This is a genomic window from Pseudomonas sp. UYIF39 (genome assembly GCF_029963765.1).
GTDB lineage: Bacteria > Pseudomonadota > Gammaproteobacteria > Pseudomonadales > Pseudomonadaceae > Aquipseudomonas.
On record NZ_JALBYU010000012.1, the window covers coordinates 1 to 173,895 of the forward strand.

Genomic DNA, 173,895 nt, shown 5'->3' on the forward strand with positions numbered 1-173,895 from the left:
GTGAGTCCGGCTGACGCGGTATGCCTGACGCACCAAATGACTGATTTTACGACTGCTACGCAGCCGAACGCAGCCTCGCGGGCTCGGCAGCTGCTACAGATCGCGTTACGGCTTAACTGAGTGGCATTAGGCATTCCGGGCGCTTGTAAAAAAAGTGAGTCGCCGGAAGGGCAAAATCCTAAGCGGCCGTTACCGCAGGAATGGATAGGCACACCAACAAAAACCTAATGCGCAGTCACCCCCTGACGCAATCCAGAATGACTGGGTAACAAGGCCAGCGCCAACTGCGTCCGATTATGCATATGCGTCAACCGCAACACCTGCGACACATAAAGCTTCACCGTGTTCTCGGTAATCCCCAACTCACAGGCAATCTGATAATTCGTCTGCCCCTTCCCCACCAACCGCGCCACCTCCAACTGCCTTGGGGACAGCTGACTGAAAATCGCCGGAATCTCAACCCGATCCACAGCACTGACATCCTCATCAGTGGACACTGACAACGATGGCCCACGCCGAACCTTATCCAGGTCCTGATACAGACCATCGATCGACTCGGCAAGATACTGCAGCTTCTGATCCAGATGCCCCAGTTGCACACTCTTCTGCCGTTCTTGCAAAACCACTGTCTGACGCGCAATCCCTTCGAGCAACTCAACCAAATTAATCGGCTTCTGGTAGTAATCGGCAAACCCGGCCCGCAAAGCCTTGATCACATCCTGCTTGTCCGCACGCCCAGTGAGCATGATCGCTTCAAATACACGGTGCTTGCCGGATAACCGTTGCAGCTCCTGAACCAGTTGAATTCCATCCAGACCGGGCATCTGCAAATCGCAAAGCACCAGGCTAATCGCTTCGTCTTCATTGAAACGCTCGATTGCCTGCCTGCCGGTTTCGCACCCAACGCAACGGTAACCGTTGTCTTCAAGAACCTCACAGAGCTCTGCGACAATCAGCGGCTGGTCGTCGACCACAAGGATTTTTACTGCCGAAGAAAGCTTGTTCACGTGCGATTCCCTGCGAGGTCAAAGTTGACCGTTCCTCTAGGGGGCGTTCTCAATTAGTTTCCCCGGCGCGGTGGGGAAACTAATTGAGAACGCCCCCTAGTGACAGCCACTGGCTGTACAACTACTGAATTGAAAGTAGACGTACTTTCCGACTCTGTACATAGAACGGATGACTAGTGAAACCAGGCGAGTGTGAGCAACAGGCCCACCAGTACGAAGGGTGCAAAGGGCTGTTTCTTTGACATTCCAGGCCCCAGATATCGAAGATGATTTCTAAGCCCTTGACCGATATGAAGCCAGACTCTTGGCGCCAACAGCAGCCACAGTACACTGGCCAATCCGGCACCGATGAACACGCCGAGCAGGTGCATGCCATCCGTCGCCAGCCCCAGGCCGGTCATCAGTTTCACATCGCCTGCGCCCAAGCGTTTCAGCGCATAACCGGGCAAGGTAAAAGCCAACGCCAGCAAAAAAGCCCAGCCGCCCTGCACCGCCTCGGCCCCCAGCCAGGTAGTGCCCGTCCACAGGAGATACGCCAGCGCCAACCCCGCTGCACCCAGGGTCAGGCCATTGGCGATGTGCCGTTCTCGAGCATCCTGTGCTGCGCATAGCGTCAGCCAGATCAGTAGTACAAAGCTCTGCATCCGGTAAAAAACGTCCGTTTTGGCTGAATGATTCTATGCTGATATCACGTCGTGAATATCAGGGTAGACGCAGTCATGAAAATAGGCCTCCCCCGTAAGCAAAAAGGCGCTGTAGCGATTGAATTCGCGTTGGTGTTTCTCATCTTTTTCGCGGTGTTTTATGGAATTGTCACTTACAGCTTGCCGCTGTTGCTGATGCAGTCGTTCACCCAGTCGACTGCCGAAGCGGTGCGCCGAAGCGTGGCGCTGGATCCGAGCACTCCCGGATACGACACCGCGGTAAAAACCGTTGCCACGACAGAACTGAGCCGACAGTTGGCCTGGATTCCTGCCGTACTGAATTTCAATGTCGCCACCGACGCCAGCGCCACCTACGTGGGCGGGGTGTTGAAGGTCAGCATCAACTACCCCACCAGCAAACTGCAGCAAGTCATCCCGTTTCTGACCGTGCCGGGAATTGGCCAAGTGCCCAATCTGCCGGCAAACCTCACCGCCAGTTCGAGCCTGCAATTTTGAGTTCCGCAGACAAACTCTTCGGGCGCCTGCTCAACCGCCATCCGCCTCCGCCCGTGGACACGCCAGACACCCTGAGCGTGCAAAGTGTCGGTTTGCAGATGCATCTCGATGCCGAAGGTCGAGTGATTCACCTGACCGGCCCGCTGCGGCATGCGCTGGCCCAGCAGACGCCCGCGGCGCAAGCACCGAACCTGCTCGATTTCCTCATGCCCCACAGCGGCCTCACCGTTGAAGGCTCGCCCGTCGACTGGCAGGGACACTCTCTGGACCTGGACTTTTACAGCCTCAACGGACAACCCCTGCACCTGCGTGGTTGGGTCCAGCCGTTGGCCGATGCCTGGCTGTTGCAGTTGCTGGACATCGGCGACTTGCTGCTCGAACGTCGACAATCACGCAGCCGCGAGCAATGCCAATCACTCGCAGCGCAGATCGGCGAACAGTTGCGCCGGTGCAACCTGACGCGCCTGCCCGAGGTGTTGGTGGAACAGCTGCAAGGCCTGGCCCAGCGTTTCCACATGCCATGCATTGCGGTGGCGTTGCTCGATGAACAGGAAGAAGGCTGGCAGATACACCAGCATTACGCGGCCTTCGATGCGCCCCAGCTGTGGCAAAACGCTCAGCGCCTGGGCACGGGGCTCGACAGCCTGAGCGGCTCTGCGCCGCAACGCCTGACGCCCGCTGAACATCCCCGTTTGCAAGGCACCTTCGGTAATGCCGAAGGGTTCGCGGTGCCCTATCACGATGCTCAGGGAGTGGCCGCCTGGTTGCTGTGTGGCGTTTATCCGGTGCAGCAACAGGCACCCGAGCTGAATGATCGCGACTGGTTACAACTGACCGCCGCGCTGGCAGGCCCGTTGCTTGAGCGCTTGCGCGAGCACCGGCACCATCTGCAACTGGAACGGCTGGAGTCGCTACAAGCCTTGCTCGGCACCGGATGGTGGGAGGTGTTCAGCGACAGTCGCGAGGTGCAATTGGCGCCGTCGCTGGCCAGTAACCTGAACCTTGCGATCGATCGCTTGCCGCTGCACGACTGGCTTGATCGGGTGCACCCCGCCGACCGGGAAGAGCTGAGCAGTCGTCTGCAAGCCTTGCAAGACGACGGCGCCCCGCTGCTGCTGTGCGTGCGTTTGGCACAAACACCGAACTGGTATCGCCTGCAGGGCCAGGTGCTGGGCATCGGTAAGAGCCGGCGGTTTGTGGGCTTCATGCTCGACATCAGCGACATCAAAAACCAGGAGCAAAACGCCGCGGCGGCCCATGCCCGTCTGGACAATCTGATCGCCAGCTCGCCGGCGGTGATCTACGTGCAGCGCTATGTCGAAGGTGCGCTGCAACCGACGTTTTTCAGTGCCAGCCTACTGCCGCTGCTCGGCTGGACACTGGCTGATTGCGCAACGGGGACCTTGGTTGAAAGGGTGCACCCAGAGGACCGCGATCGGTATTTCGAACGTACCCGACATTTGCTGCGTGAAGGTTCGGTGCGCGCCCGTTATCGGCTGCGCGACAGTCGCGGCGATTACCACTGGCTACTCGATGAAGCCAAGCTACTGCGCGACGACCTTGGTTTGCCGGTGGAGGCCGTCGGCCTGTGGCTGGACGTCACCGAAGCAACCCTGGCCGCCGAACAGGTGAAACAGAGTGAAGAACGTTACCGGATCCTGGTGGAAGACTCTCCGGCAATGATCTGCCGCTACCGCCTGGACCTGACCCTGACCTTCGGCAACCGCCCGCTGGCGACATACCTGGAGTGCCAGCCCGAGCAACTGCCCGGGGTGAATCTGGGCAGCTGGATGTCGCTGGAACAGCGCGAAGCGTTTCTCCAGCGGCTCAGCCGACTCAGCCCGGAGTTCCCGGTCAGCACTGCGGAAATCAACCTGCAACTGCCGGGACGGGAACATGCCTGGTGGGTGTGGTCGGATCGCGGGGTGTTCGATGAGCACGGCCATTTGCTGGAGATTCAGGCCGTGGGGCGCGACAACACCGAGGTCCGCCGCGCCCAGCAGCAGCTCACCCAAAGTGCAAAAATGGCCACCCTCGGTGAAATGGCCACAGGGCTGGCCCATGAAATCAATCAGCCGTTGAATGTGATGCGCATGGCCATCGTCAATGTGCTCAAGCGTCTGAGCAACGGCGATGCGCAGATCGACTACCTGACCGACAAGCTCAACCGCATCGATGCACAGGTCCAGCGCGCCGCACGGGTGGTGGATCACATGCGGGTGTTTGGCCGCCGCTCGGAGATCGAGCAACATCCGTTTAATCCGGCGCAAGCCATCGAAGGCACGCTGTCGCTGCTGGCCGAAGGGATGCGCGGCAAAGGGGTCGATCTGCGGGTCAACGAGACCGGGTTTGACGTGCAAGTGCGCGGTTACGTCGATCAACTCGAACAGGTGTTGATCAATCTGATGGTCAACGCTCGGGATGCGTTGCTCGGCAAACGCGAGGCCGACCGCGAGTTCAAACCGTGGATCTCGGTGTACGCCGAACGTGATGCGTATTCGGTGCGGCTGTGGGTCGAGGACAACGGCGGCGGTATCGATCCGAGGTTACTGGAGCGGATCTTCGAGCCGTTCTTCACCACCAAACCCGTGGGTGTCGGCACGGGGCTCGGGTTGTCGGTGAGTTACGGCATCGTCGAGAACATGGGCGGAAAACTGAGCGTTAGAAACTCGGTCGAGGGCGCACGGTTTTGTATCGAACTGCCGATTGCCGCCGACGATCAGATTGCCAGCGTCGCTCGTCCTGAGTGACAACTGAGGTTGGCGCCGACATCGACCTTGTTCAGATCGATTCCCAGACTGAGCAGCAGTGTGTTGATCAAGGTGTCGAGTAACGGGCTGAGCACGCTATTGATCGCGTTGACCAGCAATGTGGTGACAGTGCTGAGGATCGCCCCCAGACCACCGACCAGACTGCCCGTCGGGCCGTACATGTTGACCTTGATATTGGTCAGCGTGTCGGTAAGGCTGCTGACGATGTTGCTGGTGGACCAGGAATAGTAGAACGGTGGCTGGTTGATCTCCGGCAGGCTGGTGGCCGGCGGTGCGGAATAGACGTGCGGCATGTTGGCGCTCTGTGCCACGGTGGTGTCGGCCATGATGTCGATACCGCCGCCGACGCCTGGAACCCTTGGGTTGCAGGAGATGGGCAGGAACAGAAGCCTCAGACAGGTTTTCACCCCGATATCGATCACCTTCAACGGCTGCACCACTACCGCCGGTGGCGTGGTGTTGCTGCCGAAAGCGGTGGCTGGATCGATCTTGCCGATCTTCAGTTTTACCAGCGAAGTGCTGGTGTTGGTGGTCAGGGTTTTGTTGGTGGTACTGACGCAACTGTAGGCAGTGACATAGCTGTTGGCGCTGGCAACGTCCAGCGCCACGTCGAGACGTATCGGTGGCGGCAGCACGATGATGTCGGGAGTCTGGCAGGGCACGAGCAAGGCACAGGTCAGTGAATTGAGAACCCCCACCAGGTTGAGATTGAGCAAGGCGTTGAGTGTGTTGGTCAGGGGGCCTGCCAGATCGGCCACCGCATTGACCAGCGCCACGATGGGTTCGAGCGCCGGCAAGTCGATCGACAGCAATGTCCTGATCTGGGCAGTTCTCACATAGATGCGGTTGGGGCCCAACGGATCCAGCGCGGCTTTTTTCGGATTGCCTATAGCCGAGAGCTGTGGCGGCTCCAGTATCTGCACCCGAGCGGTGATTTGCGCCAGCCCCGCGAGGTTGATCGGCAGGGTCGCCACCAGGCCGTTTTTCTTGTTGGCCAGTTGCACGACGGCTTCGATCAGGTCGAACACTTTCAGGTTTGTCCCCAGCGCCGTCATGGTGCTGCCAGCCTCGACGTGCAGCACGTTGCCGAGTACGACGGTGGTTGCGCCTGCCGCGACTTTCAGCGCTTGAAGACTCGCAATGGTTGCGGTCGCGCCGAGTGTGCCGCCAGGGTCCAGCACATTGACGGCAGTCTGGATCAGCTGGCTGACGGCAATCGTATTGCCCAATACCTGGTCATACCCGGCAGCGCTGAGGTTAAGGTCGACCTTCAATCGGTCAAGGTAACCGAGCAGGCTGACGTTGGTGTTCACCAGTCCGTTCCAGCCCGCCGCGTTGATATTCAGGTTACCTCCGAGCAAACCACCGAATAACGCATTGAGCGTGGTCGATTTGCTGGTGTCGACGCTCAGCGTCGTGCTGCGCAGGGTCAGCGAAGCCCGCGGTGGCGGTAATGCGGCGACAGCGCTGGCCGTCAGGTTGATGGTTGCCGCGCGTGGCGCGCCGCCGAACAGGGCGCCGACACCGCCGGCGAAACTCTGCTGGACCGAATGGCTGGCGATCACCCGAATGGCTTCGCTCTTGCTCGGGTCGGCGCCAAACACCCGAAGGTTATTGGCATCCAGGGTCAAGGCACCGCAAGCGACCAACAGATTGCGATTGGGGTCAGGAAGGGTAAAGCCGTTACGGTTTGCGCTGGCGGTGGCATAGACGGTAGCGGTGTTGCCAGCGGCGCAATCACCACTTCGGGTAGAGGCTTCAAGTGCGGCCATGTCCGCTACGCGCTGCAGGTCACGTTTTTCCAGGTACAAACGACCGCTGTCGACCACGACCAGCAAGAACATCAGGGCCATGCCCAATGTCAGCGCCGCCATCAAACCGATCGCCCCCCGTTGCCGGGACGGGCTGCGAAACTGCAAACGGGGAGACATCGCGCACTCCTTTGCCGGTGCACAACCGAGGGCTACCTCCATGGGTGAACAGCAGTGTAGTTGGCACTTTCCCGGGCTGCTCGCAGATCACAAGCAATAGATCGTCCAGCTGTTTATTTGGGTGGGTAGTTGGCGAGAATTCGCCCCACCGTTTCACGTATCGCCGTGCTGCGATCCGACGGGTTCGGTGTGCGGCTAAGTATCTGCTCGTCACTGCCGCGCCACACCAGTTTGCCGTCCTTGCCATCAAGCAGGTCGATCTGGATGATCGCCACTTTGTAGCTGACGTTACGAGTTTCGTTGTACATCGGCCCGCCCCAGTAGCCGTTCCATGGATTACCCCAAGTGCCGCCGTAGTTGGTGGTGACTTGTTGCTGGCGCTGCTCGACGATCAGATAGGTCTGCACGCTCAAATCGCCCTTTTTGCCATCCGCTGCCGGACGCAGGCCACGCTGATCCAACTGATCGGTCACCGATTGGCGGATGCGTTGTTCAGTCAGGTCGCTCTTGATCCGTGGGTCATCGGGGCGATATTGCAGGGCGGGTTCTTTCCAGCTCCAGCTGCGATAGGCAGCGAAGTCGCGGCTGGCATCGAAGTCATGATTGACCTGGTTGCCGGCGCAGGCACTGAGCAGCACGGCCACAGCCAGTAAAGCGAAACGGCGGAACATGATATTTCTCCGGTTGAAGACATGAACCTGCGCAATGCTTCTTAACGACAGAAGCTAACTGGGAGGATACGCCGACATCGCCTTTTCTACAGCCTCCCGAATCGCGTCGGCTCGCTCGCTCTGGCTGCCGCGATTGCTGGTTTCAGCGCTGGCACTCCATACCGGTTGACCGCTCTGAGCGTCAAACAAATCAACCCGCACCACCACGACCTGTTCCTGATAAGTCCGCACGATCGGCACGGTGTTGTACATGCCGTAACCGCTGCCGTAGCGGTTGTAACCGCCATAACCGCCGCCGTCGTAACCATAGTCGTCCCGAACCTGACGCAGGCGGGTTTCCAGGTGCAGGTCGGCGCTGACAAACAGGTCGGCCGGGCGGTTATCGTGCAGCGGGCGCAAACCACGTTGATCAAGGGCATTGCTGACGGCTTCGGCGACCTGCCCCGAATCCGCCCAGGCGCTGCCCGGCGGAAGCTGCCCGTTGAGCCAGGCCCAGCTGCGGTAGTGCCCGTAGTCGCGCGGCGGGGCCGGGTAGGCGCTGCGGTCAAAGGTGTTGGCCGCCTGAGGCGGCGCGGGTGGCAGGGGGTTGGATGACGCCACATAAGGGTTGCTGCCCTGGCAGGCCGACAACCCCAGACAAATCACCAACAAGCCCGAACGACTGTTCATTTCGTGCTCCGATCAGACCGGCCGACAGATCCAGTGCAAGTAGCGCCCAAGCCCGGCAAAGCTTGGGTGACGGCGGTGGGCCAGTTCCATTTCCAACAAGTCCGCCAGTTCGACGCGGGCCTGGAATTCCACTGGCATGTAGTCGTGAAAAACCCGCACCCCGCTCTGGATTTCGACCTGCCACATTCCTTCAAGTTGCGCCGCCAGTTCCCGTGGATCAAGGGGCTGTTGCGGAGTGAGGCTTTGCTTTTCGCCGGCCATGTCGTTCTTGCGCATCTTGCGGAAGTGGCCTTTGAGCAGGTTGCGATAGATCAACGCATCGCGGTTGTAGAAGGCCAGGGACAACCAGCCATCCTGCTTGGTCAATTGATGCAGCACCGGCAGGATCGCGTGAGGTTCGGCCAGCCATTCCAGCACGGCGTGGCACAGCACCAGGTCGTAGGGCTCGGTGAGTTGGCCGAGCAGTTCCTGCCACGGCGCCTGAATGAACGTCGCTGTTTGCCCGGCATCGGTAAAGCGCTGGCGGGCGCCCTCGAGCATCGGCTCGGCGGGTTCGGCCAGCGTGACCTCATGACCAAGCTGGGCCAGCCACAACGACATGTGGCCCAGACCAGCACCGATATCCAGTACGCGTAACGGCCGGTCTGGCAAGGTTTCGGCCAGGTCGGCCTGAAGCACCGCCAGACGGATCGCGCCTTTGGCACCGCCGTAGATTTTTTCGGCGAAGCGGGTCGCCAGTTGATCGAAATGACGGTCGCTCATCAGCTGAACCTCCGTTCGCTGTCCGCGAGTTTGCTGCGCACCACTTCATTCATGTCCAACCCCAACTCGCTGCACAGCAGCAGTAGATAGAGCACGATGTCACCGATTTCCTGCCCGGCATGGGCCAGTGTGTCCGCCGGCAACTGGCGCGACTGGTCTTCGGTCAGCCACTGGAAAATCTCCACCAGCTCGGACATTTCCACGCTCGCGGCCATGGCCAGGTTTTTCGGGCTGTGAAATTGCCGCCAGTCATTGCGGTCACGGATGGCGTGCAGGCGTTCGGTCAGTTCAACAAGGTTCATCGGGCTCTCCTGAAGGCGTATAGCTTCGGGGGGATAAGGAATGAAGGCAAGCGGCAAGCGCTGCAAAACCACTATGCTTGGAGGGAACTCGGCACCCTGCTCGATAGCCCAAGGCTCAAGTCCGGCAACCACGCCACCACTTTCATCAAGGACGCTCACGACATGCAGGTAGAAAGTTTTTTCGAATGGCTCGGCCAGGCACTCGGTTCGGTTATCCGTTTCATCGTTGACGGCCTCAGCGGTTTGTTCAATCTGCTGAGCCACGCCGGCAGCAACTTTGTCGAAGGGTTGTCCCGTGCGCTGGGCATGGACACGTCGATCATCAGCATCATTGCGCTGATTTTGGGGTTGATGCTGTTGTGGTCGGCGATTCGGGCATTCATGAATGCGTCGATCATCATGGGGATTATCTGGTTGCTGCTGGGGTTGTGGTTGTTGAGCTGGATAATCCACTAACACCCACAATGAATCGCTGCGGATTCTGATGTGTCGCTACAATGCCCGCTCCCCCAAGGAGCCTGCATGTCCAACCTGATCGTCGACTGGCGCGACCGCCCTACCCATCGTCGAGTCTGGGCGCTCGCCGCGCCGATGATTCTCTCGAACATTTCCGTACCGCTGGTGGCACTGGTCGACAGTACCGTCATCGGCCACTTGCCCCACGCCCATCAGTTGGGCGCCGTCGCGGTCGGGGCCAGCCTGTATACCTTTCTCGCCTGGGCCATGGGGTTTCTGCGCATGGGCACCACCGGGTTCGCCGCACAGGCCGCCGGGCGTGGGGACGGCGCGGCATTGCGGCAGATCTTGCTGCAGGGCCTGTTGCTGGCCATGGGCCTGGCCATTGTCCTGGGAGCACTGGGTGTGCCGTTGAGCGGGGTCGCGCTGCATTTCATGCAGCCGTCGGCGGAGCTGGATCAGCTGACCCGCGAGTTTTTCCACACGCGCCTGTTCGGTCTGCCGGCAGCACTGGCCAGTTATGCGCTGGTCGGCTGGTTCCTCGGCACTCAGAACGCCCGGGCGCCGCTGGTCATTCTGCTGAGCACCAACCTGGTGAATATCGCGCTGAACCTGTGGTTCGTCCTCGGCCTGGAATGGGGTGTGGTCGGTGCAGCCCGAGCGTCGGTGATCGCCGAATGGACCGGCGCGCTGATCGGCCTGCTGATGACCCGCAACGCCCTGCGCGCCTATCCTGGCCACATCGCCTGGGCAGCGCTGGCGCTGTGGCAGAGCTGGCGGCCGCTATTGGCGGTCAACCGCGACATTTTCATCCGCAGCCTGGCGCTGCAATCGGTGTTTTTCCTGATTACCGTGCAAGGCGCACGGCTGGGTGATGCCACCGTTGCCGCCAACGCGCTGCTGCTCAATGGTTTGCTGCTGACCGCCCATGCGCTGGACGGCCTGGCCCACGCGGTGGAAGCCCTTTGTGGGCATGCCATTGGTGCTCGCGATCGAGAGGCCCTGCGTCGCTCATTGGTGGTGGCCTGCGGTTGGTCGTTGCTGGCGAGCCTGGGTTTTGCCGTGCTGTTCCTGTTCGCCGGGCATCTGTTTATCGAGATGCAGACCAACATTCAGAGCGTGCGCGACACGGCGTTCATCTACCTGCCCTACCTCGCCGCACTGCCGCTGATCGCGGTCTGGAGTTACCTGCTCGACGGGCTGTTTATCGGCGCCACCCGGGCCCGGGAAATGCGCAACGGCATGCTGCTGACGGTGGTTTTATTGCTGCCGTTCGCCTGGGCGCTGCAAGGTTTGGGCAACCATGGACTGTGGATAACCTTTCTATTGTTCATGTTGCTGCGCAGCCTGACCCTTGGCGCGTTTGCCTGGTATCTGCACAAAAACGACGGCTGGCTCGCAGGCAAAGCTCACTGAGTCGGCGTGGCGTTGACGAAGGCCGTGACCACATCCAGCACCGGAGCCAAACCGCGCAGGGGCCGGGACAGCGTCGCCACCAGCGTGGCGTGGCTGGTGCGCGAGAAATACAGGTCCTGCACCGGCACGCCCGCCTCGCGCAGTTTGCGTGCCAGGCCACCGGTGTTGCGGGCCGGGTTGACCAGCTCATCGTCGCTTGCAGCGATCAACAAGGCCGGCGGCGCGCCACGACTGACATGATTGATCGGCTGCGACCGGGGCGGTGAATCCGGCCAGAAAAACACCGGGCGCACCTGCGGATTCTTGACCGGCAGAAAATCATAAGGCCCGGCCAGGCCGATCCAGCCGCTGAGGTTGTGCGGCGACAGACCCACCGCCCCCAGTAACCCAGGGTCCAGCGCCAGCATCGCGACGTTGTAGGCCCCGGAACTGTGGCCCATCAGGTACAACCGCTGTGGGTTCCCGGAATATTGACGAATGTGTTCATGGGTCCAGGCCACGGCCCGGGCGCCATCTTCAAGGAACAGCGGATAACGCACCTGCGGATACAACCGATAGTCCGCCAGCACCGCCACAATCCCCCGGGACGCCAAGGCCTCGCCGACAAAAGCGTAATCGCTGCGTGAACCGCTGTTCCAGCTGCCGCCGTAGAAAAACACCACCACCGGGGCGTTTTTCATGGGGGGACTAGGCACATACACATCGAGTTTTTGCCGCGGGTCAGGGCCATAGGCAATGCCCACGGTCTTGTCGAAGGTTGCGTCGGGGGTCAGCGCATTGAGCAGTTTCAGCGGCGAGCACGCCGTCATCACGGCCAGCAATACGCCGCCGATTATCAGGCTGAACAACCGCTGTGTGGTGCTCGCCATCGATGTTGAACCTCGTTTTCAGGGTTGATCGTTCTGCCAGAGGTTGCGCAGGCTATCGAGACGCTCCTGCTGGGTGAGCCCCGGCAATGCGTGCCCAGGCAACGCGCCGGGGTACTGCAAGCGTAGCCATAACCAGTCATCAAGTACCGCGCGCTCGGTAAAATCCAGCGCCAGCCCTTGCTGCACGTGAGACCACAGCCTGTTGTAGTCAGTCCCGGTGGATCGACTCCAGTGCCAGGCATGTTGCTCCAGCAGGCAGGTTTGCAGTTTTTCCTGCTGACGAGGACTGAGGTTTTCTTCAACCGCTAAAGGGCTGACGGCAAGCCCCGGATTGACCAGCTGCTGCCAGCCCTGACTGCCGATCGCGCGGTCGGCCCACGTCCCGCCGAACCAGCGCAAATGGCTGATCGGGCCCAACCAGCGACTCAGCTCCTGCGCATCACAGGCATCGAACAAATAACTGGCCGTTTGCGGGTTGTAGTAACTCAACAAGGCTCGGTGATGCACACCGAAAGTGACCGTAAGCATGCGGCGCAAATGCTCCAGCAACCGCGACGACGACACCTCGCTGGCCATCAGCAAGCCTCGCCACAGGGGCACTTCGCTGTCACACAACCCGGTCAGCGCTGGGCATGTCCGAAGGTCGATCAGGGCCGGGCCGTGTTCACGCAACGCATGCCACTCAGTGCCTTCGAACAACCAGAACCACCGGGCATGCGCAAATTGCTGTTGCAGCATCGCCCCCGCCTGTGGCGCACCCGGCACATCCAGCAATAGCCATTGCGGGGTCGCGGCGTTCATGCCGCACCGCTCTGGCCAAACTGCATCGCCGCCCGGCAGGTGCAGAGGGCCTGCGTGCAGTGGTTGAAACTGCCGCCACCGGGCAGCAGACATAGCAACATCAATGGTTCGCTCGATCGCAGAAGTCCCAGCAAGCCGTCGACATCATCGGCCGTGGATGTGCGCGGCGGGCCGACCTCCTCAGCCTCATCAACAGACGAAGGGACGTGAAGAAACCCGGTTATCAGCGGCTGATCCGGATCCCCTTCGATAAAGCTCACCACCACCTCGGCCCCCTCACTCAACTGCGTGACTGCCGCGTCGCCCAGCTCAGCGGCCACCGGCAGCCAGCTGTGGCTGGGCACCGCGCCCTCGCCCTGATAGAGCCAGTCAAATTGCACGGCAACCGGTCTGGACGGATCGGGGCATGCCTCATCAATGTTGACCACCCAGGCCCGTTGCAGGCTGTGCATCCTGGGTTTCACTGCGCAATGAGGCGCTACAAAAGGCACCTGCCAGTGAATCGCGCGGATATGGTTGCTGTAGGACGCCGTTAAATCCTGGCTGCCCTGATGCTCCACATGGGTCAGCAGCCAGAGATGATTCCAGTCGGCGATCGGATGACCGGACAGCGGCATGAACTGACCGCTGCGCAGCGCCGTCAGGTCCGTGCGACCTTCGGCAATCGGCGCGGTTCGTTGCTCAGCGCACCCCAGAAGCTTGAACTGACGCACGGCCGATTGCTCGCTCTCGACCTGGAAGACCGCGCGCTCGCCGAAACGAAAGTGCCCCTGACCATCACCGAAAACCACGCAATGCCCGCGCTCGCCGTGTTCGAAATGGTAGTGAAGCCGTTCCTGAGCACACAGACGCTGGATAAATTGCAGGTCCGATTCCCGGTACTGCGTACAGAATTCACGGGCCGGGTAATCGCCACTCAGCTCAAAGCGCCGACTCTTGCCGGCAATACCGTGCTCCTTGAGCACCTGACTGAGGATTTGCGGCACCGAGCGCGCGCTGAAAACTCGCTGACTAAAGCGCAGGGAAAGGCACGCCAGCTTCGGCCCCAGACGTACGCGACAGAGCCTGACAGCCAAGTCATGGTCACGCTGGACGAGCTCATGCAATTGTCCATGGAAGCCGTTTCCCGCAGGCCCGACATGCAAAAAGGCCGGACGGTACAGCAGGCTTGCAAGGTCGAGTGTCGGGTCATCGATCAGCAGATCCACGTCGAACACAAAAGGCTCGCTGATGGCTTCTCTACCGGTAAAGGCCAAGACCACAAAGGGGTCGGGCAGACCCTCTACATCCAGACGAAATGACGGCTCGTTGACTGGATCGAACATCGGCGATTCTCTACAGGAGGGGCGGTCGGGGATTCTCTCCGAGAGAGTTGGCCGAGTAGAGTGCCGAAGTACAACTTAGGAAATGACCTACGCGAAAAGAAGACCACATCACTTGGATGGCCAAGAATGTAAGTCATTTCGCTTGAAATCAGAGAGGAATCCCACCAAGTCATCTGAAATTTCCGCTACGTGCGGAACATTTTCAGACAACCTGATGAGAGCGGTGCCTTACCTCAAGAAGACAGGTAAGACGAACGGGTCAGGCCCAGACGCAGTGCGTCGAGGAACTGGGTACGCTCGGCGGCGGTGATGCGGGCACTGGCGCATTTGTCGCGGTAGTGGGTCATCAACTCTTCCGGCGACAAGTGCACGTAACGCAGCATGTCTTCGATAGTGTCGTGGGTTTCGATACCCGCGTGGTACACGCTGCCGTCAGCGTTCTGATAGATGTTCACCGAGTCGGTGTCACCGAACAGGTTGTGCATGTCGCCGAGAATTTCCTGGTAGGCGCCGACCAGGAAGATACCCAGCAGGTAGTCTTCACCGTCGTTCAAACCGTGAACCGGCAGGCTGGTTTCAATGCTCTGCTCGTCGACGTATTGCTTGATCTTGCCGTCGGAGTCGCAAGTCAGATCTTGCAGCACGGCACGGCGCAGCGGCTCTTCGTCGAGACGGTGCAGCGGCAGGATCGGCAGGACCTGGCCGATGGCCCAAGTGTCCGGCAGGCTCTGGAATACCGAGAAGTTGCAGATGTACTTGTCGGCCAGCTTGTCGTTGAGTTCGTCGAGCACCTGACGGTGCGAACGCTGACGAGCCTTCAACGAGTTGTGCAGGCGACGGCACACCGCGAAGTAGCATTGCTCGGCCAGGGCTTTCTCGGCCAGGGTCAACTTGCCATCGGCGTACTGGGTCGCGATGTCGCTCATGTAGTGCGTGGCGCGCCAGTAGGTTTCGGTGACCATCTCGATGTCGGTCGGGCCCAGCAGGTCAACCAGCCACTGCACGGTTTCCGGCAGTTCTTCCTTGTTCTCGATCTGCGGCACGTCGTCGTTGTGTTTCTCGACGTCGGTCACTTGCACCACCAGCATCGCGTGGTGAGCGGTCAGGGAACGACCGCTTTCGGAGAAGATGTTCGGGTGCGGCAGGTTCTGCGCGTCGCAGAACTCCTTGAGCATCCCGACCACGACACCGGCGTAATCGTCCATGTCGTAGTTGATCGAACTGGCGTTACGCGAGTGCGTACCGTCGTAGTCCACGCCCAAACCGCCGCCGACGTCGATGTGGTCAACCGGCAGGCCGAGGTTGCGCAGTTCGCCGTAGTAACGAATCGCTTCCTTGAAGCCGTGCTGATAGTCCGCCAGGTTGGCGATCTGCGAGCCCATGTGGAAGTGCAACAGGCGAATGCCCTGGTCCAGGCCTGCAGCGCGGAAACGCTCGACCACCGACAGCAGTTGCGCCGCCGACAGGCCGAACTTGGATTTCTCGCCGCCAGTGTCGGCCCACTTGCTCGACGCCAGGGACGACAGACGCACGCGCAGACCAACCTGTGGCTTGACCTTCAGCGAGGCGGCTTCTTCGATCACCAGGCCGACTTCAGATTCTTTCTCGATGACGATGAACACGTTGTGGCCAAGCTTCTGACCCATCAGCGCCAGACGAATGAATTCGCGGTCCTTGTAGCCGTTGCAGACGATGGTGCCGCCCTTCGGCGCCAGGGCCAGCACGGCCAGCAGCTCAGGCTTGGAGCCGGCTTCAAGACCAATGGACACGTCTTGGGTGGCAATGATGTTCTCGATCACCGCTTCTTGCTGGTTCACCTTGATCGGGTACAGCGCGGTGTACTTGCTCTGGTATTCCAGACGTTCGATGTTGGCGTCGAACGCGCCGGTCAGCTGACGCACGCGGTCTTGCAGAATGTCAGGGAAACGCACCAGCAACGGCAAGGACAGGCCGCTTTTACGCAGCTGGTCAACTTGCTCGAAGAGGTCGATAGGCGAACTGGTCGGACCGTTCGGACGAACTTCGACGCGACCGGCGTCATTGATCGCGAAGTACCCGGCCCCCCAATGGCGAATCCCGTAAACACTGCGGCTGTCCGCAACTGTCCATTGGCTGCCATCGTCTTTGCGTGTGCGTCGTACGGACATTGAAGTCCCCTATAAAGAAGTCATAGAGCGTCGCCTGGGTTCAGGCCGGCGCAGTCTAAAGAATGAAAATGACGGTTCGTCAACGAGGGGATAGACCTCGCTGACCGCAGTGAGTTTAGAAACCGGTCAGAACAGGCTCTGTGAAAACCATGTAGACGACGCCAGACCTGCTGTCAGGACTGGATCAAGCCGAGGGTGGTTTTCACAGAGGCTGCTAGCCGCCGGATTTCTTCGCTTTGAAACCGTGTTTGATCAGTTCGGCCAAGAGTAGCTCGACATGATCGCCCTGGATTTCAATGATTCCGTCTTTCAACGCACCACCGGTCCCGCAACGTTTCTTCAACGTGGTCGCCAGGTCCTTGAGTGCGTCTTCGGCCAACGGCACGCCGGTGATGGTGGTCACCGTCTTGCCGCCACGGCCCTTGCTTTCGCGACGCACGCGAGCGATGCCGTCGCCGGCAGGGATAACGGTCTGTTTGCAGATGCAGGCATCCACCGGTTGACTGCAATCCGGGCAATGACGACCTGCGTCGGTGGAAAATACCAGGCCACCAAGGGCGGCGAAGGATGCGGCTTTTTTGGCCACCGGCAATCCTCTTGGGAGGACAAAGACTGGTCGCGGCAACTTGGGCAAGTGCCATCGACCGCGAAGCCCCACTCAGGCAGGGGCAGCGCTACTGAGCCAGGCAATACCGGTTCAGCTTGAAAAGGTCGCGCAGTGTAACGGCAAAAAGCCGACTTGCTAAGAGCCAATCGGCGCCAATTTATGCCTCTTTTGCGACGTCCGCCCCTCGGGCTCGAAGATACCGCTTCAACGCAGCCAGAGAGTCCGGGCAATAAGGCTTTTGCTGGATTTCCAGCAGGACCTGATCGATGGGGATGAAGCGTGCTTCCAGCACTTCCTCCGGTTGCAGGATCAATGGACCGTCCCACACCGCCGAAAACGCCGAACACCAGAGCCGATTGCCGGTGTCTTCGAAGAAAAAGTGATCATGGGCGGTCAGTTCTACACCGCTCACGCCCAGTTCTTCTTCCAGCTCGCGGGCAGCCGATTCGGCGTAGGTTTCGGTCGATAGCACCATCCCCCCCGCTGCCACATCCCAGAAACCCGGGTAAATGGCTTTGCTCAGCGTGCGTCGATGCACGCAAAGTTCGCCGGCGGAATTGAACAGCATGATGTAAGTACCGCGTCCGATCAGCCCGCGTTCACGCAGGTCGGAGCGGACCAGGGCGCCGAGCAGATTGTCCTGCTCGTCCACCCAGGCGATCTGTTCGGCATCCGAGGCCGCGCGGTGCGCGACCTCTCTGGCGCTATCGACCATGACTTAGCCCTGATTGAGCAATTGACGCAAATCGATCACTGCGGCGTTGGCCCGGGAGATGTAGTTGGCCATGACCAGCGAGTGGTTGGCCAGCACCCCGAAGCCGCTGCCATTAAGGATCATAGGACTCCAGACCGGTTCCTGCGAGGCTTCCAGTTCACGAATGATCTGACGCACGCTGACCGTGGCGTTCTTCTTGGCCAGCACATCGGCGAAGTCGACTTCGATGGCGCGCAGCAGATGGGACAAGGCCCACGCCTGACCGCGGGCTTCGTAGAACACGTTGTCGATCTGCATCCACGGGGTTTCGACGATTTCTTCGTCAACCTGCGGCACCTGACCCGGCGCGACGACTTCGGTTTTCAGCGAGGTGTTGAGCTTGACCCGGCCAACGCTGGCCGACAGCCGTTGCGACAGTGAACCCAGACGAGTACCCACATCGCCCAGCCAGTTGTTCAGGTTGTCGGCGCGGGCGTAGAACAGCGCGTTTTTCTGCGACGGATCGGACAGGCGCGCCTGATAACGGCTCAGGGAATTCATGCCTTCCAGGTACTCGGACTCACTGGAGGGCAGCACCCAGCTTTTATTGTCGAAGTTGAAACGCGGCTCGGCCTTGGCCAGATCGGAGTCTTCGGCAGATTGCGACTGCGAACGGGCGAAGTCTTTACGCAAGGCACGCGTCAAGTCACGGACCTGGACCAGCACGCCATATTCCCAGCTCGGCGTGTTATCCATCCACAGGCCCGGCGGAAAACGGTCGTTGGAAATATAGCCACCCGGTTTGGTCAGCAAAGTACCGGCGACGGTCTTGAGGGTTTCGACCGTGGTGTAGCCGATGACCATTTGCTTGCCTTCTTTCTCGGCGGCCATCTGGGCATTCTGCTGAACCGGGAACAGCGCAGGTTCCTGGCTCCAGTACCAGCCCAGCGCAATAGCCACCAGCAAGTAAATGGCAATCAGAGTGGCCAGCGCCCGGCTGAATAACAGGCCACCCAAGTAACTGCGGGTGGCCGACTTCGGTTCAGCGGCACGTTCAGGCGCGCTGCCCGCGCGGTTCTTCCAGTCCAGCATGGCGATATCCTTTCAATTACTTGAGTTCATCGGTTCGACCACAACCCTATCTCATCGTGCCTCGTTTGCCGCACATTAAATCCGCGTAAACACTACCCGCACAATGACTACGATCGACGGCCACTATAAATGAAGCACAGCTTCTATCCTATGCGACCAGTCGGTCAGAAACTGAATAGGGTCGCTTTGCAGTTAATTGATGTACGACACTCATGCGATGGAAAAGAGGTGCTAGCATAGAGCCACCAGTCGATCTCAGCATGCACCCTAACTAGTAGTCAGGATATGACCGAGCCAGAAGACCCCAGCCGTGAGCGCCTCAAGCACCACTTTGCCCAGCGGGTAATTCATCAGGCACGTCAAATTCTTGAGATATGGCAGCGCCTGCAACGCAGCGAGTGGTCCACCACCGACTTATCGGAACTGAGCGAGGCCAATCTGCGCCTGCTGCGTTTCGCGGAGCGCTTCGAACAACCTGAACACACGCAGTTGGCACGCCACATCGGTCAGTCGCTGGAGGCTGTCGACGCCAATCGCGGACGCCTGAGCAGCGGACTGATCACTGACCTCAATCGTTTGATGCAGCGCCTGTCACGCACCGGCTTGCGCCATGGCGATCAGTTGGACCAGACCTTTCTGCCGCCGCTGCGCAAGCCAATCTACGTGATGCTGCAGGATTACGACCGCGCCGAGCGTCTGGCCAAGCAGCTGGAATTTTTTGGGCTCAGCGCTCAAGCGCTCGACAGCGTTGCGGCGTTCCGCTCTTCGATGGTCGAGCGCTTGCCTGCGGCGATCGTCATGGACGTGGACTTCAGTGGAGCCGGCATCGGCCTGAAACTGGCCGCCGAAGCCCAGGAAGGCCTCGATTATCAATTGCCGCTGTTGTTCTTCAGCCTGCAAGAAACCGATACCCCGACCCGCCTCGCCGCCGTGCGTGCCGGTGGCCAGGAGTTCCTGACCGGCACCCTCGAAGCCTCGAGCCTGCTGGAGAAGATTGAAGTCCTGACCTGCGTCGCCCAGTACGAACCTTACAAAGTGCTGATCATCGACGACTCCCGCGCCCAGGCCTTGCACACCGAGCGTCTGCTCAACAGCGCCGGGATCGTCACGCGGACCTTGATCGAGCCGATCCAGGCCATGGCCGAACTCGCGGACTTCCAGCCAGACCTGATCATCCTCGACATGTACATGCCAGCCTGCACCGGTACTGAGCTGGCCAAGGTAATCCGCCACAACGACCGTTACGTCAGCGTACCGATCATTTACCTGTCAGCCGAAGACGATCTGGACAAGCAGCTCGACGCCATGAGCGAGGGCGGCGACGACTTCCTGACCAAACCAATCAAGCCCCGGCACCTGATTACCACCGTGCGCAACCGCGCGGCGCGGGCGCGCAATCTGAAAGCGCGAATGGTCCGCGACAGCCTGACCGGCTTGTACAACCACACCCACATTCTGCAATTGCTCGAAGACTGTTCGTTCCGCGCCCGTCGCGAGAACAAGCCGCTGAGCTTTGCGATGCTCGACATCGACCACTTCAAACGGGTCAACGACAGCCACGGCCACCCCATGGGCGATCGAGTGATCAAGAGCCTGGCGCTGTTTCTCAAGCAACGTTTGCGCAAGACCGACTTCATCGGCCGTTACGGCGGTGAAGAGTTCGCGATTGTCATGCCAGACACCGATCTCGAATCGGCCCACAAAGTGCTCGACGAAATCCGTCGACGCTTTGCCGAGATTCACTACCCGGCTCAACCGCAGGACCTCTGGTGCACGTTCAGCGCCGGGGTGGTGGAACTGTGTGAACACTCCGACAGCCTGATGATGGCCAGCCAGGCAGACGAAGCGCTGTACCGCGCAAAAGACGCCGGACGCAATCGCGTGCAGGCTGCGCGAACATCAAAGCAAAGTGCCACTTTTTCATCGGAATCGACCGATTCGGTCATGACTCTGTAACACAAACGCAATAACTTCAGGCACTTACCATTCTGCCGTTGGTAGACCCGCGATGCGCCTGAAGCTGCTGACCAATCTCAACACCCTCCTTTTAGTCGCCGTGTGCGTGGCCCTTGGCGCCACGCTTTGGTGGTCGCAAAAGGCCCTGGAACGCCCCTATCTATTGATGGAGCGTTACCTGGGCTTGTCCCAGCAATTTCAAAATGAAGTCGCGCGCAACATCGAGGACTACCTCTCCAGCGGCGATGCCCTGCGCCTGAGTAGCGCCAGCCAGGCTATCGACAGCCTGCAAAAGGAACTCGGCGAGTTGCCACCGGCATTGGCCGACACCTTGCGTCCGAGCCTGTCGAACCTCGAAGAATTCAGCAAAACCGACCTGCTGGCCGCCGGCAAACTCGCGGGCGATCCGCAAGCACTGCTGCTGCAAGCCGAGCGCGAACTTGGTGCCAGCCTCGATCAGCTCAGCCAGTACGCCAGCGCTAACGCGGCGTATCTGACGCCGCTGCTCGCTGCCTCCCAGCACTTGGGCAAATTGTCTCTGGCCCGGGACAAACTGGTCAGCAGCGGCCGTAGCGAATTAGCCGCCGATGTCGAGCGTGAAGTCAGCAGCATCCGCACCCAGGCTGAGCTTTTGGACACCTTGCCGTTGCTGGGCGTGACGAGCACAAGTGAATCGAACACGGATGATTTCTCGGCGATGATGGGCCTGGAGAACAATGACAAAGCCGTTGCCGAGGATGCAGGCGTCGGCCTCAAGCGTGAACTGAACAGCCTCCTCACTCGCTACCCGGCCGAACTGGCGCGCACACGTGACCAGATCCAGAAGCGCACCGACCTCAGCGCCGCCACGCACCTGAAAATCGCCGCCGTGCAGCAGGCCATCGGCGGGCTGGAACCGGTGGTTCGCGCCCAGCACGGACAGATCCAGGGCGAAGTGCGACTGATGCAAGGGGTGATGATTGGCCTGATTCTGCTGATTGCTTTGCTGATCGACACCTTGCAACGGAAACTGGCCCGGACGCTGACCAACCTCGCCCCGGCCCTCTCTACCTGGGCCGAGGGTGACTTCAGCCGGGACATTGAACTGGGCAAGACCAATCGCGAACTGCATGACATTCAAGCTTCGCTCAATCGCTTGCGCGCCTATCTGGTCGACCTGGTCGGGACCATTCGCCTCAACGCCGAACAGGTCGCCGGTAGCAGCCGAACCCTGGCCGAGCTGAGCAATGACCTGCACAGCGGCGCCGAACATCAGGCCGGCGACACGGCGCTGATCCGTGATTCTCTCGGCGAGCTGGAAGCGACCATTCAACAGGTTGCCGGCGATGCCAGCCAGGCGGCCGACGCGAGCCGCCATGTCGGGCAGGCGGTGGAGCACGGCCAGAAAGTCATCGGCTTGAGCCTCACCGGGCTGCACGCACTGGTCGGCGAAGTGCAAGGCAACGCGCAAATGATCGAACACCTGGCCGAAGAGTCGGCGACCATCGGCGGCGTGCTGACAGTGATCCGCTCGATTGCCGACCAGACCAACCTGCTAGCCCTGAACGCCGCCATCGAAGCGGCCCGTGCCGGGGAAATGGGTCGAGGGTTTGCGGTGGTGGCCGAAGAAGTTCGCTCACTGGCGCAACGCACCGCCGGCGCCACAGCAGAGATCCAGACCCTGATCGCCGGTTTGCAGACCGCGGCGCGACAATCGGTGGAAGGCATGCGCGCCCAGGTTGAACACGCCGAAGCCACTGCCAATCAGGCCCAGGCCGCCGACGGTGCGCTGGATAAAATCGTCGGTGCGATCCAGACCATTTCCGACACCGCCGTGCGCATCGCCGATGTCACCGCCCAGCAGAGCGGCGCCGTCAGCGAAATCCGCGATCACAGTGAGCGGATTCACCAATTGGGTGGGGATAACTTGCTGCGCATCGGCGAGGGACGGGTGCAGGGGGAGCATTTGCTGGTGCTGGGTGGACGACTGCATACCGCCGTCCAAGCCTTCCGCGTCTGACAGACCGCCATCGCGAGCAAGCTCGCTCCCACAATGGAATGCGTCCCCCTGTGGGAGCGAGCTTGCTCGCGATAGCGTCAGAACAATCACCACAGGTCTTGCCCTGTACACCCTGCGACTGTCCGCTATCATGCCTTCACTTTCGATACGCGAGATTGTCATGCGCCGTTTGCTCTGCCTGTTGCTTTTAGTGCTCGCCCTTCCGGCCACCGCCGCCGGCTTGCTGGACAGTCGGCCCAGTTCGACGCTGGGCTCGATCAACAACAGCGCCGACTTTCTGCCGGTGCGTGAAGCCTTTCAGTTGAGTCTGGTAGAAAGCACACCGCAATCGATCAAGCTGCGTTTCGTTGCCACCGAGGGCTACTACCTCTACCGGCACCGCTTTCAGTTTCGCGCCGACCCGGCCGATGTTGCCCTGGGCGCCGCGCAACTGCCCAAGGGCGAACAGAAGCACGATGAGTATTTCGGCGATGTCGAGGTCTACCACGGCATTCTCGAAGTCGAACTGCCGCGCACCGATCAACGCGCCTTCACCCTGGCGGTGACGTATCAGGGGTGCGCCGACAAAGGCTTGTGCTATCCACCCGAAACCGAGCGCCTGAGTATTGATGGCAGCGCGGGCGCGCCCCCGGCCTGGAGCTGGCGCGAACTGGCGCTGTTCTTCCTCGCTGGCCTGGGCCTGACGTTCACACCGTGTGTGCTGCCGATGCTGCCGATCCTGTCCGGCGTGGTGTTGCGCGGTCAGGTGGGTGGTTTGCGCGGTTTTAATCTGTCCCTCGCTTATGTGCTGCCAATGGCAGCCTGCTTCGCCCTGCTTGGCGCGTTGATGGGGATGTTCGGCGCACAGCTCAATCTTCAGGCGCGGTTGCAATCGGCGTGGGTGCTGGTGCCGTTCGCGACGTTTTTCTCGTTGTTTGCCTTGGCCATGTTTGGCGTCTTCGAACTCAAGCTGCCTCACGCCATCAGCAGCCGGCTGGATCGGATCGCCGGTCGTACCGAAGGCGGTTCGTTGTGGGGCGCCGCCGTGCTGGGCGTGGTTTCCAGCCTGTTGGTGTCGCCCTGCGTCTCGGCACCGCTGGCCGGCGCGCTGCTGTACATCAGCGCCAGCGGCGATGCATTGGGCGGTGGTCTGAAATTGTTCATGCTCGGCCTTGGCATGGGTGCACCGCTGTTGCTGGTCGCCACTGGTGGCGCCGCTTGGCTGCCGAAAAGCGGACCCTGGCTGATCTATGTGAAAAACGCGATTGGCGTTTTGTTGCTGGGGCTGGCAATCGGCCTGCTCAGTCGAGTACTGCCGGGTCAGATCACGTTGCTGTTGATCGGCTTGCTGGCCGGTGGCGTCGGGTTGTTCATGGGAGCGCTGGAATTCGTCTACAAACCGCCGAGAAAACGCCTGGGCCAGTTGCTCGGGATGTTCCTGCTGTTTTACGCGCTGGCGTGTTGGTACGGTGCATTCAGCGGCCAGACCGACCCGCTCAATCCGATTGGCCAGCCGCGCACGGTTGCCAGCAATGAGCAACCGCGAAACACCAGGGCCTGGCAAACCGTCAGCACCCCGGCAGACCTGGACCGCGTCCTCGCCGAAGCCAAATCTTTGGGCACCCCGCTGCTGCTCGACTGGTACGCCGACTGGTGCATTAGCTGCAAAGTCATCGAACACGAGGTGCTCAACGATGCCAGGGTTGTCGAAGGCCTCAAAGGCTATCGACTGATCCGCTTCGACATCACCGCCAGCAACGTCGAGCAGCGCGCCCTGCTCGACCGCTACAAACTGTTCGGCCCGCCAGCGCTGATGTTTTTCGGCAAGGACGGCGTCGAACACGCCGATGTGCGAGTGATCGGCGAGATCAACGCCACGGACTTCGCCGAACGTGTTGCGAAAGCAAATGACCGGATTTAATAACCCGGTCACATATTTCGCGCAATCATCGGCCATCGTGCTGGCTATTGCATAGAACTGGACAGTCACAAAGGCTTTGCGGCATAGTCGCCGGGTTCTGACAATTGCACACAGATCACAAGGAACAGCAGATGGCGACGCTACTGGTTCTGCACGGACCCAACCTGAACATGCTCGGCACCCGTGAACCGGGCACCTACGGCGCTACGACACTGGCGCAGATCAACCAGGACCTGGAACGCCGTGCCCGTGAAGCCGGCCACCATTTGCTGCACCTGCAAAGCAACGCCGAGTACGAATTGATCGACCGCATCCACGCTGCCCGCAGCGAAGGTGTGGACTTCATTCTGATCAACCCAGCAGCTTTTACGCACACAAGTGTCGCATTACGTGACGCGCTGCTGGCGGTGAGCATCCCATTCATCGAAGTGCATTTGTCTAACGTGCACAAACGCGAACCTTTCCGCCATCACTCTTACTTCTCCGACGTAGCGGTGGGAGTGATCTGCGGCCTTGGCGCCAGCGGTTATCGACTGGCCCTGGAGGCCGCACTAGAGCAGCTTGAAAGACCGGCAACGGCTTGAACAACAAGCGTTAAACGCCCCTGACCGACCCTTGGGAGTTGATGATTCATGGATATCCGTAAAGTTAAGAAACTGATCGAATTGCTGGAAGAGTCTGGCATCGACGAGCTCGAGATCAAGGAAGGCGAAGAGTCCGTTCGCATCAGCCGTCACAGCAAGACCCCGGCTCAGCAGTATTACGCTCCAGCGCCAATGCACGCTCCGGCGCCGGCGCCTGTTGCTGCTGCTCCGGTTGCCGCTGCCGCTCCTGCTGCTCCGGCCGCGCCAGTGCTGAACGGCACCGTTGCCCGTTCGCCTATGGTCGGCACGTTCTATCGCAAGTCTTCGCCAGGCTCGCCGTCCTTCGTTGAAGTCGGCCAGACCGTGAAGAAAGGCGACACCCTGTGCATCGTCGAAGCCATGAAGATGATGAACCACATCGAAGCTGAAACCAGTGGTGTGATCGAATCCATCCTCGTCGAAGACGGCCAGCCGGTTGAGTACGACCAACCGCTGTTCACCATCGTTTGAACCGCGGAGAGACTTTGATGACTGCGAAGTTGGAAAAAGTTCTGATCGCCAACCGCGGTGAGATTGCCCTGCGGATTCTGCGTGCCTGCAAAGAGATGGGCATCAAGACTGTCGCCGTTTACTCCAAGGCCGACAAAGAGCTGATGCACCTGGGTCTGGCAGACGAATCCGTCTGCATCGGCCCGGCCTCGGCCGCGCACTCTTATCTGCACATCCCGGCAATCATCGCTGCGGCTGAAGTGACCGGCGCTACCGCCATTCACCCAGGCTACGGTTTCCTTGCGGAAAACGCTGATTTCGCTGAACAGGTCGAGAAATCCGGCTTCGCGTTCATTGGCCCGAAAGCCGACACCATTCGCCTGATGGGCGACAAGGTATCGGCCAAGCACGCCATGATCGCTGCGGGTGTTCCAACCGTTCCGGGTTCCGACGGCCCATTGCCAGAAGACGAAGAAACCGCTCTGCGCATCGGTCGCGAAGTCGGTTACCCGGTGATCATCAAAGCCGCTGGCGGCGGCGGTGGTCGTGGCATGCGCGTTGTGCACAAAGAAGAAGACCTGATCTCCTTCGCGAAACTGACCCGCACCGAAGCGGGCGCGGCGTTCGGCAACCCGATGGTCTATCTGGAAAAATTCCTGACCAACCCACGTCACGTGGAAGTTCAGGTGCTTTCCGATGGCCAGGGCCACGCCATCCATCTGGGCGACCGCGATTGCTCGCTACAACGTCGTCACCAGAAGGTTCTCGAAGAAGCGCCGGCACCGGGCATCGACGAGAAGGCACGGGCCGAAGTCCTCGCACGCTGCGTCAAGGCTTGCATCGACATCAACTACCGTGGCGCGGGTACTTTCGAGTTCCTGTACGAGAACGGCGCGTTCTATTTCATCGAAATGAACACCCGCGTTCAGGTTGAGCACCCGGTTTCGGAAATGGTCACCGGCATCGACATCGTCAAGGAGATGCTCAGCATCGCCGCTGGCAACAAGCTGTCGTACACCCAGGAAGACGTGGTTATCCGCGGTCACGCACTGGAATGCCGAATCAACGCCGAAGACCCGAAAACCTTCATGCCGAGTCCAGGCACGGTCAAGCATTTCCACGCACCAGGCGGCAACGGCGTTCGCGTCGATTCGCACCTGTACAGTGGCTATGCCGTTCCGCCGAACTACGATTCGTTGATCGGCAAGCTGATCACCTACGGCGCAACCCGTGATGAAGCCCTGGCGCGCATGCGCAATGCGCTGGACGAAATCGTTGTCGACGGGATCAAGACCAACATCCCGCTGCACCGCGACCTGGTCCGCGATGAAGGCTTCTGCAAAGGTGGAATCAACATCCACTACCTGGAACACAAGCTGGCCGGCGAAAAGCATTAAGCTGTGATCCATACCAACAAAGCCGCTTTCGAGCGGCTTTGTTGTTTCTGAAGGTTTCATAATGTGCACGCGAGCAAGGCCGCTCCCACAAAAGCCCCGCGCTCGCGTAAACTTGCGCGCTTCTCGCAGCCCGCTAGGCTGCAATCAATATTTTTCAAAGGTGCCCGCCATGCCTTGGCTGCAAGTCCGTCTCGCCATCAGCCCAGAACAAGCCGAAACCTACGAAGACGCTTTCCTTGAAGTGGGCGCCGTATCGGTGACCTTCATGGACGCCGAAGATCAGCCGATCTTCGAGCCGGAACTCAACACCACGCCGCTGTGGTCGCACACGCACCTGCTGGCCCTGTTCGAAGGCGGCACCGAAGCCACCACCGTACTGGCCCACCTTGAGTTGCTGACTGGCAGTCCGCTGCCCGAGCATCACAGCGAAATCATCGAAGACCAGGACTGGGAACGTAGCTGGATGGACGGTTTCCAGCCGATGCGTTTCGGCCAGCGCCTGTGGATCGTTCCAAGCTGGCACGCCGCGCCAGAGCCCGATGCCGTGAATTTGCTGCTGGATCCGGGCCTGGCGTTCGGCACCGGCACTCACCCGACTACAGCGCTGTGCCTGGAATGGCTCGACGGTCAGGACCTGAAGGACTGCAACGTGCTGGACTTCGGCTGCGGCTCGGGGATTCTGGCGATTGCCGCCCTGCTGCTGGGCGCCAAGGAAGCCGTCGGTACCGATATCGACGTGCAAGCCCTGGAAGCCTCCCGTGATAACGCTGGGCGCAACAACATTGCCGAAGCACTCTTCCCGCTGTATCTGCCGGAAGATCTGCCGCAGGTTCAGGCCGATGTGCTGGTGGCCAACATTCTTGCCGGCCCGCTGGTTTCCCTGGCGCCGCAATTGTCCAGTCTGGTCAAACCCGGTGGTCGTCTGGCGCTGTCGGGCATCCTCGCCGAGCAAGGTGAAGAAGTCGCCAAAGCCTACGCCCAGGACTTCGATCTGGACCCGATCGCCAATCGCGATGGCTGGGTGCGCATCACTGGCCGTCGGCGCTAGAATGAGCGCCTGCATAAACCGGATCGCCGCATGACCGACAGTTTCGTCACCCAGTGCCCGCATTGCCAAACCAGCTTCCGCGTCAGCCATACTCAGTTGAGCGTGGCCCGCGGAGTGGTTCGTTGCGGCTCGTGCTTGCAGGTGTTCAACGCCGCCAAGCAGCTGCTTGAACAACGGGCCGGTAAAGACGCGATCACGCCAGTTACCCCGGCCATCGTCGAACCGCCGGAGCCGCGAGCCATCAGCCAAAAGCAATGGACCGCCGCCGAGCTGGATCTGGACAGCCTGGACCTGGACGAAGAACTCGCCCGCCTCGAACAACGAGAGATCCAGCCGACCACGGAATTCGGCAGACAGCGCGAAGACAACCTGAGTGCCAGCCGGGATACCGTCGAGCACGAAGAAGCGCCGTGGCCCGACAGCCTGTTCAGCGAATCGGCTGCCGATCGTGCGCAGACCGCTGAAGCCGATTTGCCGGAGCTGGAACTCGATCCGAGCAAATACTCGCGCACCGAACCTTCGCTGTCCCTGGAACCAGTGGAGCTGGACGACGAGTCTCTGCCGCCACAGCTGCGCCTGCACGACCCACTCGACGCCCCCATACATCACGAACGCCTGTCGGCGACCGATGACGTCGACGACGATCTGCCCTCGATCGAGCCTGTGCGCAAAAAGCGTGAGCCGGCTGTCCGTGCTGAAGCCCTGCAAGACCTGACCGATGACCCATTGCAACTGGACTGGCAAAAGCGCCGTTCACCCTGGGGTCGCCGATTTTTCTGGCTGCTGCTGGTCCTGCTCGGCACCGCTGCGCTCGCCGGTCAGTACATTGCCTACCATTTCGACGAGCTGGCGCGCCAGGACCAGTACCGTCCGTGGTTCCAGCAACTGTGCCCACAAATCGGCTGCACCGTGCCATCCAAAGTCGACATCGCCAAAATCAAAAGCAGCAACCTGGTGGTTCGCAGCCACCCGGACTTCAGCGGCGCACTGGTGGTCGACGCGATCATCTACAACCGCGCGCCCTTCTCCCAGCCTTTCCCGCTGCTGGAGTTGCGTTTTGCCGACCTCAACGGCCACCTGATCGCCAGCCGTCGCTTCAAGCCCGGCGAGTACCTCAACGGCGATCTCGAAGGGATGTCGGAAATGCCTCCGCAAACGCCGATCCACATCGCACTGGATATTCTCGATCCAGGTTCCAAAGCGGTGAATTACAGCCTGAGCTTCCATTCGCCCGAGTGAAACGGTTCAGTGTTACGGCTTTGACGGCATATTTCTGACTTTGACCGCTCACACCAAACCGCCGGCGATAACAGAATAACTGTTCAGATTTTGTTCAATTCAGCCTTTATCCAGTCATCGAGAGCGGGTATCATGCCAACCCTTTTTCGAACTCTCATGATCCGACCCCACAACAGGGAAGTCCTATGTCGGCGGTACGCATCGGTCCTTACATATTGCACAACGGCTTGATTCTCGCCCCGATGGCGGGAGTCACAGACCAACCCTTTCGTCAGCTGTGCAAGCGACTGGGCGCAGGACTTGTAGTCTCGGAAATGGTCACCAGCGACATGAGCTTGTGGAACACCCGCAAATCGCGGATGCGCATGATCCACGAAGGTGATCCCGAGCCCCGCTCGGTACAGATCGCCGGTGGTGATGCACAGATGCTGGCGGATGCGGCCCGGGCCAATGTTGAACTGGGCGCACAGATTATTGATATCAACATGGGCTGTCCGGCGAAAAAGGTCTGCAACAAGGCCGCCGGGGCCGCGCTGTTGAAGGATGAAGCACTGGTGACCGAGATCCTGCAGGCCGTAGTGGCTGCGGTTGATGTGCCGGTTACCCTGAAGATCCGCACCGGCTGGGACCGGGACAACAAGAACGGCCTGACCGTGGCGAAGATCGCCGAGCAGGCAGGCATTACGGCGTTGGCGGTTCATGGCCGCACCCGTGCCGATCTGTATACCGGCGAAGCCGAGTACGACACCATCGCCGCGATCAAGCAGGCCGTGTCGATTCCGGTCTTTGCCAATGGCGATATCGATTCGCCAGAGAAGGCCCGGTACGTGCTCGATGCGACCGGTGCCGATGGCCTGCTGGTAGGCCGGGCCGCCCAGGGGCGGCCATGGATTTTTCGTGAGATCGATCATTTTCTGCGTACCGGAGAGAAACTCCCGGCACTGGAGCTGATCGAGGTGGAACGCATTCTGCTAGAGCATCTGGCTGCGCTGCACGTCTTCTATGGAGACGTCATGGGCGTACGCATTGCTCGAAAGCATGTGGGCTGGTATCTCGCAACCTTGCCGGGCGCCAGGGAGTTTCGCGCCCACTTCAATCGTTTGGAAGATACGGAAGCACAATGCGCCAACGTTCAGGGCTTCTTCGCCGAACGTTACAAGAGCCTGACAGGGGACGGAGACGAGGTGGCCGCATGACGATGATGACCGAGACTTTAGTGAGTGGAACAACACCCGTGAGCGACAACGTGAATTTGAAACAGCACCTCAATACGCCGAGCGAAGAAGGTCAGACCCTTCGCGGGAGTGTCGAGAAGGCGCTGCACAATTATTTCGCCCACCTTGAAGGCGCTGCCGTCACGGATGTGTACAACCTGGTGCTCTCCGAAGTCGAGGCCCCCCTGCTCGAGTGCGTGATGAACTACGTCAAGGGCAACCAGACCAAGGCCAGCGAGCTGCTCGGGCTGAACCGAGGCACGCTGCGCAAGAAACTCAAGCAGTACGATTTGCTGTAAGCATTCAATCAAACCAGAAAGGCGCCCGCGTAAAAACGGTCGCCTTTTTTGCTGACTCCTTTGCTTTTGATGGAAATTGAAATGACCGACCAGACTACCCGCCTGCCGATCCGCCGCGCCTTGATCAGCGTTTCCGACAAGACCGGGATCCTTGAATTCGCCAAGGAGCTTGAAGCCCTGGGCGTCGAGATCCTCTCCACCGGTGGAACGTTCAAGCTGCTGCGCGACAACGGTGTTGCCGCAGTGGAAGTCGCCGATTACACCGGTTTCGCAGAAATGATGGACGGTCGGGTCAAGACCCTGCACCCGAAAATCCACGGCGGGATCCTCGGTCGTCGCGGTATCGACGACGCCATCATGAACGAACACGGCATCAAGCCGATCGACCTGGTAGCGGTCAACCTGTACCCGTTCGAAGCCACCATCAACAAGCCAGGTTGCGACCTGCCGACTGCCATCGAGAACATCGACATCGGCGGCCCGACCATGGTCCGTTCGGCAGCAAAAAACCATAAAGACGTGGCCATCGTGGTCAACGCCAGCGACTACGCCAGCGTCCTCGAAAACCTCAAGGCTGGCGGCCTGACCTACGCTCAGCGTTTCGACCTGATGCTCAAGGCGTTCGAACACACCGCCGCTTACGACGGCATGATCGCCAACTACATGGGCACCGTGAACCAGGCCGCTGAAACCCTCAGCACCGAAGGTCGCAGCGAGTTCCCGCGCACCTTCAACAGCCAGTTCGTCAAGGCTCAGGAAATGCGCTACGGCGAGAACCCGCACCAGAGCGCGGCGTTTTACGTGGAAGCCAAGCCTGCCGAAGTCGGTATCGCCACCGCCACCCAGCTGCAAGGCAAAGAGCTGTCGTACAACAACGTGGCCGACACCGACGCCGCGCTCGAATGCGTGAAGAGCTTCGTCAAACCGGCCTGCGTGATCGTCAAGCACGCCAACCCATGCGGCGTGGCTGTGAGCCCGGACGCCGAAGGCGGCATCCGTCAGGCTTACGAACTGGCCTACGCCACCGACACCGAGTCGGCGTTCGGCGGCATCATCGCCTTCAACCGCGAGCTGGATGCTGAAACCGCCAAGGCCATCGTCGAGCGTCAGTTCGTCGAAGTGATCATCGCCCCGTCCGTCAGCGAAGAAGCTCGCGCCATCGTGGCGGCAAAAGCCAACGTGCGCCTGCTGGCCTGCGGCGAGTGGTCGGCTGATCGCGCGGCTGCGTGGGACTACAAACGCGTCAACGGTGGCCTGCTGGTGCAGAGCCGCGACATCGGCATGATCGGTGCCGACGACCTGAAAGTCGTGACCAAGCGCGCTCCGACCGAGCAAGAGATCCACGACCTGATCTTCGCCTGGAAAGTCGCCAAATACGTTAAGTCCAACGCCATCGTCTACGCCAAGAACCGCCAGACCATCGGTGTCGGCGCCGGCCAGATGAGCCGCGTGAACTCCGCCCGTATCGCTGCGATCAAGGCTGAGCACGCCGGTTTGCAGGTGGCAGGCTCGGTGATGGCCTCCGACGCGTTCTTCCCGTTCCGCGACGGCCTGGACAACGCGGCCAAGGTCGGCATCACGGCGGTGATCCAGCCTGGCGGCTCGATGCGTGATAACGAAGTGATTGCTGCCGCAGACGAGGCCGGCATCGCGATGGTCTTTACTGGCATGCGCCACTTCCGTCACTGATACACCGATCCCCTGTGGGAGCGAGCTTGCTCGCGATAGCGGTCTTTCAGTCACATTAATGCTGGATGTGCCGACGCTATCGCGAGCAAGCTCGCTCCCACAGAAAAGCAGCTTCAGTGCTGCCTCCAGAATTAGCGTCATCCGAGGTTTTTGAAATGAATGTTTTGATCATTGGCAGTGGTGGCCGTGAACACGCCCTGGCCTGGAAAGTGGCTCAGGATCCGCGCGTGCAGAAGGTTTTCGTGGCTCCGGGCAACGCCGGCACCGCCATTGAAGCCAAGTGCGAGAACGTCGCTATCGACGTGCTGGCCCTTGAGCAGCTTGCAGACTTCGCCGAGAAGAACGTTTCCCTGACCATCGTCGGCCCGGAAGTGCCGCTGGTCGCTGGCGTCGTCGATCTGTTCCGCTCCCGTGGCCTGGATTGCTTCGGTCCAACCGCTGGCGCTGCTCAGCTGGAAGGTTCGAAAGCCTTCACCAAGGATTTCCTGGCGCGCCACAAGATCCCGACCGCCGACTACCAGAACTTCACCGAGATCGAGCCTGCCTTGGCTTATCTGCGTGAAAAAGGCGCACCGATCGTGATCAAGGCCGATGGCCTTGCCGCCGGTAAAGGCGTGATCGTTGCCATGACGTTGAGCGAAGCCGAAGACGCCGTACGCGACATGCTCGCGGGCAACGCATTCGGCGACGCAGGCTCGCGCGTGGTGATCGAAGAGTTCCTGGACGGCGAAGAAGCCAGCTTCATCGTCATGGTCGACGGCAAGAACGTATTGCCGATGGCCACCAGCCAGGACCACAAACGCGTCGGCGACGGCGACACCGGTCCGAACACCGGTGGCATGGGTGCCTACTCCCCTGCCCCGGTCGTGACCGCTGAAGTGCACAAGCGCGTCATGGACCTGGTGATCTGGCCGACCGTGCGCGGCATGGCCGAGGAAGGCAACGTCTACACCGGTTTCCTGTATGCCGGTCTGATGATCGACAAGGCTGGTAACCCAAAAGTCATCGAATTCAACTGCCGTTTCGGCGACCCTGAGACCCAACCGGTGATGCTGCGTTTGCAGTCGAGCCTGGTGTTGCTGGTCGAAGCGGCGCTGGCGCAAGCCCTGGACAAGGTCGAAGCACAATGGGATCCGCGTCCGAGCGTCGGCATCGTGCTGGCCGCTGGCGGCTATCCTGGTGACTATGCCAAAGGCGTTGCCATCAACGGTCTCGATGCAGCTGCAGCACTGGAAGGCAAAATCTTCCACGCCGGGACTGCACTCAAGGATGGTCAAGTGGTGACGGCCGGTGGTCGGGTACTCTGCGCCACGGCAATGGGGGCCAGCGTCGATGCCGCTCAGCAGCAGGCTTACAAGCTGGCGGCCAAAATTGACTGGGAAGGCTGTTTCTATCGCAAGGACATTGGCTACCGTGCCATTGCGCGCGAGCGTGGCGAAAATCAGGAATAAGAGCGCCATTGGGCCAGGCAAGGGCTTCGGGCCCTTGCCTGACTATTCCGGCGCCGCGCATAGTTATACTCTGGCATCAACCTACGAAGGGATTTCGCCGTGCGCTGGCTCAGGATTGCCATAGGTTTCACTGTCACACTGCTGACCTTGCTCTGCATGCTCCCGGCCCAAGCCGCGCAAGGCAGTGGCTGGGCGGTATTGCTCGACGAACAGGGCGACCTGCAGCTCAGCGACATCCGTTCTGCTCGCTACACCAATCAATTCAGCCCCGTTGAACTCGACAGCCTCACCGCCGCCGAGCCCGATGGTGCGTTATGGCTGCGTTTCAGACTCGCGCCCGGCAAGCATGAACAGTTGCTGCGGGTGTTCGCTCCCGATCTGTCGCAACTCAATCTGTATGTGCTGGACGGCGACACGCTGATCGAGCAACTGAACACCGGCACCGGCCAGCCCCAGGCTGAACGACCATTGCCCAGCAGCGACTTCATGTTGCCGCTACCGCAAAACGAAAAACCTCTCGATGTTTACCTGCGACTGGTCTCCGACCATCAGTTGCGGCCTTACATCACCCTGCAATCGGCGATCATGAGCGCAGCCCATCAGAACCAGACGCTGATCTACGGTCTGCTGTTCGGTTGCCTCGGGATGTTGATCCTGCACAGCCTCGTCCGCTACGCCTATACCCGCTCACGCAGCAGTCTCTGGCTGGCCGGATGCGAAGCATTGTTGATGCTCAGCCTGTTGCTGTTGCTGAATCTGGCAGGGCCTTGGCTGCCGAACTGGCACGCGGTGCAGACACCCGGCGCCTACCTCGCCCTGCTGCTGACGGCGCCGTGCGGCCTGATGTTCGCCTATTGCTTCTTCGCTCCACTCGGCCCGCACCCGCTGAACAAGCTGCTGCTGGGGGACATTCTGTTCATCGTGGTCTGCGGCTTGCTGCTGTTATTCGTCAACACGCTGCCGCTGAACATCATGACCTACGCCCTGGTCGCTCTGGCAGGTCTGAGCATGTTGTTCGTCAGCGCCTATCACTGGCAAAAAGGTTATCGCCCGGCGCGCCTTTTCGTCGCGGCGATGGTGGTGTTCAACATTGGCACTCTGATCATGTTGCCGGCACTGCTGGGATTGACCCTGGTCGCACCGCAGGGCTTGATCATGACGCTGCTGGGGTTGATCTGCATCAGCGGCGTGTTGATGAACATTGCGCTGAGCGAACGCCAGCGCAGCATTACCGAAAACCGTTTCAGCATCAGTCGCGACCTGGCCGCCAGCAATGCAGAGATCAACGCCAAGGCCGAATTCCTGGCAAAGATCAGCCACGAAATCCGCACCCCGATGAATGGCGTGCTGGGCATGACCGAGCTGCTGCTGGGCACGCCGCTCTCGGTCAAGCAGCGCGACTATGTGCAGACCATTCACAGTGCCGGCAACGAACTGCTGACACTGATCAACGAGATTCTCGACATCTCCAAACTCGAGTCCGGGCAGATCGAACTGGACGATGTGCAGTTCGATCTCAACGCGCTGATCGAAGACTGCCTGAGCATCTTCCGCGCCAAGGCCGAACAGCAGAACGTCGAGCTCATCAGCTTTATCCAGCCGCAAGTGCCACGCGTCATCAGCGGTGACCCGACGCGCCTGCGTCAGACCCTGCTGAGCCTGCTGGAAAACGCCCTGAAGAAAACTGACGAAGGCGAAATCCTGATCGTCGTCGCGCTCGATGAGCGCAGTGCCAAACCGCGCTTGCGCATTGCCGTGCAGGACAGCGGCGAGCCGATGGACGCCGAAGAGCGCGACGCATTGATGCACGCCGAACTGCACAGCAAGCACTTCCTCTCGGCCACCCGTCTGGGAGGCAATCTGGGGCTGGTGATCGCCCGTCAGCTGATTCGCTTGATGCAAGGGGAGTTCGGCATCAAGAGCGGTGCCAATCAGGGCAGCACCTTGTGGCTGACCCTGCCGCTGGACCCTGACCGCCTCGAACACCCAACGTCTGACCTTGATGGCCCACTGCAGGGTGCACGGGTATTGGTGGTGGACGATAACGACACGTGTCGCAAAGTGCTGGTGCAACAGTGCACCGCCTGGGGCCTGAATGTCAGTGCCGTAGCGTCCGGCAAGGAAGCGCTGGCGTTGCTGCGCACCAAGGCTCACTTGCGCGATTACTTCGACGTGGTCCTGCTGGACCAGAACATGCCCGGCATGACCGGCATGCAACTGGCCGCCAAGATCAAGGAAGACCCGAGCCTGAACCACGACATCCTGCTGATCATGCTCACCGGTATCAGCAATGCGCCCAGCAAGATCATCGCGCGCAACTCGGGGATCAAACGCATCCTCGCCAAGCCGGTGGCCGGTTACACGCTCAAGACGACGCTGGCCGATGAGCTGAACCAGCGAAACAAAGGCCTCTCCATCTCCCAGCACCTGCCCACCGGCCCGACATTACCGGTGAAGGTGCCCAGCGATTTCCGCATCCTGGTGGCCGAAGACAACAGCATCTCGACCAAAGTGATTCGCGGCATGCTGGGCAAGCTCAACCTGCAACCGGATACCGCCAGCAATGGCGAAGAAGCCTTGCAGGCGATGAAAGCCCAGCGGTATGACCTGGTCCTGATGGACTGCGAAATGCCGATCCTCGACGGCTTCTCCGCGACTCAGCAATTGCGTGCCTGGGAAGTCGGTAATCAGCGGATTCGCACGCCGGTGGTGGCGTTGACTGCGCACATCCTTGCCGAGCACAAAGAGCGTGCGCGTCAGGCCGGTATGGACGGGCACATGGCCAAACCGGTCGAGCTGTCGCAGTTGCGCGATTTGATCGAGCATTGGGTTGCCCAGCGCGATCAGCAGAACCGCACAGCGTCGACTATCTGAGAGCCCTCGGACTGACGCTCGGTGTAATGAAGCGTGTTGAACGTGATCGTGGTTGGCTGTTCGGTGCTTTTTTTGCTCAAGCGATTCAAACCGTGCTCATGTAGACGTCTTCGCGGTGCGACGCAGACAGATCGCTGGCGAACGATACGATACTGCCGCCAACCACCGCTACCGGTGGTGCAATCAGATCCGTCATGACCGAATCTCCTCTGGCTGCGTGGTGCTGCAGGCATCGTCGTGCAGGGTTAACGTTGCAACATTGGTCTCGATCCGGTCCTTGACCTTCAGAGCAATTTGAGCGCGTACAGGGGCATATACCGTTTCCGATAGATTCGCCCGGACGTAACGGCGGCTGATGATGCCTTGTACATCTTCGCCCCAATAGAGGTGCGCCAACGGGTTGGAACTCAGCAATTGATGGGTTTTGAGCTCGATACATACACTGCTGAACGAAGTCGGTGTTGGCGCCACAATCACCAGCAAACGAACATCCATCGCAGGTGCCGGCACCTCGATAGACTGCTTTTCGGACACTTTTTGCATATGGCTGCGCAACAAGTTGGTTGCCGGGTTGATGTCCGATTCGTTGACAATTTTTGACAACACTTCTGCAGTCACATGCCCTTCATCTGCCCCCACGTTGGACATCGCTGCGGCCGCCCACTGAACCGCCGACTCAACGCTCTCTGAAGGGAGATTCAAGTCTTCGCGCGCTTTACCGCGCCACATCCAGATACCATCCAGAACTTTCATGTAGGTGTCATACCAACTCACACCCGGTTCTAGTTCTGTTTTTTTATTGGCTGCCAACTGTGCGTACAACACCGTATTGACCACATCATCATAAGTGGTCAGATCCTCTGATTCGGGCACCATCAAAATCGCAGCCCCGACAATCAATACTGAATAATCACATCTCATTCAAATACCTCCACACAGAGAAGGACAGTCGTTATTTCGACTGCCCTTCCAGGCATCCATCAAATGTCGTAGTCGAGCTTAGCAATCGAGTGCTTCACTAGTTTCGACGCAATCAATTCTCGAGTAGCCGCCGCCAGCAGATCATTCTTTTCGAAAGCTGTCTCACCGCGATACAGATCTACGCTACGAACATCCGTATCGACGAACATTACTTTTGTCGATGAATTCCGGCGTGTAAAACGTACTGCGCCAATGGCAAAAACAGTAGTACCGTTAACATCGATACACGAGCCGGCCGATATTCCACCCACACCTTGTTGCAGCAAGTTGCGCTCATAAACCGTCAATGCGGTATCGCGTTTTTGCAGGGCGGAAATCGCATCACCTGCGGTTTTCAGCATCAGTGCAGTAGCCGGGCCCGGTACGGTAAGGCCGGCGACGACCGAAGCAAGGATCTCCAGCACCAGCTTGTCCATGCGGACACTGGTTCCCGAGACGTCCAGATCGTTGTAGTACCTGTTGATGGTCGACCAACCCGCTTCACCCATGACTTTACAGAACAGCGCGTACCATTCTTTACCCTGGTGTTCCAATGGAAACTGTTTGTTTGCCACAAGCGACGCATAGTGAAAAGCATTCTGCGCGTCACTGCGGTTAATACCGGTGAGGTTACCGCTGAAACTAATGAGGCCTTCGCCTACGACCGATCCTTTCGACGGCACTTCAACTTCTTCGCCTGGCACAAACAAACCACGAGGCCTAATAAGCAGTGACTCACCCAGATCATAACTCTCAAGGTTCTCTATACAGGCAGCAATATGACTTTTACTAAACATACCATTCATAACTTCTTCCTTATCGACATTAATGCAAGCTCCTCATGAACTTGTCGAAAAGAACAATAAACAAACAAACCAACTCAGACAAACCAAAACATGTAACACCGTATACAAAACCAACCTCACACAACTAACAAATCAAACTCAACCCAACCAAACACAAGTAAATAAAATCAATCCCATACCTTTTCAAACTCAACACCCACAGACACTTGACCAACTGATAGACTCCGATTCACCCGTCTCTGGATGCGAGCCAAAACCATGCTCCATGTGTTATTCAGCGTTTACCTTAAGATGCTCGTGCTCTACAGCCCGTTCTTCGTTTTGTCCTGCTTCATCAGTCTGACCCGCGGTTATTCGCGCAAGGAACAGCGACGCCTGGCTTGGAAAGTGGCAACCGCCACCCTGGTCTCCAGCGTCCTGCTGTACCTGTTCGGGCGAGTGATATTCAGTGTCTTCGGCATCACCGTGGACGCGTTCCGCATCGGCGCCGGCAGTGTGTTGTTTATCTCGGCGCTGGGCATGGCCCAGGGCAAGTCGGCGGTGCAAACCGACAACGTGCAGCAAGACGTGACCATCGTCCCGCTGACCATTCCCCTGACGGTCGGCCCCGGCACCATCGGCGCCTTGCTGGTGATGGGCGTGAGTCAGCCTCATTGGGACGACAAACTCACGGCCATTCTCAGTATTGCACTGGCCAGTTTCACGGTCGGAGTGGTGCTTTATTTGTCCAACCGTATCGAGCGGATTCTCGGTGACCAGGGCTTGCAGATCGTCAGCCGGTTGATGGGGTTGTTCGTCTGCGCTTTGGCGGCGCAGATCATCTTTACCGGGGTGAAGGGCTATCTGGTTCCGTGACGCCCAACCTTAGTTGTACTTTTCATTTTCATATCCATATGAAAAAAGCCGACAGCCACTCACACATCGAACAGGTTCAATGTTTGAGTGGCTGTCACAACTCAATCTTCTATTTTTTCAACTATTGCGGCGGGCAAAATGTCTTTGAGTAACACACTGCTCGTGCTGCCCTTCCTGGCAACCAGGGTACTTACCAGTGTTGACACCGCGAAAGACTGATAGCCGCTCATCGCCAGAAATACGTTACGGTGCAAAACAACATCGGTCGAGAATACGTCGCGAAAGATCAAACTGTGTCCGCTGTCCGCATCCACAATCACCAAGTGCTCATCGACCCGGCTCGCCCACAACTGATCCGCAACCACAATATCCCAAATCAGTTTTCCCGGAACCGAAGGCGAGTGGTCGAGCGAATGGCGGCAATCGACAATGACCGATTCAAGTTTCAACCATGCGGCTCTGGTAAGCCGACAGGTCGTTGAACCTTGACCCATTTTGAGCACCAGGATGCTGACATCATCGGCAATCAACGGGAGCAGCTCCGTACGCGTTTTCGCTCCCTCGACCACCAGTACTTCGGCGTTTCGCTGGACATAGTCGAGCGGCCCGACCTTGTTGTTCTGCGGATAGGTGTGCAAAAAACCATCCCCGCTGTCATGCAGCATCACATTAGTTTGATGCTGGGTGCCGACGAGCGTGAATTGCGCAGCAATAGCGGTCTTCGGAATGCGGATCAACCGTCCGGTCCGGACCACGTACCATTGTTGGTAGTCAGGGTCTTTGACGGACAGAAAATCGGCGCATCGATGTTCGTTCGCCAGCGCCGCCAGGCCTTCACTCAATTCACCTTCCAGTGCTGCGACCCAATGGCTGTTAACGCCCGAAATCCGTACCGGTTCGTTGTACTGTAAATCCACCTCTACACCTTCAAGCGTCGTTGCCCTCAGGCCAGAGCCTTCCACGGTTACGTCGCTAAAGGTCCAGCTCGCCCATTCCTGCGTCGGGGCTGGCAATGCCTCAGCCAGTAACAGTTTCGTCCCCTGGGCAAATGCCGTGCTCAAGTGGTCTGGATCGATAAAACCCTGACGGACAATCTTGCCGATTGAAAGATCAAACAGCCAGGTGGCCTGATCGTCTGGAGTAGTACTCAGCAACCGTACTTCTTTGCCGTGCCCCATTTCAGCGAGCAGCAGCCGACCACCCAGGTACCAGGCGCACAAACCGCCCTTGAAACCGGCCAAACCCAGGATGGCAAAACTCGGCACCGGGTATTGCAACGCAACCGTTGCCAGCGCTGACCACCACTGGGTTTTGCCTTTGAACCAGTGCTCGGTCAGCCCGCCAAATCTCAGATTCCCGTCCGGCATCATGTCAAAGAACAGACCAGAGTCGGTCAGGGCGATATAGTCCCGCTCAACGGCAACAACATTTTTCAGCCCTGGGGGGGAGATGTTGCTGGACGACCATTGTGCGCGACCATCCACCATCGACCTTTGCTGACACATGAGGCGTTGGTGAAGTTTGTCGTAGGTAACGAACACGTCGCCCTCGACACCGGCGGGAGCAATGAGCACAAGATCATTCAAGGCCTTGATCGAGTCTGCCCATCCCCGCGCATAGTGACGCCTGGCAGGTGCACGAATAATCAACCCATCACTGCTGCGCACCCAGACCAGATCCCGCGACTTGGCATCGATCTGCCAACAAATCGAAACCAGTGCACCGGGACGCCAGTTAACTTTATTGGCGGACTCTGCCAGCAAGTGATAGTTGCCCAGTACCTGCTTCCAGTCCGTCAGAGTGTCAGCGTCCAAAACAGCCTGCAGCGCAGGATCCTGACCGCGGGTAATCGAGCTGAGCAATACGGCCCGGTCATGGATCACATAGGTCAGTTCATCGCGCTGACCGTCCTTTCCAGGGATCTGCTGCACGATCTGAATGCCGCCATTGGTCACAGCCTCGAAGCGGACAATCGCCAAGCGATCTCTAACAAGCAAACGATAGTGCTGAACCAGCGTCCCGGTGATCGCATCGACCTGCCAGACATCGAAACTCTCGGGGTGATAGAAGAAAGCCGAATCCTCCAACACCGCGCCCAATATCACCTCATCTGACACCAGGACATTCGGGTCGCGGATGTACAGAAAACGATCCTGTGCCGAGTCGTAATACGCGACTACCGCCCTGGGTTCGTTCGGCTTTTCGAACGGCACCACGAAGTTGCGAACGGGGGTGTAAGACGTGGCCAGACGATGTTCATGGGTCAGTGTCTTGAAGTGATCCAGCAACGCTTGTTCCCCCAGGGCCGGATCGGCCTCTTCTTCGACAACCTCCAGCCGCAGGGCAGCCAGATCTACACGCACGATTTTGTTACCCGCCAGCTTGAGCAACACATGGTGAGCGCCACCGCCACTGAACGTCACATCCAGCGTCCCAGAAACAAGGCGCCCCCCGGCTTCTATCCGGATGTCTGTCTCCGCCAGCCATGGAGTCCGCAGCACCCAGAGCATGGCCGTATGACCGGGCGCGGCGAGTTCAAGGCTCACTCCAGGATTGAGCAACAGGGAACATTGAGCACCTGCGCCTTCTACCCGGTAGGACACCAGCCCGTGCCACGCCTTCGGCAGCGCAGGAACCGCGAGTGAATGCTCGACGTTATCGAGACGAACATTGAATACCGTTGGCTTGTAGACCGGGTTCAGCCGGTTGACCACGTACTCACCGGGAAACGAGTAGAACGAAAACAAAAACTGCCATTGCCCCTGTTCGTTCTTTTTCTCCAGTCGACGTGCCGTGTCGTACCCGCCGGCATGACGAAACGTGACAAACGGCAGCAACTTGTATTCGTAGCCGTACCAGGTCTTGGGTCTGCAGGGCAGAACGATCGTCTGTCCTGCCTGTGGTGAAAAACGCGCCGAGTCCGGCAACCCAAGGCCCTGGCGAATATCGACGGCGCGGTTGTAATCCACATCGAAATCCGGAACCCCGAAATGGTCCCGAAGCGGGAACAGTTTCGGGCTGTCGAAATGGACGGTGGATGCGCGCAAATCCAAACCGGCAAACACCAGCAAGGGATGCGCAATCCAGGCATTCGACGCCTTGTCCAGGTGATAGCCGCCTTTTACATACTCCTTTTCCAGCCCATCAAAAAACAGCGCGACCTCCTTGGCTTCCTCCGCAATGGTCGCAAAGCCTTCGGCCAGCGCCGTAACGCCCACCGCCAGCCCGCCCAGAATCACCCCGACACCCCCAAGCACCGCGGCCACCGTACCCGCGCCAGCCAGGGCTGCCCCCAGACCAGCTGCGCCCAACACCGCACTCGCGGAGTCGAAGGCCAGCTGCGTTCCGAACTGCGCCTTTTCAATGTCATTGGTGGCGTGGCTTAACTGATAAATATCAAACCCGACATTCACCAGCCCCAGCACAGTACCGACGCCTTCATTGGCGATATGCCCCAAGGCCCTTTGCACCAACGGTGCGCTGGTGCGGGCGATCAGCTTTTCATCGTCCAGTGCCTGACGCACCAGTTTCACTACGCCGAGCACATCCACTACGTTGCCATGGGCCAATTGGGCATAGTTGACGTAGGCATGCAGGCGAATAGCGGTGGTCAGGGCCTTGTCACCACCGCTGGCCGCGCCCTCGTGATGTCGCAACGCATTCATCAGGGCCTGAATGGTGAACCCGGCATTGAGCGTATGAACGCTGCCAGCGTCTGTCGGATCAAGCGGATTGACCGGCGCACGCGGGCGAGCGGCCAATGAATGGAAGGTTTCGGAGAGGAAGTTTTTAATTCTCAGGAACCGGTGATCGCTGGTGGTGACACGCTCAATGGTCTGCCCGGCATCGGTGTTGACCAGACTGATTTTGTATTCCCCTGTCGGGGTTATCTCCAGTGTCTCGAACAACGCAACAGAATCCGACGCCAGCCCGTGTTGCTCCTGCAACTGCCGTGTCGCCTGCGCGATCTGCCCACCCCACCAGTGCGCGTCCAGTTCCAGCAATGAACTGCCCAGGGCCGCATTGTTGACCAACGACTGCCCCCGGGCACTGGCCAACCGTTGTCTTACCGGCGGTGCCGCTTGCTCCGGCAACGCGCCTGGCTCCGACAGGCTTGAGACCTGAACACCGGACGAAAGCACCGTGGCGTTCAGCCCCGCACCATTGAGTTCAATCAGGTCAAAGGTCGGACGCGCCACATCCCCAAAAGCGGCGTAATGCCTGGCCATCTCCTTGCGGATGAAAAAATGCGTCAGCGCCTCACCAAACTCCGAGGCAGTCGCAAACTCGAAGATCCCGAAATTCGGATCGTAGAGCAGGTAAGCGCTATGCGACCCCTCAAGCGTTTTCGCAACCAGCATCGAGTGGTTGTCAGAGTTGAGCATCACGGTGGTGGTGGCCGTTTTTTCTTCCAGCATCGCTACGATCTCAGTCAGATCGGAGCGCATCAATGGCTTGCCTATTTCATTGACAGGGGCGCCACGCAGCTCCTCGATCATGCTCACAAACGCCCTTGAGTCGGCGGCTTCAGGTTCGGTAACTGCCAGGTAAAAACGTTCCCGCAAAGTGTTGGCCGCGGTGCTGTCTTTGTGGAGCGCAGCAGCCATGGCCAGCGCCAGCGGGTAACAGCGTCCGGCAACCCGGTCGCCCGCTCCTTCGAGCAACAAGTCCTGCGGCACCATTTTGAAACTGCCGTGATCGAAGCTCTCCAGCACTTCACCGATTCGTTCGCCAATCCGGTCGCGGTACTCGAGTTTCGCCACGTGCTGAATTCTGGCGACCAAACGCCCCCATTCCACCAGCGTCAGCGGGCGTTCGAGTGCCTGCTTCTTGAGCTCGACGCTGGTTTCGGACAAGGCCACGGGTGGGTTGGAAGCCCTCGTCAACCCGGCAAGGAAAGCCGGATGACTTTGCTTGAACAGCTCCCGTTCAATGGCCCCGTAACGGTGGATGCCCCCCAACTCCGACATCGTGTTGGCAAGGTTTTCAAGCGTTGCACTGGCTGCGTCAAAATGCTGGTTATCCAAAGCATTGACGCCCAATAGCCCACCGAGCAACAGACGTTGCAGCGGGTTTAGTTTCACGGTGAGCAGTGGGTCTTTGGCGACCCGGCTCAGCAGTTCATCCACCGACAGGTTTTGTGTCGCCGCGTCCGGGAGGGATGCCGGGGGGCGGATGTTGGAGTCCTGAGCAATGATCGCTTGCCGGTCATCGAAGCTCAGGGACAACGGCTTTTCAAACGTCATGTTGCCGTTGTGGCGCTGACTCATTGCCTGGCGAAATGGCTCACCGAGATCATCGGCCAGTTGCTGCAACAGATCGGTGATCAACACATGACGACCTTCGATCACCGGCCAGCCTTCTTCGAAATCAATACTCTGGTACTTGAGCAGCTGTGTGATATCGCCGGCATAGCGGGTTTTGAACTTCCCGGCCTCCCAACGCTGCTTTTCTCTATTCAGCCATTGAGCCGTGTCGCTCTCGTTCTCCTTCCAGGAGTGATCCAGCTCCTCCTCGGTCACCAGGTTGACGGTTGCGATGGGTGGTATGGAAACTTCAGCTCTCGAAGCTTCAGCGCCCCGTGGGGTGAAATGCTTTTTTTCGTAATCCGCCAGCCCATCGCGCATCGCAGCCGGCCCAGTCAGATAAATGGTTACTTCACTCTGCGGACGGATACCGTCGCTATAGTAAGTAGCGGCAGCTTCCATCAAAAAACTGACCGCTATTTCCTCCTCACCCGACAGTTCATGTAAGGGCCCAAACTTTTTCTCGACCACCTCCTTGGCAACCTGAATGACTGCCTGAGCGTCGATAAGCGCAATCTTTCGTTCAATGGCTAACCGGCCGGTGGCATCAACCACCTCATAGTTAAGCCTGAAACGGTCAAGAATGGCCTTGAGCATTGCTGACCCGGGATGAGCCATCATGAACGCGTTACTCAACGTGCTGTTTACGACGACAGCACGCAGTTCATCCGGTCGCACCTGGCGCTCTACCGGGCGCCGGAAAACACTGCTGATATCAGGGCGGCTCTTGGCAAAATTCTCCAGCGCCTCACGGTGCTCCAAGGGAATTTGCTCGAAATAGTTTGTGTACTTGCTGCGTATAACCTGCCGCCCCGGCATCCACTCAGGGCTGTGGTCAAGTATCAGTTGCAAAACACCCAGGCGTGCATCCGAGCCAAACCGGCTGATATCCACCCCGCCCAGGTTTTCTAATAGCGGCGGCAGATAATCGACGTCTGCATAACTGCCACCGTCGGCGACCAGTGCCTCGGCGCGCACAATATCGGAGGCGGCAGCAAAGTTGCCACGCAAGCTGATTTCTCGCTCGTAGATGTCCTGCAAGTGCAACGGTGTCGCCTCGGTGGCGAGATCGCGAAGAACAATAGCGCCCTCTTTCAGCGACAACAGACTCTGGCGGTTTTTTTCCCTTAGTACTTTCAACCGTCCTTCATCTTGGCTATAGGCTCGAACCAACAGATCGATCCTGGCGTTGTCGGCGCTCTCGCCGCGCTCTACCGCTTTATTAATGTGCGCAAACATTTGCTGCTTGAGAGCGATGACCCGCTCTTCATACTTGTCGCCTAGCTCAACAGCGTTACTACTGGCCTGCCCGCCATTCAGCATGGCGTCAGCCTTGGCTGCCTCGACAATAATCCGATTGGTTTCGTAGGCCAGCAATGCATCGCTGTCGTACCAGAGTTTGAGGGTGTAACCCTGCCCAGACAATGTCTGCTTCCAGATATTGATGTAGTCGCGCTGGATATCGCCCATACCACCGCCGAGCCAGACAAAATGCAGATTGTCAGGAACGTTTGTTTTGGGAATCAGCAACTGCTGCGTACTGTTCGACAAACGAGCCTCGAAACCTTCGAGCCGTTCGTAGATGTCTGTCACGTCGGGGGCCGCGCTCTCGGGAGGAAGCGACTCAGTCGTTCGTCGTTGTCGACCGGCAGGCCCGACAAAAGATGCCAATGCTTGCTTCAACAGGCCAAGCGGTTCCAGCATCCGGGGCGAATCGAGCAAGTCGATGCAGCCTGAGTAATACCTGAAGACGGCGTCGTACTCGTCGGTACCTTTGTGCGAAATTAACGCCTGCTCAAGATCTTTAAGATTAAAAAGTTTTGCGAACTTTACATATTCACCGATATACGAAACATCCAAATGACTATTAAACAAGACACTCTCCAGCTTCAATTTATGCAATTAGATTCCGTAAGACAGCCGCGCAAATACCGCTCGACGACAACGTCAACCATTTCGTATTTCTGAACGAGACCAGATCAATACGTGAAGCAACTACTTCACACGAGACAAAACTAAATCGTAAAAGCGGGCACTTCAAACCCGAAGAAATTCAATTAATTTCAATACAATTAAATTTTAAAAAAATAAAACCTTATATTGCCGACTTAAATAAGTGCACTTAGACAAACAAAATCTCTGGGGCCATCAGCAAACAAGCGGCGTTGTAACTCATGCGCAATGCTGAAGTTTTCGACTGCAAAAAAAGCACTCGATAAAGGAAGAAAGCAGCGACAGAAAACAGTATTGATTCTTCGTGGCGAGAGTCATAAACCCCACAACGATTGGTGAAATAGATGACGCATCAACGCCAGGACGAAAGTGCCGACCAGCAGGCGGGAATTTATTCAGTGACAAACGGCCCACGCGGGGCCGCTAAGGTTCAGGAGGCAGGCTTGATGCCGTACCAACGCGGCGTATACACCCACTCGCCCCCCTCGGCACGAGGGAACACGCAGGTGGTGGACGAACCGATCAGCACCATGGTGCGCATGTCGACTTGGTCGGGGGTCAATTCGCCGAGCGTGGTAACCCGTAGCGACTGACCAGGACGGCCAATGTCGCGACCCAGCACCACCACTGTCTCTGGTGTGCGATGCCGACCAACGATTGCCAGCGCCTGGCCCAGTTGCCACGGCCGCGCGCGGGAGATCGGGTTGTAGAACGCCAGCGCCAGATCAGCTTCAGCGGCCAGGTCCAGACGCTTCTCGATGATCGCCCAAGGCTTGAGGTTGTCCGACAGCGACATCACGCAGAAATCATGGCCCAACGGTGCGCCGGCCTGCGCAGCGGTCGCCAGCGACGCGGAGACACCCGGCAGGATTTCCAGATCGACGCTGTGCCAGCTCGGCTCACTCGACTCATACAACGCTTCAAGCACCGCTGCCGCCATGGCGAACACACCGGGGTCACCGGACGACACCACAATCACCGAACGACCTTGCGCCGCCAGCTCAAAGGCGTGGCGGGCACGCTGCATCTCTTCGCGGTTGTCGGTGCAGTGCAGCACTTGGTCTTCGCGGAACGGCCCGGCCATGCGTACGTAGGTTTCGTAGCCGAGTACGTCGGTGGCCCTGGCCAGCTCGGCCTTGACCGCTGGCACCATCAATTCGGCAGCGCCAGGGCCCAGACCGATTACCGCCAGACGACCGCGCGCCCGACCAATCTGCGCAGCATCCAGCGGCTGAGTGGCCACCGCAATGGCAATGCCGGTATCCGCGGACACGATGGTAGCGTTCGGCACGCTGTGACGGGACAACTCGCTAACGCCGCCGCTGACCGACGCAAACCGCAGAGGTACACCCAAATCAAGCGCTGCTTCGCGTAACGCCGCACTGGCCATGTCCAGATCGCTGACCAACAGGCACGCCAGCGATTGCACGGCAATGTTCGCCTGATGCAGGGCTGAGCGAATGGCGCCTGGCAGATCCGCGACCTCGGCGCTCACCGCCACCAGCACATTGCGCGGGTAGATCATCAATTCATTGGCCGCTGGCGCACGCTCGGCATGGCCGACATGGATCGACAGCTGCGCGTGAGGATCTTCCAGCAATTGCGCCTGAGCCAGCCACGGCGCAGCCCCTTCGACGCGTACACTTTGGCCAGCGAGCAAATCCGAGACGAAGCGCTTGCCCAGTTCCAGATCACCGAGGGCATAACCGCTGGGTGGATTGAGCAGGCAGGTGCCGAAGCGCAACTCACCACTGGTGGTGATCGCCGCAGCAACCTCGAGACCGGCAGCAATCTCTCGCGCCATGACGTTCACGCCACCTAGGCCACCGAGCAGCGGCACAACGGCGCTGCCGTCTTCGGCCACGGCCAGCACCGGTGGTTCCGCGCCTTTTTCCAGCAGTAACGGCGCCAGTGTTCGGATCACGATGCCCGCCGCGCACAAGGCGATGATCGGCGTGTTCTGTTGATAGAACTCACGCAAGGTGGCGCCGAATTCGTGATAGACGCGGTCCGCGCCTTCCACCCGTTCGGCCAGACCATGGATCAATGCGCCAGGGTACAGTTGCGCAATCTTGCGCGCGGTCGCGAGGCTGCCATTGCCCAGAATGACAATCGCCGGAACTGGACGGGCCATCAGCCTTGCCACCGTTCGCCGGGCACAATGATCAGCGAGAAGTACGGCGAGGACATCGGCTCGACCTGATCCAGCGGGACGATTTTCTGGTTGGCCATGGTCGCGCGCTCAACGTACAGCGCGCGCTCCGCCAGCCCGAGTTCTTCGAGCACCTGACGGACCTTGGGAAAGTTGCGCCCCAGCTTCATGATCACGGCGGCATCGGCATCGGCCAGACGACGCTTGAGATCGTCGGCGGGCAACACACCCGACAGCACTGACAAACTCTGATTGCGATACACCAGCGGCGCACCCAGCACCGAAGCGCCGCCGAGCATTGAGCAAACGCCCGGCACGACTTCGGCTTCATAGCGCTCGGCCAGTCGATCGTGCAGGTACATATAGGAGCCGTAGAAGAACGGATCGCCTTCGCAGATCACCGCCACATCACGGCCAGCGTCCAGGTGCGCGGCCAGCTCTTCGCCGGCCGCATCGTAGAAATCGCTGATGACTTGTTCGTACGACAGCGGCGCCGGCAACGCTTCGGTAGTCACCGGGTAAACCAGCGGCAGCAGCGTTTGCGCGTCCTGCAAATGCGCCTCGATGATGCCGAAGGCATTGCCCTTTTTGCCCTTGGCGACGAAGTACGCCACCACTGGTGATTCGCGCAGCAGGCGCAAGGCTTTGACCGTAATCAGTTCCGGATCACCAGGGCCGACGCCCAGGCCGATCAAACGTCCAGGTTGCTGCATCATTCGATCTCCGTGGCGAGGGCATTGACGGCGGCGGCGGCCATGGCGCTACCGCCCAGCCGGCCTTGCATGATGACGAAAGGCACGCCACGGCTGTCTGCCGCGAGCGCGGCCTTGGATTCGGCGGCGCCGACGAAGCCCACCGGGAAGCCTAGGATCAGTGCCGGTTTCGGCGCGCCGGCGTCGAGCATTTCCAACAGATAAAACAGTGCGGTCGGTGCGTTGCCGATCACCACCACGCTGCCTTCCAGGTGCGGGCGCCACAGTTCCAGCGCAGCGGCGGAGCGGGTGTTGCCCAACTCGCGGGCAAGCTCCGGAACGCTTTCATCGCGCAGGGTGCAGATGACTTCGTTGTTCGCAGGCAAACGCGTGCGGGTCACGCCTTCGCTGACCATCCGCGCATCGCACAGGATCGGTGCACCGGCGGCCAACGCATCGCGCCCGGCCTTGCCCGCGCCTTCGGAAAATTGCAGCCCGTCGATGGCGTCAACCATGCCGCAGGCGTGGATCACACGGACCGCGAGTTTTTCCAGATCAGCCGGAATACGCTCGAGGTTGGCCTCGGCACGAATGATCGCGAAGGAGTTGCGATAGATCTCCTGACCGTCGCGGATGTAATCAAGCATCAAGGGGGCTCCGTGAGCGGGCGTCGAGCAAGGTCGCGACCGCTTCAATAGTAAGGTTGCGTGCGTGCAGTGCGCCGAAATGCGGCTGCGCTGCATCGCGGAAATAGAGGTCGTAGTGACCGGGAGAAACCGCCAGCAACGTGACCGGCGCAATGTGCGCGGCCGCACAGGAACGCGGGCACCCGGACAGGTGCACGTTCAATACCTGGCCGCGACGTTGCAGCAGCGCCGCCAGTTGTCGGGCGTCGCCCTTGGTGTCGGCCAGGCCTTTGCCGCACCCCGTCGAGCCGGTGCAGGCGATCAGGTGCGCCAAGGCATCGTCGACCGAGCAACGCAGACCGAGCTGTTCGAGACTGTGGATAACTTCAGCCGCAGTGTCGCCATGAACACCGGGCAATAACAGGCTCTGCCAAGGCGTGAAACGCAGAGTACCGTCGCCGTGTTTACGCGCCAGTTGTGCGACGCCTCTGAGCATCGCGGGATTGAGGCGACCCAGCGGCGGCACGGCACCGATGTACGCACGCCCGGCGTCACGCTGTGGATGAGCGCCAATGTGCAGCACATTTGGATTTGTCTTGCGCTGCCAACCCTCAATGGACATCAACGGCACACGCTCGGCGAGACGCGCGAGAAACGTGTCGAGCGAACATTCAGCGAGCAGATGCCGCATGCGGGTTTGCTCGGGGCGCGCCAATTCCAGGAACAACTCCAGCACCGCGACCACCAACGCATGGCCCTGCTCCAGCGGCACCGCGCTTACGGACGGGTCGACCAGGCATCCCGCCAGGCCGAATGCAAATACTCGCTCACCGTCTCGTTCAGCCGCGGACAGCCATAAATCATGAGGGTGTTCGAGCATCGCCAGACCTTCGCCGCCATCCAGTTGCACGGCGAACTTGGCACTGAGGTCGTGGAGGCGTTCATCGCTTTGCAGCGTGGCGAGGATCTGCTCGGCCAGTGGGCGCGTATCGATCAGCATCTGCTGATCAATGCCGGCGCCTGGGCTGAGCATCAGATTGCGCACATCGTCGCCTGCCGCGCTGGTGGGGCCGAGTCCCGCCGCCATCAGGCTGTCGATCAACGCGCCGTGCTCACTGCCGATCCCGCGGATTTGCAGGTTAGCGCGGTTGGTCGCCTCGATCACACCGCCGGCAAAGCGCTCGGCCGCATCGGCCACTGCCCCGGCCTGATCGGCCGTGATCGAACCACCGTTGAGTTTGATCCGACAGATGCCGCCATCCAGCGCCTGGACAATACGCAGCAACCCCGGACAGGCCGAGGGGCGTAAAGCGATGGACATCGGGCGTTCGTTCAATGAGTGACCGGCTGACTGGATGCACGTGAAGGGCGAAGGGCTGCCATTATGCCTGCTTTGCCCGAGCGCATGAAAAGTCTGCCGGTCGGAAACGCTGTCGAAGTATCAATCAAGCAAAAGAAGGCTTCAGCCTGAGTGGAATCAGAGTTCGTACTCGATGGACTCGAGCGCCAGGGCTACAACGCCTTCTTCCACGCGTTGTCGAATGGCGTCCATGTCCCGACGCTTGATCTCCAACCGCCGAATCCGGATATCCAATTGAGACAGGCTCTGGTCTATTGTCCAGAACAGGTAGGGTGTAGAGATGCCCGACTTGATCAACCTGACATGACTAACCACTATTTCCAGATCTCCGTTGGGTTTATAACTGACCGGCACGATATTGAATCCGAATGTTTTCCCACTTAAGCCCGCAAATTTCGCCAGCAACTTGGCGTCACTCTCCAGCTTTCCAAGTACTGCTTCAACCTGTGCTATTTGAGCGCTCGAGAGGTAGGGGCGTGCCACTTTCAACCAGGCCTGTTTCAAACTGCCCGAGAACTGCGGCTTGATGTATTCGGCAGGCTCGGCAAGCTGCCAATCCATTGACCAAAACATACCGGCGTAATGATCGAACCAAGGCCCCGGCTGCGTCTCGCTCTTCGCGACTTTATCCGCGCCATGCTGGGCCAGAAAAATGCAGTTTTTGACAAAATTATTGTCGGCGATAGTCTGGCCGGCAACACCTGTCAGCAGCACATTATTTATCATCAGCGCATCGCGTTCGACGACACCTTTATCTAAACCGTTATCCATATAAGTTTATTTCATCCTTGATAGTGTCGCAGCCAACACTAACTATTGGCCGAACATTTAATGCGCATAAGATGGCGCAACCAAAACAAAAACAAAACTACCAAAACTATCACTTCAACAAACAATTTTTCCTCAACATTAAGTGTCTGCAACTCGGAGTTCTCCTGTCCCGGCCATAGATCCGCGTCAGATGACAGAAGCCGCGCTATGATGCCGCCTTTGAACATGAACATTGGATTGAGGAACAACATGGCCTCCTGGCTGACAGTAGTGGGAATCGGCGAAGACGGCTTCAAGGGCCTGGGCAAAAATGCCCGACACGCCCTGCTGCGCGCTTCGCGGATCATTGGCGGCCAGCGACAACTGGATTTGCTGCCGGCCTGCATCAGTGGCGAGCGGCAGTTGTGGCCCAGTCCTTTCTCCCTTGAACCGCTTCTGGCGCTGCGTGGCGAACCGGTCTGCGTGCTGGCCAGCGGTGATCCGATGTTCTTTGGCGTGGGCGCCAGCCTGGCCCGGCAGCTGTCCAGTGATGAAATGCTGATACTGCCGGCGCCATCCTCCTGTTCGCTGGCGGCAGCGCGAATGGGCTGGCCGTTGCAGGATGTGGTCACGCTTTCGGTGGTTGCTCGTCCTATCGCTGCACTCAATGCGCAGTTGTTCAGCGGTGTTCGCTTGCTGGTGTTGAGCAACGACGGCCAAAGCCCGGCCGCTATCGCGATGCTGCTGCGCGAACGCGGTTTCGGGGCGAGTCGCCTCACCGTGCTGGAACATCTGGGCGGTGCCGCCGAACGACGCATCGAGGGTGTCGCCAATGACTGGAGCGATCCCGCGGTCGCCGATCTGAACCTGATCGCCATCGAGTGCATCGCCGAACCCAATACGCCGCGCCTCTCCCGATTGGCCGGTCTGCCGGACTCAGCCTTCAAGCACGACGGTCAACTGACCAAGCGCGACGTGCGCGCCATCACGCTCGCGCGTCTTGCCCCGATCCCCGGCGAACTGCTGTGGGACGTCGGCGCCGGCAGCGGCTCGATCGGCATCGAATGGATGCGCGCCCACCCTGGTTGCCGCGCATTAGCCATCGAAGCCGATGAAGGCCGACAGTTACTAATCGAACACAACCGCGATGCCCTCGGCGTCCCCGGCCTGCAATTGATTCGTGGCAGCGCACCGCAAGCACTCGATGGGCTCGAACGTCCGGATGCGATTTTCATCGGTGGCGGCGTGACCCGCGAGGGCGTGCTCGACACGTGTTGGGCACAACTCAAACCCGGCGGCCGACTGATCGCCAACGCGGTCACGCTACAAAGTGAAATGACCTTGATGGCCTGGCGCGAGCAGCACGGCGGCGAGCTGACACGGATCCATATCGCCCAAGCGCAACCGTTGGGAGACTTCGACACCTGGCGCCAGGCGTTGCCGATTACGTTGCTGGACATGACGAAGCCCTTCGATGCGTGACGAAACCGCCGAACAACCCGCACCGCTGCGCAGCGGTTTGACCACGGGCAGCTGCGCCACCGCGACCAGTCTGGCGGCGGCACGTTTGTTATTGAGCGGGATGAGTGCTGACGCCGTCGAGATCGTTTTACCCAAGGGCAAGCAGGTGCAAATGCGCCTGGAGTTCTGCCGACTTATCAACGACGGTGCCGAAGCCGGAACGATCAAGGATGCCGGGGATGATCCTGACGTGACTCACGGCGCATTGCTTTTTTCTCAAGTACGACTGAGAAGTGAACCGGGCATCCGTTTCAACGCCGGTCGCGGCGTCGGCACGGTGACCCGGCCGGGACTGGTGCTGGGCGTCGGCGAACCCGCGATCAACCCGGTGCCACGCAAAATGATCACCGACCACTTGACCCTGCTGGCCGACGAACTCGGCTACAGCGGCGGTTTCGAGGTCACGGTGAACGTCGAGGGCGGTGAAGCGCTGGCCTTGAAAACCATGAACCCGCGCTTGGGGATTCTCGGCGGTTTGTCGATCCTGGGTACCAGCGGCATCGTCCGGCCGTTTTCCTGTGCGGCCTACATTGCCTCGATCCATCAAGGCATCGATGTGGCAAAAACCAACGGATACCTGCACATCGCCGCGTGCACCGGCAATGCCAGTGAAGACACCATGCGCCGGGTCTACGACTTGCCGGAAATCGCCCTGATCGAAATGGGCGACTTCGTCGGCGCAGTGCTCAAACATCTGCGCAAAGTGCCTGTGGATAAACTCAGCCTCTGCGGCGGCTTCGGCAAGATCAGTAAACTGGCGGCCGGGCACATGGATTTGCACAGCAGGCATTCGAGCATCGACCTGCCGCAGCTGGCCAAATGGGCGGCGGCGATTGGCGCCGATGAGGCGTTGCAGCAAGGGATTCGCGAGGCCAACACCAGCCAGCAAGCCTTGGCGATGGCCCGCGCTGCCGGGATCGCCCTGGGTGATGCGGTGTGTCAACACGCCTTGGACTTTGCCCGCAGCGTGGTGCCGGCGCAGGTTCAGGTCGAAGTGTTCGCCATTGATCGCCAGGGTGGGATTGTCGGCCATGCGGGAGCTTTTCAATGAAGCGCGTGTTGTTGCTCGGTGGCGTGGCGGAAGCCTTGGCCATCGCCCGGACCCTCGGGCCGGAACACATCTATAGCCTGGCCGGCGTGGGGCGTGTGCCGACAGATCTGACCTGCCAGGTTCGCGTTGGCGGCTACGGCGGTGCCGAAGGTCTGGCACAGTTCATTCGCGATGAAGGGATCGATTTGCTGCTGGACGCCACCCACCCCTACGCCGCACAAATCAGCCAGAACGCCGCCATCGCTGCGCGGGTGAGTGGCATTGCTTGTTGGGCCTTGCGGCGTCCGGCCTGGCAACCACAGGTCGGGGATGACTGGCGGGATGTCAGCGGTTGGGCCGAGCTGATCGAAGCGCTGAAACCTTTTCGCCGCCCTCTATTCACCCTCGGCCGCGAACCGCTGCAGCACCTGCATGAAATTCCGCCCGAGCAATTCTGGACCTTGCGTGCACTGGACGTTTACCCCGGTAACGAACGCTGCGAAGTGATCGGAGCGCGTGGACCGTTTCTGATCGGGGATGAACGTGAACTGTTTGAACGTCGGCAGATTGATGTGCTGATCAGCAAGAACAGCGGCAGCACCGCGACCGAGCCGAAACTGGAAGTGGCGCGGGAGCGTGGGGTGCCGGTGATTGTTTTGCAGCGGCCAGTGTTGCCGGAGGTTGATCGGGAGTTTGGGTCTGTGAATGAGATATTAGCGGCCCTTACACAAAACCTGTAGCAGCCGAACGCAGGCTTCGCCAGCGGCTACACAATTGCGTGAAGGTTGATCCGTAATTCGCGACTATCATGCAGGCTATGGCGCTTGGCACTGCGACACCACACCGCACGCCGCTTTTTTACTTATCGGTCCTGATCAGGCTAAATAGCCGCGCCTGATCGCCCATCCAACCGGATTTGTCCCATGTCCCGACAACGGCTCGCATTTGCCTGGATCGCCTGCTTCGCAGTGCTGTTCAACATGCTCGCCATGCCGATGTCCGAAGCGATGGCACAGACGGCGAAATCACCCGCCGAGCAGTTGCTGTGGGGCAGTTTCTGTTCGTCCAGCGGCACCAGGATGGTGGCGATTTCCCTGGGCGATATCGAACAGAAAACCCCGCAGAGTGACGATCACTCCAACATGCAACATTGCTGGTGCTGCTCGGGTTCCGCGCCGTTGGTGGCGTTGCCTGGGCACATGCCGCAACTGTACTTCGCACAGTTCGAGGCCAATCGAAGCCTGCCTCACGCTTCTCTCGATACACCGACACCGCGCCAGCAATGGCCGAGCCTCAACCCCCGCGCTTCCCCTCTGGTGTGATTCTTTCTCGCAATTGACCTGCGTTTTGAATCGTTCTGGAGAACTGCCATGTTGAACAAACTCATCGTTCTGGCTGTGTTGCTGCTGCCTGCCTGTTTTGCCAATGCTCACGAATACAAGGCCGGGGAGCTGGAGATCGCTCATCCGTGGTCGCAAGAGTTGCCGCCCAACGCACCAACGGTCGCGGCGTATTTCGTGATTCACAACAGTGGCAAAACCGCCGACCGACTGCTCAGCGTCGACTCGCCGATTGCAGGCGAGGCCCAGTTGCATGAACACGTGATGCAAAACGATCTGATGAAAATGCAGCAGGTACCGAGCGTCGACATTCCTGCCGGTGGCAACGTCACCTTTGCGCCGATGGCCTATCACGTGATGCTGGTAAACCTGAAAGACCGCAGCCTGCTGAGCGACGGCAAACGCTTCCCGCTGACGATGCATTTCGAGAAGTCCGGCGACGTGACGGTCGACGTCTCGGTGCAAAAGAAGCCACCGGAAGACATGCAGATGCACGCCCACGCCCAGTAATCGACTGAGCAAAAACGTCCATGCGCCCGCTTAGCGCCAGGTCATCCGCACACCGCCGTCAGCCATTGAGCCTGACGCGCGGCAGTTGGATCAGCCTGTTCGCCATGTTGATGATCTTTATCGGCCCGCTGATTTCTCAGTCGATGCCGATGGATCAACGCGCCTCCATGCCGATGTCGATGGACATGAGCATGGACATGTCGGCAATGGATCACGCCGACCACGGCGCACAACCCGCTGCCGAACACTGCCCGCCAAAGGCCTCACATCACGCGCTCTGGGAAAAATGCGGCTATTGCAGCCTGCTGTTCAATTGCCCGGCGCTGACCGGCGGCCAGTCCTTCGTCGCACTCGACACGCCAAAAGCCAGCACCTTCACCACACCCTCCCCGCGCCTGGGCCACGCCCGGCAAACCTTCTTCCCCGGCGCCCGCACCCGCGCCCCGCCCATCGACGCGTAAACCCCCACTTCCGATCTCACACGGTTTAGAAGACAGCCGCAGGCTGCCGGCCGTGTCGTTTACGACTGCTCGATGGAAATTGTCATGTCCAGGTTTTCTGCTGACACACGCTTGAGCGCTGCCCAAGCTTCTTTTGCCCCGAACGAATCCAGTATTCGTTTCAGGCACGCCACCGCCTTCCTTTGCGGTGCACTGCTGACACCCATGGTGCTGGCCGATGAACACGCCGGTCACAGCGAAGAACTGAGCCCGACGGTGATCACCGCCATCGCGCCGAGTTCGCCACTGACCATCGTCACCAACCCCAAGGACCCGCGCCAACCGGTGCCGGCCAGCGACGGTGGCGATTACCTGAAAACCATCCCCGGCTTCGCCCTGGTGCGCAATGGCGGCACCAATGGCGACCCGGTGCTGCGCGGCATGTTCGGCTCGCGGCTGAACATCCTCACCAACGGCGGCCAGTTGCTCGGTGCCTGCCCCGGCCGAATGGACGCACCGACCTCATACATCTCACCGGAAACCTACGACAAACTCACCGTAATCAAAGGCCCGCAAACCGTGCTCTGGGGACCGGGGGCGTCGGCCGGGACCATCCTCTTCGACCGTGAGCCGGAAAGCTTCGGCGAACTCGGCACGCGGGTGAACGCCAGCGTGCTGGCTGGCTCCAACGGCCGTTTCGACAAAGTGGTGGACGCTGCTGCCGGCGGGCCATTGGGCTACGTGCGAGTGATCGGCAACACCGCGCATGCCGACGACTACCGGGACGGCAATAACGACACCGTGCCGTCGCGCTACGACAAGTGGAATGGCGACATCGCGGTGGGCTGGACCCCGGACGCCGACACCCTGCTGGAACTCACCGCCGGCAAGGGCGACGGCGAAGCGCGTTACGCCGGACGCAGCATGGATGGTTCGCAGTTCAAGCGCGAAAGCCTGGGCCTGCGCTTCGAGAAGTCGAACATCGGCGAGGTGCTGGATAAGGTTGAGGCGCAGATCTACTACAACTACGCCGACCACGTGATGGACAACTACACCCTGCGCACGCCGTCTGGCACCGGGATGATGGCCGGCCCGATGGCCTCCAACGTCGACCGTCGAACCCTCGGCGCACGGATCAAAGCCACCTGGCGCTGGGCCGATGTGCAGTTGATCAGCGGCATCGATGCGCAGACCAGCGAACATCGCGAGCGCAGCGCCATGGGCGTCGACACCTACAAGGATCTGCCATACACCAAGGATGCCGACTTCCATAACTACGGTGTGTTCAGCGAACTGACCTGGTACGCCGCCGACCGTGATCGGGTGATTACCGGTGCGCGAGTGGACCGCGCTTCGGCCAAGGATTATCGCCAGACTACCGGCTCCGGGATGATGACTGGCCCAAACCCGACGGCGGACGACACCCGTGCCGACACCCTTCCCAGCGGCTTCGTCCGTTACGAGCATGACCTGGCTGACAGTCCGACCACGCTTTACGCAGGCCTCGGCCACACCCAGCGATTCCCGGATTACTGGGAGCTGTTCTCGCCGGACGCGGGTCCCGCCGGTTCGGTAAATGCCTTCGATTCGATCAAGCCTGAAAAGACCACCCAGCTCGACTTCGGTCTGCAATACAAGACCGAAGACCTCGAAGCCTGGGCCTCGGGTTACGTCGGGCAAGTGCGCGATTACATCCTGTTCAACTACACGCCCGGGATGATGGGCATGACCTCGCAAGCACAAAACATCGACGCGCGAATCATGGGCGGCGAGTTGGGTGCGGCCTACAAGCTGACCTCCAACTGGAAGGCCGATGCGACCCTGGCCTACGCCTGGGGCAAGAACAGTAGCGACGGCAACGCACTGCCGCAAATGCCGCCGCTGGATGCACGTTTCGGCCTGACCTACAGCGAAGACAACTGGAGCGCCGGAGCCTTGTGGCGAGTGGTCGCGGCGCAAAACCGCATCGACCTGAACAAGGGCAACGTCGTCGGCAAGGACTTCGACAAGACCTCCGGCTTTGGCGTGTTCTCGCTCAACGGTGCGTACCGGATCGACAAGCACTGGAAGGTCAGCACCGGCGTCGACAACCTGTTCGGCAAGGCGTACGCCGAGCACTTGAACCTGGCCGGCAACGCCGGTTTCGGCTACCCGGCCAATGACCCGCAAGCCATTAAAGAACCAGGGCGTACGCTCTGGACCAGGGTGGACATGAGTTTTTAAGAGCATCGCGAGCAAGCTCGCTCCCACATGGACAGTGTTGAACCTGTGGGAGCGAGCTTGCTCGCGAATGACTGCGCAGCAGTCACCAGACAATTACAAAAGACCCAAGCCAAGCGGAGCACAACCGATGAAACAGCCCAAACCGAATTTCTACAACCTGGCCTGGCGCTGGCATTTTTATGCCGGTCTGTTCGTCGCGCCTTTCATGGTGATGCTGGCCCTGACCGGCATCATTTACCTGTTCAAGCCGCAACTCGATCCGTTGATGTACGGCAGCCTGCTGAACGTACCGGCCGGGCATCACAACGTCCCGGCCGATGACCTGCTCAAGCGGGTAAAAGAGGCTTACCCACAAGCCACGATCAAGCAGTATTTGCCACCGGTCAACGCCGAACGCAGCGCGCAATTTGTCGTGCTCGATGGCGGCAACGAGCTCAACATTTTTGTCGATCCCTACCACGGCGATGTCCTCGGCGAGCAAGACGCGAAGAAGAATCTGCAAGCCGTTGCACGAGCAATTCATGGCGAATTGATGATCGGCACCGTCGGTGATCGACTGATCGAACTGGCCGCCGGTTGGGGCGTGGTGCTAGTGGTCTCCGGCGTCTTTCTATGGTGGCCGCGTGGCCAGGCGGCCGGCGTCCTGTGGCCTCGCTTGAGCAGTCGCGGTCGAGTGCTCTGGCGTGACCTGCACGCGGTGACCGGATTCTGGGGCGCGTCGTTGCTGCTGGTGATGCTGCTCAGCGGCATGACCTGGACCGGGTTCTGGGGCAAGCAATACGCCGAAGTGTGGAATGTCTTTCCGGCAGCGATGTGGGATGACGTGCCCAAGTCCGATGTCGAGGCCCGCAGCCTCAACACCGCCACCCGCCAGACCGTGCCTTGGGCGATGGAAAACACACCGATGCCGATGTCCGGCGATCACGCCGAACACATGGCTCACGGTAGCGCGCAAACGGGCCCCGCCGCGCCGACCATCAGCTTGCAGGACGTGCAGAACATCGCGACGCAACGCAAGGTCGAACCGGGCTACAGCATCACCTTGCCGACCACGGCGACTGGCGTGTTCACCATCGCCGTGTTCGCCGACGACCCGCGCAATGACGCCACGCTGCATGTGGATCAGTACACCGGCGACGTCCTCGCCGACGTGCGCTACGCGCAATACGGCGCCGTCGCCCGCGCAACGGAAATCGGCGTGATGCTGCACGAAGGCAAAATGTTCGGCCCGCTCAATCAGATCATCATCCTGCTCATCTGCCTGATGATTCTGCTCAGCGCCGTCAGCGGTGTGGTGATCTGGTGGAAGCGTCGTCCACAAGGAAAATTCGGTGTTCCGCCGCTGCGCCACGACCTGCCGAAATGGAAAACCGCGATGGTCATCATGTTTGCATTGGCGGTGGCGTTCCCGTTGGTAGGCGCTTCGCTGGTGGTGGTCTGGCTGCTGGATCGGGTGCTGCTGTCGCGCTTGAGCGGCCAGTCTGAATCCGCCTCATCTTCATCCTGAATACAGCGAGATGCCTGTTGCAGTGCGGTTGACCTTACAATGTCGGCCCGCTGCAACTACCCGCACTTCGAGCACGCAATGACCTCGCTGAACCTCACGAACCTCGCCTGGACACCCCTGGGCCACGGCCATTGCCATCACCAGTTCCAACTGCGTGATGCAACCTTGCACGTGCTCCCCGGTGAGTTTGTCGGTCTGATCGGCCCCAACGGCAGCGGCAAAACCAGCCTGCTGCGCTGTGCCTGGCGCTTCAGCAAACCCGAGCGCGGCGAGGTCAAGCTCGACCACCACAACGTCTGGAAGCAATCCTCGCGCTGGTGCGCGCAACGCATCGCCGTGGTCCTGCAGGAATTCCCCGACGCCTTCGGCCTGACCGTCGACGAAGTCGTCGCCATGGGCCGCACACCGCACAAAGGTCTGTTCGACGGCGACACCCTGGAGGACAGAAATCTCGCAACCCAGGCCCTGAAATCAGTCGGTCTGAAAGGCTTCGAGGATCATGCCTTCGCCACCCTCTCCGGTGGTGAAAAACAGCGCGTGATCCTCGCCCGCGCCCTGGCTCAGCAACCGCAAATGCTGATCCTCGACGAGCCGACCAATCACCTCGACCCGCGTTATCAGCTCGAACTGCTGCAACTGGTAAAACGCCTGAAAATCGGCACCCTGGCGAGCATCCATGACCTCAATCTGGCGGCTGCTTTCTGTGATCGACTGTACGTGATCAATCACGGCGGCATCGTCGCCAGCGGCACACCCAAAGAAGTCCTGACCGCCCCACTGCTGCGCGACGTGTTCGGCGTCGAAGCGCTGATCGATGAACATCCTTTGCACGGCTACCCACGAATCACCTGGATCACCCAACCATGACGTTGCGTTCCCTGCTTTGCGCCGCTCTGTTGCTGGGCAATGCCCCAGCATTTGCCGAGGCCACTCACTACCCGTTGACCGTGCAGAGCTGCAACCGCGAAGTGACCTTCAAGCAAGCGCCGAAACACGCGGTCAGCCACGACATCAACATGACCCAGATGATGCTCGCCCTCGGCCTGAAACCCAGCATGGCCGGGTATAGCGGTGTGACGGGCTGGAAGTCCGTCACGCCCCAGATGCAGACCATCCTCGACGGCCTGCCGGAGCTGGCGGCCAAGTACCCGTCGGTGGAAACCCTGCTCAACGCCAACGTCGATTTCTTCTTCGCCGGCTGGGATTACGGCATGCGCGTGGGCGGTGACCTGACACCGCAAACGTTGCAGCCGCTGGGCATCAATGTCTACGAGCTGACCGAGTCCTGCGCGTTCGTGATGAAGCGTCCGCCGGCCAGCCTGGAAGACACCTACAACGACCTGCACAACCTCGGCAAAATCTTTGACGTGCAGGATCGAGCCAACGCCTTGATCACCCAGATGCAGGCGCAAGTCGCCGAAGTGCGCAAGAATCTGCCGGCAGACAAACCTCGCGTCTTCCTCTATGACAGCGGTGAAGACCGCGCCATGACTTCCGGTCGCCTCGGTATGCCGCAAGCGCTGATCGATGCCGCTGGCGGGCGCAACATTCTGGATGACGTCGAGGCGAGTTGGACCCGGGTCAACTGGGAGAACGTCGTCGAGCGTAATCCTCAGGTGATCGTCATCGTCGATTACGGCGAAGTCACTGCCGAACAGAAGGAGCAATTCCTGCTCAACAACAAGGCGCTGCAATCGGTGGACGCGATCAAGAATCAGCGCTTCATCGTGATTCCGTATGTGCAGGCCACGCCGGGGATCGACAACGTGCTGGCGGTTGAAACCCTGGCCAAGGGTTTCCACGGCGAATGATCAATCGTCGCTACGCCTTGTTGCTGGTGGCCCTCGGCGCGTTGCTGCTGGTGTCGTGCGTGGTGTCGCTGGGCTTTGGCCCGGCGCGGGTGCCGGTGGATGTGGTGTGGCGGATTCTGTTGCACAAGATTTTCGGTTTCGGCGTGCCGGACTGGGCCGCTGGGCAGGAACACATCGTCTGGCTGATTCGCGTGCCTCGCATGCTGTTGGGTGCGTTGGTCGGCGCCGGGCTCGCGCTGATCGGTGCAGTGCTGCAAGCGGTGACGCGCAATCCATTGGCCGACCCGCATTTGCTCGGGGTCACCTCCGGCGCCACCCTCGGTGCCGTGATCGTGGTGCTGCATGTCGGTGAAATTGTCGGCCTGCTGACCTTGCCGATCGCGGCGTTTATCGGCGCGTTGCTGAGCATGTTGATCGTGCTGATGATCGCCAACCGCAACGGGCGGCTGGACAGTGATCGGCTGCTGCTGTGTGGCGTGGCGGTGTCCTTCGTGATGATGGCGATTGCCAATCTGCTGCTGTTTCTTGGCGATCACCGCGCGAATTCGGCGGTGATGTTCTGGATGCTCGGTGGGCTCGGGTTGGCGCGTTGGGAGTTACTCGCGGTACCGGCGGCCAGCGTGTTGCTCGGGTTGGTGTTGTTGCTGGGAATGGCGCGACCGTTGAATGCGTTGATGACGGGCGAACAGACGGCGGTGACCCTCGGGCTCAATGCGCGCACCGTGCGATTGCGGGTGTTTTTGATTGCTTCGCTGATGACTGGGGTGCTGGTGTCGATCAGCGGGTCTATCGGGTTTGTCGGGCTGATGGTGCCGCACATTGCGCGCCGGTTGGTTGGGGCTGAACACCGTCGCTTGCTACCGGTGTGCGTGTTGTTGGGCAGCATCTTTCTCGTCTGGGTCGACGTCGCCGCCCGCACCCTGATCGCCCCCGAAGACTTGCCCATCGGCGTCGCCACCGCCGCCATCGGAGGTCTGTTCTTCATCGGCCTCATGCGCCGACGCTCCCACATTTGATCTATTGTGCCCGCCCCAATGTGGCGCACCACTTCGCACCAACGCGCCAGGCGCGATCCTTCATGGTGCGTCGCTCAAACCGCGCAACCGCTCTAATACGACATTTCCCTGCCTTTTGCCGACCAGGCACAGCCCTTGCTAAAGACCCTTCAGTAGTCCGCATCTGCCAACCAAGAAAATTCATAAGTTCATGGAGATCGCACAATGAAGCGTCGCAGCTTGATCAAGGCTTTCACACTATCGGCAAGCATTGCCGCGATGGGCATGACCTGGAGCATCCAGGCCGCCGAGACCATCAAGGTCGGTATTCTGCATTCGTTGTCCGGGACCATGGCGATCTCCGAAACGTCGCTCAAAGACATGGCGCTGATGACCATCGACGAGATCAACGCCAAGGGCGGCGTGAACGGCAAGATGCTCGAACCTGTGGTCGTGGACCCGGCGTCGAACTGGCCACTGTTTGCTGAAAAGGGTCGTCAGTTGCTGACTCAGGACAAGGTGGCGGTGGTGTTCGGTTGCTGGACGTCGGTGTCGCGTAAGTCGGTATTGCCGGTGTTCGAAGAGCTCAACGGTCTGCTGTTCTACCCGGTGCAATACGAAGGCGAAGAGATGTCGCCGAACGTGTTCTACACCGGTGCTGCGCCGAACCAACAGGCGATCCCGGCGGTGGAATACCTGATGAGCGAAGAAGGCGGCAGCGCCAAGCGTTACTTCCTGTTGGGCACCGACTACGTCTACCCGCGCACCACCAACAAAATCCTGCGCTCGTTCCTGCACTCCAAAGGTGTGGCGGACAAGGACATCGAAGAGGTCTACACCCCGTTCGGCCACGCCGATTACCAGACCATCGTGGCCAACATCAAAAAATTCTCGGCCGGTGGCAAGACCGCGGTCATCTCCACCGTCAACGGCGACTCCAACGTGCCGTTCTATAAAGAGCTGGCCAACCAGGGCCTGAAAGCCACCGACGTTCCGGTCGTGGCGTTCTCGGTGGGAGAAGAAGAACTGCGCGGCATCGACACCAAGCCACTGGTGGGCAACCTCGCGGCATGGAACTACTTTGAATCGGTCGAGAATCCGGCGAACAAGAAATTCGTCGCCGACTGGAAAGCCTACGCCAAGAAACACAACTTGCCTGGCGCCGACAAAGCAGTGACCAACGACCCGATGGAAGCCACCTACGTGGGCATCCACATGTGGGCGCAAGCGGCTGAAAAAGCCAAGTCCACTGACGTCGACAAAGTCCGCGAAGCCCTCGCTGGCCAGACCTTTGCAGCGCCGTCCGGGTACACGCTGACCATGGACAAGACCAACCACCACCTGCACAAACCGGTGATGATCGGCGAGATTCAGGCGGACGGTCAGTTCAATGTGGTGTGGCAGACCGAAGGGCCGATCCGTGCCGAACCGTGGAGCCCGTTCATCTCGGGGAACGACAAGAAGCCGGATTATGCGGTGAAGAGCAACTAAGCCACTGGATGTCGGGTCTGTGCATGAAGCTTGAGCCCGACGCAATCCCCTGTAGGAGTGAGCCTGCTCGCGATAGCGGTGGGTCAGACAACATATTTGCTGATTGATAGACCGCTATCGCGAGCAGGCTCACTCCTACAATTAGTCCGCGCAAGGCCATACATATGCCCGCTGCCTTTTACCGCTTCATCCTTGCTCTCGCGCTGTTATTACCGATGGCCGTACAGGCCGGCGACGCCGAAGACTTCGTCGCGGCCAACCCCGTGCAGCAAGCCAAGCTTCTGGAAGGCTGGGCTGCGCAGCCCGATCCGGCCCGTATCGAGCTGATCAACGCCCTGCAACAAGGCGAGCTGACCGTCGACGGCCAACCGAAAACCCTGCGCCTGAACAACCGCCTGCGGGGTCTGATCGACACCGCTATGGCCAGCCACCAATTGCTCGCCACTGACGCCAAAACCCGTCTGACCGCCGCGCAGCAATTGCAGAAAAGCGCCAAACCGGCACAGTTGAAATTTCTCGACCAGCAACTGGCTGGCGAAAAAGACGAAACCGTTCACGCCGCCCTGAGCCTGGCCTTGGCTAATCTGCAACTGGTGGACACCGACCCGGCCGTGCGCCTTGCCGCTGTGCGTCTGCTCGGTGAAACCGGTGACCCACTGGCTCGCACCCGCCTCGAAAGCCTGCTGCAACCTGGTGTCGAAGCCGACGCCGGCGTACGCACCGCTGCCGAAACCAGCCTCGCTCAGGTCAAACGCAAATTGCTGATCGGCGAGATCCTCGGCCAAGCCTTCAGCGGCATGTCCCTCGGTTCGATCCTGTTGCTTGCCGCACTCGGTCTGGCGATCACCTTCGGCCTGCTCGGCGTGATCAACATGGCCCACGGCGAGATGCTGATGCTCGGCGCGTACTCGACGTACGTGGTGCAGCTGATGTTCCAGCGCTTCGCCCCGCAAGCCATCGAGTTCTACCCGCTGATCGCGTTGCCGGTGGCGTTTTTCGTCACCGCCGCCATCGGTATGGCGCTGGAGCGCACGGTGATTCGCCACCTCTATGGCCGTCCATTGGAAACCCTGCTCGCCACGTGGGGCATCAGCCTGATGCTGATTCAACTGGTGCGATTGGTGTTCGGTGCGCAGAACGTCGAAGTGGCCAACCCGGCGTGGCTATCGGGCGGGATTCAAGTGCTGCCGAATCTGGTGCTGCCGTACAACCGCATCGTCATCATTGCCTTCGCGCTGTTTGTGGTGGTGCTCACCTGGTTGCTGCTGAACAAGACGCGCCTCGGTTTGAACGTGCGCGCCGTCACCCAGAACCGCAACATGGCCGCCTGCTGCGGCGTACCCACCGGGCGTGTCGACATGCTCGCCTTCGGCCTCGGCTCAGGCATCGCTGGCCTTGGTGGCGTAGCCCTCAGCCAGATCGGCAACGTCGGCCCGGACCTCGGCCAGAGCTACATCATCGACTCGTTCCTGGTGGTGGTGCTCGGTGGCGTCGGCCAATTGGCCGGTAGCGTGCTGGCCGCGTTCGGCCTCGGCATCGCCAACAAAATTCTCGAACCGCAAATCGGTGCCGTACTCGGCAAGATCCTGATCCTCGCGCTGATCATTCTGTTCATCCAGAAACGTCCGCAAGGCCTCTTCGCACTGAAAGGACGGGTGATCGACTGATGAACCAGCCCCTGATGCTCACGGCCACGCAAAAGGCCGGCCCCAAAGTCACGATCGCCGTCGGCGCGGTGATCCTCCTTCTGCTGCTGGCGTTGCCGTTGCTGTCGTTGTTGTCGCCGGACAGCACGTTTCACGTCTCGGCTTACACGTTGACGCTGGTGGGCAAAATTCTTTGCTACGCCATCGTCGCCCTGGCGCTGGATCTGGTCTGGGGCTACGCAGGTTTATTGTCCCTCGGTCACGGGCTGTTCTTCGCCCTCGGCGGTTATGCGATGGGCATGTACCTGATGCGCCAAGCCTCGGGCGATGGCTTGCCAGCGTTCATGACCTTTCTGTCGTGGACCGAATTACCGTGGTACTGGACCGGCACCAGCAGCTTTCTCTGGTCGATGTGTCTGGTGGTGCTGGCGCCGGGGTTGCTGGCGCTGGTGTTCGGCTTCTTCGCCTTCCGCTCGCGGATCAAGGGCGTGTATTTCTCGATCATGACCCAGGCCCTGACCTTCGCCGGGATGCTGCTGTTCTTCCGCAACGAAACCGGGTTTGGCGGCAACAACGGCTTTACCAACTTCCGCACTATTCTCGGCTTTGGCATCACCGAACCGGGGACTCGCGCGGTGTTGTTTTTTGCCACGGTGGTGTTGCTGGTGGTGAGCCTGTTTATCGGCTGGCGTCTGGCGCGAAGCAAGTTCGGCCGGGTGTTGACCGCCCTGCGGGACGCGGAAAACCGCCTGATGTTCTGCGGTTACGATCCGCGCGGTTTCAAGCTGTTCGTCTGGGTGTTGAGCGCGGTGTTGTGCGGTCTGGCCGGTGCGCTGTACGTGCCGCAAGTCGGGATTATCAACCCGAGTGAAATGTCGCCGACCAACTCGATTGAAGCCGCAGTTTGGGTGGCGCTGGGTGGTCGCGGCACGCTGATCGGCCCGCTGCTCGGCGCCGGTGTGGTCAACGGCATGAAGAGCTGGTTCACCGTGGCCTTCCCGGAATACTGGCTGTTCTTCCTCGGCGCGTTGTTCATCGTCGTGACCTTGTACCTGCCCAAAGGCGTGATCGGTCTGCTGAAAAAGAGAGGTGAATCATGAGAGTCACTGCAACGGCTGAATTCATGCTCGAACCGGCGTTTTTTCCGCCCCTGGAACCGAACAGGGACGCCGGCAGCAGCCGCGACGCTATCGGTCTCGGCCAAGCCGCTGGCAAAGGCCTGAACACTCGCCACGGCACGATCCTGACCCTGGAAGACATCAGCGTCAGCTTCGATGGTTTCAAGGCGCTGAACGATCTGAATCTGTACATCGGCGTTGGCGAACTGCGCTGCATCATCGGCCCCAACGGCGCGGGAAAAACCACGCTGATGGACGTGATCACCGGCAAGACCCGGCCCAGTCACGGCAAGGCCTGGTTCGGTGAAACCCTCGACCTGACGCAGATGAGCGAAGTGCAAATCGCCCAGGCTGGCATCGGTCGCAAGTTCCAGAAGCCGACAGTGTTCGAAGCCTTGAGCGTTTTTGAAAACCTGGAACTGGCGCAGAAAACCGACAAATCGGTGTGGGCCAGCCTGCGGGCTCGCCTGAGTGGCGAACAGAAAGATCGCATCAGCGAAGTGCTGGAGACCATTCGCCTGACCACGTCGGTCAATCGTCCGGCGGGTTTGCTGTCCCACGGTCAGAAGCAGTTTCTGGAAATCGGCATGTTGCTGATGCAGGACCCGCAACTGCTGCTGCTCGACGAGCCGGTGGCGGGCATGACCGACGCCGAAACCGAATTCACCGCCGAACTGTTCAAGAGCCTGGCGGGCAAGCATTCGCTGATGGTGGTGGAACACGACATGGGCTTTGTCGGTTCCATCGCCGACCACGTCACCGTGTTGCACCAGGGCAGCGTGCTGGCCGAAGGGTCGCTGGAACAGGTGCAGGACAACGAGCGCGTGATCGAGGTGTATCTCGGTCGGTAGCCGCCCTCCCTGTAGGAGCGAGCCTGTGTGGAACAGAAGGAATTTGAGAATGCTGCAAGTCGACAAGCTGCACCAGTATTACGGCGGTAGTCACATCCTGCGGGGCCTGACGTTTGACGTGAAGGTCGGTGAAGTCACCTGCCTGCTCGGGCGCAACGGCGTGGGCAAGACCACGCTGCTCAAGTGCCTGATGGGTTTGTTGCCGGCCAAAGAAGGCGCGGTGAACTGGGAAGGCAAAACGATCACCGCGTTCAAGCCACACCAGCGGGTTCACGCCGGGATCGCTTACGTGCCTCAGGGGCGGGAAATTTTCGGCCGGCTGACGGTGGAAGAAAACCTGTTGATGGGCCTGTCGCGATTTCCCGGCGCTGAAGCCAAGGAAGTCCCGGCGTTCATCTACGAGCTGTTTCCGGTGCTACTGCAAATGAAGCAACGTCGCGGCGGTGACTTGTCCGGTGGACAGCAGCAGCAATTGGCGATCGGCCGAGCGTTGGCCAGCCGTCCACGCCTACTGATTCTCGACGAGCCCACCGAAGGCATCCAGCCATCGGTGATCAAGGAAATCGGCGCGGTGATCAAGAAGCTTGCGGCCCGTGGTGATATGGCGATTTTGCTGGTGGAGCAGTTCTACGATTTCGCCGCCGAACTGGCCGATCAATACCTGGTGATGTCCCGGGGCGAAATCGTGCAACAGGGTCGCGGAGAAAATATGGAAGCCGAGGGTGTTCGCGGCTTGGTTACGATCTAAGGCTACGATCTAATCTGTAGCGTCCCAACGATAATTAGAAGCCATGAATTTACCTGTTCCCACTGCCCTGTTTACCCCGAGCTGGCACGCTGAGCTGGAACTCGGCTACGCCCGATTCGGCGACAGTACGCGCCCGGTTCAGCGCCGGCACAAAGGCCCGCTGCGGGTGCAGAAGCACCTGTATGCCGAAGGGCCGGAAGTTTGCCAGCACATCATCGTGCACCCGCCGGGCGGGATTGCCGGGGGTGATCGGCTGGACATCTCGGCCAGTGTCGGCCCTGATGCCTGGGCGCAAATTACCAGCCCTGGCGCGGCCAAGTGGTATCGCGCAGCGGGGCCCGCTTATCAGAAGCTCGACTTGAACGTAGCCACCGGCGCGACACTGGAGTGGCTGCCCCAGGAAACCATTATCTTCAGCGACGCCCAGGCCGAGCTCAGCACTTCAATTGATCTGGAAGGCGATGCGCGGTTGTTTTACTGGGACGTGGTGGCGTTGGGTCGCCCGGCCAGTGGCGAGCGCTTCGACCTCGGGCATTTTCAGGCGCAGTTGGACATCCGTCGCGACGGCCAGTTGCTCTGGCATGAACGCCAGCGCATTGTCGGAGGTGATGGTTTGCTTGATTCACCGATTGGACTGGATGGGCAACCGGTGTTTGCGACGTTGTTGGTGACTGGGGACATCGATAGCGCGTTGCTGGAGCAGTGCCGTTCGTTGACCCATGACGTGCGCGGAGATCTGACCCAGCTGCCGGGGCTTTTAGTCGCACGTTGCCTGGCCAGTGAAGCGCTGTTGGCCCGAGGCTGGTTGATTGATTTGTGGCGATTATTGCGCCCGACACTATTAGGCCGTGAAGCTCTCCCCCCGCGAATATGGAGCACCTGAAATACGATCCCCTGTAGGAGTGAGCCTGCTCGCGATGGCGTCGGCACATTCAACACATAAGTTGCCTGACACACCGCCATCGCGAGCAGGCTCACTCCTACAGGGGGTTTGTATTTACAGACCCGAAACCCTTTTAATCTGCCCAGATGGATTCCAAACGATGGACCTGACCCCACGCGAGAAAGACAAGCTGTTGATCTTCACCGCCGGCCTCGTGGCCGAGCGGCGTTTGGCACGCGGCGTGAAACTCAACTATCCGGAAGCCATGGCCTACATTTCCGCAGCGCTGCTCGAAGGCGCGCGCGACGGCCGGACCGTGGCCGAGCTGATGCACTTCGGCACCACCCTGCTCAGCCGCGAACAAGTGATGCAAGGCATCCCGGAAATGATCCCGGAGATCCAGGTCGAAGCGACCTTTCCTGACGGCACCAAACTGGTCACCGTTCACCAACCGATCGCCTGAGGCCGCGTCATGACTTACCAAATTCGTGATGCACTGCATGCCGACTTGCCGGCGATCCGCGACATCTACAACGACGCCGTGCTCAACACCACGGCCATCTGGAACGAACAGGCCGTGGATTTGGGTAACCGCCAGGCCTGGTTCAGCGCCCGGCAATCCCAGGGCTACCCGATTTTGGTGATCGTCGAAGGCGACAACACGGTGCTGGGCTACGCTTCATTCGGTGACTGGCGGTCGTTCGACGGGTTCCGCCACACCGTCGAGCACTCGGTTTACGTGCGCAGCGACCAGCGTGGCAATGGTCTCGGCCCGCAATTGATGACCGCGTTGATCGAGCGCGCCAAAGGTTGCGACAAGCACGTGATGGTCGCCGCCATCGAAAGCGGGAATGCTGCTTCTATTCGCCTGCATGAGCGAGCCGGCTTCGTGACGACCGGGCAGATGCCCCAGGTGGGCACCAAGTTCGGTCGCTGGCTGGACCTGACTTTCATGCAACTGACCCTTAATCCTGGCGCGGAACCGCCGACCGCCAACAAGGAGTAATTGCCCATGAACGCTGCCCAACTGCGCCGCGTCAATGTTGAAAGCTTTGCGCACTACCGTCAGGGTTTGATTGATCTGCTGCTCGACGCCGTCGGCTATGGCGCCAGCGTCGGGTTCATGGCCAATCTTGACGCCACCCAGGCCCGAGCCTATTTCGATGATGTCCAGGAGAACCTGAACAAGGGCAACGTGCTGCTGTGGGTGGTGGTCAAGGACGAGCAAGTGCAGGCCAGTGTGCAACTGACCCTGTGCCAGAAAGCCAACGGCCTGAACCGCGCCGAAGTGCAAAAACTGCTGGTGCGTGAACACGCCCGACGTCGAGGTCTGGGCCAGCAATTGATGAGTGCGCTGGAAACGGCCGCCCTCCAGCACAAGCGCGGCATGCTCTACCTCGACACCGAGGCCGGCTCCCCTGCCGAAGACTTCTACAAGGCGCTGGGTTACACCCGAGCGGGCCAAATCCCCGACTATGCCTGCGACCCGAGCGGCCGCTACAAGCCGACCGCCCTCTACTACAAGATTCTCCAGGGAGCCCATTAATGATTCCTGGGGAATACCAGATCCAGCCCGGCGACATCGAACTCAACGTTGGCCGCCGCACCCTCAGCCTGAAAGTGGCCAACAGCGGCGACCGCCCGATCCAGGTCGGCTCGCATTACCACTTCTTCGAAACCAACGATGCGCTGACGTTCGACCGCGCCGCCAGCCGCGGCATGCGCCTGAACATCCCCGCCGGCACCGCCGTGCGCTTCGAGCCGGGACAGAGCCGCGAGGTCGAGTTGGTAGACCTGGCCGGGCATCGCCGGGTGTTCGGGTTTGCCGGCAAGATCATGGGTGACTTGTAAGTAATGCAGTGCCGGCTCTGGCCCCATCGTCGGAACGCCGCCCGGAGCAAGCTCGCTCCCACAGGGGAACGCGGTCAACTGTGGGAGCGAGCTTGCTCGCGATTAGCGAGCTATGCGAGCGGTCTCAAATTCAATTGAATCTCAAGGCAAACGAATGAAGATTTCCCGTCAGGCCTACGCCGACATGTTCGGCCCCACCGTCGGTGACAAGGTCCGCCTGGCCGACACCGAGCTGTGGATCGAAGTCGAAAAAGACTTCACCACCTACGGTGAGGAAGTGAAATTCGGTGGCGGCAAAGTCATCCGCGATGGCCAGGGCCAAAGCCAATTACTCGCCGCAGAAGTAGTCGACACGTTGATCACCAATGCGCTGATCATCGACCACTGGGGCATCGTCAAAGCCGACGTCGGCCTCAAGGACGGGCGCATCGCCGCTATCGGCAAGGCCGGCAACCCGGACATCCAGCCGAACGTCACGATCGCCGTCGGCGCCAGCACCGAAGTCATCGCCGGCGAAGGCATGATCCTCACCGCTGGCGGCATCGACACGCACATCCACTTCATCTGCCCGCAGCAGATCGAAGAGGCGCTGATGAGCGGCGTCACCACCATGATCGGCGGCGGCACCGGTCCGGCCACCGGCACCAACGCCACCACCTGCACGTCCGGGCCGTGGCACCTGGCGCGCATGCTTCAGGCGGCTGATGCGTTCCCAATGAACATTGGCTTCACCGGCAAGGGCAACGCCAGTCTGCCGGAGCCATTGATCGAGCAGGTCAAGGCCGGCGCCATCGGCCTGAAGCTGCACGAAGACTGGGGCACCACGCCGGCGAGCATCGACAACTGCCTGAACGTCGCCGACCAGTACGATGTACAAGTGGCGATCCACACCGACACGCTCAACGAATCGGGCTTCGTCGAGACCACCCTCGCCGCCTTCAAGGGCCGCACCATCCACACCTATCACACCGAAGGCGCCGGTGGCGGTCATGCCCCGGACATCATCAAGGCCTGCGGTTTTGCCAACGTGCTGCCGAGCTCGACCAACCCGACCCGGCCGTTCACCCGCAACACCATCGACGAACACCTCGACATGCTGATGGTCTGCCACCACCTGGACCCAAGCATTGCCGAAGACGTGGCCTTCGCCGAAAGCCGCATCCGCCGCGAAACCATCGCCGCCGAAGACATCCTCCACGACCTCGGCGCGTTCTCGATGATCAGCTCCGACAGCTAGGCCATGGGCCGCGTTGGCGAAGTCATCACACGCACCTGGCAAACCGCCGACAAGATGAAAAAACAGCGCGGCCCATTGCCCGGTGACGGCGAAGGCAACGACAACTTCCGCGCCAAACGCTACATCGCCAAGTACACCATCAACCCGGCAATCACCCACGGCATCAGCCATGAAGTGGGTTCGATCGAAGTGGGTAAATGGGCCGATCTGGTGCTCTGGCGCCCGGCGTTTTTCGGGGTCAAACCGACGCTGATTCTCAAGGGCGGCGCCATCGCGGCCAGCCTGATGGGCGATGCCAATGCGTCGATCCCGACGCCGCAACCGGTGCATTACCGTCCGATGTTTGCCAGCTACGGTGGTTCGCTGCATGCCACCAGCCTGACGTTTATCAGTCAGGCGGCGCAGGAGGCCGGGCTTCCTGAAGCCCTGGGTTTGAAAAAGAAAATCGCAGTAGTCAAAGGTTGCCGCGAGGTGCAGAAAACCGACCTGATCCACAACGACTACCTGCCGAACATCGACGTCGATCCACAGACCTATCAGGTCAAGGCCGACGGAGTGCTGCTGTGGTGCGAGCCCGCCGAAACGTTGCCGATGGCGCAGCGCTATTTCCTGTTCTGAAGCAGCGCCATGCAAAACAAAGCCCCGGGTGCACAACGCTGCAGCCGGGGCTTTATCCCTCTTTGATTTGACTCAATGATTGATCAAAGCGGGTTTTGCGCCAGCTCCTGGTGAGTCAACTCCTCGACCAGTGCCGCTTCTTCGATCTGTAATTGCGCATCCAGATCCGCCAATTGCTCCTCGTACGCAGGTGATCCCGGTATTTTTGACCGATATCCAGCGAACGCCTCAATGCCCTGCACGCGGGACATGATCGTATGCTCGATGCGAAACCCAACGGCTTCGCATCGATGCCAAAACGTTCAGAGATCAGCTTCGCGGTGGGGTCTTATCCAGCAAGTCCCGCAAAGCGTTCAGCTTCATCTCGAGACTGGCGTCCTTTGCTTCAGCGGTTAACGTTCCCTCGCGTGAGGCCTTGTTCAGTAAATCCCGCAGGGCGTTCAACTTCATCTCGAGACTGGCGTCCGTTGCTTCAGCGGTTGCCGTCACTGTTTGCTCGTTACCGGTGCTTCCTTGCGACTGGGTCATCAAATTTTCCTCAATGTGTTTTTTTACGTATCGTTTCAATGTGCTTGATGCAAAACCCTACGGCCTCGCATCAATGTCCAAAGGTTTAAAGATCAGTTTTGCGGGGCGACCGGTAAAGGTTTTTTGATCCGCTGCAATTTCGCTCGGTCCATGGCTTCCTGGGTCAGTTGCAGGAGCAAGGCTTCGCGCTGCGCTTTGATCTCTGCCAGCTCTTGGTCATAGACCTCTTCAGACATAACCTCGCCTGGAGCGATAGCGCTTTCCGGCTTGCTGAGTTCGGCGGCCAGGACGCGGATTTTTTCCTTCAACTCAGCCTTTTCCTCCAGAGTCAGGCCGGTACTGGCGGCTCTCTCATCCAGGGCTTCCTTGAACTCGACTGTTGCGACCTCCTGGCGATCAAGCGCTCTGAAACGCGCCCGGTTCGAACGCTTGACGAAGGATTCCCAGAATGGCTGCTCTGCAATCGAATCACGCAGCAAAGTACCCTCCTCCAGCGCCAGAACCCTTTGGTACGCGTCTTCGATCATCTCAGTGGTGACGCCTGCAATATTGCGAAACTGCATGCCACGCGCCTGCCACGGCAGATCCAGCCGTTCTGCCAAATCGGTCATGAAGGCCAGGTGAACCTCGACTTCGTCAATCGAGCCGGTGACATTGCCCTCGGCGTCCAGTCTGCGGAATCGCTCACCCGCCGCTTGTCGGGCGACGATATGACGTTCGGCAATTCTCTCGAGTTCATCCAGCCGTGATTTGCCCTTCGCCAGCTCCACCAACTCGGCTTCGATCAAACCGACGTTGCCAAGCTCTAACGCTTCTTGAGCCAATACGTTGATCCCCATGACGTTGAACAGCTGGGTAGCACCGTCAACGCATTGGCTGCGTGCATTGGCCTCCTTGAACAACTGCTCGCGCAACGGAGCATCCTTGTTCATGGCGTCGAGCATGCGCCAGACCTTGGCCGTCAGATCGGCCCGATAGGCCTTGCTGGCCTTGAAGTCGGCTGACAGTGTCAGGGCCTGGATTTCTTCAAAGAAGTCCTTCGAGTTGAATTCATCCTCCACCTCGTCCCACACCTGTTGCTTTTCCCTCCACTGACCCCGGGTCAAGCCCTCACCCCACTGGATATTGCTGCGTGCACCAAGGGGCGGATACGGACGATCAGGGTCCATGCCCGCCGACCGGATATAGTCTTTGAGAAGGTTCAGATTGGCTTCTGACATCCAGGCAGGCTCGCGGCTGAGCCACGTACGCCCCAATAGCTCGGCCTGCCAGGTGCCGGGGGTGACCTGCGGAATGTTGCTCAGCGGGTTGTTGCGAAGGTCCAGAAAAAAATGACGATACCGATTACGAGCGAAAAGCCCCGGCGGCCAGCCAGTCGCTCCGGTGCTGGACAAATCCAGAGTATGCAAATCAGCCATGCGACTGACGTTCGGCAACATCCCCAAGGGGTTATCCCCCAAGCGTAACAAGACCAGACGCGTACTTTTTTTGAGCATTTTCTGATCGGCGTTGTTAAGCACTATCTGGTTGTGTGTCAGATCCAGGTCTGTGAGGTGCGGCATCTCGGCGATGCTCCGGGGCACCCTGGTCAGATTGTTTTTGGCCACGTCCAGCACGCGGACTTTACGAAATTGCTGAAAAAACGGTTGCTCGATGTTCGACAAGCCTGAATTGCGCAACCACAGGCGCGTAACGTGATCGAAATTAGCCTCCAGCGTCGGCATACGATCAATGTGCGTTTGCATATTGAAGTCACTCAGGTCCAGCGTCTGGCCCAGCACGCCCCCATGCGCATCCAAGTGCCTTGGACCGGTACGTTGCCAGCACCGCCTGATCTTTTGGGCAAGAATTTCCCTGGCATTCCTCTCGGCCACACCACTGGGGCCGTAACGAAAGTCCCGGGGCAGTCCGTTTACCCAGCGGTTCAGGGAAGACACCATCTGGTCGAACTCAATTTCCAGGGCCTGGATCTGCGCGCCAAGCGACGTGCCTCGCTGGCTCAAGGCCTGGATAAAGGTTTCAAGCTCAGGATCAGTGAGGGTTGGATAAAGGCTGCGCACCCGATGCCGTGCCGTCGCCTCCCTTGCTATGCGCTGATAGCCGTCCATGCCTCCCAACAGCTTCATGCTCTGTGGGTCGTAGGCCGGTTTGCGAACCGGATGCTCAAGCAACGTCGATTCAAACTGATCGCGACCCAACGGGGAACGCTGTACTTCAAATTTCAGCCGTTCAGCTTCGTGCACGCCATAGCCCAATGCGTTGCGCTGGGCATCGGGCAGTGCTTGCAAGATTGACGGGTAGAACTCATCCGGGCCGTGCAAAGGCTGATCATGGGCATCGCGCACCTGATAGCGCCCGTCCTCTTCGAGAATCAACACTCTGAGAATCGACGCATTTTGCGGCCCGACACTGGCGTGCAGTTTGCCGGCGGATCCCAATTCGCGAACTTCGATCCGCACATCGGCGGACCATCCCGGCAAACCGCTCAGCGAAGCCAGTTCGAGTCTGCGGGTGTCGGCACCGGCCAGTTCCTCAAGGAAGAGACCCTCATAGGCGCGGTTCACGCGCACACGGTCTCGCAGCTGTCGGGCATTTTGGCGCAAGCGCAGCGAGACACTTTGCTTTTCGCTCAGGTGCTGCAGGTCTGTCGGTTCGGCATGCTCCAGCAGCTCTTCGGCAGCGCTGGCCGGCAACTCCGGGACGTCATTGCGCAGTCGTTGCACACGAGGATCGCTGGACACATCACGGCCCTTATAAAGGCCCTCGAACACGGCTTTTTTATGTTTCCCCGCTTGGGTGACCATCTGTTTGCGCAGCGCCTCGATACGCTCGGGTGTGCCACGCCCGACCTGATCGCCAAGCAGATAGCGAACCTCGGTTTCGTCCAGCGACTCAATCACCCGCTCGGGCAGCTTGCCCGCCGCGAGTTCCGAGCGACTGACCTTTATCGTCATCGGCTCAGACGCCGTTGCGTTACCGTGTTTGAACGATGCCCCCGAGCGATCCGCAGCCTCGAACACTTCCACCGCCCGGTTCTCGGGCCAGTTCGGCAGTTCAACCATGACCTCTGGCACAAAGCCGACCAGCGCGTCTGGAATCTCGTTGGCCTCGATGTGCTGAGCAAAACTCTCCGCATCCGCGTAGGTGTTGAAACGCGTGAAGGTATCGCGCAATAGCGCGGGCGGGGTTTCATGCTCGACGTGCAACCTGCGCAACAGGCTTTCATCAACCCCGCTCACTTGCTGAATCCTGGCCAGCGTCTGGCCGGAGTACTTTTGCGTGTCGCTATTCATGCGCTGCATCAATCGCCTTGCATCCCACTCCAGCGGCCGTTCGGTCTCAACCTTCCAGGCACCGGCGTTGTTGTGCTCCACCACCGGTTTATAAGCCGTGGGGCGTTGCGGATGCTCAAGTCGATGCTGACCCGTCACCGGGTCTTGGCTCACCTGGTAGTTCTTGTCCTCCAGCCGTAGCCACTGCTTGCTGCCGTGTTCATGCAATCCGATGTCATTGGGTTTCGATTCGGCGGGCAGCGCCACCGGGTGCTCGTACGGCCCGAGGTCGGGTTTCCACAAACGGGTCTTGCCACCGGGCATCTCCACCGGCTTGAGGCTGTCCACCAGGGCGCTGGGTTTTACCGCCGCCAGACCTTTGGGCAGTACGTGGCCGACGCCCATCAAGGCCAACTGGGCAAAGTTGATCAGCACGCCATTGATGTGGGCGGCGGCTTCATCGCGGTCGCCCTTGCCCCAGTCGACTAGCCCTTCCACCAGTTCGTCAGCGATCTGCGCCACCATCACGCCCAGCAGCACTTCGCCCACGCCGGGAATCAGCATCCCGACAAAGTTGAACACGTTCCAGCCGATGTCCAGGTAGCTGGTCAGGCGCTTCCAGCGGGTGGTGTCGTCTTCATCACCGGTCGGTACCGCAATCACCCGTGCATCGGCGATGGCTTTATCGCGTTTGTCGACATACAGCCATTGCCACAGATCCCCGGCAATCAGGTTGGTGATGGGCTCGGCAGTGGGGTTTTCGACTGCGGTTTCCCGCCACCAGGGGCCCATGTCCAACGGCTCGCGTTGCTGCCAGACAACACGTGACAGGCGCTCGTTGACCCGGGCGAAGAATTTGCCCTTGTCTTTTTGCCTCACGAAACGGCTGAAGAACGCCTGATACTCCGGCTGGCGCAACTGGCTGAGCAGCTCTTTCATGAAGTCGGCGAGGGAGTCGTACTCTTTCAACGGGTGTAGCGGATCGTCCGGCACATAGGCAATCAGCGGCCCATGAACACGACTTTGGTTATACAGATCGTCGCGCCGCAGCATCTCCTCATTGACACCGGCAGGGCCATTGCCCAAGAACGACTGCAGCAGCTTGAACTTGTCGTACTCACTGCCCGGCAGCACCGGCACGCGTTGCGACCACGTGCTCCAGAACTTCAGGGCGTCAGGCGTCATTGCGTCGACCAACGGCTTGAGCCTGGACGGCTGAACCACCGCGCTGAACAACACGATACCGTGCAACGGGAAACCCATCAGTGAGAGGCGATGCCGGTGCAACGGTTGATGGTGGAAAGTGATATCGGGCTTGTTATCGCGCACTTGTTGAAGTTTGCCGTAGGCGTACTCACTGATATCGCCTTTTAACATGGCCATCAGCGCATCCATATTGAACGCGCCTTTCTGCGCAGCCACCCCGTTCGCATTCAATAACTGGCGGGCCGCTGGATCGGACGGTAACAGGACGCTTTTAATATGAGTCTGATACTGCGCACCGATATCCAGACGCCTGCATAGCGCGGCGATTTTTCCGACCGTCAGCGCTTTGTGCAGTTGCGGTTCACCCCGGAAGTTCTTTGAATAGACGCCCGAGCCGGTACGGTAATAATCTTCCGCTGTTTCCGGTGCTTCGAAGTTATGCAGCGCCGCGTCCAACAGGGTGGACTCACGCATATGACTGGCGCCACCGTCGATCACCAGGAGAATCTTGTCCGGCACATACAATTTCAGCGTCAGCTGACTGACGACGTCGGCATGTATGTTGAAGTGTGACCTGAGCCCCGCCGAAAGCAGGGGTAGCGCAAAGGCCTGAATGTCCTGTTGCAGGTCTTTCAGGGCGCCATCCACCAGCGTTTGCAAGCGCCAGCGTTCTTCGATCAGCTCATTGAGGTACTGCCGCCGCAGGCTTGACGCATTCAAGTACCAATCGGGCAACGTTGCGTTTGTGCCGTCCAGCGATAACAGACGACTGATGGGCGCCTCTGTTATTGCGCGGGGCAATGTTCGGACAATACGTTCGAAGTGAGGTCCCTTACTTTCAGCGCGAGTAACCCGCCTCCTTACAAAATTTTCCGTTCCATTTAATTCAGACATTATGTAACAACCAAAGCTAACAATAGGAGCCACAAGCTTAAGCAGTACCTGATAAAACAAAAGACTAAAAAACTGCTCAACCGGCGACGGACCAGTAGCGTGATCGTTCAAACATTAAAGAGTTGAACATACATAAATAACACCCTTGTTTCCCATTGGTCTTTTGTCCTCGCCAAACTTGATCCGCCGAAGGCTGCGATCTTTTGATGTTGAACTACTCGATCACCAACCGAGCTAACCGCTGCTTGAGCATGCGGTTCTCGGCCCGCAGTTGCTGCACTTCTTCAAGCAGGTCCAGCGCCAGGGCGACGCCTTCCCATTCCAGTTCCAGATCGTGCCGCAGCTTGGCGGCACGCTTGGCCAGCGCCAGCTCATAATCGTTGAAACGCCAATCCTTGGGCTGGCTGCCCTGAGGTTCGAGGATGCCGTGCTCGACGATTTCGATCACGTAGACGTCCGACAAGTCGGTCGCCTCACAGAATTCTGCCATGTCCAGTTGAACGATCAGGGGGTTGCTCATGATGGGCTACTCCGTCTCTTGGATCAGAAGTTTTCTCTGGGGTTGAAAGCCGCTTTTTTCGCAAGTTCCTGCCACAACGCCTTGACCTCGTCGTCAGAGTCTTTAGGCATGACGGCCTTGAGTTGTACAAACAGATAACCGCGATGGCCGGCCTTGTTCATCAAGCCGTGGCCTTTGGCGCGCATGCGCTGGCCATTCTGACTGCCGGCCGGAATCTTGAGGTTGATCTTGCCCGTCAGGGTCGGCACGGCAACTTCGGCGCCCAACGCCAGTTCCCACGGAGCCAGCGGCAAGGTAATGATCAGGTTTTCGCCTTCGACGTCAAACTTGGGGTGCGGCGCAAAGCGAATGATCAGGAACAAGTCGCCATTGGCCCCGCCACCCGTGCCCGGTGCACCCTGGCCCTTGAGGCGGATGCGCTCGCCGTCGGTCACGCCGGCCGGGATCTTCACGTTCAGGCTTTTGCTGGTGTTGCTGACATGCTGGCCGGCAGCGTTGTACTGCGGCACCTGGAAGGTGACCTTCTTCGATTCGTTCGAAAGGGTTTCTTCCAGAAAAATCCCGAGTTCCATTTCCACGTCTTGCCCTCGACGCCCGGCGCTACGGCCCGACTGTCCACCACCAAAACCAGGGCCACGGTTGCCGAAAATCGAACTGAAGAAGTCCGAAAAATCGCCTGTGTCCTGCCCACCGCCGAAACCGCCTGCACCACGACCCTGCCAACCTGGCGGGCCCTGGAACGGTTGGCCGTGCTGGCCGTATTTGCGCAAGTCGTCGTATTCGGCGCGCTTGTCGGCGCTTTTCAGCGCTTCATAGGCTTCCGAGGCATCTTTGAATTTGGACTCGGCGTCCTTTTCCTTGCTGACGTCCGGGTGATACTTGCGCGCCAGCTTGCGATAGGCGGCCTTGATCGTCTTATCGTCCGCGGTCGGTTCCACACCGAGAATCTTGTAATAGTCTTTGAAGTCCATCGAGGGAATCACCATCCGTTATCAAAATCGCGCCACTGCCGGCAGCATGCGCGCATTAGCAGCCGCGAAGTTGACCGATCTCAAGTTTGTGACCGGGCAGCGCATCAGAAGTTTATCGGCAGCAGTCGGCGGTTCTTGTGACCGCACCCTGGCTGCCAGGGTCAATGCAGACAAGTTTGGGGCAAAGGATAGTCTTTCAAGGCGCTAATCGCTGAGATTTAGCGGATAGTCGGCCTTCGAATCTGCGCCGCACTGACATACACTGCGCGGCCGTTTTTTAACCGGAACTCGAAAGACATGAAAAACGCATCTCCAGCCCGTGCCTGTGGTATCGACTTCGGCACGTCCAACTCCACCGTCGGCTGGCTGCGCCCCGGCATGGAAACGCTGATCGCGCTGGAGGACGACAAGATCACCCTGCCTTCGGTGGTCTTCTTCAACATGGAAGAACGCCGCCCGGTGTACGGCCGCCTCGCGCTGCACGAGTACCTGGAAGGTTATGAAGGCCGGTTGATGCGCTCGCTCAAGAGCCTGCTGGGCTCCAAGCTGATCAAGCACGACACCAGCGTTCTGGGCACGGCGATGCCGTTCAAGGACCTGCTCGGGCTGTTTATCGGCCAATTGAAGAAGCGCGCCGAAACCGCCGCCGGTCGCGAGTTCGATGAAGTGGTACTGGGTCGTCCGGTGTTCTTCGTCGACGACGATGAAATGGCCGACCAGGAAGCCGAAAACACCTTGGTGGACGTGGCCCGCGCCATCGGCTTCAAAGATGTGTCGTTCCAGTACGAACCGATTGCGGCGGCCTTCGACTATGAGTCGACCATCGAAAAAGAAGAGCTGGTACTGATCGTCGACATCGGCGGCGGTACGTCAGACTTCTCGCTGGTGCGCCTGTCCCCTGAACGCCGCACCCACGACAGCCGTCACGACGACATCCTCGCCACCGGTGGCGTGCACATCGGCGGGACCGATTTCGACAAGCAACTAAGCTTGCAAGGCCTGATGCCGCTGTTCGGCTATGGCAGCCGGATGAAGAGCGGCGCTTACATGCCGACCAGCCACCACATGAACCTGGCGACCTGGCACACCATCAACTCGGTGTACTCGCAAAAGTCCACCCTGGCGCTGGGCAGCATGCGCTACGACATCGAAGACACCGGCGGCATCGATCGCCTGTTCAAACTGATCGACCAGCGCGCCGGCCACTGGCTGGCCATGGAAGTGGAAGAAACCAAGATCCAGCTGACCCACGCCGACAGCCGCCATGTGCCGCTGGACCGCATCGAACCGGGTTTGAGCGTGGAGTTGAGCCGGGCACTGTTCGAATCGGCCATCGACAACCTGCTGGAGCGCGTGCGCAACAGCGTGACCCAGCTACTGAACGACGCCAACGTGCGAGTCGATCAGGTCGATACGGTGTTCTTCACCGGCGGTTCGAGCGGAATTCCGGCACTGCGCAACAGCGTCTCGGCGATGTTGCCGAACGCGCGGCACGTGGAAGGGAACATCTTCGGCAGCATCGGCAGTGGCCTGGCGATTGAAGCGATGAAGCGCTACGGCAACATGGACTGACCCGAAACTGCTCGCGATGACGTCAGACCAGGCACTGCATCCCTTGGATCAAACCATCCCCACCTGCTTCAACTCACTCTTCAGGTACGCGTAATAAATCGGCCCCGCCACCACCCCCGGCAGGCCGAACGCGGCCTCGAACACCAGCATCGCCAGCAGCAACTCCCACGACTTGGCACTGATCTGCCCGCCAACGATGCGCGCGTTGAGGAAGTATTCGAGCTTGTGGATAAAAATCAGGTAACCCAACGCCGCCACGGCCACCCAGATCGACAGCGACAGACCGACGATGGTGATCAGGGTGTTCGACATCAGGTTGCCGATCACCGGCAGCAGGCCGAGCAGGAAGGTCAGCACGATCAGGGTTTTGGTCAGCGGCAGCTTGATCCCGAACATCGGCAGGACCACCACCAGGAAAATCCCGGTGAAGAAGGTGTTGAGCAGGGAAATCTTGATCTGGGCGAATACGATATTGCGAAACGCCTGGACCAGCAGGTGCAAGCGGTCGAACAGCGCGGCGGCCAAGGGCTTGCGCTTGGTCACGTCCGGCACGCGCTGCAAGGCAATGATCGCCCCCAGCACCATGCCGATCAGCAGCGTCACAAACATGTGCGCCGCGTCCTTGCCCACCAGCTGCAAATCACTGAGGTGCTTGCTCATCCACTCGCCAATCGCCACGCGAAATTCGGCGGCGCTGGCGGGCAAATAGGCGTCGATGAACGGCGGCAATTGCCCGCGCGCACGGTCAACCACGTGCATGAATTTGTCGAGAGAAGCGCCGGGGTTTTCCGCTTCGTGCAGCAGAAAGCTGATGGCACCGGCAAAGATCAGCGTCAACACACTGACCACCAGCGTCCCCAGCAACGCCACCGCCAGCCAGCGCGCACGCCGGCCTTCGATCAGCCGCTGCAATTGCGGGGTGAGCATGTTGACCAGTTCAAACACCAGCAGCCCGGCCAGCAGACTGGGCAGCAACCGCAGCGGTATCACCAGCAACAAACCGCCGAAAATGATGACCCAACTGATGAGTAGCAAGACGTGACGTTGAGAAAACGTTGGCATACAGCCTCAAAACGAACGGCGTAAAAGGATGGGCAGTCTGCCAGCGTTCCGATGCCAGCACTAGGGATTGTGTAGGTCGACCTTAGTGGGGGCGCTGGCGACTTTTTGCAGTGAGCTTATTGGCCCTATCGCGAGCAAGCTCGCTCCCACATTGGTCCTGAGTACACAGCTCCATTGTGGGAGCGAGCTTGCTCGCGATGGGGCAATCACAGCCCCCACATTTTCCGGCCGATCTTTACTTTTTCTTCAGGCAATCGCTCATGAAGGTTTTGCGCGCATCGCCCTTGAGCGCCTGAGTGGCAGCATCGGCGTTGCAGGTTTTCATTTTCTCCTGCTGAGGCGTCAGGGGTTTGGCGGCATCGGCGGCGGGTGCAGCTTTGAGGCAATTGCTCATGAAAGCTTTGCGTTCGTCTCCCTTGAGGGTTTTCGCGGTAGCGTCAGCATTGCAGGTGGTCATCTTGTTCTGTTGCTCAGTGGCGGCAAAGCCCTGGGCGCAGAGCAGCAAACCGATCATCAACAAAGGGACACGCAACATCTTCATGGAGTTTTCTCCTTGTTGCCGCACCGACGAGCACGGCCTCGCTCTGGAGTGTAGACAACACCTGTTACACCTTCCTGCTCTCAAGGTGGCTGCGTCGGTACTGTTCCGGCGTGCACCCCGCCTGGCGTTGAAACATCGCGATAAACGCTGAACCAGTGCTGTAGCCCATGTCGAACGCGATCTCCTGGATGCTGCGGTGGCTGTCCAGTGCTTCGATGAATGCCAGAAACTTCAACCGCTGCCGCCACTCGCCAAAACTCATGCCCAACTCGCGGACAAACTGCCTTGCCAGGGTGCGTTCGCTGACATGGATCTGCGCGGCCCATTCCGCCAAGGGCCGGTTATCACCGGGCTCGGCCTGCAAGGCCTCCAGTATCCCGAGCAATCCCGGGCTGCTGGCGTAAGGCAAGTAACACTCATGGATAGGCGCCTGTTGCAGCTGATCCACCAACACCTGCGCCAGACGTTTGTCAGCCTCGTGCTCGGGAATCTTCACATCGCGTGCGGCAAAGTCTTTGAGAATTGCTTTGAGTATGTCGCTGATGGCCAGGGTGCAGGCCTGTTGCGGCAGGTCCTGGCACATCATCGGCGCCAGGCAGACCGCGCGATAGTTGATGGGCTGATGGCTGTAGAAGCTGTGCTCGGTCTGCGGGGGCACCCACACCGCATATTGCGGCGGTGACATAAAGCGGCTGCCACCGATGTCCATGTGCAATACGCCGTAGGCCGAATACTCCAGCGTGCCCCATGGATGACGGTGCGCCGAGGCATAACGATGCGCATCAAAGTCGGCATAACGGAAGTACACCGGGGCAGGCAGTTCGCTGAAATCCAGCAGATCAATGTGTTTACTGGTCATGCTGTCCGTCATCAGGGGCAGGTTGTCTGGATCGAAGTATAGGCTTGCATCCAGACAGGTGGATAATCACCCCTCATTAACGTTCTGGTTTTTATCGATGCAATACGCTTATCCCCTGCTGGCCATTTTCATCTGGGCCGGCAACACCGTGATCACCAAAATGTCGGCCGGAGCGATCTTCCCCGCCGAGATCGGTTTTTATCGCTGGCTGCTTGCCGGACTGCTGTTCACACCCTTCATGCTCAAACCGGTGATCGCCCATTGGCCAGCGATCCGCCCGAACCTGGGCAAGATCTTTGTGCTCGGCGTGCTCGGCATGGCTGTTTACCAAAGCCTGGCGTACTTCGCTGCGAGCCTGACCTCGGCCACCAACATGGGCATCATCCTGTCGCTGATGCCGTTGATGTCACTGGCCATGGCGATCATCAGCCTCGGCCAGCGCCTGACCATCGGGGCCCTGGCCGGCGCGGTGCTGTCGTTCGCAGGGGTTTTGGTGGTCGTCTCATCCGGCAGCCTTGGTGCGCTGCTCGAACACGGGGTGAACCTGGGTGACGCAATGATGCTGATCGCCACCCTGGCCTACGCGATCTACAGCACGCTGCTGAAAAAGTGGCAGCTGCGTTTGCCGCCGCTGGTGTTGCTGTACTTGCAGGTATGGGTGGCGGTGGTGGTGCTGTTTCCGTTGTTCCTCGCTTCACCGAAGATAGGCCCGACGCTGCAGAACATTCCGCTGGTGCTTTACGCCTGCCTGCTGGCCTCGATGCTTGCGCCGCTGGCGTGGATGCAGGCCGTGATCCGCCTGGGGCCGAGCCGGACTACGCTGTTTTTCAATCTGCTGCCGTTGATTACTGCGCTGATTGCGGCGGTGGTGCTGCATGAACAGTTAGCGATGTATCACTTGGTGGGCGGGGTGTTGACGTTGGGTGGGGTGATTCTTTCGGAGCGCTGGACCACGGTGTTGGGCCGTGCTTAGTCCTTTGTGGCGAGGGGGCTTGCCCCCGTTCGGCTGCGCAGCAGTCGTAAAACAGAGCCAGCTCGGTAAGTCTGAAAGTTTGCAGGGGGCCGCTTCGCAGCCCAACGGGGGCAAGCCCCCTCGCCACAGGACGGTCTAAAGCCCTGCAACTTTCAGCCGCGCCGCATGCTCGACAAACAACCGGACCGGCTCCGCGCCCTTGCCCACCAAACCCAACGACTGATTGACGATGTCGAAGTGATCCATCGGATACTCATCGCCGATCACTGTCCCCAGATGCGAGCTGTAACGCCCGACCATCCCGTCACAATGCCCGACCTCGCGAACGAAGGTCCTGGCAAACAACCGGCAACTGCGGTTGGTCCCATCAAACAGGTTTCGCCCGCGATTGGTCTTGCCTGGCTGCAAGGTCCCGGACCAGGAGTAATACCGCACGCCGTTGACCTCTTCCGGCCCATGCCCGCCCCAGGTTTCAGGCAAGCCCTGTGGATAACGCTGGTTGAACAGCGCCACGCCTTCGGTCGTCAGTGCATGATGGGCGGCATGGATATCCACGGGTAATTTCGGCCCGTGATAACCGGTGTCCAGCAGGCTCATCAGCGCACTGATCCACCGTAGCAAAACGCTGAGCAAACGCCCCTTGGCGCTGTCTCCCGGATAGTGTTTGTGCAGGTAATCCGCCAGCTCCGAACCGTGATTGGGTCCTGCCACCGAGGTAACCGAGGCGACGCGGCCCGGGCGTTTGGCGGCGGCATAACGGGCGGTCAGCGCCCCTTGACTATGGCCGATCAGGTTGACTTTCTCGACCCCGGTTTCCCGCAGAATTTCCTCGATCCGCGCCAACAGTTGCTCACCGCGCACTTCGCAGGAGTTGATCGGCGAGACCTGCACCGCTATCACCGTCGCCCCACCCCGGCGCAGTGCCGAGATGATTCCGTACCAATACGGATAAAGCAGCAGGCGGATAAACCCGAGCATTCCCGGGACCAGCACCAACGGGTAACGCGTGGCAGAACCTTGCGACATGGGCGGACATCCTTGTGATCGGGGAGGTGACACCAGGCTGAATGCAAGACATCAGCCAAGCATCGGCATCGAAGATGACCAGTCTATGACATCGCGCCTTACTTCAGCCCCACCACCCCCGCTACGATCAATCCGACCGACACCAGTTTGACCGCCGTCAGGCTTTCGCCGAGTAGCGCAAAGCCAAGAAACACCGTGCCCAGTGAGCCGATGGCGGTCCAGATCGGGTAAGCGATACTCACCGGCAACTCGCGCATAGCCAGGGTCAGGAAGTAGATCCCGCCCACCGCGGCCACCACGGTGATCATCGACGGCCAGAGCCGGGTGAAGCCTTCGGCGTACTTCATGCCCATGGCAAAGGTGACTTCGAAGCCGGCGGCGATCAGCAAAAACAGCCAGGCCATCTAGAACTCCCTGGCCAGCGCCCGCAAACGCTGCTCGGCCTCGGCGGCGGAGATCTGGAAGGTGCGCGCCTCGGATTCTTCGCCTTCGGCGGCCACGACCGTGATGTCGGTGATGCCGATGAACCCCAATGCCGTTCGCAACAACGGATCGGCATGATTCATCGCCTCAAGTTCTCCGCCGGGCCCGAAACCGAACCCGCCGCGACTGGTGACGATCAAAGCCTTTTTGCCCTGCACCAATGGCTCGTATTGGGCCACGCCATTGTCCAGTGGTGATTGAAGGTCAGCCCCAGCCGCACAATCTGATCGATCCAGGCCTTGAGGCCGCTGGGCACGCTGAAGTTGTGCATCGGCGTGGAAATCACCAATAAATCGTGACCGAGTAACTCGCCCACCAGTTCATCTCTGAACGCCAGGTCGGCCTGCATCGACAGCGGCCGCGCATCGGGTTCGGGGTAAAACGCGGCGGCCACAAAAGCCTCGTTGACTGGTGGAATCAACGCTCGACCGACTTCGCGACGGGTCAGGTGCGACTGCGGATTGGCCGCTTGCCAGGCTGAAAGAAACACCTCGGCCAAGCGCCGGGAGTGAGAACGGTCGCCACGGGGGCTGGCATGTACGGCAAGAATTGTGCTCATCTGAATCTCCTGAAGGACTAAACTCAAACTGCTTGTGGCTTGCAGCTTGAAGCGCGTAGCCGCCCCTCTTCAAATGAACAAAAATCAGTTTGGATGAATTTATTTCATCCACGGAGCTTTCAATGTTTGCCTCGCTGCCGCTGACCGCCCTGCGCGCCTTTGAATCCGCCTCGCGCCTGCTCAGTTTCAAGGCAGCCGCCGAAGAGCTCTCGGTGACGCCGACGGCGGTTTCCCATCAGATTCGTTTACTTGAGACCTGGCTCGGCGTGCCGTTATTCGAGCGACTTCCGCGGCAAGTTCGCCTGACGGACGGCGGTGAACGGTTGTTTCACAGCTTGCACGGCGCCTTGCTGGAAGTGGCGCAAAGTGTCAATACACTGCGCCCGCAACGCAGCGGCGTGAGCCTGACGATCTCCACTACCGCCGCTTTCGCTGCGTTGTGGCTGGTGCCCCGGCTGGGCCGCTTCTACGCCCGGCACCCGAATATCAGCCTGCGGCTCGATACCCATTGCGAAGTCATCGATTTGCATCAGGACGCCAGCGTCGATCTGGTGCTGCGCTATAGCCTCGGTGATTACCCGAACCTTTATGGCCTGTGTCTGTTCGACGAATCCTTTGGCGTCTATGGCTCGCCGGAGCAAGTCGCCCTGGCCGCCAGCCGAGCGCCGACGCTGATCAGCGTGCGCTGGCATAACTCCAAACTGTACGCCCACGGCTGGGAGGCCTGGTGCGCACAATCCGGCGAGAACTGGCTTGCGGGGAAGCCAGCAGTCCGTGAATACGACGAAGAGCATTACGCCCTGCAAGCGGCGATTGCCGGGCAAGGCCTGGTGTTGGCGAGCAATATCCTGGTGTCCGAGAGCGTGGCCAGCGGTTTGCTGGTGGCTTACAAGGGTGAGGTTCAGGTCGATGGTGCCGGTTACGCGGCACTGTGTGTGCCGGGGCGCGAACGGCATCCGCCGGTCCGGGCGTTTTTTGCGTGGTTGCAGGAGGAAGCGGCGTTGTCAGGGTTATTGCCAAGATCCCGGCCTTCAGTAGCTGACTGATCGTTCCCACGCTCTGCGGTTACCGGGTGGGTTTGACGGTCACGGGCGCCTTGCCAGCCTTCATCTGCTCCAGCAACGGCGCGCACTGATTCGGTTCGCCACCGCTCGGCGCCACCAACGCCAGCAACCCCGCCGCCGGCGCGGCAATCACACCCAACGCCACCATCCCCACCCCGCGCAGTATCAGCGGCACAGCTTTCACACCCGCATCAGGCTTGATGAATTTGCCCCGCACATACAGCGGCGAACGCAGCGATATCAACCGCCAGCCCTTGGATTCCGGGGTGATGGTCAGGTCCAGTTGCTCAGTCGCCATGTTAGCCGTGCCATCGATGTAGATGATCGCGTTTTCGGTATCGAAGACGAACAGGCGCGTAGTCGCCAGACCAGTCTTGATGTCGAAGTCGGCGGCAGCGCAGTTGATCTTCACTTCCTTGTCGCCAAAGATCTTGCCCACCACATAGTTGCCGACGTTCAGCCCTGCCAGCTCCATCAATTCGCGACTGATAGCGCCATCGTTAATCAGCATCTTCAGATTGCCATTGGCGGTGCCCAGCAGTTTGGCCACCGAGTTGCCACGACCGGTGATGTCGGCATCGCCATTGAGCTCGCCGAAACTGGTTTTCATCGGCTCAAAGGTCGGGAACAACTGCTTGAGTTTGAACTTGCGTGCGGTGAGTTTGGCCCGGCCTTCCAACGGTTGGGTTCGGCCATTGAGGCGAATCTGAGCATCCAGATTGCCACCGGCCACGCCGAAGCGCAGGGGCTCAAGGCTGAGCACGCCATCAGTGAGTATCAGGTGGGTGTAGAGATCATTGAACGGCAGTTTTTCGCTGTGGACGATGCGCTTGCCAGTGAGCTCGACGTCAGCGTCCATATCGCGCCAGCGCTCGGTTTTAAACTCTTCGACTGGCAATACCTTGTCCGCCGGCTGCTTGCTTTCGCCGCCACGGGCCTTCTGTTTGGCGTTGGAATCGGCACCGATCAGCGGCGCCAGGTCGGCAAACAGCAGTTGATTGGATAGCAATGAGCCGCTCAGCTTCGGGCGCGGCTGGCTGGCGACATAGGCCAGGCTGCCATGGATGTCGCTCTGACCGATCTTGCCGTTGAATTCTTCGTAACGGAACACTGCACCGTCCGCTTCATGCAGCTTGGCGATCAAGTGGCCGTCAGTCTCGTACGGCGGTGTGTCCGGCAGGGTTACGCCGGTCAGCGGATAGAGATTGCCCAGGCTGGTGCCGGCCAGTTTCAGGCGCAAATCCAAGGCGCCGAGGTTCAGTGGATCGGTGAGGGTGCCGGCCAGTTCGACACTGGTGTCAGCGATCTTCACTTGAGCCTGAAGCGGAAACGGCTTTGCCGCGTCCTGCAACGCCAGCAGGCCGCCAATCTTGCCTTCGCCCGCGAGTTTCTGGCTGTGGTATTGGCCTTTGACCTTCAGCGCGAACGCGTAATCCTGCGGCGCGGCCCCCTTTTCCGACGCGGTTTTCGCGGCTTTGTCACCGACGATGTCACTGAACGGAATCGGTTTGCCCAGCGGGTCGATGATCAAATCGAGCTGAGTCTTCAGGCTTTGGTCGTCGAGGGTGACGTGGCCTTTGTCGAAGCCAATCGCACCGATGTCCACCACCCAGCTTGAAGGCTCGGCGTTCGGGTCTTTGGGGTCGAACTTGAAGGTCCAGTTTGCACGGCCGTCGGCCAGGCGCTGGAGGTCGGCATTCGGTTCGGTCAGGTCAATACGCGGGATCACCACGCGCTGCGCCAGCAAGGCCAAGGGCGAGAGGCGCAACTCGACACGCTTGAGGGTGACCATCTGTGGCTTCTTCGACCAGTCCGGGTTGCCCAGGCTCAAGTCTTGCGCCACGACATGCGGCCACGGCACCCACGCGCGCCAGCCGCCCTCGTCGGGCTCGCGTCGCCAGACCACCGCGAGGTTGCCGTTGATGGCGAACGGGCGGTGCAGCTCTTCGGAAACTTTGGCGTTAAGCGCTGGTTTGATTCGGTTCCAATCGAAGAACGCGATGATCAGAACCAGTATGGCCAGCAGGACAACAAGGCTGGCGAGGGTCCAGGTAAACATTTTACGAGTGCGCGTCATTGCACAGGGCTCCTGATACGACTGAGCGCCCTGACTGCGACGCACGTTTGAAACGTTAGGCCAGAACCGGCCTGCTATGGAATCTAGGACTGGAAAATGACGCGCAGGTTTAACCGAAATACCGCTTAACGTTCAAATAATCGGTCGGCGACAGGATGCCCCCTCAAATCAGCGTTACCGGCCCCGCACTTTTGCAAGGCGCAAGTGAGTTGAAAATACCCATCTCAGCGCAAAAACGTCCGCCGGAAACGCCCGATTTAGAGCCGTTTCACGGAACAATCAATTCCGTTGATTATTACCATTGCGTTTATGAACTTTTATATCGACTTATCGAGAGTAGCATTGCCCTCGTACCCACTTTATCGCCCTCCTACGGAGCACCCAATCATGAAACGCCAATTACTGTTTAGCCTTACCCTCTCGATGCTGGCCAGCACTGCTTTCGCCCTGCCAGCTGCTGACCAAGCGACCCCACAAGTCAAATCCACCCACTCGGAGTTCAGCCAAACCGTCGCCGAAGGTGGCAATGATCGCCTGAAAGAAAAAGGCCTGATCACCCAGGATGGCTCGGACCGTACTCCACAAGGCCAAACCCTGGCTGCTGACGGTTCCGATCGCACTCCACAGGGCCAAACCCTGGCTGCTGATGGTTCCGACCGCACTCCACAAGGTCAAACCCTGGCTGCTGACGGTTCCGACCGCACTCCACAAGGTCAAACCCTGGCTGCTGATGGTTCCGATCGCACTCCACAAGGTCAAACCCTGGCTGAAGGTGGTGGTGACCGTGTCATCGAACGCAACAGCGCTTTGAGCTGAGCCCATGGCGGCCCTGAAAAAAAGCCCAATCTCCGGATTGGGCTTTTGACGTTATAGAAGCCTCACTTCCCCGCTTGATTCCCCGATAGTCGTTCGACGCCGGCAAAGCCGATTTGCTAGAGTGCGCCGCTGTCTTATCCAGAAAATACCCTTGCGATGCTGCCCCGCGCCGAACAGAAACAACAGACCCGCAACGCCCTGATGGATGCTGCCCGCCACTTGATGGAATGCGGCCGAGGATTCGGCAGCCTGAGCCTGCGCGAAGTCGCCAGAACCGCCGGGATCGTGCCCACCGGTTTCTACCGGCATTTCGCCGATATGGATGAACTGGGCCTGGTGCTGGTGAGTGAAGTCGGTCAGACCTTCCGCGAAACCATTCGCCTGGTGCGCCACAACGAGTTCGTTATGGGCGGCATCATCGACGCCTCGGTGCGGATCTTTCTCGACGTGGTCACGGCCAATCGCTCGCAGTTCCTGTTTCTGGCTCGCGAGCAGTACGGCGGTTCGCTGCCGGTGCGCCTGGCCATCGGACGTTTGCGCGAAGACATCAGCTCGGACCTGGCGTCCGACTTGTCCTTGATGCCGAAACTGCAACACCTGGACATCGCCGGCCTGAGCGTCATGGCTGATCTGATTGTTAAAAGCGTGTTCGCAACCTTGCCAGACATCATTGATCCGCCGGCGCAGGCACTGCCCGAGCATCTGACGCCGCAGGCGAAGATTACCCAGCAGTTGCGCTTTATCTTTATCGGCCTGAAACATTGGCAGGGACTCGGCAGCACCGAATGACCCTGTGCGAGCTTGCTCGCGATAGCGGAATGTCAGTCACCTCAAATGCTGGCTGTGCCGACGCTATCGTCGGATCGCCGCCCGGAGCAAGCTCGCACCCACAATAAACCAGTCAAAGCATCAATTTGGTGCCACCGAAAAACCCTCGCACCATTCCAGTTCAAAATTCTGCAACATTCCAGAAACCCAACCGATCTCCGACAGGCATTTCCTACGTATCACCCGATTGGCAAGCCCCTTGCTCTAGCCAAAGCATTGTCCATTGCTGGAAGCCTTCCGATGCTGGTGATTCATCGCAGAATCGACCCTCAACCCGTCTGGGCCGCCGAGCTGCACCTGAACTTCGAAGCCCGGAGCAAAAGCCGTTTGCGCTGTTTCAGTGCCGAAGGTGAAGACGTCGGGTTGTTTTTGGAGCGCGGCCAGCCACCGCTGCATGACGGCGAGTGCCTTCAAGCCGAAGACGGACGCATCGTGCGCGTCTGCGCCCGGGCCGAACAATTGCTCCACGTCACCTGCGCCAATGCTTTCGAACTGACTCGCGCGGCCTATCACCTCGGCAACCGCCACGTCGCCCTGCAAGTCGGCGATGGCTGGTTGCGCCTGCTCGACGACTACGTGCTCAAGGCCATGCTCGAACAGCTTGATGCCAAGGTCGAGAACATCGAAGCGCCGTTCCAGCCGGAACACGGCGCCTATGGCGGCGGCCATCACCATTCGCGTCACGGCGATGAAGACTTCAACTACCCGCCCAAACTGCACCAGTTCGGCGTGCGGCTATGAACCCTGCCTGGGCGCTGTTGCGCCTGGCCAGTCCGCAGTTGCCGATTGGCGGTTACAGCTATTCCCAAGGCCTGGAAATGGCGGTGGATAACGGCCGCGTCAGCGATTCCGATAGCGCGCGGCGCTGGATCAGCGATCAGCTAATCCTGAATCTCGCACGCTTCGAAGCGCCACTGCTGCTCGCCCATTGCGTGGCCGCGGCAGAAGAAAACTGGGGTGAACTGCTGCAACGCTGCGAAGAACATCGCGCCAGTCGGGAAACCCGCGAGCTGCATCAGGAAAGTCGGCAGATGGGTTACTCGTTGCAGCAACTGCTTAACGGTTTGCCTGAACTTGATGCTCCGGCCCGCGCCTTTCTTGAACAACGTCCCGAGCCGCATCTGGCCCTTGGCTGGGCACTGGCCGCTCGCGCCTGGAATATCAGCCCGCAGGACGCACTGGCGGCGTGGCTCTGGAGTTGGCTGGAAAACCAACTGGCGGTGCTGATGAAAACCCTGCCGCTGGGTCAGCAAGCCGCACAACGCCTGACCAGCCAATTGCTGCCGCTGCTGCAAGAGGCCCAGCAGAATGCCACCCGAATCAACCCCGAACACTATGGCAGCGCTGCTTTCGGCCTGTCCCTGGCGTGCATGGCCCATGAGCGCCAGTACAGCCGTCTGTTCCGTTCCTAGGGCCTGTTATTTTGGCCCTGTTATTTTGGAGAAGCACATGAACACACAACCTCTGCGCGTCGGCATCGGCGGCCCGGTCGGTTCCGGCAAGACAGCCCTGACTCTGGCTCTGTGCCTGGCCTTGCGCGACCGCTACAACCTGGCGGTGGTCACCAACGACATCTACACCCGTGAAGACGCCGACTTTCTGGTGCGCAACGAAGCCTTGGCGCCGGAGCGGATCATCGGCGTGGAAACCGGCGGCTGCCCGCACACGGCGATTCGCGAGGACGCTTCGATCAACCTTGAAGCCGTGGATCAATTGAACCGCCGCTTTCCGGGGCTGGACCTGATTCTCGTGGAGTCCGGTGGCGACAACCTGTCCGCCACTTTCAGCCCGGAACTGTCCGACCTGACCATTTACGTGATCGACGTCTCGGCCGGCGACAAGCTGCCGCGCAAAGGTGGGCCGGGGATCTGCAAATCCGATCTGCTGGTAATCAACAAAATCGACCTCGCGCCATTGGTGGGTGCGTCGCTGGAACTGATGGACAGCGACACCAAGCGCATGCGCAACGGCAAACCGTTCGTTTTCAGCAACCAGAAAACCGGCCTTGGCCTGGAAAAAATCATCGCCTTCATCGAACGCCAGGGCCTGCTGACAGCGGCGTGAACACGATCAACTTTTATCAACAAGGAAGCTTATCCATGACACTTAAACGCATTCTGGGGGCCATGGCCCTGCTGCTGACCCCGGCCATCGCCTTCGCCCACCCAGGGCATGGCGACAACGGTTTGATCGCTGGCATCAGCCACCCGATCGGTGGCGTTGATCACTTGTTGGCGATGGTTGCGGTCGGTTTGTGGGCAGCGCAGCAGAAAGGCGCTGCACGCTGGGCGCTGCCGTGCACATTCGTCGGCATCATGCTGATCGGCGGGTTGCTGGGGTTTGAAGGGCTGAACCTGCCGGCGCTGGAGAGCGGGATTGCAGCGTCGGTGCTAGCGCTGGGTCTGGCGGTGGCTTTGGCAGTACGCCCACCGTTGAGCCTGGCCGTTGCGGCAACCGCTTTATTTGCGCTGTTCCACGGGGTGGCGCACGGACTGGAGTTGCCGCAGATGTCGAACCCTTGGGCGTATGCCGCGGGTTTTGTGGCGGCGACGGCTGCCTTGCACGGCTTGGGTTACTCCGTAGTGCGGGTGTTGCCGCAAGCGGCGGCGCCGTTGGTTCGACTGGTGGGTGCGGCCTCGGCGGCGACTGGCGTGTGGTTGCTGGCGGGCTGATTTCTTTATCGCCTGTGATGGCCTCATCGCGAGCAAGCTCGGCTCCCACAGTGGAATGCGTACTCCTGTGGGAGCCGAGCTTGCTCGCGATAGCGGTCTGACAGACACCGCATCTATCCGGCCGGCCTCTCTGCTAACATGTCGCGCAATCAACCCTGCCGTGACGACGCCAGCCAATGCCGCCTGTTTCCCGCTCCGCCTCCCAGCCTGAATTGACCACTCTGTTTGCCTCGGTACAACAGCATTTCCAGGACGTGATCGTGCCGCTCTGGCAAGGTCCCGGCTGGAATGCCGACATGGCGCTGCCCTATGAGGCGCTGGACGCCGGGCATCAACCGCTGACGCCCCAACGCTACCGGGCCATGGCCTGCGCGCGGCAGCTCTACCTGTTTTCCAGCCTGATCGGCCAGGTCCCGGCCGCGGAAGAGCGCGCCGCAGCGCTGTTCCGTTCCTTGCAGCAGCATTTCCATGATGCCGAGCATGGCGGCTGGTTCTATAGCGTCGATCCGCAGGGCGCACCGCTGGATCAGCGCAAAGACCTCTACACCCACGCTTTCATTCTGTTCGCCTGCGCCCATTACTGGGACAAAGTCCGCGAGCCGCGGGTGGAATCGGTGCTCAACGCCGCACTGGAAGTGGTAGCGCAGCGCTTTGCGACAGGCGACGGCCTGTACGAAGCCAGCCTCGACCGTGACTGGTCCTCGCTCAAATCCGGTCCGCTGCAAAATCCCCTGATGCACTTGGCCGAAGCCTTCCTCGCCACGCTGTCGGTGCGCAACGACGCCGCCGTGCAAGACGCGCTCGTCGAGTTATGCACAGCGATGCAGAAGCGTTTTATCGACCCGCAACACGGTGTGTTGATGGAGAAACCGCTGGGAGCTTTGGATAACTGGTTTGAACCGGGGCACCAGTTCGAGTGGTATTTCCTGCTGGAATCGTCTTCGTTGCTGCGCGGTTCGACACTCCACGCTTCTCTGGAACGCGCCTTTGCATTCACCGAACAACTGGGTGTCGATCAACAGACCGGCGCCGTGCGGGCCATGCTCGATCTGGAACCGAACGGCCCACCTCGGGACGCTACGCAGCGAATCTGGGCGCAGGCCGAATACCTGCGTGCCCTGACCTTGCGCCCAGACAGCGAGGCCGCGGTGCTGCGACAATTGCAGGCGTTGCAGCAGCACTCCCTGCATACGGGTGGCTGGTATGAGTGTCGTGATGAGAACGGTGACGTGACCCGCCGGGACATGCCGTCGACCACGCCTTATCACTTGGCAACCTGCTATCGCGGACTGGCCGAGTATCTTCGCTGACGGACAGATAGCTATCGCGAGCAAGCTCGCGATGGCCGTTACGCGGTCTTACGCCTTGCCACCATTACGCTCAATTGCAAACCCGCTCCACGTCTGACTCACCGGCATCAGCTCCAGGCTGTTGATGTTGATGTGCGCCGGGGCATTGAGCACCCAGAAAATGGTGTCGGCAATGTCTTGCGGCTGGATCGGCTCGGCACCGGCGTAAGTCGCGTTGTAACGCTCCTGATCACCAGCGAAACGCACCAGTGAAAACTCGCTTTCGCACAGGCCCGGCTCGATATTGCTCACCCGCACGCCTGTACCTTGCAGGTCGCAGCGCAAGTTCAGGGAGAACTGTTTGACGAACGCCTTGCTCGCGCCATACACATGGCTGCCCGGGTACGGGTAGTTACCGGCGATGGAGCCAAGGTTGACGATGCCGGCGCCGCGACCGTGAGCGATCAGGCGGGGCAACAACAGGCGAGTGCTGTACATCAGGCCTTTGATGTTGGTGTCGACCATGGTGTCCCAATCGTCGAGGTCGCACTTGGGCGCAGGGTCAACGCCCAGGGCCAGCCCGGCATTGTTGATCAGCCCGCGCAGCTTGGCGAAGGACGGCGGCAGGTTGGCAATCGCTTCCTCCATGGCCTTGCGATCACGCACGTCGAGCACCAGGCCATGGACCTCGGTCTGCTTCGACAACTCGGCGCACAGCGCATTGAGGCGCTCTTCACGACGGCCGGTCAGCACCAGTTTCCAGCCGGCTTCGGCAAAACGACGGGCGCAGGCTTCACCAAAACCGGAGGTCGCGCCGGTAATAAACAGGGTGTTGGACATCGTGTTCTCCTTGCTTCGGCTGATCGACAGCCACTGGAATAGAAAATCAGCAGGCAGCATGCCCGGCCTTGCCCACAGCGGCAACTACCTTACGAGCTGTACAAAAAACGATCAAACGTTGCCACGCCTTACCTGCCGTGGCTTTCAGCCATGTGCGCGCACCTTATCCACAGGCCGGTCCACAGTTTCCGGGGGCAAGTGCAAAAGCTGTAAGCCGCTGTGCACAAGGCTTTGCGGGCAAATTGGAAATTTTTTTGCTTGACCCTGGAACGCCGGCTGTGTAGCCCATGGCATTTTGCACGATTGACCGGTCATACCGACGATGGCGCCAAGCCAGTAACTACGGCCTTCAGCCGAGTCTTTCCAGAGTTTAACCACAGACTTATCCACAGGCAGCTCCACCCAATTTCACCCTGCTTTCGTCACCAACAAAAAGGTTGACAAAGCCCGCTCGCGGTCCCGCAAAAACGCCTGATCAAAAAACAACCACAACTCTGAAAGCCACGGTTTAAAAGGCTTTCAGCCAGCTACTCCCACGTTATTCACAGCCAGCTCCACAGCAAACGGGGACAAGTCAAAACCGTGACAAAACAACTATTTGCAGCGGCTTTATGTTGCGCTTTAAGAGCTTGGCAAATTTGTTTTCCACAATTTGCCGAAAGCTCCACAGTCACCTGTGGGAGCGAGCTTGCTCGCGATAGCGGTGGGTCATTCACCTCAATAGTGACTGTCTTGCCGTCATCGTCGGAACGCCGCCCGGAGCAAGCTCGCTCCCACAGGGATTAGTGGTGTTTTGGAGGTGCAAAAAAGCCCCGGCGATTGCTCGTCGAGGCTTCGGGTACTTCAACAGAACTCAGTGACCGCCGAGATAGGCGTTACGCACTTCCTCGTTAACCAGCAGTTCCTTGCCAGTGCCCGTGAGGCGGATCTCGCCGTTGACCATCACGTACGCCCGGTCCGACAGTTTGAGGGCGTGGTTGGCGTTCTGCTCCACCAGGAAGATGGTCATGCCGGTTTTGGCCAGCTCCCGCAGAGTCGCGAAGATCTGTTTCACCACAATCGGCGCCAGACCCAGGCTTGGCTCGTCAAGCAACAGCAGTTTCGGCCGGCTCATCAGCGCACGTGCGATGGCAAGCATTTGCTGCTCGCCGCCGGACATGGTCATGGCCCGCTGGGTGCGCCGCTCTTCGAGTCGCGGGAACAACTCGAACATGCGCTGCATGTCTTCCTTGGCGTACTTGTCACCGATAGGAATGGTGCCCATCAGCAGGTTTTCCTCGACGGTCATGTCAGGGAACACCCGCCGGCCTTCCGGCGATTGGGCGATGCCGTTAGAGGCGATATAGTGGGACGACTTATGGGTGATATCCACACCCTGATAGATGATCTGCCCGTCCGCCGCCCGCGGCTGACCGAAAATCGACATCAGCAGGGTCGATTTACCGGCGCCGTTGGAGCCGATCAAGCTGACGGTCTCACCTTCATTGATGTGCAGCGAGACTTTTTTCAGGGCCTGGATCGGCCCGTAAAACACGTCCAGCTCCTTGAGTTCGAGGATGGGTTGACTCATAGCACCACTTCCTCTTCATCAGCGCCCAGGTAAGCCGCAATCACTTTCGGATCGTTACGAATGGCATCAGGCCCGCCCTCGGCGATGACGATGCCGTGGTCCAGCACCACAATGTGGTCGGAAATGCTCATTACCATGCCCATGTCGTGTTCGATCAGTACCACGGTCAGATCGTGCTCGTCGCGCAGCAGCCGGATCATCGCGCTCAGCGCTTCGGTTTCCTGAGGGTTGAGGCCGGCGGCCGGTTCGTCGAGGCAGATGATCTGCGGCCGGGTGCACATGGCCCGGGCGATTTCCAGACGGCGTTGCTGACCATAGGACAGCTCGCCGGCCAGCCGGTTGGCGCAGTCCACCAGGTCCACCACTTCCAGCCAGTAGAACGCGTGGTCCAGCGCATCGCTTTCGGCCTTGCGATAGCCCTTGGTGTTGAGGATGCCGGCCAGCATGTTGCGGTTGACCCACATGTGTTGGGCCACCAGCAGGTTTTCCAGCACAGACATTTCCTTGAACAGGCGAATGTTCTGGAACGTCCGCGCCAGGCCGGCACGGTTCACCAGGTGGGTGCCGCCGAACATTTTGTAAAACAACCGCGTGGCGAAGGATTTCGGCGAGACGAAATCGACCGGTTTGAACGACTCACCCAACAACTGGATGACATTGGTTTTCTCGCCACGCACATTGAGTTCGATCTTGCCGCCCGAGGCCTTGTAGAACCCGGTCAGGCAGTTGAACACGGTGGTCTTGCCGGCGCCATTGGGGCCGATCAGGGCGAAAATCGAGTTGCGTTTGACCTTCAGGCTGACATCGTTCAACGCCTTGATGCCGCCGAAGTGCATCATCAGCTTCTCGACCGAGAGTACGACTTCGCTCATGGCGCTACTCCTTTACGCGGGGTCACACCGGTACGGCTGATCCGAATCAAGCCGCGCGGTCGCCAGATCATCATCAACACCATCAGGACGCCAAACAGCAGCACGCGGTACTCCGCGAATCCCCGCAGCAGTTCCGGGGCGACGGTCAGCACGAACGCCGCAATCACCACGCCGATAGTCGAGCCCATGCCGCCGAGTACCACGATGGCGAGGATCAATGCCGATTCGAAGAAGGTGAACGAGGTCGGGTTGACGAAACCTTGATAGGTGGCAAAGAACACACCGGCCAGACCGGCCGTCGATGCACCGATGGTGAACGCCGAGAGCTTCACCAAAACATGGTTCAGGCCCATGGAGCGGCAAGCGATTTCATCTTCACGCAACGCTTCCCAGGCGCGACCGACCGGCATGCGAGTCAGGCGGTGCTTGATGTACAGCACAGCCAATACCACCAGAAACAACACCGCATAAATGAAGTAATACTTCACATCCGGGTTGTAGGCGATGCCGAAGAACTCGTGGAACGGCACCCCGCCTTCTTTCGCCCTTTTGCCAAACTCGATGCCGAAGAAGGTTGGCAAAGGAGCAGCCATGCCATTCGGGCCGCCGGTCAGGGACAGCCAGTTATTGAGGATCAACCGGATGATTTCACCAAAGCCCAGGGTCACGATCGCCAGATAGTCACCGTGCAGGCGCAGCACCGGGAAACCGAGGATGCAACCGGCAAGGCCTGCAGTGATCGCCGCCAACGGCAGCACCGTCCAGAAGCCCAGACCGAGGTATTGATAACCGAGCGCCAAACCGTAGGCACCGATGGCGTAGAACGCCACGTAACCCAGGTCGAGCAGACCGGCCAGGCCGACCACAATGTTTAGCCCCAGGCCCAGCAGCACATAGATCAGCCCGAGGATGACCACGCCCAGCAGGTAAGAGTTGGAGAAGAACGGGAACACCACGGCGATGACAATCACCAGCGGCACGATCCAGCGCAACCGGGATTTGTAATCAGGCGGCAGTACATGAACCCCGGAGCCAGTGGTTTCAAAGCCTTCGAGAATTCTCAGGCCCTTGGGGGTTTGCAGGAACAGGCTCAAGGCAAAGCGGCCGGCCATGACGATGGCGACAATCCACGCCACCCGGGTGGTTTCCAGGTTGAAGCCGTAGCCGTCGAGGACCACGCCGACAATCGGGCCGAACACAATCAGGGCCACGAGGCCGGCAAGAATCGCGTCAACCAGGCTTTTTTTGAGATCAATGGTTTTTTTAGTGGTTGAAGACATCGCTTATACCTTCGACACAAGAGGACGGCCGAGCAGGCCTTGAGGCCGAAAGACCAGAACAAGAACGAGCAGCGAGAAGCTGAAAACGTCTTTGTAGTCCGAGTTCACCAGACCTGAGAACAGTGATTCGGAGATCCCCAGAATAATCCCGCCAAGCATGGCGCCAGGCAGCGAGCCGATCCCGCCGAGTACCGCAGCAGTGAACGCCTTGATGCCGATGACAAACCCGGCGTAGAAGTCGAACGTGCCGTAGTTCATGGTGATCAGAACGCCGGCCAAGGCCGCCATCGCTGCACCGATGATGAACACGTAAGAAATCACCCGGTCGGTGTTGATCCCCAGGATCGAGGCCATCTTGCGGTCTTGCTGGGTGGCGCGGCACATGCGGCCGAGCTTGGTGTACTTGATGACGTAGGTCAGCAGGGCCATCCCGGCAAACGCAGCGATCAGAATGAAGATCTTGGTGTAGGTGAGCTGTACGAAGCCGCTCCCGACTTCAACTCGCAATGCACCGGTTAGCAGTGTGGGCACGCCTTGCTGACGAGCGCCTTGGGCGATCTGTGCATAGTTTTGCAGGATCAGCGAAATACCGATGGCGCTGATCAGTGGTGCCAGTCGTGTGGAGTTGCGCAACGGTTTATAGGCGACGCGCTCGATGACCCAGCCATACACCGCCGTGACGATGATGGTGAAGACCAGTGTGCCGAGCATCAGCAGGGGGAAGGATTCAATACCGAAGTAAGCCAGCAGAGCCAGACTGATTGCCGCGAGGTAAGCGGAAATCATGTAAACCTCGCCGTGGGCGAAGTTGATCATGCCGATGATGCCATAGACCATTGTGTAGCCGATGGCGATCAGGCCATAGACCGACCCGAGGGTCAGGCCGTTGACCAGTTGCTGCAGGAAAATACCATCCATAACGCAATCTCACGCATTTGAGAGACTGCACAGAAGCGAGTTGCAACGGACCGGGGTTCAGCCGCCGGCGCAACACGGTTGTGTGCAGCTCTACGAGAAAAGACAGGTACTGCACGGACATGTTGATTGATGGCCCGGCGCACCAGGCGCCGGGCAATCAGCAGTTCATATCACTTCTGTTTTTCCAGTTGGTGGTATTTACCGTCCTTGTCCCACTGGTAAACCACGTAGTCGGAGACTTTCAGGTCACCCTTGCTGTCCCAGGTCTTTTCGCCCATGACGGTTTTGACCGGGTTTTTCTTCAGCCACTCGGCTGCTTTTTCGCCGCTGTTGGACTTGGCGCCGTTGAAAGCTGCAGCCAGGGCCTGGACCGACGCGTAGGCGTACAAGGTATAGCCTTCAGGCTCGGTGCCTTTTTTGCGGAACTCATCCACTACCGTCTTGCTGTCTGGCAACAGACGCGGGTCGGCGCCGAAAGTCATGTACACACCGTCAACGTTCTGCGGGCCACCGGCGGTGGTCACCAGTTCGTCGGTCACGATGCCGTCATCGGACATGAACTTGATGTCTTTAAGGCCCTGTTCACGCAGTTGGCGAACCAGTGGACCGGCTTCCGGGTGCAAGCCACCGAAGTAGACCACGTCGGCACCGGCCGCACGGATCTTGGTCACCACGGCGCTGAAGTCTTTCTCGCCGCGGGTCAGGCCTTCGTACAGCACCGGCGTTACGCCGCGCTTGACCAGTTGAGCCTTGGTGGCATCGGCCAGGCCTTGGCCGTAGGTGTCTTTGTCGTGCAGCACGGCAACTTTTTTGCCCTTGAGCACGTCGACGATGTAGTCGCCAGCGACGATGCCTTGCTGATCGTCACGACCGCACATACGGAACATGGCGCTCAGGCCGCGCTCGGTAACCTGTGGGTTGGTAGAGCCTGGAGTGATTGCAATGATGCCCGCTTCGTCGTAGATCTCCGAAGCCGGGATAGTCGAGGAGGAACAGAAGTGACCGACTACGCCAGCAACTTTCTGGTTGGTCAGGTCCTTGGCGACCGTCACAGCCTGCTTCGGTTCGCAGGCGTCATCGCCCTTGACCAGTACGATTTTTTCCCCGTTTACGCCGCCCGTTGCGTTGATTGCATCGGCCGCAGCCTGTGCACCCTTCATGTACTGCTCGCCAAATGCTGCGTTGGCGCCTGTCATCGGCCCCGCCACACCGATTTTCACATCAGCCTGTGCAAACGCTGAAACACCCAACGCAGTTGCCACTGCGAGGGCCAGAAAGCCTTTCTTGTAAAACGTCTGGGACATGAGGTGGTGCTCCATGGGTTTTTTTTAGTTGGCACTGCGACTTCCTGAATGCTCAGAGCAAGGGCCGTGCCATCGGTTTTTTATTCTGAAAAAAGTCGCTGCTTTATTGTTATTTCGACTGTTTTGATCCCATTTTCATTGGGCGTGCAACCGTCTAAACCGCTGAAGGTGAAACCATTTATTTTTAAAGGCGCAACCCGAGCGCGCCATCATTGCAACCGCAGCGCCAAACGACGTGCAACCAGCCTGTAACAACGTGCGTCACCGAAGTGCACACTGCTGGTGCGGGACTGCTACAACCCGCACCTTTTACAGGCTAGTCGCTGCGCGAAAAAGCGCCGCTTTCAGCAACAACTTTCAACAATCAAATAACGATTCGCAGGCACTGGCCTGCGTGATACAGCGAGAATCCAGCCTCGTATAAACAGCTGCGCAACCCCACACCCGCCAATGGCTGCATGGGCGCAAAGGGAATCGGCAGCGCTTGAGGATTTCCGTTACACAGATAATCGGCAAAGGCTTTGCCGACGACAGTGCCAGTAGTGACGCCCCGACCGTTGTAACCGGTGACTGCCACCAAACCGGGCGCCGGCTCGAACAAACGCATCAAATGATCGGGAGTGAAGGCGATGCAACCGGTCCAGGTGCACTCCCATTCAACCGGTTTGAGATAAGGAAAATAGTGCTGCTGAACCCGGTCGGCCCAGGCTTTAAGGAACCAGGTCGGCTTCTGATTGCCATTACCGAGACTGCCGAGCAGCAGACGGCCGTCCTTATCGCGACGAACACTGCTGAGGACCTGGCGGGTGTCCCAGGAACCCTGGCCACCCGGGAGAATTTGCTGCGCAGCCTCTTCGGTCAGCGGGACCGACGCCACTTGATAGTAATAACCAGGGAAGAAGTTGCGCCGCAATTCCGTCCAGTCGCCTTCGGTGTAGGCGTTAGAGGCAATCACGACTTGCTCGGCAAGCACCGAACCCTGAGCGGTCTGTACCGACCAGCGCTGGCCCTGACGTTCGAGTCGGGTCACCGGGGAATGATCGAACAACTGGCCGCCGAGACCGGTGGCCGCTTTGGCCAGCCCCGTCGTGTAAGCCATTGGGTTGATCGTGCCGGCACGTCGATCGAGCAGCGCAGCGGCAATCTTTTTGGTACCCGTCGCTTGTTCGCAGGCTTGACCAGTCAGCAGTTCCACCGGCGCACCGCGACGTTTCCATTGTTCTTCACGACTGCGCAAGTCCGCTTCGCCACGCGCGTTGTGCGCCATGTGCAACGTGCCTTCACGGCGTAACTGGCAATCGATGTTGTACTTATCCACAAGGCTGAACACCAGGGACGGCGCTGCACCGAGCATGCGATTCAGCTGACTGCCGACCGCCTCGCCGAAACCGGCCTCGATCTCGTCCGGTGGAATCCACATCCCGGCATTGACCAGCCCGACGTTGCGCCCCGATCCGCCATGACCGGCGCGATGGGCTTCCAGTACACAGACGCTTTTGCCTTTTTCCAGCAGATGCACCGCCGCCGACAGACCGGTGAAACCGGCGCCGATGACGCAGACATCGACCTTTACTTCGCCCTTGAGCGCCGCGTTGTCAGGCCTTTGCGGCGTCAGTTTTTCCCACAGACACTCTTCGCGTAACGGCATTGCCAGACTCCAACAGAAACCTAACCAACACACCATTCATTGTGGGAGCGAGCTTGCTCGCTCCCACAGGGGGATCACCGTTCGACTCGAAATTTAGTCGAAGGTAATCCCTTGAGCCAGCGGCAACTCCAGCGAATAGTTCACGGTGTTGGTCTGACGGCGCATGTAGCCGCGCCATGCATCGGAACCGGATTCACGACCGCCACCCGTTTCTTTCTCACCGCCAAACGCCCCGCCGATTTCCGCGCCGCTCGGGCCGATGTTGACGTTGGCGATGCCGCAGTCACTGCCCACCGCCGACATGAACTGCTCGGCTTCACGTACGTCAGTGGTGAAGATGCACGAGGACAGGCCTTGTGGCACGGCGTTGTTCAGGCGCAGGGCTTCGTCGAAATCCTTGTAACCGACCACGTACAGAATCGGCGCGAAGGTTTCATGGCAAACCACATCGCTCTGCTCCGGCATTTCAACAATGGCCGGCGAGACGTAATAAGCGTTAGGGAATTTATCTTCCAGTTGGCGCTTGCCGCCGAACACCCGGCCGCCTTCGCTCAAGGCCTGCTCAAGCGCGTCCTGCATGTTTTCGAAACTGTGCTTGTCGATCAGCGGACCGATCAGGTTGCCTTCCAGTGGATTGCCAATGCGCACTTTGGAGTAAGCGGCTTTCAGACGGGTGACGATTTCTTCTTTCACCGATTCGTGGGCAATCAGGCGACGCAGGGTGGTGCAACGCTGACCGGCAGTGCCGACGGCGCTGAACAGGATGGCTCGTACGGCCATGTCCAGGTCGGCGCTTGGGCCGAGGATCATTGCGTTGTTACCGCCCAGCTCCAGAATGCTGCGAGCGAAACGTGCGGCGATTTTCGGTGCTACTTCGCGGCCCATGCGGGTGCTGCCGGTGGCGCTGATCAGCGCGACACGCGGGTCATCGACCAAGGCTTCGCCGGCATCGCGACCGCCAATGATGACTTGGCTCAGGTGCGGTGGCGCGTCGCTGAAGTTCTTCAGTACGCGGTCGAACAGCGCCTGGCAGGCCAGGGCCGTCAGCGGGGTTTTCTCCGATGGCTTCCAGATCACCGGGTTGCCGCAGACCAATGCCAGCGCGGTGTTCCAGGCCCAGACCGCAACCGGGAAGTTGAACGCGCTGATGACGCCAACGACGCCCAGCGGGTGCCAGGTTTCGCGCATGTGGTGGCCAGGACGCTCGGAAGCGATGGTCAAACCGTACAACTGACGGGACAGGCCGACGGCGAAATCGCAGATGTCGATCATTTCCTGAACTTCACCCAGGCCTTCCTGAGTGATCTTGCCGGCTTCCCAGGACACCAGCTCGCCAAGGTCGGCCTTGTATTCACGCAGAATATCGCCCAACTGGCGGACCAGTTCGCCACGGCGCGGAGCCGGGACCTTGCGCCAGAGTTCGAACGCATGATCTGCACGACTGATGTGCTGCTCGACTTCAGCGGCGCCTTCCCAGTTCACGGCGGCGATCTGGCTGCCATCGATCGGCGAATGCACCGGCACTTTGCCGTTCTGGTACAGGGCCGGGTTAACACCAAGACGATCAAGCAATGCGGCAACCATGGGTCACTCCTCAAGCGAAAAACAGAAAACGTGCAGCCGGATTAATTCGGCTCGTGAGGCCTGTAGTTTTAGCGCTCCCGACGTTACCCAACAAACGACCTTTAAGAGAGATATCATTCCGTTTATTCATGCTGCGAATTGCTGGTAAGAAAGAAACAAGAAAAAGGACAACCCATGCTGAATAAACGCTACTTGCCGTCGATCACCGCGCTGCAGTGCTTTGAGGCCGTGACCCGGCATTTGAACTTCACCCGGGCGGCTGAAGAACTGAACCTGACCCAGAGCGCGGTCAGTAAACAGGTCGCGCAACTGGAAGAATTGCTGCAGCACCTGTTGTTCCGCCGGGTGCGCCGACGCCTGCAAATGACCCCGGCCGGTGACTTGTACCTGGTGGAGGTACGAAAAATCCTCACGCAGGTCGAGATGTCGACCCACTACCTGCGCTCCTACGGCGGTGAAACCGAAGTCCTGCGCGTCTCGACGCCTCCGACCTTCGGCGCGCGCTGGCTAGTGCCACGCTTGAAGGGGTGGCGCCTGCGCCATCCCTCGATCCATCTGGACCTGTGCAGCGAGCAGGAAGCCGACGATCTGCTGCAAGGTCGCAGCGACCTGGCGTTCTACTTCGGCCAGGGCTCACGCCCCGGCACTGAATGCCTGAAGCTGTTCGGCGAAGAGCTGGTGCCGGTCTGCGCACCGGGCAGCCTGCCGGACACGCCGGTCACCGATCCTACGCAACTCACCGACCTGGTCCTGCTGCAAAACGCCTCCCGGCCCCAGGCCTGGCACGACTGGTTCGACAGTCAGGGCTACCACACCGAACACAGCTACCACGGCCCGCGTTTCGAAACCTTTTATATGTGCATCCGCGCAGCCCAGGTCGGCTGCGGTGTGGCGCTGTTGCCGCGGTTTCTGGTGGAAGAGGAATTGGCCGACGGCAAACTGGTCATACCCTGGCAGCATGCGCAGCCCAGCACCGATGCCTATTACCTGGCGTATCCGGAGCATTCGGCGGAAGTGCCGAAGGTGCGGGATTTTGTGAAGTGGATGTTGGAGCAGATCGACAGCCCGGATGCGCCGCAGAATTGAGACCTGACACAACACCTGTGGCGAGGGGGCTTGCCCCCATTGGGTCGACCCTATGAGCCAACAACCCGGGTTGTCAGGCTCATAGTGGCGTCACGCAATACCAAAGAGGCCCTCGACGATTTTGGTTTGAGCGAGGCGTCCGCGCAGGTCCTCATCGATGGAGGGATCATCCATTCTGTACAGCCGCACCTTGCGATACGCATTGACTCGATTGATCTCTCGCCCCAAATACTCCCAAACCACCCGCGAACATGCCGGAGTGCGATGGTCGGCCGCTGAAACACCCATCTTCAAGCCATTGAGTCGAATAATCCGGCTTTTGTAGTTTGGAATAAGAATGGTCTGACTGATCTCGTTGGACGTCAGCGACTCATAGTCGAGCAGGAACAAGCGATCCTGTAGATAGTAGGCAACCCCAACGTATCGATATCGCTCAAATGTCCCCTCTGCCCCACCAATCTGTATCCGCTCATTTCGTTCATACACGAAATGTTGGCCCTCCTCCCTTATGTGCACCAATGAACACAGAATGCAACCTGGCTCTGTCATCGCGTAGTAGTACTCGTAGTAATAACCACAATAAGCCTTGAGCTGCGACGAAGACTGTCTGCGCAGGTGATCAAGCATGCGCTGAGGCGCTGCCATCTCGTCCGAGGGTTTGATTTTCTTGGATTTAACGCCAATGAGCGTGATGAATTGCTCCGTCGGCAAATACATCTCGTACTCTTCAACCCCAAAAAAATCACAGATCCGTTTAAGGTTAAACGGTGTCGGAAGACTATTCCCACTCAAGTACTTATTAAACTGCCCTCGATTAATACGAAGTCTCCTACAAACCTCCGCGATAGATCGGTAGTGGCTGCATAGCTGTCTTAAGTTATTCGGAAAAAATTCACGCATATCAGCTCATCACAATAGTGCTAGAAGGCTCAAACATAGCAGCAACTCGCATCATTTTTAAGCAAGTCGCGAAATTGCACTCAGCGATACGATAACCGGATATTACGAGCCTTGAGGCTTTCTCAAGACAGCCAACAAAAGCCGAACAATTCGCCACTACTCTAAAAACAGCAGGGAGCACTCAATGCTTGAAGTCATTAATGACTTTCTCTCCGGAAAAATCCTTATTCCATTGGTCCTCGGTTTGGGAGGCTACTTCACCATCCGATCAAGATTTGTCCAGTTCAGGTATTTTTTTCACATGCTATCGGTATTGCGCGGCAGTTGGCGCACAGGCAATCATCATCTGAGCTCGTTACAGGCGTTAACCCTCAGCCTCGCAGGTCGAGTCGGGACGGGCAACATCGTTGGTGTCGGCATCGCCGTGAGCATGGGCGGGCCAGGGGCCGTGTTCTGGATGTGGATGACCGCGCTCCTGGGCATGTCGAGCAGTTTTTTCGAATGCGCCCTTGGACAACTCTACAAACGCAGCGACGGAAACGGCCTTTATCGTGGTGGTCCATCCTGGTACATCCAGCATGGTCTGGGTAAACGATGGCTAGGGATAATTGCCGCCCTCCTGCTATTGGTGACCTTCGGTTTTGCAATCAATGGCCTGGAAGCTCATGCCGTATCGCACTCGCTTAAGGATGCTTTCGACATTTCGACCACTTGGTCGGGGTTGGCATTGTCGGTGATGCTGGCTGCTGTATTTGTAGGTGGGATCAAACGAATAGCAGCTGTCGCCGACCTGCTGGTACCGCTTAAAGTTCTCGCCTACATCGGGGTCACGCTCTATGTAATTGTCCTGCAATCGGAGCAGGTGCCCTCGATGTTAATGACTATCGTCAAGAGCGCTTTCGGCCTGGATCAAGCGTTCGGCGGACTACTTGGCACTGCAATAATCATGGGTGTGAGGCGCGGTGTATTTTCCAATGAAGCGGGCCTGGGCAGCGCCCCCAACGTTGCTTCGGTGGCCAAAGTCGAACATCCGATAAGCCAAGGCGTGGTGCAAGCACTGAGTGTTTTTATCGATACCTTCGTCATCTGCACCTGCACAGCATTGGTCATCCTGTTATCCGGTTTCTATACACCCGGTTTCGAAGGCGACGGCATTGCGCTTGCACAAAACTCGCTGGCAGCCATCGTTGGCGAGTGGGGTCGAATGTTTATTAGCGTGGCGCTGACATTATTTGTATTTACCGCAATGCTCTATAACTACTATTTGGGCGAAAACAGCTTGCGGTTCATGTTCGGTGAGCCCCGAAAAACCTTGCTCATCTACCGCGCACTGGTATTGGCGCTGGTGTTCTGGGGCTCGATTGAAGACCTTTCCACCGTACTCGCATTTGCCGACATCACCATGACACTTCTTGCCTTCGTCAACCTTATAGCCATGGCCTTACTGTTTAACATTGGCATGCGCATCTTGAACGACTATGACGAGCAACGTCGCGCAGGAGTCAAGAATCCAGTGTTCGACTCCAGCAAGTTCAAGGATCTGGATCTCGATTTTAGGGCTTGGCCGGCGATAGAGAATGACCAGAACACGTTAAAGCATCCTGCCCACCTTTCTCGTAACTGCACATATCCGCAATCGGCATAAATGAAAAAAACTCTGAGCCATTGCGAACCCGCAACGGCTCAGCAGCGAAACTTAGCAACAATTATTGGCTATCTACAAACAATAGATCTCACTATTCAAACACGATTAAAAACTCTTAAGGAGATTGTTAATGAATCGTTATCGCCCTCTTAAATCCAACACTTCCGAAGTTCCGGTGCTTTGTATAGATACACACATAACCCCAAATCACCTCTTTGAAAATGCCTGCTTCAGGATTCGAACCGCCACCAGTCTTTTAGAAACACTCACATCAGTAACCATAAAGCATACCGCTGACATTGATCTATACCGGCTAATACTTCCGGCTTATGTATTACTGCAGGATGGTGTCGACACACTGGAACAAATCACCTTAAAGGCGGAGTGAGATCATGGATACCCCTGCAACTAATGAAATGCTTAAGGCTGCAATGAGAAAAGCAATTGAAACCGGCCTTATCCCTAGTTACTCGCACCTTGATGGGTATTTAAGAAGCTGGGAAAGCCTTGCGTTGGTCGTCCAAGCCGCGGTTGACGCTACCCCGATAGTTGAGCCCCCTCCGAATTGTTCAAACAAGTGCTGTCGAGGGCTGCCACTCTCCAATTTTTGTTCCAAGTGAACGGAAGGCATTACGATGCTCCCGAATAGATCGCAGCCTTCGACAGCCCATGAAATCCGCCAGAAATCGATGCTACTGCAAAAAAGGCTGGCAAACCGGGCCACTGATATGCGCCACTAGCCCCATTCATTGAAACAGCTGCAACGTCGCCGCCACGGGCCGTGGCCAGCCTGGAGAACCCCGTTATGAGCGAGAGCGTGTTTGGCGATCGCATCGTGCAGAACCTGCTCGACACCGACTTCTACAAACTGACGATGATGCAGGCGGTGCTGCACAACTACCCGAATGTGGAAGTCGAATGGGAGTTTCGTTGCCGTAACAGTGAAGATTTGCGCCCGTACCTGGCTGAAATCCGCTTCCAGATCGAGCGCCTTGCCGAGTTGAGCCTGAGCGCCGATCAATTGAGTTTCATGGAGCGCATCAGCTTCATGAAGCCGGATTTCCTGCGCTTTCTCGGGTTGTTCCGCTTCAATCTGCGCTACGTCCACACCGGTATCGAAAACGGCGAGCTGTTCATCCGCCTGCGCGGGCCATGGCTGCACGTGATCCTGTTCGAAGTGCCGCTGCTGTCCATCGTCAGCGAAGTGCGCAACCGCTATCGCTACCGTGAAGTCGTCCTGGAACAGGCGCGCGAGCAGCTCTACCGCAAGTTCGACTGGCTCACCGCCAACGCCAGCGCGGAGGAATTGTCCGAATTGCAGGTCGCCGATTTCGGCACTCGCCGTCGCTTCTCGTACCGCGTGCAGGAGGAAGTGGTGAACGTGCTCAAGCACGATTTCCCCGGTCGTTTTGTCGGCACCAGCAACGTGCACCTTTCACGGGAGCTGGACATGAAGCCGTTGGGCACCATGGCCCACGAATGGATCATGGCCCATCAGCAACTCGGCCCCCGGCTGATCGACAGTCAGATTGCCGCCCTCGATTGCTGGGTCCGCGAGTACCGCGGCCTGTTGGGGATCGCCCTCACCGACTGCATCACCACCGATGCCTTCCTCAATGATTTCGATCTGTACTTCGCCAAGCTGTTTGACGGCCTGCGCCATGATTCCGGTGATCCGGTGCTCTGGGCAGAAAAGGCTATTGCCCATTACCACAAGCTCGGCATCGACCCGATGAGCAAGACGCTGGTGTTCTCCGACAGCCTGACGCTGCCCAAGTCCCTGGAGATTTTTCGGGCGTTGCGCGGTCGGATCAATGTCAGCTTTGGTATCGGCACCAACCTGACGTGCGATATTCCGGGTGTTGAACCGATGAGCATCGTGCTTAAAATGGCCGCCTGCAACGGCCAGCCGGTGGCAAAGATCTCCGATGAGCCTGGCAAGACTCACTGCAAAGACCCGAATTTCGTCGCCTATTTGCGACACGTTTTCAAAGTACCTGCCGCCCTTTCCAGCACATCAAGCACATCTAGCAAGGAGTGAATTCATGCAAGCCGAACAGCGTGAGATTGCTGAACAGCTCAAGGTCCAGCCGCCGTTCGCCGACCAGGCCGCCCTCGAGGCTGAAGTCGCCCGGCGGATTACCTTTATCCAGGACTGCCTGGTCAATTCCGGGCTCAAGACCCTGGTACTCGGCATCAGCGGCGGCGTCGACTCCCTGACCGCCGGCCTGCTGGCCCAGCGTGCCATGCGCGAACTGCGCACACGCACCGGCGACAACAGCTACAAGTTCATCGCTGTGCGCCTGCCGTACGAAACCCAGTTCGACGAACACGACGCCCAGGCTTCGGTGGACTTCATCGCCCCGGACGAGCGCCACACCGTGAACATCGGCCCGGCGGTCAAAGCCCTGGCCAATGAAGTAGCGGCCTTTGAAGGCAAGCATGCAGTCTCGGTGGATTTCGTGCTCGGCAACACCAAGGCGCGGATGCGCATGGTCGCCCAATACACCATCGCCGGGGCGGCCCATGGCCTGGTGATCGGTACCGACCACGCGGCGGAAGCGGTGATGGGTTTCTTCACCAAGTTCGGTGATGGTGCGTGCGACCTGGCGCCACTGAGCGGCCTGGTGAAAAACCAGGTCCGGGACATCGCCCGCAGCTTCGGCGCGCCGGAGTCGTTGGTGGAAAAAATCCCCACGGCCGACCTTGAAGACCTGTCGCCCGGCAAGCCGGATGAAGCGTCCCACGGCGTGACCTATGCCGAAATCGACGCGTTCCTGCACGGCGAACCAGTGCGTGAGGAAGCGTTCAAGATCATTTGTGACACGTATAAAAAGACTCATCACAAGCGAGTGATGCCGTTTGCGCCTTGATCAGCTGAACGATCAGGCATAAAAAAGCGTCCCAAGTGGGACGCTTTTTTTATGCGTTCGATTCAATTACTTCAGGGTAACGGTACCTTTCATCATCGAAATGTGGCCCGGGAACGAGCAGAAGAAGCCGTAGCTTTCGCCTGCAGCCAGTTTCGAGATGTCGAAGGTCACCGAATCCGTTTCGCCAGCACCAATGATTTTGGTATGCGCGATAATGCGGGCATCACCTTCTTTCAGGTAGTTCTTCTCGATACCTGCACTCAGACCATCGGTGGCAATTGGCTGCATATCAGCTGTTTTGCTCAGCACCCAGTTATGACCCATGACGTTTTTCGGCAGGCTGCCGGAGTGTTTCAGCTCCACGGTGAACGTCTTGCAGCTCTTGTCGATGCTGATTTCCTTGGTATCGAAGGACATCTGGTCAGTCGAGTCGACAGTGACCTTGCACTCGGCAGCCATCAATTGGCTGCTGGCCAGTGTCAGCAGGGATACTGCAACAAGTTTGGCAAACATGGTGAATCTCCAAGGCAGGGTTAACAAAAGTGCTAATGGACAGAAGATTGCCTGAATTCTTCGCAAGTTCCTATGACCTGAATCACAAATTGTATACAACTTTCGGGCTATGACACCTATCGAAACAATCTACCAGCCAGACGCCTGGGGCGACTCTATCATCAGGTCGTACTCACTCATCTGGAGCGTCAGTCATGTCCCTTAACAGCCTGTTGCGCAGTTTGCTCGCCGCCTACGCCTGTGGCGCCAGCGGAACCTGTGAAACACCTGAACGCGAAGTGTAGACCTTGGAACGCCGCGTGCCAGCCTTTACTCTGTGGCCATCCTGACCATGGAGTAAGGCATGTCTTTAGCGTCCGTTTGTGTATTTTGCGGTGCCAGCACTGGCACCAACCCGGCTTATCGTGAAGCGGCTGTCGCCTTGGGGCGAGCATTGGCCGAGCGTAAGCTGACTCTGGTCTATGGCGGCGGCGCCGTCGGGCTGATGGGAATCGTTGCCGATGCTGCGCTAGCGGCCGGCGGTGAAGTGATAGGGATCATCCCGCAAAGCCTTAAAGACAAGGAAATCGGCCACAGCGGCCTGACTCGTCTGGAAGTGGTCGACGGCATGCATGCGCGCAAGGCGCGGATGGCCGAGCTCAGTGACGCCTTTATCGCCCTGCCCGGCGGCTTGGGCACGCTGGAAGAACTCTTCGAAGTCTGGACCTGGGGCCAGCTCGGTTACCACGGCAAACCGCTGGGACTGCTGGAAGTAAACGGCTTCTACAGCAAATTGACGTCTTTTCTCGATCATATCGTCGGCGAAGGCTTCGTTCGCGAACCGCACCGTGACATGCTGCAAGTGAGCGAATCGCCGCAAATCCTGCTTGATGAACTGGATGCCTGGCAGCCGACAGTGGTGCCAAAGTGGATCGAGCAAAAACCCAGCTAACGGCTGGGCATCGATACAGGGCAGAATACGCGCCGCTCAACCTCACCTTCGACCCCAGAGGATCGCCCATGGCTAAACCCAATTATTCCTTCGCCAAACGTCAGAGAGACTTGGCCAAGGAGCAGAAGAAAGAGGAAAAGCTTCAGCGCAAGAAAGCTACAGCTGAAGAAGAAGCCGCCGCACTGAACCCGGATGCAGAAGGTGAAGTGGCCGCAGAAGATGATGTAGAAGCACCGAAAGATCAGGCGCCCGACGCCTGAGACCCTCAGGGCCCGATGATCTGATCAGGCCCACCGGATCTGTGTCCAGGGTCAGCACGATGTTGCTGACCCTCACAAATCCCCGCAATCACTAACGATGTTCATCCAAGGGCATCACCGTCACCCGAACCTCGGGATCATGACTACCTCCCCCAAGAATCACCCCACGCAACGGCGAAACATCGGAAAAATCCCGGCCCCAGGCCAAGGTGATGTGTTCCAGCGCCGGCTGCACGTTGTTGGTCGGGTCGAAATCCACCCAACCTAGCAGCGGGCAAAACACTGAAACCCAGGCATGTGACGCATCGGCGCCGATCAGTCGCGGCTGGCCCGGCGGTGGCTGGGTCAGCAGGTAGCCACTGATATACCGCGCCGCCAACCCACGGGAGCGTACGCAGGCGAGCATCAGGTGAGCGAAGTCCTGACAAACACCGCGCCGGCGCTCCAGCACTTCCACCAGCGGCGTCGCCACCTGGGTCGCCTCGGCATCGAAGGTGAACTCGCTGAAGATCTTCTCCATCAGCGCCTGAACACCCAACAGCAGCGGACGACCCGATGGAAAACAACTTTCGGAAAACTCGACGAAGTTGCGCTTCAAATGCACGTAAGGTGATTCGAACCGGTAACGACACGCTTCCAGCAATTCGGGGGAAAGCGGCTGACTGCTGTAGGTCAGTGCGTTGCAAGTTTCTTCCCACGCGGTGGATTGATTGAAATCCAGCGCAGGCCGGGCCAGCACTTCGACGGTGAGCCGGGCATTGACCAGCAATTCATCATGCGGCCGCTCGAACGCCAACCGGGTCAGCGGATTACCGAACACATCCAGTTCATCGCGGCGGGTCGTCGGATCGGGACTGATCTGCAGTTGCTGCTCGGTGCAACGCTGCCAGGCACATGCACGCGGCCACAGGTGCGCGAGCTGCTGAGCCAGGGACACCGGGCTGTCGTAGTGATAATGGGTGTCGTGGAGAATCTGGTAATGAGCGCTCATCAGACGGACACCGTGCGCTGGCTGACGTCATCGACGTGGGCGAAATGACGCAGGGCCAGACGATCCGACACTTGCCCGCTGGCGTCGGCGATTTCTTGCAACAGGTCGGCAAGCCCCTCAATGGCTGCCCGAACGCTGGCTTCGCCGAACAGCGAGTTCTCCAGGCATCCCAGATCGAATTGTGCCAAGCGTTCCACCAACTGCGGCAACCCCGCTTCGCGAGGCACGCCGAAGTCGTCATTCAAGCGTTTCAAAGTACGAGTCACCAATTTCAACTGAAACAGCACGGCGTGGGGGTTCTGCTCGTCGAGCAGCAACAGGTCAAGCACCGGAATCAATTGCGCCACTGCCAGATACCGCGAACGGTAGGTGATGCTGCTGTTGCCCAGCTCCAGCAGCCACTCCAGTCCGGCCTGATCGAATGCACCGGCCCCGCGCAGAAATGCCGCCAGGCTGGCGCTGAGAAATTGCAGGCGTTCGATCCGACGGCCGATCATCAGGAAGCGCCAGCCTTCGTCCCGGGTCATGTCGTCGAGGGCGAAACCGGATAACGCCGCCAGGGACATCACCAAACGGTTGAGGAAATCCAGCAATTCGCCGAAATCCGGCTCTTCGGCTTCCAGTTCCATGGCTTCGCGCTGCAACTCCACCAGCGCTTGCCAGTTTTCACGCGAGAGCTTGCCGCGCACCTGCGAGGCCGCCCACTGCAAACGCTGCAGGTTGGAGCGCAGGCTGAACGACCAGTCGTCACCGAGCAATGCCGCCAGCAAACGCTCCGGCAACTCGCCTTCATCGGGCAACAACATCAACCGTTCGCCCAGATCGACCGCCGCCTCAAGGGCTTGCGGGTCATCGCCATCGACATAACGCGCCAGCATGATTCGCAGCAGCCGCGCGCTGTCATCACAGCGTTCGCAATAACGGCCGAACCAGAACAGGTTTTCCACCACCCGCGACGGCAGGTACGGATCACGTCTAACCAGGTCGTGCACACCGATCGCACGCTGGGTTTTCCATTGCTCACCGCTCGGCGGGCGATCGCCCAACACCCAGGTGTCTTTGCTCGCGCCACCGCGCTGCATCGACACCACTTCGGCATCCGCCTCGGCAGCAACTCGGGTCAGGCCGCCAGGCAGAACCCGATAACCCTCACGGCTGGCCACTGCGTACACTCGCATGCCAATGGCCCGAGGTTGCAGATGACCGTCTTCAGCCTGCCAGATCGGGGCCTGAGAGAGCTGAGCCAATTCTTGCGCGACATAGGCGTAAGGCCGGGCCTGCATGCGCTCGGCCAACGCCTGACGCTGTTTTTCACTCAAATATCGACCAAATACCGGTGTGAAGCTCTGTGACGGGAAAGCCGGTTTGATCAGCAACTCCGGCAATTTTTCCAGAGCCTGAGCCAGCACCGGAGCCTCACCGCACCACCAGGTTGCGATGGAGGGCAGGATCAGTTCTTCGCCGAACAGGAATTGATTGATCTTCGGCAGGAAGCCCAACAATCCCGGTGACTCCAGCACGCCGCTGCCGAGGGCGTTGGCCACCAGCACTCGCCCTTGGCGTACCGCCTCCAGCAACCCCGGCACGCCAAGGGCCGAGTCAGTGCGCAGTTCCAGAGGATCGCAGAAGTCATCGTCGAGCCGCCGCATGATCGCGTGAACCCGGCGCAGTCCGCTCAAGGTTTTCAGGTAGACCGTGGCATCACGGACGGTCAGGTCGCCGCCCTCTACCAGCGGATAACCGAGCTGGCGCGCCAGATAGAGGTGTTCGAAATAGCTTTCGTTGAACCGTCCCGGTGTGAGCAGCACGATCAGCGGCGCGTCATCATCACTCGGCGCCTGACGGGCCAGGGTTTCCTGCAAAGTGCGGAAGAACCCGGCCAGATGCTGCACTTTCAAATCGCGGTACAACTCGGGAAAGGCCCGGGACACGATGGTGCGGTTTTCCAGGGCGTAACCGGCACCGGATGGCGCTTGCGTCCGATCCGCCGTGACCCACCAGCGACCGTCAGGTGTACGCGCCAGATCCACTGCGTACAGATGCAGAAAAGCCCCGTCGGGCGGCGTGATGCCCTGACAGGGCCAGAGGAAGTTGTTGTGGCCGAAGACCAGTTCAGCAGGCAGCAGCCCCTCAGCGATCAACCGTTGCGGGCCGTACAAGTCTGCCAGCACCGCATTGAGCAAGCGTGCCCGCTGGGCGATTCCGGCTGATAGCTGCGCCCACTCATCCGCAGCAATCACGTGCGGCAACAGATCGAGCTCCCACGGCCGATCCGCACCCTTGGGGTCGGCATAGACGTTGTAAGTCACGCCGTTTTCCTGGATCTGCCGAGTCAGCAGCGCCTGACGCTGCACCAATTGCGTTGGTGTGCTGCGTTGCAATTGGTCGAACAACCGACGCCAGTGAGGGCGCACCGCGCCGCTGTCGTCGAGCAGTTCGTGATAAGTGCCCGCCGTCAGCGGGTAGCGGTCAAGCAGGTCAGGCATGGAAAGCTCGGCAGACAGCAAAGAACGGTCAGACTAACGCAGGCTCATGACGCCCGGATATACGAAAAGTCCGAGCGTCGCGTACGGTTTAGAAACGTCGCAAATCGAGAGTCATCGGCAGCTCGTCGTTCACTTCCACATTCGGTATAGGAAGTTTCCCAGGACTGTGTCCGATGCGGAAGAAACGCGCCATTCGCCGACTCTCCGCCTCATTGGCGTTCACCGGCAAGCTGTCGTAGTTGCGCCCGCCCGGATGGGCGACGTGGTACTGACAGCCACCCAGCGAGCGCTGCATCCAGGTGTCGAGCAGGTCGAACACCAGTGGCGCGTGGACCGGGATGGTCGGCTGCAGGCAGTTGGCCGGTTGCCAGGCGCGGAAACGCACGCCAGCGACAAACTCGCCGACCCGCCCGGTGGGTTGCAATGGCACCGGGATGCCATTGCAGGTCAGAAGATAACGCTGCGGCGGCAGGCCCGTAAGTTTGACCTGCAAGCGCTCCAGCGACGAATCCACATAACGCACCGTGCCGCCGACCGCACCCTCCTCGCCCAGCACATGCCAGGGCTCCAGCGCCTGACGCAATTCCAGCTCTATGCCACTGACGGCGTAATCGCCGACCTTGGGAAAACGGAACTCCAGATGCGCCGCGAACCACTCCGCACGCACGGGATAACCGGCGGCATTGAGATCCGCGATGACGTCGGCGAAATCCTGTTCGATAAAGTGCGGCAACAGGAACCGGTCGTGTAATTCGGTGCCCCAGCGTGCCAGCTTCGCCGGCGCATAGGGCTCGCGCCAGAACCTCGCCACCAGCGCTCGCAACAACAACTGCTGAGCCAGGCTCATGCGCGCATGGGGCGGCATTTCAAAGGCTCGCAGCTCAAGCAATCCAAGGCGACCGGTAGCACCGTCCGGTGAATAAAGCTTGTCTATGCAGAACTCGGCACGGTGCGTGTTGCCCGTCACGTCGATCAGCAGGTTACGCAGCAGCCGATCCACCAGCCACGGCGCGCACTCCTCGCCCGGTTCAGGCATCTGGGCAAAGGCGATTTCCAGTTCATACAACGCATCGTTGCGCGCTTCATCAACCCGTGGCGCCTGAGACGTCGGGCCGATGAACAATCCGGAAAACAGGTAGGACAAGGACGGGTGGTTATGCCAGTAGCTGATCAGGCTGCGCAGCAGATCGGGACGCCGTAAAAACGGTGAGTCAGCCGGTGTCGCGCCCCCCAGGACGAAATGGTTACCGCCACCGGTGCCGGTGTGCCGGCCGTCGATCATGAATTTTTCGGTGGTCAGTCGGGTCTGGCGCGCCTCTTCGTAAAGAAACTCGGTGCGCTCGACCAGCTCATCCCACGTGGCAGAAGGCTGCACGTTGACCTCGATCACACCCGGATCGGGCGTGATACGGAAGTTGCTCAGGCGCGGATCGCTCGGTGGCTCATAGCCTTCCAGCAACACCGGGCAATGCAACTCCTCGGCGGTGGCTTCGATGGCACAGACCAGCTCCAGGTAATCCTCGACCCGTTCCAGCGGCGGCATGAACAGGTACAACCGCCCTTCTCGCGCTTCCGCGCAGAATGCTGTGCGGGTCAGCCAGTCGGCAGATTCGTCGATCTTTGGCGTGCGCTCATCAGCAACCGCAGGCTCGCCTTGGCTCTGAAGTTGTGCCGTGTCGGGCAGTGCGGGGAAATCCTGATTCGGGTCCACTGGATGAATGAACGGGTACTCCGCCGCTTTCACCCAAGGCTGCGAGCCGAGCGGCAAGCGATAGCCCAGCGGCGAATCCCCCGGCACCAGTCGGCAATGCTCATCGCGCAGATACCAGCGGCCGCTTTGCCACTGATCACCCTTGGCGGTGCGGGCCAGCGGCAGGACCTGACCGATGAGTTTTTCCAGACCCTGGCTGAAGACTTTGCGCAGGCGTGCACGCTCCAAAGGCTCTTCAAGACGCGAGTCTTCGGCGCTGACGTTCTGCGGCAAAGTGCCTTCTCGCCAGAGGTAATAGAAATTGTCTTCGTAGGCCGGGAACACAAAACGTGTCGGAATTTTCAGGCGTTCGGCAACACTCGCCAGAAAGCGTCCGGCCAACTCGCCATTGGCACCGTAGTCTTGCTGCTCATCGGCAATCAACGCGCTGTTGTGCCAGATCGGCACTTCGTCGCGACGCCAGTAGCAGTTCAGCGACCAGCGCGGCAATTGCTCGCCGGGGTACCACTTGCCCTGACCGAAATGCACCAGACCATTGGGGGCGTAGTGCTCGCGCATGCGCTGGAACAGTTCGGCGGACAGACGCCGCTTGTCTGGCCCAAGTGCTGCAGTGTTCCACTCGGCCCCGTCCGGATCGTCGATGGAAACAAACGTTGGTTCGCCGCCCATGGTCAGGCGTACGTCACCCTCCAGCAGGTCGGCATCGATCTGCCGACCCAACGCCTGGATCGCCAGCCATTGGTCTTCGGTGTAGGGCTTCGTTACCCGTGGCGCTTCCCAAATCCGCTCCACGGACATTTCGTGGGTGAATTCGCACTCGCACGGTTCAACCAAGCCACTGATCGGTGCCGCAGAGCCCGGATCGGGGCTACAGGCCAACGGAATGTGTCCTTCACCGGCAAACAGCCCTGACGTCGCGTCCAGGCCGATCCAGCCGGCACCGGGCAAATAGACCTCACACCAGGCGTGCAGGTCGGTGAAGTCCACGTCAGTGCCCGACGGACCGTCGAGGCTTTTGACGTCGGCAGTCAGTTGAATCAGGTAGCCGGAGACGAAACGCGCCGCCAGACCGAGGTTGCGCAGCAACTGCACCAGCAACCACGCGGAGTCGCGGCAGGAACCGGAGGCATGTTCGAGGGTATGTTCGGGCGTTTGCACGCCTGGCTCCATGCGGATCAGGTAGCCAATGTCTTCGCTCAGGCGCTGGTTGAGCGCGACGAGGAAATCCACACTGGGCAGTGGCGTGCGGTCGATGCCATCCAGATAGGCCTTGAACTTCGGTGTCAGGGGCAAGGTTTCCAGGTACGGCGCCAGCTCCTTGCGCTCATCCGCGGCGTAGGCGAACGGAATCTTTTCCGCGTAGGGCTCAAGGAAGAAATCGAACGGATTGAAGACTGCCATCTCCGCCAGCAGATCGACTTCGATCCGCAGCTCATCGGTTTTTTCCGGGAACACCAACCGCGCCAGGTAATTGCCCTGGGGATCCTGCTGCCAGTTGATGAAGTGCTGCTCGGGCGACACTTTCAGCGCGTAGGACAGTATCCGTGTGCGACTGTGGGCAGCCGGGCGCAGGCGAACGATCTGCGGACCGAGCTCGACGGCGCGGTCGTAGCGGTAATGCGTGACGTGGTGCAATGCGACATGAATCGACACGGCGTGCCTCCTGCGAGCCTTAAGCGTTATCGAAAGCGCGCAAGACTTATGCCATCCAGCAGCGCTGGCGCTTTCATAGATTTGCTCAGGGCAGTACAGCACCAAAATCGGGCAATGCGGGAATTTGGTTAGGGGCAGTTGCACGGAAATGTTGCGACCGGGAGCCGTCAGCCGGGATTTGCAGCGGCTGTTCCGGCCTCATCGCGAGCAAGCTCGCTCCCACAGTGATCTCTGTCGTTCACAAATTCTGCATTCACAGAAAAACCCTGTGGGAGCGAGCTTGCTCGCGAAGAGGCCAGTTGCCGCAACCTACCATCCGGCATTGACACAGGTTTTTGCTCTGCCCGAAACGCAAAACGCCAACCCGAAGGTTGGCGTTCTGTTCAGAGCTAGCGAGGTTTAGCGCGGTACAACCGGCTTGCGCGCAGGCTTCGGTCCTTTGCCTTTGGCTGCGTCCTTGCGATCCTTGGCCGCCTGCTGGTTGCGGGCGAACGCCGCTGCCTTGGCCTGTTCACGCTTGTCCCACGGATTGCCGCCATCGCTGGCGCGCGGTGGCAAGCCAGTGTGCTGGGTCAGGATCTTGGTGGTCTTCTCACCAGCAACTTTGTGGCTGCCAGCCGGTGTCGAGTTCTTGCGACGGGCGCTCTGGTAGCTGTCGGTCGCCGGCTGGTGCAGCGGGATCAACTGGTTCTTGCCCGGCCCGATCAGGTCGGCGCGGCCCATGCGAGTCAGCGCTTCACGCAGCATCGGCCAGCCTTTCGGGTCGTGATAACGCAAGAACGCCTTGTGCAGACGACGCTGCTCTTCGCTCTTGACGATGGTCACGGCGTCACTCTTGTAAGTGACTTTGCGCAGCGGATTCTTGCCCGAGTGGTACATCGCGGTGGCGGTGGCCATTGGCGACGGATAGAACGCTTGCACCTGGTCGGCACGGAAGCCGTTGCCCTTGAGCCACAGGGCCAGGTTCATCATGTCTTCGTCGGTGGTGCCCGGGTGAGCGGCGATGAAGTACGGAATCAGGTACTGCTCTTTCCCGGCTTCCTTGGAGTACTTCTCGAACATGCGCTTGAACTTGTCATAGCTGCCGATGCCCGGTTTCATCATCTGGTTGAGCGGACCTTCCTCGGTGTGTTCCGGGGCGATCTTCAGGTAACCACCGACGTGGTGGGTCACCAGCTCTTTGACATATTCCGGCGACTCGACCGCGAGGTCGTAGCGCAAGCCGGAAGCAATCAGGATCTTCTTCACACCCGGCAAGGCACGGGCGCTGCGGTACAGCTGAATCAGCGACGAGTGATCGGTGTTCAGGTTCGGGCAAATGCCCGGGAACACGCACGAAGGCTTGCGGCACGCGGATTCGATTTCCGGGGTCTTGCAGGCGATGCGGTACATGTTCGCGGTCGGGCCGCCGAGGTCGGAAATGACGCCGGTAAAGCCGGGGACCTTGTCGCGGATCTCTTCGATTTCGCGAATGATCGACTCTTCGGAACGGTTCTGGATGATCCGGCCTTCGTGCTCGGTGATCGAGCAGAACGTGCAGCCGCCGAAGCAGCCACGCATGATGTTCACCGAGAAGCGGATCATGTCGTAGGCAGGGATTTTTTCCTTGCCATACACCGGGTGCGGAATGCGCGCATAGGGCATGCCGAACACGTAGTCCATTTCTTCGGTGGTCATCGGAATCGGCGGCGGGTTGAACCAGACGTCGACTTCGCCGTGCTTCTGCACCAGCGCACGGGCGTTGCCCGGGTTGGTTTCCAGGTGAAGTACGCGGTTGGCGTGAGCGTAAAGCACCGCGTCACCACGGACTTTCTCGACCGACGGCAAACGAATTACGGTCTTGTCACGGGTCATTTTCGGGCTGGCCAGGATCTGCACGACCTTGGCTTCGCTCGGATCTTCCTCTGGACCCTTTTCCTGCTCGATAGCGCAGGCTTGGGTGTCCTGGGTATTTACGTACGGGTTGATGATCTTGTCGATCTTGCCCGGACGGTCGATGCGCGTGGAATCGACTTCGTACCAGTCTTTCGGCGTGTCGCGACGGATGAACGCAGTGCCGCGCACGTCGGTGATGTCTTCGATCTTGTGACCGTAGGACAGACGCTGAGCGACTTCGACGATCGCACGCTCGGCGTTGCCGTAGAGCAGGATGTCGGCGCAGGCGTCGATCAGGATCGAGTTGCGAACACGGTCCTGCCAGTAATCGTAGTGAGCGATACGGCGCAGGGACGCTTCGATGCCGCCAAGAACGATCGGCACGTTCTTGTAGGCTTCCTTGCAACGCTGGCTGTAAACCAGGCTCGCGCGGTCCGGACGTTTGCCCGCCAGGCCACCAGGGGTGTAGGCGTCATCGGAACGAATTTTTTTGTCGGCGGTGTAACGGTTGATCATCGAGTCCATGTTGCCGGCCGCGACGCCGAAGAACAGATTCGGCTCGCCGAGTTTCATGAAGTCGTCTTTGGACTGCCAGTTTGGCTGGGCAATGATCCCGACGCGGAAGCCTTGCGACTCCAGCAGCCGGCCGATGATTGCCATGCCGAACGACGGATGGTCAACGTACGCATCACCGGTGACGATGATGATGTCGCATGAATCCCAGCCAAGCTGATCCATCTCCTCCCTGCTCATCGGCAGGAATGGCGCTGGACCGAAACATTCGGCCCAGTACTTGGGATAGTCAAATAACGGCTTGGCTGTTTGCATGACGATGACCGGTGTTGAGATGAAAAATCGCGGGCGCGGAATATAGCACAAAAAATAACCAATTCCGACCGCTATGGTAGGAAATTGAAACCCTCGGCAACTTACTCGTCGTCGAAGTTGTAGCTGCCCGGCGCCAGGTTTTCGAAGCGGGTGTACTTACCGATGAACGCCAGTCGCGACGTGCCGATCGGGCCGTTCCGCTGCTTGCCGATGATGATCTCGGCGATGCCTTTGTGTTCGGTTTCCGGGTGATACACCTCGTCCCGGTACACGAACATGATGACGTCGGCATCCTGCTCGATCGCTCCGGATTCCCGCAAGTCGGAGTTGATCGGGCGCTTGTTGGGACGTTGCTCCAGGGAGCGGTTGAGCTGCGACAGCGCCACCACCGGGCAGTTGAACTCCTTGGCCAAGGCTTTCAAGGAACGGGAGATTTCAGAAATCTCGTTGGTCCGGTTGTCACCGCCCGAACCCGGGATCTGCATCAATTGCAGGTAGTCGATCATGATCAGGGCGACATCGCCGTGCTCACGCACCAGGCGCCGGGTCCGTGCGCGCATTTCCGACGGGCTGATACCGGCCGTATCGTCGATGAACAGCTTGCGATCGTTGAGCAAGTTGACCGCCGATGTCAGGCGCGGCCAATCGTCGTCTTCCAGGCGACCGGCACGAACCTTGGTCTGGTCGATACGGCCGAGGGACGACAACATACGCATGATCAGCGATTCGCCTGGCATCTCCAGCGAGTAGACCAGTACGCACTTGTCGCTGCGCAATACGGCGTTTTCCACCAGGTTCATCGCAAAGGTGGTTTTACCCATGGATGGACGGCCGGCGACGATGATCAGGTCAGACGGCTGCAGGCCACTGGTCATTCCGTCGAGGTCGGTATAACCGGTGGACAGGCCGGTAATGGCGTTGTCAGTGTTGAACAAGGTGTCGATGCGGTCGATGGCCTTGGTCAGCAGGTCATTTACGCTCACCGGGCCGCCGGTTTTTGGCCGGGCCTCGGCGATCTGGAAAATCTGCCGTTCGGCTTCGTCGAGAATCTCTTCAGCCGAGCGCCCTTCCGGGTTGAAGGCGCTGTCGGCGATTTCGGTGGCAATGCCGATCAGTTGGCGCAAGGTCGCCCGCGCGCGAACGATCTGCGCATAGGCCTTGATGTTGGCGACGGACGGCGTGTTTTTTGCCAGTTCGCCGAGGTATCCGAGACCGCCGACTTGCGAGGTCTGACCTTCTTTGTCCAATTGCTCGGCCAGGGTCACGACGTCGATCGGCGAGTTCATGTCCGCCAGTTTGGCGATCGCACGGAAGATCAGGCGGTGGTCATGTCGATAGAAATCGCCGTCCGAGACCTGATCAAGCACGCGCTCCCAGGCGTTGTTGTCCAGCATCAAACCACCGAGCACGGCCTGTTCGGCCTCGATGGAATGCGGCGGCACCTTCAGGGCAGCGGTTTGCAGATCGTATTGCTCGGGTGCGGAGATATCGTTCATGGCCACTTGAATAGTTGTGAAAATCAGGAACTGCAGAAAGACAAAGGGCACGACCTGTAAACAGGATCGTGCCCGATGTTACCGGCAAGTACCCGAGGGTACCAGCCGACAAGTGCTGCTTAAGCTGCTACCACGACAACGCGTACGGTGGCTTCAACTTCGGCGTGCAGGTGCACGGCTACGTCGAATTCGCCTACGTTGCGGATAGTGCCGTTCGGCAGACGAACTTCGCTTTTTGCAACTTCAACGCCAGAGGCGGTCAGTGCATCAGCGATGTCGTGAGTACCGATCGAACCGAACAGCTTGCCTTCGTCGCCAGCGGTGGCAGTGATAGTCACTTCCAGCTCAGCCAGTTGGGCGGCACGGCTTTCAGCCGAAGTTTTACGATCTGCTGCGGCTTTTTCCAGCTCAGCGCGACGCTCTTCGAACGCAGCCAGGTTGGCAGCGGTCGCAGCGGTAGCTTTGCCGTAAGGCAGCAGGTAGTTACGACCGTAACCAGCCTTAACGTTCACTTTGTCACCCAGGTTGCCCAGGTTGGTGACTTTTTCCAGAAGGATCAGTTGCATGTGAAAATCCTCTTAACTTTTAACCTTCACCGTTCGCGCTATCGACGTCTTTCGGCGTCGAACGACCGCGAAAATCAATCAGGCTGTCGACGATGGCCAAGACCACCAGCAACGGATAGATCAGCTGCATGAACAGCAACAGCGTGACGTACAACCCCACCAGCCAGAACCTGGCCAGTCGCTTTTGCGCCACCAGCCCGTGAATCAGGGCCAGCCCGGCGAACACCAGCGGTACACTGCACAACGGCGTCAACATGGCCATCTGCGGACCGATATTCGGCCCCAGAAGCATGAACGCCAGCAGTAACATCGCCAGCCCCAGCGGGAATCGGATGGCGCGAAACTCGCGACCAAAACCACCCGGGTTGTACAACAACGCCTGCCAGTAGCGCCCGACAAGCAGGCTCAGCACACTGACGATTTGCAACAAGGCCGCAATCAGGCCGGTCAGGACCGGTGCGATCAGGGACGCAAAATGCGCTTGCTCGTCTACCGACAACTTCTGGTAGACATCACCGAGTAGCGACGGCATGACTTTTATCAAAGCCTGCGCCAGCATCTCGATTTGGGGACCAAAAGCCGTCCCCAGCACCACCGAAAACACCACTCCCATCGCTATGCTGACCAGCAGCACGCGGTTCCAGGACTCGCTTGCGCGCAAAACCAACGCAAGGCTCCAAGACCCCAGCAGCACCATAAGTGCCCGTGGGTCATCGGAGTAAAGCCACCAGATCAACGCCGGCAGCAGTCCCAGAGCAAGAACACCAACGGCGTCCTTCAATCCGCGCCGCAGGAGCACAAGGCAACCCGCGGCAGCACCCAACCAATACAACAACGGCAATGTTGCGCATCCGGCCACTACGAGAGTGGCCTGCATACGGCCGCGCATGATGAACTCAGCTAAGGCACGCATGCTTTCAATCCTTTGCTACGTGTCGACTGCCCGGTCTCAGCGGCCGTGGCTGTCGGTGTAGGCCAGCAGGGCCAGGAAGCGGGCGCGCTTGATAGCGGTGGCCAGCTGACGCTGATAACGTGCTTTGGTACCGGTGATGCGGCTTGGAACGATTTTGCCGGTCTCGGATACATAAGCTTTCAGAGTGTTGAGATCTTTGTAATCGATCTCTTTCACGTCTTCAGCGGTGAAGCGGCAGAATTTACGACGACGGAAGAAACGTGCCATGTAATAGGCTCCTCAAAAGGTCCGTGGATTACTCGTCAGCGTTATCGCTGTTGTCGCTGTCATCACTGTCAGCGCTTTCAGCGCCTTCGTGCTCAGGACGGTCGCGACGCTCACGGCGCTCACTGCGGTTTTCTTCAGCCTTGAGCATCTCGGATTGGCCGATAACGGCTTCTTCGCGACGGATGACCAGGTTACGGATCACTGCATCGTTGTAGCGGAAGTTGTCTTCCAGCTCGGCCAGGGCCTTGCCAGTGCACTCAACGTTCAGCATCACGTAGTGAGCCTTGTGAACATTGTTGATTGCGTAGGCCAGTTGACGACGGCCCCAATCTTCCAGACGGTGGATTTTGCCGCCGTCTTCTTCGATCAGCTTGGTGTAACGCTCTACCATGCCGCCGACTTGCTCGCTTTGATCCGGGTGGACCAAAAAGATGATTTCGTAATGACGCATGAATGCTCCTTACGGGTTGTAGCCTGCCGCTCAAAAGCGGTCAGACAAGGAGTGAATGACACTTATGGACTTGCTTGCGATAGACACATGCGTGCCTGCCGTCACAGCAAGGGGCGCAATTGTAGAGAAGGGACAGAAGAGGTGCAAGGCAATTGGTGATTATTTGAACAATCACCAATCTTCGCCCAAACACAAAACACTGTGGGAGCGAGCCTGCTCGCGAAGGGGGCATGACATTCAACATTGATGCTGAATGTTACTCCGATTTCGCGAGAAGGCTCGCTCCCACAGGGATTACAACTGGCTTAAGACTTTTTGGCGGTTCCGGCGGCCTTGACGCTGCGCTGGCGCTGGGCCTCGAACAGGCAAACGCCGGTCGCCACGGAAACGTTGAGACTGCTGACACTGCCGGTCATCGGCAGATGTACCAGGTAGTCGCAAAGATCGCGAGTCAGGCGACGCATGCCGCTACCTTCCGCGCCCATGATCAGGATGGTCGGGCCCGTCATGTCTTGCTGATACAGACTCTGCTCAGCCTCGCCAGCCGTACCGACAACCCACAATCCACGCTGCTTGAGTTTTTCCAGGGTGCGAGCCAGGTTGGTTACGGCGACCAGCGGAATCACTTCCGCCGCGCCACAGGCGACTTTCCGCACCGTCGGGGTCAGCGTGGCTGACTTGTCCTTCGGAACGATCACCGCCAGTGCGCCCGCCGCATCGGCCGAACGCAGGCAAGCACCGAGGTTGTGCGGGTCGGTCACGCCGTCGAGCACCAGCAGCAACGGTGCGCCTTCGGATCGATCGAGCAGTTCGTCGAGCATTGCCTCACCCCAGACCTGGCTCGGACTCACGTCCGCGACCACGCCCTGGTGCACGCCATCAACCCAGGCATCGAGCTCACGACGCTCGGCGTTGCCGACGGGCACGCGATTTTCGTTCGCCAGTGCGATCAGCGCCTGCACACGCGGCTCGCTGCGGCCTTCAGCCAGCCAGATCTGCTTGACGCGTTTTGGGTGGTGACGCAGCAACGCCTCTACAGCGTGCACGCCGTAGATCTTTTCCAACTGACTCATGACTTCGCCTTCGGTTTACGCGCCCCGCCGCTTTTGGCAGCTGGAGCAGAACCCGCTTTTGGCGGGCCTTTACGGTGTTTGCTCGGTTTGGCTGGCTTGCCGCCGGGAGCCTTGTCAGGCGCCGACCGTCCGGTCTTTCCCCCAGACGCCGCTTTACCGCCACTTTTCGCTTCAGACAGCAACGCCTGCTTCATTTCACGGCTTTTGCGCAGTTCAGCATTTTTCGCCGCAGCATCGCTCGGGCGATAGGCCTCGACAGCCTTTTCTTTGGCAGGACGACGACCGGTTTTCGCCGGGGCCGGCTCTGCAGCCGTTTTGGTAGCTGGCGCAGCCGTTTCAGTCCCGCGCTTCTTGCGGCCAATCGGCGCACTGATGGTCTTTTCAGCCATCTCGAAGTCGATCTTGCGTTCGTCGAGGTCGACGCGCATGACACGCACTTCAACGGTATCGCCAAGACGGAAGCTGCGACCGGTACGCTCACCGGCCAAGCGGTGGTGCACAGGATCGAAGTGGTAGTAGTCGCCCGGCAGCGCGGTGACGTGCACCAGGCCTTCGACGTAGATATCGGTCAGTTCGACGAACAGACCAAAACCGGTCACGGCAGTGATCACACCCGGGAACGACTCGCCCACACGATCCTTCATGAACTCGCACTTGAGCCAGTTCACCACGTCGCGGGTCGCTTCGTCGGCACGGCGCTCGCTCATCGAGCACTGCTCGCCGAGCTGCTCCAGCGCCGCTTCGTCGTACGGATAGATACGCGCTTTCGGAATCGTCATAGCGCCAGCACGGCGAACGTGCGGCGTATCCTGCTTGGAATGGATGACACTGCGGATCGCCCGGTGCGTGAGCAAGTCCGGGTAGCGGCGGATCGGCGAGGTGAAGTGGGTATAGGCTTCGTAATTCAGGCCGAAGTGGCCCTGGTTATCGGCGCTATACACCGCCTGACTCAACGAACGCAGCATGACGGTCTGGATCAGGTGGAAATCCGGACGGTCCTTGATGCTCGCCAGCAATGCCTGGTAATCCTTCGGCGACGGGCCGTCCTTGCCTTTGTGCAGGGACAGGCCGAGTTCGCCAAGGAAGGCGCGCAGTTTTTCCAGACGCTCCGGTGGCGGACCGTTGTGCACGCGATACAGCGCAGGAATTTCGTGCTTCTTCAGGAATTCAGCAGTGGCCACGTTGGCCGCGAGCATGCATTCCTCGATCAGTTTGTGCGCATCGTTACGCACGGTCGGACGGATTTCAGCAATCTTGCGCTCGGTGCCGAAGATGATCCGGGTTTCCTGGGTTTCGAAATCGATCGCGCCACGCACGTGACGAGCGCCCAGCAACACTTTGTACAGCGCGTAAAGCTGCTTGAGGTGCGGCAGAACGTCGGTGTACTCGCCACGAAGCTGACGCGCTTCGGTGAGTTTCGGCGTTTCCAGCATCGCGCTGACTTTGTTGTAGGTCAGGCGAGCGTGGGAGTGAATCACCGCTTCGTAGAAGCAGTAGTCGGTCATCTCGCCGGATTTGGAGATGGTCATCTCGCAAACCATCGCCAGTCGATCGACGTGCGGGTTCAGCGAGCACAGGCCGTTGGACAGCTGCTCAGGCAGCATCGGCACGACGCGCTCGGGGAAGTACACCGAGTTGCCGCGAACCTGGGATTCGTTGTCCAGCGCCGAACCGATCTTCACGTAGCTGGAGACGTCGGCAATCGCCACGTACAACTTCCAGCCACCGGAGAACAGGCGCAGCTTGCCTGGCTTGGATTCGCAATACACCGCGTCATCGAAGTCGCGCGCATCTTCACCGTCGATGGTCACGAACGGCAGATGGCGCAGATCGATACGCTTCTCTTTGTCTTTCTCTTCGACTTCAGGCTTGAGCTTGGCGGCTTCTTTCAACACCGCCTCAGGCCATACGTGCGGGATATCGTACGCGCGCAGGGCGACATCAATTTCCATGCCCGGCGCCATGTAGTTACCCACGACTTCAACCACATCGCCTTGCGGCTGGAAGCGTGGCGTCGGCCAGTGAGTGATCTTGACTTCGACGAACTGACCGATCTGGGCGTTGGCGTTACGGCCCGGCGTGACCAGCACTTCTTGCTGGATCTTCGGGTTATCCGCGACGACGAAACCGATACCGCCTTCTTCGAAGTAACGGCCGACGATGGTCTCGTGGGCACGGGACACCACTTCGACGATCATGCCTTCGCGGCGACCGCGACGGTCAAGACCGGAAACACGGGCCAGGGCACGATCACCATCGAACACCAGACGCATTTGCGCCGGGCTCATGAACAGGTCGTCACTGCCGTCGTCCGGAACCAGGAAGCCGAAGCCGTCACGGTGACCGCTGATGCGGCCAAGGATCAGGTCGAGCTTGTCCACCGGCGCATAGGTGCCCCGACGGGTATAGATCAGTTGAGCATCGCGCTCCATGGCGCGCAGGCGGCGGCGCAGGGCTTCGATCTGGTCTTCTGTGGTCAGACCAAACTCTTCGACCAGTTGCTCGCGGTTAGCAGGCGAACCCCGATCAGCAAGGTGCTGAAGGATCAGTTCGCGGCTAGGAATAGGGTTTTCATATTTTTCCGCTTCACGAGCGGCCTCGGGATCGAGGGACTGCCAATCGGCCATTAGAGAGTTTTCACCTTGTCTATATGCGGGTTAGTTTGGCATAGGCGTAATGAAACGGGAAATTTCAGGCTATGACAGCCCATCTAAAGCGCTTTATCGACAGCGCGAAGCTGAATTAAATACCACTGGTAAAATTTTCCAGGTTTTTTCGACCTCAGGGGTTTACAGTTAAAAAGACGCTCCGTATAGTGCGCGCCATCGACGACGCAGACGCATTGTCGATAATGCCCAGATGGTGAAATTGGTAGACACGCCAGCTTCAGGTGCTGGTGACCGCAAGGTCGTGGAAGTTCGAGTCTTCTTCTGGGCACCAATTTCGAGCTTGAGATTAGATCAATTTCAAGGCTCACACAAAAACCCGCGAAAGCGGGTTTTTTGCATTCTAAGCCCCTGATTTATTAAAACTAAATCAGGGGTTTACAGATCAAAAAGCTCTCCGTATAGTGCGCCACATCAACAGCGGCAACGCTGAAGATTATGCCCAGATGGTGAAATTGGTAGACACGCCAGCTTCAGGTGCTGGTGACCGCAAGGTCGTGGAAGTTCGAGTCTTCTTCTGGGCACCAATTCAAATTTCAGAGTCGATCTGAAATTTCACAAAAACCCGCGAAAGCGGGTTTTTGCGTTTCTGGGGTTTGAGAAATTAATTCCGGCCCCTCTAGCAAACCCTTCTCGACCCCGCAAGGCGCACTTGAGAAACAATATCGTTTATCATTGTTTCCAGTTTTTGCAATGCGACAGTGAGGAACCCTGCGAATGATGTTTCGAAATACCCTGCGCCGCGGCCTGACCGTAACCCTGCTCGGCCTAGCACTCGCCACCCCCCTCACCCACGCCGCCGATGCGGTTTCCCTGACGCTCTATAACGGTCAACACAAAGAAGTCGGCGATGCCATCGCCAAAGCCTTCGAAGCCAAGACCGGGATTCACGTCAATGTGCGCAAAGGCAGCAGCAACCAGCTCGCCAGCCAGGTCGTCGAAGAAGGCGATCGCTCCCCTGCCGACGTGATCTACACCGAAGAATCGCCACCGCTGAACAAACTCGGCGAACAAGGCCTGCTGACGCAGACCGATGCCGCCACCCTAGCCGTTCTGCCAAAAGACTATGTCGCCGGCAATGGCACCTGGATCGGCATCACCGCACGAGTCCGAGTCGTCGCGTACAACCCCAAGCTGATTGACGAAAAAGACCTGCCCAAGTCGGTCATGGCGTTCTCCGACCCGAAATGGCAAGGCAAGGTCGGCTTCGTGCCTACCAGCGGCGCGTTCCAGGAACAGGCCGTGGCAATAATCAAAGTGCATGGCATGGACGCGGCCGAAGAATGGCTGACCGGCCTGCGCGCGTTTGGCAAAATCTACAGCAACAACATGGTTGCACTGAAGGCGGTGGAAAACGGCGAAGTCGCCACCGTACTGGTGAACAACTACTACTGGTTCGCCTTGCAGCGCGAGAAAGGCCAGCTCGATTCGAAACTGCATTACTTCACCGGCGGCGACGTCGGCGGACTGATCACGGTTTCCAGCGCTGCCGCACTGAAATCCAGCAAACATCCAAAAGAAGCCCAGCAATTCCTCGCCTACATGGCCAGCGAGGAAGGTCAGCGTGTGATCACCCAGACGACCGCCGAGTACCCGCTGCACAAAGGCATGGAATCGGATCGTGGGCTCAAGCCGTTTAGCGAGCTGGAAGCACCGCAAGTGACGCCAGCCGACCTCGGCAATGCCGAAGAAGCCTTGGACCTGGAACGTGACGTTGGCTTGAACTGATGAGCGCATCGTTATCCGCCCCCGTCGCGCGCGGGGGTTACGTGCCACGGCGCAAGCGGCCATCGATCTGGCTGCTGCTACCGGTTTTGCTGCTGGTGGTGCTCAGCCTGTTGCCGCTGGCGTATGTAGGGCTCAAAACCTGGCAGGCCGGCTGGGCCGAGGCGCTGCATTTGTTGTGGCGACCTTATGTGTTTGGCCTGCTGCGCAACACCCTGGCGCTGATGGTCGGAGTGACGCTCGCTTGCGGCGTGATCGGCCTGTCGCTGGCCTGGTTGCTTGAACGCAGCAACTTGCCGGGGCGACGCTTGTGGGGCGTGATTCTGTGCCTACCGTTCGCGGTGCCGGCGTTTGTCAGCAGCTTTACCTGGGTTTCGCTGAGCGCTCACTTCGAAGGCTTGGGCGGGGCGATCCTGGTGATGACCCTGTCCAAGTATCCGCTGATCTTTCTGCCGGTCGCAGCGACCCTGCGTAATCTCGATCCCTCCCTCGAAGAATCCGCCCGCACTCTGGGGCAGAATCGCTGGGGCGTGTTTTTCAGAATTACCCTGCCGCTGCTCTGGCCGTCACTGCTCGCCGGTTCGCTGCTGATCGCGCTGCACATGCTGGTGGAATTCGGTGCGTTGTCGATCATCGGACTGCAAACCTTTACCACCGCGATCTATCAACAGTTCGAACTGGAATTCAGCAACGCGAATGCTGCGATGCTTTCCGCCGTATTGCTGGCGCTGTGTCTTATATTGCTGTGGCTGGAACTGCGCGTACGCGGCAAGGGCCGACACGTGCGTACCGGTCAGGGTGCGGCTCGGCATGCGGAACAGGTTCGGTTGGGGCCCTGGGCTGCTGCCGGACAACTTTATTGCCTGGCGCTGGCGATCATCGGCAGCGGTATTCCGCTCGGGATGCTGGCGTACTGGCTAGCGGTGGGTTCGTCGGCAGCATTCCCGGTAGCGGCGATCAGCGAGGCGCTGCTCTCCTCCCTGGCGTTGTCACTGGGCGGCGCGGCGCTGTGTCTGGTGCTGGCCGTACCAGTGGGATTGCTGGTGGTGCGCTACAAAGGCCAATTGGCGATCTGGGCCGAACGCTTGCCGTATCTGCTGCATGCACTGCCAGGACTGGTGATCGCGCTGACGCTGGTGTATTTCGCCCTGCACTATGTGCCGGCGCTGTACCAGACTTCGGCATTGTTGCTGATTGCTTATGCGCTGTTGTTTCTGCCGCTGGCGCAGGCACCGATTCGCACGGCGCTGAACAAGGCAGCGCCGCAACTGGAAGAGGCTGCACGCACGCTGGGAGCGTCGTCCTTCAGTGCGTTTTGCAGGGTGACGTTGCCGATCATTTTCCCGGCGCTGGGCGCAGCGTTTGCGCTGGTGTTTCTGGATGCGATGAAGGAACTGACGGCGACGTTGCTGCTGAGTCCGACCGGACTCAATACGCTGGCGACGGAAGTCTGGGCGCATACCGCGAACGTGGAGTTTGCGGCGGCGGCGCCTTATGCGGCGTTGTTGATATTGGTGTCGGGGCTGCCGGTTTATCTGCTTACCACCCGGATGTATTTGAGCCGCTGACATTGTCATCGCGAGCTTGCTCGCGATGACTTCTGACGCAGCAATACAAATCTTAAGCCCGGAACTGCCCCAGGCTCGCCTTCAACTGCGCCGCCAATCCATCCAGCACCTTGCCGCTGGCCGTGGTTTCTACCACCGCTTGAGCTGCTCTCTCAGCCTGTGCATGAATGGTCTCAACCCGACCGCGCACCGCGTGCGCGCCTTGCGCCTGATGCGCCGCGGCTTGCGTTGCCAGACCAATCGCCGCATGAACCTGCTCGACCGACGCCTGCACCGATTGCTGCAACCGCGCACTGTCGCGCAATACCAGCAATCCTTCGCTGGCCTGACGCCCGGCCTGACCGATCGCTGCCACCGCCTCACGCGCACCTTGCTGCAAGGCAACGATGTGCGCCTGAATGTCGCCGGTAGAGCTCTGTGTCTTGCTCGCCAGCGCCCGCACTTCATCGGCCACCACAGCAAACCCGCGACCGGTCTCGCCCGCACGCGCCGCTTCGATCGCCGCGTTCAGGGCCAGCAGGTTGGTTTGCTCGGCGATCCCGTGAATCACCGTCAGCACTACTTCAATCTGCTCACTCTGCTGCGCCAGCCGCTCGATGACTTTCGCCCCGGTATCGACCTGCCCGGCCAACGCCTCGATCAGGCTGCCGACTTTCGCCGAGGTCCGCGTGTTTTCATCCGTGGCCGAACGAATATCCACCACTTGCTGCAAGGCTGCTTGCATGGCATGACTTTCAGACTGGGCTTCATCAGCCATTTGCGACAACGCACGCAGGCTCTCGGCCACTTCATCGCGTTGCATGCCCGCCGCTTTATCGGCCCCGGCATTGCGTAAAGTCATGGCGCCGATTTCCACGCCAGTGCGTTGAGCCACATCGCCCGCTTCGCGCACGATCGGCTGCAACTTATCCACAAAGCGATTGACCGCCGAGGCCATGTCGCCGATTTCGTCCTTACTGTTGATCTGCACGCGCTTGGTCAGGTCGCCCTCGCCCGCAGCCAAATCATCCATGGCCGCAATCAGCAATTTCAGGCGATTGACCACTCGACGACCCAGCACCACGGCCAGCAACAGCAACACGCCGAAGCCCACCACCGCCAGGCCCATGCCGATGCGCCAGCGCAAGGTGCCCGCCGCTTCCTGCACGGTGCTGGTGGTGTTGGCCTGCATCTCTGAAGCCGTGGATTGCGCCGACTTCAGGCGCGCGCCCATCGCTGCTGCACTATCAGCCGCCGCGCCTTTGAGGCTGTCACCGACCAGTTGATCACTGCTGGCGATCAGCGCCGAAAAGCGCTTGTCGAGGGCTGCCAGGTCGACTTCCACGGAAGCGGTGGAGACGCCCATCAAGACCTTACCGATTTCCACGCCATTGGGGCTGATTGAGGCTTCGAGGTAGTAGACCGATGGATCGTTCTTCGCCGCATCCAGCACTTTGTCCAATGCGCGCTCGCCCTGGCCTTTCTCCAACAGCGCTTTGTTGATCGGGTTCTCGCGGCTCAGATAGCGCGTCAGGTGCTGGCCAGTAGCGTCGTCATAGATCACGAACAGCACGTTGGGATTGCGCTGGGCCCGGCGGGCGAATTCAGACAGCGTTGGAACGTCACTGTCCCACATGGCGCGGGGTGCGACCGAAGCCAAAAGCTGCGCCATATCATTGGCAGAGTCCTTCAGGTCTTTTTCCAGAGTCGTACGCAACTGCGACTGCTCATCCTTCAGACGCGAGGACAGGCCGGCAGTGAGTCGCTGACGGGTACTGGTGGACAGGCTGTCGAGGCTCGACGTGACCTCACGTCCCGCTTGCTCCAGCTCACCAGAAAGTTTTTGACTGTCGGCACCCAAGCGAACACCTAAATCAGCTTCCAGTGCGGTCACTGTGCTCCGGGTCAGGGCGACAGCTACAAGCACTTGCACCAAAAGGGCGATACCAAGGGTAACGAACACCGGCCGCAGAAGACGGCTTTGTAACAGTGAGAGAATGGCTGACACGGGATTATCCCTCTGCTTTGACGCCATTAAATTGATGGCACGCCAGAAGCGATAATCACAGCAAGGGTCGTGCCGTCCAACAGGCATAAACGACAAAGGGTCCAATTAAGGACCCTTTGTGTTTTACATCAACGACTTATTAAGCGAACGGGTGACGCAGAACGATGGTTTCGTTGCGGTCCGGACCCGTCGAAATAATGTCGATCGGTGCACCGACCAACTCTTCGACGCGTTTGATGTAGTTGCGTGCAGCCTGTGGCAGCTCTTCCAGGGTCTTGGCACCGACGGTGGATTCGGTCCAGCCTGGCATCTCTTCGTACACCGGCTCCAGGCCGATGTAGCTGTCGGCGTCAGTCGGTGCGTCGATCACTGCACCATCCTGGTTCTTGTAGCCAACGCAGATGTTGATGGTTTCCAGACCGTCCAGCACGTCCAGCTTGGTCAGGCACAGGCCCGAGATGCTGTTGACGTCAATAGCGCGACGCAGGATGACAGCATCGAACCAGCCGCAACGACGGGCACGGCCGGTCGTAGCACCGAACTCATGGCCACGCTTGGCCAGGAAAGCACCCACATCATCGAACAGCTCAGTCGGGAACGGACCCGAACCGACGCGAGTGGTGTAGGCCTTGGTGATGCCGAGGATGTAATCCAGGTACATCGGACCAAAACCCGAACCGGTAGCGATGCCGCCCGCCGTGGTGTTGGAGCTGGTGACGTACGGGTAGGTACCGTGGTCGATGTCCAGCAGGGAGCCTTGGGCGCCTTCGAACATGATGTCTTTGCCAGCGCGACGCAGTTCGTGCAGCTCAGCGGTGACGTCGAGCATCATCGGCTTCAGCAGCTCGGCGTATTCCATGCACTCATCAAGAGTCTTTTGGAAGTCGATGGCTGGTTCTTTGTAGTAATTGACCAGGACGAAGTTGTGGTAATCCAGCAACTCACCCAGCTTGGCGGCGAAACGCTCGCGGTGGAACAGATCACCGATGCGCAGGCCGCGACGTGCAACCTTGTCTTCGTACGCCGGGCCGATGCCGCGACCGGTAGTACCGATCTTCAGCTCGCCACGGGCCTTTTCACGGGCCTGGTCCAGCGCTACGTGATAGGACAGGATCAGCGGGCAGGACGGGCTGATACGCAGGCGCTCGCGCACCGGTACGCCTTTCTCTTCCAGCTTGATGATTTCCCGCAGCAGAGCGTCGGGTGCAACCACCACGCCGTTGCCGATCAGGCACTGCACGCCTTCGCGCAGCACGCCCGACGGGATCAGGTGCAAGACGGTTTTTTCGCCATCGATCACCAGGGTGTGACCAGCGTTGTGGCCACCCTGGTAGCGCACTACGGCGGCAGCATGTTCGGTCAGCAGATCAACGATCTTGCCTTTGCCCTCATCACCCCATTGGGTGCCCAGGACTACGACATTCTTACCCATAACACTTGTCCTCATTCGCGCAAACTTGGTGCCGGCCGCGGCCGGCAGGAAAACTCAAGAAGCCAGTGGCGATACTTGCCAAAGCCCGTTCTGCTGAATCAATTGCCGGTCGCAGTCCGCTTCACGGGCGGCGGCCAAAGGTTGCCCAGGCAATGCCTGAACGACACGCTGACCCTCACTGCGCAACTGACAAACCTGCTGCCAGAGTGCCGCATCCGTACTGTCAGGCATCCAGATACCGCCAGACGGTAACTCGATCTCAGCACGCCCCAGGGTCACCAGGGTTTTCAAATCGGTAGAGAAGCCGGTTGCCGGACGGGCACGACCGAAGTCGGCACCGATGTCGTCGTAACGACCGCCCTGAGCAATGGACTGGCCAACACCCGGCACGAACACCGCGAATACCACACCAGTGTGGTAGTGATAACCGCGCAACTCGCCCAGGTCGAAATACAGCGGCAACTCCGGGAAGCGCGTGGACAGACGTTCGGCAATCGCCAGCAAGTCGTCCAGAGCGGCCAGTACCGGTGCCGGCGCACTCGCCAGACGCTCGCGGGCAGCGTTCAATACTTCACGGCCGCCACACAGGTCGACCAGCGCCCGCAACATGCCCGACAGATCGGCAGGCAAGCCTTCGGTCAAGGTAATGACCTCGTCGATAGCTTTACGTTGCAACGCGTCGAACAACTGTTGCTCGACTTCACCGGACAAACCGGCGGCGCGAGCCAGGCCACGGTAGATACCAACATGACCGAGATCCATGTGCACATCCGGCACATCGGCCAGTTGCAGCATAGCCAACATCAGGCTGATGACTTCCACGTCGCTGCTCGGGCTGGCATCGCCGTACAACTCGGCACCCAGCTGGATCGGGCTGCGCGAGGATGACAAGGCGCGCGGCTGAGCGTGCAGCACGCTACCGGCATAGCACAGACGGCTCGGGCCTTCGCGACGCAAGGTGTGCGCATCGATACGCGCCACTTGCGGCGTGATGTCGGCACGGAACCCCATCTGCCGGCCCGATTGCGGGTCAATGACCTTGAAGGTACGCAGATCGAGGTCCTGGCCCGCGCCGGTCAGCAGGGATTCCAGGTACTCGATATGGGGAGTCACGACAAACTCGTAACCCCAGCTCTGGAACAGATCCAACACCTGACGACGCGCGACTTCAATGCGCGCCGCTTCTGGTGGCAGTACTTCTTCGATGCCATCTGGCAGCAGCCAGCGGTCTACCGTTGCCATTACGCCATTCCCCTATGATCCGGGCGGCAAGCCTTTGGGCGAGCCTTGAGTGAAGCAGAAAATGATCGGCTCACGCGCAAACCACGCGCATGAACAACGGGGCGAAAAGCCTGAAATCGGCTTCGCCAACCACTTTCCTCGAAAAACCTGTCGAGTCATTCAACTCGGACGCCTGCATAAAAACAGCAATCAAACGTGCAGACGCAAAAAAGCCGGGAATTTCCCGGCTGCCGCATCATACACACGTTTTCCCAAAGGATCACCCCGCCCGAGGCGTTAGCCGCCAGGCGGGGGATGATTCAGGTCAACGTCGTATCAAGGCTTGGCTTTTTCCAGGTAACGGAAGAAGTCGCTGCTTGGGTCCAGGACCATGACGTCGGATTTGTTCGCGAAGCTTTCACGGTAGGCACGCAGGCTACGGTAGAAACCGTAGAACTCCTGATCCTGACCGTAGGCCTTGGAGTAGATCGAAGCCGCCTGGGCATCACCATCACCGCGAACCTCTTCAGATTCACGATAGGCTTCAGCCAGCAACACGCGGCGTTGACGATCGGCATCGGCACGAATGCCTTCTGACAGTTCGTTACCCTTGGCGCGGTGCTCGCGAGCTTCACGCTCACGCTCGGAACTCATGCGTTCGAACACGCTGCGGTTCACTTCTTTCGGCAGATCGATAGCCTTGACCCGAACATCGACAACTTCGATGCCCAGCTCTTTTTCCGCCATCTTGTTCAGTGAAGCCGTGATATCGGTCATCAGCGCATCGCGCTCACCGGAAACCACTTCGTGCAGCGTGCGCTTACCGAACTGGTCACGCAGGCCCGACTCCAGACGACGGGAAAGACGCTCGTCAGCAATCTGCTTGAGGCCGGAAGTCGCGGTGTAGAAGCGCTCGGCATCTTTCACGCGCCACTTGGCGTAGGCATCGACCATGACGGCTTTCTTTTCCAGCGTCAGGAAGCGTTGTGTCGGTGCATCCAGCGTCATCAGGCGTGCGTCGAACTTGCGCACCTGGTTGACGTAAGGCACTTTCACATGCAGGCCCGGCTGAACATCAGCCTGGACCACACGACCAAACTGCAGTAACACCGCGCGCTCGGTCTGAGCCACGATGTAGAAGCAGTTCCAGGCAGCGATCGCCACGACGACGCCGACAATAAGGGCGATCAGCGATTTATTGCTCATCAGCGACTCTCCCTGGTACGTGCTTGCTGTTGCTGCAGATCGACTGCACGCACATTCGCTTCATTGCTGTTGGCTGCCGCGCCGGTCACCGCAGTGCTGGTGTTGCGACCGCTTTCGACCATCTTGTCCAGCGGCAAGTACAGCAGATTGCTCTGGCCATTCTTGTTGCCGGTCACGAGAACCTTGCTGGTGTTGCTGAAGACTTCCTGCATGGTGTCCAGGTACAGACGCTGACGGGTCACTTCAGGTGCCTTGCGATACTCGCTCACCAGCTTGGTGAAGCGATCAGCCTCACCCTTGGCGCGCGAGACGGTTTCGTCACGGTAACCATTGGCATCTTCGATGATGCGCTGGGCCTGACCACGGGCTTCCGGCACGACGCCGTTGGCGTAGGTTTCAGCCTGGTTACGCGAACGCTGCTCGTCTTCACGGGCGCGGATCACGTCATCGAAGGCTTCCTGCACTTCACGCGGTGCGGCTGCGCTCTGTACGTTGACCTGGGTGACGGTGATACCGGTGCGATAGGTATCCATGAAGCGTTGCAGACGCTCCTTGATTTCGCTGGCCATCAATTCACGACCTTCGGTCAGCACCTGATCCATAGCGGTGGAACCCACCACATGGCGCAAGGCACTTTCGGTCGCGTGCTGCAGGCTGATTTCCGGCTGATCAACGCTCAGCACGAAGTCTTGCAGGTTGCTGATCTTGTACTGCACGGTCAGCGGCACTTCGACGATGTTCTCGTCTTCAGTCAGCATTTGACCCTGCTTGGTATAGGCACGCTCACGCGTGACGTTTTCCAGGTACTTGCGATCGATCGGAGGGAAATAGATGTTCAGGCCCGGGCCGACGGTTTCGTAGTACTTGCCGAAGCGCAGCACCACGGCCTGCTCCTGCTCGTCGACTACATAGACCGCGCTGTACAGCCACACGGCCGCCAACACGACCAGGCCGATGCCGAGCAGACCGCCGAAGCCGCCACTCCTGCCCGAACCGCCACCGTCATCACCGCGTTTCTTACCACCACCGAACAACCCGTTCAGGCTTTCCTGCAGCTTTCGGAAGGCCTCGTCGAGATCCGGTGGTCCCTTGCGGTCGCCGTTATTGCGGCGTTTGCCACCCCAAGGATCCTGATTATTCGAGTTGCCACCCGGCTCATTCCAAGCCATAGCGCTCTCCATCTGATAAAGCAAAGACGCACCCACGGCGCGCCGACCAATGCTACAGAATGCCTGTCACCACGGCACAACCGCTTTTCCAGGCTTTTATTGCAAAGTGTGTTGCTCGATGAACTCCATCGGCTGCAGACCTTCGCGGCTCACCAGTCGATTCAACTCGACCCGCGGCAAGCGAACGGCCAGCAGGCTGATGCCTTCTTCGTCGTGTTCTTCTTTCTGCACCGCACCGAGTTCGAAAAACTGCGCACGCAGTCGAGCAAAACGTTGCGGCAAGCGCAAGGTGCCAACAAACAAATCACCGCCCAGCAACTCGGAAATGGCTTGCTCAAGCAATTCCAGACCACTTCCATCACGCGCCGACAGCCAGACCCGTTGGGGCTTGCCGTTTTCGTCGCGCTGGATTTGTGGCTCAACGCCTTCAAGCAAATCGAGTTTGTTATAGACCTCGAGGATCGGCAAGTCCTGGGCTCCGATCTCGCCCAGCACCACCATCACCTGCTCGATCTGCAACATGCGATCCGGTTCGGCCGCATCGATCACGTGCAACAGCAGGTCTGAGTTGCTCGACTCTTCGAGCGTAGACCGAAATGCCTCGACCAGTTTGTGGGGCAAGTGGCGTATGAAACCCACCGTGTCGGCCAGAACAATCGGCCCCAGGTCGTCGAGCTCCAAACGGCGCAAGGTCGGGTCCAGCGTGGCGAACAACTGGTCAGCCGCGTACACGTCGGATTTCGTCACGTTGTTGAAGAGCGTGGATTTGCCGGCGTTGGTATACCCCACCAGGGACACGGTAGGAATATCCGCACGCGAACGGCCGCGTCGCGACTGCTCGCGCTGACTGCGCACTTTTTCCAGCCGGCCCTTGATCTGTCGCAGGCGAACCCGCAGCAAACGGCGGTCGGTTTCCAACTGGGTTTCGCCCGGGCCACGCATACCGATACCGCCACCTTGACGCTCAAGGTGGGTCCAGCCGCGAACCAGCCGGGTGCTCATGTGGTCAAGCTGGGCCAGTTCTACCTGGAGCTTGCCTTCATGGGTACGGGCGCGTTGGGCGAAAATATCGAGAATCAGACCGGTGCGGTCGATCACGCGACACTCGAAAACACGTTCGAGGTTACGTTCCTGACTGGGCGTGAGGATGTGATTGAAGATCACCAGATCTGCCTTTTCGGCATGAACCAGGTCGCGTAACTCCTCGACCTTGCCACTACCGATCAGGAATTTGGCGGTTGGCCGATGACGCGGCACGTTAAAAAACGCAACGGTCTCGGCGCCAGCCGAATTAGCCAATTCCTGAAACTCCTGCGGATCTTCGCGCGCCTCAGGGTCCTGTCCATCCAAGTGAACGAGGATTACTCGCTCACCACCACCGTGGCGCTCAAAGAACAAAGGAGACTCCTATCAGGCGTTACCTGGCTCAGCGTCACCTGTTTCGGATTCGGTTGCGCTAGGCAGACGAATTGGACGAACCGGCACCACTGTAGAGATAGCGTGTTTGTAAACCATCTGGCTGACGGTGTTTTTCAGCAGGATAACGAACTGGTCGAAAGACTCGATCGTACCTTGCAGTTTGATCCCGTTGACCAGGTAGATGGAAACCCCCACTTTCTCTTTACGTAAAGTATTCAAGTAAGGGTCTTGTAGCGAATGCCCTTTTGACATGTGCCGCACTCCTTTAAGGATTCAATATAAAAAATAGGTAAACAGATGGCTTGTGGCCGTCACACCCCCAAGGATAGACGGCAATTGCAAGGACTCAGCTCAATATGGAGATGGTCCCCAGGTATTTCAAGGCGCGCGGCAGATTGTCGCAATCGAGGCTGTCCAACCAGTGTAAATCAGCCCAACTGCGCAGCCAGGTGAACTGGCGCTTCGCCAATTGGCGCGTGGCAATGATTCCACGCTCCTGCATCTCGGCTTGCGTCAGCTTGCCATCCAGGTAGTCCCAGACTTGTCGGTAGCCTACTGCACGTATAGACGGCAACCCGGCATGCAGGTCACTTCGCTTACGCAGGGCTACGACCTCGTCAATGAATCCCTGTTCCAACATATTCGTGAATCTTTGTTTAATTCGCTCGTGCAATACCTGGCGATTTGCCGGAGCAATGGCCAAGTTCGCGACAGTATAGGGCAATTGTTGCAGTCCCGAAGCGGCTGCTTCAGTACTTTGCGCAGATTGTCGCAACCTTAGTGCAGTCATGCTCTGACCGCTGACGCGATAAACTTCCAGCGCACGACTGAGTCGCTGCGGATCGTTCGGATGAATACGCGCGGCGGATTCCGGATCGATGACTGCCAATTGCTCGTGCAAGGCTTGCCAGCCAAGGCGTGCAGCTTCTTCTTCGATCTGCGCACGAACCTCGGGATCGGCCGCCGGCATTTCTGCCAGTCCTTCGACCAAAGCCTTGTAGTAGAGCATCGTGCCGCCTACAAGCAGCGGGATTTTGCCTCGCGAAGTGATCTCGGCCATCGCCTCAAGCGCATCACGACGAAAATCGGCGGCGGAATAGCTCTCTGCCGGGTCGAGAATATCGATCAGACGATGCGGGAATTCGGCCAAAAGCTCCTTGGAGGGCTTGGCGGTGCCGATGTCCATGCCACGGTAGACCAACGCCGAATCGACGCTGATCAGCTCGCAAGGCAAGACTTTGGTGAGTTCGATGGCCAGGTCGGTCTTGCCGGCGGCCGTCGGCCCCATCAGGAAAATCGCAGGAGGGAGCTGGTTCATCACCGACCGCGCAAGAACAGTTTGTCCAGATCGTCCAGGCCCAATTGGGTCCAGGTCGGTCGGCCATGGTTGCATTGACCGCTGCGTTCGGTGTTTTCCATATCGCGCAGCAGACCGTTCATTTCCGGCAGGGCCAGGCGCCGATTCGCACGAATCGCGCCATGGCAGGCCATGGTCCCGAGCAGTTCGTTCAGGTGCGCCTGAATCCGATCGCTGGTGCCATATTCCATCAGATCCGCCAGAACGTCACTGACCAATCGATTGGCTTCAGCTTGCTTGAGCAAGGCCGGAATCTGCCGGATAGCCAGGGATTCCGGGCCCAGACGTTGCAATTCAAAGCCCAGGCGCTGGAACCACGCGACGTGTTCTTCGGCGCAATCGGCTTCACGCTGACTGACGGCCAGGGACTCCGGCACCAGCAGCGGCTGACCGCTCAGGCCTTCACTGGCCATGGCGATTTTCAGGCGTTCGTACATGATCCGCTCGTGAGCGGCATGCATGTCCACCAACACCAGCCCTTGGGCGTTTTCCGAAAGAATGTAGATGCCTTTGAGCTGCGCCAGTGCATAACCCAGCGGCGGAACATCGTCCTGCCCGGCCGGCAGCGCTACCGCGTTGGCTTCTGGCAATGGTGCAAAGAACTCGCGATAAGCTGCCTGGGCCTCAGCAACCGGCACGCCGGACTGAGGCCGCGGCGAGTACTGATATTGATAACCGGCACCAGCGCCCGAACCTGCCGGCGTATTGAACGACGGCTGGGCCTGAGGCTGTTCCAGCAACGCATTGGCCGCCAGACGCATTTCGCCCTGCGGGCCGAACTCGCCAGCATCAATGCCGGACGGTCGAACGATGGCCGTCGCCACCGGCGCGGCCAAATGGTCTTCCGGCCGCACATCGCCCAAGGCGCGGTGCAGGGTGCCATAGAGGAAATCGTGAACCATGCGCCCGTCACGGAAGCGCACTTCGTGCTTGGTCGGGTGCACGTTGACGTCAACGCCTGCCGGATCGACTTCGAAAAACAGCACAAACGTCGGGTGACGACCGTTGAACAGCACGTCGCGATAGGCCTGGCGCACCGCGTGGGCCACCAGTTTGTCGCGTACGGCACGGCCGTTCACAAAGAAATACTGCAAGTCTGCCTGGCTGCGGTTGAACGTCGGTAAGCCGACCCAGCCCCACAAATGCAGGCCATTGCGCTCGATCTCGATCGGCAGCGCCTGCTCGAGGAAACCCGAACCGCAAATCGCCGCCACACGTCGGGCACGGGCCGCGTCGTCATGGGCTTCATGCAGGCTGAGGATGGTTTTGCCGTTGTGGCGCAGATGGAACGCCACGTCGAAGCGCGCCAGGGCCAGACGCTTGATCACTTCTTGCAGGTGATCGAATTCGGTTTTTTCGGTTTTGAGAAACTTGCGTCGTGCCGGGGTGTTGAAGAACAGGTCGCGCACCTCCACCGACGTGCCCACCGGATGGGCCGCTGGCTGCACGCGAGGCGCCATGTCCCGGCCTTCGGTTTCGACTTGCCAGGCCTGATCGGCATCTTTGGTGCGGGACGTCAGGGTCAGGCGTGCCACGGAGCTGATCGACGCAAGGGCTTCACCGCGAAAACCCAGGCTCATGACCTGCTCGAGGTCTTCCAGGTTGCGGATTTTGCTGGTGGCGTGTCGCGCCAGGGCAAGCGGCAGGTCATCGGCGGAAATACCGCTGCCGTCGTCGCGCACCCGCAGCAGCTTGACGCCGCCCTGCTCCACATCGACATCGATACGCTTGGCGCCGGAGTCGAGGCTGTTTTCCAGCAACTCCTTGATCACCGAAGCCGGACGCTCAACCACCTCACCGGCGGCAATCTGGTTCGCCAGTCGCGGGCTGAGCAGCTCGATGCGAGCCGTGTTGGTCAGCACCTGGTTCATTCTTTGGCCGCCAGTTCAGTGCCGGGAATGGTCAGGGTCTGACCGATTTTCAGCTCGTCACTCTGCAGGTTGTTGGCGCTGCGCAGGGTGGCCGGGGACACCTGATAACGCACAGCGATCATCGCCAACGTCTCGCCCGGGCTCACTCGATGGTCACGTGGACCTTGAACGATTTTGCCGGAATCACGCAGCCAGGCGATGTAGGTGCCCGGTGGCGGATTCTGCTGGAAGAACTGACGAACACCGGCGCTGATCGAGCGTGCCAGCGCCTGCTGGTGACTCGCCGCCGACAGTTTCGAGGCTTCGTTGGAGTTGGAGATGAAGCCGGTTTCCACCAGGATCGACGGAATGTCCGGCGATTTCAGCACCATGAACCCGGCCTGCTCCACCCGTTGTTTGTGCAACGGCGTGACCCGGCTGATGTTGCTCAAGACCTTTTGGCCAACGTCCAGGCTCGAAGTCAGGGAAGCGGTCATCGATAGGTCGAGCAGCACACCGGCCAGCATGCGGTCCTTGTCGTCGAGGCTGACGCTGCCAGCACCACCGATCAAGTCGGAGCGGTTTTCGCTGTCGGCCAGCCAACGGGCGGTTTCCGAGGTGGCGCCGCGATCGGACAAAGCGAAAACCGACGCACCGAAGGCTGCCGCAGACGGCGCGGCGTCGGCATGGATCGAGACGAACAGGTCGGCGCCCTTCTTGCGGGCGATTTCGGTACGGCCGCGCAATGGGATGAAGTAGTCCCCGGTGCGGGTCAGTTCGGCGCGGAAGCCTTTCATGCCACTGACCTGACGCTGCAGTTCGCGGGCGATGGCCAGCACCACGTCTTTCTCGCGCTGACCGCGAGAGCCTGACGCGCCTGGGTCTTCGCCGCCGTGACCGGCATCGATGACCACAATGATGTCGCGCTTGCCGGCCGGGGCTGGCGGCAGTTTGACCGGTGGATCTATCGGCGTGACCGGTACCGGCGCTACCGTCGCGACATTCGTCGGCGTCGGTATTGGCGCGGCGTCGGCGGCGTTATCGAACAAGTCGACCACCAGGCGATTGCCGTACTGGGCGTTTGGCGCCAGGGTAAAACTTTTCGGCGTCACGGCTTTTTTCAGGTCGATGACCACCCGCAGGTCGGTCGGCGTACGTTGAGCCGAGCGCATGGCGGTGATCGGAGTGTTCGAGCTATTCACATTCAGCGGCGCCCCCAGTGACGCGCCATTGATGTCGATGACCAGCCGATCCGGGGCGGTCAGGGTAAAGACACTGTGCTGGACAGGACCGCTCAGGTCGAACACCAGTCGTGTGTTGTCCGGAGCCCGCCACAGGCGAACGCTGTTGACCTTTGTCTGGGCCACAGCGTCGACGGTCACCGCCAAAAACAACAATCCTACGGCAGCTACCATCGCGCGAAAGCGCATACCTAACCCCATCATTTAATTGGTTTCCAATGCCAAAGCGGCACACCACAACTCGCCACGCGAGCTCTGGGACAAAATTTTCAGCGAACGCCCGCTGTCTTGCGGGCCAATGGTAATGGTCAGGTCGGGCTTTGGCAAAAAGCCTGCACCCTTTTCGGGCCACTCGATCAGGCACAACGCGTCGTCTTCAAAGTAGTCGCGGATGCCGAGGTACTCCAACTCCTCGGGGTCGACCAAGCGATAGAGGTCGAAATGGAAGGCCCGGACGTCACCAATCTCGTAGGGTTCGACCAAGGTAAATGTAGGGCTTTTTACCGACCCTTCATGCCCCAGCCCCCTGATGATGCCCCGGGACAGCGTGGTTTTCCCCGCGCCCAGATCTCCCTCGAGAAAAATCAGACCGTGCCCTTCAGTGGTTTGCGCGATGCGTGCGCCAAATGCGGTCATCGCCTCTTCATCAGCCAGGTACAGGGTTACTTCAGACACGGTGCTTGCTCCTCCAACAACAGACGAATGGCTGGAATCAGATCACTGGCCGCCAGCCCACGGCCCGATTTACCTTCTTGCGCACCGGCATTGGCGTGCAGCCAGACGGCCAGGCAGGCGGCGTCGAACGCCTCCATGCCTTGAGCCAGCAACGCGCCGACCAGACCGGCCAGCACATCACCCAAACCGGCGGTGGCCATGGCCGGGTGCCCCTGATGACACAACGCCAGGCGCCCATCCGGGCTGGCGACCAGGCTGCCGGAGCCTTTTAGCACCACGACAGCTGTATATTTTTTGCTCAATGCGTGAGCCGCCGCTGGGCGATCGGCCTGCACTTGGGCAGTGCTCATCCCCAACAAGCGCGCCGCTTCGCCCAGATGCGGAGTGATCACACAATCCCTGGGCAAGCTCACGTGCTCTGTGGCCAGCAGATTCAATGCGTCGGCGTCCCAGACTTGCGGCAGCGGCGCGTTGGCAGCCGCCGACAAAAGGCTGCGCCCCCAGGAAGCCTGACCTAAGCCTGGACCGACAACCAGCACGGAAACCTTTTGCAGCAGTTCCATCAGCTGATTGGCCGACGAAGTTCCCAACACCATAGCTTCGGGGATTCTCGCCAGCGCGGCCGGAACATGCTCACTGCGCGTCGCCACGGACACCATACCCGCACCACTGCGCAGGGCACTTTGCGCACTCAGCAGGATGGCGCCGCCAAAGCCGCGATCACCGCCGATCAGCAATACATGGCCGAATTTGCCTTTATGGGAGGTTGGAGCCCGGCCCACCAAACGCGGCAAGGAACTGGCCGTCAGGCGACGTGCGCTGATGGCGACTCCGTTAAACGACTCGGGGGAGGCTTGCAGATCGTTGAACACCAACGCGCCGACCACGTCTGCAGCATCGCCGGTGAACAGACCCAGTTTCAGGCCGATGAACGTCACGGTCAGGTCAGCCCGCACCGCCGCGCCGAGTATTCGGCCGGTATCAGCGCACAGCCCCGAAGGGATATCCACCGCCGCAACCGGCAGGCCGCTACCGTTGATCGCCGCGATGGCGCCCGCGTAGGGTTCTCGCACCTCTCCCGTCAAACCAGTGCCGAGCAAGGCGTCCAATACAACACCGCGCAACTCGGACTGTGCGCTCCAGGCTTGAACTGCGACACCTTCGGACACAGCCTCGGCATGGGCCAATGCCGCGTCACCTTGTAAACGCTTGGGATCACCGGCCGCCAACACCCGCACATGCCAGCCGGCACGTCGGGCCAGCACGGCCACCAGATAACCGTCGCCGGCGTTATTGCCGTGGCCGGCCACAACACTCAATTCGTTCGCCGACGGCCAATGACGGACCAGCGCACGCCAGGTCGCCCGCGCCGCGCGCTGCATCAATTCGAAACCCGGTGTACCGGCCGCAATCAGGCTCGCGTCGAGGGCTCGCACTTGCGCGGCGCTATACAGCGCGTCGGGTAAATCATCTTTAGTGTGCGGCATGCGTCTACGGGCTCCGATGTCTGGCAGAATTATACGCATCTCAGCTCCGGTTTCTCTCGCCTCATGCCCGCAATTACCACAGACCTGCCCGCCCTCGCCCAATCCATCAAGGACTGGGGCCGCGAGCTGGGCTTTCAGCAAGTTGGCATCAGCGGCCTCGACCTGGCCGAGCATGAGCAGCACCTGGAGCGCTGGCTCGCGGCCGGCTACCACGGCGAAATGGACTACATGGGCGCCCACGGCAGCAAACGCTCACACCCGGAAGAGCTGGTGCCCGGCACACTTCGGGTGGTTTCCCTACGCATGGACTACCTGCCGGGCGACACCGAAATGGCCAAACGTCTGGCACAACCGGAAAAAGCCTACGTCTCACGTTATGCCTTGGGCCGCGATTACCACAAATTGATCCGTAAACGCGTGCAACAACTGGCCGATAAAATTCAGGCCGAAATCGGCCCGTTTGGTTTCCGCGCCTTCGTCGACAGCGCGCCGGTGCTGGAAAAAGCCATCGCGGAACAGGCCGGTCTTGGATGGATCGGCAAAAACACCCTGGTCTTGAATCGCAAGGCGGGCAGTTACTTCTTCCTCAGCGAACTGTTCGTCGACCTGCCGCTGCCCGTCGACCCACCTCACGCTACCGAACATTGCGGCCGCTGCACCGCGTGCCTCGACATTTGCCCAACCAACGCCTTCGTCGGGCCGTACGTGCTGGATGCCCGACGCTGCATCTCCTACCTGACCATCGAACTGAAAAGCGCGATCCCGGAAGATTTGCGGCCACTGATCGGCAATCGGGTGTTCGGTTGCGATGACTGCCAGATTGTTTGTCCCTGGAACCGCTTCGCCCGTCCGTCCGGCGAAAGCGACTTCAAGCCACGGCACAACCTGGACAACGCTGAACTGGCCGAACTGTTCATGTGGGACGAGGACAAGTTCCTCAGCAGCACCGAAGGTTCGCCGTTACGCCGAGCAGGTTATGAACGTTGGCTGCGTAATTTGGCGGTGGGTTTGGGCAATGCCCCGTCGAGCATTCCGGTACTGGAAGCGCTGAAGGCTCGTCGCGACTATCCGTCGGAGTTGGTGCGGGAGCATGTGGAGTGGGCCCTGAAACAACACGGACTTCTGTAGCCGCTGCCGAAGGCTGCGTTCGAAGCCGAAGGAATCGCTTTGCAAGATTACGACTGCTGCGCAGCCGAACGCAGCCTTCGGCAGCTGCTACAGGGGCCGTGCGTAACTCACGCTTCGTCGTTATAAACAAACTTTGGCATTTCCCAATGAAACCGGATCGCCAGCAACCGCAGCAGGAAGCCACCAAACAAGGTGATCAGAATCGCCTGTTCGCCGGGCAGTTGCAGATAGATGCAGAGCATGTAGCACCACGCCGCAGCAAACGAGACGCTGGCGTAGAGTTCGCGGCGGAAGATCAGCGGGATGTCGTTGCAGAAGATGTCGCGCAGGATGCCGCCAAAAACCCCGGTGATCACGCCGCTGACCGAGGCCACCAGCATGCCATGGCCCATTTCGAGGGCGGTCATGCAGCCGATCAGGGTGAACGCCACCAGACCTACGGCGTCGAGCACCAGAAACAGCGAGCGCAGGTGGCGCATCCAGCGCGCGGCGAAGACGGTGAACATCGCGGCGACCGAGGTCAGCACCAGGTACTCCGGGTGTTTGACCCACGTCAGCGGGTAGTGACCGAGCAGCACGTCTCGCACCGAACCCCCACCCAATGCCGTGACGCAGGCAATCAGCACCACGCCAAACCAATCCATCCCGCGACGGCCGGCCGACAAGGCACCGGTCATGGCTTCGGCGGTAATGGCGATCAGGTAAAGCATCAGCAACATGGTGGCGGTCCTTGCAGGAAGGCGCGCAGTCTAGCCATTTAGGGACGGCACCAAAAGAGGGCATTGCACATTCCGTGCAGCCCTCAATTCCATCAGAACTTGATGAAATGCTTGCGGTAGTGCTGCAGCTCGGCGATCGATTCGCGGATGTCGTCCAGGGCCAGGTGAGTGCTGCCCTTTTTGAAGCTATCGCGCACGTCCGGCGCCCAGCGCGCGGCCAACTCTTTAAGCGTCGAGACGTCGAGGTTGCGGTAGTGGAAGAAGCTTTCCAGGGATTTCATGTGGGTATAAAGGAAGCGACGGTCCTGGCAGATGCTGTTGCCACAGATCGGCGATTTGCCCTTCGGCACCCATTTCTCCAGGAAGGCGATGGTTTCGGCTTCAGCTTCGGCCATGCTGATGCGGCTGTCGCGAACCCGTTGGGTCAACCCGGAGCCGCCGTGTTGACGGGTATTCCACTCGTCCATGCCGGCGAGAATTTCGTCGCTGTGGTGGATAGCGATCACCGGACCTTCGGCCAAGGTGTTCAGATCACTGTCGGTGACGATGGTGGCCATTTCGATGATGACGTCGGCATCAGGGTTCAGACCGGTCATTTCCAGGTCGATCCAGATCAGATTCTGCGGGTTTTGCATGTGTCGGCTCCTAGGCAATGCTGCGCAGTTTAGCCTAGGCCGGTGGCCGGGCGTGCTAAACTCGCGGCCGTTTTACCTAATCGCTGCATTCTTGATACGGAACACCCATGGCCAAACGCCAACTCAATCGTCGTCAAAACTGGCGCATCGAAAAGATTCAGGGCGAACGCGCTGCCCGCGCCGCCAAACGCGAGTCCTCGGCTGTCGAGGCACTTGAGGGTGGCGACCTGGGTCCGGAACAGACCGGCCTGGTGATCGCGCACTTCGGTGTGCAGGTCGAAGTCGAAGCCCTCGATGGCGATTTGGCCGGCCAGGTGTTCCGCTGTCACTTGCGCGCCAACCTGCCGGCGCTGGTGACCGGCGATCAGGTGGTCTGGCGTGCCGGCAACCAGGGCATCGGCGTGATCGTGGCGCAACTGCCGCGCAAAACCGAACTCTGCCGTCCGGACAGCCGGGGCCAGCTCAAGCCTGTAGCGGCCAACGTCGACATGATCGTCATCGTCTTCGCGCCACTGCCCGAGCCTCACGCCAACTTGATCGACCGTTATCTGGTTGCGGCAGAGCACGCCGGCATCCGGCCGTTGCTGCTGCTCAACAAGTTCGACCTGATCGACGAGCAGAACGCCCCGGCGTTGAATGCCTTGCTGGCGGTTTACCGCACGCTGGGTTACCCGGTGCTGGAAGTCTCGGCGCACCACGGCAACGGCATGGAGCAATTGCAGGAGCAGCTCGACGGTCGCATCAGCGTGTTCGTCGGCCAGTCCGGCGTCGGCAAGTCTTCGCTGGTCAACAGCCTGCTGCCTGAAGTCGAAGCCCGTGTCGGCCCGCTGTCCGAGCTGTCCGGCCAGGGCACTCACACCACCACTACCGCGCGGTTGTTCCACTTCCCCGGTGGCGGTGAGTTGATCGACTCCCCGGGTATCCGTGAATTCGGCCTGGGCCACGTCAGCCGTGCCGACGTCGAAGCCGGCTTCATCGAGTTCAACGACCTGATCGGCACCTGCCGCTTCCGCGACTGCAAGCACGACCGCGAGCCGGGTTGCGCGTTGCTCAAGGCCCTGGAAGAAGGCCGCGTGCAGCAGCAACGGATGAACAGCTACCGTTCGATCATCGCCAGTTTGCCGGAGACCAGTTACTAAGCCGGTACGAAACCTGTGGGAGCGAGCTTGCTCGCGAAAGCGGTATGTCAGCCAACATTGATGTTGAAGCTGATAGCCCCTTCGCGAGCAAGCCCGCTCCCACAGGGTTTCAGTGATCAACAAAAAAGCCGCGATCATCTCGCGGCTTTTTTTGGTTTCAGGATCCTGCTTTTTCCAGCTTCCAGCCCAGAGCGTCCAAGGCGTCACAGCCATCCTGAATCAACATGTGCGCAGCGTTGGCGAAATGCTCCAGGTCGTGACCTTCGGCGTCTTTGACGCACAGGCAGGTGACGCTGTTGAGCAGGTTACGTGCGGCTTTGAGTCGGTGGACGGCGGTTTCAAGAAGATCGGAAGCGCGGGCTTCGGTGTCGATGTACAGCGTCGGGCCGACGCTGAAGTTGCCTTGGAGCGGGTGGTATCTGGACATGGTATGAATTCCTTCTGAAAGATGAAACTCCCACCCTTTTCGCGGCTAATCGAATGGAGTGGCAGCTGTACGTGGGTTAGCCGACCGGTCAGAGGAACCCGGCACACCCGAAGGTGTCCCACGCACAGCCACCATAGACAGATATGTCAGGCAGCAAATTGCGCCGCGATTATACGGGCGCTCGTGCATTCCTCTCAAACGACCGGCTAAGGTCCGTCACCGATTCGTCGGCGACGGACAAACTATAGGTGAGCCTTAAGCGAAGAAAAACCCGGTTTATACGTCTCGGAGACGTCCTACACCTTTCTCAGAAATGCCTCTTTCTTCGATTTTTTACCGCTCGCGGGGGATAGATCAACCTTCTTTCGATACGCCATAACCCTGCTCGTGTTCCAGATCGACAAGCCGAGTGGTAGGGCCATTGGCTTGAAGGCGGTCAGTGACAATCTTTGGCCACAGGTTGCGGGAGCGGCGTTTGGCGATGCGATAGGTGAGTTCTTGAACGCGACAGGTGGGGTAGAAGCAGAGATCGAGTACCAAGCCCAGAACATCGTTACTGCGTAAATAGTTCTTACCTCCGCTCTCTTGCTTTGCCTGTTTTATCCGTTCCAGTGTCTGCTTGAAGCTGTCGCTCATTCTGGGCCGAACGGATAACTGACTTTTTACAAATGCATCCGACTCACTGTGGTTACCGTGTTCATCGAAATAGGGGCCATTGTTCATGTAGGAACGGATGTACTCCCAAAAGCCTTTTTGCATCGCCAGTGATTTACCGAAGTGCGCACCGAGGCTCACCATCAACGCCGTTTCCGGTTTTTCGAATCTGTACACGCGAATTTCCAGCGATGCGCTTTGCATGCCACCAATGTGAGTGCCAACTAGTTGAAATTCATTAGCCACGGCTGAAATGCCATCCCATGGAGTGTGGAATAGTTCGCCTTCGTGATCGAAGTACACTTCGCGAGTGCGGCGGTTAAACAGGATAGGTAGCGGTAGCGGGCGTAGCGTTTCCCATAGGAATGGCATAACAAATAGCGGAGTACATATCGAAAGCATTATGAAAAGGCCCTCGGCTTCACCGCTGTGCATAAGACTGACAAGTCCAAGCCCGATTCCTGCGACCCCACCAATACCGCCCAACACGCCCGTCATCAGTCCTCGATAAGAGTCGCCACCTGCTTGCAAAGCCAAGTAATGCTCGGTGTGTTCATCGGTAATAAACAGCTCCATCGGCTGTTCACCCGCGGGCTTGTCCGCTTCAAGCATGACCGTGGGTTTAGCGCTGTACCGGAGCTGTTCGGGCGTATTCATATCCATGCTCGTTCCATGATTTTTACTGCTGGCAGCGTCAGCCCTTCAAGCGGATGAAAGATCAACTCTCCTTCGATACGCGACAACCCCGATCACGCTCCAGATCGACAAGTCGCGTGGTGGGACCGCCGGCTTTCAGGCGCTCATTGACAACCTTCGGCCACAAGTTGCGGGAGCGGCGCTTGGCGACGCTGTAGGTGAATTCCTGGATTCGAAAACATGGATAAAAAAGAAACGTAAATACGAGCATGACTACATCGCTACCACCCAAGTAGTTTTTTCCGGCATTTTCGGCTTTTGTTTTTTTTACGCCATTGAAAGTGTCCTTAAACCAACCGCTCATATTCGGTTTCACGGCCAACTGACTTTTTACAAAAGCATCCGATTTGCTGTGATTACCGTGTTCGTCGAACCAAGGGCCGTTGTTCATGTAGGCACGGATGTATTCCCAAAACCCTTTTTGCATCGCCAGTGATTTGCCGAACGGTGAACCAAGGCTGATCATGAGTGCCGTATCCGGCTTTTCAAAACTCCACACGCGAATTTCCAGTGCGGCGCTTTGCATGCCACCAATATGGGGGCCCACCAGTTGGAACTCATTGGCTACAGCCGAGATACCATCCCACGGAGTGTGGAACAGGTCGCCTTCATGGTCGAAATACACTTCGCGTGTTCGGCGGTTAAACAGGATGGGCAGAGGTAAAGGGCGCAGGACCTCCCAAAGGAAGGGCACCACAAACAAAGACAGACCAAGGCCAAGCATCATGTAGTCAAAAACACCTTGCATCGCCAGCATTAGGGTAAGCCCTACCGACGCACAGCCACCAATTCCACCTAACACCCCCGTCCATAATCCTCGATCCGAACCGCCGCCTGCTTGCAACGCCAAGTATTGCTCGGTGTGTTCATCGGTAATGAACAACTCCATCGGCTGTTCACCTGTCGATTTGTCCGCCTCAAGCATAATCGTGGTTGCAGCATTGCCTCGGGGTTGCTCCGATGTATTCATATCCATGCTAGTTCCATGATTTTTAATGCTGGCAGCGTCAGCCCTTCTTGTGGGGAATAGATCAACTCACCCTCGATACGCTTCAAGTCCCGTACTCCGTCCTCATGGTACACACGGCGATAAGGGGTAACGCCAACTGGTACAGGAATGCGGCTGCCGCTATGTAGTGAAAAGTCTTTGCCCGTCCATTCGACCTTTTTTATCTTCTCGGGATGGTAGCCGAGTGTATCGCCCCACACTTCAATGCCCTTGAAGTGAATCATCGCATCGGTCAACGATACATTTTTCCCTGGCAGGTTGAGCATCAGGTAGGTGGAAGTAACTTGCCCTTGATAAGGGTGCATTTCTGACAACCGACGAGCATCAAAGCTGATGGGAAACAAAATGGGATACAGCTTATCCATGGAGAGGGTGTAGCTCTTTGACCAAACGTCGTCCGGGCGGATACCAAAATGGCTATTTTTTATCCACTGTTCCAGCGGCGAGTCCGCTGTATAGAGTCGGGTAATGACTCCCGCGACAATCACCACGGTGAGGCCAAGTATTTTTATGGCTAGATGCGGTGCGACATTCATCCCCCCTGCAATGGCCGCAGCTTCACCCACCATCACAGCCGCTTGTGCAGCACGGTACGCCCGGAATAGTTTTACATAAAGCACTATGCCGGCCGACTCGACGCTGACGATAGCCAAATCCGTCCCCATGGTGTCGAGGTCGCCCGCCTGATACGCCTCATAGGCTTCGATCCCGTAGATCACCACATCAAAACTAAGGACAACAGCCTGTAACGATGCAGCAACCGCGGCAATGCCCATTGCTCTGACCAGCATGAGCCTTGCTGGAATAGAAGTCCTCCCACTCTGGCGAACTGCCGAAGCCCAATCAACCTCTGCCACTCGCTGAACGACAGCTGCCCCTGCTGCACCAACGCCAAACACAGCCCCGGCAGCACCAAATCTGCTTTGGGCGGTTTGTTTCTCAGAAAGCTGACCCGTCGCCCAAACAAAATTCACCCCCGCCACCAGCGTCACAATCGACTTGATCGGCGCCTTGCTCAGCGCACTTTTCAAATCAAACACACTGCTCAATTCAACACTCGCAGCCAGATTCACTGGCAACGGTGGCAGCTTGGTGCTGGCAGGGACCAAATGCATGAAAGGGATACCGTCAGCCACACCGCTGGCCAGCGGTGCGACGCTCAAATGCGCAGGCAATGTCTGGCGCGTACCCATCAAGTCGCTATACCACTCGCCCAACTGCCGCGGTGTGACGCCCGAGGTCTGGATGCGCTGATCGCTGCGGGCTAGTGCTGCCGCCATGTACAAATACCCGGCTGTGCCGGTGGCCCTTTCACCCTGATGCAATTGCAGCCCAGCCACCGGGGCAATGGACAGAAATAGAGCCTCTATGCTTGAGGCCGGTTTGTGTTGCTTCAGTTTGTCGGCGGTTTTGTTCAACGCATCGGCATAACCAAAGGCTCTGGCAAGTTTGCTGGCGCCCTCTTGAACAGCAGCCTGGTTATCTCGGGCCACATCACTGAAGTCCACAAGGTATTTGATTTCGCCAACACCCAGCCGTGACGGCAACCCAAGCAATGCCCAAAGCAACCATGGCTTACCGGCCTTGTCACCTTCAAGACTGAGGGTAATGGCCTCGGCCCCGACACTGGTGCTGGCCGGCCCCAGGCAGGCTTCGGCGAAATGCAATTCCAGTGCCTCACGCGCCATCGACTGAGTGATGTCGAAATGGCCGCAAGCCGTGTCCATGCTCGACGGTCCAGCCAATTGCAGGGTGTTGAACCACGCCACCCAGAGTTGGGCCAGACGCCGCGTGTCGGCGGTATACCGGTCGTTCTGGGTTTCTTGATCTTTCCACGCCCGCTGAAGTTCGTCATAGCGAGTGATGGACGGCAACTGTGCCTTCAGTTGGCGGTCGCCTTCGCTCAGTGACTTGATGACACTGGCCATCGCCCACGTTTCAGCGTGATGTTCCTGGTAACTGTCGAATGCTTCTTTACGGACACGCATCAATGCGGCGAGGTCGAGCAGCACGCCCCATGCATCATCTATGACGGCGAAGGTCTGCTGTTCGCAACGCCCCATCTGTTTGAGCACTTTCAACCAGTCGGGTGCGTGCTCCGTCTCGGGTTCCGCGCTCCAGCCATAGCTCGTTGCATCGTTGTATTCGCCAATCTGCTTGGCGACGGTGTCAACCTTGCCGCTGAACGGCGCAACACCCGGAACAAAACTGCGCATGATGCGCTGACGCACAGCGGGGTCTGTTTTGGCAGCCTGGTATTGCGCCTCACTCCAGCGAACGGGCGACCAGACCAATCCGGCAGGGTCGCCAGCTCTTAACACAAGATGGGGTTTGACCCGGGTGTCGATTACCCTGCCCGCACGCGGGGTTTCGGTGAGCTGAGCTTTTTCGACCTGATACTCCACCAGCTTGGGTGGGCTGCTCTCCCAGACGTAGAGCCAACCGTCGCGCAATAAACGCGAGGTGTAATTGAGCGCATGCCTGGTCAAGTCAGGATGACGAGGCCCCAACTCGGGAAACGAGCCGCTCAACGTCGGCAAGTCGTAGGCCTCTGTATCGACAGCGGCGGTTGGGCCGAGGGCGTATCGCAGGGGCAAAACGGCAGCGAACAGCGGGCAGGTTCCAACGCGGATTTTATTCTGGGCACTCATACGTTTTTCTCCGGGTTGGCGGGAAGGCTCAGTGCATGCAGAAGCGGCTCAGGCAGGGTGATTTGCGCGGCCAGACCTTTATTGGCCGGCGCTGAGTCGAATTCCGGCGCTTCGTTTTCCCAAGCGCACACTGGCGCGTTGCCATGGCGTAGCCAGACGCTTTCCACACCAAACCAAAAGCCTGCTGGCCATTGCGCTCCCGCCAAACAGGCGCGTCGCAGAACCGAGCCATCCGCAAGGCGCAACCACAGCTCTCGCTGGTAGTCATCAAAAATGCGCAAGCGACGTTGCAGGATTGGGAGCAATTGCTGAATGCTCAGGGGAGAAGATAGCCAAACACCGTGTTGCAAGTCGCTGCCGCCCCACCACGCGGCATAGGCTGCGCTGCCAATCGAGGCATTCAGCAGAAAAGGCCCTGCTGCGCTGATCGGCTCATAAGCGGTCCCCTTGAATAGCGACTGAGGAGAATCTGCGGCGTAGTGCTCGTTAAGCCAATCGATAGCGCCTTCGTACTGGGCGCCATCAAGCAGGAGCAATCCTTTGTTCGGGACGACCGGGGTCATACTTCACCCCTCTGTGCTTCCTGGGTTTCCTGGGCGACGGTGCATACCGGGCAAATGCCGGAATCGGCCTCACGAAAGACGATGTTCTGTTTGAGTAGCGCTTCCATGGGAAGGGTGTCGATAACCACAGCTTCGGCGGCTTGGGGAGCTGCTGACAGTGCCGCCTGCCCGGGTAGGCCAGTTAGCGGTGAACCACCCACGACAATGGCCACGCTGCTGAATATCCCGCTTGCGTTGATGATGATGTGGTGACCGCCACATTCCCACGTCAAGCTCTGGTCACCCTTTATCACCACATTGGCGGCAGTGACATGAGCGTGCGGTCCAGCCTGAATCACGAGCGTGCCATCCGCTGTTGTGCTGCTGTTGCCGGTGATAGAGATCACCTCGTTGCCGCCGATCACTGTGTTGCGAGCACCTTGGGTGGTGTGCAATTCGTCGCCCTTGATCAGGCTAGTGCTGTGGTTGTCCACCTGTTCAAAGCGGTCGTTACCGATCAGGCTGTGGCTGTCGCGGGTGATCTGTTCGCGGCGGTCGTTGCCAATCTTGGTGTCGCTGTCGTTGAGGATCAGTTGGTCGAGGTCGCGTTCGGCGCGCAGGTAGATTTTTTCCTGCCCGGCGCGGTCTTCAATCGACAGTTCGTTGTAACCGCCTGTTTTCGGGGAACTGTAGCTGCGCAATACGGTTTTGGTTTTGTGCTCGGGCAAGGGGTATGGCACCGCATTGACCTTGTTCGGCACGCACCCGGTAATGAGCGGATTATCGGGATTGCCGTCCAGAAAAGTGACGGCGACTTCCATGCCGATACGCGGAATGGTCACCGCGCCAAAATTTTTACCTGCCCAGTTGGTCGATACCCGCAGCCAGCAACTGCTTTTTTCACTGTTGAGTTCGGCCCTGTCCCAATGAAATTCGACTTTGACGCGACCATACTCATCGCAATAGATCTCCTCGCCGACCGGTCCGGTCACACGGGCAGTCTGGCTGACCAGCAGCGTTTTTCTTGTACGCATCGGCGGCCGGTAAAACACGTCCCACGGAATGACGCTGAAGCTGTTGCGATAGCCCTGGGTAAAGCCGTCTTCAGGTTTGACGTCGCTGGTGATGGCCTCTTCCAGTGACTGAGGCTGTTTTCCAGCGTGTGTCACGTTGAGCAATAACCACAAATCGTTGCAGCCTTCGCGCGGATGCTCTGTCAAGTCGAACAAGTGACCGCAGCGCAGAGTCGGCTGATCGCTGTTGCCCTCGACCAACTGGTAATCGGCACGGTGACGCTCCAAGGCCTGGCGAGCGAGTTGTTTGCCGCGTTTTTCGTTCTCGATCAATGCGGGGTAGCGATAGTCTTCGAGCTCAGGGCTGAACTCGGCAGTGAAGCGGCTTTCCAGCAACAGACTCGGGCGTTGAAAGTCGTAGTGCCGACGCGTTGTCGTGCTGGTTCGGCTGCGAAAACCCGTGGAAAACTGGCTGACGACCGGGTTGTCCGCCACCATGCCGGAGTCTTGTTGGTAAGGGGTTTCGCCCAGTTTGGGGAACCAGGTCTGGTCGTCGGTTAACACCAGCACATGACCGTCTGCCGAATGCTGGTGATGCCATGCGATGCCGTCCTCGGCGCACAGGCGCTGGACTAGCTCGAAATCGCTTTCCCCATATTGCGTGCAGTATTCGCGCTCGGGGCTGGTGCTGACATGGAACGCAAACGCATCGGCCTGAATGCCGTGACCTTTGAGCACCTGAGCAATAATTTGCGGCACCGTCAGGTTCTGGAAAATCCGTTGGTCGTAGCTGAACTGCAAGTAGTGCAGCGTCGGTACAAGGGTCAGGTGATAACGGGTCAGGCGTTTACCGGGTTCACCGACGAACACCTCTTCGATATGGCCATGAAGGCCTTCGCCGTTAAGACCGAACTGGAGGAATGCAGGTTGGCTGAGCAGACTCTCCAGATCGAAATCAGGATTTTCGCTGACCAGTTCAACCTGGATCGCATACAAAGCACTGATGGCCTCAACACCGTCAAAGGCGAGGACTTTGAAATCGTTACGAACAGTGGGAATGTGCAGCGCGAAGTGCGCCGTATTGGCCGATCCGAACATACGCTTATCCTTAAGCAAAGAGGAGATGAAGCGCGATGTCCAAACCGTCCATGGTCTGTGCACGCGAAATTGGCGAGCACCCTACCAAGGGGATTATCGGATAGATGTAGGAACGGTCCCCAACCCACGAAGGACGTTTCCCAACGGGGGATCGGCGCTCAATGAACCGCAGGCAATCTCCCGACGCACAAACGACAGGCACAAAAAAGCCGACATCACTGTCGGCTTTTTTGTGGTCACTGCTTCGGCGGCTCACCCGGTTTCGGCGCCGGATTATCAAACAGATTCAACCGCTCGCGAAGCTCATGCGCCGGCAACGGCTCTTTATCCGCCGGCAACGCATTCGGATCGGCTGGTGTGGCGGGCACTTCGCCCGGTCCGCCCTGCCCTTGCGTCGGCGCTGGTTCTGGAGCCGGTTCCGCACCTTGCGAACCTTCGATGGCACGCTGGGCTTTCTTGGTCAGCACAATAATGTCGATACGGCGATTGACCGGATTGAACGGGTGCTCGCGATCGAACAACGCCGACGAGGCATAACCGACGACGCGCGCCACCTGTGCATCCGGATAGCTACCCGCGACCAGCGCACGACGGGCAGCGTTGGCACGGTTGGCCGAAAGCTCCCAGTTACCAAAGTCACCGGTGCCCGTGTACGGCTTGGCATCGGTGTGGCCGCTGATACTGATCTTGTTCGGCACCGCCTTAATGGTGTCGGCCATGGCCAGCAGGATGTCTTCGAAGTACGGCTTCAGACGGGCACTGCCGGAGTCGAACATCGGTCGGTTTTCGGCGTCCACGATCTGGATGCGCAAACCGTCAGGCGTGATTTCGAAACTGATCTGGTCTTTGAATTTCTTCAGCTGCGGGTTCTCTTCGACCTTGGTCTGCAGTTCTTGCAGCAACAACTCGAGACGTTCCTTCTCGACCTGCTCGGCCATGCCTTCAACCTGCTCGGCGTCGATGGTCACCTTGTCCGGCTGCGGCTGAGATTTCACCTCGGGGTTGAGGGTGTTCTCCGGCGCCAGGGTCGGTGTGCCGCCCAGGTCGATGATGTACGGCGTGCCGCTTTCGGAAAAGCCGACCGGGTCCTTGAAGTAACCGGCGATGGCGATCTTCTGTTCAGGCGTTGCGGTGGACAGCAGCCACAGCACCAGGAAGAACGCCATCATCGCCGTCGCGAAGTCCGCGAAGGCGATTTTCCAGGCGCCCCCGTGATGCCCGCCGGCGATGCGCTTGACGCGCTTGATGATTATCGGCTGGTTATTTTCCATGACTTAGCGACCGCGGACCGCTTGTTCCAGCTCAGCAAAGCTAGGACGGTGCGCCGGGTACAGAACCTTGCGGCCGAACTCTACCGCCAGCGACGGCGGCATGCCGGACGCCGAAGCGACCAGCGAGGCCTTGATGGCTTCGTAGACGTTCAGTTCTTCCTTGGCATCGTGGCCCAGGGAAGTGGCCAATGGGCCGAAGAAGCCGTATGCCGCGAGAATACCGAAGAAGGTACCGACCAGGGCTGCACCCACGTGCAGACCGATAGATTTCTGGTCGCCTTCGCCCAGGGAAGCCATGGTCACCACGATACCCAGTACCGCCGCAACGATACCGAAACCCGGCATGGCATCGGCAATGCCGTTCACCGCGTGGGCAGGGTGTTCCAGGTCTTCCTTGAGGCTGTAGAGTTCCATGTCGAACAGGCCTTCCAGCTCATGGGGAGCCATGTTGCCGGAGGACATGATGCGCAGGTAATCGCAGATGAAGGCGGTCATGCGTTCGTCTTTGAGTACAGTCGGGTACTTGGCGAAAATCGGGCTCGCAGCGGCATCTTCGATGTCGCCTTCGATGGCCATCATGCCTTCGCGGCGGCTCTTGTTGAGGATCTCGTAGATCAGGCCCAGCACTTCCAGATAGAACGTGTGGTTGAAACGCGAACTGAACATGCCCAAGGACTTCTTGAGCACGTGCATGGTCATGTAACCGGGGTTGGCCTGCAGAAATGCACCGAGTGCCGCACCACCAATAATCATCACCTCGAAGGGCTGAATCAGGGCGGCAATTTTGCCGTGGGAGAGCACGTATCCGCCGAGTACGCTCGCGAATACGACGATGATGCCGATTATTTTAGCCATAGGTAGGAGAGCACTTACTGAGTCGGGTTCAAGGTCATATTCGGAAGTTAAAAAATCTCTTCTTCTACTTATCGGCAAAACTGCGCCAGACTATAGCCAGTTCAGGCGAAAAGCCAATTTGGCCCGCTCCGGGCATAGGTAATGCAGGCGATGATCGCGTCCAACCATGGCTAACGAAACGAACGTTCCAACTCCAAAACCGACCACTCTCGAAGGCTGGGTCAAGCTTCTCGATGGCGTGCGCCTACCGGTTCCGCAAGCCAGTCATGACCGTGTCTGCAAGGCCATCGCCAACAGTCGCAGCTCCTTGCGCGATATCGCCGAACTGATACAGGACAGCCCGGCGCTGGCCCTGAGCGTGATTCGCGAAGCCAATCGCCACACCCATGGCAGCATGACCGAGCCTGCGGAAAACCTTGAGGTGGCGATCAATCGCCTCGGTTTGAAGCGCACCGAAGAACTGCTCGCCCGCCTGCCCGCCGAACCTCAGTTAGACATTCCGGTGGCCCTGCGTCAGCTGCAGATGATCAGCCAGCACGCGACCCAACAGGCCAACGGTTTTTTCGCCAGTCGCCTGGCGCGGCTGTGGCAGGACATCCACTGGGGCAGCCTGCTGTTTCTCTCGCCGCTCTGGCCGATGGCATTGACTCATCCGCAGTTGCTCGAAGAGTGGGAGCTGCGGGTTATCCATAAAGGCGAGTCGGCGCGCAAAGTCGAAAAGCAATTGTTCGGCGCTCGCCTGCTGGATATCTGCCTGGCGCTCGTGGACATCTGGCGCCTGCCGATCTGGGTGCAGCAGGGTTATCGGCTGCTGCTCAACGAGCAGCGTGAGCTGGTGAAAGTGCTGCGCATCGCACGCGACAGCGATCATCCATTGCGCCAGCAGAACCGCCTCGACGACGATCCGACCCTGCGTCGCTGGCTCAATCAACCGGCCAATACGGTGCTGCTGGCCAACGGTCTTGCGCTATCGGCGCAACAGGCCTGGGACAGTCCGCACAGTGAACGCTGGCAGTACCTGACCAGCCTTTACCTGCAAATACCGATGGACGAAGTGCAGCAGCAATTGCACCAACAGGCCGCCAACAGCGCCCGCCATCACGCCATGCCAGACCTTTGGCACCCGGCCGTTTCACTGATCTGGCCATGGGGTATGAACCGCGTGCACGCAGGCTTGCTGCCGGCCCCGGCGCCGACTGCCGAAGACCTGGCGAAATGGCGCAGACAGTGTGCCGAGTTGCTGGTCGAGCCAAGTCGCTTCACCAATGCCATGCACTTGACCACGTCTGCCCGGGACGCTTTGGTCGCGTGCGGCATGCGTCGGGTGATGATCCTGATGGCCGACCGCCCCCATGACAATCTGCGAGTGCACCAGACGGCCGGGCTGCAAAAAGAAGTGGCCGGTCTGAATTTCGCCGTCAGCCAGAGCACCTTGCTGCAACGCCTGCTCTCGCAACAAGCCCAGGTGCGCCTGACACCGGCCAACTACGCACAATTCTCGGCCCTGTTGCCGGCCAGCCTGCGCTCACAGTTCGGCGGCGAACACTTGCTGCTGCGTTCACTGGTCAATAATGGTCGGGTGATCATGATTGTGGTGGCGGATCAAGGCGGCGGGCCGTTCTCGGAAATCACCGTGCAAGCCTTCGGTAAAACCGCGCAGTGCATCGAAAAGGCACTGCACAGCTTTAGCCACCGCGGCCAATGACGCTGCGCTACAATCCTCCCCTTTGTGTTCTGGAGACCTCACATGTCTGACTTCTCTGGCTTGCCGCTGGTCATCGAGCCGAGCGACTTGCTCCCCCGTCTCGACGCTCGCGATCTGATTCTGGTGGACCTGACCAGCAGCGCCCGCTATGCCGAAGGGCATATCCCCGGCGCGCGTTTTGTCGATCCGAAACGCACGCAACTCGGTCACGCACCTGCGCCGGGACTGATGCCGCCGCAAGCGGCACTCGAAGCGCTGTTCGGTGAGCTGGGACACAACCCCGATGCGGTCTACGTCGTCTATGACGACGAAGGCGGCGGATGGGCCGGGCGCTTTATCTGGCTGCTGGATGTTATCGGCCACAGCAAGTACCACTATGTCGATGGCGGCCTGAAGGCCTGGCTGGCAGAAGGCTTGCCTATGTCGATCCAGATCCCGGCAGCGGTTGGCGGCCCGGTTGCGTTGACCCTGCATGATGAACCCACCGCCACCCGCGAGTACCTGCAAAGCCGTCTCGGTGCTGCCGACCTGGCGATCTGGGACGCGCGCGGGCCGCTGGAGTACTCCGGCGAGAAAGTCCTGGCGGCCAAGGCCGGGCACATTCCCGGCGCGGTCAATTTCGAATGGACCGCGGGCATGGATCAGGCGCGCAACCTGCGCATCCGTACCGACATGCCGCAGATCCTGGAAAAACTCGGGATCAGCAAAGACAAAGAAGTGATTACCCACTGCCAGACTCACCACCGTTCTGGCTTCACCTATCTGGTGGCCAAATCCCTCGGTTATCCGCGGGTCAAAGGCTACGCCGGTTCCTGGGGCGAATGGGGCAACCACCCCGATACGCCCGTAGAGATTTAAGGTTTTTAAGGACAGTTAATGAATAAGCGTTTGTTTATCCTCAGCCAATACCTGCTGCCCCATCACCTGCTGTCGCGACTGGCCGGCTGCATTGCCGAATGCCGCGTGCGCTGGTTCAAGAACGCCTTCACCGCCTGGTTCGCCAAGCGTTATCAGGTGGATATGTCGCAGGCACTGGTCGAAGACCTGACCGCCTACGAACACTTCAATGCGTTCTTCACTCGCGCCTTGAAGGACGGTGCTCGCCCGTTGGACGAGACGCCAGGCGCGATCCTCAGCCCGGCCGACGGTGCGGTCAGCCAACTCGGCCCGATCGAACACGGTCGCGTGTTCCAGGCCAAGGGCCACAGCTTCAGCGTGCTGGAATTGCTGGGCGGCGACGCTGCCAACGCTGCGCCGTTCATGGGCGGTGATTTCGCGACTATTTATCTGTCGCCGAAGGACTACCACCGCGTGCACATGCCGTTGGCCGGCACTCTGCGCGAGATGGTCTACATCCCGGGCCGGATCTTCTCGGTCAACCAGACCACCGCCGAAAACGTTCCGGAACTGTTCGCCCGCAACGAGCGTGTGGCGTGTATTTTCGACACCGAGCGCGGGCCGATGGCCGTGGTGTTGGTGGGCGCGATGATCGTTGCGTCGATCGAGACCGTTTGGGCCGGGCTGGTCACTCCGCCAAAACGCGAGCTGAAAACCTTCCGCTACGACGAAGCCGCCCGTGCACCGATCCATTTGGAGAAAGGTGCAGAATTGGGTCGGTTCAAACTGGGTTCGACCGCTGTCGTGCTGTTCGGGCCTGATCAAGTGAAGTGGGCTGAAGAACTGGCGGCCGGTTCACCGGTGCAGATGGGCCAGGGCATGGGCCTGGCAAAAGCCTGATCCCTTCAGCCAAGGCACAGAACCTGTGGGAGCGAGCTTGCTCGCGATAGCAGACTGGCAGCCAGCACAGGTGTTGAATGTAAGAACGCAATCGCGAGCAAGCTCGCTCCCACATTGGGTTGTGGTATTCAAGTTCTTAATTGACCGGCATTAACCATTGATCCGCCCTTTCGAACGTCTTCGAAGGGGCGGATGCCACTCGGTGGTGCCGTTACTCTATCTGTCCGCGGAAGCCGATCGGCCCTTCGTTGGCGTAGGTATTGGTGCCACTGAGGTTTTTCCCTCCATCACTGGAGGTCACGCTCAACGCCACAACGTTTTGATTATCCCGGCCTCCGATGACCCATTTGCCACCCGGATGCCACGGGGCATCGTTGCCGCCCCACTGATTTTCAACGTTGTAATGGTTCTGGCTCGTGCGTTGAGCCTTGAAGCCAATGGGACCTTCACCTGCATACGTCATGGTGCCGGTGAAACTCTTCCCGCCATCGCCCGATTTGATCTCGATCGCGACAACGTTCTGGTTGTCCCGCGCGCCTAGCGTCCAGTCTCCGCCCGGATGCCAGGGTGCCGAACTACCGCCCCATTGATTTGCCACTACATATCTAGACATAAACTTCATCTCCTTGAAGTTACAAAGAGACCTGCCCTGTGTAGGCAGCAGGCCGTACGACTGTGCGTATCCAGTCGCACGAGTGTCAGATTAGTAGTACGCCCGGATGGCACTCGACTGACAGACAAACGGTAGAAATCCATAGCTGCTACAGTCAGGTTATTCACTGCCCAATTACCGGTTGGAGTTTTTCCACGGCATGAATGAGACCAGCCCCCACCTCCTGCTACGCGCCCCGATCCCGACGCAGTTGCGCCTGTCGTTCTGTGAAGCCACCCCGCGCGATCTCAAGCGCTGGATCGCCAATCTGCCCAAAGCCAACATCGGTGAAACCGCTCGCCAGCTGTATCAAGGCTTGAGCGAACTCAACCAGCTGCTCACGCCCAGCGACAATCGCCTGCAATTGCTCGAACTGCTGCGGCCCGAGGCGTATTACGTCTGCAAACACCTTGAGCAGCATTTCCTGCATCAGTCGATTGTCCTCGACGAGCGCTCTCGCAAGATCGCCAACCTCTGCCAGGCGCTGCAAAGTCACTTGGCCATTGGTTATAAACAGATCGTGGTGCGCATCACACCAAGGTTCAGCAAGGACCGTGCGCCGCTGCTGACCCAAGCGCTGCAACGGGCGATCCATTGCCTGAACGGGCCGCTGATTCGCGCTACCAAACTCTATTGCCCCGTGCCGGAAGGCCTGTGGCTGGAGCTGCATCAGCTCTACCGGATCGCCTGCGCGCACCGGCTCCAGCACACGAGCCTGCGCGATGAGCTGGCCAGCCAGACGCAAACCTTGAGCATCGAACAGACGTACGTGGTCGCCTTGCTGCTGGGCGCCTCACGCTGCAACCAACTGCGCCAGCACCAGATTGCCCGGGTGGCCGAGGTGCTGGAACCCTGGAGCCAATGGATTAAACTGCAACCCGGCAAGCCGGCCACCGGGCTGTTTGCCGTCGCGCAAGACCTCGACACCGGGCCGCGTTACCGCACCAAGTTCCGGGCCGAGCAGCAGGAGAGTTTGCTGGGGATCGATCCGCAGCCTCTGATTGCGGCCATCGAAGGGCATTTGCAGAAACTCGACAGCTCATCGCCACTGCCCGTGCCGGCAGGGTTAAGTCTGGATACGTTGCAACACCTTCATGCCGCCTGGGGCCAGACTGCCGAACGCAGTTTCCAGCGCACCGTCGGCCAAGGCACGTTGACCCTGTGCATAGGCATGAGCGCGCTGCACTTTTATATGGGTGGGCAACGCTCATTCAGCGACATCCTGAAAAACCACGGCGCCCGGCCTGCACAATTTTCGGTAACGTCAGCGACCGGCCAGGAAAAGGACCAATGGCACCAGGCCTTCGACGCCGCCCCCCAAGGCAATGCAGACGCTCTATTGCCCTACGAAGAGATCGAATACCCGCAGCTTCAGAATGACGACAGCCACGATGCATCCGACCGCAATCAGCACTTCCCGACCCATGTCCTGTCAGTGATCAATCACAGCCCCGGCGGTTACTGCCTGGCCTGGCCCGCCGCTGTGCCGACCGAGTTACAGGCGGGTGAGATGGTCGGTATCGAGGATTCTGCCGGTCAGGGCTGGAGCATCGCGGTGGTGCGCTGGATCCGCCAGGTGCGCGGCGGTGGCACGCAGATGGGCATCGAGCAGGTTGCGCCCTACGCCGAGCCTTGCGGCCTGCAACTGGTGCGCACCCGTGATAACCACTGCCAATACCTGCGCGGCCTGTTGCTGCCGCAAATCAGTGCCATCGACCAGCCGGCCACTTTGCTCGCGCCGCGCCTGCCCTTTCAGGAGGGCAACAAGGTCATGATCAATACCCACGGCGAGGAACACCGGGTCGGGCTGGAGCGGCGGGTGGCGAGCACCAACAGTTTCAATCAGTTCGCCTACCGTCCACTGGAGGTAGCCAAAAACGACAACGCCGCGGTGAGCGGCGCTGAGGACGATTTTGATTCGTTGTGGAAAACACTTTGAGGGTGAATCTGTAAGACCGTGATGCGGCCTTCGCGAGCAAGCCCGCTCCCACACTGGATCTGCGTCGAACAGAGATCAATGTGGGAGCGGCGGTGCGGCGATCCGACTTGCTCGCGAAGGGGCCAGTTTAGTCAATACAATACTTAGAGCTGCCCGTCGCGATCCCGGAAACCCAGCAGATACAGCACGCCATCCAGCCCAAGGGTGGAAATCGCCTGCTTCGCCGACTGCTTGACCAGCGGCTTGGCACGGAACGCCACGCCCAACCCGGCAATCGCCAGCATCGGCAAATCGTTGGCGCCGTCGCCGACCGCAATGGTCTGCTCCAGACGCAAACCTTCCTTGTGCGCCAGTTCCTTCAGCAGATCCGCCTTGCGTTGCGCATCAACAATCGGCTCGACCGCCACGCCAGTCACTTTGCCGTCTATTACTTCCAGTTCGTTGGCGAACACGTAGTCGATGCCCAGCTTGGCCTGCAATTGCTTGGCGAAGTAGGTAAAGCCGCCCGACAGGATGGCGGTCTTGTAGCCCAGACGCTTGAGTTCGGCGAACAGTGTTTCGGCACCTTCGGTCAGACGCAGGGAGGCGCCGATGGAATCCAGCACGCTGACGTCCAGCCCTTTCAACAAGGCCAGGCGCTCCTTGAAGCTGGCGCGAAAGTCCAATTCGCCGGCCATCGCCCGCTCGGTGATCGCAGATACCTGATCGCCCACTCCGGCAGCCTTGGCCAGTTCGTCGATCACTTCAGCTTCGATCAGCGTCGAATCCATGTCGAACACCGCCAGGCGGCGGTTACGACGGAACAGCGAATCTTCCTGGAAGGCGATGTCGACGTTCAGTTCCTGCGCGACGCTGAGGAATTCGGCCCGCAGCGCTTGCGGATCAGCCGCTTCACCACGAACGGAAAACTCGATGCAGCCCTTGCCCTGATCGGCCGGGGTGTCCAGCGGCATACGCCCGGACAGACGATCGATGTGGTCGATGTTCAGGCCATATTTGGCGGTGATCGAACTCACGGCCTGCAATTGCCCGGCGGTCACTTTGCGGGTCAGCAGGGTCACGATGTGGCGTTTCTTGCCCTGATTGCCAACCCACTGCTGGTAATCCTCTTCGGACACCGGCGTGAAACGCACCTGCTGATCAAGCTTGTAAGCCGTGAACAGGATGTCCTTGAGCACCGACTTGCCTTGCTCGGTGTCAGGAATTTCAACCAGGATGCCGAACGACAAGGTGTCGTGGATCACCGCCTGACCAATGTCGAGAATGTTCACACCACCCTGGGCCAGAACGCCGGTAATGGCTGCAGTCAGACCCGGACGGTCGACTCCCGTGATGTTTATCAGGACGATTTCGCGCAAGGCGCACCCCCGCAGGTGGAAAAAAACCGCATTCTACCCACTTTCAGTGACCATCGGGCACCGTGAGCGCTTTGACGGTCTAGGGCCTGTCGCTATACTGCGCGTCAACTTCACGGACAAAAGAGCCGAGCTCAAGTGAACCGGCCCACGCCAGTAAAAACCGATAACTTCTTTCTGCTGATCTTCCGTGCACTGCGCCACCGCCGTGTACCGATTGCATTGCGCATTGCCAGCCATAACGTGATCCTGGTCGCTCTGGCCCTGGTGATTTATGCCTGTGTGATGGGTTTGCAGTTCAAGCAGGCCATGCACGAGCAGGCGGATGCGCTGGGCGAAAGCCTGACCACGCAAACTGCCACGTCCGCCACGGAGCTGTTGGTGTCCAACGACATCCTCAGCCTCAACGTGCTGCTCAACAACCTGACCAAAAACAAGCTGGTGGCTCACGCTGCCATCTACAGCGTGGATAACCGCATCCTCGCCGAAGCCGGTCAGCGCCCCAAGCACAGCCTGCTGGGCGAAGCCGAAGGCATGTACCAGAGCAAGATCACTTTCCAGGATGTGACCGCCGGGCAACTGCGCATCAGCCTGGACATGGATCAGTTCCAGCAGCCGATGACCATCAGCCTGCAAAGCATGGGCATTTTGAGCGCGATTCTGCTGGCGCTGTCCCTGGCCTTGAGCCTGCGCCTAGGTCGGCACATCTCCACGCCGCTGCTGCAATTGCGGGTGTGGCTGCGCCATATCGACGAATACACCCCGGCCACCGAGCGTCAGGACGAGATCGGCGATCTGGCTCGCCAGCTGCACGCCGACTTCGCGCCAGAGCCCGCCGAGCCGGAACCCGCTCCCGAGCCTGAATACGACGAAAGCGACTACGAAGACCCGGACGATAACGAGCCAACCTTCGAAGTGCGCAATTTGCGTGACCCGAGTTTCGATGAATCCAAGCCTGTGGCCGGCCTCAAACCTGCGCCACGGCGCATTGTCAGCACCGTTGAAGACGATGATGACGACGATGCATTTGCCGACCTGCGTGATGAATCAGCGTCGACCGCGCCGAAACCGGTAGCCAAACCGCAACTATCGAACGTGCCGCAGCACAGCGCGGTGCTGGCCGTGCAACTGGGCGCTCAGGATCAGCTGCGTCGTCTGCCCCGCACACGACTGGAAGAACTGCTCAAACGCTATCGCGACTGCCTCGATCAGGCCGCCTCGCTCTACCAGAGCGAGCTGCACACCCTGAACGATGGCAGTACGTTGATGCTGTTCCATACCGAAGACAGCGGCGATGACTACCTGACCAATGCCATCTGTTGCGGTGAGTTGTTGCGGGCTCTGGGCCATCAGTTGCAGATCGAAGTCGCCGACAGCGGCATCACCCTGCAATTGCAACTGGGCCTGACCCTGGGTGACGAGCTGTTCGGCCTGAGCCAGATCGATCTGCTGCTGACCGAAACCGCTCAGGATGCCCTGGCCCTGTCGCAACACAGCCGTAACCTGCTGCTGGTGGAGCGCAAAATCGGTGACGACGCGCTGATCCGCCAGCGCGCACGGATCCGACCGATCGCCAGCCCGGAAGGCGCTTGCTGCGTAGAGCGACTGATGGAGCCTTATCCGTCGATGCTCGAGCGGCAACTGGCGCGGATGCATGAGCGCCGGGCGTAAATAGCCCCGCCAGGAAAAAGCCCGCAGACGAGTAATCGTCTGCGGGCTTTTTTGTTGCCTGCTCGGGCCTCATCGCGAGCAAGCTCGCTCCCACAGGGACCTTGTGTACGCCAGCGATCCAATGTGGGAGCGCGCGTGCGCGCGCTGCGGC

At 59.3% G+C, this 173,895-nt stretch carries 143 protein-coding genes, 2 tRNA genes and 2 pseudogenes; 68 read left to right on the plus strand and 79 right to left on the minus strand.

The genetic code is table 11. From position 1 onward, the window contains the following. Positions 1 to 224: 224 nt before the first annotated feature. Entirely contained in the window at positions 225 to 1,007 is a 783-nt protein-coding gene (locus tag MO767_RS17355) for a response regulator transcription factor (protein ID WP_282481492.1), read from the minus strand. Between the two features lie 173 nt (positions 1,008 to 1,180). Continuing rightward, positions 1,181 to 1,651 (minus strand): prepilin peptidase, encoded by a 471-nt coding sequence (locus tag MO767_RS17360; protein WP_282481493.1) that lies wholly within the window; start codon positions 1,649 to 1,651, stop codon positions 1,181 to 1,183. 75 nt (positions 1,652 to 1,726) lie between these two features. Between MO767_RS17360 and MO767_RS17365 the strand changes: the two genes are divergently transcribed. Both MO767_RS17365 and MO767_RS17370 read left to right on the plus strand, forming a co-directional pair. Beyond that, positions 1,727 to 2,167: a TadE/TadG family type IV pilus assembly protein gene (locus MO767_RS17365; protein ID WP_282481494.1), complete on the plus strand. Its 441-nt coding sequence runs from the start codon at positions 1,727 to 1,729 to the stop codon at positions 2,165 to 2,167. After that, the gene (locus MO767_RS17370; protein ID WP_282481495.1) at positions 2,164 to 4,917 is read left to right on the plus strand and encodes a PAS domain-containing sensor histidine kinase; all 2,754 of its coding nucleotides are present in this window, start codon (positions 2,164 to 2,166) and stop codon (positions 4,915 to 4,917) included. The genes MO767_RS17365 and MO767_RS17370 overlap by 4 nt, the downstream gene beginning before the upstream one ends. Here the strand turns inward: MO767_RS17370 and MO767_RS17375 are convergent. The 5 genes from MO767_RS17375 to MO767_RS17395 form a co-directional block, all read right to left on the minus strand. Then, a complete protein-coding gene (locus MO767_RS17375) occupies positions 4,887 to 6,869 on the minus strand; it encodes a pilus assembly protein TadG-related protein (protein ID WP_282481496.1) in 1,983 nt (660 codons plus the stop codon). The two genes, MO767_RS17370 and MO767_RS17375, sit on opposite strands and share 31 nt — an antisense overlap. Before the next feature lie 113 nt (positions 6,870 to 6,982). Further along, positions 6,983 to 7,540: a DUF4136 domain-containing protein gene (locus tag MO767_RS17380; RefSeq protein ID WP_282481497.1), complete on the minus strand. Its 558-nt coding sequence runs from the start codon at positions 7,538 to 7,540 to the stop codon at positions 6,983 to 6,985. 54 nt (positions 7,541 to 7,594) lie between these two features. After that, complete coding sequence (locus tag MO767_RS17385; RefSeq protein WP_282481498.1) at positions 7,595 to 8,209, minus strand: DUF4136 domain-containing protein; 615 nt, start codon at positions 8,207 to 8,209, stop codon at positions 7,595 to 7,597. A gap of 12 nt (positions 8,210 to 8,221) precedes the next feature. After that, on the minus strand, positions 8,222 to 8,971 hold the full coding sequence (locus MO767_RS17390; protein ID WP_282481499.1) for a methyltransferase domain-containing protein: 750 nt from the start codon (positions 8,969 to 8,971) through the stop codon (positions 8,222 to 8,224). Continuing rightward, a complete protein-coding gene (locus MO767_RS17395) occupies positions 8,971 to 9,273 on the minus strand; it encodes a MazG-like family protein (RefSeq protein ID WP_129438809.1) in 303 nt (100 codons plus the stop codon). The genes MO767_RS17390 and MO767_RS17395 overlap by 1 nt, the downstream gene beginning before the upstream one ends. A 162-nt stretch (positions 9,274 to 9,435) precedes the next feature. On the opposite strand from MO767_RS17395, the gene MO767_RS17400 reads away from it, so the two are divergent. Further along, on the plus strand, positions 9,436 to 9,729 hold the full coding sequence (locus MO767_RS17400; RefSeq protein ID WP_109627794.1) for a hypothetical protein: 294 nt from the start codon (positions 9,436 to 9,438) through the stop codon (positions 9,727 to 9,729). Positions 9,730 to 9,795: 66 nt separating this feature from the next. Next, positions 9,796 to 11,145, plus strand: a complete 1,350-nt coding sequence (locus tag MO767_RS17405; protein ID WP_282481500.1) for an MATE family efflux transporter — start codon at positions 9,796 to 9,798, stop codon at positions 11,143 to 11,145. Here MO767_RS17405 and MO767_RS17410 read toward each other — a convergent pair. From MO767_RS17410 to MO767_RS17440, 7 genes are all read right to left on the minus strand, one after another. After that, complete coding sequence (locus MO767_RS17410; protein WP_282481501.1) at positions 11,139 to 12,014, minus strand: alpha/beta hydrolase; 876 nt, start codon at positions 12,012 to 12,014, stop codon at positions 11,139 to 11,141. The two genes, MO767_RS17405 and MO767_RS17410, sit on opposite strands and share 7 nt — an antisense overlap. An 18-nt stretch (positions 12,015 to 12,032) precedes the next feature. Beyond that, positions 12,033 to 12,815: a DUF4123 domain-containing protein gene (locus MO767_RS17415; RefSeq protein WP_282481502.1), complete on the minus strand. Its 783-nt coding sequence runs from the start codon at positions 12,813 to 12,815 to the stop codon at positions 12,033 to 12,035. Then, positions 12,812 to 14,140, minus strand: a complete 1,329-nt coding sequence (locus tag MO767_RS17420) for a contractile injection system protein, VgrG/Pvc8 family (RefSeq protein WP_282481503.1) — start codon at positions 14,138 to 14,140, stop codon at positions 12,812 to 12,814. Before MO767_RS17420 ends, MO767_RS17415 begins: the two co-directional genes overlap by 4 nt. A 233-nt stretch (positions 14,141 to 14,373) precedes the next feature. Beyond that, complete coding sequence (gene speA, locus MO767_RS17425; RefSeq protein WP_282481504.1) at positions 14,374 to 16,287, minus strand: arginine decarboxylase; 1,914 nt, start codon at positions 16,285 to 16,287, stop codon at positions 14,374 to 14,376. Between the two features lie 214 nt (positions 16,288 to 16,501). Continuing rightward, positions 16,502 to 16,873: a translation initiation factor Sui1 gene (locus MO767_RS17430; RefSeq protein ID WP_007907444.1), complete on the minus strand. Its 372-nt coding sequence runs from the start codon at positions 16,871 to 16,873 to the stop codon at positions 16,502 to 16,504. A gap of 178 nt (positions 16,874 to 17,051) precedes the next feature. Next, positions 17,052 to 17,609: an NUDIX hydrolase gene (locus tag MO767_RS17435; RefSeq protein WP_282481505.1), complete on the minus strand. Its 558-nt coding sequence runs from the start codon at positions 17,607 to 17,609 to the stop codon at positions 17,052 to 17,054. 3 nt (positions 17,610 to 17,612) lie between these two features. Next, positions 17,613 to 18,680, minus strand: a complete 1,068-nt coding sequence (locus MO767_RS17440; RefSeq protein ID WP_282481506.1) for a DUF2333 family protein — start codon at positions 18,678 to 18,680, stop codon at positions 17,613 to 17,615. Between the two features lie 285 nt (positions 18,681 to 18,965). On the opposite strand from MO767_RS17440, the gene gcbA reads away from it, so the two are divergent. The 13 genes from gcbA to MO767_RS17505 all read left to right on the plus strand — a co-directional run bounded on the left by gcbA (position 18,966) and on the right by MO767_RS17505 (position 36,819). After that, on the plus strand, positions 18,966 to 20,636 hold the full coding sequence (gene gcbA / locus MO767_RS17445; RefSeq protein WP_282481507.1) for a diguanylate cyclase GcbA: 1,671 nt from the start codon (positions 18,966 to 18,968) through the stop codon (positions 20,634 to 20,636). A gap of 52 nt (positions 20,637 to 20,688) precedes the next feature. Beyond that, a complete protein-coding gene (locus MO767_RS17450; RefSeq protein ID WP_282481508.1) occupies positions 20,689 to 22,635 on the plus strand; it encodes a methyl-accepting chemotaxis protein in 1,947 nt (648 codons plus the stop codon). A gap of 160 nt (positions 22,636 to 22,795) precedes the next feature. Then, positions 22,796 to 24,535 carry a protein-disulfide reductase DsbD gene (locus MO767_RS17455; RefSeq protein WP_282481509.1) on the plus strand — a complete coding sequence of 580 codons (1,740 nt, stop codon included), beginning with the start codon at positions 22,796 to 22,798 and terminating at the stop codon, positions 24,533 to 24,535. A gap of 131 nt (positions 24,536 to 24,666) precedes the next feature. Next, entirely contained in the window at positions 24,667 to 25,119 is a 453-nt protein-coding gene (aroQ, locus tag MO767_RS17460; RefSeq protein WP_033059577.1) for a type II 3-dehydroquinate dehydratase, read from the plus strand. Positions 25,120 to 25,167: 48 nt separating this feature from the next. Continuing rightward, positions 25,168 to 25,629 carry an acetyl-CoA carboxylase biotin carboxyl carrier protein gene (accB, locus tag MO767_RS17465; RefSeq protein WP_282481510.1) on the plus strand — a complete coding sequence of 154 codons (462 nt, stop codon included), beginning with the start codon at positions 25,168 to 25,170 and terminating at the stop codon, positions 25,627 to 25,629. A 17-nt stretch (positions 25,630 to 25,646) separates the two neighbouring features. Beyond that, complete coding sequence (gene accC, locus MO767_RS17470) at positions 25,647 to 27,005, plus strand: acetyl-CoA carboxylase biotin carboxylase subunit (protein WP_282481511.1); 1,359 nt, start codon at positions 25,647 to 25,649, stop codon at positions 27,003 to 27,005. A 169-nt stretch (positions 27,006 to 27,174) separates the two neighbouring features. After that, on the plus strand, positions 27,175 to 28,053 hold the full coding sequence (gene prmA / locus MO767_RS17475; protein WP_282481512.1) for a 50S ribosomal protein L11 methyltransferase: 879 nt from the start codon (positions 27,175 to 27,177) through the stop codon (positions 28,051 to 28,053). 30 nt (positions 28,054 to 28,083) lie between these two features. Next, the gene (locus MO767_RS17480) at positions 28,084 to 29,292 is read left to right on the plus strand and encodes a DUF3426 domain-containing protein (RefSeq protein ID WP_282481513.1); all 1,209 of its coding nucleotides are present in this window, start codon (positions 28,084 to 28,086) and stop codon (positions 29,290 to 29,292) included. Positions 29,293 to 29,477: 185 nt separating this feature from the next. Next, complete coding sequence (gene dusB, locus MO767_RS17485) at positions 29,478 to 30,488, plus strand: tRNA dihydrouridine synthase DusB (protein WP_282481514.1); 1,011 nt, start codon at positions 29,478 to 29,480, stop codon at positions 30,486 to 30,488. After that, a complete protein-coding gene (fis, locus tag MO767_RS17490) occupies positions 30,485 to 30,805 on the plus strand; it encodes a DNA-binding transcriptional regulator Fis (RefSeq protein WP_007907419.1) in 321 nt (106 codons plus the stop codon). The genes dusB and fis overlap by 4 nt, the downstream gene beginning before the upstream one ends. A gap of 81 nt (positions 30,806 to 30,886) precedes the next feature. Then, positions 30,887 to 32,494 carry a bifunctional phosphoribosylaminoimidazolecarboxamide formyltransferase/IMP cyclohydrolase gene (purH, locus tag MO767_RS17495; protein ID WP_282481515.1) on the plus strand — a complete coding sequence of 536 codons (1,608 nt, stop codon included), beginning with the start codon at positions 30,887 to 30,889 and terminating at the stop codon, positions 32,492 to 32,494. Between the two features lie 155 nt (positions 32,495 to 32,649). Next, positions 32,650 to 33,945 carry a phosphoribosylamine--glycine ligase gene (gene purD / locus MO767_RS17500; RefSeq protein WP_282481516.1) on the plus strand — a complete coding sequence of 432 codons (1,296 nt, stop codon included), beginning with the start codon at positions 32,650 to 32,652 and terminating at the stop codon, positions 33,943 to 33,945. Positions 33,946 to 34,044: 99 nt separating this feature from the next. Then, positions 34,045 to 36,819, plus strand: a complete 2,775-nt coding sequence (locus MO767_RS17505) for a hybrid sensor histidine kinase/response regulator (RefSeq protein ID WP_282481517.1) — start codon at positions 34,045 to 34,047, stop codon at positions 36,817 to 36,819. 192 nt (positions 36,820 to 37,011) lie between these two features. Here MO767_RS17505 and MO767_RS17510 read toward each other — a convergent pair whose 3' ends face one another. Together MO767_RS17510 and MO767_RS17515 are read right to left on the minus strand one after the other, a co-directional pair. After that, a complete protein-coding gene (locus tag MO767_RS17510; protein WP_282481518.1) occupies positions 37,012 to 37,740 on the minus strand; it encodes a hypothetical protein in 729 nt (242 codons plus the stop codon). 59 nt (positions 37,741 to 37,799) lie between these two features. Then, complete coding sequence (locus tag MO767_RS17515) at positions 37,800 to 38,585, minus strand: hypothetical protein (RefSeq protein WP_282481519.1); 786 nt, start codon at positions 38,583 to 38,585, stop codon at positions 37,800 to 37,802. Positions 38,586 to 38,843: 258 nt separating this feature from the next. On the opposite strand from MO767_RS17515, the gene MO767_RS17520 reads away from it, so the two are divergent. Further along, positions 38,844 to 39,440, plus strand: a complete 597-nt coding sequence (locus tag MO767_RS17520) for a MarC family protein (RefSeq protein ID WP_007937197.1) — start codon at positions 38,844 to 38,846, stop codon at positions 39,438 to 39,440. 101 nt (positions 39,441 to 39,541) lie between these two features. On the opposite strand, the gene MO767_RS17525 is transcribed toward MO767_RS17520, so the two are convergent. From MO767_RS17525 to MO767_RS17550, 6 genes are all read right to left on the minus strand, one after another. Beyond that, positions 39,542 to 46,450 carry a TcdA/TcdB pore-forming domain-containing protein gene (locus tag MO767_RS17525; protein WP_282481603.1) on the minus strand — a complete coding sequence of 2,303 codons (6,909 nt, stop codon included), beginning with the start codon at positions 46,448 to 46,450 and terminating at the stop codon, positions 39,542 to 39,544. Between the two features lie 679 nt (positions 46,451 to 47,129). After that, positions 47,130 to 48,833: a precorrin-3B C(17)-methyltransferase gene (gene cobJ / locus MO767_RS17530; protein WP_282481520.1), complete on the minus strand. Its 1,704-nt coding sequence runs from the start codon at positions 48,831 to 48,833 to the stop codon at positions 47,130 to 47,132. Beyond that, the gene (locus tag MO767_RS17535) at positions 48,833 to 49,564 is read right to left on the minus strand and encodes a precorrin-2 C(20)-methyltransferase (RefSeq protein ID WP_033053597.1); all 732 of its coding nucleotides are present in this window, start codon (positions 49,562 to 49,564) and stop codon (positions 48,833 to 48,835) included. Before MO767_RS17535 ends, cobJ begins: the two co-directional genes overlap by 1 nt. After that, a complete protein-coding gene (locus tag MO767_RS17540; RefSeq protein WP_008038718.1) occupies positions 49,564 to 50,190 on the minus strand; it encodes a precorrin-8X methylmutase in 627 nt (208 codons plus the stop codon). The genes MO767_RS17535 and MO767_RS17540 overlap by 1 nt, the downstream gene beginning before the upstream one ends. Next, entirely contained in the window at positions 50,183 to 51,490 is a 1,308-nt protein-coding gene (gene cobG, locus MO767_RS17545; protein WP_282481521.1) for a precorrin-3B synthase, read from the minus strand. The genes MO767_RS17540 and cobG overlap by 8 nt, the downstream gene beginning before the upstream one ends. 156 nt (positions 51,491 to 51,646) lie before the next feature. Then, positions 51,647 to 52,300: a hypothetical protein gene (locus MO767_RS17550; RefSeq protein ID WP_282481522.1), complete on the minus strand. Its 654-nt coding sequence runs from the start codon at positions 52,298 to 52,300 to the stop codon at positions 51,647 to 51,649. Positions 52,301 to 52,549: 249 nt separating this feature from the next. Between MO767_RS17550 and cbiE the strand changes: the two genes are divergently transcribed. The 22 genes and pseudogenes from cbiE to ureC all read left to right on the plus strand — a co-directional run bounded on the left by cbiE (position 52,550) and on the right by ureC (position 74,099). After that, a complete protein-coding gene (gene cbiE / locus MO767_RS17555; protein WP_282481523.1) occupies positions 52,550 to 53,761 on the plus strand; it encodes a precorrin-6y C5,15-methyltransferase (decarboxylating) subunit CbiE in 1,212 nt (403 codons plus the stop codon). Then, complete coding sequence (locus tag MO767_RS17560; protein ID WP_282481524.1) at positions 53,754 to 54,851, plus strand: cobalt-precorrin-5B (C(1))-methyltransferase; 1,098 nt, start codon at positions 53,754 to 53,756, stop codon at positions 54,849 to 54,851. Before cbiE ends, MO767_RS17560 begins: the two co-directional genes overlap by 8 nt. Then, positions 54,848 to 55,570 carry a cobalt-precorrin-6A reductase gene (locus MO767_RS17565; RefSeq protein ID WP_282481525.1) on the plus strand — a complete coding sequence of 241 codons (723 nt, stop codon included), beginning with the start codon at positions 54,848 to 54,850 and terminating at the stop codon, positions 55,568 to 55,570. The genes MO767_RS17560 and MO767_RS17565 overlap by 4 nt, the downstream gene beginning before the upstream one ends. A gap of 183 nt (positions 55,571 to 55,753) precedes the next feature. Continuing rightward, positions 55,754 to 56,152, plus strand: a complete 399-nt coding sequence (locus MO767_RS17570; protein WP_282481526.1) for a DUF2946 domain-containing protein — start codon at positions 55,754 to 55,756, stop codon at positions 56,150 to 56,152. Between the two features lie 48 nt (positions 56,153 to 56,200). Continuing rightward, positions 56,201 to 56,680 (plus strand): copper chaperone PCu(A)C, encoded by a 480-nt coding sequence (locus tag MO767_RS17575; protein WP_282481527.1) that lies wholly within the window; start codon positions 56,201 to 56,203, stop codon positions 56,678 to 56,680. Between the two features lie 20 nt (positions 56,681 to 56,700). Beyond that, a complete protein-coding gene (locus tag MO767_RS17580) occupies positions 56,701 to 57,141 on the plus strand; it encodes a DUF2946 domain-containing protein (RefSeq protein WP_282481528.1) in 441 nt (146 codons plus the stop codon). A gap of 84 nt (positions 57,142 to 57,225) precedes the next feature. Further along, positions 57,226 to 59,343: a TonB-dependent copper receptor gene (locus MO767_RS17585; protein ID WP_282481529.1), complete on the plus strand. Its 2,118-nt coding sequence runs from the start codon at positions 57,226 to 57,228 to the stop codon at positions 59,341 to 59,343. A 127-nt stretch (positions 59,344 to 59,470) separates the two neighbouring features. After that, complete coding sequence (locus MO767_RS17590; RefSeq protein WP_282481530.1) at positions 59,471 to 60,850, plus strand: PepSY domain-containing protein; 1,380 nt, start codon at positions 59,471 to 59,473, stop codon at positions 60,848 to 60,850. 78 nt (positions 60,851 to 60,928) lie between these two features. After that, positions 60,929 to 61,717: an ABC transporter ATP-binding protein gene (locus MO767_RS17595; RefSeq protein ID WP_282481604.1), complete on the plus strand. Its 789-nt coding sequence runs from the start codon at positions 60,929 to 60,931 to the stop codon at positions 61,715 to 61,717. Continuing rightward, positions 61,714 to 62,661 (plus strand): ABC transporter substrate-binding protein, encoded by a 948-nt coding sequence (locus tag MO767_RS17600; protein ID WP_282481531.1) that lies wholly within the window; start codon positions 61,714 to 61,716, stop codon positions 62,659 to 62,661. The genes MO767_RS17595 and MO767_RS17600 overlap by 4 nt, the downstream gene beginning before the upstream one ends. Next, the gene (locus MO767_RS17605; RefSeq protein WP_282481532.1) at positions 62,658 to 63,677 is read left to right on the plus strand and encodes an iron ABC transporter permease; all 1,020 of its coding nucleotides are present in this window, start codon (positions 62,658 to 62,660) and stop codon (positions 63,675 to 63,677) included. Before MO767_RS17600 ends, MO767_RS17605 begins: the two co-directional genes overlap by 4 nt. A gap of 204 nt (positions 63,678 to 63,881) precedes the next feature. Then, positions 63,882 to 65,147: an urea ABC transporter substrate-binding protein gene (gene urtA, locus MO767_RS17610; protein ID WP_282481533.1), complete on the plus strand. Its 1,266-nt coding sequence runs from the start codon at positions 63,882 to 63,884 to the stop codon at positions 65,145 to 65,147. Positions 65,148 to 65,311: 164 nt separating this feature from the next. Continuing rightward, complete coding sequence (gene urtB / locus MO767_RS17615; protein WP_282481534.1) at positions 65,312 to 66,814, plus strand: urea ABC transporter permease subunit UrtB; 1,503 nt, start codon at positions 65,312 to 65,314, stop codon at positions 66,812 to 66,814. Further along, positions 66,814 to 67,893 (plus strand): urea ABC transporter permease subunit UrtC, encoded by a 1,080-nt coding sequence (gene urtC / locus MO767_RS17620; protein ID WP_282481535.1) that lies wholly within the window; start codon positions 66,814 to 66,816, stop codon positions 67,891 to 67,893. The genes urtB and urtC overlap by 1 nt, the downstream gene beginning before the upstream one ends. Next, complete coding sequence (gene urtD / locus MO767_RS17625) at positions 67,890 to 68,762, plus strand: urea ABC transporter ATP-binding protein UrtD (RefSeq protein WP_282481536.1); 873 nt, start codon at positions 67,890 to 67,892, stop codon at positions 68,760 to 68,762. The genes urtC and urtD overlap by 4 nt, the downstream gene beginning before the upstream one ends. Before the next feature lie 49 nt (positions 68,763 to 68,811). Continuing rightward, positions 68,812 to 69,510, plus strand: coding sequence for an urea ABC transporter ATP-binding subunit UrtE (gene urtE, locus MO767_RS17630; RefSeq protein ID WP_140683085.1), 699 nt, complete (start codon positions 68,812 to 68,814; stop codon positions 69,508 to 69,510). Positions 69,511 to 69,553: 43 nt separating this feature from the next. After that, complete coding sequence (locus tag MO767_RS17635) at positions 69,554 to 70,393, plus strand: urease accessory protein UreD (RefSeq protein WP_282481537.1); 840 nt, start codon at positions 69,554 to 69,556, stop codon at positions 70,391 to 70,393. Between the two features lie 160 nt (positions 70,394 to 70,553). Beyond that, positions 70,554 to 70,856: an urease subunit gamma gene (gene ureA, locus MO767_RS17640; RefSeq protein WP_282481538.1), complete on the plus strand. Its 303-nt coding sequence runs from the start codon at positions 70,554 to 70,556 to the stop codon at positions 70,854 to 70,856. Positions 70,857 to 70,865: 9 nt separating this feature from the next. Continuing rightward, positions 70,866 to 71,399 carry a GNAT family N-acetyltransferase gene (locus MO767_RS17645; RefSeq protein WP_282481539.1) on the plus strand — a complete coding sequence of 178 codons (534 nt, stop codon included), beginning with the start codon at positions 70,866 to 70,868 and terminating at the stop codon, positions 71,397 to 71,399. A 6-nt stretch (positions 71,400 to 71,405) separates the two neighbouring features. After that, positions 71,406 to 71,939, plus strand: a complete 534-nt coding sequence (locus MO767_RS17650) for a GNAT family N-acetyltransferase (protein ID WP_282481540.1) — start codon at positions 71,406 to 71,408, stop codon at positions 71,937 to 71,939. After that, positions 71,939 to 72,244 (plus strand): urease subunit beta, encoded by a 306-nt coding sequence (locus tag MO767_RS17655; protein ID WP_282481541.1) that lies wholly within the window; start codon positions 71,939 to 71,941, stop codon positions 72,242 to 72,244. Before MO767_RS17650 ends, MO767_RS17655 begins: the two co-directional genes overlap by 1 nt. Before the next feature lie 154 nt (positions 72,245 to 72,398). Then, a pseudogene (gene ureC, locus MO767_RS17660) lies at positions 72,399 to 74,099 on the plus strand (urease subunit alpha). An 83-nt stretch (positions 74,100 to 74,182) separates the two neighbouring features. Here ureC and MO767_RS17665 read toward each other — a convergent pair. The 5 genes from MO767_RS17665 to MO767_RS17685 form a co-directional block, all read right to left on the minus strand. Continuing rightward, the gene (locus MO767_RS17665) at positions 74,183 to 74,350 is read right to left on the minus strand and encodes a hypothetical protein (protein ID WP_282481542.1); all 168 of its coding nucleotides are present in this window, start codon (positions 74,348 to 74,350) and stop codon (positions 74,183 to 74,185) included. A 58-nt stretch (positions 74,351 to 74,408) separates the two neighbouring features. After that, positions 74,409 to 74,627, minus strand: coding sequence for a hypothetical protein (locus tag MO767_RS17670; protein ID WP_282481543.1), 219 nt, complete (start codon positions 74,625 to 74,627; stop codon positions 74,409 to 74,411). A gap of 92 nt (positions 74,628 to 74,719) precedes the next feature. Next, on the minus strand, positions 74,720 to 79,825 hold the full coding sequence (locus tag MO767_RS17675; RefSeq protein ID WP_282481544.1) for an NEL-type E3 ubiquitin ligase domain-containing protein: 5,106 nt from the start codon (positions 79,823 to 79,825) through the stop codon (positions 74,720 to 74,722). A 388-nt stretch (positions 79,826 to 80,213) separates the two neighbouring features. Beyond that, entirely contained in the window at positions 80,214 to 80,519 is a 306-nt protein-coding gene (locus tag MO767_RS17680) for a chaperone modulator CbpM (protein WP_282481545.1), read from the minus strand. Positions 80,520 to 80,542: 23 nt separating this feature from the next. Further along, positions 80,543 to 81,490, minus strand: a complete 948-nt coding sequence (locus tag MO767_RS17685) for a DnaJ C-terminal domain-containing protein (protein ID WP_282481546.1) — start codon at positions 81,488 to 81,490, stop codon at positions 80,543 to 80,545. A gap of 297 nt (positions 81,491 to 81,787) precedes the next feature. Between MO767_RS17685 and MO767_RS17690 the strand changes: the two genes are divergently transcribed. Then, the gene (locus tag MO767_RS17690) at positions 81,788 to 83,062 is read left to right on the plus strand and encodes an Hsp70 family protein (protein ID WP_282481547.1); all 1,275 of its coding nucleotides are present in this window, start codon (positions 81,788 to 81,790) and stop codon (positions 83,060 to 83,062) included. Between the two features lie 48 nt (positions 83,063 to 83,110). Here the strand turns inward: MO767_RS17690 and MO767_RS17695 are convergent, their stop codons facing one another. The 3 genes from MO767_RS17695 to MO767_RS17705 all read right to left on the minus strand — a co-directional run bounded on the left by MO767_RS17695 (position 83,111) and on the right by MO767_RS17705 (position 85,524). Then, a complete protein-coding gene (locus tag MO767_RS17695; RefSeq protein ID WP_123367609.1) occupies positions 83,111 to 84,124 on the minus strand; it encodes an AI-2E family transporter in 1,014 nt (337 codons plus the stop codon). Between the two features lie 235 nt (positions 84,125 to 84,359). Continuing rightward, entirely contained in the window at positions 84,360 to 84,665 is a 306-nt protein-coding gene (locus MO767_RS17700) for a PsiF family protein (protein WP_150656601.1), read from the minus strand. 64 nt (positions 84,666 to 84,729) lie between these two features. Next, the gene (locus MO767_RS17705) at positions 84,730 to 85,524 is read right to left on the minus strand and encodes a helix-turn-helix transcriptional regulator (RefSeq protein ID WP_282481548.1); all 795 of its coding nucleotides are present in this window, start codon (positions 85,522 to 85,524) and stop codon (positions 84,730 to 84,732) included. Between the two features lie 97 nt (positions 85,525 to 85,621). Here MO767_RS17705 and MO767_RS17710 point away from each other — a divergent pair, with 97 nt between their 5' ends. Further along, positions 85,622 to 86,497, plus strand: coding sequence for a DMT family transporter (locus MO767_RS17710; RefSeq protein ID WP_282481549.1), 876 nt, complete (start codon positions 85,622 to 85,624; stop codon positions 86,495 to 86,497). A 135-nt stretch (positions 86,498 to 86,632) separates the two neighbouring features. Here the strand turns inward: MO767_RS17710 and MO767_RS17715 are convergent, their stop codons facing one another. The 3 genes and pseudogenes from MO767_RS17715 to MO767_RS17725 all read right to left on the minus strand — a co-directional run bounded on the left by MO767_RS17715 (position 86,633) and on the right by MO767_RS17725 (position 88,565). Continuing rightward, on the minus strand, positions 86,633 to 87,523 hold the full coding sequence (locus MO767_RS17715; protein ID WP_282481550.1) for a triacylglycerol lipase: 891 nt from the start codon (positions 87,521 to 87,523) through the stop codon (positions 86,633 to 86,635). A 98-nt stretch (positions 87,524 to 87,621) separates the two neighbouring features. Next, positions 87,622 to 87,927, minus strand: coding sequence for a multidrug efflux SMR transporter (locus MO767_RS17720; RefSeq protein WP_008157366.1), 306 nt, complete (start codon positions 87,925 to 87,927; stop codon positions 87,622 to 87,624). Continuing rightward, positions 87,928 to 88,565: pseudogene (locus tag MO767_RS17725) on the minus strand (NAD(P)H-dependent oxidoreductase). It abuts the gene before it with no gap. A gap of 122 nt (positions 88,566 to 88,687) precedes the next feature. Between MO767_RS17725 and MO767_RS17730 the strand changes: the two are divergent. Then, a complete protein-coding gene (locus MO767_RS17730; RefSeq protein WP_282481551.1) occupies positions 88,688 to 89,611 on the plus strand; it encodes a LysR substrate-binding domain-containing protein in 924 nt (307 codons plus the stop codon). A gap of 19 nt (positions 89,612 to 89,630) precedes the next feature. Here MO767_RS17730 and MO767_RS17735 read toward each other — a convergent pair whose 3' ends face one another. After that, positions 89,631 to 91,706, minus strand: coding sequence for an AsmA family protein (locus MO767_RS17735; RefSeq protein WP_282481552.1), 2,076 nt, complete (start codon positions 91,704 to 91,706; stop codon positions 89,631 to 89,633). 387 nt (positions 91,707 to 92,093) lie between these two features. Between MO767_RS17735 and MO767_RS17740 the strand changes: the two genes are divergently transcribed. The 7 genes from MO767_RS17740 to MO767_RS17770 all read left to right on the plus strand — a co-directional run bounded on the left by MO767_RS17740 (position 92,094) and on the right by MO767_RS17770 (position 97,332). After that, the gene (locus MO767_RS17740; RefSeq protein WP_282481553.1) at positions 92,094 to 92,522 is read left to right on the plus strand and encodes a hypothetical protein; all 429 of its coding nucleotides are present in this window, start codon (positions 92,094 to 92,096) and stop codon (positions 92,520 to 92,522) included. A gap of 156 nt (positions 92,523 to 92,678) precedes the next feature. Further along, a complete protein-coding gene (locus MO767_RS17745) occupies positions 92,679 to 93,311 on the plus strand; it encodes a TetR family transcriptional regulator (RefSeq protein ID WP_282481554.1) in 633 nt (210 codons plus the stop codon). A 279-nt stretch (positions 93,312 to 93,590) separates the two neighbouring features. Next, positions 93,591 to 94,091, plus strand: a complete 501-nt coding sequence (ureE, locus tag MO767_RS17750) for an urease accessory protein UreE (RefSeq protein ID WP_282481555.1) — start codon at positions 93,591 to 93,593, stop codon at positions 94,089 to 94,091. Further along, complete coding sequence (locus MO767_RS17755) at positions 94,088 to 94,762, plus strand: urease accessory protein UreF (protein WP_282481556.1); 675 nt, start codon at positions 94,088 to 94,090, stop codon at positions 94,760 to 94,762. Before ureE ends, MO767_RS17755 begins: the two co-directional genes overlap by 4 nt. Before the next feature lie 37 nt (positions 94,763 to 94,799). After that, a complete protein-coding gene (ureG, locus tag MO767_RS17760; protein ID WP_282481557.1) occupies positions 94,800 to 95,414 on the plus strand; it encodes an urease accessory protein UreG in 615 nt (204 codons plus the stop codon). Positions 95,415 to 95,449: 35 nt separating this feature from the next. Further along, on the plus strand, positions 95,450 to 96,022 hold the full coding sequence (locus MO767_RS17765; RefSeq protein WP_282481558.1) for a HupE/UreJ family protein: 573 nt from the start codon (positions 95,450 to 95,452) through the stop codon (positions 96,020 to 96,022). A 176-nt stretch (positions 96,023 to 96,198) separates the two neighbouring features. Further along, positions 96,199 to 97,332 (plus strand): AGE family epimerase/isomerase, encoded by a 1,134-nt coding sequence (locus tag MO767_RS17770; RefSeq protein ID WP_282481559.1) that lies wholly within the window; start codon positions 96,199 to 96,201, stop codon positions 97,330 to 97,332. Between the two features lie 48 nt (positions 97,333 to 97,380). Here MO767_RS17770 and MO767_RS17775 read toward each other — a convergent pair whose 3' ends face one another. From MO767_RS17775 to MO767_RS17810, 8 genes are all read right to left on the minus strand, one after another. Continuing rightward, a complete protein-coding gene (locus MO767_RS17775) occupies positions 97,381 to 98,151 on the minus strand; it encodes an SDR family oxidoreductase (protein ID WP_008153379.1) in 771 nt (256 codons plus the stop codon). Positions 98,152 to 99,004: 853 nt separating this feature from the next. Beyond that, positions 99,005 to 99,721 (minus strand): ABC transporter ATP-binding protein, encoded by a 717-nt coding sequence (locus tag MO767_RS17780; protein ID WP_149631975.1) that lies wholly within the window; start codon positions 99,719 to 99,721, stop codon positions 99,005 to 99,007. After that, positions 99,718 to 100,593, minus strand: a complete 876-nt coding sequence (locus tag MO767_RS17785) for an ATP-binding cassette domain-containing protein (protein WP_282481560.1) — start codon at positions 100,591 to 100,593, stop codon at positions 99,718 to 99,720. The genes MO767_RS17780 and MO767_RS17785 overlap by 4 nt, the downstream gene beginning before the upstream one ends. Beyond that, positions 100,590 to 101,873, minus strand: coding sequence for a high-affinity branched-chain amino acid ABC transporter permease LivM (gene livM, locus MO767_RS17790; RefSeq protein WP_282481561.1), 1,284 nt, complete (start codon positions 101,871 to 101,873; stop codon positions 100,590 to 100,592). The genes MO767_RS17785 and livM overlap by 4 nt, the downstream gene beginning before the upstream one ends. A gap of 3 nt (positions 101,874 to 101,876) precedes the next feature. Continuing rightward, positions 101,877 to 102,791 carry a branched-chain amino acid ABC transporter permease LivH gene (locus MO767_RS17795; protein ID WP_282481562.1) on the minus strand — a complete coding sequence of 305 codons (915 nt, stop codon included), beginning with the start codon at positions 102,789 to 102,791 and terminating at the stop codon, positions 101,877 to 101,879. 170 nt (positions 102,792 to 102,961) lie between these two features. Continuing rightward, complete coding sequence (locus MO767_RS17800; protein WP_282481563.1) at positions 102,962 to 104,095, minus strand: branched-chain amino acid ABC transporter substrate-binding protein; 1,134 nt, start codon at positions 104,093 to 104,095, stop codon at positions 102,962 to 102,964. A gap of 364 nt (positions 104,096 to 104,459) precedes the next feature. Further along, positions 104,460 to 105,743 (minus strand): FAD-binding oxidoreductase, encoded by a 1,284-nt coding sequence (locus tag MO767_RS17805; RefSeq protein WP_282481564.1) that lies wholly within the window; start codon positions 105,741 to 105,743, stop codon positions 104,460 to 104,462. A gap of 93 nt (positions 105,744 to 105,836) precedes the next feature. Continuing rightward, entirely contained in the window at positions 105,837 to 107,327 is a 1,491-nt protein-coding gene (locus MO767_RS17810) for an aldehyde dehydrogenase family protein (RefSeq protein WP_008153370.1), read from the minus strand. 174 nt (positions 107,328 to 107,501) lie between these two features. On the opposite strand from MO767_RS17810, the gene MO767_RS17815 reads away from it, so the two are divergent. Next, positions 107,502 to 108,413 carry a LysR substrate-binding domain-containing protein gene (locus MO767_RS17815; RefSeq protein ID WP_282481565.1) on the plus strand — a complete coding sequence of 304 codons (912 nt, stop codon included), beginning with the start codon at positions 107,502 to 107,504 and terminating at the stop codon, positions 108,411 to 108,413. Positions 108,414 to 108,503: 90 nt separating this feature from the next. Here MO767_RS17815 and MO767_RS17820 read toward each other — a convergent pair whose 3' ends face one another. Beyond that, a complete protein-coding gene (locus MO767_RS17820; protein WP_348134185.1) occupies positions 108,504 to 109,130 on the minus strand; it encodes an XRE family transcriptional regulator in 627 nt (208 codons plus the stop codon). A gap of 367 nt (positions 109,131 to 109,497) precedes the next feature. Here MO767_RS17820 and MO767_RS17825 point away from each other — a divergent pair, with 367 nt between their 5' ends. The 4 genes from MO767_RS17825 to nadE all read left to right on the plus strand — a co-directional run bounded on the left by MO767_RS17825 (position 109,498) and on the right by nadE (position 113,831). Next, entirely contained in the window at positions 109,498 to 110,958 is a 1,461-nt protein-coding gene (locus MO767_RS17825) for an alanine/glycine:cation symporter family protein (protein ID WP_282481567.1), read from the plus strand. 130 nt (positions 110,959 to 111,088) lie between these two features. Further along, the gene (locus MO767_RS17830; RefSeq protein ID WP_134419863.1) at positions 111,089 to 111,346 is read left to right on the plus strand and encodes a hypothetical protein; all 258 of its coding nucleotides are present in this window, start codon (positions 111,089 to 111,091) and stop codon (positions 111,344 to 111,346) included. A gap of 417 nt (positions 111,347 to 111,763) precedes the next feature. Further along, positions 111,764 to 112,999 carry a nicotinate phosphoribosyltransferase gene (gene pncB / locus MO767_RS17835; RefSeq protein WP_123367628.1) on the plus strand — a complete coding sequence of 412 codons (1,236 nt, stop codon included), beginning with the start codon at positions 111,764 to 111,766 and terminating at the stop codon, positions 112,997 to 112,999. A gap of 4 nt (positions 113,000 to 113,003) precedes the next feature. Next, positions 113,004 to 113,831, plus strand: coding sequence for an ammonia-dependent NAD(+) synthetase (gene nadE / locus MO767_RS17840; RefSeq protein WP_282481568.1), 828 nt, complete (start codon positions 113,004 to 113,006; stop codon positions 113,829 to 113,831). 66 nt (positions 113,832 to 113,897) lie between these two features. Here the strand turns inward: nadE and azu are convergent, their stop codons facing one another. Next, complete coding sequence (azu, locus tag MO767_RS17845) at positions 113,898 to 114,344, minus strand: azurin (RefSeq protein WP_282481569.1); 447 nt, start codon at positions 114,342 to 114,344, stop codon at positions 113,898 to 113,900. A gap of 343 nt (positions 114,345 to 114,687) precedes the next feature. Between azu and MO767_RS17850 the strand changes: the two genes are divergently transcribed. Together MO767_RS17850 and MO767_RS17855 are read left to right on the plus strand one after the other, a co-directional pair. After that, a complete protein-coding gene (locus MO767_RS17850) occupies positions 114,688 to 115,275 on the plus strand; it encodes a TIGR00730 family Rossman fold protein (protein ID WP_282481570.1) in 588 nt (195 codons plus the stop codon). Positions 115,276 to 115,343: 68 nt separating this feature from the next. Next, complete coding sequence (locus MO767_RS17855; RefSeq protein ID WP_018928487.1) at positions 115,344 to 115,535, plus strand: hypothetical protein; 192 nt, start codon at positions 115,344 to 115,346, stop codon at positions 115,533 to 115,535. A gap of 91 nt (positions 115,536 to 115,626) precedes the next feature. Here MO767_RS17855 and MO767_RS17860 read toward each other — a convergent pair whose 3' ends face one another. From MO767_RS17860 to rnr, 11 genes are all read right to left on the minus strand, one after another. Further along, on the minus strand, positions 115,627 to 116,526 hold the full coding sequence (locus tag MO767_RS17860) for a transglutaminase family protein (RefSeq protein WP_282481571.1): 900 nt from the start codon (positions 116,524 to 116,526) through the stop codon (positions 115,627 to 115,629). After that, entirely contained in the window at positions 116,526 to 119,012 is a 2,487-nt protein-coding gene (locus MO767_RS17865) for a circularly permuted type 2 ATP-grasp protein (RefSeq protein ID WP_282481572.1), read from the minus strand. Before MO767_RS17865 ends, MO767_RS17860 begins: the two co-directional genes overlap by 1 nt. Positions 119,013 to 119,100: 88 nt before the next feature. Continuing rightward, positions 119,101 to 122,376: a transglutaminase family protein gene (locus tag MO767_RS17870; protein WP_282481573.1), complete on the minus strand. Its 3,276-nt coding sequence runs from the start codon at positions 122,374 to 122,376 to the stop codon at positions 119,101 to 119,103. Positions 122,377 to 122,775: 399 nt separating this feature from the next. Next, on the minus strand, positions 122,776 to 125,079 hold the full coding sequence (locus MO767_RS17875) for a YgiQ family radical SAM protein (RefSeq protein ID WP_282481574.1): 2,304 nt from the start codon (positions 125,077 to 125,079) through the stop codon (positions 122,776 to 122,778). Between the two features lie 101 nt (positions 125,080 to 125,180). Continuing rightward, on the minus strand, positions 125,181 to 126,575 hold the full coding sequence (gene dnaB / locus MO767_RS17880) for a replicative DNA helicase (protein ID WP_282481575.1): 1,395 nt from the start codon (positions 126,573 to 126,575) through the stop codon (positions 125,181 to 125,183). 119 nt (positions 126,576 to 126,694) lie between these two features. Further along, entirely contained in the window at positions 126,695 to 127,141 is a 447-nt protein-coding gene (rplI, locus tag MO767_RS17885; protein WP_003197251.1) for a 50S ribosomal protein L9, read from the minus strand. Between the two features lie 19 nt (positions 127,142 to 127,160). Further along, on the minus strand, positions 127,161 to 128,054 hold the full coding sequence (locus tag MO767_RS17890) for a hypothetical protein (RefSeq protein WP_282481576.1): 894 nt from the start codon (positions 128,052 to 128,054) through the stop codon (positions 127,161 to 127,163). Positions 128,055 to 128,090: 36 nt separating this feature from the next. Further along, on the minus strand, positions 128,091 to 128,321 hold the full coding sequence (rpsR, locus tag MO767_RS17895) for a 30S ribosomal protein S18 (protein WP_002551829.1): 231 nt from the start codon (positions 128,319 to 128,321) through the stop codon (positions 128,091 to 128,093). Positions 128,322 to 128,349: 28 nt separating this feature from the next. Then, on the minus strand, positions 128,350 to 128,772 hold the full coding sequence (gene rpsF, locus MO767_RS17900) for a 30S ribosomal protein S6 (RefSeq protein ID WP_282481577.1): 423 nt from the start codon (positions 128,770 to 128,772) through the stop codon (positions 128,350 to 128,352). Positions 128,773 to 129,077: 305 nt separating this feature from the next. Further along, positions 129,078 to 129,845 (minus strand): 23S rRNA (guanosine(2251)-2'-O)-methyltransferase RlmB, encoded by a 768-nt coding sequence (rlmB, locus tag MO767_RS17905; RefSeq protein ID WP_282481578.1) that lies wholly within the window; start codon positions 129,843 to 129,845, stop codon positions 129,078 to 129,080. Then, a complete protein-coding gene (rnr, locus tag MO767_RS17910; protein ID WP_282481579.1) occupies positions 129,842 to 132,472 on the minus strand; it encodes a ribonuclease R in 2,631 nt (876 codons plus the stop codon). Before rnr ends, rlmB begins: the two co-directional genes overlap by 4 nt. A gap of 226 nt (positions 132,473 to 132,698) precedes the next feature. On the opposite strand from rnr, the gene MO767_RS17915 reads away from it, so the two are divergent. The 4 genes from MO767_RS17915 (at position 132,699) to MO767_RS17930 (ending at position 135,804) form a co-directional block, all read left to right on the plus strand. Then, positions 132,699 to 132,785: transfer RNA gene (locus MO767_RS17915), tRNA-Leu, on the plus strand. 166 nt (positions 132,786 to 132,951) lie between these two features. After that, a tRNA-Leu gene (locus MO767_RS17920) sits at positions 132,952 to 133,038 on the plus strand. A 190-nt stretch (positions 133,039 to 133,228) separates the two neighbouring features. Beyond that, positions 133,229 to 134,239, plus strand: a complete 1,011-nt coding sequence (locus MO767_RS17925) for an extracellular solute-binding protein (protein WP_282481580.1) — start codon at positions 133,229 to 133,231, stop codon at positions 134,237 to 134,239. Beyond that, the gene (locus tag MO767_RS17930; RefSeq protein WP_282481581.1) at positions 134,239 to 135,804 is read left to right on the plus strand and encodes an iron ABC transporter permease; all 1,566 of its coding nucleotides are present in this window, start codon (positions 134,239 to 134,241) and stop codon (positions 135,802 to 135,804) included. Before MO767_RS17925 ends, MO767_RS17930 begins: the two co-directional genes overlap by 1 nt. A 52-nt stretch (positions 135,805 to 135,856) precedes the next feature. Here MO767_RS17930 and MO767_RS17935 read toward each other — a convergent pair whose 3' ends face one another. The 12 genes from MO767_RS17935 to MO767_RS17990 form a co-directional block, all read right to left on the minus strand. Continuing rightward, entirely contained in the window at positions 135,857 to 137,791 is a 1,935-nt protein-coding gene (locus MO767_RS17935) for a methyl-accepting chemotaxis protein (protein ID WP_282481582.1), read from the minus strand. A 139-nt stretch (positions 137,792 to 137,930) separates the two neighbouring features. Continuing rightward, entirely contained in the window at positions 137,931 to 139,223 is a 1,293-nt protein-coding gene (locus MO767_RS17940; RefSeq protein ID WP_010464193.1) for an adenylosuccinate synthase, read from the minus strand. A 54-nt stretch (positions 139,224 to 139,277) separates the two neighbouring features. After that, positions 139,278 to 140,465: an ATP phosphoribosyltransferase regulatory subunit gene (locus MO767_RS17945; RefSeq protein ID WP_282481583.1), complete on the minus strand. Its 1,188-nt coding sequence runs from the start codon at positions 140,463 to 140,465 to the stop codon at positions 139,278 to 139,280. A gap of 315 nt (positions 140,466 to 140,780) precedes the next feature. After that, positions 140,781 to 141,650, minus strand: coding sequence for a protease modulator HflC (gene hflC / locus MO767_RS17950; protein WP_282481584.1), 870 nt, complete (start codon positions 141,648 to 141,650; stop codon positions 140,781 to 140,783). Next, entirely contained in the window at positions 141,650 to 142,819 is a 1,170-nt protein-coding gene (gene hflK, locus MO767_RS17955; RefSeq protein WP_149630035.1) for an FtsH protease activity modulator HflK, read from the minus strand. Before hflK ends, hflC begins: the two co-directional genes overlap by 1 nt. A gap of 96 nt (positions 142,820 to 142,915) precedes the next feature. Further along, complete coding sequence (gene hflX / locus MO767_RS17960; protein WP_149630036.1) at positions 142,916 to 144,217, minus strand: ribosome rescue GTPase HflX; 1,302 nt, start codon at positions 144,215 to 144,217, stop codon at positions 142,916 to 142,918. 12 nt (positions 144,218 to 144,229) lie between these two features. After that, positions 144,230 to 144,490: an RNA chaperone Hfq gene (gene hfq / locus MO767_RS17965; RefSeq protein WP_030128332.1), complete on the minus strand. Its 261-nt coding sequence runs from the start codon at positions 144,488 to 144,490 to the stop codon at positions 144,230 to 144,232. 94 nt (positions 144,491 to 144,584) lie between these two features. Beyond that, a complete protein-coding gene (miaA, locus tag MO767_RS17970) occupies positions 144,585 to 145,556 on the minus strand; it encodes a tRNA (adenosine(37)-N6)-dimethylallyltransferase MiaA (RefSeq protein WP_282481585.1) in 972 nt (323 codons plus the stop codon). Then, positions 145,556 to 147,454, minus strand: coding sequence for a DNA mismatch repair endonuclease MutL (gene mutL / locus MO767_RS17975; protein WP_282481605.1), 1,899 nt, complete (start codon positions 147,452 to 147,454; stop codon positions 145,556 to 145,558). The genes miaA and mutL overlap by 1 nt, the downstream gene beginning before the upstream one ends. A gap of 8 nt (positions 147,455 to 147,462) precedes the next feature. After that, positions 147,463 to 148,890, minus strand: a complete 1,428-nt coding sequence (locus MO767_RS17980) for an N-acetylmuramoyl-L-alanine amidase (protein ID WP_282481586.1) — start codon at positions 148,888 to 148,890, stop codon at positions 147,463 to 147,465. Next, a complete protein-coding gene (tsaE, locus tag MO767_RS17985) occupies positions 148,891 to 149,361 on the minus strand; it encodes a tRNA (adenosine(37)-N6)-threonylcarbamoyltransferase complex ATPase subunit type 1 TsaE (RefSeq protein ID WP_282481587.1) in 471 nt (156 codons plus the stop codon). Further along, positions 149,349 to 150,848, minus strand: coding sequence for an NAD(P)H-hydrate dehydratase (locus tag MO767_RS17990; protein WP_282481588.1), 1,500 nt, complete (start codon positions 150,846 to 150,848; stop codon positions 149,349 to 149,351). Before MO767_RS17990 ends, tsaE begins: the two co-directional genes overlap by 13 nt. 63 nt (positions 150,849 to 150,911) lie before the next feature. On the opposite strand from MO767_RS17990, the gene queG reads away from it, so the two are divergent. Further along, positions 150,912 to 151,976, plus strand: a complete 1,065-nt coding sequence (gene queG / locus MO767_RS17995) for a tRNA epoxyqueuosine(34) reductase QueG (protein WP_282481589.1) — start codon at positions 150,912 to 150,914, stop codon at positions 151,974 to 151,976. A 107-nt stretch (positions 151,977 to 152,083) separates the two neighbouring features. Here queG and MO767_RS18000 read toward each other — a convergent pair whose 3' ends face one another. Further along, positions 152,084 to 152,695: a trimeric intracellular cation channel family protein gene (locus MO767_RS18000; RefSeq protein ID WP_008153267.1), complete on the minus strand. Its 612-nt coding sequence runs from the start codon at positions 152,693 to 152,695 to the stop codon at positions 152,084 to 152,086. Positions 152,696 to 152,787: 92 nt separating this feature from the next. Beyond that, positions 152,788 to 153,330, minus strand: coding sequence for an oligoribonuclease (orn, locus tag MO767_RS18005; protein WP_282481590.1), 543 nt, complete (start codon positions 153,328 to 153,330; stop codon positions 152,788 to 152,790). Between the two features lie 107 nt (positions 153,331 to 153,437). On the opposite strand from orn, the gene rsgA reads away from it, so the two are divergent. Beyond that, entirely contained in the window at positions 153,438 to 154,469 is a 1,032-nt protein-coding gene (rsgA, locus tag MO767_RS18010) for a small ribosomal subunit biogenesis GTPase RsgA (RefSeq protein WP_008153263.1), read from the plus strand. A 157-nt stretch (positions 154,470 to 154,626) separates the two neighbouring features. On the opposite strand, the gene MO767_RS18015 is transcribed toward rsgA, so the two are convergent. The 8 genes from MO767_RS18015 to motA form a co-directional block, all read right to left on the minus strand. Then, entirely contained in the window at positions 154,627 to 154,896 is a 270-nt protein-coding gene (locus tag MO767_RS18015; protein WP_282481591.1) for a hypothetical protein, read from the minus strand. 354 nt (positions 154,897 to 155,250) lie between these two features. Next, entirely contained in the window at positions 155,251 to 156,213 is a 963-nt protein-coding gene (locus tag MO767_RS18020) for a hypothetical protein (RefSeq protein WP_282481592.1), read from the minus strand. Positions 156,214 to 156,268: 55 nt separating this feature from the next. Continuing rightward, positions 156,269 to 157,222: a hypothetical protein gene (locus MO767_RS18025; protein ID WP_282481593.1), complete on the minus strand. Its 954-nt coding sequence runs from the start codon at positions 157,220 to 157,222 to the stop codon at positions 156,269 to 156,271. Next, positions 157,213 to 159,906 carry a toxin VasX gene (locus tag MO767_RS18030; protein WP_282481594.1) on the minus strand — a complete coding sequence of 898 codons (2,694 nt, stop codon included), beginning with the start codon at positions 159,904 to 159,906 and terminating at the stop codon, positions 157,213 to 157,215. The genes MO767_RS18025 and MO767_RS18030 overlap by 10 nt, the downstream gene beginning before the upstream one ends. Next, on the minus strand, positions 159,903 to 160,469 hold the full coding sequence (locus MO767_RS18035) for a DUF4123 domain-containing protein (protein WP_282481595.1): 567 nt from the start codon (positions 160,467 to 160,469) through the stop codon (positions 159,903 to 159,905). Before MO767_RS18035 ends, MO767_RS18030 begins: the two co-directional genes overlap by 4 nt. Further along, entirely contained in the window at positions 160,466 to 162,559 is a 2,094-nt protein-coding gene (gene tssI / locus MO767_RS18040) for a type VI secretion system tip protein VgrG (protein ID WP_282481596.1), read from the minus strand. Before tssI ends, MO767_RS18035 begins: the two co-directional genes overlap by 4 nt. Before the next feature lie 236 nt (positions 162,560 to 162,795). Further along, the gene (motB, locus tag MO767_RS18045) at positions 162,796 to 163,830 is read right to left on the minus strand and encodes a flagellar motor protein MotB (RefSeq protein ID WP_282481597.1); all 1,035 of its coding nucleotides are present in this window, start codon (positions 163,828 to 163,830) and stop codon (positions 162,796 to 162,798) included. Positions 163,831 to 163,833: 3 nt separating this feature from the next. Beyond that, on the minus strand, positions 163,834 to 164,685 hold the full coding sequence (motA, locus tag MO767_RS18050; RefSeq protein WP_282481598.1) for a flagellar motor stator protein MotA: 852 nt from the start codon (positions 164,683 to 164,685) through the stop codon (positions 163,834 to 163,836). A gap of 166 nt (positions 164,686 to 164,851) precedes the next feature. Between motA and MO767_RS18055 the strand changes: the two genes are divergently transcribed. Genes MO767_RS18055 through asd form a run of 3 tightly spaced genes read left to right on the plus strand, consistent with a single transcriptional unit; the run spans position 164,852 to position 168,127 of the window. Further along, positions 164,852 to 166,390: an HDOD domain-containing protein gene (locus MO767_RS18055; protein WP_282481599.1), complete on the plus strand. Its 1,539-nt coding sequence runs from the start codon at positions 164,852 to 164,854 to the stop codon at positions 166,388 to 166,390. A gap of 42 nt (positions 166,391 to 166,432) precedes the next feature. Next, positions 166,433 to 167,248: a rhodanese-like domain-containing protein gene (locus tag MO767_RS18060; protein ID WP_134419803.1), complete on the plus strand. Its 816-nt coding sequence runs from the start codon at positions 166,433 to 166,435 to the stop codon at positions 167,246 to 167,248. Positions 167,249 to 167,266: 18 nt separating this feature from the next. Then, positions 167,267 to 168,127: an archaetidylserine decarboxylase gene (gene asd / locus MO767_RS18065; protein WP_046045706.1), complete on the plus strand. Its 861-nt coding sequence runs from the start codon at positions 167,267 to 167,269 to the stop codon at positions 168,125 to 168,127. A gap of 211 nt (positions 168,128 to 168,338) precedes the next feature. Here the strand turns inward: asd and MO767_RS18070 are convergent, their stop codons facing one another. Then, positions 168,339 to 168,740, minus strand: a complete 402-nt coding sequence (locus MO767_RS18070; RefSeq protein WP_282481600.1) for a lectin OAA — start codon at positions 168,738 to 168,740, stop codon at positions 168,339 to 168,341. A gap of 199 nt (positions 168,741 to 168,939) precedes the next feature. Between MO767_RS18070 and MO767_RS18075 the strand changes: the two genes are divergently transcribed. Then, on the plus strand, positions 168,940 to 170,718 hold the full coding sequence (locus MO767_RS18075; RefSeq protein WP_282481601.1) for a molecular chaperone: 1,779 nt from the start codon (positions 168,940 to 168,942) through the stop codon (positions 170,716 to 170,718). 143 nt (positions 170,719 to 170,861) lie between these two features. Here the strand turns inward: MO767_RS18075 and serB are convergent, their stop codons facing one another. After that, a complete protein-coding gene (serB, locus tag MO767_RS18080; RefSeq protein ID WP_150656647.1) occupies positions 170,862 to 172,076 on the minus strand; it encodes a phosphoserine phosphatase SerB in 1,215 nt (404 codons plus the stop codon). A gap of 135 nt (positions 172,077 to 172,211) precedes the next feature. Between serB and MO767_RS18085 the strand changes: the two genes are divergently transcribed. Next, positions 172,212 to 173,744 carry an AhpA/YtjB family protein gene (locus tag MO767_RS18085; protein ID WP_282481602.1) on the plus strand — a complete coding sequence of 511 codons (1,533 nt, stop codon included), beginning with the start codon at positions 172,212 to 172,214 and terminating at the stop codon, positions 173,742 to 173,744. The last annotated feature ends 151 nt before the right edge of the window (positions 173,745 to 173,895 follow it).

Excerpts from the sequence above, each read along its gene's own strand:
- MO767_RS17360 (WP_282481493.1), bottom strand. The coding sequence starts at position 1,651 with ATGCAGAGCTTTGTACTACTGATCTGGCTGACGCTATGCGCAGCACAG.
- MO767_RS17365 (WP_282481494.1), top strand. The coding sequence starts at position 1,727 with ATGAAAATAGGCCTCCCCCGTAAGCAAAAAGGCGCTGTAGCGATTGAA.
- MO767_RS17375 (WP_282481496.1), bottom strand. The coding sequence starts at position 6,869 with ATGTCTCCCCGTTTGCAGTTTCGCAGCCCGTCCCGGCAACGGGGGGCG.
- MO767_RS17380 (WP_282481497.1), bottom strand. The coding sequence starts at position 7,540 with ATGTTCCGCCGTTTCGCTTTACTGGCTGTGGCCGTGCTGCTCAGTGCC.
- MO767_RS17385 (WP_282481498.1), bottom strand. The coding sequence starts at position 8,209 with ATGAACAGTCGTTCGGGCTTGTTGGTGATTTGTCTGGGGTTGTCGGCC.
- MO767_RS17390 (WP_282481499.1), bottom strand. The coding sequence starts at position 8,971 with ATGAGCGACCGTCATTTCGATCAACTGGCGACCCGCTTCGCCGAAAAA.
- MO767_RS17395 (WP_129438809.1), bottom strand. The coding sequence starts at position 9,273 with ATGAACCTTGTTGAACTGACCGAACGCCTGCACGCCATCCGTGACCGC.
- MO767_RS17400 (WP_109627794.1), top strand. The coding sequence starts at position 9,436 with ATGCAGGTAGAAAGTTTTTTCGAATGGCTCGGCCAGGCACTCGGTTCG.
- MO767_RS17405 (WP_282481500.1), top strand. The coding sequence starts at position 9,796 with ATGTCCAACCTGATCGTCGACTGGCGCGACCGCCCTACCCATCGTCGA.
- MO767_RS17410 (WP_282481501.1), bottom strand. The coding sequence starts at position 12,014 with ATGGCGAGCACCACACAGCGGTTGTTCAGCCTGATAATCGGCGGCGTA.
- MO767_RS17415 (WP_282481502.1), bottom strand. The coding sequence starts at position 12,815 with ATGAACGCCGCGACCCCGCAATGGCTATTGCTGGATGTGCCGGGTGCG.
- MO767_RS17420 (WP_282481503.1), bottom strand. The coding sequence starts at position 14,140 with ATGTTCGATCCAGTCAACGAGCCGTCATTTCGTCTGGATGTAGAGGGT.
- speA (WP_282481504.1), bottom strand. The coding sequence starts at position 16,287 with ATGTCCGTACGACGCACACGCAAAGACGATGGCAGCCAATGGACAGTT.
- MO767_RS17435 (WP_282481505.1), bottom strand. The coding sequence starts at position 17,609 with ATGGTCGATAGCGCCAGAGAGGTCGCGCACCGCGCGGCCTCGGATGCC.
- MO767_RS17440 (WP_282481506.1), bottom strand. The coding sequence starts at position 18,680 with ATGCTGGACTGGAAGAACCGCGCGGGCAGCGCGCCTGAACGTGCCGCT.
- gcbA (WP_282481507.1), top strand. The coding sequence starts at position 18,966 with ATGACCGAGCCAGAAGACCCCAGCCGTGAGCGCCTCAAGCACCACTTT.
- MO767_RS17450 (WP_282481508.1), top strand. The coding sequence starts at position 20,689 with ATGCGCCTGAAGCTGCTGACCAATCTCAACACCCTCCTTTTAGTCGCC.
- MO767_RS17455 (WP_282481509.1), top strand. The coding sequence starts at position 22,796 with ATGCGCCGTTTGCTCTGCCTGTTGCTTTTAGTGCTCGCCCTTCCGGCC.
- aroQ (WP_033059577.1), top strand. The coding sequence starts at position 24,667 with ATGGCGACGCTACTGGTTCTGCACGGACCCAACCTGAACATGCTCGGC.
- accB (WP_282481510.1), top strand. The coding sequence starts at position 25,168 with ATGGATATCCGTAAAGTTAAGAAACTGATCGAATTGCTGGAAGAGTCT.
- accC (WP_282481511.1), top strand. The coding sequence starts at position 25,647 with ATGACTGCGAAGTTGGAAAAAGTTCTGATCGCCAACCGCGGTGAGATT.
- prmA (WP_282481512.1), top strand. The coding sequence starts at position 27,175 with ATGCCTTGGCTGCAAGTCCGTCTCGCCATCAGCCCAGAACAAGCCGAA.
- MO767_RS17480 (WP_282481513.1), top strand. The coding sequence starts at position 28,084 with ATGACCGACAGTTTCGTCACCCAGTGCCCGCATTGCCAAACCAGCTTC.
- dusB (WP_282481514.1), top strand. The coding sequence starts at position 29,478 with ATGTCGGCGGTACGCATCGGTCCTTACATATTGCACAACGGCTTGATT.
- fis (WP_007907419.1), top strand. The coding sequence starts at position 30,485 with ATGACGATGATGACCGAGACTTTAGTGAGTGGAACAACACCCGTGAGC.
- purH (WP_282481515.1), top strand. The coding sequence starts at position 30,887 with ATGACCGACCAGACTACCCGCCTGCCGATCCGCCGCGCCTTGATCAGC.
- purD (WP_282481516.1), top strand. The coding sequence starts at position 32,650 with ATGAATGTTTTGATCATTGGCAGTGGTGGCCGTGAACACGCCCTGGCC.
- MO767_RS17510 (WP_282481518.1), bottom strand. The coding sequence starts at position 37,740 with ATGAGATGTGATTATTCAGTATTGATTGTCGGGGCTGCGATTTTGATG.
- MO767_RS17515 (WP_282481519.1), bottom strand. The coding sequence starts at position 38,585 with ATGAATGGTATGTTTAGTAAAAGTCATATTGCTGCCTGTATAGAGAAC.
- MO767_RS17520 (WP_007937197.1), top strand. The coding sequence starts at position 38,844 with ATGCTCCATGTGTTATTCAGCGTTTACCTTAAGATGCTCGTGCTCTAC.
- MO767_RS17525 (WP_282481603.1), bottom strand. The coding sequence starts at position 46,450 with ATGCTGGAACCGCTTGGCCTGTTGAAGCAAGCATTGGCATCTTTTGTC.
- cobJ (WP_282481520.1), bottom strand. The coding sequence starts at position 48,833 with ATGGCCCGTCCAGTTCCGGCGATTGTCATTCTGGGCAATGGCAGCCTC.
- MO767_RS17535 (WP_033053597.1), bottom strand. The coding sequence starts at position 49,564 with ATGCAGCAACCTGGACGTTTGATCGGCCTGGGCGTCGGCCCTGGTGAT.
- MO767_RS17540 (WP_008038718.1), bottom strand. The coding sequence starts at position 50,190 with ATGCTTGATTACATCCGCGACGGTCAGGAGATCTATCGCAACTCCTTC.
- cobG (WP_282481521.1), bottom strand. The coding sequence starts at position 51,490 with ATGTCCATCGCTTTACGCCCCTCGGCCTGTCCGGGGTTGCTGCGTATT.
- MO767_RS17550 (WP_282481522.1), bottom strand. The coding sequence starts at position 52,300 with ATGGATAACGGTTTAGATAAAGGTGTCGTCGAACGCGATGCGCTGATG.
- cbiE (WP_282481523.1), top strand. The coding sequence starts at position 52,550 with ATGGCCTCCTGGCTGACAGTAGTGGGAATCGGCGAAGACGGCTTCAAG.
- MO767_RS17560 (WP_282481524.1), top strand. The coding sequence starts at position 53,754 with ATGCGTGACGAAACCGCCGAACAACCCGCACCGCTGCGCAGCGGTTTG.
- MO767_RS17565 (WP_282481525.1), top strand. The coding sequence starts at position 54,848 with ATGAAGCGCGTGTTGTTGCTCGGTGGCGTGGCGGAAGCCTTGGCCATC.
- MO767_RS17570 (WP_282481526.1), top strand. The coding sequence starts at position 55,754 with ATGTCCCGACAACGGCTCGCATTTGCCTGGATCGCCTGCTTCGCAGTG.
- MO767_RS17575 (WP_282481527.1), top strand. The coding sequence starts at position 56,201 with ATGTTGAACAAACTCATCGTTCTGGCTGTGTTGCTGCTGCCTGCCTGT.
- MO767_RS17580 (WP_282481528.1), top strand. The coding sequence starts at position 56,701 with ATGCGCCCGCTTAGCGCCAGGTCATCCGCACACCGCCGTCAGCCATTG.
- MO767_RS17585 (WP_282481529.1), top strand. The coding sequence starts at position 57,226 with ATGTCCAGGTTTTCTGCTGACACACGCTTGAGCGCTGCCCAAGCTTCT.
- MO767_RS17590 (WP_282481530.1), top strand. The coding sequence starts at position 59,471 with ATGAAACAGCCCAAACCGAATTTCTACAACCTGGCCTGGCGCTGGCAT.
- MO767_RS17595 (WP_282481604.1), top strand. The coding sequence starts at position 60,929 with ATGACCTCGCTGAACCTCACGAACCTCGCCTGGACACCCCTGGGCCAC.
- MO767_RS17600 (WP_282481531.1), top strand. The coding sequence starts at position 61,714 with ATGACGTTGCGTTCCCTGCTTTGCGCCGCTCTGTTGCTGGGCAATGCC.
- MO767_RS17605 (WP_282481532.1), top strand. The coding sequence starts at position 62,658 with ATGATCAATCGTCGCTACGCCTTGTTGCTGGTGGCCCTCGGCGCGTTG.
- urtA (WP_282481533.1), top strand. The coding sequence starts at position 63,882 with ATGAAGCGTCGCAGCTTGATCAAGGCTTTCACACTATCGGCAAGCATT.
- urtB (WP_282481534.1), top strand. The coding sequence starts at position 65,312 with ATGCCCGCTGCCTTTTACCGCTTCATCCTTGCTCTCGCGCTGTTATTA.
- urtC (WP_282481535.1), top strand. The coding sequence starts at position 66,814 with ATGAACCAGCCCCTGATGCTCACGGCCACGCAAAAGGCCGGCCCCAAA.
- urtD (WP_282481536.1), top strand. The coding sequence starts at position 67,890 with ATGAGAGTCACTGCAACGGCTGAATTCATGCTCGAACCGGCGTTTTTT.
- urtE (WP_140683085.1), top strand. The coding sequence starts at position 68,812 with ATGCTGCAAGTCGACAAGCTGCACCAGTATTACGGCGGTAGTCACATC.
- MO767_RS17635 (WP_282481537.1), top strand. The coding sequence starts at position 69,554 with ATGAATTTACCTGTTCCCACTGCCCTGTTTACCCCGAGCTGGCACGCT.
- ureA (WP_282481538.1), top strand. The coding sequence starts at position 70,554 with ATGGACCTGACCCCACGCGAGAAAGACAAGCTGTTGATCTTCACCGCC.
- MO767_RS17645 (WP_282481539.1), top strand. The coding sequence starts at position 70,866 with ATGACTTACCAAATTCGTGATGCACTGCATGCCGACTTGCCGGCGATC.
- MO767_RS17650 (WP_282481540.1), top strand. The coding sequence starts at position 71,406 with ATGAACGCTGCCCAACTGCGCCGCGTCAATGTTGAAAGCTTTGCGCAC.
- MO767_RS17655 (WP_282481541.1), top strand. The coding sequence starts at position 71,939 with ATGATTCCTGGGGAATACCAGATCCAGCCCGGCGACATCGAACTCAAC.
- MO767_RS17665 (WP_282481542.1), bottom strand. The coding sequence starts at position 74,350 with ATGTCCCGCGTGCAGGGCATTGAGGCGTTCGCTGGATATCGGTCAAAA.
- MO767_RS17670 (WP_282481543.1), bottom strand. The coding sequence starts at position 74,627 with ATGACCCAGTCGCAAGGAAGCACCGGTAACGAGCAAACAGTGACGGCA.
- MO767_RS17680 (WP_282481545.1), bottom strand. The coding sequence starts at position 80,519 with ATGAGCAACCCCCTGATCGTTCAACTGGACATGGCAGAATTCTGTGAG.
- MO767_RS17685 (WP_282481546.1), bottom strand. The coding sequence starts at position 81,490 with ATGGACTTCAAAGACTATTACAAGATTCTCGGTGTGGAACCGACCGCG.
- MO767_RS17690 (WP_282481547.1), top strand. The coding sequence starts at position 81,788 with ATGAAAAACGCATCTCCAGCCCGTGCCTGTGGTATCGACTTCGGCACG.
- MO767_RS17695 (WP_123367609.1), bottom strand. The coding sequence starts at position 84,124 with ATGCCAACGTTTTCTCAACGTCACGTCTTGCTACTCATCAGTTGGGTC.
- MO767_RS17700 (WP_150656601.1), bottom strand. The coding sequence starts at position 84,665 with ATGAAGATGTTGCGTGTCCCTTTGTTGATGATCGGTTTGCTGCTCTGC.
- MO767_RS17705 (WP_282481548.1), bottom strand. The coding sequence starts at position 85,524 with ATGACCAGTAAACACATTGATCTGCTGGATTTCAGCGAACTGCCTGCC.
- MO767_RS17710 (WP_282481549.1), top strand. The coding sequence starts at position 85,622 with ATGCAATACGCTTATCCCCTGCTGGCCATTTTCATCTGGGCCGGCAAC.
- MO767_RS17715 (WP_282481550.1), bottom strand. The coding sequence starts at position 87,523 with ATGTCGCAAGGTTCTGCCACGCGTTACCCGTTGGTGCTGGTCCCGGGA.
- MO767_RS17720 (WP_008157366.1), bottom strand. The coding sequence starts at position 87,927 with ATGGCCTGGCTGTTTTTGCTGATCGCCGCCGGCTTCGAAGTCACCTTT.
- MO767_RS17730 (WP_282481551.1), top strand. The coding sequence starts at position 88,688 with ATGTTTGCCTCGCTGCCGCTGACCGCCCTGCGCGCCTTTGAATCCGCC.
- MO767_RS17735 (WP_282481552.1), bottom strand. The coding sequence starts at position 91,706 with ATGACGCGCACTCGTAAAATGTTTACCTGGACCCTCGCCAGCCTTGTT.
- MO767_RS17740 (WP_282481553.1), top strand. The coding sequence starts at position 92,094 with ATGAAACGCCAATTACTGTTTAGCCTTACCCTCTCGATGCTGGCCAGC.
- MO767_RS17745 (WP_282481554.1), top strand. The coding sequence starts at position 92,679 with ATGCTGCCCCGCGCCGAACAGAAACAACAGACCCGCAACGCCCTGATG.
- ureE (WP_282481555.1), top strand. The coding sequence starts at position 93,591 with ATGCTGGTGATTCATCGCAGAATCGACCCTCAACCCGTCTGGGCCGCC.
- MO767_RS17755 (WP_282481556.1), top strand. The coding sequence starts at position 94,088 with ATGAACCCTGCCTGGGCGCTGTTGCGCCTGGCCAGTCCGCAGTTGCCG.
- ureG (WP_282481557.1), top strand. The coding sequence starts at position 94,800 with ATGAACACACAACCTCTGCGCGTCGGCATCGGCGGCCCGGTCGGTTCC.
- MO767_RS17765 (WP_282481558.1), top strand. The coding sequence starts at position 95,450 with ATGACACTTAAACGCATTCTGGGGGCCATGGCCCTGCTGCTGACCCCG.
- MO767_RS17770 (WP_282481559.1), top strand. The coding sequence starts at position 96,199 with ATGCCGCCTGTTTCCCGCTCCGCCTCCCAGCCTGAATTGACCACTCTG.
- MO767_RS17775 (WP_008153379.1), bottom strand. The coding sequence starts at position 98,151 with ATGTCCAACACCCTGTTTATTACCGGCGCGACCTCCGGTTTTGGTGAA.
- MO767_RS17780 (WP_149631975.1), bottom strand. The coding sequence starts at position 99,721 with ATGAGTCAACCCATCCTCGAACTCAAGGAGCTGGACGTGTTTTACGGG.
- MO767_RS17785 (WP_282481560.1), bottom strand. The coding sequence starts at position 100,593 with ATGAGCGAAGTCGTACTCTCGGTCGAGAAGCTGATGATGCACTTCGGC.
- livM (WP_282481561.1), bottom strand. The coding sequence starts at position 101,873 with ATGTCTTCAACCACTAAAAAAACCATTGATCTCAAAAAAAGCCTGGTT.
- MO767_RS17795 (WP_282481562.1), bottom strand. The coding sequence starts at position 102,791 with ATGGATGGTATTTTCCTGCAGCAACTGGTCAACGGCCTGACCCTCGGG.
- MO767_RS17800 (WP_282481563.1), bottom strand. The coding sequence starts at position 104,095 with ATGTCCCAGACGTTTTACAAGAAAGGCTTTCTGGCCCTCGCAGTGGCA.
- MO767_RS17805 (WP_282481564.1), bottom strand. The coding sequence starts at position 105,743 with ATGCCGTTACGCGAAGAGTGTCTGTGGGAAAAACTGACGCCGCAAAGG.
- MO767_RS17810 (WP_008153370.1), bottom strand. The coding sequence starts at position 107,327 with ATGGTTGCCGCATTGCTTGATCGTCTTGGTGTTAACCCGGCCCTGTAC.
- MO767_RS17815 (WP_282481565.1), top strand. The coding sequence starts at position 107,502 with ATGCTGAATAAACGCTACTTGCCGTCGATCACCGCGCTGCAGTGCTTT.
- MO767_RS17820 (WP_348134185.1), bottom strand. The coding sequence starts at position 109,130 with ATGTATTTGCCGACGGAGCAATTCATCACGCTCATTGGCGTTAAATCC.
- MO767_RS17825 (WP_282481567.1), top strand. The coding sequence starts at position 109,498 with ATGCTTGAAGTCATTAATGACTTTCTCTCCGGAAAAATCCTTATTCCA.
- MO767_RS17830 (WP_134419863.1), top strand. The coding sequence starts at position 111,089 with ATGAATCGTTATCGCCCTCTTAAATCCAACACTTCCGAAGTTCCGGTG.
- pncB (WP_123367628.1), top strand. The coding sequence starts at position 111,764 with ATGAGCGAGAGCGTGTTTGGCGATCGCATCGTGCAGAACCTGCTCGAC.
- nadE (WP_282481568.1), top strand. The coding sequence starts at position 113,004 with ATGCAAGCCGAACAGCGTGAGATTGCTGAACAGCTCAAGGTCCAGCCG.
- azu (WP_282481569.1), bottom strand. The coding sequence starts at position 114,344 with ATGTTTGCCAAACTTGTTGCAGTATCCCTGCTGACACTGGCCAGCAGC.
- MO767_RS17850 (WP_282481570.1), top strand. The coding sequence starts at position 114,688 with ATGTCTTTAGCGTCCGTTTGTGTATTTTGCGGTGCCAGCACTGGCACC.
- MO767_RS17855 (WP_018928487.1), top strand. The coding sequence starts at position 115,344 with ATGGCTAAACCCAATTATTCCTTCGCCAAACGTCAGAGAGACTTGGCC.
- MO767_RS17860 (WP_282481571.1), bottom strand. The coding sequence starts at position 116,526 with ATGAGCGCTCATTACCAGATTCTCCACGACACCCATTATCACTACGAC.
- MO767_RS17865 (WP_282481572.1), bottom strand. The coding sequence starts at position 119,012 with ATGCCTGACCTGCTTGACCGCTACCCGCTGACGGCGGGCACTTATCAC.
- MO767_RS17875 (WP_282481574.1), bottom strand. The coding sequence starts at position 125,079 with ATGCAAACAGCCAAGCCGTTATTTGACTATCCCAAGTACTGGGCCGAA.
- dnaB (WP_282481575.1), bottom strand. The coding sequence starts at position 126,575 with ATGAACGATATCTCCGCACCCGAGCAATACGATCTGCAAACCGCTGCC.
- rplI (WP_003197251.1), bottom strand. The coding sequence starts at position 127,141 with ATGCAACTGATCCTTCTGGAAAAAGTCACCAACCTGGGCAACCTGGGT.
- MO767_RS17890 (WP_282481576.1), bottom strand. The coding sequence starts at position 128,054 with ATGCGTGCCTTAGCTGAGTTCATCATGCGCGGCCGTATGCAGGCCACT.
- rpsR (WP_002551829.1), bottom strand. The coding sequence starts at position 128,321 with ATGGCACGTTTCTTCCGTCGTCGTAAATTCTGCCGCTTCACCGCTGAA.
- rpsF (WP_282481577.1), bottom strand. The coding sequence starts at position 128,772 with ATGCGTCATTACGAAATCATCTTTTTGGTCCACCCGGATCAAAGCGAG.
- rlmB (WP_282481578.1), bottom strand. The coding sequence starts at position 129,845 with ATGAGTCAGTTGGAAAAGATCTACGGCGTGCACGCTGTAGAGGCGTTG.
- rnr (WP_282481579.1), bottom strand. The coding sequence starts at position 132,472 with ATGGCCGATTGGCAGTCCCTCGATCCCGAGGCCGCTCGTGAAGCGGAA.
- MO767_RS17925 (WP_282481580.1), top strand. The coding sequence starts at position 133,229 with ATGATGTTTCGAAATACCCTGCGCCGCGGCCTGACCGTAACCCTGCTC.
- MO767_RS17930 (WP_282481581.1), top strand. The coding sequence starts at position 134,239 with ATGAGCGCATCGTTATCCGCCCCCGTCGCGCGCGGGGGTTACGTGCCA.
- MO767_RS17940 (WP_010464193.1), bottom strand. The coding sequence starts at position 139,223 with ATGGGTAAGAATGTCGTAGTCCTGGGCACCCAATGGGGTGATGAGGGC.
- MO767_RS17945 (WP_282481583.1), bottom strand. The coding sequence starts at position 140,465 with ATGGCAACGGTAGACCGCTGGCTGCTGCCAGATGGCATCGAAGAAGTA.
- hflC (WP_282481584.1), bottom strand. The coding sequence starts at position 141,650 with ATGAGCAATAAATCGCTGATCGCCCTTATTGTCGGCGTCGTCGTGGCG.
- hflK (WP_149630035.1), bottom strand. The coding sequence starts at position 142,819 with ATGGCTTGGAATGAGCCGGGTGGCAACTCGAATAATCAGGATCCTTGG.
- hfq (WP_030128332.1), bottom strand. The coding sequence starts at position 144,490 with ATGTCAAAAGGGCATTCGCTACAAGACCCTTACTTGAATACTTTACGT.
- miaA (WP_282481585.1), bottom strand. The coding sequence starts at position 145,556 with ATGAACCAGCTCCCTCCTGCGATTTTCCTGATGGGGCCGACGGCCGCC.
- MO767_RS17980 (WP_282481586.1), bottom strand. The coding sequence starts at position 148,890 with ATGATGGGGTTAGGTATGCGCTTTCGCGCGATGGTAGCTGCCGTAGGA.
- MO767_RS17990 (WP_282481588.1), bottom strand. The coding sequence starts at position 150,848 with ATGCCGCACACTAAAGATGATTTACCCGACGCGCTGTATAGCGCCGCG.
- queG (WP_282481589.1), top strand. The coding sequence starts at position 150,912 with ATGCCCGCAATTACCACAGACCTGCCCGCCCTCGCCCAATCCATCAAG.
- MO767_RS18000 (WP_008153267.1), bottom strand. The coding sequence starts at position 152,695 with ATGTTGCTGATGCTTTACCTGATCGCCATTACCGCCGAAGCCATGACC.
- orn (WP_282481590.1), bottom strand. The coding sequence starts at position 153,330 with ATGCAAAACCCGCAGAATCTGATCTGGATCGACCTGGAAATGACCGGT.
- rsgA (WP_008153263.1), top strand. The coding sequence starts at position 153,438 with ATGGCCAAACGCCAACTCAATCGTCGTCAAAACTGGCGCATCGAAAAG.
- MO767_RS18015 (WP_282481591.1), bottom strand. The coding sequence starts at position 154,896 with ATGTCCAGATACCACCCGCTCCAAGGCAACTTCAGCGTCGGCCCGACG.
- MO767_RS18020 (WP_282481592.1), bottom strand. The coding sequence starts at position 156,213 with ATGGATATGAATACGCCCGAACAGCTCCGGTACAGCGCTAAACCCACG.
- MO767_RS18025 (WP_282481593.1), bottom strand. The coding sequence starts at position 157,222 with ATGGATATGAATACATCGGAGCAACCCCGAGGCAATGCTGCAACCACG.
- MO767_RS18030 (WP_282481594.1), bottom strand. The coding sequence starts at position 159,906 with ATGAGTGCCCAGAATAAAATCCGCGTTGGAACCTGCCCGCTGTTCGCT.
- MO767_RS18035 (WP_282481595.1), bottom strand. The coding sequence starts at position 160,469 with ATGACCCCGGTCGTCCCGAACAAAGGATTGCTCCTGCTTGATGGCGCC.
- tssI (WP_282481596.1), bottom strand. The coding sequence starts at position 162,559 with ATGTTCGGATCGGCCAATACGGCGCACTTCGCGCTGCACATTCCCACT.
- motB (WP_282481597.1), bottom strand. The coding sequence starts at position 163,830 with ATGGAAAATAACCAGCCGATAATCATCAAGCGCGTCAAGCGCATCGCC.
- motA (WP_282481598.1), bottom strand. The coding sequence starts at position 164,685 with ATGGCTAAAATAATCGGCATCATCGTCGTATTCGCGAGCGTACTCGGC.
- MO767_RS18055 (WP_282481599.1), top strand. The coding sequence starts at position 164,852 with ATGGCTAACGAAACGAACGTTCCAACTCCAAAACCGACCACTCTCGAA.
- MO767_RS18060 (WP_134419803.1), top strand. The coding sequence starts at position 166,433 with ATGTCTGACTTCTCTGGCTTGCCGCTGGTCATCGAGCCGAGCGACTTG.
- asd (WP_046045706.1), top strand. The coding sequence starts at position 167,267 with ATGAATAAGCGTTTGTTTATCCTCAGCCAATACCTGCTGCCCCATCAC.
- MO767_RS18070 (WP_282481600.1), bottom strand. The coding sequence starts at position 168,740 with ATGTCTAGATATGTAGTGGCAAATCAATGGGGCGGTAGTTCGGCACCC.
- MO767_RS18075 (WP_282481601.1), top strand. The coding sequence starts at position 168,940 with ATGAATGAGACCAGCCCCCACCTCCTGCTACGCGCCCCGATCCCGACG.